The sequence below is a fragment of the Rhizobium viscosum genome (assembly GCF_014873945.1).
In the GTDB taxonomy this organism is placed as follows: Bacteria; Pseudomonadota; Alphaproteobacteria; order Rhizobiales; family Rhizobiaceae; genus Rhizobium; species Rhizobium viscosum.
In genome coordinates this window covers 4,039,185-4,237,330 of sequence record NZ_JADBEC010000001.1, presented here as the reverse complement: position 1 = coordinate 4,237,330, position 198,146 = coordinate 4,039,185, and the positions used below count along the sequence as shown (strand labels likewise).

194 protein-coding genes and 6 pseudogenes (1 of these 200 only partly in view) are annotated in these 198,146 nt (G+C 60.3%); 105 read left to right on the top strand and 95 right to left on the bottom strand.

What is annotated here, in order from left to right:
- The first annotated feature begins 171 nt into the window (after window positions 1-171).
- Window positions 172-930 (top strand): adenylate/guanylate cyclase domain-containing protein, encoded by a 759-nt coding sequence (locus tag H4W29_RS20980; RefSeq protein ID WP_192730640.1) that lies wholly within the window; start codon window positions 172-174, stop codon window positions 928-930.
- A 146-nt stretch (window positions 931-1,076) separates the two neighbouring features.
- On the opposite strand, the gene mctP is transcribed toward H4W29_RS20980, so the two are convergent.
- The 4 genes from mctP to mctS all read right to left on the bottom strand — a co-directional run bounded on the left by mctP (window position 1,077) and on the right by mctS (window position 5,010).
- Complete coding sequence (gene mctP / locus H4W29_RS20975; RefSeq protein WP_192730639.1) at window positions 1,077-2,555, bottom strand: monocarboxylate uptake permease MctP; 1,479 nt, start codon at window positions 2,553-2,555, stop codon at window positions 1,077-1,079.
- Window positions 2,545-2,745 (bottom strand): DUF3311 domain-containing protein, encoded by a 201-nt coding sequence (locus tag H4W29_RS20970; RefSeq protein ID WP_192730638.1) that lies wholly within the window; start codon window positions 2,743-2,745, stop codon window positions 2,545-2,547. The genes mctP and H4W29_RS20970 overlap by 11 nt, the downstream gene beginning before the upstream one ends.
- Before the next feature lie 205 nt (window positions 2,746-2,950).
- Window positions 2,951-3,598, bottom strand: a complete 648-nt coding sequence (gene mctR / locus H4W29_RS20965) for a two-component system response regulator MctR (protein ID WP_192730637.1) — start codon at window positions 3,596-3,598, stop codon at window positions 2,951-2,953.
- Window positions 3,599-3,639: 41 nt separating this feature from the next.
- On the bottom strand, window positions 3,640-5,010 hold the full coding sequence (mctS, locus tag H4W29_RS20960; protein ID WP_192730636.1) for a two-component system sensor histidine kinase MctS: 1,371 nt from the start codon (window positions 5,008-5,010) through the stop codon (window positions 3,640-3,642).
- Between the two features lie 132 nt (window positions 5,011-5,142).
- On the opposite strand from mctS, the pseudogene H4W29_RS20955 reads away from it, so the two are divergent.
- A pseudogene (locus H4W29_RS20955) lies at window positions 5,143-5,352 on the top strand (adenylate/guanylate cyclase domain-containing protein); the annotation flags it as partial.
- Window positions 5,353-5,438: 86 nt separating this feature from the next.
- On the opposite strand, the gene H4W29_RS20950 reads toward H4W29_RS20955, so the two are convergent.
- Complete coding sequence (locus tag H4W29_RS20950) at window positions 5,439-6,287, bottom strand: hypothetical protein (RefSeq protein WP_192730635.1); 849 nt, start codon at window positions 6,285-6,287, stop codon at window positions 5,439-5,441.
- 146 nt (window positions 6,288-6,433) lie between these two features.
- Here H4W29_RS20950 and H4W29_RS20945 point away from each other — a divergent pair, with 146 nt between their 5' ends.
- The 4 genes from H4W29_RS20945 (at window position 6,434) to H4W29_RS20930 (ending at window position 12,676) form a co-directional block, all read left to right on the top strand.
- Complete coding sequence (locus tag H4W29_RS20945; RefSeq protein ID WP_192730634.1) at window positions 6,434-7,003, top strand: TetR/AcrR family transcriptional regulator; 570 nt, start codon at window positions 6,434-6,436, stop codon at window positions 7,001-7,003.
- Between the two features lie 136 nt (window positions 7,004-7,139).
- Window positions 7,140-8,339, top strand: coding sequence for an efflux RND transporter periplasmic adaptor subunit (locus tag H4W29_RS20940; RefSeq protein WP_192730633.1), 1,200 nt, complete (start codon window positions 7,140-7,142; stop codon window positions 8,337-8,339).
- Window positions 8,340-8,345: 6 nt separating this feature from the next.
- Window positions 8,346-11,504 (top strand): multidrug efflux RND transporter permease subunit, encoded by a 3,159-nt coding sequence (locus H4W29_RS20935; protein ID WP_192730632.1) that lies wholly within the window; start codon window positions 8,346-8,348, stop codon window positions 11,502-11,504.
- A gap of 374 nt (window positions 11,505-11,878) precedes the next feature.
- Window positions 11,879-12,676: a class I SAM-dependent methyltransferase gene (locus H4W29_RS20930; protein WP_192730631.1), complete on the top strand. Its 798-nt coding sequence runs from the start codon at window positions 11,879-11,881 to the stop codon at window positions 12,674-12,676.
- A 27-nt stretch (window positions 12,677-12,703) separates the two neighbouring features.
- Here H4W29_RS20930 and H4W29_RS20925 read toward each other — a convergent pair whose 3' ends face one another.
- From H4W29_RS20925 to H4W29_RS20910, 4 genes are all read right to left on the bottom strand, one after another.
- Window positions 12,704-13,096, bottom strand: a complete 393-nt coding sequence (locus tag H4W29_RS20925; protein WP_192730630.1) for a hypothetical protein — start codon at window positions 13,094-13,096, stop codon at window positions 12,704-12,706.
- A 91-nt stretch (window positions 13,097-13,187) separates the two neighbouring features.
- Window positions 13,188-13,565: a cytochrome c-type biogenesis protein gene (locus tag H4W29_RS20920; RefSeq protein WP_192730629.1), complete on the bottom strand. Its 378-nt coding sequence runs from the start codon at window positions 13,563-13,565 to the stop codon at window positions 13,188-13,190.
- Window positions 13,566-13,716: 151 nt separating this feature from the next.
- Complete coding sequence (locus H4W29_RS20915) at window positions 13,717-14,463, bottom strand: SDR family oxidoreductase (protein ID WP_192730628.1); 747 nt, start codon at window positions 14,461-14,463, stop codon at window positions 13,717-13,719.
- Between the two features lie 181 nt (window positions 14,464-14,644).
- Window positions 14,645-15,544 carry a helix-turn-helix domain-containing protein gene (locus H4W29_RS20910; protein ID WP_192730627.1) on the bottom strand — a complete coding sequence of 300 codons (900 nt, stop codon included), beginning with the start codon at window positions 15,542-15,544 and terminating at the stop codon, window positions 14,645-14,647.
- A 159-nt stretch (window positions 15,545-15,703) separates the two neighbouring features.
- On the opposite strand from H4W29_RS20910, the gene H4W29_RS20905 reads away from it, so the two are divergent.
- Window positions 15,704-19,780 (top strand): AAA family ATPase, encoded by a 4,077-nt coding sequence (locus tag H4W29_RS20905; protein WP_192730626.1) that lies wholly within the window; start codon window positions 15,704-15,706, stop codon window positions 19,778-19,780.
- A 1-nt stretch (window position 19,781) separates the two neighbouring features.
- Here H4W29_RS20905 and H4W29_RS20900 read toward each other — a convergent pair whose 3' ends face one another.
- Entirely contained in the window at window positions 19,782-20,819 is a 1,038-nt protein-coding gene (locus H4W29_RS20900) for an MBL fold metallo-hydrolase (protein WP_192730625.1), read from the bottom strand.
- Window positions 20,820-21,606: 787 nt separating this feature from the next.
- Between H4W29_RS20900 and H4W29_RS20895 the strand changes: the two genes are divergently transcribed.
- The 8 genes and pseudogenes from H4W29_RS20895 (at window position 21,607) to H4W29_RS20855 (ending at window position 33,036) form a co-directional block, all read left to right on the top strand.
- The gene (locus H4W29_RS20895; protein ID WP_192730624.1) at window positions 21,607-21,807 is read left to right on the top strand and encodes a hypothetical protein; all 201 of its coding nucleotides are present in this window, start codon (window positions 21,607-21,609) and stop codon (window positions 21,805-21,807) included.
- 246 nt (window positions 21,808-22,053) lie between these two features.
- Entirely contained in the window at window positions 22,054-23,844 is a 1,791-nt protein-coding gene (locus tag H4W29_RS20890) for a glycoside hydrolase family 15 protein (RefSeq protein ID WP_192730811.1), read from the top strand.
- A gap of 340 nt (window positions 23,845-24,184) precedes the next feature.
- Window positions 24,185-27,127, top strand: coding sequence for an excinuclease ABC subunit UvrB (gene uvrB, locus H4W29_RS20885; protein WP_192730623.1), 2,943 nt, complete (start codon window positions 24,185-24,187; stop codon window positions 27,125-27,127).
- A gap of 656 nt (window positions 27,128-27,783) precedes the next feature.
- On the top strand, window positions 27,784-29,757 hold the full coding sequence (locus H4W29_RS20875) for a Shedu immune nuclease family protein (protein ID WP_192730622.1): 1,974 nt from the start codon (window positions 27,784-27,786) through the stop codon (window positions 29,755-29,757).
- Between the two features lie 488 nt (window positions 29,758-30,245).
- Window positions 30,246-31,205, top strand: coding sequence for a hypothetical protein (locus H4W29_RS20870; RefSeq protein ID WP_192730621.1), 960 nt, complete (start codon window positions 30,246-30,248; stop codon window positions 31,203-31,205).
- Window positions 31,206-31,216: 11 nt separating this feature from the next.
- Complete coding sequence (locus H4W29_RS20865; RefSeq protein ID WP_246517271.1) at window positions 31,217-32,209, top strand: DUF1444 domain-containing protein; 993 nt, start codon at window positions 31,217-31,219, stop codon at window positions 32,207-32,209.
- Between the two features lie 32 nt (window positions 32,210-32,241).
- A pseudogene (locus H4W29_RS20860) lies at window positions 32,242-32,579 on the top strand (MFS transporter); the annotation flags it as partial.
- Between the two features lie 64 nt (window positions 32,580-32,643).
- Window positions 32,644-33,036: a GNAT family N-acetyltransferase gene (locus H4W29_RS20855; protein WP_192730620.1), complete on the top strand. Its 393-nt coding sequence runs from the start codon at window positions 32,644-32,646 to the stop codon at window positions 33,034-33,036.
- A 2-nt stretch (window positions 33,037-33,038) separates the two neighbouring features.
- Here H4W29_RS20855 and H4W29_RS20850 read toward each other — a convergent pair whose 3' ends face one another.
- Together H4W29_RS20850 and H4W29_RS20845 are read right to left on the bottom strand one after the other, a co-directional pair.
- Window positions 33,039-33,647 (bottom strand): exonuclease domain-containing protein, encoded by a 609-nt coding sequence (locus H4W29_RS20850; protein ID WP_192730619.1) that lies wholly within the window; start codon window positions 33,645-33,647, stop codon window positions 33,039-33,041.
- Window positions 33,648-34,100: 453 nt separating this feature from the next.
- Window positions 34,101-34,427, bottom strand: a complete 327-nt coding sequence (locus H4W29_RS20845) for a hypothetical protein (protein WP_192730618.1) — start codon at window positions 34,425-34,427, stop codon at window positions 34,101-34,103.
- A gap of 431 nt (window positions 34,428-34,858) precedes the next feature.
- On the opposite strand from H4W29_RS20845, the gene H4W29_RS20840 reads away from it, so the two are divergent.
- Window positions 34,859-35,377 carry an arsenate reductase ArsC gene (locus tag H4W29_RS20840; RefSeq protein WP_192730617.1) on the top strand — a complete coding sequence of 173 codons (519 nt, stop codon included), beginning with the start codon at window positions 34,859-34,861 and terminating at the stop codon, window positions 35,375-35,377.
- A 96-nt stretch (window positions 35,378-35,473) separates the two neighbouring features.
- Here the strand turns inward: H4W29_RS20840 and H4W29_RS20835 are convergent, their stop codons facing one another.
- The 4 genes from H4W29_RS20835 to H4W29_RS20820 all read right to left on the bottom strand — a co-directional run bounded on the left by H4W29_RS20835 (window position 35,474) and on the right by H4W29_RS20820 (window position 38,267).
- Window positions 35,474-36,154: a uracil-DNA glycosylase gene (locus H4W29_RS20835; RefSeq protein WP_192730616.1), complete on the bottom strand. Its 681-nt coding sequence runs from the start codon at window positions 36,152-36,154 to the stop codon at window positions 35,474-35,476.
- Window positions 36,132-36,974: a dCTP deaminase gene (locus H4W29_RS20830; protein WP_192730615.1), complete on the bottom strand. Its 843-nt coding sequence runs from the start codon at window positions 36,972-36,974 to the stop codon at window positions 36,132-36,134. The genes H4W29_RS20835 and H4W29_RS20830 overlap by 23 nt, the downstream gene beginning before the upstream one ends.
- Window positions 36,974-37,468 (bottom strand): hypothetical protein, encoded by a 495-nt coding sequence (locus H4W29_RS20825; protein WP_192730614.1) that lies wholly within the window; start codon window positions 37,466-37,468, stop codon window positions 36,974-36,976. Before H4W29_RS20825 ends, H4W29_RS20830 begins: the two co-directional genes overlap by 1 nt.
- A gap of 193 nt (window positions 37,469-37,661) precedes the next feature.
- Window positions 37,662-38,267 carry a J domain-containing protein gene (locus H4W29_RS20820; protein ID WP_210332345.1) on the bottom strand — a complete coding sequence of 202 codons (606 nt, stop codon included), beginning with the start codon at window positions 38,265-38,267 and terminating at the stop codon, window positions 37,662-37,664.
- Window positions 38,268-39,022: 755 nt separating this feature from the next.
- Here H4W29_RS20820 and H4W29_RS20815 point away from each other — a divergent pair.
- Complete coding sequence (locus H4W29_RS20815) at window positions 39,023-39,235, top strand: cold-shock protein (RefSeq protein WP_007818490.1); 213 nt, start codon at window positions 39,023-39,025, stop codon at window positions 39,233-39,235.
- A 325-nt stretch (window positions 39,236-39,560) separates the two neighbouring features.
- On the opposite strand, the gene H4W29_RS20810 is transcribed toward H4W29_RS20815, so the two are convergent.
- Window positions 39,561-39,929 (bottom strand): winged helix-turn-helix transcriptional regulator, encoded by a 369-nt coding sequence (locus H4W29_RS20810; protein WP_192730613.1) that lies wholly within the window; start codon window positions 39,927-39,929, stop codon window positions 39,561-39,563.
- 48 nt (window positions 39,930-39,977) lie between these two features.
- Between H4W29_RS20810 and H4W29_RS20805 the strand changes: the two genes are divergently transcribed.
- On the top strand, window positions 39,978-40,787 hold the full coding sequence (locus tag H4W29_RS20805) for an SDR family NAD(P)-dependent oxidoreductase (protein ID WP_192730612.1): 810 nt from the start codon (window positions 39,978-39,980) through the stop codon (window positions 40,785-40,787).
- A gap of 102 nt (window positions 40,788-40,889) precedes the next feature.
- Window positions 40,890-41,780 (top strand): MBL fold metallo-hydrolase, encoded by an 891-nt coding sequence (locus H4W29_RS20800; RefSeq protein ID WP_192730808.1) that lies wholly within the window; start codon window positions 40,890-40,892, stop codon window positions 41,778-41,780.
- A 103-nt stretch (window positions 41,781-41,883) separates the two neighbouring features.
- Here H4W29_RS20800 and H4W29_RS20795 read toward each other — a convergent pair whose 3' ends face one another.
- From H4W29_RS20795 to H4W29_RS20765, 7 genes are all read right to left on the bottom strand, one after another.
- A complete protein-coding gene (locus H4W29_RS20795; protein WP_192730611.1) occupies window positions 41,884-42,171 on the bottom strand; it encodes a hypothetical protein in 288 nt (95 codons plus the stop codon).
- 190 nt (window positions 42,172-42,361) lie between these two features.
- Window positions 42,362-42,679 (bottom strand): hypothetical protein, encoded by a 318-nt coding sequence (locus tag H4W29_RS20790; RefSeq protein ID WP_192730610.1) that lies wholly within the window; start codon window positions 42,677-42,679, stop codon window positions 42,362-42,364.
- A complete protein-coding gene (locus tag H4W29_RS20785; protein WP_192730609.1) occupies window positions 42,676-42,873 on the bottom strand; it encodes a hypothetical protein in 198 nt (65 codons plus the stop codon). Before H4W29_RS20785 ends, H4W29_RS20790 begins: the two co-directional genes overlap by 4 nt.
- 84 nt (window positions 42,874-42,957) lie before the next feature.
- Window positions 42,958-43,512: an alpha/beta fold hydrolase gene (locus H4W29_RS20780; RefSeq protein WP_192730608.1), complete on the bottom strand. Its 555-nt coding sequence runs from the start codon at window positions 43,510-43,512 to the stop codon at window positions 42,958-42,960.
- Window positions 43,513-43,677: 165 nt separating this feature from the next.
- The gene (locus tag H4W29_RS20775) at window positions 43,678-43,998 is read right to left on the bottom strand and encodes a hypothetical protein (protein ID WP_192730607.1); all 321 of its coding nucleotides are present in this window, start codon (window positions 43,996-43,998) and stop codon (window positions 43,678-43,680) included.
- Between the two features lie 240 nt (window positions 43,999-44,238).
- Complete coding sequence (locus H4W29_RS20770; RefSeq protein ID WP_192730606.1) at window positions 44,239-45,426, bottom strand: arabinose transporter; 1,188 nt, start codon at window positions 45,424-45,426, stop codon at window positions 44,239-44,241.
- Window positions 45,427-45,888: 462 nt separating this feature from the next.
- Complete coding sequence (locus H4W29_RS20765) at window positions 45,889-46,680, bottom strand: glycosyltransferase family 25 protein (RefSeq protein ID WP_192730605.1); 792 nt, start codon at window positions 46,678-46,680, stop codon at window positions 45,889-45,891.
- A 232-nt stretch (window positions 46,681-46,912) separates the two neighbouring features.
- On the opposite strand from H4W29_RS20765, the gene H4W29_RS20760 reads away from it, so the two are divergent.
- The gene (locus H4W29_RS20760; protein WP_192730604.1) at window positions 46,913-48,841 is read left to right on the top strand and encodes an adenylate/guanylate cyclase domain-containing protein; all 1,929 of its coding nucleotides are present in this window, start codon (window positions 46,913-46,915) and stop codon (window positions 48,839-48,841) included.
- 44 nt (window positions 48,842-48,885) lie between these two features.
- Here the strand turns inward: H4W29_RS20760 and H4W29_RS20755 are convergent, their stop codons facing one another.
- Window positions 48,886-49,671 (bottom strand): YdcF family protein, encoded by a 786-nt coding sequence (locus H4W29_RS20755; RefSeq protein ID WP_192730603.1) that lies wholly within the window; start codon window positions 49,669-49,671, stop codon window positions 48,886-48,888.
- 538 nt (window positions 49,672-50,209) lie between these two features.
- Between H4W29_RS20755 and H4W29_RS20750 the strand changes: the two genes are divergently transcribed.
- From H4W29_RS20750 to H4W29_RS20735, 4 genes are all read left to right on the top strand, one after another.
- A complete protein-coding gene (locus H4W29_RS20750) occupies window positions 50,210-51,139 on the top strand; it encodes an ABC transporter substrate-binding protein (RefSeq protein WP_312872315.1) in 930 nt (309 codons plus the stop codon).
- The gene (locus H4W29_RS20745; protein ID WP_192730601.1) at window positions 51,136-51,795 is read left to right on the top strand and encodes a L,D-transpeptidase; all 660 of its coding nucleotides are present in this window, start codon (window positions 51,136-51,138) and stop codon (window positions 51,793-51,795) included. The genes H4W29_RS20750 and H4W29_RS20745 overlap by 4 nt, the downstream gene beginning before the upstream one ends.
- Before the next feature lie 15 nt (window positions 51,796-51,810).
- On the top strand, window positions 51,811-52,125 hold the full coding sequence (locus tag H4W29_RS20740) for a hypothetical protein (RefSeq protein ID WP_192730600.1): 315 nt from the start codon (window positions 51,811-51,813) through the stop codon (window positions 52,123-52,125).
- 414 nt (window positions 52,126-52,539) lie between these two features.
- The gene (locus tag H4W29_RS20735) at window positions 52,540-54,921 is read left to right on the top strand and encodes a calcium-binding protein (protein ID WP_192730599.1); all 2,382 of its coding nucleotides are present in this window, start codon (window positions 52,540-52,542) and stop codon (window positions 54,919-54,921) included.
- Window positions 54,922-55,254: 333 nt separating this feature from the next.
- Here the strand turns inward: H4W29_RS20735 and H4W29_RS20730 are convergent, their stop codons facing one another.
- The 3 genes from H4W29_RS20730 to H4W29_RS20720 form a co-directional block, all read right to left on the bottom strand.
- Window positions 55,255-56,418, bottom strand: coding sequence for a M20 aminoacylase family protein (locus tag H4W29_RS20730; RefSeq protein WP_192730598.1), 1,164 nt, complete (start codon window positions 56,416-56,418; stop codon window positions 55,255-55,257).
- 429 nt (window positions 56,419-56,847) lie between these two features.
- Entirely contained in the window at window positions 56,848-58,467 is a 1,620-nt protein-coding gene (locus H4W29_RS20725) for a calcium-binding protein (protein ID WP_192730597.1), read from the bottom strand.
- 269 nt (window positions 58,468-58,736) lie between these two features.
- Window positions 58,737-59,294 carry a DUF308 domain-containing protein gene (locus H4W29_RS20720; protein WP_192730596.1) on the bottom strand — a complete coding sequence of 186 codons (558 nt, stop codon included), beginning with the start codon at window positions 59,292-59,294 and terminating at the stop codon, window positions 58,737-58,739.
- Between the two features lie 154 nt (window positions 59,295-59,448).
- Between H4W29_RS20720 and H4W29_RS20715 the strand changes: the two genes are divergently transcribed.
- On the top strand, window positions 59,449-60,021 hold the full coding sequence (locus H4W29_RS20715; RefSeq protein WP_192730595.1) for a TetR/AcrR family transcriptional regulator: 573 nt from the start codon (window positions 59,449-59,451) through the stop codon (window positions 60,019-60,021).
- A gap of 34 nt (window positions 60,022-60,055) precedes the next feature.
- On the opposite strand, the gene H4W29_RS20710 is transcribed toward H4W29_RS20715, so the two are convergent.
- Window positions 60,056-62,440 (bottom strand): arylsulfatase, encoded by a 2,385-nt coding sequence (locus H4W29_RS20710; protein WP_192730594.1) that lies wholly within the window; start codon window positions 62,438-62,440, stop codon window positions 60,056-60,058.
- 419 nt (window positions 62,441-62,859) lie between these two features.
- Window positions 62,860-64,620: an adenylate/guanylate cyclase domain-containing protein gene (locus tag H4W29_RS20705; RefSeq protein ID WP_192730593.1), complete on the bottom strand. Its 1,761-nt coding sequence runs from the start codon at window positions 64,618-64,620 to the stop codon at window positions 62,860-62,862.
- A gap of 1,186 nt (window positions 64,621-65,806) precedes the next feature.
- On the opposite strand from H4W29_RS20705, the gene H4W29_RS20700 reads away from it, so the two are divergent.
- Window positions 65,807-67,678: a heavy metal translocating P-type ATPase gene (locus H4W29_RS20700; protein ID WP_192730592.1), complete on the top strand. Its 1,872-nt coding sequence runs from the start codon at window positions 65,807-65,809 to the stop codon at window positions 67,676-67,678.
- Between the two features lie 10 nt (window positions 67,679-67,688).
- Here the strand turns inward: H4W29_RS20700 and H4W29_RS20695 are convergent, their stop codons facing one another.
- Together H4W29_RS20695 and H4W29_RS20690 are read right to left on the bottom strand one after the other, a co-directional pair.
- Complete coding sequence (locus tag H4W29_RS20695) at window positions 67,689-68,162, bottom strand: nucleoside deaminase (RefSeq protein ID WP_192730591.1); 474 nt, start codon at window positions 68,160-68,162, stop codon at window positions 67,689-67,691.
- A 228-nt stretch (window positions 68,163-68,390) separates the two neighbouring features.
- Window positions 68,391-69,227 (bottom strand): universal stress protein, encoded by an 837-nt coding sequence (locus H4W29_RS20690; RefSeq protein WP_192730590.1) that lies wholly within the window; start codon window positions 69,225-69,227, stop codon window positions 68,391-68,393.
- A gap of 193 nt (window positions 69,228-69,420) precedes the next feature.
- Between H4W29_RS20690 and H4W29_RS20685 the strand changes: the two genes are divergently transcribed.
- Complete coding sequence (locus H4W29_RS20685) at window positions 69,421-70,305, top strand: AraC family transcriptional regulator (RefSeq protein ID WP_192730589.1); 885 nt, start codon at window positions 69,421-69,423, stop codon at window positions 70,303-70,305.
- A 176-nt stretch (window positions 70,306-70,481) separates the two neighbouring features.
- On the opposite strand, the gene H4W29_RS20680 is transcribed toward H4W29_RS20685, so the two are convergent.
- Together H4W29_RS20680 and H4W29_RS20675 are read right to left on the bottom strand one after the other, a co-directional pair.
- On the bottom strand, window positions 70,482-71,828 hold the full coding sequence (locus H4W29_RS20680; RefSeq protein ID WP_192730588.1) for a GAF domain-containing protein: 1,347 nt from the start codon (window positions 71,826-71,828) through the stop codon (window positions 70,482-70,484).
- Window positions 71,825-72,301, bottom strand: coding sequence for a hypothetical protein (locus H4W29_RS20675; RefSeq protein WP_192730587.1), 477 nt, complete (start codon window positions 72,299-72,301; stop codon window positions 71,825-71,827). Before H4W29_RS20675 ends, H4W29_RS20680 begins: the two co-directional genes overlap by 4 nt.
- A gap of 168 nt (window positions 72,302-72,469) precedes the next feature.
- Between H4W29_RS20675 and H4W29_RS20670 the strand changes: the two genes are divergently transcribed.
- The 3 genes and pseudogenes from H4W29_RS20670 to H4W29_RS20660 all read left to right on the top strand — a co-directional run.
- Window positions 72,470-73,177 carry a hemerythrin domain-containing protein gene (locus H4W29_RS20670; RefSeq protein WP_192730586.1) on the top strand — a complete coding sequence of 236 codons (708 nt, stop codon included), beginning with the start codon at window positions 72,470-72,472 and terminating at the stop codon, window positions 73,175-73,177.
- Between the two features lie 740 nt (window positions 73,178-73,917).
- Window positions 73,918-75,426 (top strand): arylsulfatase B, encoded by a 1,509-nt coding sequence (locus H4W29_RS20665; protein WP_192730585.1) that lies wholly within the window; start codon window positions 73,918-73,920, stop codon window positions 75,424-75,426.
- Window positions 75,427-75,521: 95 nt separating this feature from the next.
- Window positions 75,522-75,695 (top strand): annotated as a pseudogene (locus H4W29_RS20660) (GyrI-like domain-containing protein); the annotation flags it as partial.
- Window positions 75,696-75,773: 78 nt separating this feature from the next.
- Here the strand turns inward: H4W29_RS20660 and H4W29_RS20655 are convergent.
- The gene (locus tag H4W29_RS20655; protein ID WP_192730584.1) at window positions 75,774-76,211 is read right to left on the bottom strand and encodes a VOC family protein; all 438 of its coding nucleotides are present in this window, start codon (window positions 76,209-76,211) and stop codon (window positions 75,774-75,776) included.
- Between the two features lie 187 nt (window positions 76,212-76,398).
- On the bottom strand, window positions 76,399-76,761 hold the full coding sequence (locus H4W29_RS20650; protein ID WP_192730583.1) for a hypothetical protein: 363 nt from the start codon (window positions 76,759-76,761) through the stop codon (window positions 76,399-76,401).
- Between the two features lie 213 nt (window positions 76,762-76,974).
- On the opposite strand from H4W29_RS20650, the gene H4W29_RS34690 reads away from it, so the two are divergent.
- Window positions 76,975-77,109, top strand: coding sequence for a hypothetical protein (locus tag H4W29_RS34690; protein ID WP_281401381.1), 135 nt, complete (start codon window positions 76,975-76,977; stop codon window positions 77,107-77,109).
- Window positions 77,110-77,304: 195 nt separating this feature from the next.
- Here the strand turns inward: H4W29_RS34690 and H4W29_RS20645 are convergent, their stop codons facing one another.
- The gene (locus H4W29_RS20645) at window positions 77,305-78,183 is read right to left on the bottom strand and encodes an arginase family protein (protein ID WP_192730582.1); all 879 of its coding nucleotides are present in this window, start codon (window positions 78,181-78,183) and stop codon (window positions 77,305-77,307) included.
- Between the two features lie 181 nt (window positions 78,184-78,364).
- On the opposite strand from H4W29_RS20645, the gene H4W29_RS20640 reads away from it, so the two are divergent.
- Window positions 78,365-78,991, top strand: coding sequence for a cysteine hydrolase family protein (locus tag H4W29_RS20640; RefSeq protein WP_192730581.1), 627 nt, complete (start codon window positions 78,365-78,367; stop codon window positions 78,989-78,991).
- Window positions 78,992-79,018: 27 nt separating this feature from the next.
- Here H4W29_RS20640 and H4W29_RS20635 read toward each other — a convergent pair whose 3' ends face one another.
- Window positions 79,019-81,025, bottom strand: coding sequence for an ABC transporter ATP-binding protein/permease (locus tag H4W29_RS20635; protein ID WP_192730580.1), 2,007 nt, complete (start codon window positions 81,023-81,025; stop codon window positions 79,019-79,021).
- 278 nt (window positions 81,026-81,303) lie between these two features.
- On the opposite strand from H4W29_RS20635, the gene H4W29_RS20630 reads away from it, so the two are divergent.
- Window positions 81,304-82,635: an MFS transporter gene (locus tag H4W29_RS20630; protein WP_192730579.1), complete on the top strand. Its 1,332-nt coding sequence runs from the start codon at window positions 81,304-81,306 to the stop codon at window positions 82,633-82,635.
- A 21-nt stretch (window positions 82,636-82,656) separates the two neighbouring features.
- Here H4W29_RS20630 and H4W29_RS20625 read toward each other — a convergent pair whose 3' ends face one another.
- Complete coding sequence (locus tag H4W29_RS20625) at window positions 82,657-85,491, bottom strand: ATP-binding protein (protein WP_192730578.1); 2,835 nt, start codon at window positions 85,489-85,491, stop codon at window positions 82,657-82,659.
- A gap of 314 nt (window positions 85,492-85,805) precedes the next feature.
- Between H4W29_RS20625 and H4W29_RS20620 the strand changes: the two genes are divergently transcribed.
- From H4W29_RS20620 to H4W29_RS20600, 5 genes are read left to right on the top strand one after another with little or no spacing between them, the layout of a single operon-like run.
- On the top strand, window positions 85,806-86,237 hold the full coding sequence (locus H4W29_RS20620; protein ID WP_192730577.1) for a GlcG/HbpS family heme-binding protein: 432 nt from the start codon (window positions 85,806-85,808) through the stop codon (window positions 86,235-86,237).
- 12 nt (window positions 86,238-86,249) lie between these two features.
- Entirely contained in the window at window positions 86,250-87,305 is a 1,056-nt protein-coding gene (locus H4W29_RS20615; protein ID WP_192730576.1) for an NAD(P)-dependent alcohol dehydrogenase, read from the top strand.
- A gap of 49 nt (window positions 87,306-87,354) precedes the next feature.
- Window positions 87,355-88,038 carry a type 1 glutamine amidotransferase domain-containing protein gene (locus tag H4W29_RS20610; RefSeq protein WP_192730575.1) on the top strand — a complete coding sequence of 228 codons (684 nt, stop codon included), beginning with the start codon at window positions 87,355-87,357 and terminating at the stop codon, window positions 88,036-88,038.
- 28 nt (window positions 88,039-88,066) lie between these two features.
- On the top strand, window positions 88,067-88,369 hold the full coding sequence (locus H4W29_RS20605) for a putative quinol monooxygenase (protein ID WP_192730574.1): 303 nt from the start codon (window positions 88,067-88,069) through the stop codon (window positions 88,367-88,369).
- A gap of 18 nt (window positions 88,370-88,387) precedes the next feature.
- The gene (locus H4W29_RS20600) at window positions 88,388-89,764 is read left to right on the top strand and encodes an aldehyde dehydrogenase family protein (protein ID WP_192730573.1); all 1,377 of its coding nucleotides are present in this window, start codon (window positions 88,388-88,390) and stop codon (window positions 89,762-89,764) included.
- Between the two features lie 187 nt (window positions 89,765-89,951).
- On the opposite strand, the pseudogene H4W29_RS34740 reads toward H4W29_RS20600, so the two are convergent.
- Together H4W29_RS34740 and H4W29_RS20595 are read right to left on the bottom strand one after the other, a co-directional pair.
- Window positions 89,952-90,220 (bottom strand): annotated as a pseudogene (locus H4W29_RS34740) (RNA polymerase sigma factor); the annotation flags it as partial.
- 5 nt (window positions 90,221-90,225) lie between these two features.
- Window positions 90,226-91,167: a LysR family transcriptional regulator gene (locus tag H4W29_RS20595; RefSeq protein ID WP_192730572.1), complete on the bottom strand. Its 942-nt coding sequence runs from the start codon at window positions 91,165-91,167 to the stop codon at window positions 90,226-90,228.
- 128 nt (window positions 91,168-91,295) lie between these two features.
- Here H4W29_RS20595 and H4W29_RS20590 point away from each other — a divergent pair, with 128 nt between their 5' ends.
- From H4W29_RS20590 to H4W29_RS20570, 5 genes are all read left to right on the top strand, one after another.
- Complete coding sequence (locus H4W29_RS20590) at window positions 91,296-91,775, top strand: carboxymuconolactone decarboxylase family protein (protein ID WP_192730571.1); 480 nt, start codon at window positions 91,296-91,298, stop codon at window positions 91,773-91,775.
- Between the two features lie 84 nt (window positions 91,776-91,859).
- Window positions 91,860-92,777 carry an MBL fold metallo-hydrolase gene (locus tag H4W29_RS20585; protein ID WP_376776575.1) on the top strand — a complete coding sequence of 306 codons (918 nt, stop codon included), beginning with the start codon at window positions 91,860-91,862 and terminating at the stop codon, window positions 92,775-92,777.
- 160 nt (window positions 92,778-92,937) lie between these two features.
- Window positions 92,938-93,690, top strand: a complete 753-nt coding sequence (locus H4W29_RS20580; RefSeq protein ID WP_192730569.1) for an SDR family oxidoreductase — start codon at window positions 92,938-92,940, stop codon at window positions 93,688-93,690.
- A 62-nt stretch (window positions 93,691-93,752) separates the two neighbouring features.
- Window positions 93,753-94,169, top strand: a complete 417-nt coding sequence (locus tag H4W29_RS20575) for a cupin domain-containing protein (protein ID WP_192730568.1) — start codon at window positions 93,753-93,755, stop codon at window positions 94,167-94,169.
- A 73-nt stretch (window positions 94,170-94,242) separates the two neighbouring features.
- On the top strand, window positions 94,243-95,271 hold the full coding sequence (locus tag H4W29_RS20570) for a mechanosensitive ion channel family protein (protein ID WP_192730567.1): 1,029 nt from the start codon (window positions 94,243-94,245) through the stop codon (window positions 95,269-95,271).
- Here the strand turns inward: H4W29_RS20570 and H4W29_RS20565 are convergent.
- From H4W29_RS20565 to H4W29_RS20555, 3 genes are all read right to left on the bottom strand, one after another.
- Complete coding sequence (locus tag H4W29_RS20565; RefSeq protein ID WP_192730566.1) at window positions 95,254-95,742, bottom strand: RrF2 family transcriptional regulator; 489 nt, start codon at window positions 95,740-95,742, stop codon at window positions 95,254-95,256. The genes H4W29_RS20570 and H4W29_RS20565 overlap by 18 nt on opposite strands.
- A gap of 280 nt (window positions 95,743-96,022) precedes the next feature.
- A complete protein-coding gene (locus tag H4W29_RS20560) occupies window positions 96,023-96,928 on the bottom strand; it encodes an RNA polymerase sigma factor (protein ID WP_192730565.1) in 906 nt (301 codons plus the stop codon).
- The gene (locus tag H4W29_RS20555) at window positions 96,925-97,668 is read right to left on the bottom strand and encodes an SDR family NAD(P)-dependent oxidoreductase (RefSeq protein ID WP_192730564.1); all 744 of its coding nucleotides are present in this window, start codon (window positions 97,666-97,668) and stop codon (window positions 96,925-96,927) included. Before H4W29_RS20555 ends, H4W29_RS20560 begins: the two co-directional genes overlap by 4 nt.
- A 140-nt stretch (window positions 97,669-97,808) precedes the next feature.
- Here H4W29_RS20555 and H4W29_RS20550 point away from each other — a divergent pair, with 140 nt between their 5' ends.
- Together H4W29_RS20550 and H4W29_RS20545 are read left to right on the top strand one after the other, a co-directional pair.
- Complete coding sequence (locus H4W29_RS20550; RefSeq protein ID WP_192730563.1) at window positions 97,809-98,165, top strand: hypothetical protein; 357 nt, start codon at window positions 97,809-97,811, stop codon at window positions 98,163-98,165.
- Between the two features lie 39 nt (window positions 98,166-98,204).
- Window positions 98,205-99,170, top strand: coding sequence for an MBL fold metallo-hydrolase (locus tag H4W29_RS20545; RefSeq protein ID WP_246517268.1), 966 nt, complete (start codon window positions 98,205-98,207; stop codon window positions 99,168-99,170).
- Window positions 99,171-99,480: 310 nt separating this feature from the next.
- Here the strand turns inward: H4W29_RS20545 and H4W29_RS20540 are convergent, their stop codons facing one another.
- On the bottom strand, window positions 99,481-100,098 hold the full coding sequence (locus H4W29_RS20540) for a TetR/AcrR family transcriptional regulator (protein WP_192730562.1): 618 nt from the start codon (window positions 100,096-100,098) through the stop codon (window positions 99,481-99,483).
- Between the two features lie 105 nt (window positions 100,099-100,203).
- On the opposite strand from H4W29_RS20540, the gene H4W29_RS20535 reads away from it, so the two are divergent.
- Genes H4W29_RS20535 through H4W29_RS20515 form a run of 5 tightly spaced genes read left to right on the top strand, consistent with a single transcriptional unit; the run spans window position 100,204 to window position 107,348 of the window.
- Entirely contained in the window at window positions 100,204-101,280 is a 1,077-nt protein-coding gene (locus H4W29_RS20535) for an efflux RND transporter periplasmic adaptor subunit (RefSeq protein WP_192730561.1), read from the top strand.
- Window positions 101,277-102,347: an efflux RND transporter periplasmic adaptor subunit gene (locus H4W29_RS20530; RefSeq protein ID WP_192730560.1), complete on the top strand. Its 1,071-nt coding sequence runs from the start codon at window positions 101,277-101,279 to the stop codon at window positions 102,345-102,347. The genes H4W29_RS20535 and H4W29_RS20530 overlap by 4 nt, the downstream gene beginning before the upstream one ends.
- Before the next feature lie 12 nt (window positions 102,348-102,359).
- Complete coding sequence (locus H4W29_RS20525; RefSeq protein WP_192730559.1) at window positions 102,360-105,401, top strand: efflux RND transporter permease subunit; 3,042 nt, start codon at window positions 102,360-102,362, stop codon at window positions 105,399-105,401.
- 60 nt (window positions 105,402-105,461) lie between these two features.
- A complete protein-coding gene (locus tag H4W29_RS20520; RefSeq protein ID WP_246517267.1) occupies window positions 105,462-106,754 on the top strand; it encodes an alpha/beta hydrolase in 1,293 nt (430 codons plus the stop codon).
- 30 nt (window positions 106,755-106,784) lie between these two features.
- Entirely contained in the window at window positions 106,785-107,348 is a 564-nt protein-coding gene (locus tag H4W29_RS20515) for a cupredoxin domain-containing protein (protein ID WP_192730558.1), read from the top strand.
- Between the two features lie 25 nt (window positions 107,349-107,373).
- On the opposite strand, the gene H4W29_RS20510 is transcribed toward H4W29_RS20515, so the two are convergent.
- The 3 genes and pseudogenes from H4W29_RS20510 to H4W29_RS34425 form a co-directional block, all read right to left on the bottom strand.
- On the bottom strand, window positions 107,374-108,276 hold the full coding sequence (locus H4W29_RS20510) for a dihydrodipicolinate synthase family protein (RefSeq protein ID WP_192730557.1): 903 nt from the start codon (window positions 108,274-108,276) through the stop codon (window positions 107,374-107,376).
- Between the two features lie 12 nt (window positions 108,277-108,288).
- Window positions 108,289-108,921 carry a LysE family translocator gene (locus tag H4W29_RS20505; RefSeq protein WP_192730556.1) on the bottom strand — a complete coding sequence of 211 codons (633 nt, stop codon included), beginning with the start codon at window positions 108,919-108,921 and terminating at the stop codon, window positions 108,289-108,291.
- A gap of 49 nt (window positions 108,922-108,970) precedes the next feature.
- Window positions 108,971-109,093: pseudogene (locus H4W29_RS34425) on the bottom strand (amino acid transporter); the annotation flags it as partial.
- A gap of 350 nt (window positions 109,094-109,443) precedes the next feature.
- On the opposite strand from H4W29_RS34425, the gene H4W29_RS20500 reads away from it, so the two are divergent.
- Both H4W29_RS20500 and H4W29_RS20495 read left to right on the top strand, forming a co-directional pair.
- Window positions 109,444-112,725, top strand: a complete 3,282-nt coding sequence (locus H4W29_RS20500; protein ID WP_192730555.1) for an autotransporter domain-containing protein — start codon at window positions 109,444-109,446, stop codon at window positions 112,723-112,725.
- A gap of 124 nt (window positions 112,726-112,849) precedes the next feature.
- Window positions 112,850-113,689, top strand: a complete 840-nt coding sequence (locus tag H4W29_RS20495) for a DeoR/GlpR family DNA-binding transcription regulator (RefSeq protein WP_192730554.1) — start codon at window positions 112,850-112,852, stop codon at window positions 113,687-113,689.
- Window positions 113,690-113,798: 109 nt separating this feature from the next.
- Here the strand turns inward: H4W29_RS20495 and H4W29_RS20490 are convergent, their stop codons facing one another.
- The gene (locus tag H4W29_RS20490) at window positions 113,799-114,407 is read right to left on the bottom strand and encodes a LysE/ArgO family amino acid transporter (RefSeq protein WP_192730805.1); all 609 of its coding nucleotides are present in this window, start codon (window positions 114,405-114,407) and stop codon (window positions 113,799-113,801) included.
- Window positions 114,408-114,507: 100 nt separating this feature from the next.
- Here H4W29_RS20490 and H4W29_RS20485 point away from each other — a divergent pair, with 100 nt between their 5' ends.
- The 10 genes from H4W29_RS20485 to H4W29_RS20440 all read left to right on the top strand — a co-directional run bounded on the left by H4W29_RS20485 (window position 114,508) and on the right by H4W29_RS20440 (window position 123,276).
- Window positions 114,508-115,404 carry a LysR family transcriptional regulator ArgP gene (locus H4W29_RS20485; protein ID WP_192730553.1) on the top strand — a complete coding sequence of 299 codons (897 nt, stop codon included), beginning with the start codon at window positions 114,508-114,510 and terminating at the stop codon, window positions 115,402-115,404.
- Between the two features lie 342 nt (window positions 115,405-115,746).
- Complete coding sequence (locus H4W29_RS20480; protein WP_312872314.1) at window positions 115,747-115,971, top strand: DUF1127 domain-containing protein; 225 nt, start codon at window positions 115,747-115,749, stop codon at window positions 115,969-115,971.
- Window positions 115,972-116,120: 149 nt separating this feature from the next.
- On the top strand, window positions 116,121-116,468 hold the full coding sequence (locus H4W29_RS20475; RefSeq protein WP_192730552.1) for a YciI family protein: 348 nt from the start codon (window positions 116,121-116,123) through the stop codon (window positions 116,466-116,468).
- A gap of 560 nt (window positions 116,469-117,028) precedes the next feature.
- Window positions 117,029-117,904: a hypothetical protein gene (locus H4W29_RS20470; protein ID WP_192730551.1), complete on the top strand. Its 876-nt coding sequence runs from the start codon at window positions 117,029-117,031 to the stop codon at window positions 117,902-117,904.
- A 137-nt stretch (window positions 117,905-118,041) separates the two neighbouring features.
- A complete protein-coding gene (locus H4W29_RS20465) occupies window positions 118,042-119,013 on the top strand; it encodes a M48 family metalloprotease (RefSeq protein WP_192730550.1) in 972 nt (323 codons plus the stop codon).
- Window positions 119,014-119,065: 52 nt separating this feature from the next.
- Window positions 119,066-120,009 (top strand): IS630 family transposase gene (locus H4W29_RS20460; protein WP_246517367.1). Its coding sequence is split into 2 segments (ribosomal slippage): window positions 119,066-119,402 and window positions 119,402-120,009, totalling 945 coding nucleotides; the frame shifts between segments, so codons are not numbered across the junction.
- A 259-nt stretch (window positions 120,010-120,268) separates the two neighbouring features.
- Window positions 120,269-121,249 (top strand): phage exclusion protein Lit family protein, encoded by a 981-nt coding sequence (locus H4W29_RS20455; protein ID WP_192730549.1) that lies wholly within the window; start codon window positions 120,269-120,271, stop codon window positions 121,247-121,249.
- A gap of 268 nt (window positions 121,250-121,517) precedes the next feature.
- The gene (locus tag H4W29_RS34685; protein ID WP_281401379.1) at window positions 121,518-121,652 is read left to right on the top strand and encodes a hypothetical protein; all 135 of its coding nucleotides are present in this window, start codon (window positions 121,518-121,520) and stop codon (window positions 121,650-121,652) included.
- Between the two features lie 26 nt (window positions 121,653-121,678).
- Window positions 121,679-122,236, top strand: a complete 558-nt coding sequence (locus H4W29_RS20445; protein ID WP_192730548.1) for a DUF4145 domain-containing protein — start codon at window positions 121,679-121,681, stop codon at window positions 122,234-122,236.
- Window positions 122,237-122,700: 464 nt separating this feature from the next.
- Window positions 122,701-123,276, top strand: coding sequence for a hypothetical protein (locus H4W29_RS20440; RefSeq protein WP_192730547.1), 576 nt, complete (start codon window positions 122,701-122,703; stop codon window positions 123,274-123,276).
- 48 nt (window positions 123,277-123,324) lie between these two features.
- Here H4W29_RS20440 and H4W29_RS20435 read toward each other — a convergent pair whose 3' ends face one another.
- The gene (locus H4W29_RS20435) at window positions 123,325-123,861 is read right to left on the bottom strand and encodes a GFA family protein (RefSeq protein ID WP_192730546.1); all 537 of its coding nucleotides are present in this window, start codon (window positions 123,859-123,861) and stop codon (window positions 123,325-123,327) included.
- 955 nt (window positions 123,862-124,816) lie between these two features.
- Here H4W29_RS20435 and H4W29_RS20430 point away from each other — a divergent pair.
- Both H4W29_RS20430 and H4W29_RS20425 read left to right on the top strand, forming a co-directional pair.
- Window positions 124,817-125,137: a hypothetical protein gene (locus H4W29_RS20430; RefSeq protein ID WP_246517266.1), complete on the top strand. Its 321-nt coding sequence runs from the start codon at window positions 124,817-124,819 to the stop codon at window positions 125,135-125,137.
- A gap of 160 nt (window positions 125,138-125,297) precedes the next feature.
- The gene (locus tag H4W29_RS20425) at window positions 125,298-126,092 is read left to right on the top strand and encodes a metallophosphoesterase (protein ID WP_192730545.1); all 795 of its coding nucleotides are present in this window, start codon (window positions 125,298-125,300) and stop codon (window positions 126,090-126,092) included.
- Between the two features lie 32 nt (window positions 126,093-126,124).
- On the opposite strand, the gene H4W29_RS20420 is transcribed toward H4W29_RS20425, so the two are convergent.
- Together H4W29_RS20420 and H4W29_RS20415 are read right to left on the bottom strand one after the other, a co-directional pair.
- On the bottom strand, window positions 126,125-127,051 hold the full coding sequence (locus H4W29_RS20420) for an AraC family transcriptional regulator (protein WP_192730544.1): 927 nt from the start codon (window positions 127,049-127,051) through the stop codon (window positions 126,125-126,127).
- A 44-nt stretch (window positions 127,052-127,095) separates the two neighbouring features.
- Complete coding sequence (locus H4W29_RS20415; RefSeq protein ID WP_192730543.1) at window positions 127,096-127,491, bottom strand: hypothetical protein; 396 nt, start codon at window positions 127,489-127,491, stop codon at window positions 127,096-127,098.
- A 490-nt stretch (window positions 127,492-127,981) separates the two neighbouring features.
- On the opposite strand from H4W29_RS20415, the gene H4W29_RS20410 reads away from it, so the two are divergent.
- Window positions 127,982-129,643, top strand: coding sequence for a hypothetical protein (locus H4W29_RS20410; RefSeq protein ID WP_192730542.1), 1,662 nt, complete (start codon window positions 127,982-127,984; stop codon window positions 129,641-129,643).
- Window positions 129,644-129,844: 201 nt separating this feature from the next.
- Here H4W29_RS20410 and H4W29_RS20405 read toward each other — a convergent pair whose 3' ends face one another.
- On the bottom strand, window positions 129,845-130,741 hold the full coding sequence (locus tag H4W29_RS20405) for a LysR family transcriptional regulator (protein ID WP_192730541.1): 897 nt from the start codon (window positions 130,739-130,741) through the stop codon (window positions 129,845-129,847).
- 94 nt (window positions 130,742-130,835) lie between these two features.
- Between H4W29_RS20405 and H4W29_RS20400 the strand changes: the two genes are divergently transcribed.
- From H4W29_RS20400 to H4W29_RS20390, 3 genes are all read left to right on the top strand, one after another.
- Entirely contained in the window at window positions 130,836-132,017 is a 1,182-nt protein-coding gene (locus H4W29_RS20400) for an MFS transporter (RefSeq protein WP_192730540.1), read from the top strand.
- Window positions 132,018-132,044: 27 nt separating this feature from the next.
- Window positions 132,045-132,791, top strand: coding sequence for an SDR family oxidoreductase (locus tag H4W29_RS20395; protein ID WP_192730539.1), 747 nt, complete (start codon window positions 132,045-132,047; stop codon window positions 132,789-132,791).
- A 110-nt stretch (window positions 132,792-132,901) separates the two neighbouring features.
- Entirely contained in the window at window positions 132,902-133,339 is a 438-nt protein-coding gene (locus H4W29_RS20390) for a lipocalin-like domain-containing protein (protein ID WP_192730538.1), read from the top strand.
- 44 nt (window positions 133,340-133,383) lie between these two features.
- Here the strand turns inward: H4W29_RS20390 and H4W29_RS20385 are convergent, their stop codons facing one another.
- The 3 genes from H4W29_RS20385 to H4W29_RS20375 form a co-directional block, all read right to left on the bottom strand.
- Window positions 133,384-133,551, bottom strand: coding sequence for a hypothetical protein (locus tag H4W29_RS20385; RefSeq protein ID WP_192730537.1), 168 nt, complete (start codon window positions 133,549-133,551; stop codon window positions 133,384-133,386).
- Window positions 133,552-133,710: 159 nt separating this feature from the next.
- Complete coding sequence (locus H4W29_RS20380; protein ID WP_192730536.1) at window positions 133,711-134,949, bottom strand: alpha-D-ribose 1-methylphosphonate 5-triphosphate diphosphatase; 1,239 nt, start codon at window positions 134,947-134,949, stop codon at window positions 133,711-133,713.
- Window positions 134,950-134,989: 40 nt separating this feature from the next.
- A complete protein-coding gene (locus H4W29_RS20375; RefSeq protein WP_192730824.1) occupies window positions 134,990-135,184 on the bottom strand; it encodes a hypothetical protein in 195 nt (64 codons plus the stop codon).
- Here H4W29_RS20375 and H4W29_RS20370 point away from each other — a divergent pair.
- Both H4W29_RS20370 and H4W29_RS20365 read left to right on the top strand, forming a co-directional pair.
- On the top strand, window positions 135,150-136,316 hold the full coding sequence (locus tag H4W29_RS20370) for an MFS transporter (RefSeq protein WP_192730535.1): 1,167 nt from the start codon (window positions 135,150-135,152) through the stop codon (window positions 136,314-136,316). The two genes, H4W29_RS20375 and H4W29_RS20370, sit on opposite strands and share 35 nt — an antisense overlap.
- A 142-nt stretch (window positions 136,317-136,458) precedes the next feature.
- On the top strand, window positions 136,459-136,986 hold the full coding sequence (locus H4W29_RS20365; protein WP_246517264.1) for a P-loop NTPase family protein: 528 nt from the start codon (window positions 136,459-136,461) through the stop codon (window positions 136,984-136,986).
- A 22-nt stretch (window positions 136,987-137,008) separates the two neighbouring features.
- Here the strand turns inward: H4W29_RS20365 and H4W29_RS20360 are convergent, their stop codons facing one another.
- The gene (locus tag H4W29_RS20360; protein WP_192730534.1) at window positions 137,009-137,923 is read right to left on the bottom strand and encodes a LysR family transcriptional regulator; all 915 of its coding nucleotides are present in this window, start codon (window positions 137,921-137,923) and stop codon (window positions 137,009-137,011) included.
- 94 nt (window positions 137,924-138,017) lie between these two features.
- On the opposite strand from H4W29_RS20360, the gene H4W29_RS20355 reads away from it, so the two are divergent.
- Window positions 138,018-139,022: an alpha/beta hydrolase gene (locus H4W29_RS20355; RefSeq protein WP_192730533.1), complete on the top strand. Its 1,005-nt coding sequence runs from the start codon at window positions 138,018-138,020 to the stop codon at window positions 139,020-139,022.
- A 3-nt stretch (window positions 139,023-139,025) separates the two neighbouring features.
- Here the strand turns inward: H4W29_RS20355 and H4W29_RS20350 are convergent, their stop codons facing one another.
- Both H4W29_RS20350 and H4W29_RS20345 read right to left on the bottom strand, forming a co-directional pair.
- Window positions 139,026-139,268 (bottom strand): hypothetical protein, encoded by a 243-nt coding sequence (locus H4W29_RS20350; protein WP_192730532.1) that lies wholly within the window; start codon window positions 139,266-139,268, stop codon window positions 139,026-139,028.
- 134 nt (window positions 139,269-139,402) lie between these two features.
- A complete protein-coding gene (locus H4W29_RS20345) occupies window positions 139,403-139,810 on the bottom strand; it encodes a GFA family protein (protein WP_192730531.1) in 408 nt (135 codons plus the stop codon).
- A 287-nt stretch (window positions 139,811-140,097) separates the two neighbouring features.
- Between H4W29_RS20345 and H4W29_RS20340 the strand changes: the two genes are divergently transcribed.
- Window positions 140,098-140,724: a LysE family translocator gene (locus H4W29_RS20340; protein ID WP_192730530.1), complete on the top strand. Its 627-nt coding sequence runs from the start codon at window positions 140,098-140,100 to the stop codon at window positions 140,722-140,724.
- A 71-nt stretch (window positions 140,725-140,795) separates the two neighbouring features.
- On the opposite strand, the gene H4W29_RS20335 is transcribed toward H4W29_RS20340, so the two are convergent.
- From H4W29_RS20335 to H4W29_RS20320, 4 genes are all read right to left on the bottom strand, one after another.
- Complete coding sequence (locus H4W29_RS20335) at window positions 140,796-141,446, bottom strand: pyridoxamine 5'-phosphate oxidase family protein (protein WP_192730529.1); 651 nt, start codon at window positions 141,444-141,446, stop codon at window positions 140,796-140,798.
- A gap of 137 nt (window positions 141,447-141,583) precedes the next feature.
- Complete coding sequence (locus H4W29_RS20330) at window positions 141,584-141,988, bottom strand: type II toxin-antitoxin system VapC family toxin (RefSeq protein WP_192730528.1); 405 nt, start codon at window positions 141,986-141,988, stop codon at window positions 141,584-141,586.
- Window positions 141,985-142,218: an AbrB/MazE/SpoVT family DNA-binding domain-containing protein gene (locus H4W29_RS20325; protein ID WP_192730527.1), complete on the bottom strand. Its 234-nt coding sequence runs from the start codon at window positions 142,216-142,218 to the stop codon at window positions 141,985-141,987. Before H4W29_RS20325 ends, H4W29_RS20330 begins: the two co-directional genes overlap by 4 nt.
- A gap of 108 nt (window positions 142,219-142,326) precedes the next feature.
- Entirely contained in the window at window positions 142,327-142,740 is a 414-nt protein-coding gene (locus H4W29_RS20320; RefSeq protein WP_192730526.1) for a hypothetical protein, read from the bottom strand.
- Window positions 142,741-142,933: 193 nt separating this feature from the next.
- Between H4W29_RS20320 and H4W29_RS20315 the strand changes: the two genes are divergently transcribed.
- Entirely contained in the window at window positions 142,934-143,404 is a 471-nt protein-coding gene (locus H4W29_RS20315; protein WP_192730525.1) for a hypothetical protein, read from the top strand.
- 73 nt (window positions 143,405-143,477) lie between these two features.
- Here the strand turns inward: H4W29_RS20315 and H4W29_RS20310 are convergent, their stop codons facing one another.
- Window positions 143,478-144,365, bottom strand: coding sequence for a LysR family transcriptional regulator (locus H4W29_RS20310; RefSeq protein WP_192730524.1), 888 nt, complete (start codon window positions 144,363-144,365; stop codon window positions 143,478-143,480).
- A 115-nt stretch (window positions 144,366-144,480) separates the two neighbouring features.
- Between H4W29_RS20310 and H4W29_RS20305 the strand changes: the two genes are divergently transcribed.
- Window positions 144,481-144,837, top strand: coding sequence for an antibiotic biosynthesis monooxygenase (locus tag H4W29_RS20305; RefSeq protein WP_192730523.1), 357 nt, complete (start codon window positions 144,481-144,483; stop codon window positions 144,835-144,837).
- Window positions 144,838-145,124: 287 nt separating this feature from the next.
- Here the strand turns inward: H4W29_RS20305 and pdxR are convergent, their stop codons facing one another.
- The gene (pdxR, locus tag H4W29_RS20300) at window positions 145,125-146,630 is read right to left on the bottom strand and encodes a MocR-like pyridoxine biosynthesis transcription factor PdxR (protein ID WP_192730522.1); all 1,506 of its coding nucleotides are present in this window, start codon (window positions 146,628-146,630) and stop codon (window positions 145,125-145,127) included.
- Between the two features lie 126 nt (window positions 146,631-146,756).
- Here pdxR and H4W29_RS20295 point away from each other — a divergent pair, with 126 nt between their 5' ends.
- From H4W29_RS20295 to H4W29_RS20280, 4 genes are all read left to right on the top strand, one after another.
- A complete protein-coding gene (locus H4W29_RS20295; protein WP_192730521.1) occupies window positions 146,757-147,377 on the top strand; it encodes a cysteine peptidase family C39 domain-containing protein in 621 nt (206 codons plus the stop codon).
- A 16-nt stretch (window positions 147,378-147,393) separates the two neighbouring features.
- Window positions 147,394-148,461 carry a D-alanine--D-alanine ligase family protein gene (locus H4W29_RS20290; RefSeq protein ID WP_192730520.1) on the top strand — a complete coding sequence of 356 codons (1,068 nt, stop codon included), beginning with the start codon at window positions 147,394-147,396 and terminating at the stop codon, window positions 148,459-148,461.
- 532 nt (window positions 148,462-148,993) lie between these two features.
- Window positions 148,994-149,500, top strand: coding sequence for a hypothetical protein (locus H4W29_RS20285; RefSeq protein ID WP_192730519.1), 507 nt, complete (start codon window positions 148,994-148,996; stop codon window positions 149,498-149,500).
- Between the two features lie 32 nt (window positions 149,501-149,532).
- The gene (locus H4W29_RS20280; protein WP_192730518.1) at window positions 149,533-152,004 is read left to right on the top strand and encodes a caspase family protein; all 2,472 of its coding nucleotides are present in this window, start codon (window positions 149,533-149,535) and stop codon (window positions 152,002-152,004) included.
- Window positions 152,005-152,042: 38 nt separating this feature from the next.
- Here H4W29_RS20280 and H4W29_RS20275 read toward each other — a convergent pair whose 3' ends face one another.
- Window positions 152,043-152,972, bottom strand: a complete 930-nt coding sequence (locus H4W29_RS20275; RefSeq protein ID WP_192730517.1) for a helix-turn-helix transcriptional regulator — start codon at window positions 152,970-152,972, stop codon at window positions 152,043-152,045.
- A 356-nt stretch (window positions 152,973-153,328) separates the two neighbouring features.
- Window positions 153,329-153,538, bottom strand: coding sequence for a hypothetical protein (locus tag H4W29_RS20270; protein ID WP_192730516.1), 210 nt, complete (start codon window positions 153,536-153,538; stop codon window positions 153,329-153,331).
- Window positions 153,539-153,712: 174 nt separating this feature from the next.
- Here H4W29_RS20270 and H4W29_RS20265 point away from each other — a divergent pair, with 174 nt between their 5' ends.
- Window positions 153,713-154,096 (top strand): VOC family protein, encoded by a 384-nt coding sequence (locus tag H4W29_RS20265; protein ID WP_192730515.1) that lies wholly within the window; start codon window positions 153,713-153,715, stop codon window positions 154,094-154,096.
- Between the two features lie 151 nt (window positions 154,097-154,247).
- Here H4W29_RS20265 and H4W29_RS20260 read toward each other — a convergent pair whose 3' ends face one another.
- Complete coding sequence (locus tag H4W29_RS20260) at window positions 154,248-155,498, bottom strand: MFS transporter (protein ID WP_192730514.1); 1,251 nt, start codon at window positions 155,496-155,498, stop codon at window positions 154,248-154,250.
- Between the two features lie 3 nt (window positions 155,499-155,501).
- Window positions 155,502-156,242, bottom strand: a complete 741-nt coding sequence (locus H4W29_RS20255) for an MBL fold metallo-hydrolase (protein ID WP_192730513.1) — start codon at window positions 156,240-156,242, stop codon at window positions 155,502-155,504.
- A gap of 75 nt (window positions 156,243-156,317) precedes the next feature.
- Here H4W29_RS20255 and H4W29_RS20250 point away from each other — a divergent pair, with 75 nt between their 5' ends.
- The gene (locus tag H4W29_RS20250; RefSeq protein ID WP_192730512.1) at window positions 156,318-157,016 is read left to right on the top strand and encodes an ArsR/SmtB family transcription factor; all 699 of its coding nucleotides are present in this window, start codon (window positions 156,318-156,320) and stop codon (window positions 157,014-157,016) included.
- A gap of 185 nt (window positions 157,017-157,201) precedes the next feature.
- Window positions 157,202-157,822 carry a class I SAM-dependent methyltransferase gene (locus tag H4W29_RS20245; RefSeq protein ID WP_192730511.1) on the top strand — a complete coding sequence of 207 codons (621 nt, stop codon included), beginning with the start codon at window positions 157,202-157,204 and terminating at the stop codon, window positions 157,820-157,822.
- 56 nt (window positions 157,823-157,878) lie between these two features.
- Here H4W29_RS20245 and H4W29_RS20240 read toward each other — a convergent pair whose 3' ends face one another.
- Complete coding sequence (locus H4W29_RS20240) at window positions 157,879-158,607, bottom strand: SDR family NAD(P)-dependent oxidoreductase (RefSeq protein WP_192730510.1); 729 nt, start codon at window positions 158,605-158,607, stop codon at window positions 157,879-157,881.
- A 129-nt stretch (window positions 158,608-158,736) separates the two neighbouring features.
- On the opposite strand from H4W29_RS20240, the gene H4W29_RS20235 reads away from it, so the two are divergent.
- A complete protein-coding gene (locus H4W29_RS20235) occupies window positions 158,737-159,081 on the top strand; it encodes a winged helix-turn-helix transcriptional regulator (RefSeq protein WP_281401378.1) in 345 nt (114 codons plus the stop codon).
- A 121-nt stretch (window positions 159,082-159,202) separates the two neighbouring features.
- Here the strand turns inward: H4W29_RS20235 and H4W29_RS20230 are convergent, their stop codons facing one another.
- Both H4W29_RS20230 and H4W29_RS20225 read right to left on the bottom strand, forming a co-directional pair.
- A complete protein-coding gene (locus H4W29_RS20230; protein WP_192730508.1) occupies window positions 159,203-159,694 on the bottom strand; it encodes an SRPBCC family protein in 492 nt (163 codons plus the stop codon).
- Window positions 159,684-160,037, bottom strand: a complete 354-nt coding sequence (locus H4W29_RS20225) for an ArsR/SmtB family transcription factor (protein ID WP_192730507.1) — start codon at window positions 160,035-160,037, stop codon at window positions 159,684-159,686. The genes H4W29_RS20230 and H4W29_RS20225 overlap by 11 nt, the downstream gene beginning before the upstream one ends.
- 289 nt (window positions 160,038-160,326) lie before the next feature.
- On the opposite strand from H4W29_RS20225, the gene H4W29_RS20220 reads away from it, so the two are divergent.
- From H4W29_RS20220 to H4W29_RS20200, 5 genes are all read left to right on the top strand, one after another.
- Window positions 160,327-161,082 (top strand): SDR family oxidoreductase, encoded by a 756-nt coding sequence (locus H4W29_RS20220; RefSeq protein WP_192730506.1) that lies wholly within the window; start codon window positions 160,327-160,329, stop codon window positions 161,080-161,082.
- 57 nt (window positions 161,083-161,139) lie between these two features.
- Window positions 161,140-161,544, top strand: coding sequence for a cupin domain-containing protein (locus H4W29_RS20215; protein ID WP_192730505.1), 405 nt, complete (start codon window positions 161,140-161,142; stop codon window positions 161,542-161,544).
- Window positions 161,545-161,638: 94 nt separating this feature from the next.
- Window positions 161,639-162,391 carry an SDR family oxidoreductase gene (locus H4W29_RS20210; protein ID WP_192730504.1) on the top strand — a complete coding sequence of 251 codons (753 nt, stop codon included), beginning with the start codon at window positions 161,639-161,641 and terminating at the stop codon, window positions 162,389-162,391.
- Window positions 162,392-162,490: 99 nt separating this feature from the next.
- Window positions 162,491-163,174, top strand: a complete 684-nt coding sequence (locus H4W29_RS20205) for an HAD family hydrolase (RefSeq protein ID WP_192730503.1) — start codon at window positions 162,491-162,493, stop codon at window positions 163,172-163,174.
- 112 nt (window positions 163,175-163,286) lie between these two features.
- Entirely contained in the window at window positions 163,287-163,937 is a 651-nt protein-coding gene (locus H4W29_RS20200) for a LysE family translocator (protein ID WP_192730502.1), read from the top strand.
- A gap of 59 nt (window positions 163,938-163,996) precedes the next feature.
- On the opposite strand, the gene H4W29_RS20195 is transcribed toward H4W29_RS20200, so the two are convergent.
- Complete coding sequence (locus tag H4W29_RS20195; RefSeq protein ID WP_192730501.1) at window positions 163,997-164,341, bottom strand: ArsR/SmtB family transcription factor; 345 nt, start codon at window positions 164,339-164,341, stop codon at window positions 163,997-163,999.
- A 107-nt stretch (window positions 164,342-164,448) separates the two neighbouring features.
- Between H4W29_RS20195 and H4W29_RS20190 the strand changes: the two genes are divergently transcribed.
- Window positions 164,449-165,195 (top strand): glucose 1-dehydrogenase, encoded by a 747-nt coding sequence (locus H4W29_RS20190; RefSeq protein WP_192730500.1) that lies wholly within the window; start codon window positions 164,449-164,451, stop codon window positions 165,193-165,195.
- A gap of 82 nt (window positions 165,196-165,277) precedes the next feature.
- On the opposite strand, the gene H4W29_RS20185 is transcribed toward H4W29_RS20190, so the two are convergent.
- Window positions 165,278-165,778: a GNAT family N-acetyltransferase gene (locus tag H4W29_RS20185; RefSeq protein WP_192730499.1), complete on the bottom strand. Its 501-nt coding sequence runs from the start codon at window positions 165,776-165,778 to the stop codon at window positions 165,278-165,280.
- Window positions 165,779-165,928: 150 nt separating this feature from the next.
- On the opposite strand from H4W29_RS20185, the gene H4W29_RS20180 reads away from it, so the two are divergent.
- Window positions 165,929-166,348 carry a GNAT family N-acetyltransferase gene (locus H4W29_RS20180; protein WP_192730498.1) on the top strand — a complete coding sequence of 140 codons (420 nt, stop codon included), beginning with the start codon at window positions 165,929-165,931 and terminating at the stop codon, window positions 166,346-166,348.
- 183 nt (window positions 166,349-166,531) lie between these two features.
- Here the strand turns inward: H4W29_RS20180 and H4W29_RS20175 are convergent, their stop codons facing one another.
- The gene (locus H4W29_RS20175) at window positions 166,532-167,020 is read right to left on the bottom strand and encodes a GFA family protein (RefSeq protein ID WP_192730497.1); all 489 of its coding nucleotides are present in this window, start codon (window positions 167,018-167,020) and stop codon (window positions 166,532-166,534) included.
- 117 nt (window positions 167,021-167,137) lie between these two features.
- Here H4W29_RS20175 and H4W29_RS20170 point away from each other — a divergent pair, with 117 nt between their 5' ends.
- Complete coding sequence (locus tag H4W29_RS20170; RefSeq protein WP_246517263.1) at window positions 167,138-167,560, top strand: NUDIX domain-containing protein; 423 nt, start codon at window positions 167,138-167,140, stop codon at window positions 167,558-167,560.
- 128 nt (window positions 167,561-167,688) lie between these two features.
- Window positions 167,689-168,228, top strand: coding sequence for a GNAT family N-acetyltransferase (locus H4W29_RS34735; protein ID WP_192730495.1), 540 nt, complete (start codon window positions 167,689-167,691; stop codon window positions 168,226-168,228).
- A gap of 417 nt (window positions 168,229-168,645) precedes the next feature.
- Here the strand turns inward: H4W29_RS34735 and H4W29_RS20160 are convergent, their stop codons facing one another.
- A complete protein-coding gene (locus tag H4W29_RS20160; protein WP_192730494.1) occupies window positions 168,646-169,197 on the bottom strand; it encodes a hypothetical protein in 552 nt (183 codons plus the stop codon).
- Window positions 169,198-169,448: 251 nt separating this feature from the next.
- Window positions 169,449-170,006 (bottom strand): NUDIX hydrolase, encoded by a 558-nt coding sequence (locus H4W29_RS20155; RefSeq protein WP_192730493.1) that lies wholly within the window; start codon window positions 170,004-170,006, stop codon window positions 169,449-169,451.
- 565 nt (window positions 170,007-170,571) lie between these two features.
- On the opposite strand from H4W29_RS20155, the gene H4W29_RS20150 reads away from it, so the two are divergent.
- Window positions 170,572-171,336 (top strand): alpha/beta hydrolase family protein, encoded by a 765-nt coding sequence (locus tag H4W29_RS20150; protein ID WP_192730492.1) that lies wholly within the window; start codon window positions 170,572-170,574, stop codon window positions 171,334-171,336.
- 171 nt (window positions 171,337-171,507) lie between these two features.
- On the opposite strand, the gene H4W29_RS20145 is transcribed toward H4W29_RS20150, so the two are convergent.
- Together H4W29_RS20145 and H4W29_RS20140 are read right to left on the bottom strand one after the other, a co-directional pair.
- Entirely contained in the window at window positions 171,508-171,960 is a 453-nt protein-coding gene (locus H4W29_RS20145; RefSeq protein WP_192730491.1) for a DUF4168 domain-containing protein, read from the bottom strand.
- Window positions 171,961-172,159: 199 nt separating this feature from the next.
- On the bottom strand, window positions 172,160-173,308 hold the full coding sequence (locus tag H4W29_RS20140; RefSeq protein WP_192730490.1) for a helix-turn-helix domain-containing protein: 1,149 nt from the start codon (window positions 173,306-173,308) through the stop codon (window positions 172,160-172,162).
- Window positions 173,309-173,976: 668 nt separating this feature from the next.
- On the opposite strand from H4W29_RS20140, the gene H4W29_RS20135 reads away from it, so the two are divergent.
- The gene (locus tag H4W29_RS20135; protein ID WP_192730489.1) at window positions 173,977-174,177 is read left to right on the top strand and encodes a hypothetical protein; all 201 of its coding nucleotides are present in this window, start codon (window positions 173,977-173,979) and stop codon (window positions 174,175-174,177) included.
- Window positions 174,178-174,317: 140 nt separating this feature from the next.
- Here H4W29_RS20135 and H4W29_RS20130 read toward each other — a convergent pair whose 3' ends face one another.
- Window positions 174,318-174,794: an Lrp/AsnC family transcriptional regulator gene (locus tag H4W29_RS20130; protein WP_192730488.1), complete on the bottom strand. Its 477-nt coding sequence runs from the start codon at window positions 174,792-174,794 to the stop codon at window positions 174,318-174,320.
- 103 nt (window positions 174,795-174,897) lie between these two features.
- Here H4W29_RS20130 and H4W29_RS20125 point away from each other — a divergent pair, with 103 nt between their 5' ends.
- Window positions 174,898-175,431: an RBBP9/YdeN family alpha/beta hydrolase gene (locus H4W29_RS20125; protein ID WP_192730487.1), complete on the top strand. Its 534-nt coding sequence runs from the start codon at window positions 174,898-174,900 to the stop codon at window positions 175,429-175,431.
- Between the two features lie 189 nt (window positions 175,432-175,620).
- Here the strand turns inward: H4W29_RS20125 and H4W29_RS20120 are convergent, their stop codons facing one another.
- On the bottom strand, window positions 175,621-177,501 hold the full coding sequence (locus tag H4W29_RS20120; RefSeq protein WP_192730486.1) for a methyl-accepting chemotaxis protein: 1,881 nt from the start codon (window positions 177,499-177,501) through the stop codon (window positions 175,621-175,623).
- Window positions 177,502-178,195: 694 nt separating this feature from the next.
- Between H4W29_RS20120 and H4W29_RS20115 the strand changes: the two genes are divergently transcribed.
- Entirely contained in the window at window positions 178,196-178,633 is a 438-nt protein-coding gene (locus tag H4W29_RS20115) for a nuclear transport factor 2 family protein (RefSeq protein WP_192730485.1), read from the top strand.
- A gap of 87 nt (window positions 178,634-178,720) precedes the next feature.
- On the opposite strand, the gene H4W29_RS20110 is transcribed toward H4W29_RS20115, so the two are convergent.
- Both H4W29_RS20110 and H4W29_RS20105 read right to left on the bottom strand, forming a co-directional pair.
- On the bottom strand, window positions 178,721-179,218 hold the full coding sequence (locus tag H4W29_RS20110; RefSeq protein ID WP_192730484.1) for a DinB family protein: 498 nt from the start codon (window positions 179,216-179,218) through the stop codon (window positions 178,721-178,723).
- A gap of 361 nt (window positions 179,219-179,579) precedes the next feature.
- Complete coding sequence (locus H4W29_RS20105; RefSeq protein ID WP_192730483.1) at window positions 179,580-180,551, bottom strand: quinone oxidoreductase family protein; 972 nt, start codon at window positions 180,549-180,551, stop codon at window positions 179,580-179,582.
- A gap of 78 nt (window positions 180,552-180,629) precedes the next feature.
- On the opposite strand from H4W29_RS20105, the gene H4W29_RS20100 reads away from it, so the two are divergent.
- The gene (locus H4W29_RS20100; RefSeq protein ID WP_192730482.1) at window positions 180,630-181,490 is read left to right on the top strand and encodes a LysR family transcriptional regulator; all 861 of its coding nucleotides are present in this window, start codon (window positions 180,630-180,632) and stop codon (window positions 181,488-181,490) included.
- A gap of 34 nt (window positions 181,491-181,524) precedes the next feature.
- Here the strand turns inward: H4W29_RS20100 and H4W29_RS20095 are convergent, their stop codons facing one another.
- A complete protein-coding gene (locus H4W29_RS20095) occupies window positions 181,525-182,175 on the bottom strand; it encodes a TetR/AcrR family transcriptional regulator (RefSeq protein WP_192730481.1) in 651 nt (216 codons plus the stop codon).
- 108 nt (window positions 182,176-182,283) lie between these two features.
- Between H4W29_RS20095 and H4W29_RS20090 the strand changes: the two genes are divergently transcribed.
- The gene (locus tag H4W29_RS20090; RefSeq protein ID WP_192730480.1) at window positions 182,284-183,033 is read left to right on the top strand and encodes an SDR family oxidoreductase; all 750 of its coding nucleotides are present in this window, start codon (window positions 182,284-182,286) and stop codon (window positions 183,031-183,033) included.
- A 32-nt stretch (window positions 183,034-183,065) separates the two neighbouring features.
- Here the strand turns inward: H4W29_RS20090 and H4W29_RS20085 are convergent, their stop codons facing one another.
- Window positions 183,066-183,374, bottom strand: coding sequence for an MliC family protein (locus tag H4W29_RS20085; protein ID WP_192730479.1), 309 nt, complete (start codon window positions 183,372-183,374; stop codon window positions 183,066-183,068).
- Between the two features lie 391 nt (window positions 183,375-183,765).
- Here H4W29_RS20085 and H4W29_RS20080 point away from each other — a divergent pair, with 391 nt between their 5' ends.
- Complete coding sequence (locus H4W29_RS20080) at window positions 183,766-183,966, top strand: hypothetical protein (protein WP_192730478.1); 201 nt, start codon at window positions 183,766-183,768, stop codon at window positions 183,964-183,966.
- A 479-nt stretch (window positions 183,967-184,445) separates the two neighbouring features.
- Window positions 184,446-185,462 (top strand): tryptophan--tRNA ligase, encoded by a 1,017-nt coding sequence (gene trpS, locus H4W29_RS20075; RefSeq protein ID WP_192730477.1) that lies wholly within the window; start codon window positions 184,446-184,448, stop codon window positions 185,460-185,462.
- Between the two features lie 90 nt (window positions 185,463-185,552).
- On the opposite strand, the gene H4W29_RS20070 is transcribed toward trpS, so the two are convergent.
- The 8 genes from H4W29_RS20070 to napE all read right to left on the bottom strand — a co-directional run bounded on the left by H4W29_RS20070 (window position 185,553) and on the right by napE (window position 191,777).
- Complete coding sequence (locus H4W29_RS20070; protein ID WP_192730476.1) at window positions 185,553-186,479, bottom strand: alpha/beta fold hydrolase; 927 nt, start codon at window positions 186,477-186,479, stop codon at window positions 185,553-185,555.
- A 152-nt stretch (window positions 186,480-186,631) separates the two neighbouring features.
- Window positions 186,632-186,982 carry a DUF2200 domain-containing protein gene (locus tag H4W29_RS20065; protein WP_192730475.1) on the bottom strand — a complete coding sequence of 117 codons (351 nt, stop codon included), beginning with the start codon at window positions 186,980-186,982 and terminating at the stop codon, window positions 186,632-186,634.
- 105 nt (window positions 186,983-187,087) lie between these two features.
- Window positions 187,088-187,795 (bottom strand): NapC/NirT family cytochrome c, encoded by a 708-nt coding sequence (locus H4W29_RS20060; RefSeq protein ID WP_192730474.1) that lies wholly within the window; start codon window positions 187,793-187,795, stop codon window positions 187,088-187,090.
- On the bottom strand, window positions 187,792-188,214 hold the full coding sequence (locus H4W29_RS20055) for a nitrate reductase cytochrome c-type subunit (protein ID WP_192730473.1): 423 nt from the start codon (window positions 188,212-188,214) through the stop codon (window positions 187,792-187,794). The genes H4W29_RS20060 and H4W29_RS20055 overlap by 4 nt, the downstream gene beginning before the upstream one ends.
- A gap of 71 nt (window positions 188,215-188,285) precedes the next feature.
- The gene (gene napA, locus H4W29_RS20050; RefSeq protein ID WP_192730472.1) at window positions 188,286-190,790 is read right to left on the bottom strand and encodes a periplasmic nitrate reductase subunit alpha; all 2,505 of its coding nucleotides are present in this window, start codon (window positions 190,788-190,790) and stop codon (window positions 188,286-188,288) included.
- Window positions 190,765-191,046 carry a chaperone NapD gene (locus H4W29_RS20045; RefSeq protein WP_192730471.1) on the bottom strand — a complete coding sequence of 94 codons (282 nt, stop codon included), beginning with the start codon at window positions 191,044-191,046 and terminating at the stop codon, window positions 190,765-190,767. Before H4W29_RS20045 ends, napA begins: the two co-directional genes overlap by 26 nt.
- A complete protein-coding gene (locus H4W29_RS20040) occupies window positions 191,039-191,557 on the bottom strand; it encodes a ferredoxin-type protein NapF (RefSeq protein WP_192730470.1) in 519 nt (172 codons plus the stop codon). The genes H4W29_RS20045 and H4W29_RS20040 overlap by 8 nt, the downstream gene beginning before the upstream one ends.
- A gap of 10 nt (window positions 191,558-191,567) precedes the next feature.
- Complete coding sequence (napE, locus tag H4W29_RS20035) at window positions 191,568-191,777, bottom strand: periplasmic nitrate reductase, NapE protein (protein WP_192730469.1); 210 nt, start codon at window positions 191,775-191,777, stop codon at window positions 191,568-191,570.
- A gap of 416 nt (window positions 191,778-192,193) precedes the next feature.
- Between napE and H4W29_RS20030 the strand changes: the two genes are divergently transcribed.
- Window positions 192,194-192,847 (top strand): glutathione S-transferase family protein, encoded by a 654-nt coding sequence (locus H4W29_RS20030; protein WP_192730468.1) that lies wholly within the window; start codon window positions 192,194-192,196, stop codon window positions 192,845-192,847.
- 86 nt (window positions 192,848-192,933) lie between these two features.
- Here H4W29_RS20030 and H4W29_RS20025 read toward each other — a convergent pair whose 3' ends face one another.
- Window positions 192,934-194,532 (bottom strand): winged helix-turn-helix domain-containing protein, encoded by a 1,599-nt coding sequence (locus tag H4W29_RS20025; RefSeq protein WP_192730467.1) that lies wholly within the window; start codon window positions 194,530-194,532, stop codon window positions 192,934-192,936.
- 118 nt (window positions 194,533-194,650) lie between these two features.
- Here H4W29_RS20025 and H4W29_RS20020 point away from each other — a divergent pair, with 118 nt between their 5' ends.
- The 4 genes from H4W29_RS20020 (at window position 194,651) to H4W29_RS20005 (ending at window position 197,205) form a co-directional block, all read left to right on the top strand.
- Window positions 194,651-195,085 carry a cupin domain-containing protein gene (locus tag H4W29_RS20020; RefSeq protein WP_192730466.1) on the top strand — a complete coding sequence of 145 codons (435 nt, stop codon included), beginning with the start codon at window positions 194,651-194,653 and terminating at the stop codon, window positions 195,083-195,085.
- A gap of 19 nt (window positions 195,086-195,104) precedes the next feature.
- Window positions 195,105-195,632, top strand: a complete 528-nt coding sequence (locus H4W29_RS20015; protein ID WP_192730465.1) for a RidA family protein — start codon at window positions 195,105-195,107, stop codon at window positions 195,630-195,632.
- Window positions 195,633-195,791: 159 nt separating this feature from the next.
- Window positions 195,792-196,334, top strand: a complete 543-nt coding sequence (locus H4W29_RS20010) for a CbrC family protein (RefSeq protein ID WP_192730464.1) — start codon at window positions 195,792-195,794, stop codon at window positions 196,332-196,334.
- Between the two features lie 190 nt (window positions 196,335-196,524).
- Window positions 196,525-197,205 carry an LssY C-terminal domain-containing protein gene (locus H4W29_RS20005; RefSeq protein WP_376776574.1) on the top strand — a complete coding sequence of 227 codons (681 nt, stop codon included), beginning with the start codon at window positions 196,525-196,527 and terminating at the stop codon, window positions 197,203-197,205.
- 197 nt (window positions 197,206-197,402) lie between these two features.
- Here the strand turns inward: H4W29_RS20005 and H4W29_RS20000 are convergent, their stop codons facing one another.
- On the bottom strand, window positions 197,403-197,936 hold the full coding sequence (locus H4W29_RS20000; protein ID WP_192730462.1) for a hypothetical protein: 534 nt from the start codon (window positions 197,934-197,936) through the stop codon (window positions 197,403-197,405).
- A gap of 181 nt (window positions 197,937-198,117) precedes the next feature.
- On the opposite strand from H4W29_RS20000, the pseudogene H4W29_RS19995 reads away from it, so the two are divergent.
- Window positions 198,118-198,146: pseudogene (locus tag H4W29_RS19995) on the top strand (transposase); its annotated part runs 226 nt beyond the window's last position; the annotation flags it as partial.

The following is a 198,146-nucleotide window of genomic DNA, read 5'->3' as shown; positions in this document are numbered from 1 at the left end:
CAGCAAACACCTCTCGCCGCTAGTGCGCGCCTTCATCGAACTTGCGGAAAAGCGGCTGCATGCGGCGGATGCCCGAAATGTTCTGCCCGATATGGCATGACCGGCATCGCTCACTGTTGCCAAACGCGCCGGACTGGCGGAAGCTGACGTCACCAGGAGGTGATTGCGCCGATGGCAACGACGACAGCGACCAGGCATCCGGCAAGAGCCGGCAGCGCAGGCATCTGCCGCGGCTGCTGGGACCAGATGCATATGCCGATCCCGATCGGCGGCCCGCTCTCGCTGCCGCTGCGCGCCTTCGGCATCACCAGAAGCAAGATGAACCCCGATATCTGCACGATCTGCGAGCGCTCATTCCAGTATGTGAAGAAGCAGCGCCACATTACCTCGGGCGCTACCATCCTGTTTGCCGATATCAGGGGCTATACGGGCCTGTCGGAACGCATCGGCGCCGTCGAACTCAGCCAGATCGTCAGCCTGTTCCAGACGCGTGCGGCCGAGGCGATCTGGGCTAGCGACGGCATCGTCAACAAACAGATGGGCGATGGGCTGATGGCGATCTTCAACTTTCCCATCAAGCGCGAAGACCATGCCGCAGCCGCAATCCGGGCCGGCAGGGATATCCAGCGCTTCTGCAGCGAAGCGCTAGCCGGCATCGATGTCAGCGAGCCGCTCGGCATCGGCGTCGGCATCCATACGGGCGATGTCCAGATCGGCGAGTTCTCAAGCTTCCACAGCGATTTCACGGCGATCGGCGGCGTGGTCAACCAGGCAGCAAGACTGGAATCGCAGGCGCGGCCGGGCGAGATCGTGATCTCGGCCGATGCGGCCCGTCAGGCGACGGCGCTTACGGTCGGGAGCGAAGTGCGGATGTTATCGCTGAAGGGCTTCGAGCAGCCGGTGGAGGCGCGGGTTTTGCGGGCTGAGTGAGCGCGGTTGCCTCCTGGAATGCCCTGCCCGCCTCCCGCTGGGAACGCGGAACAATGCCGGCCCCCGCATCAGGACTGCCCGGCCGCACCCGCAAGCGGGGTGGCCGGGCGCCGACGGCGGATTTGGGTCGCCGCCGGCCCGGATTGTTACTGGATCTGCGGTCTTGCGGATTTCGCCAGCGCCGCGCTCAGAACCGCCGCGACGACGATGTTCGCCGCAAGGGCCAGAAGCCCGGTATAGACGGTGAAACTCGCACCGCCGATGGTCACCGCGTGCAGCGGCTTCCAGCCCGCGTCCCAGACGAGGTAGGTGCCGCCGAAGAAGCCGACGAACCAGCCGGCGAGCAGGCCCGGCGCGCGGAACCAGCCGGTATAGAGGCCGAAGACCAGGGCCGGCAGCGTCTGCAGGATCCAGATGCCGCCGAGCAATTGCAGGTCGAGGGCAAACTGCGTCGGCAGGAAGAGGATCACGAGCAGCGCACCGATCTTGACGATGAGCGACGTGATCTTTGCGACCTTCGCCTCGCCCGCCGGAGACACGGCGGGATCGACGTAAGCCTTCCAGAAATTGCGAGTGAAGAGATTGGCCGCACCGATGCTCATGACCGCAGCCGGCACCAATGCGCCGATGGCGATCGCCGCGAAGGAAAAGCCTGCAAACCAGCTGGAGAACAGGGTCTTGAACAGCGCGGGGACGACGTCGTTGGCGCTGTCCAGCTGCAGATGCGCGGCATGGCCCATGTAGCCGAGCAGCGCCAGCAGGCCGAGCAGCAGCGTATAGGCCGGCAGCAATACCGCATTCTTGCGGATCGTGTTGCCGCTGTTGGAGGCGAAGATGCCGGTCAGCGTATGCGGATACATGAAGGCGGCAAGCGCCGAGCCCAGCGCCAGCGTCGCATAGGCGACATACTGGTTGGAGGCTAGCAGCAGGCTTCCCGAGCCCTTGGCCTGGAAGGCGGCATCGGCGGCATTGAAGACATTGGCGTAGCCGCCGAGCTTCGAGGGGATCAGTGCCACGGCGGCAATCACCACGATATAGATCATGATGTCCTTGACGAAGGCGATCAGCGCCGGTGCGCGCAGGCCCGCGGAATAGGTGTAGAGCGCCAGCACGATGAAGGCGATGGCGAGCGGCAGTTCGCCATGCAGGCCGAGCGCCTTGAGCACTGCCGTCATGCCGACGAGCTGGAGGGCGATATAGGGCATGGTGGCGATGACGCCGGTGACGGCGACCGCCAATTCCAGCCCGCGTGAACCGTACTGGCCGTGCACGACGTCGGCAGCGGTGACATAGCCGAACTCCTTCGCCCGCTTCCACAGCACCGGCATGACCATGAAGACGAAGGGATAGACGATGATCGTATAGGGCAGCGCGAAGAAACCGTAGGCGCCGACCGTGTAGACGAGCGCCGGCACGGCGATGACCGTGTAGGCGGTGTAGAAATCGCCGCCGACGAGGAACCAGGTGATCCAGGTGCCGAACGAGCGGCCGCCGAGACCCCATTCGTCGATATGGGCAAGCGTTTCGGGCTTGCGCCAGCGGGCGGCGACGAAGCCCATGATCGTGACCAGGACGAAGAAGAAGATGAAGACGGAGAGCGCCGTTACGTTGATGTCACTCCCCATCGCGCATGCTCCTGTAGGCGACCCAGATCAGGGCTGCGGTGATCGGCACCCAGAGCAGCTGATACCAATAGAAGAAGGGAAAGCCGAAGAGTTCGGGCTCGCGGAAATTGTAGAACGGCACCCAAAGGAGGCCGATATAGGGAATGAGCAGCAGCCAGAGCGCCGCCTTCCCGGTGGATTTCTGATTCACGATGATATCCTCTCGTCCTGAGCGCCCGGGCGCCTGCCCGGCCAGACGGAGAAAGATCTTGGGCCGACCCGGCAGCAAAGCCGCGGCGGGTCGTATGGCTGGCGGATTTTTCTCCCTTGGGCACAGATCCTCCGCTGTGCGCAAGCCTTGCTAGAACAGGCAGCGCACGCGCCTCAAGACGCGCGGCGGGGATGTTGGCGCCGGACTACCCACTGGTGGGTAGCTCCGCCAGCGCATCGGGATGCTCCAGCACGAAGCGCACGAGATCAGCGGTCGTGGAGACGCCGAGCTTGCGCTTGAGATGCTTGCGGTGCGTCTCGACGGTCGCCTCGCTGATTCCGAGTTCGTCGCCGATCTCGCGATTGCTCTTGCCCGCAGCCACCAGCCGCGCCACCTCGTGTTCGCGCCGGGTCAGGCGTTCGCCCGTCGGCAGCGGACCAGTGTTGAGCAGCAGATCCCTCACGCCGCTGGAAAAATAGGTCTGCCCGCCCGCCACCGTCACGATCGCCTCCACGACCTCGGAGGTCGGTACCTCCTTGAGCACGTAGCCCGCAGCACCGCGCATGATCGAAGACGAAATATACTCGCGGCTGTCGTGCATCGACAGCATGACGATACGGCTTTCCGGGCTCTCGGCCTTGATCAGCGTTATGGCGTCGATGCCGCTGGTCTTCGGCATGTTGATATCGAGAAGCACGACGCGCGGGCGCAGCGCCCGCACGAGCGGCAGCGCCTCGGCCACGTCATTTGCGCCGCCAACGACGCTGACGCTGTCGTATGTGTCGAGAACCTTCCTCAGCCCGTCGACCACGACGGGATGGTTGTCGACCAGGAATACGGTGATCGGCGTCATCTTCGTCCGCCCCTTTCACACGGCCGCTTCAAGCGGCCATCTCAAGCTGCTTTTGTCGCAGCGTCCGCCAGCGCAGCCGATCGCGGCAGCATTACCTGCAGCCTCGTGCCTTTTTCCGTACCGCCGATAATCACGATCCCGCCGAAATGCGCAACACGCTCGCGGATGTTCTGCAGGCCAAGCCCTTCGTTTTGCCTGATGAAGCCGGACGGCAGCCCGAGGCCGTTATCGGCGATCTGCATCCTGGCGCGCCCGTTCTCGCTCCATAGCCTGATTTCCAGCGCCGTGGCCTTCGAATGCCGCTCTACATTGTTCAGCGCCTCCTGGGTGACGCGAAAAAGGGCCGTGCGCGCGTCGGGCGAAAGATCGTCCACGAAGGTCTCCATGTCCATCGTCAGCGCCAGCCCGGTGCGCAGCGAGAATTTCTCCGCCAGGTTCTTGATGGCGGCAGCCAGCCCCATATCGTCAAGGACACGCGGCCGCAGGTCATGCGAGATTTCGCGGATCTCGCGGATCGTGGCATTGAGCCCCTTGACGCTTTCGTCGATCGCCTCCTTCAGCTCCGTCGTTTCCGCATGTCGCCCCGCAAGCTCCATCGCGAAGCGCACGCCGAGCATGTCCTGCGAGATGCCGTCGTGCAGCTCCCGCGCCAGCCTGGTCCGCTCGGATTCCTGCGTGTCGATGACGCGCTGCGTCAGCTGCTTCAGCGCCCCGTCGGCCATCCGGCGCTCGTCGAGCGTGAGATAGAGACAAGTCGAAAAGACGATCACCACCGCCGGTACGGCAAACAGCGCGACGATGATGAAACTCTGCCGCGTGCGCTCGCGCAGCGCTGCGTTGGCCGCCGAGGTCTGGACCGCGACATCGTCCAGATAGGCGCCCGTGCCCAGCACCCAGCCCCATTTGGGAAGCGCCACCACATAGGAAATCTTGTCGGCGACGGCCTCAGTGGAGGGTTTCTGCCACTTGTAGCGGTGATAGCCGCCACCGCTTCTGGCGGCGGCGATAAGCTCGCGGATGACCCGGTCGCCGTCAGGGTCCACCAGCGTCATCCAATTCCTGCCGTTACGGAACGCCTGCCGGGGATGGACGACGTTGTTGCCGGCATAGTCGTAGACGAAGAAATATCCGTCCTTGCCGTAATCGAGCGAATTCAGGATCGCAGCGACGCGCTCCTTGGCGGCGGCGTCATCCACCCCCGCGCCCTCGTAGACAGATTGGATGGATGACATGGCCACACTGACGAGATTTGCGATCTCCCCTTCCTTCGAGCGCAGCATCGCTTCCTCGAACGCGGCCGAATTGCTGCGCGCAAGCTTGGCCGATTGCCAGGTGAGCAGCATGGTGACCGCCAGCGTGACCACGATCAGGGGACCGACAGCGAGGACCAGGATTTTCGATCTGAACGTCATTGACACCCTTCCCGTCATTCGACCGGCGGCGACTCCGGTCGCCGCACGCGGCATCCGCCGGCGGCCTAGTGGTCCCTGGTCGTTGTGACGGAGTTTTACCTCCGCCACAAGATCGCCGGCCAGCCGCTCGACATCGGCATCCATGCCGGCGATGTGCAGATCGGCGCATTTTCGAGCTTCCACAGCAATTTCACCGTGATCGGCGGCGTGGTCAATCAGGCTGTAAGGCTGGAATCGCAGGCGGCACCCGGCGAAATCCTCGTCTCGCGGGAAACGACGCTCCAGGCACCGGAACTGATGAGCGGCACACAAGTGCGGCCGCTATTGTTCAAGGGCCTCTAGCAGCCGGTGGGGGCGCGGGTTTTGCGGGTGGGGTGAGCGCGGATGCCTGCTGGCTTACCCCATCCATTCTTATCGCTTGCGAATGTCTACTCCGGATAGGCAGAAGCAGGCGAATTGGCTTTCCACTCTTCCAACGTCCTGAGAGCATTCCTGATCAACTGCGGCTCGGAGAGCTCCAATCCCTGTTCCCCGATCCAATCAAGTAAAGGCTTTGCACCACCAGCCTCGCCCCGCCCTGCTGCCTTGGCTGCATCAATCACGAAGTGCTTGACGGCGTCCAGGTCATACACAAAGCGATGCACCATTTCTTCAGGATAGATGGTGAAACCCAGTCCCGCCTGCGGGAATACGGCCTCATCTGTCATACTGTTGAAAGTCTGCTGCCACATTTCCAGAAATTCTTCACTATTGACGTAGTCGAGGTCCGTCCCGGCCCTGCGGATTGCGACAAGACCGAAGCAAAGTAGCCATGTCTTTTCCCTCAGTCTGCTGTATTCCAGCAGTTTTGGGCCATCGGTCGACGTTACGTAACCTTCCTCAGTATCGAACGGCTTGGGGATCTCATGGATCATGTTGCGAGCGCGCCACATGATTTCCATAGAGAGAACCTTGCCGTTCAGGGTGAGAAGCTTGCGTTCAATATCAAGGATCTCCGGGGAGCGGACATCCTGTGAGACGCTGGCATCAGGCGCGGATCTCCGGGACACCGACCCCTTGGATGCCCGGCTCTGCGACGGTGTGTTTTTGGCTGCTGAATTCTCGTCGGGCTTTGGTGGCGCACCCACCAGCCAGAACGCCAGGGCGACGACCAAGTACAATCCCCAATCGCTTGCATGAACGCCGTTCCGGGCAAATGACAGCAATTGAAAAAGGACGACAGCCGCCGCAATGGCCATGCAGACATAACGCGACGCCATGGCCGGATTGATTCGCATATGTTCCCCCTGCGTTCACGGCCGAGACCATAGTGCGCAGAAACGCGAAAAGCCACGCCCGGCAACGCAGGCGAGTAAAAAACAAAAGCGCTTGCATTTAAATCCGAACGTTCGTATTTTTATCCATGAAACCGGGAACCCTATCCGTGACGCGAACGCGCAAGATCACCACTGACGATATTCTCGACGCTGCCGAGCGCGTCGTCGTACGATCAGGTGCGGCCGGGCTTTCGATCGATGCGGTGGCGAAGGAAGCCGGCGTCAGCAAGTCGCGCGTGGTCTATGACCACAAGACCAAGAGCGCGCTTCTGGAAGCGCTGGTCGACCGCCGCGTCGGGGCCGATGTCGCCCATATGCAGGAATGCGTGAAGGCGGCTGCCGATACCCCTCACCCGGAGCTTTACGGCCGCATTGCTTCGGCCGACAAGACGCTCGACGATACCGACCGCGCCGTCGCGATGGCGATCAGCGCTTCGATGTCGAGCGAAGAAAATCTGCAGCAGATCATCCGCAGATGGGTGGTCGACGATCTGGCGGCCATGGCCGCCGGGCCGAAACCGCGGGCGGCGCTGATGGCCTATCTGACGCTGACCGGCTTCTACTGTACCGAACTCTTCGATTTCCACCGCTGGAGCGGCCCGGAACGGCAGGAACTGCTCGAGGATATCCGCAAGGTCTACACGACCTTCACCGAGCCTCCACAAACGAAGACTTGAAAAGCTCTAAACGACAATAACTTAAGCAGTTCCAGGAAAAGCGCAAAACGGTTTTCCGTCCGGAATTGCGTGAAGATGAAGAAACCAAAGCAATAACCTAGCAAGCCGCCGGGGCGGCCAAAAAGGGATAGGATCGATGTTGCGCAATACCAGACTGCCGCGCCTGAAGGCGATGATGGCAGCCACAACCCTTCTCGTACTCACCGCCGGGCAGACGCTCGCCCAAGAGGGCATGCAGATGCCGCCGGCAGCCGTCGGCGTGGTCGAGATGAAGGCCCATGCCGTGCCCGTGGTCAACGAACTGCCGGGCCGCATTGCCGCCACCCGCGTGTCGGAAGTGCGCGCCCGCGTTTCCGGCATCCTGCAAGAGCGCGTCTTCGAACAGGGCACACTCGTCAAGCAGGGCGACGTGCTCTACCGCATCGATCCGCGCCTCTTCCGCGTGCGCGTCGCCTCTGCCGAAGCCACGCTGCAGCGCGCCAAGGCCACGCAGCAGAATGCCCGCCTGCAGCTGGAGCGCCAGCAGAACCTGAAGGAACGCAACATCGCGACCGGCATCGATTACGATACCGCCTCCGTCAATCTCGCCCAGGCCGATGCGGATGTGGCAAGCGCCGAAGCCGGCCTCGACGAAGCCAAGATCAATCTCGACTATACCGAAGTCCGCGCGCCCATTACCGGCATCATCGGCGGAGCCCTCGTCACCGAAGGCGCGCTCGTCACTGCCGACGGCACCTCCAACCTGGCGCTGATCCAGCAGATCGACCCCGTCTATGCCGACTTCACCCAGTCCGCCCAGGATCTCCTGAACCTCAAGCGGGCGGTGGCCGAAGGCAAGCTGGAGAGTGCCGCCCCCGGCGAAGCCCGCGTCGAGCTCGTCTTCGACGATGGCAGCCTCTATGCCGAGCCCGGCCGGCTGCTCTTTGCCAGCGCCAATGTCGACCCCAATACCGGACAGGTGACGCTGCGCGCCGAATTCCCCAACAAGCATGGCGATCTCCTGCCCGGCATGTATGTGCGCGTGCGCATCGAACAGGCCGTGCGCCAGGATGCGCTGACCGTGCCGCAGCGGGCGGTGACGCGAAACGAGGCCGGCCAGGCGCAGGTCTATGTGCTCGCCGAAGGCAACAAGGCGGAGCTTCGCCCCGTCACCCTCGGCCAGGTTCTCGGCTCCGAATGGGTCGTGGAAACGGGTCTCAAGAGCGGTGAAACGGTCATTGCCGATGGCGTGCAGAAGGTACAGCCCGGCGCGACCGTGGCGCCCGAACCCTGGAAGCCGGATGCGACGGCGGATGCGGGGGCAAACGCCCCGGCCACCCCTGCGAAGGCGGAGTAAAGTCTCATGGCACAATTCTTCATTCGCAGGCCGATCCTGGCCTGGGTCTTCGCGCTGTTCATCTCGATTGCCGGTATCATCGCGATCCCCTTCCTGCCGGTCTCGCAATATCCGAAGGTCGCCCCGCCGCAGCTTTCGATCTCCACCTCCTATCCGGGCGCTTCCCCGCAGGAGATCTATCAGGGTGTCACTCGCCAGATCGAGGATGAGCTGAACGGCGTCGAAGGCCTGATGTATTTCGAATCGACCTCGGACAATTCAGGCTCGGTCAGCATCAACGCCACCTTCCGCGCCGGCACCGATATCGACCAGGCCTCCGTCGACGTGCAGAATGCCATCCGCCGCGTTGAAGCCCGCCTGCCCGCGACCGTGCGTTCGCAGGGCATCACCGTCGAGGAGGCGAGCTCCGGCTTCCTCATGTTCATCGCGCTGACCTCAACGGACGGCAACCGCGATGAAGTGGCGCTCGGCGATTACATCACCCGCAACATCATCGGCGAGCTGCGCCGCATCGATGGCGTCGGCCGCGCCCAGCTCTTTGCCGCCCAGCGCGCGCTACGCGTCTGGATCGACCCGGACAAGATGGTCGGCCTGAACCTGACGACCGATGACATCAACGCGGCCATCACCGCCCAGAACGCCCAGGTGGCCGCCGGCCAGATCGGCGCCGCGCCGAACCCGGTCACCCAGGACCTGACGGCGACCGTTCTCGTGCAGGGCCAGTTGCAGACGCCGGAGCAATTCGGCGAGATCATCCTGCGCGCCAATGCCGATGGCTCCACCGTGCGGCTGAAGGATGTCGCCCGCGTCGAGCAGGGTGCGGAATCCTATAATTTTACGAGCCGCCTGAACGGCCAGCCGAGTGCCGCGATCGCCATCCAGCTCTCGTCGACCGGTAACGCGGTGGCCGTCTCCAACGCCGTCAACGCGAAGATGAAGGAGCTTTCCCGCTTCTTCCCGTCGGGCATCGAATATTCCGTTCCCTACGATACCAGCCCCTTCGTCTCGGCCTCGATCGAGAAGGTCATCCACACGCTGGTCGAGGCCGTCGCCCTCGTCTTCGTGGTCATGTTCATCTTCCTGCAGAATTTCCGCTACACGGTGATCCCGACGCTCGTGGTACCCGTGGCGTTGCTCGGCACCTGCGCGGTCATGTATGCGACCGGATTTTCCATCAACGTTTTGACCATGTTCGCCATGGTGCTGGCGATCGGCATCCTCGTCGATGACGCGATCGTCGTCGTCGAAAATGTCGAGCGCATCATGGCCGAGGAAGGGCTCTCGCCCAAAAAGGCGGCACAGAAGGCGATGAGCCAGATCACCGGCGCCATCATGGGCATCACGCTGGTTCTCTCCTGCGTCTTCATTCCCATGGCCTTCTTCCCCGGCTCGACCGGCATCATCTACCGCCAGTTCTCGCTGACCATGGTCGTCTCGATCCTGTTCTCGGCCTTCCTGGCGCTGTCGCTGACGCCGGCCCTTTGCGCCACCTTCCTGAAGCCGATCAAGCAGGGCCATCACCACAAGCGCGGCATCGGCGGCTGGTTCAACCGCAATTTCGAGCGCATCACCGCGGGCTATTCGACGACCGTCACCGGCATGGCGCGGCGCGCCGGCCGCATGATGATCGTCTATCTCGCCCTCGTCGTCGGCCTCGGCTATCTCTTCATCAACCTGCCGACGGCCTTCGTGCCTGACGAAGACCAGGGCTACATGATCGTTGATATCCAGGGCCCGCCGGAGGCGAGCGCCAACCGCACGATCGAATCCATCAAGCAGGTGGAAAAGATCTTCCGCTCCGAATCCGCCGTCGAGAATATCGTCGCGATCCAGGGCTTCTCCTTCTCGGGCAACGGCGCCAATGCCGCCCTCGCCTTCGTGACGCTGAAGGACTGGGCAGACCGCGGCCCCGGCAACACCGTGCAGGAAATCGCCAACCGTGTGAACGGCCAGCTCTTCGCCCTGAAGGACGCCACCACCTTCGCGCTCTCGCCGCCGCCGATCGAAGGCTTCGGCGCCACCGGCGGCTTCTCCTTCCGCCTGCAGGACCGCGGCGGCAAGGGCCAGACGGCGCTTGTCGAGGCCGCCGGCCAGCTGATGCAGATGGCGGGCAAGAGCCCGGTTCTGACGGGAATGCGCGTCGAAGGCATGCCTGACGCAGCCCAGGTGCTGATGGTGATCGACCGCGAAAAGGCCAACACCTTCGGCATCTCCTTTGCCGATATCAACAACGCCATCACCGCCAATCTCGGCTCGTCCTATATCAACGACTACCCGAATACCGGCCGCATGCAGCGCGTCATCGTCCAGGCGGATGACCGCGCCCGCCTGCAGATCGACGATGTGATGAAGATCAACGTGCGCAATGCGAGCGGCGGCATGGTGCCCCTCTCCTCCTTCGCCATTGCCCAATGGCAGAAGGGCGCGCCGCAGATCGTCGGCTACAACGGCTATCCGACCGTGCGCATCTCCGGTGCGCCGGCACCCGGCCAGTCCTCGGGCGCGGCGATCGCCGAAATGGAGCGTCTGGCCTCGCAATTGCCGGAAGGTTTCGGCTTCGAATGGTCCGGCCAGTCGGCGGAAGAAATCACCTCCGGCAGCCAGGCGCCCTTCCTCTTCGGCCTGTCGATCCTCTTCGTCTTCCTGCTCCTGGCAGGTCTCTACGAAAGCTGGTCGATCCCGCTCTCGGTCATGCTCGTGGTGCCCTTGGGCGTCATTGGCTCGGTGGCGGCGGTGATGCTGCGCGATATGCCCAACGACATCTATTTCAAGGTGGGTCTCATCGCGATCATCGGCCTGTCCGCCAAGAACGCCATCCTGATCGTGGAATTCGCCAAGGATTATTATGCCGAAGGCAAATCCCTGCTGGATTCGGCAATAGAAGCCGCCCGCGTCCGCTTCCGCCCGATCATCATGACGTCCCTCGCCTTCACCCTCGGCGTCGTGCCGCTGGCGATCGCGACCGGCCCGAGTGCCGCCAGCCAGAACGCCATCGGCACCGGCGTCCTCGGCGGCATGATCTCCGCGACGGTGCTGGCCATCTTCTTCGTCCCGGCGTTCTTCGTCTTCGTGCTGAAGCTGATGAGGACGAGGCGGCCGGTCGCCGAGGAGGAAACGACGCCTGCCACAGAAGCCCCGCCAACCGCACCGGCCATCCACTCCTGACCTACCGGCCGATGCGTCATGCCTCCCGGGCTTCGAAAGGAGCCCGGGAGTTTTTGTTTTTTTGAGCCTAGGTGAAATGAATTGCAGGCTGTGTTTGGGGCACCCCCCTCTGCCCTGCCGGGCATCTCCCCCACAGGTGGGGAGATCGACAAGTGGCACGACCTTCGCACATCGCGGACGTTATGCAGTTTGCAACGTTTATTGTTTGGGGAAACCGGCGCCCCCAGCCAATCTCCCCACCTGTGGGGGAGATGTCCGGCAGGACAGAGGGGGGTGCCACGCGCGAAAACGCCGAACGAACCGGCCTCACAATAGACGCCCCATCCACTCGCCCTATATCCGCCCACCAAACGCACAACCGCCGGGGAAGCCCAATGCCATCCACCTTCATCGCCAAGGGCGCCGACGCCTATGAAGCCAGCATGGGCCGCTGGAGCCGCAAGCTCGCAGCCCCCTTCCTCGCCTTCGCCGGCGTACCCTCGCACGGCCGCGTCCTTGATGCCGGCTGCGGCACCGGCAGCCTGACGCTGGCGCTCGCCGCCCACCCCGAACTCACCGCCATCGAAGCCCTCGACTTCGAGGAAAATTTCGTCGCTGCCCTGCGCGCCCGCACCAACGACCCGAGGGTAAGCGCCCGCAAAGGCGACGTCTGCGCCCTGCCCCATGAAGACAAAAGCTTCGACGCCGCCTATTCCCTGCTCGTCCTCCACTTCGTCTCGAATGCCGAAGAGGCAATCTCCGAAATGCGCCGCGTCCTCAAACCGGGCGCCACCGCTGCCGCCGCCGTCTGGTCCCATGACGGCATGCCGAGCTGGCGCCTCTTCTGGAACACGATCCGCGCCATCGAACCCGAAGCCGAAGGCAACGGCATTCCATCAGGCCCGCGGCCGATGACGGCCGAGGGTGAGTTGCGGGCGCTGTTTGAAAGCGCGGGCTTCGCCGATGTCGCCGAGGCGAGGCTGACGATGATGATGGACTACGCCAATTTCGAAGACTTCTACCTGCCGAAGGTATACGGCCAGGGACGGTTTTCTGCGTTTTTCGAGGCGCTGCCGGAGGCAAGACGAGAGCGGCTACGGGAAGCGCTGAGGGCGGCCTATCTGGATGGCAGGTCGGAGGATGGGCCGCGCGCGTTTGAGAGCGTGGCCTGGGCGGTGCGAGGTGTGGGTTGAAGGCTGAGTTGGCTCTGAGCTCATCCGTCAGGCGATCTGACGAAAACGTCGCCTGATCATGAAGGCGAAACACAGGCACGATGTCGCTAGAGATGGAACGAGAAGAGCCAAGGACGCGGCGATCAGAAACGCCCTGAATTCACCTTCGTTCCGGAACCAGGCCAGAGACAGAACCACTGATAGAAACAGCACGACAAGAAACAGAACAATGGACCAGAAAACCGGGCGTCTGTGTATGCGAGCGGCGTTCGTCACATAGATCACGAAGACAAAGAGACACACCGGAACTGAGAGAACGACTTTCAGGGCCATCAGGAGCAGCGCGGAACCGTCGGCAAGAAATGGAATATGCCCGACGAGCATTCCCACCGCGTAGGCCAGCAGGAAAATATCGACTTGCGGCAGATTGATGTCCTTCATGCGTCCCCCAACAGGCCACCAGAGCCGCAACGAATGCCATCGGAGGATGATCTGCCGACTGGCGAGGCGGCCGGATTCCGTACCTCCCCCGTCAGTACTTCATGTTCCGCAGCTCAGGAAAATCGTAATAGCGCAACCGCTTGTCGTGGCAGCGATAGTCGTTTTTCGTGACGTCGATGATCATGTCGTTTTTCAGGGCGATCCCGAGATACGACCAGTCCGGGTTGGAGCGCTCCGTGGTCCGCGTGCAATAGGCATAGATCTTCTCTTCCGGTCTGAGCAGAACCACGCTAGAAATCTCGGCCTTTAAGAAATCCCCCGCCTTGATACGTCCACGCAGAATATCAATATTCTTGTGTCTCAATTCGCTGGACGGAGGACGCTGCGAATCCGCAACGGATTGCGGGGCCGGAGTCTGGCAGCCGGCCAGCGCCATCGCGGCGGCACAGAGAAGTACAGTCGTCCTCATTCAGTTCAATCTCCAAAAGGCAAAGCACAAGGTGCACAATAATTCCTACAAATATTACGAGAATAATATCCGCAATACACTGTAATCCACAGCCGATGCCGCGAACCCCGCGACATCGGCTTTGTGCAAAGGCGCGGGATACGCCCAAACCTCACCAGGCCTGCTGCGTCGGCATCACAAACACCTCGGCAATATCCACATGCCTGGGCGACTGCACCGCAAACAGCACCGTCTCGGCGATATCCTCCGCCTTGAGAAATTCCATCTGCGTCTTCAGGTCTTCCATCTGCTGGCGCGCCGCCGGATCGGAGATCTGGTCGTAAAGCTCGGTCTCGACCGCACCCGGCTGCACGCAGGTCACGCGGATATTGTGCTTCTTGCCAAGCTCCATACGCATGCCATCCGAGAGCGCGGTGATCGCATGCTTTGTCGCGCAATAGACCGTCAGGCCAGCAAAGACCTTGCGGCCGGCAATCGACGAGGTGTTGACGATATGGCCGGATTTCTGGCCGATCATAGGCGGCAGCACGGCGGCGGTCGTGTTCAGCACGCCCTTGATATTGACGTCCACCATCCGGTGCCATTCCTCCGTCTTCAGCGCCTCGATATCCGAGAGCGGCATCAGGCCGGCATTGTTGAAGAGGATATCGATGCTGCCGAACGCTTGCGCGAGCTTCGCCACACCCGCCTCGACGGAAGCGGCATCGACGACATCCATCTCCAGCGCGATCGCCTGCCCGCCCGCCTGGGCGATCTGCGAGACGAGCTCTTCCAGCCGCTCGGTGCGGCGCGCCGCAAGCCCAACCTTGGCGCCATTGGCTGCAAGCTTGAGCGCCGTGGCAGCGCCGATACCGCTCGACGCGCCGGTAATGAGAGCAGTTTTTCCTTGGATTGACATGTTCATTCCCTTTCGTTGCCGCCCTTGAGACGGCTGGTTTCGACGGGAACAGGTTAGAAAAATCAGGCCGGCCCTTCGCTCGGCCGCTTGCTGAGACTGTCGCGGATTTGCTGCGAACAGGAGCAATCTCTGCAAAACTGCGCAGCGACCTTGCGCCCGGACATGCGCAAGGCAAAAGGCGCTACCCGCGATAATCGCGCGGGCTGACACCGACCTGACGCCGGAACACCTGCGCGAAATGGCTGGGGCTGGAATAGCCGAGATCGAGCGCGATCGAGACGATGCTCTGATCCGTCTCCCTCAGCAGCCGGCGCGCCTCGGCCATCTTCAGCTGGATGAAATAATCCGATGGCGAAGAACCGGTCGATTGCTTGAAAACGCGGGAAAAATGAAAGGCGCTAAGCTCGGCCTCGGCCGCCAGGCTTTCCAGATTGAAGGCCCGATCAAGCCCCGCCTCCATCATCCGCACCACCTTCTGCAGCTTGAAAGCCGGCAGCGCCCCGCGCCGGGCGGGCACCGCGCCATCTTGGCTGCCATAGTGCCGTACGAGATGGACGGCGAGCGCCTGCGCGATGCCCTGCACAGCCATTTCGCTGGGCACGGCAGCACCCGTCAACTCTTTCAGGATCATCCCCATCAACCCCGAAATCGCCTCGTCCCGCGCCCCGGAAATATCCGCCAGCCGAAACCGATCCGCGCCGTCAGCACCCAAAACCTCCGCTATCGCCCGCTGGTAGATCGGCAGCCCGAGATAGAGATGCATGACGCAAAGCGGCTCCCCCGCACTCGTCTCCCACCTGAGCTCGTAGGGCGTCTCGCTCTGCGTCAGATAGAAATCGCCGGCAGAGACCTCCGCCGACATCCATTCCCCACCAATGTCCCGCTCCTCGATGCGCGCCAAGCCAGAGACGATCCAGACCACGAGCGGCTCGGCGACGGCGGGCACGAGGAGGTTGGTTTCGAGTGGCTGGTGGGAGAGCAGGTGGACGGAAATGGTGCTCCACGCCGGGCCACGGCTCCGGGCGAGAAGGCGGGCGTGGATGCGCTGGCTCAGGGTTTCGGGGGTGGATTTATCGGACAAGGAGGTTTCGGTTTTGGTCAGGGACTGACGGCGATTTCGAGTAGCTTTTTGATGAATTTGGTTGCATCCCGCTCCTCTTTCTACCTAAAGCGAATCTCACTACTATAAGAAAGTTGCCTTTAAGTAATGTCAAAGAACGTGCGAAGAGATTTTTGAAGCATGAACGACCAATCTGAACCCGTACGTTTGGAAGACTACAATCTGGATGAAATTATCCAATTACTTTCCGATGGCATCCCGATCCATCGCACGAAGGAACCTGCCTTCCGCCTAGATACAGAAGATCGACGTAAAGCCTTTGCCTTTTATGGCAGAAACCGCGATCTGTGGCCCCGCAACAAAACGGTGCAAGCGAAAGAGATTGAAAGTCTTATTAAAGCGCTTGAAGGACCGCCCCCGAACTCAGCATCCCCAAAAATTGCGGTGAAGGGCAGCGACAAGCCAATTTGGCACCTGAAGCAAGTCGAGGCTCATCGTTTCGGCGGCTTACATAAGCACTTGGGGCCGCTAGGAGAAGATCCGGAAGCGTTCATCTTAGATCTAGGTAAAGAAATCACGCTCGTTAGCGGCTTCAACGGCGCAGGCAAGACGGCGCTGTTGAGCGCAATTATGTGGTGCCTTACGGGGAAAGCATTGCGTTCTCAGCACGTGCCGCATGAAGTACACGAGCCTATGACCGTCGAGTGGCTGATTGAAGAAGATCAGGAGCAAGAATCGGACGGTCGCCCTGATATTGAAATACCGCCCATTGTGCCAATTCCATCATCTGAAAATCTTGCGCAACTCGGAGACTCTCCGAAACTGGACACTCGTGTAAGTCTTCTGTTTGAGCGTGCTGAGACAGGTGAAGTCTGCCGCATTACCCGAAGCCTTTCGATAACCGGAAAGAAACTGGTAGCTCCCGTGGTGGGTTTGGAGAGCCTTGGCCTCTCCGCATTGGCCCTCGAGGCCGGAACACTGATGCCGGGCGTGGCGGCCCACATGCGTTTCGATGAAAAATCAGATTTCACTCAAGCGGTATCGCAGCTAACTGGTTTAAGGCCTCTGGAGGAACTTGGATATCGAACCGACAGACTTGTAAATCGTCTACGCACAACTGAAAAGCGCACGACTGAAGAGGCGCAAAGTACGAAAAAAGAAGCCTTCAAACAGACGCTGAAGATGTTCCAGGATCGATGGGAAGAGCAACGCGATCTCGGAGAATTACCGAAAATATTGCTGCCAGGGCAAAACGAAACGATAGTGTCTCAAGAAGCCGAGGAAGACGAAAAAGTAGAACAGAACGATCCCGTCACTCAAAACATCGATTGCCAATCCTCAATAGCTGCTGCGCAAACGAAATTGCGTGAGCTACGGTCCGATTTGTCAGCATCAATGGAAACGATCCTGGAGCAGCGGATCGAACTCGCGACGAAGCAGGACGTAGATACTTTTAACCGCGCCCTTGACGATGCAGCCGATCAACTTCAGGGCAGTTCTCTAAGAGAATTACCATCCGTAGTGTTCCTTACAGGTCTCAGTAAGATAACTGACGAAGAAGCAACTTCTGCGTTGTCAGCAATCCAAGATATCATCAAACGAGGAGAAGCGCTCTCTCAAAGACTAGAAGATGAGCGTCAGGCAATCAGATGGCGACTATACGCAAGGGTAGCAGCTTGGCATAAAGATCATCATCCGGACAAAGACCTGGTGAACTGTCCAGTTTGCGGGACTAACCTAGACGAAGTTCCTCTAGATGCCCTACTCGATCGCTCAGTAAAGTCTGCGCTAGATCAATGTCGCGAGGCCGATAATGACATTGGCAAGACGGCAGCGCAATGGGAGAGTGATGAGGCATCTGCATTTCTGAATGTGCTGCCGGACACCTTACGCGCCTTTGCCGACAAGGCTCCGCAGGACGGGTTACTTGATATTTATCGCAAAGCCTATGTGGATGAATTGTTAGCCAGCAGAGCTTTTTCCGGAAAATTGCAACCATTGCGCAAGAATGGGCAGATTGTCTGGGACATCGCTTGCCGAGAAAATCCTCTGCCCGACGCGCCGGAGCCTGCTGACAGCACCCTTCCCAATTTGCTTTCCACCGGCAAGTTACAAAAACGGCTAAAGGCCGTCGCCCGCACCCTACAGCTTCGTGGGCATCGAACCCAGGCGAAGACTGCATTGCCGGCACTCGTAGATAGATTCATCGGGAAGATAAAATCTGCTGATGATGCAACAGAAATCGGTGGACACGGGACAGAAACAATTTCCGGTAGTTTTGTAAACGCGCCGGAAACAATGCCGCTTAGGGAGCAAATAGCGGCGATACGACGTGCGGTGCAAAACGCAATTCCCATCGTGTCCTTGATCCGCCATCTCGATGATATGGAGTTAATACGCCTACAATGGGAGGCGGACAAAAATCGTCTGAGCTTACTGGCTCGCGCCGCTGATGCCGTTGAACCCTTTCTCGAATATCCAGCCGTTGTCCATGAACGAGTTTCTGGACTGATAGAAACGCTGAATACGAACACCGCAGAATGGCTGGATAGGATTTACCGTTCGCACTATCGCGGAGGCCCCTCCTATGGAGGACTCAAATCAGGAGAAGAAGGCGGTTTCGGTCTTAGGGCAGAGTTTGGTCAGATGCATGTTCCTGCTCATCAAGTGATGAATGCATCGCTGCTGCGCGCTTGCGTCTGGGCGTTCCTATTTGCTTTTTGGGAACACGTCAGCAAACAGCTCGGCGGATTAAGTTGCATGTTGCTGGACGATCCTCAGACACATTTCGATCCAATTAATGGTGAGAATCTCGCAGCCGCGATACCCCTGATGCCTAAGCACGGCATGCGTCCTTTGATAACTTCCAATGACATCAGATTTGTTGCCGCCATTCAGGACAAGTTACCCAGTCGTGCGGCGGGTAGCCCATCTTGGACGACACTTCGGCTCAATCCCGTTTCATCTTCAAAGCTTACGGCCTCTTTAAGTTCTTCACTCGAAGAGATCAGAGAGAAACGTGATCGCTGGTACGAAGACGAAAACGACGTGCCAAAGGCGCAAGATTTCGTGAAATGCGTGCGGGTCGATATCGAGAATCGATTGTGGAACCTTCTGGCGACCGACCCACTCGTGATGCACGATCCAACTCTCGCCGATCTACTAGGGCAGTTGAGGCACGCCCGAAACGGCGGGGAAAAGCCGTTTGAAGAACCTCCCTTCGAAAGACTTATTGCTCACGAAGCGCTGCGTAACGCCGCGCTTTTCTATAAAGTGATCAACAAAGCGCATCATCGGCCATTTGAAATCACCCCCCAAGACGCGCATGACGTAAACAGCGCCTACGAAAACGTTCATAGCGTTCTAAGAAGCTGCACAGCATCTTATGCTCGCTTTATGGGCCGGCTGACTAACGATGAACGCGACCTACTTCTCGTAGACGCGCCGGTAACTCCAGACTCCATATCGATGCCGACCGAAAAGATCCCTGTCATCGGTAAATTGGCCGCTCGGAGTAGTTCTGATATCGTTGCTGTCGAAGAGGATCGTGAATTCATTTCACTGGATACGCTCGGTGCAATCGCGCTGTATGGAGTACGTGGTCCGACGCTCGGCTCTATAGCGCTTGCTGGCCAAGTGGTTATGGTTTCTTTGGATAGAGAACCGATTGAAGGCGAACCCGTTATCGCTTTGTACAAGAACAGAATTTTTGCTCGACGTTTTCACCGCGACAAGAAAGACCCTTCGAAAACTGTTCTTGCTGCTGACCGTTCTGGTACCGACCGAGTGCCGCCAGTCGAGATCGTTTCAACGGCAGTGACGCGAGTGATGCCCATCGTCGGCGTGCTTTTCGAAGCGCTGAGGTTCGCAGGCCAAGAAGAAGCCCTCCCGGTTAATTCGAGCGACATACTGTCCCGAAGATTGATGTTGGCTCGTATTGTGGAAGATAGTGCTTATCCCATCGTCCGTGACGGCGACATGGTGATTATCGAATCGGTGGGTGATACATCGCCTGCTGCCATGGGCAAACTAGAAGGAAGAATTGTCGCCGTAACGGCGCGTAGCGGAAGCGAAAGCTTTGGATATTTGAAGCGAGTAGGCAGCGAAATCTACGATGGCGCGCGAATATATGAAAACATCGGTCTAAATGGCCAAGCAGTATGTATAACAGCCGGCTCCACAGCCTCAAGGGGGCTGATCCTAGAGCGTCTCTGGCGAGTGCACGGCGTTCTCCGCTTGCCACCAGCTAAACGTTAACTCACTCCCCCACCACCCCACCAGCCTTCTTCCAAGCATCAATCCCACCCTCAATATGACACGCACTCCCCACCCCGGCATCCTGCGCCGCCTGCACGGCCATCGCCGACCTCTCCCCGAACGCACAGTAAAACACCACCCGTTTCCCGGTCGCCACCGCCAGCTCATGCAGCATCCCGCCCGCTGACAGGTTCTCCTGCAGATCCGCATAGGGCGCATGCAGCGCGCCCGGGATCACGCCATGCCGCTCCCGCTCGCTTCTCTCGCGCAGGTCCACGATCACCACATCCGCCCGCCCGCGCATATCAAGCGCATCCTTCGCGCTCACCGCCCAGCCCTTGCGGGCGATCTCGTCCTGGTGGAGGCCGATGTGGATGTTGGCGGGCACGGCGACGTCCATCATTTTCGGGTTGGGCAGGTGCAGGTTGTTCATCAGGTCGACATATTCGTCGATCGATTTGACCTGCAGGCGCGGGTTGAAGCGTTTTTCCTCGCCGATGGTGGAGACCGTGTCGCCCTTGTAGTCATGGGCGGGGAAGAGCAGCGTTTCCTCCGGCAGGCGGAGCAGCTTGTTGAAGATGGAGTCATATTGGGCGCGCGGGTCGCCGTTCTGGAAGTCGGTGCGGCCGGTGCCGCGGATGAGCAGTGTGTCGCCGGTGAAGATGCGGTCGCCCATCAGGTAGGAATAGGAATCGTCCGTATGGCCCGGCGTATAGAGCACGTCGAGGCTGAGGCCCTCGATCGTCACGCGGTCGCCTTCGGCAACGCGCATGGCCACGACATCGGCCTTGGTCTGCTCGCCCATCACAGTGATGCAATGGGTCTGGTCGCGCAGCGCGCCGAGGCCGGTAATGTGGTCGGCGTGCAGGTGGGTATCCACCGCCTTGACCAGCTTCAGGTCCAGCTCGCGCACGAGCTGCATGTAGCGGTCCACCTTTTCGAGCACGGGATCGATGATCAGCGCCTCGCCGCCGCGCCTGGAGGCGATGAGATAGGTGTAGGTGCCGGAGACACTGTCGAAAAGCTGTCGGAAAATCATCTGTCCACTCCGTTGCTGGCCTGGTCGTTCCGGACCTCGGCTGCGAACTGCATCGGATTCATCAGCAGATCATAATATTGCGCCGGAAAAAGCGGAAGGAGCGACAGGGACAGACCGCCCTCGCCCAATGTTACTAGCTGCCGTAAGGCGATGGTGCCTTTCCCTTACGTAATCCCCGCCTTCCAGGTCGGGCCCCTGTCTTTCAGGTCAGGTCCCTGCCTTCTAAGCCAAGCCTTGCCCAACAGGAGATCGGCTGCGGCACGATGCGGATATAGGTTTCGGCCCCTTCCGGCCCTGGAACTGCTTTGCCCCATCGCCGGAAACGGAACCGCCGATACGCGCCTCGGTGTCCAAGCGAGATAAACGAATCGCGCGGGCGCTGCGGTTTGAGCAGTTAAAAAGTCACACAAATCGCCGTTTTTACTGTGCAAAGATTACGCAAATGCCCGGCGGAAAGTACCGCCGGGCATTTATTAAGCAATAGCTGAAATAATTTCGCCGAGATTTAAAAAGTGAAATTGCGGTTCCATTATTCCAGCCTACAATGCTCCACGCTGGATGCTGCAAACCCAGTGGAGAAGGGTCGCCCACAGGTCTAAATCGGACGTCCCTTCTCCTTCCATACCGCAAGCGCCGATATGTTGCTATTACGTGCGTAACATCGTGAACAGGCATTGAAGAAATCCCCAGGGCGGACCGGGGGCTGCACGATGACGTGATCTCCTTTTGATTGAAGAACACAATCTGCGCCCTAGAACGTTCCGGGGGGACGTTTGAGGGAATGTCGATGATCAGAGAGAAAATGTCGGCGAGTCAGACGCCGATGCAGGAAGAGGACATCGCGCTCTGCCAGAGCGTCTACGACCATATCTGCGTGGCAAGGCATATTTCCACCGATGGTGAACGCGAGGAACTGGCGATCCAGATCCTGCATTTCTATCAGCATGGGGTGAAGGACCAGGGCAGTCTGGAACGACTGTTGCTGTAGGTGGGGCGGGCTCTCTTGGTATAGTAGCCGAAGGCGTAAGGATGGTCGGCATATTGCTCCGCTAACGCTGATTGGCTTTGGGCAGCGTGGCTGCCTCCTCACCCCTCATTCCCTCCTCGTGCCGGCACGAGGAGGGAATGAGGGAGATTGGGTGGCCGCGCCGCCCGCCACACCTTACCACTTCTGCAGTTGACCTGCGCATACGAGCCCTACCTAAAGCCCGGCAGATATGCGGAGGAGGCTATGGTGACGGCACTCATCGAGGATTACGCCCTTATCGGAGATTGCGAAACCGCCGCACTCGTGTCCAGAAATGGCTCGATCGACTGGCTGTGTTTTCCGCGCTTCGACTCTCCCGCCTGCTTCGCCGCCCTGCTCGGCGCTGAGGAGAACGGTTTCTGGTCGCTCTCGCCTTCGGGCGGCAAATACAGCGTCACGCGCCGCTACCGCGACGACACGCTCATCCTCGAAACCGAATTCCAGACCGAGACCGGCACCGCCCTTCTCACCGATTTCATGCCGCTGCGCGATGGCGCGAGCGACCTTATGCGCATCGTCGAGGGCAAGAGCGGCACTGTCGCCTTCGATATGGAGCTCAACCTGCGCTTCGATTACGGCCGTACCGTTCCCTGGGTCACGCATGGCGAAGACGGCGGCATCATCGCCATTGCCGGCCCTGATAGACTGACGCTGAACTGCGCCGTTCCGCTCGAAGGCCGCGGGCTGAGCACGGTGGGCGCCTTCCAGGTCGCGGCGGGCGAGCAGCAGATCTTCACGCTGACCTGGTCGCCCTCGCATCTGCCGCAGCCGGCGCCGCGGCAGGTGGAATATGCGCTGCCGGATACGGAGGAATTCTGGTTATCCTTCGCCGCGAAATGCCCCAAGGTGGGCAAGTGGACGGATCAGGTGAAGCGCTCCCTCATCACCCTGAAGGCGCTCACCTACATGCCGACGGGCGGCATCGTCGCGGCCGCCACGACTTCCCTGCCGGAAAAGATCGGCGGCCCGCGCAACTGGGACTACCGCTATTGCTGGCTGCGCGATGCGACACTGACCCTGCTCGCCCTGATGAAGCTCGGCTATTACGAAGAGGCCCAAGCCTGGCGCAGATGGCTGCTGCGCGCGGTCGCCGGCGCACCGGCACAGATGCAGATCATGTATGGCGTTGCCGGCGAGCGCAACCTGCTGGAATGGCAGGTGCCCTGGCTCAAGGGCTATGAAGGCTCCGCACCGGTGCGCATCGGCAATGCCGCCGCCGAACAGGTGCAGCTCGATGTCTATGGCGAGGTGGCGGATGCCATGCTGCAGGCCCGCAAGGGCGGCCTGCCATCGCATCCGCGCGAGCGCGAGCTGGCGAGGGCCATTCTGCCCTTTCTCGAAAAGGTCTGGGTCGAGCCCGACGAGGGCATATGGGAGGTGCGCGGCCAGCGCCAGCATTTCACCTATTCGAAGGTCATGGCCTGGGTGGCCTTCGACCGCGCCGTCAAGATCGCCGAGGAAGACGGCGAGCCCAGAGCCGCCGCCCGCTGGCGCATGCTCGCCGATCGCATCCATGCCGAGGTCTGCGAAAAGGCTTTCAATGCCGAGCTCGGCTGCTTCACCCAGGCCTACGGCTCGAGCGCGATGGATGCCAGCCTACTGCATCTCGGCATGGTCGGCTTCATTGCCCCCGACGATCCGCGCTATGTCGCGACCGTCGAGACGGTGGAGCGCAAGCTGCTGCGCGATGGCCTGCTCCTGCGCTACGAAACGCAGGAAGTGGATGACGGCCTGCCGCCGGGCGAAGGCGCCTTCCTCGCCTGCAGCTTCTGGCTGGTTGATGCTCTCAACATGATCGGCCGTCGGGAGGATGCATTGAAGCTGTTCGAGCGGCTGCTGGATATCTGCAACGATGTCGGCTTGCTGGCGGAGGAATACGACCCCGCCGCCAAGCGGATGCTCGGCAACTTTCCGCAGGCGTTCAGTCATATCGGGTTGATCAACAGCGCGCTGAACCTAGCGCGGGCTGAGGGGCCGGCGGATCAGCGTTCGGCGTGATGGAAGCAGATGGGGTATTCGCGTGTGGCACCCCCCTCTGGCCTGCCGGCCATCTCCCCCACAAGGGTGGAGATCGACAAGCGGCCTGACTTTCGCACCTCTTGAACGTTGCGCCATCTGCGACGTTGATTGTTTAGGGAAGCCGGTGCGCCCAGCCAATCTCCCTCCTTGTGGGGGAGATGTCCGGCAGGACAGAGGGGGGTGTCCCGCGGCACGCCCTCACCGACTTCACCAACCACCCCGCCACCCCCACTATTCCAAAATCCCGAACGATTCATTCGTTTCCCTTTTGTACTCTCAACCCCTTCCATTTCGTCCTGACTCTCGCCATATTCCGCGCATGGCAAAATCTCCGAAGAAATCCCCCGCCTCGACCGGTTTCGAGGAAGCTCCCCAATCGTCCTTCGAAGGCGCCCCGCTCAGCGGCAGTGTCGCCGATTGGGTGAAGCAGCTCGAGGCAGATGCGGAGTCCGCTGGCATCGAAAGCCAGCGCGAAATCGCCTCCAAGGCGGGCAAGCACCGCAAGAAGGTGGAGAACGAGGCGCGCAAGCACACCGAGGCCGTCAGCATCAACAAGAAGGCGACGGTGAGCAAGACGGCGCGCGGCGTTTCCATCGGCGGTTCCACCGACCCGAAGACGCGTGCAGCCGCCGGCCTCAACCCCGTCGCGGGTCTCGATATCTCGCTCGAGGATGCCGACAAGATCTCGCCCGGCGGCGTCACCGCCACGGTGGAGGCTCTCTCCAAGCTGATCGAGAGCGGCAACCCGCTGCACAAGAACGGCAAGATCTGGACGCCGCACCGCCCTGCCCGGCCGGATAAATCCGAAGGCGGCATCTCCATCCGCATGGCCTCGGAATACAGCCCTGCCGGCGACCAGCCGACGGCGATCCGCGATCTCGTGGGCGGGCTGGAGACCGGCGAGCGCAGCCAGGTGCTGCTCGGCGTCACCGGCTCGGGCAAGACCTTCACCATGGCCAAGGTGATCGAGGAAACGCAGCGCCCGGCGCTGATCCTGGCGCCGAACAAGACGCTGGCCGCCCAGCTCTATTCCGAATTCAAGAATTTCTTCCCCGACAATGCGGTGGAATATTTCGTTTCCTACTACGATTATTACCAGCCGGAAGCCTATGTGCCGCGCTCCGACACCTACATCGAGAAGGAAAGCTCCATCAACGAGCAGATCGACCGTATGCGCCACTCGGCGACGCGCTCCCTGCTCGAACGCGACGATTGCATCATCGTCGCCTCCGTCTCCTGCATCTACGGTATCGGCTCGGTCGAAACCTATACGGCCATGACCTTCCAGATGAATGTCGGCGATAGGCTGGACCAGCGCCAGCTGCTGGCCGATCTCGTGGCCCAGCAATACAAGCGCCGCGACATGGATTTCCAGCGCGGCTCCTTCCGCGTACGCGGCGACACGATCGAAATCTTCCCGGCCCACCTTGAGGATGCCGCTTGGCGCATCTCCATGTTCGGCGACGAGATCGACGCCATCACCGAATTCGACCCGCTGACCGGCCAGAAGACCGGCGACCTGAAATCGGTAAAAATCTACGCCAACTCGCACTATGTGACGCCGCGCCCGACGCTGAACGCCGCCGTCAAATCCATCAAGGAAGAGCTGAAGGGCCGCCTGGTGGAGCTGGAAAAGGCCGGCCGCCTGCTGGAGGCGCAGCGCCTGGAGCAGCGCACCCGCTACGATATCGAGATGCTGGAAGCGACCGGCTCCTGCCAGGGCATCGAAAACTATTCGCGCTATCTCACCGGCCGCGACCCCGGCGACCCGCCGCCGACGCTGTTCGAATATGTGCCTGATAATGCCATCGTCTTCATCGACGAAAGCCATGTCACCATTCCGCAGATCGGCGGCATGTACCGGGGCGACTTCCGGCGCAAGGCGACGCTGGCCGAATACGGCTTCCGCCTGCCCTCCTGCATGGACAACCGCCCGCTGCGCTTCGAGGAATGGGATGCCATGCGCCCGGATACGATCGCCGTGTCGGCGACCCCCGGCGGCTGGGAGATGGAACAGGCCGGCGGCGTCTTCGCCGAACAGGTCATCCGCCCGACCGGCCTCATCGATCCGCCCGTCGAGGTGCGCTCCGCCCGCAGCCAGGTGGACGACGTGCTCGGCGAAATCCGCGAGACGGCCGCCAAGGGCTATCGCACCCTCTGCACCGTGCTGACCAAGCGCATGGCCGAGGATCTGACCGAATATCTGCATGAACAGGGCGTGCGCGTGCGCTACATGCACTCTGACATCGACACGCTGGAGCGCATCGAGATCATCCGCGACCTGCGCCTCGGTGCCTTCGACGTGCTCGTCGGCATCAACCTCCTGCGTGAGGGCCTGGATATTCCCGAATGCGGCTTCGTCGCCATTCTCGATGCCGACAAGGAAGGCTTCCTGCGCTCCGAAACCTCGCTGATCCAGACGATCGGCCGCGCCGCGCGAAACGTCGACGGCAAGGTCATCCTCTACGCGGACAACATCACCGGCTCCATGCAGCGCGCCATGGACGAGACGGCCCGCCGCCGCGAAAAGCAGGTGGCCTATAACGAAGAGAACGGCATCACGCCCGAAAGCGTCAAGGCCAAGATCTCCGACATCCTCGACTCGGTCTACGAGCGCGACCACGTGCGCGCCGATATTTCCGGCGCCTCCGGCAAGGGTTTTGCGGATGGCGGCAACCTCGTGGGCAACAACCTGCAGGCCCATCTCAACGCGCTGGAAAAGTCCATGCGCGACGCCGCCGCCGACCTCGACTTCGAAAAGGCCGCCCGCCTGCGCGACGAAATCAAACGCCTCAAGGCCGTCGAACTCGCCGCCATGGACGACCCGCTGGCGCGCGAGGAGGCCAAGTCGATGGAAGGCAAGAGCCGTAGCGGCTCCTCCTCCGCACCGTCATCCTCGGGCTCGTCCCGAGGATCTGCCAAGGCCGAAGAGACGCAGGCCGGCTACTTCTCAAGACCCAGTCTCGACGAAATGGGCCGCCACGTCGCCACCCCGGCGGATGGCGAGAGCCTCTTCCGCCGCAACACGCTGGACGAGATGACGGTGGGCCGGACGGAAAAGCCGGTGACGGGGCATGTGCCGGAGAAGCCGGAAGCGGCCAAGGGCACGAAGCGGTTTTCGCCGTTGCTGGAGGGCCAGCCGGAGCGTGACGATGTGCGGCCGCTGGTGCGCGGCAAGACGGGTGTCGGGAGCTATGAGGACCCGGGCGAGCAGCGGCGCAAGGGCCGGACGAAGGGCAAGACCGGGCGGCCGGGGCGGTAATGAAGACGTTTCCTTGCCGCCCATAAACGCCTGACATTATCAGGCGTATTGCGCCCCGAAGGAAGCCGCGGTGTCCGATACTGTCCTCCGCTACGTCCCCGCCGCCCCCTATTGGCAACCAACCCCGAAAGCCGCCGCCAGCGCGGTCTCCCTGCTGGAAACACTCGGCCCGGAGCTGACGAAGTGAAAGCACGCTTCGAGGACGCGTACGCTTCTTAGATCCCAGCGAGAACTAGTCCAACGAAGAATACAGCGCCTGCGGCGCGGACGCCGGGGATTGGTGGGGTCGTGCAATGGATGCGGCTTATGCCCGCGGGTTCAAGAATCTCAATACCGAGGCCTTGCTGCGACAAGTCGGTGTCATTGAACCATCTGCGATATGTCTGGCCGGCTGGGTTCGGGCGGTTCGCGCTGGAGGTGCGGAATCCGGAGACGGCGGATACGACCGAGGAACAGGATCGGGCGGTGGCGGCGTGTGTGGGGATGCCGGTGCGGAAGGTTTGGGCGCATTATTAGGGGTGTTAGCGACGACGTGCGGACGATAGCTGACTGGTACAACTCCCCACTCAATTGGTATTTTCGCAGTTTTGTCCTTGACTTAGCAATACAACCATATGATGCAATTATGCCTATGTTAGTTGCCGGACAAAAATTCCATGACATTATCGAATCTTGCGCTCAATCCCGCCGATATGATTGCCGTAGTAGCTAGGACAAATTTGCGCCCAAACGCCGACAATTTCTTGCTGCCAATGTTCGAAAGCATATCTAATTCCTATCATTCTTTTTCCGATAGATTTGGCGCAGATCACGTTGATCGCGGTCGGATCCACATCGAGGTAAACAAAGACCCTGCGAGTATTGTTGTAAAAGATAACGGGTCAGGATTAAATGATTCTAGTATGGAATCATTTAGGACGCCATTCACCGGTCAAAAACTAAAGAAGGGCGGAAAAGGATTTGGTAGATTTATATCGTTCAAAGTTTTTGATGATGTATTGTATCAATCAAGGCACGTTGGAAAATCTCAAGACGAAGCTTTTGCTTTTAGATTTGATATAAATTCAAAGAACAAAGAGATATCGTTTATAGAATTATTTACGACACCTCTTGAGGATTATGGTTGCTGCATAAATCTGTCTGCAGCAAAGGAGACTTTCCAAGCTGTCGCATCCACGCTAAGCGACGAACAAATAATTGATCGTATTATAAGATATTTCCTGCCATATTTTATTTCAGGTCGAATGCCTAAATTAGAGATATTCATTGACGGCATCGGACATGACCCCGATGAGAGATTTCGAAAGCTATTTACTTCTCAAGAAACAGTAATTGAACAAATCGAGATTGATGGGCAGCTGCACGAATTTGAAATTGGAATTTCGCTTTCAGAGAAAGGGACATTGTTCCCCCGCCACGCGATGCTTTTATTCGCAGACGATCGAATTATCGGAAGTGGTCGTAGTATCGAGGGCAAAATTGGAACGTCTCACTTCGTTGGTGAAGATGGTAGGAGCCGTGTTGTCGTCGCCAGCGTAAGCGGCGAATTTCTCAATGTCCGCGCCAACACTGCGCGAACTGATATTGAAGCGAGCGAAGACGAAATAGACGAGATTGCGAACCACGTCAGTCAACTAGTTCTCGATAAACAGGGTGCGTATCGCGAACAACGCAGAGGTGATCAAGCTAAGAGCCTCTCAACTGTCTTCATGCGAAATCCGCTACTTCGAACGGCGTTGACCCAAAACGTCGCAGAGTATGTGCGATCTAAACCGATGAATTGGGGGCCAGAGCAGTTTGTTTCGGATCTGGCGCTTAAACGCTTCCGTGATCAAGGTAGATGGGAAAGAGAACTCAAAGAAAAGACCAAAGATTACGAGTCATTAAAAAGCGCTAGAGAGGAAATTCTTGCTCATATAGAGCAGGAAAACAAAGAAGCATTGGCTTCGTACGTTGTACATCGTCGTACAGTAATTGACCTAGCGGAGAAAATTATTGGGGTCCAAGACCCCGAGGGAACAACAAGCTTAGAGGACGTCATTCACGACATTGTGTATCCGCGTCACAGCGACAGCGAAAATACCAAGTTTTATCAACATAATCTCTGGATGCTGGATGAGCGTCTGGCATTTGTATCTTACATTTCCAGTGACAGAACTATCCATGGTGGACGTCGACAAGCAGGCGACAAAGTTGCGGACCTAATTATGTTTGACGAATGCGCTGTTCTCAATGACAGCGATCTAAACTCGCTTGTTCTTGTTGAATTTAAGAGGCCGGGCAGGAACGACTATAAATTTGGGGATGTAAAACGTGATCCCATTCAGCAGGTCTTTGAGACAATCGGTAAGATAAGACAAGAAAGAAGCCTTATCACATCGAGTGGTACTCGTTTGAATGTCCCGACTGGCACTAGGATATACTCCTATATAGTTGCCGATGTTGAGCCAACACTGCTCGACGTTATCGAAGATCACGATTTTGATGCAACTTGGGATCAACAAGGCTACTACAGATATCATGATAAGCGGGACGCTTTTGTGGAGATATTTGGTTACAGTAAGCTCGTCGCAGATGCGAAGAAGCGAAACAGCGCTTTCTTCGACGTACTTATTGGCGATCTGATTTAGAAGATCGCAACTATGGAATTTCAACGCCTTGCCGTGAGATACGGTGGAGACGACGATCACCGCCCTCTCCACCCTCATTCCTGTGTATGTCACAGGAATCCAGCCGACGCGCGTCCGCGCGGCGAATGATTCATTGACCTACGACAAGTCTCCCCCTGCCCAAGGACTTGGACAGGCTGGATCTCTGTGACAAGCACAGAGATGAGGGGGGTGGGTTTGCCCTCGCGTTCCGTTGTCGGCATCCGTAACTGGCCAGATCCGCCTCGTCGCCCGTCGCATCTCCGGCGTCGCCACCATTAGCATCAAAGGCGTCACCACCGGCCCCGTCAGCGAACGCTCGCGCCATCCGCATGGGGGCCGCAGCAAGATCCCTCACCCACAACCACCCCAAGTAAAGCCACCCAGCTTACATTGCCTCCCACCATCCCCGCCCTAACTCCACCCTGCCCCACCTTCGCGGGCACACCACCACACCCTGGAGCGACACCGTGGCGGCCTATACGACCGATGATGCGATGCGCGAGCTGTCTCAGCTTCTCGCCAAACCGCCGGCGGGCGCGGTGCGTGGGGAATGGGAGGCGACCACGATGCAGGCGGGGCATTCCTCCCGCACGGGCGGCTATCGCAATGCTGACGGCGGGCATGTGGAGGAAGGCAGGCCGGATAGCCTGAGCATGATCGGCGAGATCGTCGAGAAGCTCGAAGCCGGCGCTGCCGAAGGTGGCGATGGCCCCGGTTTCAACAAGGTGGTGATCCGCTGGAAGAAGCCGAAAATTCCCTTCATGCGCGGTCAGGTGACGCTCGAGACCAGTTTTGACCGGTCGATCGTGCCACGCGGGGTCGATGATCCCGTCTATGAGGCGGCGGCCGCCGCACGGCGCGCCTTCTGGCAGGAGCGCGGCGCGGTCGATGCCGGTTTTGCCGCCGAGCGCGGCGCGCCCAACAGCTACAACCAGACGAAATGGTTCGGCCCGCACCGGCGCGTGCTGTCGATCCGTGGCCGTGGCGCGGATGGCGGCGCGGTGCTGCTGCTGGCCACCGACGGGCTTTCCACCCCCTGGGCCGGCATTGCCGATCCCGAGAACGGCGTGGAATGCGAGCTCTTCATGGAATTTGCCGATAACGCGCTGGATGCCGAGGGCGTCGCTGCCTGGGGCAACCTGCTGATCAGCCTCGGCGATCTCGTGGCCGATGGCCATCGCGTCGCGCGCGATGTGGAGAAGCACGGCGCCATTCTCTTCTGCCGGCTGACGGAGGATTACCGGCCGATGACCCGCGTCATGCTGAGCCGCGATCCGGGCCGCATCGAGGGCCTGCCCTTCGGCGCGGTGCCGCTGATCCGCGCCACGCCTGTCGCCGATGCCGAACTCCAGGGACAGGATCTCGACGAGGAATGGGGCGTGACGGCGGCCAAAAGCGTGCTCGCCAGCCGCGGCCTCGCCTTGTGAGGATCGGCGCCATGGCGAAGCTCGAACGCATAGCGCAGCTCTCGCACCGTCCCGGAGGGATCAATACTGCGCTGCGCATCGCGGGTCTTTCGGCCTGCCTTGCGCTGGCGCCGGCAGGTTTTACCGACACCAGAGATCAGGGACACCAGACCATGTTCAAGAGCCTTCTTTCGAAGATCGGGTTTCCGGGCGGGGCTGCGGCCGCGCAGGAGCAACCGCCGGAAACGATCGGCCAGCTGCGCGATGCCGTCGTCGAGCGCCTGCGACGCGAGCCCGAGGTGCAGGAGATCACAGCCGATGCCGCCGACCCGGCGGTGCTGCGCGTGAAGCTTGTCGATGCCGGCGGCGGGACGGTGGATGGAACGGCCAATGTCACCAATGTCTATGGCCGGCTCTACACGCTGAAGAACGATCTCGACAGGGCGGCGGCGATAGAAAACATAGTGCAGACCATTCTGGTGGCGGTGCGCCGGCCGGAGATCGACATGGCCAGGGTCTTCGCCAATATCCGCTTCCGCACGCCTGAAGGCAGCGACGCGCCGGACTGGGCCACGCTGTCGGAACCACTGGCGGGCGATATACGCATCGTCTACCAGCTCGATACGCCCGAGAGCCTGATGGGCCTGTCGCAGGCCGATCTCGGCGCGCACTCGATGGAGGATCTGCGGGCGGCGGCGCGGCAGAATATAACAAGAGAAATGGCCAGCCTGCAGGAAGAGCGGGTGAACGGCGGCATCATCGCCTACCGCCTGCCCGACAACCCGCCGCTGACGCCGGCGATCGTACTATCGGAGGAATTCTGGGCGCGGGTGGAGAAGACATTTCCCGACGGCGCCCTGCTGATGCTGCGCCAGCGCGACGAGGTGGCGGTGATTGACAGGAAGGCGCCGGGTGCCATGGGAACGGCGCAGCGGCTGATCGGCATGGCGCGCGAGCGCGGGACGGATTTCCTCTCGGATCTCGTGTTCGAGCGCCGGGATGGGAAGCTTGAGGTAGCGGAGTGAGGACTCTGCCTGACGCCCCGATTTCATCGCAGCCACGACCGCTGCATCTCTTCGCAGCCGCCTTCGCGATCGCGGCCATCGGCCTCGCATGGTCGCGACCGCCATGCACCCCGTCATCGCGCTCAACGGCTTCGGCCTGACAGGCGTCGGCGGCTCCGCGGCCTATCCGCTGGCGATCTCGGCGGCGGCCCGGCGCACGGACCGGGCAGCCCCGGTCAATGTCGCGGCACTCGCGCAGAAGACGTTCATCGTCCTTTTCGCCATCCGCTTTTCCAATCGGGCGGTCGTGCCCGCCGCAATTCTGCTCAGCAAGGCGCTTGCGCCACCAGCGGCTTCGATTGCCGCGGAGCCGGTGCAGACGCATGGCTAGGCAGCGGCATTTTCTATAGCCTGCGTCGCCAGAACCGCCATCGATCAGCCCCGGAGACCACTTCATGTCAGAACTCCGCATCGACCCCTTCCCCTCGAATGAGGAACTCGCCGTGCTCTGGGCCAGCAGCTGGGGTGGAGTGCAGCCGCCGGATTTCGCCCGCATCCTGCCGCGCAGCCTTGCCCATATCGGCGCCTATCACGAGAACAGGCTGATGGGCTTCGTCAATGTCGCCTGGGATGGCGGCGGGCATGCCTTCATTCTCGACACCTGCGTGCATCACCACATGCGCCGGCAGGGCATCGGCATGGCGTTGGTGCAGGAGGCGGCCCGGGTGGCGCGCGAGCGCGGTGCGCAATGGCTGCATGTCGATTTCGAGCCGCATCTGGCGGGCTTTTACCGCGCCTGCGGCTTCAGGCCGACGCAGGCCGGGCTGATCCGGCTCGTCGAGGCGTGAATTCAGGAAAGAAGCGGCCGGTAGCCGCCGCCGGCTTCGCGCCGGGTCAGGAAGAAATGCAACAGGTTGGCATAGCCGCGCGCATCGTCGATGGCGCGGTGCGTGTGCGGCACGTTGCCCAGCCATTCGCGCGGATAGTGGGCGATATCGCATTCCCACGGCTTGCGCCCCGTCGCCCCCGCCACCAGCGACAGGATGCAGAGCGGCGGATGACGAAACAGGCGATCGGCAATCCACGGCCCCTGATACAGCGGCCGGCCGGTGAAGCGCTTCAGGTAATGATCGAGCCACGGGCCATCGAGCGCCACGGGATGGGCGGCAAAGATCGGCTCGGCCTTGAAGGCCTTCACCCAGGTGACGAAGCGGGCCATGACTTCGGCGGCAGGCTCGGGGTTTTCAGTCGCGGCCGCAAAGGCTTGCGGATGCGCCTGCCAGAAGGCCGTGGTGACCGGGTCGCGCGCGGCGCCCTCGAGCGGCTCCAGCACGGCCTCGAACTCGCCAAGGATCTGGCCGCTTTCGGAAACGGCGACGGAGGCGAAGGACAGCATCGAATGGGTGCCCGGTATCGGGCCGTCGAATTCGCAATCGGTGACGATGTAGATATGCGGCACGCGCGGTTTCTCCCAGGGTCTGCTTCGGCGTTGCGGGCAGCATAGCGGGATATTCTCGGGTTGCCACTGTCACGGATTGTTGTGGCGAGGTTGGCCGCGTGCTTTTGCACGGTCGATTCGATTGAGCCGGAAACGAAGTGCCGTGGGGCACCCCCTCTGCCCTGCCGAGCATCTCCCCCACAGGTGGGGAGATTGGCTGGGGGCGCTGGTTTCCCCAAACAATTGACGTCACAAGCTGCACGACGTCAATGATGTGCGAAGGTCAAGCCTCTGGCCGATCTCCACCCTTGTGGGGGAGATGTCCGGCAGGACAGAGGGGGGTATCCCGCGGCACAGCCTCGCCTTTGGCCTCCCCATAGCCGAGAGAGCGAACGGCAAACCACCCCACAAAAAAACGCCCGGCCATATCATGACCGAGCGTCCTCGACCGGCGCCGTATCAGGCTCCGTGGGATCAATTATTATGCGCCGCGCAGGCTTCGTCCATCGGGGTAGCATTGCTGGTGCCGCCCTGGGTCTGCAGCTTGCCGGGGCCGGTGCCGCTGCTGCTGGCGTGGTCGGGGCAGCGGACCTTGTTCGACTTCATGCTGCCCATTTTCGTGCTGCCGGTGGTGGTCTTGTCCGTAACGACCGGCTTCTTAGCAGTCGTGCCCGCGCCGCCGCCGGAATCGGTGGTGCTCTTGTCCATCGTGTGGGGTGTCGGGGCCGGGTTGGACTGGGCGAAGGCCGATGTGGCCATGCCGAGGGCGAGCAGCGACGCTGCGACAATTTTCATGCGCATTGGTCTTCTCCTGAGAGTCTTCAATTGCTGATCTCTAGCAAACCGTGCGTAAGCGAGATTGTTCCCGGCAATTTTAACCTGCTGCGCTCCCATTCCCCTTTTCAATCTTCGAGCGAGCACCATGTTACGCCTCAATCGGTTCGGCCGGTGGCCGCTTCATTCGAAACGGCCAGAGGGGCAAAGGCCGAATAAAGAGGCGCAGCGGAAACGAGCCGCCGCGCCCGCGTTCGACCTCAAGCCCGGAAAACCCCGCCGGGCTTTTTTCCTGCGCCCCTGTCCCGCATTCCCTCAGCGCCGGCAACTGCCCGGCCTCGACTTCTGTGATATGCTGGGCCTGCTGAGAAGCCGGTCGTGACGGGCGATGGCAGAGGAAATCTGTGCGCCAGCCAAAACGTCCGCCGCCTGCAGTGCACCCGGGGGGAGGAAGTGCAATGACTGCTGACCGTGTTTATAACGTGCTGTTTTTATGCACGCGCAATGCCCCCCGTTCGATCCTGGCGGAATCCATCCTCAATACGGAAGGCAAAGGCCGCTTCAGAGCCTTCTCGGCCGGTAGCCAGCCGACGGGCGCCGTCAATCCGATGGCGCTGAAGGAACTCGCCGCACTCGGCTATCCGACGGAGGGCTTCCGCTCGAAAAGCTGGGACGAATTTGCCGAGCCGGGCGCACCGGAAATGGATTTCATCTTCACGGTCTGCGATACCGCCGCCGGCGAAGCCTGCCCCGTCGGGATCGGCCATCCGGTCAGCGCCCGTTGGGGCATTGAGGATCCGATGACAATCCAGGGCGACGAAACCGACAAGGCCCGCGCCTTCGTGCAAGCCGCCCGCTTCCTCAAGAACCGCATCATGGCCTTCATCAGCCTGCCGCTCGCCTCGATCGACAAGCTGGCGCTGCAAACGCATCTGCATGAGATCGGCGCGATGGAGGGCACGACGATGGCGAGTTGAAGGGTGGTTATAGCACTGTCGAAGACGGATCGCCGGTGAGATACCGACAGCGGCTTGTCCCTTCCTACCGAGCGAAGAACGAACTATTCCCGAAAACTAGAATAGATCAAACTGGAGGTTATTTTTGCCGATCAAGGGAAAATCATATAATTGGGCAATAGCGTTGGCAAAATCAGTCTGACCACCGTAGCTCGGATGGCGCACCGAAACGCAATCAAAGCCGAGAGAACTGACTGCTGCTTGAGCGTCTCGTCCAATGGAAATTATTCTGTTCGGCTTTAAGATATCAAGAATATATCTGAGAAAGCCTATCCCGAGGGAACGCTCGAGAGCAGTATGGCTTCGATTTTCCATCTGCGACTCTCGACCATGCGGATGATACGGGAAGACGTTCCAGAGAAAAATTGGTCGATCGATTTTAGCTAACAAATCCCACACGGCATTAGCTGTTCGCTCTGGCAAAATCGCACCTTTTGTTGCCTGCTGAAATCCGCCTTCATTCATCAAAGCGGAAAGTCTTCCTAGATTGCCCTCATCGGTCAAAGGCAATCCCGTTCTGCGTCCACCGCGATAACCCAAATCGCGACCAACCCAAACCGTTTCAGCTTTTGCGCTTTTCGCAGCCTCGAAGAATAATTTAATATTCCTACGGCGGCACTCTGGCGAACTCAAACTGTCGTATACGCTACATACGTGTTTGTATGGGTTAAATACCCTATCTAGTTCCAACTCAAATAAACTGTTAAAGAATTGATCATCGTCCCGGAATTCGATCATTTCTTCTCTTCTCCGGGAAATACTTTATAACGACACGCGAATCCCTGCGTTTAGTATACATTTTATAGAAAACGTAACAAAGAAATAAAATTGGAAAAATTGCTGCAATATAAATTAGAAACGAATTTACATTCTTGTCAACAAAAGGCTCACCTTTCTCGACCCACTTCCCCAGTACAACTTGCAAAACAGCAACAAGAAGGGCAACAAAAAAAGGAATTCCGACACCTAAAACAATTGCAAAAACCAATTCAACACGACTGCGCAGTTCTTTCAATTCATCAGAAATTGTGTGAATGGAAGTATTGATGGAAGGAATTGATTGAACAAGTTTTGGAGTTATGTGCATATACCCCAATTCATAGCCTTTTGAATATTTTATATCCACCTCCCCATCCAAGGTAGCCAACCAGATGAGAAAACAAGGCTCCCCTTCACTAAGAACAACTGGCTTAGGCCCTGCGTTAAATACCGAAATCACCAATTTGCCCCGGTATCCAGGATCCACATGAAAGCCGCTTACATTTACTAAGCCGGATAATTTAATACCGCTCTTGACGTTTATGAGCGCCATTGCGTCGTGAGGTATTGTGAGAACTTCTTGCGTCAGCAAAAAACAAAACTGTCCGGGAGGTATGACGAAATGTTCGCCCTCGGTCAATTTTCTCGCGACGTTTTCGTCACGCGGCTTCCCATCGATACTTACATAAACCTCATCGCCGACATGCAAGGTATAAGCATTGCAATCAATATTTCTCTGATGATGCGGGTCGAAGATTCGGTTGATTTCTTGAGAGAGCTTTTTTCCGGACCAAAACATCAAATTTTCTCAGGGTGATACGCTTGACGATGTGCAAGAATATCGCGCCGCTCTTTTAGCCCAGCCATAAGATCGATCTCATTTACTTCTGCGCATCTAACGACCCACTCCAAGATGTCTGAATTCGCCGCAAGAGCTATTTCTCTGAAACTCTCCAAATGATCAATCTTTTCACAAGCATCTGCGAACCGTCCCACGGCATCTGCAAATGTCAAAATATCGGCGCCAACTGGTGAATCTAAATTGCTATCTAAGTTCAAACGCTGATTTAGCGCGTTAGCCGCGCTTAAAGTAATGAGCAACGTATCAACAAGCGTCGCCTTCAGAGTTTTTTGCTCCTTAACTCCACGAGCTAAACGTCCTACATATTTCGCGTAATGCAAACCGTAGTGCTTCATGCGTTCCATCTTATGGAGAGAGAGAATCTCAAGATGGTTATGCATGTCATGGTACTGCTGAGCTACTTGGAGGTCTTTAAAATTAAGCTCTCGCATTCTCGCCTCCCAATTCGACTCGTTTAGGCCATCATAGGGTAGCTAAGAAGCTTGCCCGTAGATTGACAGGCAAAAACTCCATAATCCACAATTTAGCACTTTTACTCGCCATCGGTTGGGAGAAAAATTTCCCCATGGCCCGCAATCGACAGGCAACAAGGCAGGCAGGCCCGTTCTTCAACAACCTAATACCCTACTCCGCAGCTTCCCCCCGCTGCGGCTCCGCGACATCCATCTCCACCTCTTCCAGCGGGGCCAGAACCTCCACCTCATACGAGTAGCCCTCGAGCATCGTATAGGTATGCTCGATCGTCTCGATCTGCTTTTCTGTCTTGCGGATGGCGTCGGCGATGGCTTCGCTGCGGGCGCGCAGCATGGAGCCGAGCACGTCGGTTTCCGGGCGGCGGCCGAGGCGGTCTATATGTTTGCGCACGCGGGCGCGATGGCGTTCGAGCTCCAGGATGTGGAAGCGGCTCTTGACGATGTCGTCGGACAGTTTGCGGCGCATGGCGGCGACGGGGTCGAAGCTGCCGGGTTCACGCTCGTCGAGGATCACCTCGTTGACGAGCGATTCCAGCATCAGCACGCCTTCGAGATCCTTGGGGTCTGCCAGCTGCGGATCATAACCGGTATCGTCGTAGACGCGCCGGCGCACGGGATCCTGCAGGAGTTCGTAGGCGATCTGCAGCCGGTTGAAATGATCGGTGTCGCCGCCGGCATCCGGATGCGCCCCCTTGGCGGCCTTGCGCCAGGCAAGCCTGATCGCCTCGCCACTGGCGTCGCGCTCCAGTCCAAGCATGGCATAGGGATCGATCACGCCGGCACTTCCTTCATTCACTGCTTCGTCCCTCCGAGACGTAACCGCAGGCGGACGCCGCATCAAGCCCCGAAACACCCTGCCATAATTGCGGCCGCTCGGGACGAAATTGTGGAACGGGGCAGATTTTCCCACAGGTGAAGGGTTAACGGCATACGTTTTCTCTTCGTGTGGTTGGTGGAAGACCGGTCTATACCGTCTATACCCTTCGCCGTCACGCGTCCGGTGCCATCGCAAACTATACCACAGAGTGCGCTGCGGTCTCGGTGACCGAGCCCCAGCATTGCTCGGCCTGAAGTAGTCAGACGTAGTCCAGAGGTAGTATTGCACTGCGTCAAAGTTGCAAATCTGACCTGTGTCCCGCAATGACACAGGTTCGTCAGCCGATACTAACACTCTGCCAACCATTTGAATCGTCATCCATTCTCGCAACCGCGAAAGACATGCCACAATATTGCCGCTTGCTTTTTGCCCGAAATGCTGGCACCAACTGCAACACTCGGGCATTTCGCATGCCGGTGACTGGACTGAAGTGGTAATGCCCTTTCGGAGCGCCAATTCCGGTAGGGCGGTATGGGTGACACCCATGCGCGTAGATGTTCTTTCCCCGTACGTGACGTCTCGACTGACCCTTCGCGCCGGGCTCCAGGGCCGAAACGCGAAAGCTAAAGCCGTCCGCCTCCCCACCGCCGGGGGTGCGGATAAACTAACTACCAATGGGAAAAGGACTATCCCCCATGGCCACCAAGGGCACCGTAAAATTCTTCAACCAGGACAAGGGTTTTGGTTTCATCACGCCGGAAGGCGGCGCGAAGGACGTTTTCGTCCACATCTCCGCTCTCCAGGCTTCTGGCATCCAGTCGCTCCGCGAAGGCCAGCAGGTTTCTTTCGACACCGAGCCGGATCGCATGGGCAAGGGCCCGAAGGCCGTCAACATCCAGGCCTTCTGATCTGACTTCAGGTCTTTCTGCTTCGGCAGGCGACGGCGCTCCGCAAGGGGCGCCGTTTTTGTTTTTGTGGGGTTCGAGGGGCTTATCATATTTGTCTCCCCCCGGAGCCCCCTCACCCTAGCCCTCTCCCCGCTGGGTAGAGGGGACGTGGCCTGCGACGCCTTTGAGAGTGCGGAAACGGTGCGGCAAAACCCCTTCTACCCAGCGGGGGTCCGAAGGACGGGTCGAGACCCGTGGCTCGACCCCGGTCAGGTGGCCCGAAGGGTCGGATGAGGGGCCGCCTATTCGACGTGTACGGCTCGAACGCGGATAAGCTAGCCGCCGGTCAGTTACCCCGCGAAAATTCCCGCGCCGCCATCAGCACCGGCATCAGCGCCCTGCCCGCCCCCGTCAGCCGATATTCCACGCGCGGCGGCTGCTCGCCGAAATCCCGCCGCTCGATAAGCCCGTCCTGCTCCAGCTCCCGCAAATGCTGGGTCAGCATCTTCTGCGAAATGCCCGGCATATCCCGCTTCAGCTGCAGCGTGCGCATGAAGGGCTCGGCAGAGAGCCGGAACAGGATCGGCAGCTTCCATCGCCCGCTGATCATCCGCATGACCCGCGCCACATGCGCGACGGAACCGTCAGGCCCGAGGCAGACGGAGCGGTCTTTCTGTTCTACAGGCACTTTTAAGTGCGTAATTGTGTCGAGCATCGTCCTGTTCTTCTGTGTTTTCCTCCACTCCGAGATAGGAAGACCGCAATGGATTTGAAACTCGACGGCAAAACGGCGCTCGTCACCGGCAGCAGCAAGGGCATAGGCGAAGCGATCGCCAGAGGGCTTGCCAGCGAGAAGGCCATCGTCATCGTCCACGGCCGCAACAGGGCTGAAACGGAGCACGTGGCCGGCGAGATCACTGCCGAAGGCGGCCGCGCCCATGCGGTAACAGGCGACCTCACCGTCGATAACGAGGTGGAGCGCCTGATCGACGAGGTACAGGCGCTTGCCGGCCGGATCGACATCCTCGTCAACAATGCCGGCGGCTCGGGCGAGCCGGAGGACTGGGCGAACAGCCGTCCTGCCACCTGGGCCGCAGCCTACGACCGCAACGTTCTGGCTGCCGTCAGGGTAACCACAAGGCTGTTGCCTGACATGCGCAAGGCAGGCTTCGGCCGCATCATCAATATTTCCAGCCTCGCCGGCCTGATGCCGCCTGCCGGCAGGCCTGATTATTCCGCCTGCAAGGCCGCGATGAACGCCATGACCTCTTCCATGGCCAAGGCGGTGGCAGCCGAGGGCGTGACCGTCAACACGATTTCGCCAGGCACGATCCGCAGCGCCCGCCTGGACGCCCGTTTCCGTGAGGTGGCTGCTGAGCGCGGCGTGGCTGCTGATGCCGGATGGGAGACGATCGAGCAGGCGGTGCTGCCGCTTTTCGCCGAGGTGCCGCTTGGCCGGGTGGGGACGCTGGAAGAGATCGCCGACGCCGTCTCCTTCCTCGTCAGCCCGCGGGCCGGCTATATCACCGGCGTCAATCTCAGGGTCGATGGCGGCATGCTGCCGGCGATCTGACGCTGGAGGGCCGGATATCGGTTTGCGTCAATTGCGGTCATTGATACTATCGGCGGGGCCGTGAGACGCTTCTCCCGAGTTGGTAAGTTCAAGGGCATTATGATGGCTATCGATGTCGAACTGAGCTCCTATCCTGGCCTCGATGAGCGGATCGTCGTGGTCCGGGCGGGTGATGAGGTCGACTGCGTCTTCGTACGCACCGAGCGGTTCAACGTCCTCGTGGACACGCTGGCCACGCCGAGCCTTTGTGCGCGTGCGATGGAACTGCTTGCCGACCGAATTCACGATCGTCCCCTTGTCGTGATCAATTCCCACATGGACTGGGACCATTTCTGGGGCAACCTGGCAATCGACATTCATGTGCCGATCATTGCTCACGACAAGGCGATCGAGAGACTGCGCGATCCATCCGCCCAGCAAACACTTGCCGAAAAGAGATCACAGGAATCACGCTTCCGCGACGTTGAAATCGTAATGCCGACGGCCAGCTTCTCAGGCGAAAGCATGACGCTGCACGGAGGGGATCTGACGCTGGAACTGCTGCATACGCCCGGACACACGCCCGACCATGTTGCGGTCTGGATACCGGAGCTTCAGGTCTGCCTGGCCGTCGATGCAGTCGAACACCCTATCCCGGAAGTCTGGAGCCGATCGCCTGATGATCTTCGCAACCTTTGCCTGTCGCTCAGGAAAATCCGCGACCTGCTGCCGCGTTACGTCATTCTCGCACATGGCCAAACCGCCGACCCTTCGATAGTCGAGCGCAACATCGCATATTTTGAAAATCTGAGGGACGCGGTCGCGCGATTGCCGGAGAGCCTTTTGGCCCAGGATGCCCTGAACGAGCAGCCTGGCTGCAGGATTGAGGACTTCGTCACTTTTCCTGTTGGCATGCCCGAGGAGACGCGGGCCTTCTACCGGAACTGCCATAAATCGAATCTGGACGCGGCTGTCGCTGCCCGGCTGGCAGGAATGGACTTCATTGAGCCGTGAGCTCTCAATTCGGGCATAGGCGGCACGAAACGGAGCAGTCCGCAAAGGCCCGAAAGCTCTCATTGGCAGAATCTGCCTGATAATAGCGGAGCGCCCTCCCCTGTTAACGCCCACCGCGATAGGCACCGATATACTCCCCCCGCTTCCAGAGCCCGGCACGCAGCCGCGCCTCGACGCCTTCGGATGTCACCGCCCGCAGACGCAGCATCCGGTCGGCGATCGCCTCTCCGGGCTGCAGAATCTCCTCGATGGCGGCCGCCTCCTGCGCCGTATCGGCATAATCGGGCATCGCATCCAGGCGCCGTTCCGCAAGTCTTGCCGCTTCGTGCAACTCGCCGCAGAGCAGGACGAGCTCCGTATCATCGCTCCCTGGGAGCGGGCAGGCCTGCATGCAAAAATCTCCCTGTCTGGACCTCGCTGTCATCATAAAGTTGTACCCGCCATCATCGTCAACAATCAAGGAAATTATTCCTATCTTCGATCACGATCCATATCGGACGACACTTTTCAACGATCCGGAAAGCGCCAAAGCGGACCAAGGCAAGGCCGGTTCTCCACATCGGTGCGCGAGAATACGGCGCTCAGGCCGCCTCGCCGTGATGCTCCACCAGCTCGGCCCATTCCATTGCCGCGTGGCGGCCGAGAACCGTCTTATCATTCTCGATAACGGCGGCGATACGCCGGAAGAGTTCGTCGGCAAAGGGTGCTGGCCTGCCGGATTCGGCATTGCCGGCCGGGCGCAGTACCGTGCCCTCGGCAAGATGGATGGCCTCGACGCTGAACCCCTCATGATCGCCCACAAGTTCGGCGAAGCCGTACAGCAGCAGGCCGTTATCGTTCCGGCCGAGGATAGAGATCACGAGCTCGTCGAAATCGAACCGCAGACTGAAGGCGTTCATCGGCCGATCGCCTCCTGATGGATCCTCTCGGCGCGGATCAGCTGACCCTCATGGCGGCCGGCGAGCGAGATCACGAAGCCAGCGGCAAGCAGGAGGCCGCCAAGCGGCTGGAGCATGCCGCTGGCAACGAGACGGCGAGCCGCCTGCCCCGCCACCGGTGCTTCGTCCCTCGTTCCGGAATAGTCAGACATCATGCGGCAACTCCTGCATCGGCTTAGATTTCAGCGATGCAGGAGGATGCGATGCCAATGGTTGAGTGATGGAATGGGCCGGAGGGACTATACGGCCAGCGAGCGTATATCCTTGGCCACGTCGGCGAGATCATTGTCGAGCTGGTGATCGCGCCCCGGCAGCGAGCAGAGGACGGCATCCGGGATTGCCCTGGCGTAAGCCTCGATATGGGCAAAGGGCACGGTGTCATCCTCGCTGCCGTGATAGATGAGCACGGGCAACCCCTCCGGCAGGCTTTCGGAAAAGTCGTCGCGCCTGGCGATCTCATCGCTCTCCCATCCGCCGGCACCCATGAAAGGCGGCGCGATGAGGATGACGGCGCCGGGCTCGAATGCCGGCCATTCTTCTGCAAGCGCGTGGAGAAGCACCGTGCCGCCGAAGGAATGGCCGATCAGGATGGCCCCGTCTTCGAGCGTCTGGAACTCGGTACCAATAGCGGCTTTCCAGGCCTGATAATGCGGGTCCGCTTCATCGGGCATGCGGGGATAGCGGATAGAATAGGCCTCGCCGAGTTCGCGGGCGAGGCTGTCGACGAGCTTGTTGTCCCACTCATCGTGGGTGGTTTCGCCGGCGCCCTGGATGAAGAGGATCTGTGTTGGCATGGATGATGTTCCCGGTTGTGACCGTCAGGGAGATGGGTCGTTGCCGGAACAGGGCAAGGGTCTCGGCCCGTCCTTCGCCCTCAAGGAGGGAGATCGACGAGTGCGGAATTCGCCGGCAGAGGCCACCAACCCTGGCGGCGGCGTTCAGGGCACATCTTCCCTGCACTACCACCTTCTACTGATGCGGCGCATATCCACAACGCGGCCATCGCGCTGCCGTATGGAGATCTCGAACCGGCTGTTGCCTCTCCGGGCATGATAGACGAAGAAGCGACCACGGCAGTCGATCCGCCTGACGTCCCTGAACCCGCGGTTACGGAGCAGCCTCTCGCCCTGACTGCAGGTAATCCCTCTGCCGCTGTTGAGATTGGTGCCGACGCTGATGGAGATCTGGGCCTGCGCGCTTGCTTCCGTCGGCACGGAAATTGTTGGGATCGACAGGCCGACAGCCAGCGCGAGCGACAGAAACAACGATGATCTGGACAAGGCATCCTCCCCTTGGGTAACGACTTTGAATACACGATACTCGTTTGCTGGCGGAATTATACAACCATGGAGATAGGAGCGATAGAGGGGCGCATCGGTACGAGCCGTCTCCACTGCCCGTTGGCTTAACCGGGGGATATCGAGGACCGGCCAGGACGGGTCGAGACCCATGGCTCGACCCGGCAGAACGGAGGGGCGCCTACGGCACTCCCACTTATCTATGCACCCCAATCCGGCGCATCACCCCGCAGCAACCACCTTCCCTCGCCTCAACGCGACAGCGATCACAAACCCGCAAACCGCCGTCGCCCCGCCGACGAGAAACACGCTGCCATAGCCTGCCCGATCTGCCAGCACGCCAGCCAGCGGCCCGGTCAGCCCGTAAGCCAGATCCTGAAAAGCCGAGAAGCCGCCAAGCGCCGTGCCGCGCAGATGCGGTGCCACGAGATGCACGACTTCACGCCCCATGGCGGGAAAGATCATCGAGCAGCCGAGGCCAGTCATGAAGGCACCGATCAGGGCGACGGTCGGATCGCCGGCACTCCAGATCAGCAACTGGCCGATGGCTTCGACCGCCAGCGACACGACGGCGACCGAAAGCCCGCCATAGCGATCCGGCAGATGGCCGAAGACGAGGCGCACGAGCACGAAGCCGCAGCCGAAGGCGGTGAGCCCCAGGCCGGCATGATCCCAGCCAAGATCCCGGAAATAGAGCGTGAAGAAGGACCCGATTGCCGCAAAGCCCATGCCCTGCAGGCAGACGATCAACCCATGCACCCAGATGCGGCCAATGACGGCGGCAAGCGGCGGGCGCTCCCTGCCCGGATGGGCGGCAACGGCGGGCACGCTGCGGATCGCGGCAAGCCCCAGCAAGGGCAGTACGGCGCTGACGGCCATCGTGCCGGCAAAGCCGAGATGATCGAGCAGCAGCAGTCCAACAGGCCCGCCAAGCCCAAGAGCGCCGTAGATCGCCGCGCCGATGAGCGCCAGCACCCGGCCGGAACGCTGCGGCCCGACGAGCCCGATGCCCCAGGCAATGACGCCGACGGCAACAAGGCCTTCGCCGAGCCCGATCGAAAGCCGCCCGGCTACGAGAATGGCGAAGGCCGCAGCCGGAGCCTGCAGCGCAAGCCCGGCTGCGGGCGAAATCAGCGCGCCCGCCACATAGAAGATGAGGCCACGCTGCACGGCAAGCTCGGCGCCCCTGCCATCGGCAAGCCCGCCGGCATAGCCGCGGGTAAGGATGGTGGCGAGAAAGGCAATGCCGACGCCGAGGCCCGCCCAGCCATTGCCGAGACCAAGCGCGCCTGTCACGAAGACCGGCACGACCGGAAGCGCGATTGCAACGCAGAGATAGGAGATGAAGAGGATCGCGGTGAGCAGGTAAAGCCTTGCCTGCTCGCGATCACCGGTAAGACGGAAAGCCATGAAAACCTCCTGGCTGTTCCCTCGTCGACGGGCACAAAAAAACGCACTCCGACCGGCGAGGATCGATAAGTGCGTTGCTTGACGTCAAACGCTTACGGCCAGCGGACTGGCGTAAGACGGGAGATACGGGATGGGTGGGCGTGTGTCAACGGTGGATCAGAAGGGTGTTGGCGCTCGCTCCTCGCGGGATATCTGAGAGAAGGCGATGGTAAAGATTGGAGACGGCATGCCGTGGGACACCCCCCTCTGCCCTGCCGGGCATCTCCCCCACAGGTGGGGAGATTGGCTGGGCGCGCTGGCTTCCCCAAACAATTAGCGTTGCAAACGGCGCAACGTTAGAAATGCGCGGAGGTAGCGCCACGAATCGATCTCCCCACCTGTGGGGGAGATGTCCGGCAGGACAGAGGGGGGTACCCCTCCGCACCACGCCAAATATCCGCACCCTCACCCAACCACCTAAACCTATTTCACCGCACCCGCATTGAACCTGGAGCGATCGACGAGAACATCCCGCTTCCGCCCCACGAACAGGCCGACGATGAGGTTTCTCGCCTTGATGCTCTCTAGCTCCAGCCGGCGCAACTGCTTGCGCACCTTGCTGAGCGGCAGGAAGACCAGGTCCTTTTCCGGGCGCACGAAATCGGCGCTCTCGGCCTCATCCTCCAGAAACCGCTGCTGGATGACGGGTGCCGGCTCGATCTGGTAGGCGGCGAGCCAGGAGCGGTGCCAGAAATGCGCATCGATCAGCGAATAGGTGGTGGTTTCGGCTAGCATGCGTTTTGCCGCCTCGGGGCCGATGACATAGCCTGCCAGCCCCACGCGGTTCTGATAGACACGGGTCGCGCCAAAACGGCCGGCCTCATCCTGCCATGCGCGCTTGCGGTTGAGGATATGGCGCCGCGGGGCGAATTCGAGGTCGTAGACGCTGTTCCAGGCATCCTCGCGGGCTTCGATATTGGCGAGGACGGCGGCAATATCGTCCGACAGCACCGCATCGTCTTCGAGGATGAGCATCTTCGCGCCATGCTCTACAACCGTCTCCCAGGCCTTGCGGTGGGACAGGAAGCAGCCGATGTCCTGCCGGCGCGTCGGGCTCGGCCAGTTGCTGGCAGCCGTCTGGCATTCCTCGGCGGTGAGATCGGCAGCTTCGAATGCGTCGAGAAACTCGAAGGACAGGCCGAGCGCGGCCATCTGCCGGATCTGGAAGCTCCGCCGAACCTCCTCCGCCTTGCGGCTGATGATCAATATTCTCAAGTGAACTCCCTGGCGCCCTATGCCTGCCCAGATGCCTGCCATGTCAGCGCAAGCATATAGCTATGTTCCGAAGCGAGCAAAAGCGCGGAATTCGCCAGCAGATCCACTGGCCGAAGCGAGTTCGCGGCTGCTTGGCGACAAGCAGACTTACCATTTTGGTGGTGTGCTGGTTGCGGTGCTTCGCTGGGTGTAGACTGCCAGCACTGTTGCATGTTCATGCAAGGCAACGACGATGAGTACCCCCGCACTCGACCGGAAGCTGCTCGCGATCCTGGCGGCGGATATGGTAGGCTACTCGAAGGCGATGGAGGCCGATGAGGCCGGCACCATCAGGCGACTGAAGGCCATCCGCGCCGACCTGATCAATCCCGCCATATCTGAGCGCCATGGCACCGTTATCAAGCTGATGGGCGACGGCGCGCTCGTCGCCTTCGATAGCGTGGTCGATGCGGTTGCCTGCGCCGCAGAGTTTCAGAATGCCGTAGCGGCGCGCAACGCCGACCTGCCGGAGCCTGAGCGCATCATATTCCGCGTCGGGATCAATCTGGGCGACGTAGCCTTGGTGGATGGCGATCTCTATGGGGATGGGGTGAATGTCGCCGCGCGGCTGGAACAATTGGCGGAGCCTGGCGGCGTGATGGTGTCGGGGACGGCATACGATCACCTCCAGGGCAAACTAGACTGGCCGCTCGATTTCGCCGGCGAGCAGCAGGTCAAGAACATCAGCCGTCCGGTGCGGATGTATCGGCTGAGGCTCCACGGCAAACGGGCGCGTCGCCCGCTACTCGGAATGATACCGCATTGGGCCGGGACGGCTGCGGCGGCGATCGTGGCACTTGCACTGGCGGGCGGCGGGGTCTGGTGGTTCTTGCAGCCCGAACCTTTGAGCGGCAAGCCGTCGGTGGCGGTCCTGCCCTTCGACAATTTTGGCGGCGACGAGGCCAGCGGGCGTCTGGCCGATGGCCTGACGGAGGATATCATCACCGACCTCGCGCGCTTTCCCGAATTCGAGGTGGTGGCGCGCAATTCGACGGAAGTTTACAAAGGCAAGCCGGTGGATGCCCGACAGGTCGCAACTGCGCTCCATGTCGGCTTTGTGCTGGAAGGCTCGATCCAACGGCAGAGCGGCCGGGTACGGATAACAGCACAGTTGATCGATGCAAAAACCGGCCATCATCTCTGGTCTGAGAACTGGGACCGGCCCGCCGAGGACGTGTTTGCCGTTCAGACCGAAATCGCCGAGCAGGTCGCCAACCGCCTCGGCGGCGGAGTGGGACTGATTCAGGCGGCCGGGCGGGCTGCGGCCAAGCGCAAACGGCCTGAAAACCTGAATGCCTATGATTATTATCTGCTCGGGTCCGAGAAGATTGAAAAGCTCACCAAAGCCGATGAGGAGGACGCCATTACCTTTCTCAACCGTGCCATCGAGCTGGACCCGGGGCTGGCACGGGCCTGGGTAGAACTTTACCATGCTCATGAAATATTGAGTTTGTTTGGTGTCGATCCCGAGAGCAACCGCAAGGCGGCTGACGATGTGGCCGAACGCGCTGTACAGCTTGATCCGAGCGACGCTGAAGCACATGCGGTGTTTGGAATGAGCCTTGCCAACAAGGGCGACATGGGCCGCGCCAAATCCGAGCTGGACACGGCCCTTCGCCTGGCTCCGGGTTCGTCCGAAATCCTGACTTTCTATACCGGCTATGCAGCACGCTTCGGCGAACCCGAACGCGGCGCTCAAATGGTCGACCAAGTCATGCGGCTCGACCCGAACTATCCGATGTGGACGTCCAACTTCTTCTCGCCTGCCTATTTCATGGCGGGCCGGTATGAGGACGCGGTGAAGATGCTGGAGCGCATGACGCCTGACAGCTACCAGAAGTGGACCTGGGTGGTGCGCAGCAGTTCCCTCGCGGCATTGGGTCGAACCGATGAGGCCAATGCCTCGGCTCAAGAAGCTCTCAAGCAACACCCGGACCTGACTGTAGAGGGCATGATCAATGAACCCGGCCTAAGCGTCATAGAGCGCAGTCGATTCATAGAGACGATGCCGTTAGCCGGCTTCCCTGTTTGCGCCAAGCCCGAAGCGCTGGCGAAACTCGCCAAACCTGTGCGACTGCCGGAATGCGAGGCGGAGAAGGCGAACTCTCCCGGACAGCCATAGAACAGCCCTTTGCAACGCACTTACGAGGCGCAAGCCGCCTGCCCTCACTGCGGATAAAGGGTCGAGACGCGGCCAGCGAAATAATAGGCGACGATGCCGATCCATTCCCGCAGGCCCGTGGTCAAAAGGTCGGCATTGTCAATCGGATGGCCGACCGAGAGCGTGAGGCCCTGTTCTCCGGTCGTACGGTAATCGGCGACCCAGGGCGTCACGTTCATGCCGAGATTGCGGAAGATTGCCACCGCCCGCGGCATGTGGAAACCCGATGTCACGAGCAGGCAGTGGTCGAGGTTCAGCCGCTGCAAGATCACCCTTGTATTGATGGCGTTCTCATAAGTATCGCGCGACTCCCCGTCATATTCGACACGGGCCGGGTCGATATGGAAATCGTCGAACATCCTGCGGATGACATCCGCTTCCTTGACGCGACCGCCGCCGAGACTGCCATCGCCGCCGGACATGACGATCATGGCATTGGGATAGACGCCAGCCAGCCGCACCGTTTCGATATAGCGATCAGCCGCGTCATCCAGGTTGTAGCCACCGCGCACGCCATCGACTTTTGTCGCGATCCCGCCGCCGAGCAGGACAATGCAGGCGACATCGGCAGGTGCGGCCGGCCGTGGAAAGCGATCCTCCAGTTCCTGCACGATCAGCGCACCTGATGTGGTGTAAAAGCTTACAAAGATGAGCACCAGCGACAGGAGCCCGGCCGCGATGGCGAGCCGCCGGAAGGAAAAGAACATGAGAAGCACGCTGAGCGCCATCAGGAGGAAGAAGATCGTCACCGGCTGGGAAACGATCCAGAAAATCTTGGCGAAGACAAACATGGGCGAGCTGGGGTCCTGCTGAAACGCGGCCACGAAACCTTATTCGCGGATTCGGGGCAAGCTGGAACTTGAGGCAAGACAGCCGTGACGAGAGAAAGTATGTGCCATGCGGCACCTCCTCTGCCCTGCCGGGCATCTCCCCCACAGGTGGGGAGATCGGTTAGACGCGATGGTTTCCCCAAACAATCAGCGTTGGAGTTCGGCAAAACGTTGGGGTGGCTTGCGGAGCACGCCGCGTGCCAATCTCCACCCTGCGGGGTCCGAAGGACGGGGCGAGACCCGCGGCTCGACCCCGGCAGTCCGGCGGGACAGAGCGGGTGCCGCAGAGCGCACCGACAGCCTGCATCCCCTCATTCCACGTCACCTTCGCCGCATGAATTTACGGCGGCGTTTACGGTAACGTACTTCCCCGGCATGCGCGTAATGTGTTTAGGACTTCAACCGGCTGGGGAGCGGAACCGGAGGGGTCTCTGTGAGACATCGTCAGGAAGAGAATCCACAACGGCATGGCTTTCATGCGAGAGCCATGCTTGCTGCGATGGCATCCATATTCATAGCGTCGGGCGCCACTCACAACGTCCATGCCGCCGATCTCGTCATCGCCGTGCCGAACTGGCCGTCGGGACAGGCAACCGCCAATATCCTGAAGGTCGCGATCAGCAAGAACTTCGGCCTTGCGGCCGAACTGCGCGAAATGGGCGAGCTCAACGCCTTTGCCGGGCTTGAGAGCGGCGAGCTCGATATCCACCCCGAGGTCTGGCGGCCGAACCTCGATGCGGCAATCGAAAAATATGTCGATGAGAAGAAGGCGGTAACTCTGGCAAAACGCGCGGTTGCCGCCTGGCAGGGCCTCTGCGCCACCGAGGATGCCGAAAAGGCCGGCATCAAAAGTGTCAAGGACCTCTCAGACCCTGAAAAAGGCGCCCTGCTGGACACCGATGGCGATGGCCGCGGCGAGCTCTGGATCGGTGCCGCGACCTGGACATCGGCGAGCATCGAGCGGGTGCGTGCCTTGAGCTACGGTTACGCCAGGAACCTGACGCTGGTGGAGGCGGAAGAGGATGTCGGCATGGCAGCCGTCGATGCCGCCGTCGCGACCGGCCGGCCGATGGTCTTTGCCTGCTACGCGCCGCACAATGTCTTCGAACTGCACAAGGTGACGCGGCTGGAAGAGCCGGCTTACGACCCCGCACGATGGAAGATCGCACCCGGCAGCGATCCGCTCTGGATCGAACATTCGAAGGCCGATGTCGCCTGGCCGCCATCGGAATTCCACATCGCCTGGTCGACGTCCTTCGGCGCCAAACATGCCGATGTCGCCGCCTTTCTGGAGAAGGTCGATCTGACGCCTGAGGAAGTGACTGCCATGACCTATGCGCTGCAGGTGGAGCGCCAGCCGCCTGCCGACTATGCGGAAAAATGGGTGGCTAAGAATGCCGCCCGCATTGAGGGATGGGCAAAGCCATGAGCCGGACATTGCAGAAAGCCGCCCTCGCCGCACTCGCGCTTGGTTTCGCCGCCTATGTCGCTCATGCGGCCGGCACGCAGATCTACGATTCCAAGACGCGGAAATGGGTCGACTACGACAAGAACACGGCGCGCAAATATTTCGCCCGCAACAAGCAGGTTCCGGATGCCTTCCGCCGGCAGGTCGTGACCTTCCGCACGGCGGAGGAGCCGGGCACCATCATCATCGACGGCAACCAGCATTTTCTCTATCTCGTGCAGCCCGGAGGCCAGGCGATCCGCTACGGCATCGGGGTCGGTCGCGAAGGCTTCGGCTGGGCCGGCATCGTGCGTGTGGGCCGTACCGCCGAATGGCCGACCTGGACCCCGCCCGCCGAAATGGTGGCCCGCGACCCGAATGCCGCCAAATGGGCGGCCGGCCAGCCCGGCGGCCCGGACAATCCGCTCGGCGCCCGCGCCCTCTATCTCTATGCGGGCGATGCCGACACGATCTATCGCATCCATGGCACGCCTGAATCCTGGTCGATCGGCCTCGACGTATCCTCGGGCTGCATTCGCATGAACAATGACGACATCATCGATCTGCACTCGCGGATAAAGGTCGGCGCCAAGGTTATCGTCCTGATGCAGGGCGCGGCCCTCTACAAGGGCGTCTGAAACGGGGGAATTAGAATGCGCATGTTCTTGAAGAGCCAGCCGCTCCCGGCCCTGCTTCTTTGCTCGCTATCGGCACTTGCCGCCTGCCAGTCGTCCCCGCCGCCCGACCAGATGTCGCGCACGGCGGTGGAGACCGCGCCCGCCGACCTGCAACTGCTCTGCGCCGATGCTGTCGCCAAACAGGCCGGTCTCGACAGGGCAAAAATCCTGCCGACGAGTTCGCGCCCTGTCGAAGCCGGCGGCTTCAGCGTCGATCTCGACGCCTCCGGCCGCAAGTTCGCCTGCGTCATCGACCGCACGGGCGTGGTGAGAAGCGTTCAGGCAGTGTGAGTGTGAGGACAACCGGGCTGCTCGTCCGTGGGGCACCCCCCTCTGTCCTGCCGGACATCTCCCCCACAAGGGTGGAGATCGACAAGTGGCATGACCTTCGCCCATCGCTGACGTCGTGTAGTTTGCAACGGCACTTGTTTGGGGAAACCGGCGCTCCCAGCCGATCTCCCCACCTGTGGGGGAGATGTCCGGCAGGACAGAGGGGGGTGGCTCTGCCGCTATTCAAGAAACCTAACCAACTGGCCGGCGCCGCTATTCGACCTCGCCGAAGTCATGATTTCACCGCCTGACTGTAGCCACCACTCGGGACTGTCGGCCAATGTTCAAAAAGGAACGGTATAGTAGAAATCCGCATCAGATCTGCAGCAACGCGTTTTATGTTTCCAGTTACTATCTATCTGAGGAGGAAGGTAAATGCCGTTTTTGGAATCTCAGGTCAACACGTTCACGGTCAATTTTCAGTACAGTGCTGCGACCACCCAGCTGCCAGGCGGCGGATGGGTGATCACATGGGCCTCGATGCTGCAGGACGGCAGCGGTTCCGGAATCTACCAGCAGGTCTACGACGCGACGGGCGCCCTCGTCGGCCCCGAAACCCGCGTCAACACCACGGTCGAGGGCAATCAGGACATGCCGGCCGTGACGGTCCTTGCCGACGGCGGCTGGGTGGTGACCTGGGGAGACCAGGGGGTCTCCACGCCCGGGGTCTACCAACAGGCATTCAACGCGGACGGCACGCCGCGCGGCGGCGAGACCCAGGTCAACACCTATGAGGGCGCGGGACAGGGCTTGCGATCGGTCATGGGGCTTTCCGACGGAGGCTGGGTCGTCAGCTGGTTGTCGGTAGGCCAGGACGGTTCCGGATACGGGATCTACCAGCAGGCCTTCGCTGCCGACGGCTCCAAGATCGCCGGAGAGACCCAGGTCAACACCTACACCGATGGAAACCAGTGGCCCGGTTCGATGGCGCCGCTCGATGGCGGCGGCTGGGTCGTCACCTGGTCGTCAGCAGGGCTGGACGGTTCCGAGACCGGCATATTGCAGCAGGTCTACAATGCCGACGGAACGCCGCGCGGCGGGGAGACCCTCGTCAATACCTACACCAATTCCTATCAGGGCGGCCCAACCGTGGTGGCACGCGACGGCGGCTGGGTCGTCATCTGGGGATCGAATGGCCAGGATGGCTCGAGCGGCGGGATCTATCAGCAGGCCTACAATGCCGACGGAACGCGGCTCGGCACGGAGACACGGGTCAACACCACGACCGACGGCAACCAGGGCTACCCTACCTCCGCCGCATTGGACGGCGGCGGCTGGGTGGTGATCTGGCTCTCGGGCGATGCCCATATGATGCAGCAGGCCTACAACGCGAACGGGACACCAAAAGGCGGCGAGACGCAGGTCGATACCGAGGGGACATATGCGTCGAACCAGAAGGTGACGGCGCTGGCCGACGGCGGCTGGGTGGTGACCTGGACGGTGATGGGATTCACCGACACCTACTACCATGTCTATCAGCAGGCGTTTAATGCCGACGGGACGAAAAACGGCGATGAAACGCTCCTCAACACGCTGACCCACACCTACCATGATATACCCCAGGTGGCGGCACTCGATGACGGCGGCTGGATCGTCACCTGGGCATCCGACAGCGACTACAACGGTCCCTACTCCTATGACTCCGGCATCTATCAGGTTCGCTACGATGCCGACGCCCATGCGGTGGAGCTTCCGAGCCACAGCATCTACGGTACCTATCCTGGCATGAGCCTCTTCGGCACGGCCGGCGACGATGCCATCTATGCAAGCGCCGGCGACGATACGCTCTACGGCTATGCAGGCAATGACCATCTTTCCGGAAGCTCTGGCGACGACAGGATGATCGGCGGCCTCGGCAACGATACCTATAGCGTCGACACCACGGCCGACCGGGTCGTGGAACTGGCCGGAGAAGGTACCGACACCGTCCTGACCGAAGTGAGCTATACGCTTTCGGCCAATGTCGAGAACCTCGCGATGGTCGCCGAGGGCAATCTCTATGCGACCGGCAATGCGCTCGACAACGTCATGACCGGCAATAGCGGCAACAACACTCTCGCCGGCGCTGCAGGAAGCGATACGCTTCATGGTCTCGACGGCAACGATTATCTCGATGGCGGCGCAGACAATGATACGTTCTACGGCGGCTCCGGCGACGACATGCTCGCGGGCGGTACCGGCGACGACTTCATGGATGGCGGCGACGGAAACGACAAATACAAGGTCGACAGCGCCGGCGACGTCGTCCACGATACCGGCGACGGCGTCTGGGATCTGGTCGATACCATCTATTCCACGGCGGAGACCTATTCGCTCGCCGGTACCGGTGTTGAAACACTGATCCTTCAGGCAGGCGCCGTGACCGGGATCGGCGGCAGCGGCAACAACCAGATAGTAGGCAATGCGGCCGCCAACACGCTCGTCGGCGGCGGCGGTGCCGATGGCCTGAACGGCGGCGGCGGCGCCGATACGTTCGCCCTCGCCGCACCGAGCCCGTTCAACTTCGCTTCCATCAACGATTTCGGCGCGGACGACTTCCTGTTGTTCCAGTCCGCCGACTTCCAGGGCATGACCACGGCCACCCTGGATTTCCACGTCGGCAAAACCGCCATCGGCACAGATGCCCAGTTCTACTTCAACTCATCTGACCGCACGCTCTATTGGGACGAGGATGGCACCGGAGGAGATGGTGCCGTTGGAGTTGCCCTGCTCAACGGAGCCTATGTCCTGCAGTCCGGCGATTTCCTGTTTGCGTGAGGGGCGCTGACAACGGCAGGCAGGGCTTTGCGGGCCGCCGTTTATGCGGCCTTTTCCTTTGTGAAGGGATGAGCGTTTCGGCGCCGGCTCGCTCGGAACACCCCCTCTGCCCTGCCGGACATCTCCCCCACAAGGGGGAGATCGACAAGCGGCCCGACCTTCGTACATCATCGACGTTGCGCAGTTTGCAACGTTTGTTGTTTGGGGAAACCGGCGCTCCCAGCCAATCTCCCCACCTGTGGGGGAGATGTCCGGCAGGACAGAGGGGGGTGCCTCATGGCACACGCTGGCGGTGTAAGATGTAACGCTGCACACGCCTCGCCCGCAATCCTCCTACCGGGCCCCAAGCTCCTGCCCGACCAGAGACAGCCAGTACCGCACCCCATGCGCAATCGCCTTGTCGTTGAAATCATAGGCCGGATGGTGCAGACCCGCACTGTCCCCATTGCCGATCAGGATCATCGCGCCTGGCCGCTTCTCCAGCATATAGGAGAAATCCTCCGCCCCCATCGACGGCTCGTAAGCCGCATCCACCCGGCCCTCGCCCGCCACCTTTGCAGCCGCCGCAACGATCGCCGATGTCCTGCCGGCATCGTTGACCGTGACAGGATAGCCCGGCCGCCAGTCGATCTCGGCTTCGGTTTCAAACAGCTTCGCCGTACCATGCACGATCTCACGGAACCGCTGCTCGACGGCCTTCCGCGTTTCCGCCTGCATGGTGCGGATCGTACCGCCGAGGCGCACGGAGGCGGGAATGACGTTCAGCGCCTTGTCGTTGCCGGCCTCCGAAAAGGCGATGGAGACGACGACGGGATCGAAGGGATCGGTGAAGCGCGAAGCGATCGATTGCAGCGCGGTGACCATATGGGCGCTGACGAGAACCGGATCGCGCGTCATGTTCGGCGAGGCCGCATGCCCGCCCTTGCCGTTGATGGTGATGACGAAACGGTCGGCACCCGCCATGAAGGGACCGGCGCGCGTCGCAAAGGAACCGATCTCGAGGCCCGGCTCGTTATGCATGCCATAGACCTCGTCGATGCCGAAACGCTCTAGCAGCCCCTCCTCGATCATCACCCGCGCTCCGCCGCCGCCTTCCTCCGCCGGCTGGAAGATGAGCACGACCTTGCCGGAGAAATCCGGGTCTTCGACGAGGCACTTGGCGGTGGCAAGCAGCATGGCCGTGTGCCCGTCATGGCCGCAGGCATGCATGCGGTTGGCATTTTTTGAGGCATAGGGAAGATTGGTCTGCTCCGACATCGGCAGGGCATCCATGTCGCAACGAAGCGCAATCGTCTTGCCGGGGCCCTTGTTGCCCTCGATGACGGCGACGACGCCGGTTTTGGCGAGCCCGGTCGTCACATTCTCGCAGCCGAATTCCGCAAGCTTGCCCGCCACGAAGGCCGCCGTCTCCGGCAGGTCGAAGAGCAGCTCCGGATTCTGATGAATATGCCGTCGCCAGCCCTTGGCCTCTTCGGCGACGGCTTCGATAGTGCTCATGATGGTATCCTCGTGATGTGGCGGGCCGGACCGTGGGGAGCGGCGGCCGAAGGTGGGGTGGTGCGAGACTAGCCGCCGCGGGGGCGATTTGCCAGCGGGGGAATGGAATAGCGATGAGAGAACAGATCTATCCGCGATCGACACCCCTCGAATGCAGAGGTTGCTTTAGGCACCAACGCCCTCCTCCCCACTCCCTCATTCCTGTGCCCGTCACAGGAATCCAGCCTGCCCAAGTCTTTGGGCAGGAGAGACTTTTATCTTCTTCTGGTGAGTGAGTCATTCACCGCGCGGACGCGCGGTGGCTGGATCTCTGTGACAAGCACAGAGATGAGGGAGGTATGTGGACGCCTCAGCCCACAACATGCGACAGCACTGCTCCACCTCCCAAGCCTCCGAATATGGAAACTCGATCAACAGTTCTGCCCCTGATTACCCGAACATGCCGGGCGAATAGGTGCCGTCGCTTTCCATTTCCTGAGCGCGTTGCTGCAGCCAGAAGAGAAACTGGTGGATCGAATTGGTGGTCTGGTCGCCGTTTCCGGCGTGGAACGAATATTTGTCAGCCTCGCCGCTCTGAATGAGATGGCTGATATATTCGATCCGCGGCTTGATGGCGTCATCGGGCAATGTCGCGACATTGGTTTCATACATGTCATTGCTCTCGGTCTGCGGATTGTAGCGCTCCGGATGGGCGGCCGTCTCAGCATCACGCTCTGCCTGCAGCTGCCGCGCCAGCTCTTGGCTGGCAGCAAGCTGGGCCTTCACCTCGGCTGACATCGGCTGCGCCGAGCCGGGCGGCAATGTGTGCCATTCGAGATGGGAATAGTCATACCGCGGGATGCCATAGATCGCCGGCGCCAGCGAGCCGACGAGATATTCCCTCTGCGCCTGCGACATGTTCGGGTCGCGGATCATCGCTTCAAACGCTTCCTTCGACATCGCCGGCTCGCCAGGAGGCAAAAGGATCGGGACTTGAGAATTTGGCGGCAGATGCGGCGTGCCGCCTCCGCTTGCCGGCTGGGCGGTGACCTGCCGCGTGCTGCCATCCGCAAAGGCGATCGTCAGCGATGACGATGCTCCGGCGTAAAGCTCGACGGTGATAACATCGTCGGAATTGCCGTTGACGCTGATGGTCGCCGTGCGGCCATTGACGGTGACCTGCACCGCATCGGCGGAAATGCCCTCGCCAAGCTCCAGCGTGGCGGAGCCGGAGACCATGATCTGGTCGCGCCCGTCGCCCGCGGCATATTTGAGGATCGAGCCGCCGCCGGTCTGGATCCGGTCGGCGCCTTTGCCGCCGGTGATGACGGACCTTTCGTAGGTCTCGATGACATCGTTGCCGGCCCCGCCATTGACCGTGGAGTCGCGATAGACGGAGATGTAGTCATTGCCGTCTCCGCCGTCGACGGTCGAATAATCGTAGCCGCTCACCCAGTCGTTGCCCGCCCCGGCATTAACCTTCGAATGATCGTTGACGGACACGTGGTCATTGCCGGCTCCGCCTGTGATATCGGAGTCACCGTAACCGTTGATGATGTCGTCGCCGGCTCCGCCATCGACAGTGGAATGAGCGTAGGTCCAGATCTCGTCATTGCCGTCTCCGCCGTCGATGATGGAATAATCGTAGGTATCGATGACGTCGTCGCCCCGCCCGCCGCTGACGGTCGCATGATCATAGGTGCTGATGTAATCGCCGCCGTCGCCGCCATCGACCGTCGCGTCGGAATAGGCCGACACCTCGTCATTGCCGGCGTCGGCATCGACGAAACTGTTCGATCCGCCGTGCAGCCTGTCGTCCCCGCCCGTACCGACGAGAACCCTTAGCGACATTTCCATCGCTTGCTGGCGGACGTGCCGCACGATCGAGGTGGCGCTGGCACCGTCCTTTTCGCCGCTCTTGTCCGGAGCCGGGCTCGAAGGCGCAGCCTGACGGTCATCGCCGCCCTCCCCACCGGACTTTGCAGCCCGCCATTCCTCAATCGTCGTCTTTGAAAACCGGTATGTTGAGGACTGGTAGATCGATGACATAATCGAATTGGTAACGGTCATGCGTGCTCCCCTTGCCGGCGCAATGCAGATGTTGCGGGACGCGCCCCGCATCCCTCACCAAAGTTGAGCACTCATATGCAGGCTTAAACTTGCGCGGGCATTGCGTCGGGTCGCATCGGCAGAATTCCACAACCACCAGCTTTGGAATCCATGGGGGAAGAATGATGGGCAATTCTCCATTCTGTGAATCCCTTTGCAGAAGGGAGTCTCGCGCGAGACATTCGCGGGAAATATTTCACGTTCCAGTCTGAGGCTGGCGCCCTCACCCATCACACACTCGCCTTCCGATACGCCGAAACCGTCATCCAAACAGCCGACAGCAGGAAATAGAAGGCGCCGAAGCCCGCATAGGGCGCAATGTCGAGAATACCAGGCGCTGCGGTTCCATAGGCCCGGCTGATCATGAAACCGCCGGCGAGCGTCGATTGCGCGCCGCTGAGGATCATCACCCATTGCGCGCCGTAGATGCGCCAGCGCCGCACGGCCGCCGAGAGCTGCAGGAGACCGGAAAAGATGGCCCAGAAGCCGAAGACGGCGAGCACGGCATAGGTGCTGCTCATGACGGCGATGATGACGGCGAGCGTGGTGATGGTGCTGACGGCGACGTTGAAGGTCTGGGCCGGGTTAGCCTTCAGGCCGCCATTCGAGCGGGCGTCCACGAGGTTTGCCGCCGCATCCCAGGCCGGATAGATGACGAGCAGCACGGAGGCGAGCGCGGAATGCCCTCCTGAAAGAATGGCGGCGATGATCCAGCCGATCGAAAACAGCGCACGGACGAAATAATAGGATCGCAACCAGCTCGATTGCGGGGAAGATTGGTTCTGCATGACAGGCTCCTTGTTGTCTTCCTACTAGTAGGTAGCTAAACTTGGGGAGTCAATCGCCAAACGCCGATGCCCTCTGCCATCAGGAACACATGCTCGTGAGCAGGCCCGCAGAGCCAGCTTGACAGCCTTGCCTACCAGCAGATAGGCAAGCTGCATGGAACAGACGACTTCGGAAAAGATCCTCGATATAGCGCAGTCCCTCGTCGTGGCGGGAGGCTATAACGGCTTCAGCTATGCCGATATTTCCGATGCGGTCGGCATCCGCAAGGCGAGCATCCACCACCATTTCCCCACCAAGGCCGAGCTGGTGCGGGTCCTGGTCGACCGCTATACGCAGCGCGCCGAATCCGGCCTGAACTCGCTGCGCGAGCACGTTCCCGGCCCCATCGATCAGCTGCAGGCTTATCTGGACTACTGGCAGAAATGCATCCTCGACGCCTCGGAGCCCTTCTGCGTCTGCGCCATGCTCGCCGCCGAAATACAGATGCTGCCGGAGCCGGTCGCAGCCCACGTGCGCCGGCATTTCGAGAACCTGGCCGCCTGGCTGACGTCAGTGCTGAAGGCCGGCGTGGAGCAGAAGCTCTTCCGGCTCGCCAAATCGCCCGAAGAGGAAGCGCAGATCCTGATGGCCTCCGTCCATGGCGCCATGCTGTCGGCCCGCGCGCTTGGCGACCCCAGCCTGTTTGCCGCGATCGTCGGCCCGCAGATCGCGAGGCTCAAGGCATAGAAGCGCCCGGCTTCGCGCGCAGCTGGTGTCCGCATCAGTTCAATTGCACCGTCAGACGGTCGATCGCCCCGGTAAAGGCGAACGGCGCCTGATAGTCCTTGTCCTCCACCGGGGTGCGCGTATCGCTGCCCACGTCGAAGGTCTCATCCCACGGCAACAGGAAGGGAATGGTATGCTGCACCTGCTGTGTGGCGACCTTGCTCCCATCCACGGTCAGCACGCCGGTTCCGCCCTTGCCCATGCCGGGTCCGTCAGACTTGAAATCAAAGACGATCGTGTGCTTGCCGGGCTTGAGCGTATCGGTGCCCTCCCAGCGGAAATGTTCTAGTCCAAGCAGGTTGTAGACGAATACCGGCTTGTTCTTCAGCACGTACAGTCCGTACCCGCCGAACCGTCCCCCTTCGGTGACCAGCATCCCATCCGCGCCCGATTGCGGGATCTCGATATCGGCAGTGATCGTGTACGACTTGTTCACGATGCTTGGCGCATTGCCGGTCGGCAGGCCGGAGAGAGCGCCGGTATAGGTGAATGTCGTCCGGCCCGCGGTGGTGCTCGGCCGCGGCGTAACGGTACGCTCCAGCACGTCGTTGTCCAACGGGAAGACGTTGTATTTGGCCGCCTCCATAAGGAACATATCCTGCATTTCGCGCAGCTTGTCCGGGCTGGTCGCGGCCAGGTCGTTGGCCTGCGAGTAATCGTCGTTGAGATTGTACAGCTCCCATTTGTAGCCGTTCACCACATCCGGCATCTTGCCGAGCCCCATCAGCCACGGAGCGGCCGGCGGCGTCGTCGAGGCGATCCAGCCGTCATGGTAGATGGCGCGGTTGCCGAACATCTCGAAATACTGGGTATGGCGCGTCGAGGGAGCGTTGGCGTTCGCCTTGTCCCAGCTATAGGCCATGCTGACGCCTTCGATCGGCTTCTGCGCCACGCCATTGACCATCGCGGGTGCCGGGATCCGGGTCGCCTCGAGTATGGTCGGGACGATGTCGATCATGTGATGGAACTGGGTGCGGATGCCACCCGCATCCTTGATGCGGGCCGGCCATGCCATGGCCATGCCCTGGCGCGTGCCGCCGAAATGCGAGGCGACCTGCTTGGTCCATTTGAAGGGAGTATCGAACGCCCAGGACCAGGCAACGGACATGTGGGGATAGGTCCTGTCCGATCCCCATGCATCATAGAACTTGAGCTGGTCCGCGACCGGAACGTTGATGCCCTGGATGGATAGGAGCTCGCTGGGCGTGCCGAGAGTGGACCCCTCGGCACTCGTTCCGTTGTCGCCTTCGATATAGATGACGAGCGTGTTGTCGAGCTTGCCGAGGTCGTCGACCGCCTGAATGACACGGCCGATCTCATTGTCGGAATAGGCGACGTAAGCGGCGAAGACTTCGGCCTGGCGCGCAAACAGCTTCTTGCTGTCGGCATCCAGCGAATCCCATTTCGGCAGGTCGTCCGGCCATGGCGTGAGCTGCGCGTTCTGAGGGACGACGCCGAGCCGCTTCTGGTTGGCAAAGATCTGGTCGCGCATGGCGTTCCAGCCCATGTCGAACTTGCCCTTGAACTTGTCGATCCATTCCGGGGTCGGATGATGCGGCGCATGCGTTGCGCCCGGCGCGTAATAGACGAAGAACGGCTTGTCGGGCGCAGCCGCGTCGAGCTGCCGGATATGGTCGATCGCCTTGTCGGCCTCGTCGGTGATCAGATTGTATTTGGGGTTGCCGACCCAGGGAAAGACCTGGGTGTGATTCTCGAACAGATAGGGCTGCCACTGGTTGGTGTCGCCGCCCATGAAACCATAGAAATAATCGAAGCCCATGCCGGAGGGCCACTGATCGAACGGGCCGGCCGAGCTGTATTGGAAGGTCGGCGTATTGTGTTCCTTGCCGAACCAGGACGTGGCGTAGCCGTTCTGCTTCAGGATTTCGGCAACCGTGGCGTTGTCGATGCCGATGATGGAATCGTATCCCGGATAGCCGGTAGCCTGCTCGGAAACCACGCCGTAGCCGACCGAGTGATGATTGCGCCCGGTGATGAGAGCGGCACGCGTCGGCGAGCAAAGCGCAGTCGAGTGAAACTGCGTGTAGCGCAGCCCCGCCTGCGCGACACGGTCGAGCGCGGGCGTCGGTATGACGCCTCCAAACGTGCCCGCCACACCATAGCCCGCGTCATCGGTAATGATCAGCAGGATATTCGGTGCGCCCTTCGGGGGCACCACCTGCGGCGGCCAATACGGTTTGGAATCTCTTGCATCCAGCCCGATTTCGCCGCCAAACGGCGCCGGCGGATTGGGAAGGTATCGCCCGTCGAGGGTCGTCGTGGCATCCGGCGCACCCGGTGTGCCAGTGATCTGTTGTGCGTTCGCGTAGGAGACCGCAAGCGTCAGAAGGCTCGATGTAAGCGCAAACAATAGCTTCATTTTGGTTCCCCCTAGTTTTGGCCGCCCTGGTGGAATCGCAGACGATCGCGATGTCAGCTACGACGCCGAGACCGACCGAATGATGATTGCGTTCTATGATCAGGGCAGCCCGCATCGGCGAGCTGAGCAATGTCGACGGGAAACAGGAAATCATGCCGAGGAAGCTGCCTTCCGCGGGAGATCGGCCGAGCCAATGCCAGCGTTGAGCCGATAGCGACGAAACCCGTACATGCAGGCAGACTGCGAACGATCGTCATCTCGGCAGCTCCCCCTCACGCAACCGAATAGTCGTCGCATTAGACAATGCTAAATTACCACCGGAAGGAACGCCAGTCGAGCATTGAATGTTCGCGGCCAGTGCCTGCAACAAATCTCTTGAAGACGCCCCCGGCAGTCGAGCGGATGCCCTGGCCGGATCATCATCTCAGCGAGAGTGATTTCTTCCGGGCCACGAGCTTGCGCGGCGTCAATGGCAGCCCGGCATCGCAATTGCGCGCGACCAGGGTTTCGGTGACGGACTCGTCCGCATAGGTCTCCTGCATCCGGATATAGACCGCCGACAGGGTCGGATCGAGGGAGAGCGCCTGCCGAACCAGGAATTCGGCCCTTTCGGCATTGCCGCAGGCCATGCTCGCAGCAATCTGATAGAGCGACGTGCGCCTGGTCTGGAAGGGCAGCGTCAAGGCGACGCGCCTCATCTCTTCGAAACGGCCCAGCGCGTAAAGGGCTGCCACCCGCTCTTCGGTGATCCAGACCGGCAGGAAGGGATCGAGCGTCTCGGCACGATCGAGCATTTCGAGCGCGCGCTCAGGCTCCCCGTCATAGACATAGAAAGCCGCGCTGCGGCCGAGAATATAGGCGTCGTTCGGAGCGAGCTCATGGGCACGAATGTGATGGTAACGCGACGAAACGAAGTCGCCCGATTTCATCTTGATCGCGCCCATGATGCGATGGGCTTCCGGATCGGTCGGATCGAGGGCGAGTGCGTGCGCAACCTGCTGTTCGGCCTTGTCCATGTCGAAGCTCGGCAGATTGCTCCACGAGCAGACATGCATTGCGAAGGGACGGCCGAATCCGGGGTCGGCGGTCATTGCCCGCTCGAACCAGGCCATGGCTTCGTGTATGTGAATATCCGCAACGCCAACGAGGCGGTGGTGATCCAGACCACGCAGATAATACTCGTAGGCCGTCATGTTCTCCGGGCGCTTCAGCCGTGCTGCTGCAAGTTCCGACTGCTCGATCCGTCCGGATACGGTTGCCGCAACACGGGCGATGATCTCGTCCAGCACATCGAGCAATTCGCCAAACGGGCGCTTGATACGATCAGACCAGATGACGAGCCCTTCTCCGGTCTCGGTAAGCGCGATGTTGACCCTGAGGTCGTCGCCCACTTGTCGGATCGAACCGCTGATGACGTAGCCGACGCCGAGAAGGCGTCCGATCTCGACGGGATCTTTCGTCGTCAGGGCGGTTGCCGCCGAGCGGGAACTGACAAACAATCCCTTCAGGCGGCTGAGTTCGAGTGTCAGGTCGTCGGTAATGCCCTCCGCCAGGAAACATTGATCTGCAACAGCGCCGGGCGCCACATCGAATCGTGCCACTGCGATCGAATTGGTCCGGGGAGATTGGGCAGCATTGGGAGTGGATCGCGTCGGGGCGAACTGAAAGACGTGACGGTCCACCAGTTCGGTGACCCGGTAAATCCGGATCGGCTCGAGAATTCCCTTCAGCCGCCGTTCGCCGACGTCTTCAAATCTGCAAGGCGAGACCCGCCGGACCTGGTCGTGAAGCAGGCCTGAAACCTCGATTGCGCCAGGCGGCGCAGACGCCTCGATGCGCGCGGCGATGTTGACCCCGTCGCCGCGCAGGTCCGAACCGACGACGACGACATCAGCGAGATGGAGGCCGAACCGCATGTCGCCGCCGCTCGATCCGGGAAGGGCAGCGATCTCGGCGCGCGCCTCGATGGCGGACCTCAACGCATTGACGGGGCTGGCAAACTCGGCGAGCAGGCCATCACCAGCCGTGCCGAAGACACGGCCGTCGTGGCGCTGGACAATCATGCGAACAGTCTCGAGGACAGTGTCGATCCGCGTAATCGCCCCTTCCTCGTCCGTTTCCATCGCGGGGGTGGAGCCGACGAAATCCCCGACCATGATCGTAGCCAGCTTACGCTGCATTCTCGATCCCTCCCGCAACAGAAGAACGTGATGACGCAATGTAGCACATTCGCGGGCGTGGATGTTTTGCGATTGGCAATGCTATGGGCAAGCAAGTGGGTTCATTGGCCGCTTTCGGCCCCAAGCTGACATTGGCGTCAATCCTCCCGGCGCCTCGTCATGAAACCGACTTCGGTAAATGTAAAACGGACGTTGGCGCGATCAGGAGAGCCGCTTGTCGCAATGGCAATATGTCCCGTTCGTGAAGTCGACGGCATGAAAGTGTCGAATTCCACCCGTCCTGAATCATATGAGATATTCGAAATTGCGTATTGCTCACCATCGAGATAATCCTTCGCGCTCACCGATAGCTGGCCGTCTCGCATCTGTATCAGATATTCCGACCTCGCATCGTCTTCGTCGGAGCGCCAAACCCTGAGCAAGCCGGGCACATCTAAATGAACAATCTCAGCCGATGTAGGTGCTCCCGCCCAGAGTGGACGATAATGCATTGTAAGGTTTTGGTGGTGCTCTCGATAGTGCTAGCGTTATTCGCGACCCTCTGCCGGTGCCCCCCAGAGCGAGGGTCTTATTCTCCGAAGTAGCAAGAGTCGTTGATATGCTTGCGTTGTTCTTTATCCTTTTTGTTTTGCCGTACATCGTCGGTTTCGTCGCGCTCGCGTTCTGGCGACAGGGGTGGACGCTTATGGCGGCAACCGTCGCAATGATTGTTGTCTATTTATTCTCCATAGGATCAGGGGATGGCCCAGGCGCGTTCGCGGCGGATGCCTTTCCAGCTGTCCTCGCGGTTGGAATTGCAACCGGGTTAGTAACCAGCGTCATTGCCATGACGTCGAACTACCGACCTAGCTACATTGTAGCGGCAATGTTCCCTCTCGGATATATCGCTGGATATATGGCAATCCGATAGCTCTGAAGCCCTCTGGGCTATCGCTAGCGTCCGGAAGGGCTACGTGGGAGCGGAACGTCGGTTACATTGTAAGGGCAGTCCCACTAATCGCAATGTCTGCTTCCGGCGCATCGTCGCCATATCCATCGGGCAGGCGGACCTTGAGTAAGATCAAGGAAAAATCCTGTAATTGTGTCAAATTCTGCGCGCATAACGGGCGCTAGGCGACGAATTCAAAGCATCGATCCTGTGCACCCAAGAGGAAACGCCCGAAAGGAAAATGGGAGGCGTGCGGCCATGAGCGTTCTGGACGAGCCGAAGGCTCAGCCCCGAATTGGCAGTTTCGGGGAATTGCGAACATGGATGCCCGATATCGGCTTGCGGTCGACAATCATGGCGGCAGCAGCGATGTTGGGCCTGGCGGGCGCTTTCGTCCTTTTCCTGCTGGATTTCGGTTTGGCGAGCCGGCTTGCCCTCGCGGCAAGCACCTGTACTGCCCTTGCATTCCTGCTGAGCGACATCGTTGCCAAGCTCAGAAACGGTGATTTTGGCCTCGACCTGATCGCCGCCCTTGCCATGGGCTCCACCCTCTGGTTCGGCGAATATCTGGCCGGAGCGATCGTCGCGCTGATGTATGCCGGCGGCCAGTTTCTGGAAGCCTATGCGCACCGGCGCGCCGACGAGGGCATGACGGCCCTCCTGGCGCAGGTGCCGCGAACCGCACTGCGCCTGCTGAAAGACGGCCTGGAAGAAGTCCCCATTCCCGACATCGCGATCGGTGATGTCCTGATGATCCGCAGGGGCGACGTGATCCCGGCTGATGGCACGCTGCTGTCGGATAATGCATCGATCGATCAATCCGTCCTGACCGGCGAAGCCTTCCCGGTTCACCTCTTGAAGGGAGCACGGGTCGAGAGCGGTGCGACGAATGCGGGAGACGCGATCGAGATAAGGGTGGAAAGCCGCGCCGAAGACAGCACCTATTCCGGCATCGTCAAGCTGGTCGAGGCATCCCGGCGTTCCAAGGCGCGCATAGCGCGGCTGGCCGATCGCTATGCGATCGGCTTTCTCCTCCTGACGCTAGCAATCGCGGCCGGAGCCGCCATCCTGTCCGGGGACATGGCGCGCATCGTCGCGGTTCTCGTCGTGGCAACGCCCTGCCCGCTGATCCTCGCCGTTCCCGTCGCCCTTGCGGCCGGAACCTCGAAAGCTGCAAGGGCGGGCGTGCTGGTAAAGGGCGCAGGTCCGCTGGAGATCTTGGCAGACGCCTCCGTCGCGGTCTTCGACAAGACCGGCACGCTGACGGCGGGCGATCCCGAAGTCGTCTCGATCGACGGACCGGAAGGCCCGGACCGGATTTTGCGTCTTGCCGCCTCGCTGGATCAGGCGTCGTCGCATGTCGTCGGCCGCGCGATCGTCAGGGAGGCCCAGAGACGCCAGCTCACGCTGTCGCGCCCGACTGACGTATCGGAGCTTCCGGGCGCCGGCATCTCCGGGCTTGTCGACGGTATCAGGGTGAGCGTGGGCGGCGACAATTACTTCACGCCGGATGGCAAGCCCTCCCGCCCGCCTGAGAAAAAAGGCAGGATGCAGGCAAAGGTCTTCTTCGATGGCCAGCTTGCAGGCGAAATCGGCTTCGAGGATCGGTTGCGCGGCGATGCCGTCGCGCTCGTGACCAAGCTTCGCAAGCTGGGTTTCGGCCGGATCGTGCTTGCAAGCGGCGACGAGCGCAGCGTCGCCGCCGCCATTGCCGGCTCCCTGTCGCTGGATGCCGTCGAGGCGCGGCTCTCTCCCGTAGAGAAGGTCGATGTCATCACCAGGGAGCGCGCCACAGGAAGGGTCATGATGGTCGGCGACGGCGTCAATGACGCTCCGGCACTCGCAGCCGCCGATGTCGGCATCGCCGTCGGCGCCACCAATCTTGCGGCCGCCGCCGAAGCCGCCGACATCGTCCTCATCCGCAATGATCTGAACAGGATCGCCGCGGCCGTCGAAATAGCCAGACGCTCACGCACCATCGCCGTCCAGAGCATCCTCGCCGGCATCGGCCTCTCGCTCGTCGCCATGATCTTCGCCGGTGCCGGCTTCCTGCCGCCGGTGACAGGGGCGCTGCTGCAGGAAGTGATTGATGTGGCCGTGATCCTGAACGCGCTACGGGCGCTGCGCTAGATAACGAGCCCTAAGCTTTGCCCAGATGTTTCGGCCAGAATGCCTTATGGACTTCGGCGGCTTCCTCTTCGAGGTTCGTCGGTCCCTCAACGGTGACAATGCGCGCGCCGGTTTCCAGTACCGCCCGGCTCGGCACGTCCAGCCCGATCCCGGCGATCTCGCCAAGTCGCGCTTCGGAGCACGCAAACACCATACGCCCGATACCCGACCAGTAGATCGCCCCGGAGCACATCGCGCACGGCTCCGTGCTGGTGTAGAGCGTGCAGTCGGCAAGATATGCAGTGTCGTAGTGCTGTGCGGCCAGTTTGATCAGGTTCAGCTCGGCGTGGTTCGTCATGTCGCGGCCGGTGAAGACGCTGTTTTCGGCGCGCAGGATGACCGCACCGTCCTTCACCAACACAGAGCCAAACGGTTCGTCTCCGTGTTCCATCGCGGATTTCGAGAGCGCAATCGCCTCGCGTAAAAACGGCTCGTGGTTTTCCATCAGCGTCTCCCCTCTAAAGCTAGAGCGGAATGATCTTCTCTTGGATCCAAGAGATTTCCAAGGGCTGCAAATCGGAATCAGGTCGGCGATCCGTATCGCCGCAACCGTCTTTGTCCGGCTCGAGCCAATGAGTCCTGAGCCCGGGTTGCCGAGGAACAGGCGGAAACAGACGACGTCGCCATCAACCGGACCTCAGATGACGGCGACGAACTTTGTCGGTTCTTACATTCAATGGGCGAGGAACAGGGGCAGCTGGCACTCCTCGATCATCCTGCGGGTGACGCCGCCGAATAGGCTCTGTTGCCATCTCGGGTGGTTGTAGGCGCCCATGACGATGAGGTCCGCGCCCATATCGACGGCGTGCCTGACGATGATCTGATCGGGGCTCTTGCCTTCGCCCGAAAGCCGATCGACTTGGACCTTCACGCCGTGGCGGGCAAGGAAGGCGGCGATATCGGCGCCCGGCTCCTCGCCGTTTACGGCCACGCGCGCCTCCGGGTCGACCATGGTCACATGCACGATCTCGGCCTTCTGCAGAACATCGAGCGACTCGCGGGCAGCCCGCGCTGCTTCGTCACTGGAATCCCATGCCAGTATCACATTCTTCGGCAAGGTGACGCTTGCCTTTCGCCCGCGGTTGATCACGATCGGTGTCGGCGTCTGGAAAAGCGCGCCATCGAAAATGCGCTTCTTGAGGCCCGTGTCCTCGACCACGTCAGGCCCGAGCAGCACGACGTCGGCATAAAGCGCCCGCTCGGCAAAATCCTGGTCGGCCCACGCATATTCCGTGTAGAGATCCTGCACCTCGAACGAGAGGCCGCTCCCAGAAAGCGTCTCCTTGATTTTCGTGGCCGTGTCGGCGAGTTCCTCGATCTGCCGCTGCCGCTGATCGATCCAGACGGTCGAGAGGGCGGCGTCATATTCCCCCAGCATCGGCGGCAAGCCGATTGAAACGGCAAGTGCGGTCAGATGGGCTCCCTGAGCCGCGCACAAGTCCACCGCGCCTTTCAGATCCTGCTCGTATCTGTTGCTCTTGAGGATGCTCAGAACTGTCTTGATGGCCATGATGGCTGCCCTCCGTGATGGATATCACGACTATAGCAATCCGAACCGGTATAGTCTTTGACGTCGGTCAACAATGATCCGCCTCCCCTTTTCGCCATTGTCGACCGTCTGCGACCCGTGACAAAACCGCAAGATCGGTCGAGCGCGTCATGTCTGCCTGCGCTTAGTTGGCGCGGCCACGGAGGACGGAACCATGAAGGCGGCGCTTCGAAACTACCATGCCCGGATGCAGCGGGTGCTGGATCACATAGACCGGCATCTGGACGATGATCTGGATCTGGATGCGCTGAGCAGCATCGCAGCCTTCTCGAAGTTTCACTTTCACCGGCAGTTCTCGGCGACCTTCGGTCTGTCGGTGCATCGCTATGTCCAGCTCGCCCGTTTGAAGCGCGCTTCACACCGGCTGGCCGCAAAGGGCGACCAAAGCGTCACCGACATAGCAATGGATGCCGGTTACGGTGCACCGGATGCCTTCGCCCGCGCCTTTCGGCAACGGTTCGGGCAATCGCCTTCCTCGTTCCGGAAATCTCCCGACTGGGCTCCGTGGCTTGCCGCCTTCAGGCCTCTCGAAAACGCAAGGAGCAAGCTCATGCAAATAACCTATGAAGAAGACGATGTGACGATCCGCGATGTGCCGCTGACACCGGTGGCGATCCTGGAGCACCGGGGTGACCGGGCGACCCTCGGCGCCAGCATCGAGCGGTTCATCGCCTGGCGCAAAGCCGCCGGCCTGTCACCCGGGACGAGCCCTACCTTCAACATCTTCCGATCGCCGCGAACCCCCGCCAATCCCGCCGATTACAGCATGGACCTGTGTGTCGGGACCGACCGGCCGATCGATGCCGACGACGAGGTGATGAAATCAGGCGTGATTCCGGGCGGACGCTGCGCGGTTATCCGCGTCGTTCACGATACCCACAATCTGGAGCCTGCCGCACTCTACCTTTATCGTGACTGGCTTCCGGCAAGCGGCGAGGAGGCGCGCGACTTCCCGATCTATTGCCAGCGGCATTTTTCCTTCTTCCCGAACGTGCCGGTCCGTGAGGTCGTCGTGGAATTGTTTCTGCCGCTGAAATAGCGCGCTGCAACAGCGGCCTCGTATCAATCGACGAGGTGTCGCCTCGTCGAACATAGGACGCTCAAGGAGCCCCAACACCAACAGCCCTCCAGGCGAATTCGCTGCTCTCCACATCGGAAGCTTGAATCACGGATCGCCGCAAATCGCCACTGGAGCAATTCCGGAGTACCGCACCCTCACTCCTCCACCACCTCGATCTCCGGCCGCCCGGCGAGCGTCAGCCGCAGGCGGCCGCGGTCGGCACGCTCGAGCGTGATCGGACCGGCCTTTTCCTCCAGCCGCCGGCGCAAGAGGATCAGCCTTGTTTCCAGGTTGTCCTTGAAGTCAGGCAGCTGCAGGCGCCGGTCGCGGCGGATCTCGCGGTTCAGGAAGTCCCGCTTGCCGGTGCGCGCATAGTCTTCGAGGAAATGCAGGAGCAGCCGCCCCGGCACGCCACGGATGAGATAGTCGTCGTCGACGAACAGCGAGCCGTCGCGCGGATAGAAGCGCACGGCAATGCGCCGGCCGGCGGGCACGCTGCCGGCCGGGTCGGCCGGGGCGTCTGCCTTTTCGCGCCCGTTCGCCTCCCCCCGCTCGCGTTCCTCGGACAGGAAGGAGAGCGCGGTGCCCAGATGCGCTGCGATCACGATCAGCGCCTCCTCGTCGCGATGGCGGAAGGTAAACCGCTCGGTCGATTCCGAAAACAGCACGCCGACCAGCCTTCCCCGCGCGACGAGCGGCAGCGCGATCTGGCTGAGCGGTTTGTCGAGCGCCGGGAGCGGGATCGGCGTCGCATCCTCGACGCCCGCCATGGCCCGCACCGCCTCGATGTAGCGCCGGCCGCGGCTGAGGTCGGTGATCCGCACGTTGCGCCGCCGCTCGGCCGCAAGCCCGATAATGCCGCGCCCGGCCGGAACCTCGGCGCCGAATCCGAACTGGTCGTAGCCGCGGCTCGCAATCGTCGTCAGCCCGCCGCGTTCGCCGTCCGGCACCAGCACCATGGAATGGCGGTAGCCGAAGAGCTCGCCCAGACCCTCGAGCGTGGCGTCGAGCAGCGTTTCCGGATCGCCGCAATCCGACATCCGTGCCGTCAGCCGCGCCACCTTGCCCATCAAGTCGGGCAGAAAGAGCGGCTCCGGCGCAACCAGCGGATTGGCGGCCGGCACGGCCCGACAGTCCTCCACCCGGTAGATATCGACGGCGCGCAACTTCATGATCCCGCTCATCCGGCTTTCCAGGATCGCCAGATGGATCGCCATCCGCTCGAATGTCTCGCCCTCAGTCTCGGAGCGTTCGAACGCCAGGTCGAGCACGTGCTGCTGGCCGCTGTAGCCGTCGACCACCATCACGGTCGCGAGCCCGTTGCGTGCCACGTTGGTGGCGGTCTTGGAGAAGAACTGGTCGGAGAGCGCCACATGTGCCTCGTCGACGTAATGGACGTGCGAGAGGTAGGAAATATTGGGCATTCCGTCCGCATCGGTGGTGGCGATAATAGAGGGAATGACGCCCTCGAAACTGTCCCGCAGGCTTTCGAGCGGGATCATGCGGCGGCTTCCGGCGTCAATCTGCGCCCGGCGCCCGGCCCGGGCGTCTGCTCGAAGATCGCCTGCGGCTCGATCGTCAGGCAGACGAGTTCCTGGTCCGACAGCGTGCTGGAAAGCTGCATGCGGGTAACCCCGAGCGCGATCATCCGCGCCAGCTGTTCTGCGACATAGGCCTCGCCTCGTGCCCGGTGGGCCTCATCCGCCGCCCCTGCCGCCACGATCCGGCCCTTGATCTGGCAGGCCTTGTAGTCGGTGGCCCGCACATAGGTCGTGGCAATCGGCCGGCCGGGCAGAGCCTCGCTGACGGCGTCAGGCCATTGGCTGCGGGAGGCGAGAAAATGCAGATGCCCGCTCTGCCGGTCGACGCACACGCCGGAGCCGCGACCGATCATCGGTCGCCCGGCTTCGTCACGCGTCGCAAACAGTATCATGACGGGACTTTCTATGAAGTCCACGAGTTCCTGCCCCAGCAATGCTTCCCTCCCCGATATTCCCGCGATGATATTGAGTTAGGATATTCTTAGCAATCGTTCCAATTGCTTAGGATGGTTTTAGGAAGCGCCCCGCATGGGCCTCGGTTATCTCCCGGTCATCAGCCCGGCGCACGGAAAAAGGCGCCTGATAACGAGAGGAAAACCATCATGAGCCATGAATTCTCGCTTACCAGCATCCCCGATCTCAACGGCCGTTACGACATTTACGGCGCTGTTCATAAGGGCCTGCGCAAGGCCGGCTGCGACCTGCTCGGACGCCTCGGCACGGCCGATTTCCAGAATGTCGAGGAGACGGTCTTCCTGATCGGCGACCTGCGCCATTACCTGATGCTTGCCGCCTCCCACGTCACCCACGAAGACGACAACATCCACACGGCGCTTGCCGAGAAAGGCGTCTCGACCGTCACGCTGGACGAGCAGCACGACGACCACCGCACCGCCTTCCGCGAACTGGAGGAATTGATTGTCGCCTGGGAAAACGCCTGGCCGCTCCACAAGGCCGCCTGCGGCCGCAAGCTTTATCTCGCCTTTGCCGCCTACATCGCCGACGACTTCGCGCATATGCATGAGGAGGAGGCGGTGACCGGCCCCCTGCTGTGGCGCCATTTCAACGATCAGGAAATCTTCGGCATCGAGATGCGCATCATCGGCTCCCTGCCGCCGGAAAAGAGCATGGCCTTCATGCGCATCATGATCCCGGCGATCAATCCGGCAGAGCGCGCCGCCCTTCTCGGCGCCATGAAGAAGGATGCACCGCCGGAAATCTTCCAGGCCGTCATCGACTTCGCCGTCCGTCCGGGGCTTTCGGCCGGCGATTTCGCCAGGCTTGCCGACGCATTGAAGCTGGCCGCCTGAACGGCAGCCAGTGTGCGCCAGTGAAGATCGCTGCGGGCGGAGGATCGGGGCTCCGCCCGCAGCATCCCCTTTGAATCTCAGGAGAAGAACCATGTGCAAACCAGACGCCGGGGCCGGCATCCCGGCCGAGTGTCCGCGCCGCGGCGATTGCCGCGGCTGCTGCCATGTTGCCTTCCGCGATGGTGCGGCAGAGGATCGAAAACCATCCGCGTCTCCATCTCGCCCGTCATCGCTACGCTCTCGCGAGGGTGGGGTTGCCGCCCAGCTGCCCCCGGCGCCTGATCACCGCGCCTTGCTGGCGGGGTAGATACCGCCGCCAACCTCGCCTGGGGCACCGGCATCCCAGGAATTCCCCTCATTCCTGCACTTGTCCCAGGAATGAGAGAGACGGGCAAACACCCTGCTGCGCCGCCGGTTGAAAGTTGCGCGGCGACGGCTTTGCCGATCTATCGGAAAATCCGGAAACCTGAGAGCTCATGCACTCGCCTTTTTCGCAAATCGGTAGACAATACCAAGATGCCGAGACCATTTCGGCCAGCATGTAAGGCCAGCGAACGCTGATGCCCCCTGGCTCCGATGGGAGTCGATGTATGTGCCGGATAGCAAGGGGGATTTGATACGGAGAGAGGGCTCAAGGGCATTTTGGATGCTCGCCGCCCGGATGTTCTACTTGGGGTACAGCCGAACTGTTCTTGCGCGAAATGCCGGACAAAACCGCTGAGCAAGGGGGGACTGAACTGATGGACGAGAATGCTGATAACGAGGCCGGTAATATCGGCCCAAAAGGGTTTACGCGCCGCGCAATGCTCACGACTGGCGGCTCGCTGGCGGCGGCGCAAATCGCTGGCAGGATCGGTGTGCGTGGCTTGGCCGCCGCGCTTGCTTCCGGAACGGCCGCGTTCGCACAGTCGGCCAAGCCGAACATTGTTTTTATCCTGGCCGACGATCTGGGCTGGAAGGATGTCGGATTTCACGGCTCTGACATAAAGACGCCAAACATCGACGAGCTGGCGGAAAAAGGCGCCCGGCTCGAGCAATATTACGCGCAGCCCATGTGCACGCCCACCCGGGCGGCGTTTATGACGGGCCGCTACCCGTTCCGTTACGGCATGCAGACCGCCGTCATTCCCCAGGGCGGTACCTACGGCCTGGCGCTCGATGACTATCTCTTGCCGGAACTGCTGAAGGAGGCGGGCTATGCCACCGCCGCGAGCGGCAAATGGCACCTCGGTCATGCCAAGACGGCATTCTGGCCGCGCCAGCGCGGATTCGATTCATTCTATGGCGCTCTGCTTGGTGAGATCGATCACTTCACGCACAAGTCGGCAAACGGCAATGCGGATTGGTACCGGAACAACGACGCCATCGAGGAGGACGGATTCGACAACGTCCTCTTCGCTGACGAAGCCGTGCGAGTGATCAACGAGCACGATCAGGCGAAGCCTCTGTTCCTGTATCTGGCCTTCACGTCGCCGCATACGCCCTTCCAGGCGCCGAAGGAATTTATTGAACGCAACAGCCATATCGCCGACGAGAGCCGGCGAAACTATGCAGCGATGATTTCGGTGATGGACGATGGCATCGGCAGAGTCGTCGATGCTCTCGAAACGCGCGGGATGCGCGAGAATACGCTCATCGTCTTTCACAGCGACAACGGCGGCGTCGTGAATGCCTTCTTTGCGGGGGAAAGCGATGTCAAGGGCAAGCTTCCGGCCGACAACGGTCCTTACCGGGAGGGCAAGGGGACGACCTATGAAGGCGGCACGCGCGTCGTTGGCCTGGTCAACTGGCCGGGAAAGATCAAGCCTGGCACTGCCGACGGAATGATGCATGTCGTCGACATGTACCCGACCTTGGCAGCTCTGGCCGGCGCTGAGTTCGGCAAGAACAAGCCGCTGGACGGAATGGACATGTGGCCGATGCTTGGCGAAGGAAAACCATCGCCGCGCACCGAGATCGTCTACAACGTCGAACCAATGACGGCCGCCGTGCGCCAGGGCGATTGGAAGCTTGTGTGGAAGACGACGTTGCCGCCGAAAGTCGAACTCTTCGATCTCCAGAAGGACATGTCCGAGACCACAAACCTTGCCGATCAGAACCCGGAAATGGTCCAGAAACTGCAGGCACGGGTCATCGAGCTCGCCTCCCAGATGTCTCCTCCTCTCATCCTGCAGGACGGCGTGCGATTGCTCTTGCACTCGGACACCGTGCTGCCCGACCCGGCCGAAATGTTCAATGTCGGAGATTGAGTGATCTGGCGGTTCATTCTGGGGACGATCCGCCCCCTTTTCGCCGTTGTCGACGGCCTGCGACCCGTGACAAAACCGCAAGATCGGTCGAGCGCGCCATGCTGCGCGTCGTCGGCAATACCGACAATCTGGAGCCCGCCGCGCTCTACCTCTCCCGCGACTGGCTTCCGGCCAGCGGCGAGGAAACACGCGACTTCCCGATCTATTGCCAGCGCCTGAGCTTCCCGGAGCATGAGGCGGTCGCGGACCTGTTTCTGCCACTGAAATAGCGAGCTGCAACAGCGGCCTGTCCCTACCGATCGAGAGAAACGGACAGGCCGCGATCCAGTCAGCCGTGGAGAATGCGCTCAGCCGAGTTCCTGGGCTAATCCGATGAGAATCCCTTCAGGCCCGCGGATGTAGCAGAGCCGATACGCGTCTCTATATTGGACGACTTCGCCGACGAGCTCAGCGCCGCGCGCACGCAGCCTTTCAAGCGTCTCGTCGATATCGTCAACGGCGAACATGACGCGCAGGTAGCCGAGCGCGTTGACCGGGGCGTTCCGATGATCCGCGACGACATCAGGGGCGAGGAAGCGGGAGAGCTCGAGCCGGCTGTGGCCATCAGGTGTGCGCATCATGGCGATCTCGACATGCTGATCGCCGAGCCCGGTGATACGTCCGGCCCATTCTCCTTCAACCATGGCCCGCCCTTCGAGCTCGAGGCCAAGTTCGCGAAAGAAATCGATCGCCTCTCCAAGGTCCTCGACGACGATTCCGACGTTGTCCATCCGCTTCAGCGCCATATTTCCAATCTCCAAACTGTCGTTTCGATCGACGAGATGTCACCTCGTCGAACAAAAGACGTTTGAGGAGGCCCGACACCGACACGCAATTCCGGACGCAAAACCGTTTCACACTTTTGCTGGAATTGCTCTCTTGTCTCACGCAATTCCGGACGCAAAACCGTTTCACACTTTTGCTGGAATTGCTCTAGCAGTCCGGGCGCACCTGTGCGGACGTGTCGGATCCCGGAAGCCCGGCCGAGGAGCCGGTGCCTGTCATGCCGTTGCAATCGGGCGTTCCCCTGCCCATGCCATTGCCGGTGCCGGACGTGCCGCGCACTCCCGGATTCGTCGTATCGGGATTGGGCACGATGCTATTCGTGGTGCTGTTTGTGTCCGGCGATATCGTAGTGCCGGTGCCGACGCCACCGGATGCGCCGGAGCCGATAGTGCCGCCGCCGGTGCCGCTTCCCGCACCGCCTGCGCCACCGCCAACGCCCGATGACTGCGCCATTGCAGACGTGGCAAGGCCGACGGAAAGGATGGATGCTGTGATGAGCTTCAGAAGCATGAAAAACCTCCATTGCGCTTCATGGGTCATCAGGCACAACTTGGGGGCTGGCCCCAGGTTCCGCTCATCACGAATAAGTTTTGTCGTCAGTCAATGCGCATCGGCGTCCGGCAGCTGGCTGCGAACGGGATCAATACCCGCCCCGGCAAGGGGCGCGGCGAAAGCCCGGCAGGCAATCGATGCCGGACAGGACAGTGCTCAATGAGATAGCGCGTGCATGCGCACACGCCCTTCCAGAGTCTGGGCGCGAAAATGTTCGACCGAGAGAATATCGATCAGGTCGGCGAGTTTGAAATGGTGCTCGACACCGCCGACATCGATATGAAGCTCGCCGCCGCTGATATGTAAAGCGACGGCAACGAAGTTTCTTTCTTCACCCTCATCTCGTACAGATACTATAAACAGAGGCCCCTCCCTCTCTCGTGTATCCCTTTTTTATAGAGTAAATCGGTGAATGCTTTATTATTATCAGTTAATAATAATTTATATTCAATATATTGCTATAACTCAATATGCGAAGGGACAAACTCGCGTTAAAAGTGTTTATCCACCGATCAAAGGAAGGCGCGCCAAAAGCGCTCGCGTCTGAATGGCATCCCACGAGATGAATTCGGTGATGGCGAGGCCGACAATATCAGTCTTAGCCGCAACCTCGCCAAGCAGACGAAGAACATCGTCGGGCTGAAGGCGACCACGCGGCACGCCCTCCAGAAATCCGGGTTCTGCCGCCGGCTTGTTGAACAGAATCGGCTGGAAACGCTCCGGGATGATCACATCGACATCGAGGTGCACGGCCAGATGCTCTATCCGGTTTTCCTCGATCCAGCGCAGGATTTCAGAGCTGCCTCTCGAAAGAGCGCTCGATCCTGTCACGCGCAAAGACAAGCCACTGAGAACCTCGTCTTCTGCAGGCGACCATTCATCCAGGCCGGCATACATCACGAGATTGGGATCGACGGGAAGATCGACCTCGGCGACGAAGGAGGGATCGCCGCGCCCGAGCAGCATTCCGAGAACCTGCGCATTGCCCTGGTCGGTCTGCTTGGCAGTCTGAACGTCCGGATGGGCATCGATCCACAAGACACCCAGCCGGCCACCGTAGCGCTTGTTGAGATAGGCGATCGGGGCGAGATCGACGAGGCAGTCGCCGCCGATCGTCAGGATGCGATCCGGCCGATGCCGTTCGATCGCAAGCCTTGCATCCCTCGCCTGCTGGAGAAGAACGGCCTTGCCGGCCATGCCGTCCTGCATTGCCTGCGGAAAGGCCGATCTTGTCGGCTCGGCAACCGGAACGATTTCCTCCGGTCCCTCGCCTGCCGGAAGAAGCCAGGAAAGCAGGCGTGAACCCAGATGATATTCGCCGAGATTGCCGCCCTGCCATTGCGGCATGTGCAGGCGAAGCGTCTTACCGTTTCTGCTCATCGCAAGATCCTCCCGCGTCGATATTGAACTCTATAGATGGCTGAAATCCTGACGAAATCAGGATAGTCAGGGCATTTCTTTTCGCCGATTGCAGCAATTGCACTGCGCGAGCGCCGCATCCTGTTCGAATGCGCATCCACGCCCTAACTAAGGCCGGTCACCATTGTCAGGGAATGCGCAGATGACGATACCCACGACACTTGCAGACTGGCTTTCCCCCGATCGAACCGCATTGCTGGTCTACGACATGCAGATCGGCATTGCCCGGCAGGTTCCCGGCGCAGACGAAACGGGCCGGCGCATCGCCGAGATCATCGCCGCCGCCAGACGCGCCGGAATGAGAATCGCCTTCTGCCGTCATCTTTCCCTTCCCAAACCCTGGATGGGCCTGTTTGCCACGCGCATGGCAATGGCATGGCAACGCACCGACGATCCCGAGGCTGTCAAACCGTGGTTTCTGAGGGACAGCGAAGCGGTCGCGATCATTCCGGAACTCGCGCCGCAGGAGCAGGATTTCGTCTTCGACAAGCTCGGCATGTCGGCTTTCGAGGGAACGCCGCTCGCGCTTGCCATGCGCGATGCCGGCCTTTCAGCATTGGCAATCTGCGGCATTGCGATGGAGATCGGCATAGAGCCGACCTGCCGCCACGCCGCCGACCTCGGCATCGTCCCGATCGTCATCGAAGACGCCTGCGGATATGGAGACGCGGAAGCCGCCAGACGCTCCGTCGACTCCCTCCGCTTCATGGGCGATACCATTCTCTCGAATACGCAGGAATTCCTGTCAGCCGTCGCTCGTCCGCACTAGCGCCGGCCCGGACACTCAAGGCGCACGTCACTTTTTCTTGCCGGACAGTTCCGCCTTGCCCGAACCCGTGCTGCCTTTCGCCAGCGAGCGCGGATTATCCAGAAAGCGCGAAAGCACGCTCCGCCTTCTCTTGCGCGGGATGAGATCGATGTCGCTCACGAGCTTTGCGCCGCCCTCGCGCCGCTCCAGGGTGATCTTGCGGCTATGGAAGACCTCGAGTTCGGCGCGGTGCGCCACGCTGACGATGGTGACCTTGGGCAACTCCTCGATCACCATCTCCATCATCCTGTCCTGGCTCTTCTCGTCGAGCGCCGAGGTCGCCTCGTCGAGCACGATGATGTCAGGGTTGTGCAGCAGCAGGCGCGCGAAGGCGAGCCGCTGCTTTTCACCGCCCGACAGGATCTGGTCCCAAGGCGCCTCTTCCTCGAGCTTCTCGTTCAGATATTCGAGCCCGACCTTCTGAAGGGCCGCCTTGATCTCATCCAGCGGCCAGCCGTCAGCGGCATTGGGATAGGCGACGGCGCGGCGCAGCGTGCCCGAGGGGATATAGGGCCGCTGCGGCAGCATGAACAGGCGCCTGTCGGGGTGGAAATCGACGCTGCCGTGCCCCCACGGCCAGAGGCCTGAAATCGCCCGCACCAGCGTGCTCTTGCCCGAACCGGATTCTCCCGCAACCAGCACCCGCTCGCCGGCCTCGATCTCGACCTGGGTTTCCTTGACCACGGCCGTACCATCATCCAGCGACACGGCGAGATCGTTGAGGCTCAGCATCGCCTCGCTCTCCGTTTTACCATGCTGGATGCGCCCGAGCGCGTCGCTCTGTTCGGCCCGCTCCAGCCCGTCGAGCGACATCATCAGCGAGGCGACGCGCCGCGCGCAGGCGTTCCAGTCGGCAAGCCGCGGGTAATTGTCGACCAGCCATCCGAAGGCGGTCTGCACGATGGCGAAGGCCGAAGCAGCCTGCATCACCTCACCCAGCGTCATGCTGCCTTCCAGAAATTTCGGCGCGCAGAGCAGCACCGGTACGACAGGCGCAATCAGCATCGACCCATGCGACACGAAGGTCGTGCGCATATACTGGTGGGACAACTTCGCCCATTGGCGGAGCACATTGGTAAACGTCTTGTCGAGGTCGTTGCGCTCCTCCTCCTCGCCGCCGAGAAGCGCGATGCTTTCGCCGTTCTCGCGCACATGCGTCAGCGTATAGCGAAATTCGGCTTCCACCTGGTTCTTCACCTCGGAAACCCGAACGAAATGCCGGCCGATCACCGCGATCGTCGTGGAGGTAATCGCAGCGTAGAGCACTGCCGTGACGACGAGAAAGCCGGGAATGGTAATCGACATCCCGCCGATCGGGAGTGTCAGGGCACCACCGATCGTCCAGAGAACCACGATGAAGGTAGAGGCCGAGAGAAAGGCAGAGATGACACCGGCGATAAAATCGACGGGCGATTCCGTCGCGATCCGCAGATCCTCGGAAATACGGGCCTCCGGGTTCTTGTGATCGCCGCCGATGAGATTCAGCTGATAGTAACGGCCGTTGGCAAGCCAGCGCGCGATCAGTGCGGTCGCCAGCCAGCGGCGCCAGTGGCGCTGGATCATCATGCGGACATAGACCTGCGACGTCACGAGAACGACACTGCCGGCCACGAGCGGCAGGAAGACGGCGCTCAGATAGTAGACGGTGCCGGCATCATGCCGCTCGATGGCGTCGAATATGCCGCGGTTCCACCTGTTGATCCCATACTGGAAGCCGACATTCATACAGATCATGACCAGCAGCCCGATGGAGCACGGCCAGGCGAAGCCGTCGCCGCTGCGGCCCCAATAGCCGCGCGCACTGATCCAGAAACGCTTCAGCAGATATTTCCTGCGCGCCTGCTCGGCCTCCTCCGGTGTCAAGTCCGGATCGGGTTCGATAACATCTGGCGGCGGCGCGACTTCGACAGTCGATGCCTTGCCCTGGCGCGTCTCCTCGGCACCATCAGGCTTGGCGCCGTCGACCGATGTCGGCTTCAGTTTTGCGTCGGTCATGCCAGCGAAAACGGATTACCAATCGAAAGGTTTCACGAGCGGGGCCAAGCTTGGTGCTTGCCGGAAACCGGAGGGTGGATCGACGGCTTCGACCGGACCGATACATGCCGAAGTGCGCGGCGACCCCGGCTGCGCTCATAGGATGTCGGAGTTTGTCAGGTCAGTCCGACTTCGGATCATAATCATACTGCCAAAACTCGTTGGTATTTTATCCGTGGCCGCAGTTTTGGTAAGTTGATTATGCGGCAACCATTGTTGGAACGAGGGCGGATGAGGTGATGGGGGAAGGGCTGAACGATCTCGACCGATCGGTACCAAACCGAGAAGAATCCCATCCTTCGCGCGGAAGTTACACGGTCGCCGTTTTATGCCTGACCCTGATACTATCGTTCATTGATCGCTTCGTGATCAACCTGGTCGTAGACCCCATACGCGCCGAGCTGGGGCTTAGCGACCTGGAAATCAGTTTGCTTCAGGGCGCTGGTTTTGCGCTTATATTCGCGCTGGCGGCACTCCCGGCCGGCAGGCTGGCGGACAGGGTGAACCGACCGAGGTTGATCGCCGCGGGCGTGGTTGTCTGGTCCCTCGCCACGATAGCATGCGGACTTGCGACCGGTTTCTGGAGCTTTTTCGCCGCACGGGTCGTCCTGGGATTTGGGGAAGCAGCTCTCATACCAGCAGCGTCCTCGCTACTCATCGACAGCTTTTCGGCAGCGCGCCGCGGCACCGCTCTCGGAATATTCTCGCTCGGCTCGACAAGCGGGAGCGGCATCGCATTGATCATCGGTGGTGCGGTGCTCAGTTATCTTGGGACGGACACCTCGGCCGGCTTGCCGATCATCGCTTCGCTGGCACCCTGGCGACAGCTGATGATCGTTATGGGTATCCCCGGCTTCTTCTTTGTCGCGTTGCTGTTGTTCATTCCAGAACCGGCCCACGGCAACAGGCTTCCCCCGCCTCCTCTGCAACTTTTGTTGCGCAATCTGTCGGCAGAGCGCGGCCTGGTACTGCGGCTCTGCTTTGCGAAGGGGGTGATGAGCTTGGCTGACTTCGGTATGGCGGCATGGCTCCCCACCCTCCTCATGCGGCATTACGCTGCGACGCCTATCGCGGCCGGCGCCACTGTTGGGATTGCTACCGCGCTGGCTGGCATTATTGGTTCGATCGGCGGCGGGATGCTGTCCGATTGGAGCGCTCCGCGCTGCAGTATCTCGACACGTGCAAAGCTTATCGCGGGAAGTTATCTGGTTGCTCTTTATGGCGCCATCTCGATTGGCTTCTGTTCTTCAAGTCTTCAAATAGGCATCGCATTTTCCTTTTGGGTTGCGGGGTCGGTGAGCGGTTCTGTTGTTGGCCGCATAACCATGCAGGAGCGGGTCCCTAGCAATATGCGGGCAACCACGGTCGCGCTTTCGATCACGATTTCGGCGATCATCGGAATAGCGGCGGGGCCAACTCTCGTGCCGGTCATCGCCGGACGAATGCAGGGAGCGGACAGCGCACTCCAATTCGCAATCGTCGTCGTCGGCGTTATTTCAGTGGTGCCGGCTCTGGTCTTGATCGTCCGGTCGGCATCGACGGTACCGGCGGCGTCCGCGGCAGAAGGTTGAAGATTCCGGTGGTTGGATTGTTCATGCCGTTCGAGCATGAGCTCGCGTCAGCGCAACGTGCGCGGCGGCAATATCCGTGCTGCCGCTGCTGTCGCAGCGATCGCTGATGTCCTTGAGCTGTGCCAAGGGCTGCGCAGGGTCGCCGATCTCCGTCGCAAGCTGGACACGGCTCGTTGCTGCGCGCAGTGCAAAACCGAGAGCGCCACTCTTACGACCCAAGTCTATCGCATCCTGAAGGCGCCGCATCGCGGAAACGGTATCTCCGTCCCGCCAGCACACCAAGCCTCGAAGATGCAGAAATTCGGCGTCGCACCATCGGTCTCCGCGCTCTCGACAATAGTTCACGCCCTCATCGATGCTCTGACGAGCAAGCTCGACCTGATCGTGCGAAAGTGCCGCATGAGCGAGCATCACATACCGCAGGGGTAAATGCACAAGGAAATTGCACTCACGAATGACGCCGACTGCGTTCCTCAAACGCTCGACCGCCTCCCGCTCTCCACGTGCGGCATCGATCGCTGCCTGATGAAAGCGGGCAAACGGCGGCCAAGTATCGATCTGGCGGCTCTTCAGGCGCTCGATCAGCATCGTCGCTCGCTCCTGCGCCAAATCGACCCGTCCGCATAACAGGGCTATGGGCGTGGCAGCGAGTGCGAGCGAATGCGCGCAAGACAGGTCGTGGTCCAGGGTCAGCGCGGCATTCAGTGCTTCCTCGGCAACCTCGAGCGCACGCCGATGCTGGCCCACCACCCAAGTGGACAACGAAAGATGATTTCGGAAATTGACGAACCTGTCGATCTGGAACCTCGAGGTCTGACCACGATTGCCGAAAGTCGCGTGCTCGCGCGCCAGACGCTCAAGTCCCGCGTGCCCTGATTTGATGTTCCCAAGATAGAATTCGCACGTAAACAACTGCCGATCGGCGTTGGGAGCCGCGGAATAATCATCTACGGACGCCATGAAGCGGCGAAGGTCGCCGATCGTCTCGAGCGCTCTTTGATGAAAGCCCATAGCGGACTGCACATTTGCCAGGCCGATCTTGGTGCGAAGACAATGTTCCACGCTTCCGGCTTTTAAAGCGAGTTCGAACCCCCTCATCCAGGTTGCTTCGAGTTCGTCGCCGAAAGGATAGCGATAACAAAGATTCCAGCCATGTGCGGCGACCAGCTTCATACGGAGCAGGAGGTGATCACCGGACAGGTCGTCCAGCGCCGACAGGGCCTTTTCGACGCGTGACCCGCTTTCCGCCATCGTCGAGAATTCTACCCAGAACGGCAAGGCAGCAACGGTCAGCCGCACCGCAAGTTCGGCCTGTCCTTCCACGCGATAGGCCCAATCGATCATGCGGCGGAGGTCCGCGCTCCAGCCGCCATAGAGCGCCATCCAGTCTTCGCGCGGTCGCCACGTCCATTCCTCCTCTGCTCTTTCGAATAACGCGAGAATGAAGCGGCCATACGCGATCATCGCGGCCTGTTGCTCGCCCTGCGCAACCAGCCGTTCGTTGGCGAAAGCTCGTGTACTGTCGAGCAACCGGTATCGGCGACGCCTCCCCGTGTAGTTGACCGACACCATGGATTTGGCCGCGAGGGCTTCCAGCCATGCGGTGACATCCTGCTCATCCGCCAGATATCCGAAGGCGTCGATGGCATCATCGAGCGCAAAGGTGCCGCCGAAAACGGAAAAATGACGGAGCAGCCGCGCCTCGCTCTCCGAAAGCAGCCGGTAACTCCATCTGAGCGTCGCCGTCAGCGTCTTGTGTCGGGACATGCCATCTCCGCGTGATGCCAGCGCTTCGAAGTCACGTTCAAGCATTTGCAGCAGCCCCGCGGGACCGGATTCCTTGAGTTGCGGAGCCGCCAGTTCGATCGCCAGCGCAATACCGTCGAGACGCCGGCCCAAACTCGCGAGCGCCGGGACATCCGCATCCTCCAATCGATAGCCATGCGCCTCCGCGCGCCGAACCAGCAACTCGATCGCCGAAAAGGCCATTGCCGACCCGGCATCGAGAATCGCATCTGCGGGCGGACACTGAAGCGGCGGAAGCCGATGGACAGTTTCGAACCTGCATCTTAACGGCTCGCGGCTTGTCGCGATGATATTCAATCCGTGCAACGCATGGTTCAGTTGATCTGCTATGCCGGCGACGGCCGCCAGGACATGCTCGCAATTGTCAAGAACGAGAAGCTGGTTCCGGCCGCGCAGCGCGTCAACGAGACCTTCCACGTCATCGATCGGGTTGCCTACGATGCCGAGCGCACGACTGACGGCCAGGGCGACGAACTGCCCTTTCTCGATCGCGGCCAGGTCAACGAAGCACACGGCTTGGTCCTCTCCGTTGGCGATCGCTCTTGCGGCTGCGATAGCGATGCTTGTCTTGCCGACGCCGGCAGGTCCGACCACCGTGAGCAATCGGGTCTGCTGCAACGCCTCGACAATCGCCGCCAACGCATCAGCGCGCCCGACGAGCGGCTTTGACGGCGGCAGCGCCCCGTCAATCTCCTTGATCGACGCGGGAAGCGTTGCCTCCCGTGGACCCAGCACCGTCAGCGGTGCAACGAAGCGATACCCCCGGCCCGGGACGGTGGCTATGCAGGGAACGTCGACGCCGCTTGTCTGCAGCGCACGGCGCAGAGCGGCGATGTTGACCTTGAGATTGCTTTCGTCGACGAACAGATTGGGCCACGCCGCTTCAAAAAGTTCGCTTTTTTTGACGACCTGCCCAGGCTGGCGTACGAGCGCATGAAGCAGATCCATTGCGCGCGATCCAAGACGTATCGGGATATCGCCGCAGAGCAGCGACTGGCGAGCTGGCGTGAAACGGCAGTTGCCGAAGCAATATGTCGTGGCATCGATCATATCTGCCTCTTCCATTTCCCCCTTTCGCGGCTGCACTTTGAGAGCGCGGTGCCTCGCAGATGCGCGGCTGGACGACGGCGGCCATCGAACGGATTTCAGGGTTGGTCCTGTCCCGATAGCCTTATACCAGCAGATTCACATCTTTTAACCAGCCATGCCGGTGCCGCAGTGATATCAAGGTAGCGGGCTGACCGGATGATCGAGATCCCAAGCGCTCGCACAGGTTTGCCTTATTCAGCAGGTTCGAGCTTCGGGTGGTCGTTGTTGGCCATGGCTGCTCGCGCCCTGGACCCGGAGTGATCGAGGAGCCCGCCATGCCCCGCGCACTAAGCACACTGACATTGTCGGACGCCAAGCGGATGCTTGACGCGGCAGAAGCAAAGGCGGCCAGTCTCGGCATTCCCTACAACATCGCTGTGGTCGACGTCGGCGGCGCGCTGATCGCGTTCGCGCGTCAGGATGGCGCTCTCGAAGGAAGCATCGATCTCGCCATCGGCAAGGCGAAGACCGCGCGGATGTTCAACAAGACGACCGAATATCTCGCTGAACTGGCACAGCCTGGAGCGCCGCTGTTCGGGATTGAGCAGAGCAATGCCGGCCACGTCGTGATCTTTGGCGGAGGTCTGCCCGTTATCATCGACGACCAGATCGTCGGTGCCGTCGGCACCAGCGCCGGTTCGGTCGAACAGGACATTGCGGTCGCCGAGGCGGCGGCCGCCGTGATGGCAACAAATCCAAAAGCCTGAAGGAGGCCAGTGATGAGAGCTGCGCGCATTCTTGAATACAAGAAGCCCCTCGTCCTCGAAGACATCAAGGTTCCGGACATTCAGCCCGACGAGGTTCTCGTGAAAGTCGCCGCCTGCGGCATGTGCCGCTCGGACGTGCTGCTGATCGATGGCTTCTTCCAGGGCTATGGCGATATCCCGCCGCCCGTCATTCCTGGTCACGAGATAACGGGCACGGTCGAGAAGGTCGGCGGCGTCGTGGCAAAGGCCGCGGGCCTAGAGGAAGGTGACCATGTTGTGGTGTCACCCGGCTGGGGTGATGGCGTTTGCAAGCATTGCCAGGTCGGCAACACGCATATCTGCCCCAATGTCCGCTGGCCAGGCTTTGGCACCTATGGTGGCTTTGCCGAATATATTCCGGTGCCGGCCCGCTATGCGATCAAGGTCGCCAAACATCTCAAATTCGAGCAGCTTGCACCACTCACCGACGCCGGTCTGACCCCTTATCGCGGGCTCAAGAAGATCCGCGATGCCGGCGGGCTCGGCCCGGACCGGGTGATCGGTGTCTTCGGCATCGGCGGCCTTGGCGCCTACGCCGTCCAATATGCCAAGCTGCTGGGCGCAGGCGGTCCCGTCGTCGCCGTCGCCAGAAACGAGGAGAAACTCCAGGTCGCGAAGAAATATGGTGCCGACCACATCATCGCGATCGAAGGCAAGTCCTCCGAGGAGGTCGGAAAGGAGCTTAAAAAGGCGACCGGCCAGGACAAGTTCGACGCGATCATCGACTGCGCCGGTGCGACCGAGATGATGCAGCTCGCCTTCTCACGCCTAGCGATCAGCGGGCATTACGCCGATGTCGGCTTCATTGGCGACCGGATCAACGTTCCTCTGTTCCCACGCGTCCACGGCGAGCAGACGTTTCACGGCTCGTTCTGGGGAAACAACGCCGATCTCATTGAGGTCATGGCACTCGCTGCAGAAGGCAAGATCCAGCACACGATCAAGACGATCTCGTTCAACGATATCAATGAATATATCGACCTCTTGCGGGATAATAAAATCATCGGGCGTGCGGTCGTCACCTTCTGACGGCATTGGACGCGAGAATAGTGTCTAACTCGATATCTAGGAGACAACCATGACGCAGCATGTCCTGTTTATCGTCACGAACGCCGCCGTGATTGGTCCGAAAAGCCGAAAGACCGGCTTCTTCTTCGCGGAGATCGCGCATCCGTTCGAGGTGCTTGACGCCGCCGGCATCGCGGTGGAGTTCGCTTCACCCGCCGGCGGATGGACACCTTACGACGCCTATGATGACAACGACCCTGCCCAGAAGGCGTTCTTCGAAAGCAAGGCTTTTCGCCGGCTCAATCGCAGCCGCAAACTCTGCGAGGTTGACGCCGCTGACTACGATGCCATTCTCGTGCCCGGCGGCCTCGGACCTATGGTCGACATACAGCGCAACGCGGAGGTCCAGCGGGCAATCGTGCGCGCCTGGACAAGCGGTAAGCTCGTAACCGCCGTCTGCCACGGGCCATGCGCACTGCTTGGCGTCGACATCGGGGATGGCACGCCATTCGTACACGGCAAAAAGCTCACATCCTTCTCGAAGAAGGAAGAATATGACTATGCGCGCGAGGACGTGCCCTACGAACTTGAGGATGCGCTGAGAGCCGAGGGCGCGGAATACTCGTCGGTTGCCAACTGGCAGCCGCATGTCGTTGCCGACGGGCGCCTGATCACCGGCCAGAATCCCGCCTCGGCAGCTGAACTTGGGAAGAAACTGCTCGCGGCCCTGCGGGACGTTGCCGCTCCAGCCTGAAGCGGCAACGTTAAACGGGAGAACCGCCATGTCACAGTCATTGGTGAAAATCACGGCCAGCCTGACCGCCCATCCCGGCAAAGCCGAAGAACTGCGCGGGTTGCTGCTCGATATGGCGCCGCATTGTCGGGCTGAACCGGGCAATCTGCGCTGGGATGTCTGGCGAGATACCGAAATGCCTGAGTGCTACGTGCTCGACGAGCTTTATCGTGACGCCGAGGCGACCGAAGCGCACCGCCGAACGCCGCACTACCAGGCCTATCTCGCCAGAGTTCCCGCGTTGGCGGATCGCTCTGCGCGCATTCTCGAACCTGTCGCGCTTGAAGAGTAACCGGGTCTGGAGGGTCCCATGCTTGAGGTCGTGCAAGCCTATGATCGCGAACATATCGCCGATTTGCCGACGGATGATGCTGCAGCGCTCGAACGCAAGCTGACCGTCGCTCGCGAGCGCTTTGAAGATCGGAGCGGCTGGCTGAAGCCGCACCAGCGTATGGCTGTGCTGCATCGGCTTGCGGATCTGGTCGTGCAGCAGCGCGAGGCTTTCGCGATGCGCATCGCACGCGAAGGCGGCAAGCCCTACACCGATGCGCTCGTTGAAACCGACCGCGCCATCGACGGGATACGCAACGCCGCCGAACTGCTTCGCACCCGCGGCGGCGCCGAGATACCGATGGGGCTGACTCCAGCCAGCGAGGGGCGGCGCGCCTGGACGATCCTGGAGCCCATCGGCGTAGTTGCCGCAATCTCGGCGTTCAACCACCCCCTGAACCTCATCGTGCATCAGGTTGCGCCGGCGATCGCCACAGGCTGCCCGGTGATCGTCAAGCCCGCGGCGGCGACACCGCTTTCCTGTCTGGAACTTATAAAGCTCGTCCATGAAGCCGGCATGCCGGAAGGCTGGGTTCAGAGCCTGCTCCCCGAGAGCCGCGATCTGTCGGGCGCCTTCGCGAGCGATCCGAGAGTGGCCTTCCTGAGCTTCATCGGCTCAGCCGCGGTCGGCTGGCATCTGCGCGCAAATTTGGCGCCTGGAACTCGCTGCGCTCTCGAGCACGGCGGCGTAGCGCCAGTAATCATCGACCGCAGCGCCGATATCGACACGGTCATCGAACCTCTCGCGAAGGGCGGCTACTATCATGCGGGTCAAGTTTGTGTCTCAGTCCAGCGGATCTACGTCCATGAAGCACTCAAGGACACATTCGTCGAACGGTTCGCCGAGCGCGTCGGACGACTGCGTACCGGTGACCCCCGGCTTGCCGAAACCGAAGTCGGGCCCCTAATCGCACCAGCCGAGGCCGAGCGGGTCGCCAGCTGGGTCGCGGAAGCTGCGGCGGGGGGCGCTCGCCTGATCGGAGGTGGACGCCTCAGCGACACCACGCTGGCGCCGGCAATTCTCGTCGATCCGCCAAGAAATTCGAAGGTGTCGCGCGAGGAAGTGTTCGGCCCGGTCACCTGCATATTCGCCTTTGCCGATCTCGGTGAGGCTATACACGAGGCAAATTCACTGCCTGTCGCATTTCAAAGCAGTATCTTCACGCGCGATCTCGCCGTCGCGCTCGACGCAGCCGAGCGTCTCGACGCTTCGGCGGTCATGGTCAATGATCACAGCGCCTTCCGCACCGATTGGATGCCGTTCGCCGGAAGGAGGGCATCCGGCTATGGGGTCGGTGGCATTCCCTATACCGCCCGTGAGATGACGGCGGAGAAAATGATCGTCTTTAAGCAGTGATTGGGACGTTTTGCCGCTGACTGTTCGCGGGCCGTCGTGGAATGGCAGCAAAGTACCCAGCGCAGACCTCCGATTACTGCATATTCCGACTGATGAATAAACGACGGGAGATCAGCGTCGAACCTGCGGAGCGACCGCAATGGGGCACATAGCGGACCTCGAGCAAGCGCGTATTGACCAATGTCGGTCACCGCGATACGGCCGGCATGACATCAGCACCTTCAATGACATAGGTCGCATAACGATGGTCGCGGATCAGGCTTATCTTCTGCCCCCGCCATTCGAGCAGCATGAATAGGAAGGACCGTCAGACGGTTCGGCTGATACCAGCAATATTTCCCGGCCTTCCAGCCAAGCCGGTTCGATCCTGACCGGCGGATATTCGGCATAATAGGTGAAAAATCGACCGACGTCGGCGGCGCCGGAGATTTCCGGCCGTCGCGCCTGACGAAGGCGGCGTCTTATGCTTTCCCCGCAAGGCAGCGTTCGTTTGGCCCCGAAGCGGATGACGAAGCCATGAACGGATCTTCCCGCATCGCCGCAACGAGATATTCGATGACGGTTCTCACGCGAAGCGGCATGTTGCGCCTAGAGGAATGGACCAGATTGATCGGCAGGCGGGCCGGCGGGAAGTCGGGCACCAGATTGATCAATCGCCCGGCGCAAATGTCCGGTGCGGCCAGGATATGGGAGAGGATAGCGATGCCGGCGCCAGCAAGCGCGGCGCGGTGCACGGCAACGGCATTGTTGACGACGAAACGCGGCGCGACCCGCACCGCGACTTGATCGGACCCATTGGAAAAGAGCCATGAACGGCCATCGCCGCCCCGTCTGTAGCAGATGCAGTCATGGTGACTCAGATCCTCGATCGTCTGGGGAGGACCTCTTTTTTCCAGATAGGCCGATGACGCGACGAGAAAGGCCGTCGTCCAGCCGATCCTGCGGCATATCAAGCTGGAGTCGGAGACGGGGCCAAGGCGCACTTCGAGGTCGATGCCTTCTCCAATCAGATCGGATGGCTCTTCGCGAAATAACAGTTCAACGGAAAGTTCCGGGTGGCGGTCGAGAAGGGCTGCGAGTCGATCGCTCATATAGAGCCCCAACGGTGTAGGCAGGGAGAGGCGTACCTTGCCAGATGCGGTTCCGACCGGACCAGCAGAGTCGCCGAGCGCTTCCACAGCTTCGATAACCCTGAGAGCCATCGGGATCATCCGTTCGCCTTCGGCCGTGAGCGCCAATGCGGTGGTTGAACGGTGCAGAAGACGTGTGTCGAGTTGGGCCTCCAGTGCCGAAACCTGTCGGGAAACCGCAGGCTGCGTAAGCTTGAGATCGATTGCGGCAGCAGAAAACGAGCCTGTCTCTGCAACCCGCAGGAATGTCCGCAAGGCGCAAACGATGTCCATTACCGTCTCCTTCGTTCTCGACATAAGCCTTATGTCCACCACTTGGGTCGGAAGGTCTTTACGCCCGATGAATTACAGATATTATCCATCCTCAAGGATGTCAAATATCCTTAATTCGGAGAGGAACCATGACCCAGCGCCTAAACTACGCCCAGAAATCGCCGGAGCTCCTGAAGAAGCTTTCGGAGCTCAGTATCGCCCTGAAGGACAGCGCCATCGAACAAAAGATCAACGATCTCGTGCAAATCCGCGCGTCGCAGATCAACGGCTGCGCCTTCTGTCTCGACATGCATGTCAAGGAAGCCAAAATCCACGGAGAGAGCGAACTCAGGCTCTATCATGTCGCCATCTGGCGGGAATCGAACCTTTTCATTCCCCGTGAGCGCGCGGCCCTCGCTTGGACCGAAGCGGTGACGAAACTGCCGGAAGGCGGCATTCCGGATGAACTCTATGAGCGCGTGCGTGGCCAGCTTTCCGAGAAGGAAATCTCCGACCTGACCTTCGCGATCATGGTCATCAACGCCTGGAACCGCGCCAGCGTCGCCTTCAAGTCAGTCCCCGGTTCGGCGGACAAGCTCTATGGCCTCGACAGGGCCGGCCTCAACTAAACCCTTCCCGCTGACGCCCCATCGAACGACGCGCGCCGCAAAGGCGGACGCGAATGAATGCATCTTTTGACACAGGAGATAAATATGACCCTGCGGAACACTTCTCATCCCGCTAAATCTGGCCCCGAAGAGTTGGTCCCGTCGCGCTACGCGGTGAAGATCGGCGAGATCGACGTGCTTGTCGTGAGCGACGGCGTACTGCCGTTGCCAACCAAGATGCTGGGTTACAATGCCGACCCGACCGAGCACGCGGCCTGGCTGAACGACATGTTCCTGCCACCGGACGCCTTTGACTGGGCGCTGAACGTGGTCGTTGTCCGTAGCGGCGAACAGACCATACTTATCGACGCTGGGCTGGGATTGGACCCGGCGTTGAACTTGCCGCGGGCCGGGCAGCTGATCAAGCGACTGGAGGCTGCCGGCATCGATCTTGGATCCGTGACCGATGTGGTGCTGACCCATATGCACATGGACCACGTTGGCGGGCTGATCGTCGACGGAGTGAAGGAGCGACTGCGTCCAGACCTGCGAATCCATGTGGCGGCTGCCGAGGTCAAGTTCTGGGAGTCCCCCGATTTCACGCACGTAAACATGCCTCCCGGCTTCCCGGATGCGCTTCGGGCAGCCGCCAAGCGGTTCGCGGAAGATTACCGTAGCAATCTGCGGACGTTCGATGATGAGCACGAGGTAGCTCCCGGCGTAGTCGTTTCTCGAACCGGTGGCCACACACCCGGCCATAGCGTGGTTCGCGTGGCGTCCGGCAAGGACCGGCTGATGTTCGCCGGTGATGCCGTCTTCGCCGTCGGGTTCGAGCACCCTGAATGGTACAACGGCTTCGAACATGACCCGGAAGAAGCGGCTCGCGTTCGTGTTCGTCTTTTGCGGGAGTTAGCGGAGACCGGCGAACTTCTGGTGGCCACCCACATGCCGTTCCCATCCGTCGGCCATGTGGCGGTCGATGGCAACCATTTTCGTTGGGTGCCGGTCTTCTGGGACTACTGAGAGCATAGCGGCTGAGGACAGAGCCGGGCGCGCAGCCTTGGGTCGCCCCCCGATTCGGTCAATTAGACCCACGGCTTCTACAGGGCCAGCCTCATCGGCAACAAACCACTGAGAATGAATGAACAATGCGGCGCACTGAGCGCCGCGAATGGAGAAGCTCATGAAAATCGTCATCATCGGCGGAACCGGCCTCATCGGCTCGAAGACAGCAGAACGCCTTCGCAAGCAGGGCCACGAGGTCATTGCCGCCGCTCCGAACACCGGCGTCAATACGATCACGGGCGAAGGTCTCGCTGACGCGCTCTCTGGCGCCTCCGTCGTCATCGACCTCGCAAACTCGCCGTCCTTCGAGGACAAAGCCGTGCTCGAATTCTTCGAGACGTCGGGCCGCAATCTGATAGCGGCCGAAAAGGCCGCCGGCGTGAAACACCACATCGCCCTTTCCATCATCGGCGTCGATCGCCTACCCGAGAGCGGCTACATGCGCGCCAAGGTCGCCCAGGAAAAGATCATCAGGGAATCCGGCATTCCCTACACGATCGTCCACTCGACGCAGTTCATGGAATTCCTGGCGGGCATTGCCCAATCCGGCACAGTCGGGAACACAGTGCACCTCTCGCCGGCCTATGTGCAGCCAATAGCCTCCGACGATGTCGCCGATAATATGACCGCCGTTGCGAATGACGCGCCGATCGATGGCGTTGTCGAGATATCCGGTCCGGAGCGCGTCCGGCTGAACGAGCTTGTTGCCCGCTACCTGAAGGCGATGGGGGATACGCGCAAGGTCGAGGCAGATGCGGAAGCCCGCTATTTCGGCGCCAGGCTGGAAGACGCCTCGCTCGTTTCCGACAACAATCCGCGCCTCGGCCACATCACTTTCGAGCAGTGGTTCGCAACCTCTGCTCGGAAATGAATGGATAATGGTGTGACGCTCCGTGCGACGCACCGCCCAAATCTCAAGAAAGGAATTTCGAGATGATCAAGCCAATACTCGCCCTTGCCATGACCGCCCTCTTGTCCACCACGGCCGCCGCCAGTGATGTGGGCGAGAAGAACGCCAAGGTCACGCTTGTCTATGAGCACGAATTGCCGAACGTTCCCGGCAAAAGCATGAAAGGCGTTCTGGTCGAATACGGTCCGGGCGGCTTCTCAGACGGTCACACACATCCGCAATCCGCCTTCATCTACGCGACCGTCCTCGAAGGCGCGATCCGCAGCCAGGTCAATGACGGCCCCGTCACGGTCTACAAGGCCGGCGAGAGTTTTTCTGAGCTACCGGGCGATCGTCACGGCGTCAGCGAAAATGCGAGCAAGACGGAACCGGCAAAGCTGCTCGCGGTCTTCGTGGTCGACACGGCCCAGCAGGAATTGACGTTTCCGATCAAGAAATAAGTGAACAGGCCGCGCACCCGATCCGGTGCACGGCCATTCTTCGACGCGATCAACCCTATCGGTGAACCCTGCAATGTTTAGCGATGACCACTTCTTGCCGCTGCTTCTGATCAACATCCTGGGGATTGCGGGTATCATCGTATGGCACGTTCAGGGCAGAAGCCGTCAGACAGGCCGCCTGATCGTCCAGATTCTGTTCTTCACCGGCATGAGTCTCGTGCTCTACATGGGGGGCATCGCTCCGCATAAGCCCGATGACGTCTACACGGAAGGTTTTGCCGCGCTGCTTTCCAAATCGGCCAGAATGCTCTGGTGGACCCATCTCGCGTGGACGATCGTAGGCTTCATCCACATCTACGTCAGGCTCAATCACAAGCCGCGGGAAGCCCACCTCATCATGGACATAGCTGTAGCCATCATCTATCTCGGCGTGGCGCTGTCGGTCATGGGCTTCGTCTTCGGCATGCCAATCGCCACACTGGTGACGACTTCCGGCGTCGTCGCCGTTATCCTGGGCCTGGCGCTCCAGAATACGCTCGGCGACGTGTTTTCCGGCATCGCTCTGACGCTCGGCAAGGCCTATGCCATCGGTGACTGGGTTGAGCTAAGCAATGGCACCGCAGGTCGTGTCACCGAGACCAACTGGCGCTCCACCAACCTGCTGACCGGCGCGAATAATATCGCAGTACTGCCGAACAGCATGCTAGCGCGGCAAGGCTTGACCAGTCTCAGCCGCCCTGACGAGACGCATCAGATCACGTTGTCTGTGCGCTTTGTCGCCAGGCAACGGCCGCGCTTCGTCGAAGACGTCATGCGGTCCGTGCTGCAAGCCAGCACCCTGATCGTCAAGGATCCGCCGCCAGCCGTTGCCCTGAAGACAATCGACGCGATAGCAATCGAGGTGGAACTGCAGTTCCGTGTCGCCACTCTCGCCATGGGAATCTCCGCCAGGAACGAGCTCATTGAGCTCATCCATGACCAATGCGGGGCAAACCGTCTTTCGCTGGCCATGCCCGCCGAAAGCCTCGTGTATGTGGCGACCGCAACCAGTGGTGAGTCTTCCACTCCGAGTGCTGAATCGCGCTCATCCCGCGCGCTTTAGAACCCACTCGAAAGTATCCTTCCAGATGGCCGGAGGCGTTTCCCGCGACAGTATCTCTCCAAGATCCGCTAGCGTGACGCTGCGCAGTTTCTGGCGCCAGGCTTCGTCGGCCTCCCACATGATGCGGGCCACGGCGCAAGGGCTGCTGTCGCAATAGCCTTCAGGACGGCAAGGGTTGTTGGCGCGGATGTTGTCGCAGACAAAGGTCCGCGATTTGCCTTCCACGGCCTCCACTATCTCGAGAAAATTCAATTCCGACGACGGTCTTGCCAGGCGATAGCCGCCGGACGGGCCGAGGGTAGAATGAACGAGCCCGGCCTGAGACAGGCTCTGCAGTGCCTTGGATAGGTATTCCTTCGGAAGCCCGTGCAGCTCCGCCAGCGCCTTTGTCGACAGATAGCGCCCATCGGGCAGGCCAGCGAGAATAGCGCAGCAGTGCAGCGCCCATTCAACTTGGCTCTTTAAAATCATTGATCCGTTCCGAGATGGAGAAAATCAGCACATATTATGGACATTAAATATCCCTATATCTATCCTATGTAAACATAGAGGGTGGAGCCCTCCAAGTCAGGACATCTCATCGACCAAGGCCCCTATTGGATCCGCAAACCACCGATCGTTGCGGTGTTGCGTAATTCACTGCCGCTTGCGCAAGGAGTTCGGCAGTCCGAAAATGCGGCAAAGCTAATCTCTATGACCGACATGAGCGCGCATAGCAGACCTCGAGCAAGCGCGTCTGGATCAATGTCCGTCACCGCGATGCTGCCATCATGACATCAGCACCTTCAATGACATAGGTCGCATAGCGATGGTCGCGGATCAGGCTTATCTTTTGATCCCGCCATTCGAGCAGCATGAAATAGGATGGACCATCAGACGGTTCGGTCGATACCAGCAGTATTTCCCGGCCTTCCAGCCAGGCCGGTTCGATCCTGACCGGTGGATATTCGGCATAATAGGTGAAAAATCGACCGACATCGGCGCCGGAGATTTCCGGCCGTCGCGCCTGACGAAGCCGGACATCGTCGGCGAGCAGGCGGCGCAAAGCGTCCCAGTCCCGGGCATTGAAAAGCGCTGCGAAGTTCAGGGCCTCGGGAGTGGGCGGTGGGGCAACCTCGGACCGCGTGTCGGAGATGGCGCGCAATCTCGCCCGGCCGCGCGCCAGACGCGCCTTGACGGCATCGACGCTCAATTCGAGCAGCGCTGCGATATCCGCAAGCGACTCTCCCAACACATCCTTGAGGATGACAGCGCTGCGTTGCGGCACCGGCAATTCTGCAAAATGGCTGAGCGCGACCCGCACCGTGTCCTGGCGGATCAGCGCGTCCTCCGGGCCGACGGCGCTGATATCGGCGAGATCAAAGGCCGTCTCGAGGGGCTCCGCCCGGCGCGTGCTGCGCTGGCGCAGGGCATCGATGGCTCTGTTGTGGACGATGCGAAAGAGCCAGGGGCGCAGCGGCGTGTCCGGCGGGATCGAGCCAGCCGTCGCAAATACCCTGGCAAACGCGTCCTGGATCACATCCTCGCCGTCGATGACAGAACCCACCAGACGCGCGGCATAGCGGTGCAACTCGGGGCGAAGCGCGTCCGCTTCGCTGGCCAGCGCTGCGAGCCGCGTTTTCTTCTCTTCGTCTTCGAGAGCAGTGTCTTCCGTCATTCGATGACCGTCACTCCCGTATCCCCACGCACCGCGTAGACCATGGCCTCGGCGAGATCAGTCCTGCCGATCAGGTCGGCGACCATATCGCCAAAAGCCCGCGGCGTCATGTCCGGCCAGGTGGCGGCCTGTTCGGCAAATGTCCGACCCGCCGCCGCGGCGTATGCCCCGATGCCGGTATCGCCCACGCCGGTTCCGGCAAACATCTGCCGGGGAACGATGACCCGGAAGCGCAGACCCAGGCCGAGTTGCGCCGACAGGCCCTCGGCATATTTCGCAATGAACCACTGCGCGCGCTTGGCTCCCGCATAACCGCCCGATAGCGGCGACCCCTGCACGGCGGCTCCGCTGGAGACCAGGACGACAAGCCCGCCCGGCGTCATCGGAAAGGTCAGGGCCGCCTGTACCCAGTGCAGCGCGGCCTTGACGTCCACATTCCAGTTGGTGGTGAATGCCTCCCAGCCAATCCGGTCGATCCGCTCCATGGGTGGTTCCGCACCGGCATTCATGATGACGAGATCGGGCCGCGTCTGTTCCATGATCCGCCATGCCGCATCGGCATCGGTTGCATCAGCCGATATGGCGGTGACGGCCGGCCGCTCGCCTGCCCCCTGCGCGGCATCAGCATTTCGCGCGACCACGGTGACGTCGGCTGCGCGCGCCACGAATGCCTCGGCAAGCCCCCTCCCCAAGCCACGGCTCCCGCCGACGACCACAATTCGCTTTCCTTCCAGATCCATCTCTCAGTCCTCATTCGGGTCGGGTCCGACCGCTCGACAACGGTCGCAACAACGACGTTCCAACGAGGCGAAAAGAGTCATCTCCAACCGCGATTTGTGGCGGCCGGCGTCTAAAAGTCTGCCTCGACCGAAATTCGACGGTGATCGATATCGGCCTGGAACGAAAGCGGCCATGGATTTCGCTCTCCCGAAACAACGGCATCCGTGAAGGCGCGGATGATTGCGCACAATTTTCTGATATTGTACATTCGCGCAACTGCATTGAGAGCTTCCGTCCGGGGTTTATCATGCGAGGGGAACAACGATCCGATGGGGCATCTGCGGCCCCCAGGCGCGACGATGACGACCAGATCGTTCCCATCGCCGGCTCCGCTTTCTCGTCTATCAAGCTGATCAAGAAAAACAGCACGCTCAAACCGTGCAATCGCCTGCTCTACGGCATGTGCTCCACGCATCCCGAAATCATCACCCCAGGCGGGGAAGCGTCTTCATCCTGACCCCTGCAGCCCCGCCGCCATTCGGAAAGGACCTGCCAAATGACCCAGGATTTCAGACTTTCCCGTCGCGGGTTTTGTCTCTGCTGCATGGCCGCCTCGACATTCGCCGTATCGGGAGGCTGGCTCACCCCGAAACAGGTATTCGCGAAGGCTCAGGGCATCGTCGACCTGATCCGCGACGCTGCCGCCAAGGACCCGATCAAGGTCCATAAGGCAAGGGCCGGCATATCGGTCCTCGAAGGATCGGGCGGAAACATCGCCGTCCTGACGGGGGCGGACGGAAAGCTTCTCATCGATGGCGGCATCACCGCGTCCCGGCCGCGGTTACTCGAGGCCCTGGCCCGACTTGGCAAACAGCCGATCAGTCATCTCATCAACACGCACTGGCATTTCGATCATACGGATGGAAACGCATGGCTGAACGCCGAGGGCGCGGCCATTCTGGCGCATGAAAACACCTGCAAACACCTGATGTCGATCGTGAGGGTCGAAGACTGGGATTACGAATTCCCGCGACCGCCGCTCGCCGCCGTGCCATCGGAAACCGTCGGCGACGAGATGTCCCTCAAGCTCGACAAATCCACCCTGATGCTGAAGCATCATCCGAATGCTCACACCGATGGCGACATCTCCGTGACCTTCGGCGAAGCAAACATCGTCCATGCCGGAGACCTCTACTGGTACGGCATCTATCCCTTCATCGACTATTCGACCGGTGGCGGTATCGACGGAATGATCAAGGCGGTCGAGGACATCCTCGCCAATGTCGCCAATGACACGATCATCATCCCCGGTCACGGCCATCCCGTCAGCAACAAATCGGAATTCTCCGAGTACAGGACGATGCTGGTCGATATCCGCGAGAATGTCGCCAAACTGAAAGCAGCCGGAAAGCCGATCGACGAGGTCATTGCCGCAAAGCCGACAGCCGAATTCGATGCGAAATGGGGGCAGTTCCTCGTCACCCCTGAATTGTTCACGCGCCTCGTCTATCAGGGCGTCTGAGAAGATCGCGCAACGGGAAAGCTGGCCGCACGGTCGCGAGATGCGCAAGGTCAGGAGGAGGCATGACGAAGCGGCGGCCCGGCCCGCGGCTTCAGTCGACCACTCCGCATCTCAGAAGGATAACGGCGGGCTTTCAGTCTTCATTCTGGCCGGATTCGACCGTTCGACGACGGTCGCAACAACGACGTTCCAACGAGATTAAAAGAGTCATCGCCATCTGCGATTTATGGCGGGCCAGCGTCTAAAAGTGTGACTCGACCGAAATTCGACGGTGATCGACTTCGAATGGATTTCGCGCCGGCCTTGCCGATCAGGCCAACAGCCCGTGCAGGACGAGATCGATGTGGGCTTTCAGGTAAGTGTCCTTGTCCAGGGGGCGCCGCTCGTCGAAAAGGAGCTTGAAGAACAGGAAGGTAATGGCAGGCGCCACGATGGCATCGCCGAAGGCGGCCGGCGCCGACCGGAATTCGCCGAGCCTAACGCCGTCGTCGATGACGGATTGCATTTGCCAGTCGAGAGGATCGATGAATGTCTCATGGTGCCTGTCGACGATCTGGGGGAAGCGTGAACCTTCGGCGATGATGAACCGCATCAGCTCACGCAATCTGCGATCCCTGATTATGAGATCGTAGATCAGCTCGATCATCTTCTGTAGCCGTTCACTGGCACTCCCCTTCAGGTCGTTACCGCTGAGCAGAAGGCCTTCCAGCGGCACCGAAATATGCCTGATCATCGCCTCGAAAAGCTGCTCCTTGGTCTCGAAGTAGACATAGACCGTTCCCTTCGTGACCCCGACCCTGCTGGCTATGTCCTCGACACGCGTCGCCACATAGCCGCTCTCGACGAACTCTTCAAAGGCCGCATCCAGGATTTCTGCGGGCCGGCGCGCCTTCTGCTCGGCACGGGTCAGTTTCTTCGTATCAGGCATTGATCACCTTGAGCGGTTTTCATGGTCGAGCGTCAAGATAAATTCTATTGACTAACGAGTCAGTCAATATTATCCGTCTGCCGAACCGATGCAAGAGGTCAAATCATGAAAACTGTCCTTGTTGCCGCCTGGCTGGGCGTCAGCGCAGTCGCGCTTGCCTCGTGCGAAGAGAAAAGCGCGAGCGAGGCAAAGCCAAAGAACGTGGAAGCCGTCGTGGCCAGGGTCACGCCGGTCACAGAAAACAACGCCATCACCGGCGAAGTCAGCGCCCGCGTCGAAAGCGACCTCTCCTTCCGAGTCAGCGGGCGCATCGTCGAGCGCTTCGTCGATGTCGGCTCGTCGGTGAAGGCGGGACAGGTGCTGGCGCGCATGGACGCCGAAGAGCAGAAGGCCGATCTCGGCGTCGCCACGGCTAACCTGCAGTCGGCCATTGCCCAGCAGACGCAGGCCCAGCTCGCCTTCGACCGGCAGCAGAACCTCTTCAAGACGCAGGTTGCGACCCGCGCGGCACTCGATCAGGCCCAGGAAGCGCTGCTGACGGCTGAGGGCGGCGTCAAGCTGGCGCAGGCGCAATTCGATACGGCACAGGACGCCCTCTCCTATACGGAACTGCGCGCCGATGCTGATGGCGTCATCACCGCCAGGAACGCCGAAGTCGGCCAGGTCGCGCAGGCGGCGCAGCTCATATTCACGCTTGCCCATGACGGACCGCGCGACGCCGTCTTTAATGTCTTCGAGTCCCTCTATCTCGGCCGCAACCTCGAAAACAGCGTCGCCGTCAGCCCCCTTTCGGCGCCGTCCCGCAAGATAGAAGCTTCGGTGCGCGAGATCTCGCCGACGATTGACCCGTCGACCGGAACGATCAGGGTCAAGGTGGATCTTGAAGAAACGCCGGACATGCAGCTCGGCGCTCCTGTCGTCGGCTCCTTCCGCTCCGCAGCGCAGGACGCAATCGAATTGCCATGGTCGGCCATGGCCTCCAAGGGCGGCCAGCCGGCCGTCTGGATCGTCGACCCCGCCTCGTCGAGCGTGTCCCTCCACCCGGTCGATGTCGCCGACTATGAGACCGGCCGCTTTGCTGTGCGCGCCGGTGTGTCGCCGGGCGACATCGTCGTCGTCGACGGCACCAAGTTCCTGCGACCGGGCGAGGTCGTGACCTATGACAAGGAAGCCGCCGAATGAATATCCGCATCACAGCCGGCCTTGCGGTCCTCGCATCGTTGACCCTCACCTCCTGCCAGAAGCAGGAGGAAGCCCATGAACAACCGCCGCGTCCCGTCCTTTCTGTCATTGCCAAGTCGACCGCGGCCTCCGCACTGACCCTGCCCGGCACTGTCGAGGCGAAGATCGAAACGCAGCTGGCGTTTCGCGTCCTCGGGCGCGTCATCGCCCGCAAGGTCAGCGTTGGCGACATCGTGAAAAAGGGCGATATCGTTGCTGCCATCGATCCGCTGGCGCTGGAGCTTGCGGTCAAGAGTTCGCAGTCCGAGCTTTCCAATGCTCAGGCGCAGCTGGCCAATGCAGCCTCCACCGAGGAACGCCAGCGTTCCCTGCTCGAAAGCCGGTCGGGAAGCGAAGCGGCCTATGAAGAGGCCGAGCTCGGGCGCAAGAGCGCCAGTGCCGCGGTTGCCAAGGCGCAGGCCAATCTGGACAAGGCCGAAGAGCAGCTCGGATACGCACAGCTGAGGGCGGAATTCGACGGCGTCGTGACGGCGACATCGGCCGAAGTGGGCCAGGTCGTGGCCGCCGGCCAGAGCATCGCCACCATCGCCCGCCCCGAACAGAGCGATGCGGTGATCGACATACCGGTCGCAAGCTTCGACGGCCTGAAGGTCGGCTCACCCTTCGAGGTCGCCCTCCAGCTGGACCCGACCATCCGCACGAGCGGCACGGTCAGGGAAATCGCGCCGGAAGCCGAGGCGACGACGCGCACGCGACGCACCAAGATAACGCTCATCGATCCCCCGCCAGTCTTTCGCCTGGGCTCCGTCGTGACGGCAACCGCAACCGTTAACGCTCAGCCGACGATCCTGCTCCCCTCCTCCTCCGTGCTGACGAAGGATGGACAGCCCAACGTCTGGGTGGTCGACACCGCCGCCGCCAAGGTTTCCATCCGTCCGGTCAGGATCGATGGAGACATTGTCGAGGGAGGCTCCGTTCGCATTGCCGAGGGCGTCAGCCCGGGCGAACGCATCGTCATTGCCGGCGTTCACAAGCTCGTCGATGGCCAGGCCGTCAGAATAGACTGAGGAAAATTCCCCGTGAAAAAATTCAACCTGTCCGACTGGGCGCTCGAACACCGTTCGCTCGTCTGGTACTTCATGATCGTCTTCATTCTGGCCGGCGCCTTTTCCTATATCAGCCTCGGCCGCGAGGAAGATCCCAATTTCACCATCAAGACCATGATCATCCAGGTGCAATGGCCTGGTGCGTCCGCCGAGGAAGTGACCAAGCAGGTCACCGACCGCGTCGAAAAGAAGCTCGAGGAACTGGAATCGCTCGATTTCACCCGCAGCGAAACGGTTGCCGGGCAGACGACGATCTTCGTGGAACTGCTGCCGACGACCAAGGCGAAGGATGTGAATGCCATCTGGATGCGCGTGCGCAACATGATCGGCGACATCAAGGGTGATTTCCCGAGCGGCGTCATCGGGCCGTTCTTCAACGATCGCTTCGGCGATGTCTTCGGCAATATCTACGCCTTTACCAGCGACGGGCTGACACAGCGCCAGCTTCGCGATCTCGTCGAGGACGCGCGCGCAAAAGTGCTGACCGTGCCCAATGTCGGCAAGGTGGACATTATCGGCGCGCAGGACGAGGCCATCTATCTCGAATTCTCGACGCGAAAGATTGCCGCTCTCGGGCTCAACCAGCAATCGGTGATCGAAACGCTGCAGGCGCAGAATGCCGTGACGCAATCGGGCTTCGTCGATGCCGGTCCCGAGCGCATCGCCTTGCGCGTCAGCGGCCAGTTCACGTCCGAGGAAAGCCTCAAGGCGATCAACCTCCGCGTCAACGACCGCTTCTTTCCGCTGACGGATGTGGCGACGATCAAGCGCGGTTATGTCGATCCGCCCTCCGCGCTGTTCCGCTATAACGGCCAGCCGGCCATCGGTCTTGCCATCGGCATGAAGACCGGCTCCAATCTGCTTGAATTCGGCGAAGCGCTCGACAAGGAGATCGAGCAGGTCACCGCCGATCTCCCCATTGGCGTGGACGTCGAGCGTGTCTCCGATCAGCCCGCCGTCGTCGACGAAGCCGTGTCGGGTTTCACGCGTGCGCTCTTCGAGGCGATCGTCATCGTGCTTGCGATCAGCTTCATCAGCCTCGGCGTTCGCGCCGGCCTCGTGGTCGCCATCTCCATTCCGCTCGTGCTGGCGATCACCTTCCTCGTCATGGCCTATACCGGCATTTCGATGCAGCGTATTTCGCTCGGCGCGTTGATCATCGCCCTTGGCCTTCTGGTCGACGACGCGATGATTGCCGTGGAAATGATGGTGGCCCGCCTGGAGGTGGGTGACGATCTCAGAAAGGCTGCAACATACGTCTACACCTCCACCGCCTTTCCGATGCTCACAGGCACGCTGGTAACGGTCGCGGGCTTCATTCCCGTCGGGCTGAACTCCAGTGCGGCCGGCGAATTCACCTTCACCCTTTTCGTGGTGATCGCCGTCTCTCTGCTGGTGTCATGGGTGGTGGCGGTCCTGTTCACGCCGCTGCTTGGCGTGACCATCCTTCCGAAGACCATGAAATCGCATCATGAGCAGAAAGGCCGTTTTGGGCGGATCTTCTCATGGCTGCTCGGTGCGGCTCTGCGCTGGCGTTGGGTAACCATCGGCGCGACGCTGGCGGTGTTCGCCCTCTCCATCGGCGGCATGAGCCTCGTGCAGCAGCAGTTCTTTCCCTCTTCCGACCGGCCCGAACTGATCGTCGACTGGAACCTGCCGCAGAACAGCTCGATTTCGGAGACGAACAAGCAGATGGCGAAGTTCGAAAGCGAGGTGCTGGCGGGTAACAAGGATGTCGACCACTGGACGACCTATGTCGGCCAGGGCGCTCCCCGCTTCATCCTGTCCTTCGACGTGCAGACGCCCGATGTTTCCTTCGGCCAGACCGTGATCGTCACCAAGGGGCTCGACGTGCGCGACAAGGTCAAGGAGGAGCTGCAGGCCTATCTGACGAAGACCTTCCCCGGCACCGACGCCTTCGTAAAGCTTCTCGACATCGGCCCGCCGGTCGGCAAGCCCGTGCAGTATCGCATCAGCGGCCCTGACATCCAGAAGGTCCGTGACATCTCCCACCAGCTTGCCGCCATCGTCGGGCAGAATCCGCTGCTCTCCAACATGACCTACGACTGGAACGAGCCGTCCCGCGTGGTCAAGGTCGATGTCCTCCAGGACAAGGCGCGCCAGCTCGGCGTCTCCTCGCAGGATATCGCGACGGCGCTCAACAGCATCGTCGAGGGATCGGCGGCCACGCAGATCCGCGACGACATCTATCTCGTCGATGTGATCGGCCGGGCCCAGACCTCGGAGCGAGGCTCGATCGAGACGCTGCAGAACCTTCTGCTTGCCGGCTCCAACGGCAATTCCGTGCCTCTGTCTGCAGTTGCGAATTTCCATTACGAACTGGAGCAGCCGACGATCTGGCGGCGCACGCGCACGCCGACCATCACCATCAAGGCCGCAGTCGTTGGACCGACGCAGCCGGCGACGATCGTCACCGAACTGGCACCGAAAGTCGACGAGTTCCGCAAGAGTCTTCCGACCGGCTACCGCATTGTCGACGGCGGCTCGGTCGAGGAAAGCGCGAAAGCGCAGGGGCCGATCGTGGCAGTGGCGCCGCTGATGCTGTTCATCATGGCGACGATCCTGATGATCCAGCTGCAGAGTTTCAGCAGGCTGTTCCTGGTCTTCGCCGTTGCCCCCACCGCGCTGATCGGCGTTGTTGCAGCGCTGCTCTTCAGTAATTCGCCCATGGGCTTCGTCGCAATCCTCGGCGTCCTCGCGCTGATCGGCATTCTGATCCGCAACTCCGTCATCCTTGTCGTCCAGATCGAGCATCTTCGAAGCGAGGGCGTACCGCCCTGGCAAGCCGTCATCGAAGCGACGGAGCATAGAATGCGCCCGATCATGCTGACGGCGGCCGCGGCCACCCTCGCGCTGATCCCGATCTCCAGGGAGATCTTCTGGGGGCCGATGGCCTATGCGATGATGGGCGGCATTGTCGTCGGCACGGTCCTGACGCTGCTCTTCCTGCCCGCTCTGTATGTTGCCTGGTTTCGAATACCCCGCGAGGCCTGACAGCATCAGGCCCGCCCGGATCATTCCGGGCGGGCCATGTCCCACTGACGAGATGAACGGATGCCACAGGTTGGACGAACAGCCTTTGCCGACAGTAGCTGCCTGATTGCCAGCTTGCCGCGCGAATCGACCTCATTCGCTGTCAAGCGATCGTGCCTTTCAGTCCTGATGGCTCTCTCGGTCCTGGGAGGATGTGCGGGACGGCTGGAGAATGTTCTCCAGCCGCTCGCAACCGCGGGACCAGGCACGAGCACGGTGGACATGCTGGTGGCAACGACGCGCCAGCCGGCCGACAAGCCCGGCGAACTTTACTCCGGCGAGCGGGGAACGGCGATTTCTCTCAACGACATCGTCGTTTCCATTCCCCCGGACCGAAACCGCAAAATCGGTGAGGTACAATGGCCCTCGCATGTGCCGGCCGATCCCGAAAAGGAATTCGCCGTCCTGAAGGTCGGAGAGGTTGCATCGGAACGCAGCATTTTTAAATGGTTCAACAAGAACCGCAATGCGAAGCGGCAGGTCGTCATTTTCGTGCACGGCTTCAACAACACCTACGCCGATGCCGTCTTTCGCTTCGCGCAGATCACCCATGATTCCGGAACGGATGCTTCGCCGATCCTCTTCACCTGGCCCTCGCGCGCCAATGTCTTCGACTATCTCTACGACAAGGAGAGTACCAATTTCTCACGGCGGGCGCTGGAGGATCTGATCCTGCAAGCCGCCAAAAGCCCCGACGTCGGCGAGGTGACGATCCTCGCCCATTCCATGGGATCCTGGCTGACTGCGGAGGCGTTGCGCGGGGTTGCCATGCGCAACAAGACGATCCCGCCCAAGGTCAGGAACGTTATCCTCGCCTCGCCCGACATCGATATCGACGTCTTTCGCCGGCAGATGATCGAGATGGGGCCGCAACGCCCGCATTTCACGATCTTCTCATCGACAAGGGATAAGGCGCTGCAGGTTTCGCAATGGCTCTCCGGCGGCGTCACGCGTGTCGGCGGCTTCGATTCGACCCCCTATGCCGCGGATCTGTATAAGCTCGGCGTGACGGTCATCGATACGAGCGCCGTCAAAGCGGACGACGCGTTGGGTCACAATACGTTTGCCGATAACAGGGACATGGTCCAGCTGCTCGGGCGACGGCTGGCAGGACAATCCCTAGACACCGGAAAGGCCTCGCTCGCGGATCAGGTGGGCATGGCAGCCGTTCGAACCGCCGACCTGGCGGGATCAGCAGCAAAGATCGCCGTTATCGCTCCGATGTCGATCATCAGCAATGATGCGAAACAGGTGTTGAAACAGCAATTTTCCTCGGGGCCGCAGCCGATTGTCGACGGGAAAATTTCGTACTAGGCCGCAGGCTCGTAAAGGAGGCCACGAAGAATGACCTACGCATCGAAGCTTGTTTTCTTGCTTGGCCTCGCCACGACCGCCGTGTCGCCAAATCCGGCTTCTGCGGAAGGGCCGATAACGCAGCGAGTACCTTGTGCCGAAGCGCCTGATACCGCTCGAACGGACTGCACCGAAACCGGCGAACCTCCGGCTGCCCTGTTGGAAACCTCGCCAGGCCATGGTGATCTGACTGTCCTGATGAGGGCCGAACAAGGCGCGCTCACGCTCGAATACCGCAAGCCGAGTGAGCGTCCTGGAGAGGAGCCTTCAGTGCAATGCGCCGCTGGCGATAAAATTACCCTGCCCGCGGGCAAGTCCGTGCAGCTCCAATTTATCTCGGCAGATGTCCCTTACAGCTTTGAGATCGCAGGTTATGTCGAGAAGGTGGATATTGTGCCTGGCCTCGTCAGCTATGGCCGGATCGATACGCCCGCAGGAACCGGACAGGCCGACGGCGTACTTCGTACGGACGCAGATGGTTCGAAGAAGGTCGTGACGGTGCGCTTCCATTCAGGTCGGAGCGCCTTCGACAGCCAGATGTTCTGCGCTCCCTAGCGCCATTGCCGCGGGTCTCGCCGCTCTAGCGGCCGACTGCAGCACCGAGGCTTTCCAGCGCCTCGCGCACCCGCCCACGCGCCTGCTCCGGAAGGCCGAGCACCGGGCGCGGCGGCGCAAACCGGCCGAGGCCGAGGAGATCGGCAATCGTGTACATCACGCGGAAACTGCCGAACTCCTTGAACAGTGCCCAGAGCGGCGCGAAGGCATCGTTGATGCGTGCCGCCTCTTGCGCATCACCCGCCTGCGCGGCTCTCGTGAGCTTCAACGCTTCGGCGGGCAGCAATCCGCCGGCAACGCTGTACCAGCCGTCGGCGCCCGAAAGCAGCGCGTCCGCAGCACCCCAGTCGCCGCTGTAGCCGACCACGAAATCATCGGGCGTCACCGAGCGGAGACTTGCGATCTCGGCTGCAAAGTCGCCATTGGCTGGCAGCGGCATCTTCACCGCCTTGACGGTACCGAGCCCGGAAAGCCGGGCGATCAGCTCGACGCTGAAAGTGAATTTCGTCGTGCCCGGATTGTTGTAGATGCAGAGCGGCAGCTGCCCGGCATCGGCCACTTCAGCGAAATGCTCGTACACCTCGTCATCGGTGAGCGGCGTATAGGAAACCGGCGCGAGCAAAAGACCATCCGCCCCGAGCTCCCGCGCATCCCTTGCGAGCGCCTGCGCCTCGTCCGTCCTGAGCGCCCCGACGCCGACGATAACAGGGATCTTGCCGCCGACCGTGGACATGGCCGTTTCGACCGCACGGCGTCGCTGGTCGCGCGACAGGAAAGCGTAACCGCCGGTGCTGCCGAGAAGGCCGATGGAATCGGCGCCCGCAGCCTGGATGCGGGTAAGCAGTGTGGCGAGCGCGCCAGTATCAACGATGCCCGAGGCATCTGACGGCGTGATCGGAAAGGCGGAAAGGCCATGGAAAAGCGGCATCGGGAATTTCCTTTATGCGCGTGACAGCAGGAGCTTCATGCCGGCCGCACCGAAGACGAACGCCAGCGTGCCCTCGATCCAGCGGCGCGCATGTCGATACATGCGAACCATCGGCGCCGTGGAGAAGACCAACGCATAACCGCAGAAGATCGTGACGCTGAGAATGGCGCAGCCCGCAAGGATGACGGCGACCGTCGCCGGAGTGGCGCCCGGGCCGAGGCCGAGCGTCATGGTCGCGATCCAGCCGAGCAGCGCCTTCGGGTTCGTCAAATGCATCAGCAGCCCGCGGCGATAGAGGCTGAAGCCGGAGGCCTTGACGGCATCGAGCGACCTGCCCTGCTTCTCATCTGATGTCATGGCGGATTTGCCGGCCTTGAAGGCGAGGAAGAGCAGGTAGAGGCCGCCGAAGATCTTCAGGATGATCAGCGCCTGGGCATATTGCGCCAGAATGGCGGAGACGCCGGTCGCCGCCATCGAGCCCCAGAAGAGCGAGCCGCTGACCACACCGGCGGCAATCATCAGCGCCGACTGGCGCCCCTGATGCATGGCGACGCCCATGATGCGCATGTTGCTGGGACCGGGACTGGCTGCTGCGATGATATAGGCGGTGAAGACGAGGGCGAGATGATGCGGATCGAATGACATTCTGATTTCCCAAGGTCGAATGGGCTTGAGGCGCGTGCAGCCGTCGCCTGCCGTTCAGGAGCTTGAACGCAATCAGCCACATCATGCAAGCGATGACGGTTTCGAGAATGCGCCGGGAAACCGGCCATGAAAAGATGGGGCGAAGCCAGGTCGCACCGTATCCCAACGAAAACTTGTCTCCGTGACATTATCCGGCATCGACAGGCGCGATCAGCGCCGGCCCGAAATCGGAATTGGTTTTCGGAAAGATTGATGAGTAGATTCAAATAATTATGTCACACTTTATGCGTCCGGATGGAGGCGCAAATGGTGCTCCAGGCTCCCACAGTGGAATGGCGCCTTCCGCCGACCAACTCCAATTTTTGCAACAGAGCCACTAGCCCTCAAAGTGATCGGCCAGCCGAAAATGTAAAAAAACTGACATTGAAGTATGAAAAGTGACGTTCCGTTAATCACCGCGCGGTGTTGGGGAGTTTTCGGCCTCTCGCACTCGTGTGGAATTTCATTTCAACGGAGTGTGACGTGTTTATCCAAAATTCAATTTCCAAGACCGATACCAAGAGGCGCAGCCTGACAGCGCGGCTGCTATCGGGTGCGGCCCTGTCCATATTGATCGCCGGTTCGGCTCATGCCGACGATGGCACCCTTCGGCTGCTGTCGCTGAATATCTGGAACAAGTTCAAGCAGACGCCTGCACTGACCAAGGATTTCATGGTCGCTGGCAACTGGGACGTGCTGATGTTTCAGGAGGCCAATGGCAGCAAATACGTCTCCGACATCCCCGGCATGCTGCAGGCCGCCGGCCTTGGAACCTACAGTGGCCAATTGATCGCTGACGTCGGCCTGATCTCGCGACTTCCCGGCACCTATGGCAGCTATGTCGCTCCCGGTCTCACGACCCAAGGCCGCTATATGAACTATCAGATTCTCGACGGTGAGGCCGGACGGCCGGTGACAACAGTCGGAACGGTTCACCTCGACTACAGCGACAAGGCGGACCAGCGCATCAAGGAAGTCAAGGCCTTGAACGCCTGGGCGAAGTCTTCCGCCAATCCGCTGATACTGAGTGGCGATTTCAATGCAGGCGACGTATCGGAGCGCGGCCTGCATTCGAAGAGCCAGCAGGAATTGCTGCTCCGCATCTATACGAAGAACAGCAACTCCTTCTATTACAGCCTGCTCCAGCAATATGCCAAGGACAAGGCGGCGCTGGACAAATTCATCGCCGACTGGAGCCCGAAGAGCGACGCGGCGATCGATGCGGCTACCATTCCCTCCGGCCTGTTCGAGGACGAGACCTATCCCGTCGCCGGCAACACGCCGCAGACGATGAATATCCTCAAGAAGCAGTTCATGCTTCTCCAGACCGACAGGGACCGGGAGCAGTTCAAGCCCCATGAACTCAATGACGGCAGCGGAACCTGGCCGTCCGCGGGCGAAGACCCTACCAACACCTGGGGCAGCTGGCACCGGGTGAAGATCGATCACTTCCTGGCCTCACGGCCGTTCGGCAAATGGTACACGATCGCAGATGACCCCAACGATCCCTATCTGGGTGTGATCCGCGACATCTATGTGACCAAGCCTGATGGCACCAAGACGCCCTTGTCCGACCACGAACCGGTCGCCCATGAATTCAAATGGATCGGACCGAGCCTGCAGACCTATCAGCAGACGATCAACGGTGCGCAGGTCGACAAGACACGTCTCGTATGGGGCAAGGACGCCACGACCTTTGCCGGCAACGGCAAGGAATTCTATCTGTCGCGCAACAATATGCGCCGCGACGTCTATCTCGGCCAGGTTTCGGATGCGGACGGCAAGCCGATCCTGACCGGCCTCACCGAGGCCGAAAAGAAGACGTTGCTCGACTGCAAGAGCAAGGATCCGCGCTTTGCCCAGGCGATCATCGACTACTGCATCGACGATCACAGTTTCATCGGCGAGACATTGGTCACCGATGGCGGCACCGTTATCGTCGACGAGGATCTGGCTCTCGGCGGCACCGATGCGAACCTGCGTCTCGATAACGGCGCGCTGCGCATTGCCGGCACGGGAATGAAGAAACTCGACAGGTCCGTGGTCCTGGAATCCGGCGGCGGCACGCTCGATATCGCCGATACGGTCAATGCCGTTCTCGTGGACCGGGCGATCTCGGGCGCCGGCAGCCTGACCAAGACGGGTAAGGGCACGCTCAATCTGACCGCGACCAACACTTATACCGGCGACACCAGCGTCAAGGGTGGACGCCTTGCGGTCAACGGCTCCATCGCAACCTCGGGCATGACCACCGTCTATGACGGCGGCGTAATCGGCGGCAACGGCACTGTCGGCAACCTCGCCGTCGCGAATGGCGGCAGGATTGCGCCTGGCAATTCGGTCGGCACGCTGCACATCGCCGGCAATCTCAACCTTGCGACGGGCTCCGTCTACGACGTCGAAATTGACGAAACCGGCAGGACGGATCAGATCATCGTCACCGGCCAGACCGTGATTGCCCCGGGTGCGGTCGTGAATATCGCGGCGGGCGCCGCCTACAAGCCACTCACCAACTATTCCATCCTCACGTCGAATGCCGGCATCACCGGCTCCTTTGATGCGGTCACCTCGAACTTCGCCTTCCTGGACCCCGGTCTGACCTATGGAAGCAACAGCCTGACGATGCGGCTGGAACGCAACGATATCGCCTTCGCCGACGTCGCGACGACGTCAAACCAGCGCGGCGCCGCCTACGGTGTCGACAGCCTCGGCTTCGGCTCCACCGTCTACGATGCGATCATATCGCTCGATGCGGAAAGTGCCCGCGCGTCCTTCGCCCAGCTCGGCGGGGAAATCCATGCATCGACCTACAGTGCGCTGCTCGACAACAGCGACATCGTCCGCGATAGCGCATTCGATCGCCTGCGGTCGAGAATGGGCGCCACCGATCGGGCCGTGACCGAAGCCGAAATCGGCGCGGATACCCCTGCCGGCCATGAGCAGGCGCTCGGCATCTGGAACAAGAGCTACGGAGCCTGGACGAAAAAGGACAGTGACGGCAATGCCTATGGCGTGGACCATTCCGCTGGCGGAATCATCGTCGGCGCGGACGGAACGCTCGGCAACGATTGGCGGGTCGGCGTGTTCGGCGGATATGGCCGCACGGCCGTTTCCATCGATGCGCTGGCGTCGAAAAGCGACACCGATCAGATCGATCTCGGCGTCTATGCCGGCACCAATCTCGGTCCGGTCGGCATTCGGTTCGGTGCCGCCCATACCTGGAACAGTATCGATAGCGCCCGTTCGGTCTTCCTCCCGACCTTCAGCGAGCGGCTGACCGCCGGCTACAGCGCCTCGACATCGCAGGTCTTCGGCGAGATCAGCTACCAGCAGTCGATCGGGACCGTCATGCTGGAGCCCTTCGCCAATCTCGCCTACGTGAACTTCCGCAACGACGCTTTCTCCGAACATGGAGGTGCAACGGCGCTTTCCGTCGAAGGCACGACCCAGCAGGCGATCTTCACGGAAATCGGCCTGCGGGCAGCAACGGAGTTCACCCTGCAGGAAACGGTTGGAACGCTGCAGGGCTCGGTCAGCCTGCGTCATGCCAATGGCGATACCAAGCCTGAGACGAAGATGGCCTTCTCGGGCGGCAGTTCGTTTGACGTGCGCGGTGCGCCGCTCGCGGAAAATGTTGCCGTTGTCAACGCCGGCGTGAACTTCGATCTAAGCTCGAACGCCGCTCTGGCTGTGTCCTACACCGGCCAGTTTGGTTCCGGCGCCAGCCAGAACGGCATCAATGGCTATCTCGGCGTCAGGTTCTGACACCCTGCAGCCTCCTCCTTCACGAAATTAGTTTTCATGAAATGAGTTTTCACCCCGCACGCCGCTTGATAAGCGTTGTGCGGGGTTTGATGTAGTGAACACCTCTGAAAGGCCGGCAACCACTATGCATTTTGCAGACAATCACGACGATGGAGGCAAGAAGGAGCGCCGGCAGGATTTTCTCATCCGCTATCTCGAGCAATATCAGTATATCTCGCTCGATGACATCGTCTCGCTCTGCTCCGTGACGGCGCAGACCGCGCGTCGCGATATCATGGCGCTGGAACGGCAGGGCAAGCTGCGCCGGACGCATGGCGGGGCCGTCATTTCGCTTCCCATCGAAACCGGCATCTATCATCAGCGTCGCGTCAACAACGCCGAGGCCAAGCGCCTGATTGCCAACAAGATAGCTGAGCTTCTCCCGGACAACTGCTCGGTTTTCATCGATACTGGAACGACTTGCGAGGCTGTTGCCCGCGCACTCACGGTACGCCGGAACCTTCGGGTCGTGACCTATAGCCTCAGAGTGGCGACGACCCTCAGCGAAAACACCGATTTCACGATAGCCGTTCCCGGCGGCTTCATCCGCAACGTCGATGCGGCGGTTTTCAGCGAGAATGCTCAGAATTTCATTCGGGCATTCAAGTTCGACTACGTCATCATCTCCGTCAGCGGCGTCGATAACGACGGCGACATAGGCGATGACGACTACGCCGAAGTGTCAGCTGTTCGCGCCGCCATGGGTCAGGCCGCCCGCGTCATCCTGGCGGTAGACAGCACCAAGTTCGAACGCCGCGCACTCGTTCGTCTCGGGTCGATCTCCGAGATGGACATCGTTGTCTCCGAAGCGAAGCCGTCGGAAAAGTTGCTGTCGCTGCTGAACGGCAGCAAGACCGTCTATCAAGTGGCGACTACGGATAACGGTTCGTCAGGCTCCATTGCCAAAATCGGCGTCACATCCTGACGACGGCTCCGTTGCAAAGATTCCATTTGGTCGCAAGAGGACCAGCCTTCTCCCTCTTCCGACCAATTTGACCAATCCCGATTTTTGCAACGGAGAGCAGCTGCAGCCGTCACATGCCGTTCAAAAGCTTGAACGCGATCAGCCACATCACGCAGGCGATGATGGTTTCGAGAATGCGCCAGGAAACCGGCCGTGAAAAGATGGGACGAAGCCAGGCGGCACCATATCCCAGCGAAAAAAAGAACAGGAAGGAGCCGGTCGCAGCACCCGCAGCAAAGGCTGCCTGTTGGCCGGCAAAGCGTGTCGAAATCGTGCCGAGCAGGATGACCGTATCGAGATAGACATGCGGATTGAGCCAGGTGAGCGCCAGGCACATCGCCATGGTCTTGCCGAAGCTTGCCCCCGCCCCGTTTGAAACCTGCAGCGCCCCTGATGTCCACACTGCCGAATAAAGGCTTTTCGCCCCATACCAGACAAGGAAGGCCGCCCCGCCATAGCGCATCACCGGATCGAGAAAGGGCATGACGCTCACCACCTGCGCCAGGCTGGTGACGCCGACGATGATCAGCACCGCATCCGAGAGCGCGCAGGCCAGACAGACGGCAAACACATATTCGTTGCGCAGCCCCTGCCGCAGGATGAAAGCGTTCTGCGCACCGATCGCCACGATCAGGCTGAGACCGGCGGCCATGCCGGTGAAATAGGTCGAGATGTCCATGAGATCAGTGGGTTCCGTCGCGTTGTTGAGACGTTCCATAGACGGATCGACGCCATTAGGCTAATTAATCATCCTTACGTTAATTAAGCGCAACTTACCCATGATCGACTATCCCGCCCTTCGCGTTCTGCTTGCCGTGGTCCAGACCGGCAGTTTCGAAAAGGCCGCCGGCATCCTGAACGTCACGCCCTCGGCCGTCTCGCAGCGCATCAAGCAGCTGGAAGAGCGCCTGGGTGCCGCCCTCGTCGTGCGCGGGACACCGTGCACGGCGACGGAAAAGGGCGACTGGCTCTGCCGTCACATGGAAAATGTCGGCATGCTGGAAAGCGAATTGCTGGAACACCTGCCGGCTCTCACCGACCGCGACAGTCCCGAACAGCGTGTCACGCTGCAGATCGCCACCAGCGCCGACAGCCTCGGCGCCTGGTTTCTGGAGGCTATGGCGGATTTCTCGAAGAGCTCGAACTACCTCCTGAACATCTCCATCGAGGATCAGGACCACACCGCCGAGTGGCTGGAGCGCGGCCGCGTCGTCGCCGCCGTCACCAGCATGGAAAAGCCGGTCGCCGGCTGCCGCCGCCACTTGCTCGGCGCGCTGCGCTACCATGCGGCCGCAAGCCCCGAATTCATCCGCCGCTATTTCCCTGACGGCGTCACCCCGGAAGCACTTGCCCGCGCCCCCTCCTTCACCTTCAACCAGAAGGACCGCCTGCAGGCGCAATGGATCCGCCGCACGCTGGCGACCGACATCAACGTGCCGACGCACTGGCTGCCGGCCACACAGGGCTTTCTCGATGCCGCCCTGCTCGGCATGGGCTGGGGCATGAACCCGATCCAGCTGACCGAGGACCACATCAAGGCCGGCCGCCTCGTCGAACTCATCCCCGGCACGCCGCTCGATGTCGTGCTCTACTGGCAGATCAGCCGGCTTGCCGCAGACCGGCTTGCGGGTCTGACGCAGAAGGTGATCGAGGTGGCGAGGCGCTCGCTGGTCTGAGGGCGACGCGCGGGTACAAACAGCCGCTGCTTTGCGCCATTTCCAGACCTTACCGTAGCGCCCTCGATGGCCGGGCTTGCCGGAACATCGTTTGATGTAAAGTTTCGATAAAACCCACCGTGGGTGAGCCCCGCTGCCTTCATGATGGAGAGCCCCTTCATAAGGTCCTGCAGGTCAGCGGGCTCTATTCCTCAAGATCGTGTCACTCATCAAACGATGTTCATGGTCCGCGCACCGTCTTGCCGCCCGCTCGGATCAAGCTCCTGAAACCAGCGTGTCGATTTCGGCCGATCCTGTTCGATTAAGACGGAGCGCCGTGAGCCAGTCTAAGGAGAGACAAGTATGGTTGCCGCTAAGCATTCCGAACAAGTCGAACTGCAGTCGCCGCACTTCAGTGTCATGCGCGCCTTGCAAGCCGTTTGGATACTGCTGAAGCAGCAGCGAAGGTACCGCCGAAGCTTGAACGAGCTTTCGCGGTTTGACTCTCGCCAGCTCCGTGACATCGGCTTGGAGCCCCCGGAGATCTCCACTGGAAAGATCGGAGAATGGCTTCCTCCTATCCGCTAGCTCCGGGCCAAGAGACGCTATGAGGCACTGGTCACGCAAAGCAGCAGGCAGCTCTCACCGGATAAGCAGAACTGGCAGTATTTTTTTGCTCTTTGTCGAATCGCGGTGTCCAACTGCGACTAATATCGACAGCACCATGGAGGAACCGGATGCGCTACCTTTGTCTCTTCTACATCGATCAAACACTTGCCGATGCCGCCAGCAAGGAGGAATGGGCCGAGATCGACCGGGAGTCCTTAGCTTCCAATGAAGAACTCCAACGATCAGGCCACTATCTCGCCTCCAACGCTCTTGCCGACCCAAAGACCGCAAAGACATTGCGCGTTCGCGCCGGCAAGGCGAGTTGGACCGACGGCCCCTTCGCAGAGACCAAGGAGCATCTGGGTGGCTTCCTGCTCATCGAAGCGAAGAACCTTGCCGAGGCGATGGAGATCGCGGAGCGGGACTCGCTGGCTCGGATGGGGGCGATCGAGCTGCGCGAGACCGCCGGCTTTTAGATTCGAAATGCCCCGGCTACTTCCGCAGGCCATGCCGCTCGACCTCCGCACCGGCAACCGCCGGAATAGGAGTGTCGTTTGACACCATTAACCGGAAAATGTGGGAATGTGCGGGATTAGGTGGGAACTCGCGCAAATAGCCTGCAAATGAGGACTTTTTTTGCGGCCGCGGGGTCGCATTTTCGCGGCGTATCGACGACAACACGATTGGTCAAAAAAGACTATTTCCCCATCTAACAGCGATCAGCGGCGTGATCTTCGAAAGGCCTTCGAAAACACCCTGTGTGGCTTCAAGCCGTCTTCAAAACAGCAGAAAATAAGGCTTATGCCTTTTTGACCTGCTTGGACCCTAGAGACCTTTTCGCGTACTCAACGGGTTTCAAACTAAAAGAGATTTCCACATAAGAGTGGAATTCTTCAAACTCCCTAAACTCTAAATAAAAACAACGCCCAGTGCTTGTCGGCCCGTGCCCGAGATTTCCACTTGGATATCCCCCCAATGGCCCGTCTTGCCGACTCATTCGGCTTTCGTCTTTATAACCTCTAGTTGAGATGGGAGGGTGGACCTGAGCGGGGCCGAGATTGGAAGCAAGGCGAACCGGCGTCCGAGACCGGATGGCGATCTTAAGAAGCAGCTGGAGCGTATCCTCAAGTTTATGCGTCGATCCTGCGATTTGTATGATGCAGGCGATGAGGACGAGGCCATTCCCTTGGCTCTTGAAATGCGGAAGCTGCTGTACGATCGAGGTTCATCGAAATCGCTTCTGGGCCAGTTGGGCTTTAAAGAGAAGATGATGTTTGTGGACTCGGCGCTCTATCCTGACCGCTGGCGAGCAGTGGTCGAAAAAATGGCTGAAGAAAAGGGGATGGTCGCTACGAGGTCGATTGTCCTTAGTCTTTCTGACGTGAGGCCCAATAGCGATGGGATTGCCGAATTCAGGGCGCCGCTCTCAGAGCCTCATTTCTATCTAGGTGATCCACTTAGCGCGGCTTGTCCTGTGGTGCAGGCGTTCGAAGGTTGGTGGACGACGCCAGTTGTTGAGGCGTCAAGCGGCAGATGTTTCAGCAGGGCAAACTTAATCATGATAATCGCGGATCAGGAAAATGGCGCGCATGTCGATCCTGAGCTGGATGGCGACTTTCAAGATCTTTGCATCGATACTTTGGGTATCGCGGCCCGCTGGACAAAGCACGGGCCAAGACATGAGGACACATTTGACGTTCCCGATGTCACGAAGAGCCTTCCGTATTCTGCTGTGCGACAAGTGGCTTGGGAGGTTTTGACTTCGATCGAGCGATGGCAGACGACACCTGCACCCGGCCAATTCCTGCTTTCTAGTCCTTTCCAAAGGAAGCTTGAAGTGAGGTGGATGCAGCGACAACCGATGTTGTTTGGTTCTCCTGTTGAACCCGAAGAAGGCACCAGCGATCATTGAAGCGGATAGGCGATTGTTGCGATCATGCTCTCTGAAGCCGCGCTGGCTAACGCGCCCGCGCCGCCGCAGGCGGATTGTAACATTGAAGAGCGATATCAAATGCAGACGGCTGGTGGGCGCTACGAATGGGAGCGGAGATGAATTCTGAGCAATTAAAAAAGCTCCATATGTGGCCTCCGATCTCTCCTTCTTATTCGACATGGGCGAAAGCGACTTCGAATAGATTAGGAGGGCTATATTATGCTGACGAAGAGGATCCGTTTTTCAGCTATATGACCTGGGCGGCGCGAAGCATTGGAGACATTTTCGGGTCAGGCTTGAAAGATTCACTGCCTCGGGTCGAAGTCCACATACTGGACCCCCGCGCTTTGAACGCGGTCGTCGCCAAGCACGGTGATGGGTACAATATTGGCATCTTCCAAGGGCTTGTGATCAACGCTGTCACTGCAGCGATGAAATTAAACTCTGACCTTCCAAAACCCGTCGAAGACCTGGATTTGCTGAAATACGCAGGTTTGATCCTTCACTTCGTCTGCTTCCATGAGGTTACGCACGTGCTCAATGGGCATGTGGATTTCAAGCGAGAGAGAATGCTTGGCGAATTGATGGCTGAAGCTATTGAGCCTGTCGATCCTGAGTGGTCTCTCATCTCGCAAACGTTGGAATTCGACGCGGATGCCGGCGGATTTCAAGCTGCGACAACGTCTTTACTTGGTCTCCGTCAAAGGCGCACACCATCTGGGCTAAGGTTCGATAGAAATTTGCCAGTCGATGAAATGGTTGGTCTCTCACAGATCCTAGGACGTGCGATCGCCAGCTATTTTTTTATGACAGAAGGGCAAAAAGCGATAGCTGCTGATGCTTGGATGAGATCGCATCCGCCAGCAGTTGTACGATTCAAGTCTGTTTCGGCTCTTTTTGCTAGGCTTCTCTCGATGACCGAGTCTTTGACCGAGCACGAGGCGGACAAGTGCATTGACGCCTTTATCATTGGCGCCACTGAAGCAGAGATTGTCATGGGTGAGGGATTAAACCGAACTCGGGAGCCGACCAGTTACAGAGAATTCTCGGGTCTAGAGCAAGTCCTGCGATCGATGAATCGATTGTGAGGTGACGGTGCGCGTCGAAGCTGATTCAACATCCACAGTGAAGAGGTGGATGATGGGACAAGCACTGAGCGATGATCTTCGAATACGAGTTTTGAAAGCGTCTGCGGCGGGCATGTCAGCTCGGCAGGCTGCGGCCCGGTTCGGCGTTGGGATTTCAACAGCGATCCGCTGGATTGCGAGAGCCAAAGAGGGTGAGTTGACTTCTCGGCCGCAAGGCTGGAGGCGACCATCGGCAGTGGATGCACACGAAGAATTCGTTGTCGCATTGATCGAAGAGCGCAAGGACGTGACGCTCGATGAAATGGTCGAACGCTTGTCCGTCGAGCGGCAGGTGAAGATCAGCCGCAGCGCACTTGGCGCCTGGCTTCGAGGCCACGGATGGACCTTTAAAAAAAGACCGCACACGCACTGGAGCAAGATCGGCCGGATGTCCTGAAGCGCCGGCGTGTCTGGTTCGATGGTCAACTGGACCTCGATCCGGAGAAGCTGATCTTCATCGACGAAACCGGCCTTTCGACGAAGATGGCACGGCTACGCGGGCGTGCACTTCGAGGTGAGCGTTGCCGAGCTGGCGTGCCCCACGGCCATTGGAAGACAACGACTTTCACCGGCGCGTTGCGCCTCAGCGGAATGACCGCACCGTTTGTCTACGATGGCGCGATGAACGGTAATGTCTTCCTTGCTTATGTCGAACAGGTGCTGGTGCCGACCCTGGAGATCGAAGACGTGGTCATCATGGATAACCTCCCGGCACACAAGACAGCCGGTGTACGCGATGCCATCGAACGTGCAGGCGCCAAGCTTATGTTCCTTCCGCCCTACAGCCCGGACTTCAATCCCATAGAGAACGCATTCTCGAAGCTGAAAGCCATGCTGCGAGGCCGCGCGGAGCGAAAGATCGATGCCCTGTGGGATGCAGTCGGCGCCTTGATACCCCGCTTCACTCCCGCAGAATGCGCCAACTACTTCAAGGCCGCAGGATATGACCCGGATTGAACAGGATTTGCTCTAGGCGTCGCTGAACCTCCGTACCTCCAGCCGAAACTTGATCTGCATCGCATCATGATGGAGCCAGAAGCTGAGCAGCATCTAGAAAAATTGATGGCTTGTTGGCCGACAATCCTTCCATTGTTAAACCGATTGAAGATCGGCGACCACAATCTGGCGCCTTGATTATGCTCTCGTGGATGTGGAGCTATCGTGCCGCGAGCTATTGGGTCTTCTTAAGTATGCCTCTTAAAGATTGGGGATCAAATTGTATCTGAGTGATTTCGCGCCACGCGACATTGTCCACGAGGCCTTTGATGGAATCAAAGAACGCACGATGACGCAGCTGTCCGCTAACGTCGATTTCAGCCTCACCTTCATCAACGAGAACACGCTACGAATATTTGTACGGAGTGCTCCAGCAGATGAGGGGCAGTGGCGCTATGAAGTTGTGATCACTAACCGGCTGTATGATTTGATCACTGGATGTTTCTTTATCCTCGCTAGCTGCATCCCGAGCGTCAATGGCTGCGACATCCCAAGCGCGACGGATTTCACTGATTTACCTCCATTTAATCCGTCCACTCAGAACATCGAACAACGAATTTCGGAAGTATCGAATGAGATCGAGATCGATGATCAGCGTATCGACCTTTTTTTCGATTTTATCCGCGAAGCTTGGGTGCTGCTTATATTTCATGAGTTGGCGCATATCACCGCAGGTCATCTTCGCTTTATGGAAAGCGATCGCGCGCGCTGGGAAGCAAATTCCGCTTATTCACGAGCATGCGAATATGAAGCGGACGATCTGGCAGCCAAATGGATCATGAAACGTGCGGTACTCAATGCCCCTGTTTGGCGGAGAGGTGCTGAGATTCGTGAGAACCTTACGAGTCCGTCGCCGCAATTCAGTTGTCTTGTCGTCTCGGTGCTCTTTCTTGCCGTCCGTGTTCGGACTGACGTCGAAAACGATGACTACCTGCCCTCCGAAGTTCGACATCTGATGATGATAATGGCAATTGGGAACGCCGTGAATTGGCCGTCACAAGAGGCGCGGATCGAAGAGACATTCCACTACATGACCGAGGCGACGCGGCTATTGGACATGGTGGTCGGGATGCCCCCATCTGACAAGCCGATCATCGTTACGGATTTCGACCCTGATTATCAGGAAAAAATAGTTGAACAGGTTCACCAGGAGTATCTCGCCCTTAGCCATGAATGGCAGGGCTTTGCCTTTCGAAAATAGAGATTGCCCAAAGTTACCGCCCTGCCATCGTTGAATTGCGCGGGCGACGGAGCATTACTGCTACAGACACCCGCGAGCTGTAGTTAAGCCGCGATATCAGCAATCTCGCCGTATTGGCACAGCACACGCGGGCTGCTCATATCGCCGCTTTCCATACCTCGATCCACCTTATTTCGGTAGTGAGGGCGACTACGGGAAAAGCCTATTCGGCCGAGAGCAATTTGAAATCATGGCAGAGCGTTTAGCGCGCCTTGAAGGGGGCTTTATCATGTCGATCAACGACCGGCCGGAGATCCGGGAAACCTTTGCTGCCTTCCGGCATGACGAGGCCGAGTTGACATACTCGGTGGCCGGCGGTGAAGGTGTGCCGGCACGCGAGCTGATTATCACCGGCGGACGTTGATTCTCGTATTGGGAACGAAACACAGCATGAACTATCTCGACTTCTTTGCATCCGTGCTCTCCTCCCTGTCTTGGCCAGCGGCGATTGTTGCGGTTGCTTTGATCTTCCGGAAAGAAATCCGCTCACTTTTGCCGAGGGTGCGCTTTAGGCACAAAGACACCGAAATCGACTTCCGACTTGAGGAAGCGGAGAAGGCGGCCGAGAGCCTGCCTCCTCCCGCCCACGAGTTGCCTCCGCCCACCCCAGAGGAGGAGGATAGGTTTGAAAGACTTGCGAGGATTTCGCCCACTTCAGCGATATTGGAGCTACGCCGATCAGCGGAAGAAGCGATTAAGATTTTTGCTCGAAGTGTGCCGCGACAGCATATCGGCGGCGCTCGACAAATACTGAGAGGTTTACGGTCGGCGAATGAGATCGATCCCGCTGCCGCCAATCTTCTCGACGAAATCCTGACGATTGGAAACATTGCAGCTCATGAGAGCGGGGCTAGCTTTACCTACGACGACGCTATCCGGTATCGAGCGCTTGCCCAGCGGGCGATTGAAATGATCGCAACGGCGGTCGAGCGCGACGCTAATGCGTAGCGTCATCCGGGAGGATGGTAATGCCGGCATTCCGAGCGGCCGCCACGAAAGCCCTGCGAGCTTTTTCGCCGTCGCTACTGATACTTCTTCTGCCCAGGGGGTTGCCGTTGTGCTGGAAAAGGGAATTCAAGACTGGCGCTGATCGCCTCCCGATACTGCGATATCAGATAGTAGCATGCACATCCGCAACCTCCACATGCAGGCAAACCATGAACGGAAGCAAGCAATATCGACATAACCGCGAATGTCAGTTTTGCACAAATCGCGCAAACAGCAATGAACACTTCTACCCCCGTTGGGCGGCGCAGAAGCTACCTTTTCTTTATCCCTATCGGTCGTACGCTGTTGGCGAATTCGAATTGGATAGCGAAGGGGTGGTCAGAACTGAGAGGCGAAGGACGTTTAGCGGAGATATACGATCTAAACCGCTCCGCGTCGTTTGCTCAAATTGTAACGAGACGTGGATGTCACAACTGCAGCAGAAGAACATGGAATTGATAACTGCAGTAGGGCGAGGCGATGTCCGCTCTCTCGACGAAGCGGAACAGATGCGTTTGTCCCAATGGGCCGTTATGACGGCTATTGTCGCTGATTATTTCCACGACAAGAGCCAGATATTTTGGACAAGAGAGGAACGCCACGCTTTTGGTGCAACGCGCGTCATATCGGATCAATTCATCGTATGGATCGGCAGATATAACGGCTCGAAATGGGAGGGGTATAACCATTTTGGTCGCGGCATTCAGGCCGTTCGCGGCGGCCAACTGCACGTGACAGACATCGGGATCCAATCATCGGCGTGGCACGTTCTCGGCGCTCTGTTCATTGTTGGCTTCAAGTCGGCTCGGTCGACAGAACCAAAATTCCAAACATACCTGTCTCTAAATCGAAACATGCCGACGCCGGAGATCTTCCCAACAAGCAAGTCCATTACGATCCCTCCTGCATTCAACGATGAACAAACTGACGAACTGACCCGAATCCCACTCAAGGTTAGTAGAGACGAAAGTCGCCGAATGTGGGACGCGGCCCCAGAGTAAAAGAATGTTCGCTCCTCGCTGGGAAATTCAGAATTCCGAATCCTCGTGTCAAAATTCCGGAAATTCGCGTCCGGCTACAAGGAGCCAGCCGTCACGCCCCCTCACCGCCCATGAGGTAGTATCGTGATCGGGGTGCTGGTTGCTGCTCTCCTTGATAGCCGCAGCCCAGTCGGCGCCGTTGTTTTCGGTCGCACCGGTATTTTCCATGCCCGTGATCGCATCGAACCACGCCACCATGTTCTCGGTGCAGGTATTGGCATGCGGCGCGAAGGCGTGGGGATCGTCAAGCGAACCGATCATCAGGTTGGTGCGACCGTTTTCGAGGTGATGGAAAAACAATGGCGTGCCGCAATTGGCGCAGAAGCCGCGCTCGACAAGCTCCGAGCTTTTCCAGACATCAGGCTTGCCGCGTGTCCAGGTGAGTGCATCATCGGGCGCGGCGACAAGCGCGGCAAAGATGTTGCCCGAAGCTTTCTGGCACATGCGGCAATGGCAGAGATGCGAATTGTCGTGCATAGCGGTTGCATGGTAGCGCACGGCACCGCACTGGCAACCGCCGCTCACCTCCATCTCGATGCGTTTCATTTTTTCTCCTTCAAGAGGTGGACTGGGCCCAATCTCTTCTAGGTTTTCGTCTTTTGATCGTCCAGCAGAAGAATGGACCCGATCACGCCGCTCGATATTGTGCTCTAGGGGCAGATCAGCCGGTTTGCCGCAGACCGGCTTACGGGTTTGATGCGTGAGGCCTTGAGAAGCTCAAACCTGCTTCCGGCATGATAGCCAAAGTATTGAATCTACCTCAAACCCAACCCGTCGATGAGGTCGGCTCTGCCAATACGAACGAGAGCCGAGACCACCTCGTTCTTTTCGTCTGGCGGACTTTGCTGAAGCTCTGCCGCGACAGCTTCCAAAACCTGGATGTCATCATCCTCCGTGGATGTGGCGGAACGTCGATCTAAATAGGAAATGACGATTGCCAAGGCGACGGCCAAATTAGACATGTACCCTCTTCGATAAAGCCCGCATGTAGATCAACAGCGGCACTAAGCCGTAGCCGCTAATACCATAGGCGACCTAAAAACGTTCTGGATGATTCCGTAGGCTCGGCGCACGGCAGTCTCGTTGACGTGGTAGGCCGCAGTGATCTGCGGGGCGGATTTAGCCTGCCGTTTTTTAGATGCGGCAGCCTAAGCGATGGTCAGACCAGCCTCCAGGTTGGGTCTTCGCCATTCTCGATTTTGTGGATCACAAAGCCGAGGGAGCTTTTTGCTCCTTCAATGGTCCCGGCTGAGCCCGCGAACCGACCTGCCGACGTGCGTAACCACCAATACCAGCCGTCGCGAGCTTCAGGAACCACACCCCCTTCATACCCAGTCCTTATGAGCCTGAGTTCGCGGCCGATCTTGGTGAAGCGAATAGGGGCGATATTCATCGGATCACCATATCGCGCAACTCTTTCAGATCAAGTTTGAGTTCCTTTGGGCAGCGACGTCAACGTGGGAGCGGAACACCGGTTACGCCAAAGTCGATATCATCACACATGAATCAGCTTGGCGAGTTGAAACAAACCTACAACGGAAGCCACTCAATGAAACGTGTCTCGTCAAAAATTGCCCCCTTGATCCTGCTCATAGCCACCTATGCATCGCCCGTCTTCGCGGACGACCCAGCCAAACCAAAAGAAGGGGCGCAGGAACAGACCGAAAGCATGAGAGATTTCATAAAAGCCAATCCAGACTGCCGGGAAATGAATGATCAATGTTCGTTCTGCTCGATCGTCGATGGAGAGGCCGAATGCTCCACGCCTCAAATCGCATGCGTAAAGCAGAAATATCAATGCACCATGCGATCAAGCCGCTGAGTAACGGCATACGTGGCGAGGCTTAATCTAGCGGTTACAACGGAACCGGGGTTTGGGGCGGGGTCTTTTTTCCGCGCCCGGTATCATCCGTCTTCGTCCGGTCTCCCGCTTGGCGAAGCGCATAAACAGTGCCATACCGAGTGCGACAACGGAGCCATCGATGACCGGAAACGCTTCTCTGCACACATTCGCCATCGGCGATGTCCACGGGCGTGCCGACCTGCTGGAGGAGATGCTGTCAGGCATTGCCGGCAAGGCACGCAACGAGGCTATCGACTACCGGATCGTCTTCCTCGGCGACATCATGGACCGGGGGCCGGAGAGTCGCAAAGCGATGGATCTCGTCATCCGGACGCTGCGCGACAGACCGGGCTCGAAGCTCATACGCGGCAACCACGACGCCCTGCCCCTTCGTATCCTCGGCGAGGCGGACCCGGCCGTCCAGGCAGATCTTGTGAACCACTGGCGGGACCTCGGAGGCAGCGAGACGATGCTGTCCTACGGCCTGCCGCTTGACGCAGCCATCACATCAGAGGAGATCCGACACAGGTTTGGAGACGAGCGCCTGCAATGCCTGCGCGCTGCGGTGCGCTATGTCGAACTCGACCACCACATCCTCGTCCATGCCGGCCTGAAACCCGGCATCCCCCTGGCCGAGCAGGATGCGCATACGCTGATGTGGATCCGCGACGAGTTCCTGAATGCCAGCACTTCATTCGGCAAGATCGTCGTCCATGGGCATACGATCACTTCAAGCGCACGCGTCGAGATCTTCCCGAACCGCATTGCCATCGATACCGGCGCCTTCGCGACGAATATCCTGTCTGCGCTTAAGATCAGCCCATCCGGCGATGTCGCGGTGCTGCAGACAACGGAGGTCCGCCCGGGTTCGTGCCGTTTCCATGAAGGCAGGCCCCTCAAGCGGTCCCATGACGATGCGGATATGCCCTTCTAGGATCAGGCGGAGCGACAAGGACGGGAAAAGGATCAGTTCGGCTCTCGCCTGAAGGGCACCAGATTGGACGCAGAGCCCTTCGCAAGATCCCGACCCTTCCCGCGATCCGGACCACTATGCTCGCCCGGTTCCGCGCGCCAATCCGCCGTGATTTCCAGCCTGTGCGGGCTTGCCTGCATCTGGTCGCTGAAATAGCGCGTCGGCGTCGTTCCGAGCATGCGGCGGAACATGGCGATGAAGGCGCTGACGCTTTCATAGCCGAGATCGCCGGCAATGACGGTCACAGGCTGTCCCGCCGCCAGGCGCTGAAGGGCGACGCCGATATGCAGCTGCTGGCGCCAGCGCACGAAGGTCATGCCTGTCTCCCGCTGGAACAGGCGGCTGAGCGTGCGGTTGCTGGCGCCGACCCGCGCACCCCATTCGTCTATGGTGAACCGCAGGCCGGGCTCGGCGACCATCGCCTCCGTAAGCCGCTGCAGCCTGCGGTCGGCGGGCATCGGCAGATGGATCGGCTCGAGCGGTGCTGCGCGCAGTTCATCGAGGAGAACGCCGACCAGACGGTGCAGCCGTTCGGGCTCCATCTCCGGACTTTCTGGCCGCGGCTCCAGCCGAAATATCAGCTCGCGCAGGAAAGGCTGGACGAAGAGAATGCCGCATTCGTCCTTCAGGCCACCGGTCAGTTTCGCGTCGATATAGAGATTGCCGATCCTGACATGGCCGCAGACACGGCCGCTATGGGAAATGCCGCCCGGAATCCACAGCGCGCAGTTGGGCGGCACCGTCCAGACACCGCCGGCCGCCCTCATCGTCAGCACGCCGCCGATCACGTAAAGCAGTTGCGCCTTGTCGTGGCGATGCGGTTCGGACTCCCCGACGAAACTCGTCTCGGTGATGAAACTGAAGGCCGGGCGCGACACCTCATCGATCACGGAGGGGTCAAATCTATCCTGAATGTTCATTGCCGATCCTCACGGGCAAGCTCAACCGACGGCGCATTGCTCTATCACAGAAGCCACGCATCGTCCCTGCTGCCGATGAGGCTCCGCCCCTTGCGCTCCGCCTCTTCTTCATCTGCCGCAAAGACGATCGCAAAACCGAAGGCCTTTCCGGCCGTGGCGGCCGCGATCTTGATCGCGGGCGATGTCGGCCTGCCGCCATCGATGACGATCATGCCGCGGCAATAGACGCGCATCCGGTCCTTGATCTTCTTGAAAAACAGCGCTCGCTCCTTGCGCTCCTCCTGCGTCTCGTCCTCATGATCGTCAGGCGCGTGATCCGTGACCAGCACGAAGGGCCGCCGCTCTTCGAGAAGCGCCTCGATCTGGTCATTGATGGAAGTCTCAGCATCGGCATCGGTGCGAATGAAGACGACAGGCAGGCGGGAACGATCCAGAAGCACGGGCAGCGGCCTTTCGATATGGAAGCAAGTGAGGCGAGACTAGCACTGCGGCCGGGAGCCGGATTTCGCGAAGCTGCCAACAAATGCCGGGGATCGGCCAAGTTTTTGCGCGGGGACCCTCTCGCCAAGGCGGAAAACAAGCAAAGTTGAGCCCGTGCCCCCTCATCCGCCCTTCGGGCACCTGACCGGGGTCGAGCCGCTGGTCTCGACCCGTCCTTCGGACCCCCGCTGGGGCGAAGGGGGGCCCGCCGCACCGCCGCGACAGAATGAGACGGAAGCGGGACGTTGCAGCGCCCCGCGCTCTTGCAATGCTCGGCTCGACATTCGACATGGCAAGCAACTCGAGAGTGACGACGTTCCCAGAACAAAGATAAAAGGCAAATGAACCTAGGCTCGAGAAGAATCACACTTCTTTCTTGCGTGTATCTTTAATTTATGCATCCTCAAGAAGTGTAGATAATCGACTTCTTTTACTTGAGGGAAAATCATTATGGCGCGCCGTGATGCAGGTTTCGCGACGTTCTTCATCCTTGGAATAAGCCTGTTTCCTGTTTCCACGTTCGCTGCCGGCGAATGTCCTTCCGGTTTCTTGCCGCCTGCGGACGCCGCCCGTTCGGGCGTCGCAGCCGTTCTTGGCACCATTCCTCCAGATGCCACGTGGAGCAGCCTTCCGGATCAGGTGAAATCGAAACTGCAGGTGCTGGCGGACAAGCGGCTTGCAGCATTTCGCGCCTCGTGGGATGGCAAGGCGCTTGCGGCCAAGGAGAACATTCTTCTCAACTGCCCCACGCCTCAGATGTCTGCGGCCATGGACGATTATTTCAAGCGATCCTACAGCAAAGTCGTCAGCTCGACATTCAGCCTGGCTGATCTCGACCCCGCATTAAGGAAGCCGCTTGTACGCACTTATCTGAGTGCGATGGCATCCTACAGGGCCACGAACCACTACAACGACGGTCTTCCCGACCGTGACTGGGACGGTATTTCGAAGTTCGATTCCATTCGCTTGCCGGATGCCCAAAGCTACCGGGATATGATGGCCTATGCCCAATCTGTCGTGCTCGAATTCCGTGCGCTTGATAAGACAAAAATCTCGGATCCGGAACGACGGCTCATCCAGGAAGTGCTGTTCAAATTGCGTTCACGCGCCAAGGGTTCGGTCGGAGACAGTTTTGGCGGTTTCGACATGGAACGCGTCTATCAGAGGATCTGGGAGGATTACGATCTCCTGGAAGGATATGCCGACCACAAACGCCCTGATCTCTTTCACGATGACGACGAAGTCCTCACCGAGGCCAATGCTTACTATCTGAGCAACATTCCGATGCGGGGGCTGGATCGCGGTACGTTACGCGGCGCAGTCGAATACAAGTTCTACACAAACCCGGATGAAATCGCGGATAAGATAGGAGATCCCAATTCAAGCTTCGCGTCTCAGCGCATGATCCAGATGAAGGGCTGGTGGCTGGAGCGCACGCGGGCCGATCCCGGCGCAAGCGGAAAGTGCACGATATACCCGGCCCAGGAGCGCGCCGACATCTGGGAGGCGTTTACGGCTGATCAGCGCCTCAATAATGACGCCAGCTCGTCGATGGACGATCTCAAGTCCAGACTTGAAGACTACCGGATCAATATGATCAACCGATATCGTCTGCTCGCACGAGAGGCTGTGAATAAGGTTTTCCCCGACAACACAGTCGTGACACCTGAGCAGAGGCAGCAGATCGTCGCCTGGATCGATCAGCAGAGCCAGTTCGGTATTTTTCGCCAGACGATTGCGCGGGAACTCGACAGGATTCAAGGCACCGCAAATGGCCCGGCCGCGAACAAGTGGTCGCAGATCTTCAATGAAAAAGTGAAATATCTGGGCGGCTATAAGCCCAGCGATCCAATCAGTCCCGCCGATCAGGCAATTGCGCAATCGCTCTTCGACAACGTGAAGGACTGGGTCGGAAAAGAATATATCGGCTATCCGATCGACATTCAAAAACTGGCGGGCAGCCTTACTGAATTCGAAGCAACGACAGCAAGCAATTCATTCACCAATACCCAGACTGCCCGTGTCCTATTCGGCATTGGAACGCCACGAAGCTACTATGAGCATTACAGCACGCTCCTGCACGAAGTGCGACACGCCCTGCGTGTGGTTTGAATCTTCCTCGACGAGACCCGGATTATGTAAAGGAACTGAGCGTCTGCCTGAAACTGTCCTCGCCTTGAAGGACCACCGCAAGATATCGGAACCGCCGCGCCCTTCAGGAGACGATCGAAACGCTGCTTCACAGGGCGATCGATGCCGTTACCGACCACTGATCGCAAGAATGCGCCAATAGGAGACATTTCGGCCGCAAGACTATTGTCCCTTATACCGGAATGCGTCGACGAATGCCGAGAACGCCAGCGAGGAGTTTCGGCGGCTGGGATAATACAGATGATATCCCTGAAACAACGGGCACCAGTCGAGAAGCAGGCGTTTGAGCCTACCGACCTCGACAAGTGGTTGGACAATGTCCGTCGGGACGTAGGCCAGTCCAATCCCGTCTAGTGCCGCGTCGATTGCAGGCCCGATATTACTCACAACAAGCTGGCCCTCAACTCGCACGCTGAACTCTCGGTCGTCACGCTCGAACTCCCACGCATAAAGGCTTCCGGATGTCGGAAGCCGAAGATTGATGCAGTTATGGTTCGTCAGGTCCTGTGGGATCAGTGGCGGCGCGTTCCGCTCTAGGTATACGGGCGACGCCACGACGGAATAGGACACATCGGGCCCAACGCGCACCGCGACCATGTCGCGGGCGACGGCCTCGCCAAGCCGCACCCCGGCATCGAACTGCTTATCGACGATATTGGTGAATCCATTGTCGACTATAATCTCCACCCCGATTTCTGGGAACTTTCGGAGAAATTCCGGAAGTCTTCGGCGGAACACCAGATCAACAGCGTCATCCGGACAAACCACCCGGACCTGACCAGAGGGTTTGTCTCGCAAGGCGTTAATGGCATCGACTCCAGCCACAATGCCATCGAAATGCGGCTGGATGCTTTGCATGAGGCGTTCTCCCGCTACTGTCGGGGCGACATCTCGGGTCGTGCGAGAAAGGAGACGTATGCCGAGCCGCGTCTCAAGCGCGCTGACCGTGTGGCTCAGCGCCGATCGAGTGACGCCGAGCTTTCCTGCGGCTTTGGTGAAGCTGCGTTCGCGAGCGACTTCCAGAAACGCCCTCATTTCGGTGAACTCGTCGCGTTTCATTGTTGAATCTCCTTCACATCGACATGCGGATTGTAGCTCCTAGTCCTTCGAAACCAAAGGACCTATTTGGTGGTCACGAGACAGGAGAAACGAAATGACGGTCGATGCCTTGAGTGATGTTCCCGTTGACAATACGACAACGCCGTGGCCGCAGGTGCTCTGCCTCTCCCTGCTCACGTTCCTGCTCGTCGGACTGGAGTTCCTTCCCGTCAGTCTCTTGACGCCAATCGCCCAAGACCTTGGCATCACGGAAGGCCAGGCTGGATTGGCGATCACGGTTTCGGGCTTCTTCGCGGTTGTGACCAGCCTTTTCGGCAACGGTTTGCTGGCAAGGAGCGACCGCAAGTTGGTGGTGCTGATCTATACTGCTGTACTGACCGCCTCCAGCTTGATCGTGGCGTTCGCGCCGAACCTTGTGATTTTCCTGATCGGTCGTGCGCTGGTCGGTGTCGCGATCGGGGGCTTCTGGTCACTGTCAACCGCAATCCTGGCGCGCTTGGCTTCCCCCTCCGAATTGCCCAAGGCAATCGCCCTCCTTCAAGGAGGCACGGCTTTCGCAATCGTGATCGCACCTCCCATTGGAAGCTTCCTGGGCGGTATGATCGGATGGCGTGGCGCATTTCTCGTCACGGTTCCCGTCGGCCTTGCGGCGCTTGTTTGGCAGACGGTCGTCCTCCCAGGGCTGCCCGCCGCCGAAACGGTGTCGGCTCGTAAGATGTTCGGACTGCTCCGAAATCGGACTTTCCTCGTCGGAATGGCCGCGACCTGCCTCGTTTTCATGGGAATGAACGCGCTCTCCATCTATCTGCGTCCGTTTCTCGAAGTCGTGACCGGAGTCGGCTTGAACTCGCTGTCTCTGATGCTCCTCGGTGTTGGCTTGGGCGGCCTTGCCGGAACGTCTTTAATTGGCTTCGTGCTGCGGCGGCACCTCGCCGCAGCGCTCATCGGGATGCCTGCGGTGGTCGCGCTGATCGCCCTGCTTCTCGTAGTCCTTGGAGCGTCTCCCTGGGCTACCGCTCTCCTGCTCGTGCTGTGGGGCTTCTTCTCGACGCCGGTTCCCGTCGCATGGAATACCTGGATGGCGAAGCTGGTGCCGCACGAACTCGAAGCGGCGGGTGGCCTCCAGGTGGCACTCATCCAGCTCAGCATCGCGGGCGGCGCTTTCGCGGGGGGCATTCTATTCGACGCCGCGGGATGGTGGAGCGCGTTTCTTCTGGCCGCCATCCTTCTCTCTTGCTCCGCCGCGCTTGGCGCGGTCGCCAGCCGCCGAACCTGACAATCCACTCAAACCAAGGAGAATATCATGTCTCAAGGCATCGAAAACAAAGTTGTCGTTATCACGGGCGCAAGCAGCGGCCTTGGGGAAGCAGCGGCGCGACATCTCGCCGAGAGAGGTGCCATAGTCGTGCTTGGTGCCAGGCGGCGCGAGCGCATTGACGCCCTGGCCACGGAATTAACATCGAAAGGTTGCAGGGCAGTCGCTGTCGAGACGGACGTGACCGACAAGACGCAGGTCCAGAACCTAGTTGACACTGCCGTCAGAGAATTCGGCCGCTTGGATGTGATTCTGAACAATGCCGGCTTGATGCCGCTCGCACCCTTGGAACGCCTCAAGGTCGACGAGTGGGATCGGATGATCGATGTAAACTTCAAAGGCGTGCTCTATGGTATCGCCGCAGCGCTGCCGCACATGAAGGAGCGGAAGTCAGGCCAAATCATTAACGTCTCATCCGTCTACGGTCATGTCGTCGATCCAGGCGCGACGGTCTACTGCGCCACGAAGTTCGCGGTCCGGGCGCTGTCCGAGGGGCTGCGAAAGGAAGTCAAGCCCTACAACATTCGCACCACCGTTATCTCGCCGGGAGCCGTCGCGACGGAATTGCTAGAGCACATCAGCGAGAAGGATGTCCAAGACGACACAAAAGACTTCGTCGCTAAGATTGCGGTCGAAGCGAATACGTTCGCGCGCATGGTTGCCTTCGCGATGAGCCAGCCGGAAGACGTGGACGTGAACGAGATACTTTTCCGGCCCACGGCGCAGCCCGTTTGATTCGGACGCGCTGTCTTTCCAATCCCCTTAAAACCGCCGTTTTCACCCTCGCCCTGCCGACGACCGAGCATCGTTGGGAGAGCGGGTTGTCACCAAAGAAGGAACGATAGATGAAGAGCCTAATCAAATTAGTTATGCTGGCACTGGCGATGGCATTCGCTGCTCCGGCATTTGCAGACGAAGCCTCGATCGTTGGCTCCTGGCGCATGACCTCGCTCCAGTTCACGGACGCTAACGGCAAGGTGGCCGAAGTACCATATTCGGGCCAGGTCATTTTCTCGGAAGGCGGAACGCTTTCCGTCCAGGCGATGGATGCGAACGTCAACGCCGCGCCGACGACCTATACCGTGAACGGTTACGAGGCCTACTACGGTCCGGTGGAAGTCGACGACGCGCAAAAGACATTCGCGATCACCGTAGAATCATCTCTCGCCCGCGATCTCATCGGCAAGCGTTTGGTTCGGAAGTTCGAAGTGAGTTCCAATCAACTCGTGATCTTGCCGGCCGACCCGGCCGAAGGATGGCGCGTCACTTACGAGCGCCGCTGATCTCACCCAACGACCCTGTCTCTGGCGCATCGCCTCCTGCGGCCTCATTCCTTCTGCGCATCCTTGCCGTCATCAGACGTTTTCGCCTTGCCGGGAGAGCGCAGATTGCCGAAGCCCATATAGTGGTCGGCGTCGGACGTGTTCCATTTGCCGGCCAGATAGATGATGGCAACAGCCGCGGCAATGATGAGCAGTGCATAAAGCGTTTCCATATCTGCGATCTAGAGCATTTCCGCTTTTCTTCGAATCACGAAAATGCTCGATCTCTTTCTTTTCACGCAATCCGGACGCAAAACCGCTGCACAGTTTTGCTGGAATTGCTCTAGCGCGCAGGAATGGATTGCAAAGCTTTCAGCGAGGTGTCGCTGCTATCAGGCCATTACCAGCTCGCCGGCGGGCGCTGCGCGATAGGCTTCCCGGCCGCCGACCCAGGTGCGGCGAACGGCGGGTGTTCCACCTTCAGGCCAGTCGACCAGCACGAGATCCGCCCGCTTGCCGATTTCGATGATGCCGCGATCGGCAAGGCCGGAAGCTTGCGCCGGATTGCCTGACACGAGCGGCCAGAGCGCATGCAGCGGCGCCACGCCATCGGCCTTGAGCCTTGCAAGGCCGAGCAGCATCGCCGGATAGTAATAGTCCGAAGCGAGAATGTCGCAGAGCCCCTCGCGGATCATGTCTGCCGCGCCGATCGAGGCCAGATGGCTGCCGCCGCGCGTCGCATTCGGTGCGCCGAAGACGATGAAGTCGCCGGCATCGCGGGCCGCCCGCGCCACCCGCCGGTTCATCGGGAATTCGCAGATCCTGGCTCCGCGCTGGCGGAAGAAATCGCGCGTTTCGATCTGGCTGTCGTCATGCGACAGCATCGGTGCACCGGCTGCCTTTCCGAGGGCTGCCACTTCCTCGATCGCATCGGGCACCTGCGGACGGCGTTCCCACATGCTGCGCACGAGCGCCACCATGTCGGCGACAGGAATCTTTGCCCGCTTGGCGCGTTCGGCCATCTTCTCGGTGAAGCTGGGCGTTTCGGGATCCACGATCGGGAAAGCCGGATCGAGGTCGAACGGCCGTTCCTGCAGCGGGATCGACGGATGCAGCATCACCATCGACGTATGGTCGTTGAAGGCGATCGACGGCAGGCGCGGACCGGCAAGCGCCTCGCGGATGAGGTCAACAGCCTCGAAGCAGAAGGTCTCCCAGCGCAGTTGCACGCGATTGTCCACCGTCAGCCGCGGCGTGAGCGTGTCGAGCGCACGCACGATGGCATAACCGGTTTCGACCGAGCGCAGCCCGGGCTCCCAGCTGAGCGTCAGCGCATGATAGGCGGTCGCGATGCCGTTGGCGGCAAGCTGGCGGTCGGTTTCGAGCAGCGCGGCCGCGACGGGCAGCATGGTGCCCGGCCGCGGCATGACCTGCCGCTCGAAGGCATCGCCGTGAATGTCCACGAAAGCCGGTCCGAGCAGATGGCCGCGTCCATTGACAACGTCGGCTCCGTCTCGCGCGCCGTCGATACCGGTGATCCGGCCGTCTTCGATACGCACGGAGGCCCGCTCCAGACGGTCGCCGAATACAACGGTTGTGCCCTCGATGATCACTGCCGGATTGTTCTGCATGGGTCTCGTTCCAGGAAAAAGAAGAGGCGCGGCAGTCGAGTCACCCGACAAGGTGCGCGCCATCAGCAGCTTCTAGCCAGCGTATATGACAGATTTGCCAACGTCGCTGATAAAACACCTCAAAAAGATCAAACATTTGAATATCAGAAATCAACAGGACACGATTGGTCGCAAGATCCGGCTCTGCTACCAAGGAGCCGATGACGACACGCCGGAAAACCTCAGCCTTGTTCATCCTGATCGCCAGCGGAACCGTTCTGGGCATTGCCGGGACCGATCTGGTGCTTCCGGCCGTCCCGAGCCTGCCGGGGCAGCTTGGAGGCAGCATCGAGGTCGCCCAGCTCGTACTGGCGGCTTACGCGTTCGGCACGCTGGTCGGGCTTTTGACGTTCGGCGAACTCGGCGCGCGGTTCGATCCGCGCAAGCTGCTGATCTGGTCGCTTGCCCTGTTCGGGCTTGCGTCGCTTGCATCAGCGGAAGCTCCTTCGATCGAATGGCTGATTGCCTTGCGCTTTGCTCAGGGCGCCTTCGGCTCGGGCCCTGCCGTCTTCGCGCCCGGCTTCATCCACGGCCTCTATCCGCATGACAAGGCGGCCGCCGCCATGGGGCGGCTCGGCTCCGTCGAGTCCCTGGCGCCGGCGCTCGCCCCGATTGCGGGAGCCTGGCTGCTGGAATTTGGAGGCTGGGAGATTTCCTTCGTGCTGCTGGCAGCGTCGGCGGCGCTGATAGCAGCGGCCGTCTCCTGGCAGCGTGCCGCTTTCCCGCGGCCCCAGCAGATGGAAGATCATCACAGCTATCTCTTCATTCTGAAGAATTTCGAATTCCTCTTCTACGCGCTGAGCCAGGCCCTGTCGCTCGGCGCACTCCTCGTCTTCGTCTTCGGCCTGCCGGCCGTGCTCACCGGCCCGCTCGACAGAGGGATCGAGGATTTCGTCATCCTGCAGGTCTGCGGCATCGCCATGTTCATCCTGGCCGCGAATTCTTCCGCGTGGCTAGCCGCGAAATTCGGCACGCTCAAGATAATCCGCACAGGCACGGCGATCATGCCCTGCGCCTTTCTGGCGATCTTCGCCTATGCGCTCACGGGCTCGGGCAGCCTTTACGTCCTCGTCCCGCTATGGGCGGTTTTGAACCTCGGCTTCGGCATCCGCGCGCCGATCGGCTTCCATCGGGCAATATCGGCTGCCCGCGGCGATCATTCGCGCGCAGCCGCGATCGTCATCGCCGCTATCCTCGGCATAGCGGCACTGGGAACGACCGCCGTCGCCCCATACATCTCCGTCGGCCTCTGGCCGCTTGCGTTCACCGGCGCCGTGATCTCGGCTCTCGCACTGCTGTCGCTGGTTCCGCTGCGGGACGTCGATTGAAGTCGCCACCGGCTAATCTGTTCGTGTTGATGCAATCGACGACGCTGGTACGTGACTCGCCGGCACGGTATGCGTGAATGCTGTTCCCGCAGGATCGCGGCCGCGGTTTGGCTGATCATGACACCCAGCAAAGGAAAAGACATTGCGCCCTACGCAACCCGAACACCTTCAGCGGATACTGATCTTCGGAAATGGCGGGACAGGCAAGACCCGGCTTGCACGTGAGATAGGGGCGATCATCGGGCGCTCTGTCATTCATCTCGATGATCTGCGCTGGCTTCCCGGCCACTACGGCATCGCGAGAGACAATAAGCTTGTATTCGACGAAGTTGTCGAAGCCGGAAGAGCCGAGACCTGGTTGATGGAAGGGGTGTATGGCTGGCTGGCGAGCGCGGTCCTGGGTCGGGTGACGGCCCTGATCTGGATCGATCTTCCGGAGGAAGAGTGCATTGCCAATGTGAGGGCCAGGGGCATTCAAGGCGGTGGCAGTGAGGCAGGTCTTCTGGAGCTGATCGAATGGGTGAGAGATTATCGCCGGCGGGAGAACTCTTCGACCTGTTACGCCGGACATGCGAAGCTGTTTGAAGCCTATGCCGGTTCGAAAGCGATCCTCAGGAACCGGGCCGAGATCAGTGAATATGCGCAGAGTATACGGGCGATGACAGCATAGGGCTACGGCCGACGCGCTCTGGCTAAGCCAAGCTTTTCCATCTGGCGCAGAAATCCAGGAATGCTCTAAGCTTCGGTAGCGTTCGCGCCTGACTAGGGAAGTAGATGAAGAAACCCGGCATCATCGGCATGAAGTCTCCCAAGCAGTGCTCCAGCAATCCCTGCTTTACAAGCGGCTCGACATTATCGACTGTGTTATAGGCCAGACCGACACCTGAAACGGCGGCAGACAGGCTTGGTCCTGACCCGTTGACGATCAACGGCCCCTTTACGGCGATCTCGAACTCCCGCACGTTGCCGGCAGCGCCGAGCTGTTCCTCAAATGCCCATCGGTAAATCCCGCCGCTGGCCAGCCGGAAATTTATGCAAGCGTGCTCCGCCAGTTGCTCGGGGCGTTGGGGCTTCCCGCGCTTTGTAAAGTAGGCGGGTGAGCCGACCACGGTCATCGCCGAGGGCCGGGTCAGGCGTACGGCTACCATGTCCTGCGCTATGGTCTCACCTATGCGGATGCCCGCATCATAACCTTCAGCCACGATGTCGACGAAGCGGTCATCTATGGTCAGCTCCAGTTCAATATCCGGATAGGCGGCGGCGAAGCCGGGTAATACCGGTTCCAGAACCGGTTGGGCCACCGTCGGGAGATTCAGGCGCAGCAGCCCTGCGGGTCGAGTACCCAGAGCTTGCGCTGCGTCGCAACCAGCAGCGATCTCAGCGACACCTGCTTGAGCATGTTTCAAGAGCAGCGCCCCTGCCTCAGTCAGGCCTACCGAACGTGTGGTACGGGTCAGAAGGGGTGCGCCGACACGCCCCTCCAGCTGCTTTATGGTCCAGCTGATAGCCGCCGGCGTGACGCCCAGTTCCAGCGCCGCCGCCGTGAAGCTCCGCTTCTCCGCGACTCTCGTGAACGCCAAGATGCCCTCAAGCAAGTCTGCACGCATTATCAAATCTGCCTTATAAGATACTCAAGAAATCGGCATATTATCAAACAAGACATTGGAGCGCATCTTTCCTCATCATTAATAGGAGACATGGATGGCCGCTTCATCTATCACCCGCCGCGCATTCGGCCTGTCGGTTGGAGCGGCGACCCTGTTCTCCCGTACTGGAGTTGGCATGTCTCAGACCCTGAGTGCGCGTCGCGCAAAAATTACACCATTGACCGTCAGCTTTCCCAGCGGCGACAGCTATGTGGTGGCCCATCTCTACCTGCCTGAAGGCCACGATCCTGCCAAACGGTATCCGGCTGTGGCCGTGGGTGGTTCATTTACCTCCGTCAAAGAGCAGATGGGCGGTATCTACGCGGGTGAGTTGGCGCGTCGTGGTGTGATGGCAATGGCCGTCGACTATCGGAACTACGGACAGAGCGGCGGCGCCAGGCGGCAATACGAGGACCCCGCCTCCAAGGCCGAAGACTTGTCAGCGGCGCTGCGTTTTCTGGCAGGCCGCTCGGATGTGTCCGGAACAGGGCTCCTTGGGATTTGCACCTCTGCTGGGACCGTCCTCTACACGGCAGCCGAGGACGCCAACGTCGGTGCTGTAGCGACTGTGGCGGGCTTCTTCTCCGAGCCAGACCTGGTAACGGTAATCAAGAAGGGACCGGAGGTCGTCGAACGCCTGAGGGCCGACGGCCGTCTCGCACGACAGATTTACGACGAGACCGGTGAGATCAAGACTATCCTGGCCTACCACAATACCGATCAGACGGCGGCGAGCGTCAGCCCGAGCCAATATTACCTGGATCAGACGCGTGGTGGCGGCGTTCCATCCTGGCGTAACGAGTTCGCTGTCATGGCTTGGGAACCATGGATCGATTTCGATCCTGTATCTCGGGCTCAGCAGGTCACCGCGCCGACGCTCCTGATCCACTCCGATGGTTCGGCTTTCCCGGACCAGGCCCGTAAGGTGTACGGGCTGCTGGCTGGACCCAAGGAGCTGCAGTGGGCCGAAGGTGCTCACTTCGACTTCTATGATCAGGACGACGCGGTACGCGACGCCGCCGACCGCGTTGCTGTGCATTTCCGTGTGAAGCTTGGTTAAGCTTCATTCCGGCTTTCGCGCCTCCGCAGGATTACGGGCTAGCTGTCGTTCGGCCGAAACATGCCGCCCCATCGGCTTGTCGAAATATCTCGAGGGATCATTGCGAAGGTCCTTAAGTTCGGCTTCGATGAAGCCGGTATCTCCGATGCGCCGCGGGTCGGGCGACCAGCCCTTCGCCAGCGCCGCTTCATATCCCGAGAGCTTCTCAAGGTCAGGTGCGACCAGGATCGCGCGTCCGTCCAACATTCAAATTCCAACAAACTTGGCCAGGTCTCAGCCGCGGTTCAGCCGATACTACCCGTGCAGCCTCTTGCCGCTTGTATCTGACGCCGAAACTCGGAGCGCCACCAAGATCGCGACGTGGACGATACCAGGGGAGCTCATTTTCCGACATGACGCTCGATCGGTTCGGCCAGGTCGATCCAATGCGGGCGATTATCCCACCAATGAACATGATCCGGCGCAGGAAAGGACGGATCGGCGAATGTGCCACCCGCAATGACGACAGTGCCGGGAAAATATGTTCCGGATTTCGAAAATCCGCCCCCACCACAGATCGAGCAAAAAGCCTTCATCACCTCAGGTCTGGTTTCGCCTTGCGGAAACCAGACCGAGTATTCTCCGGAGATGATCCGGACATTTTCCTCTGGGAACCACACATTATGCGCAAGTGCGCTGCCGGATGCACGCTGACAGCGCGTGCAGGTGCATACGTGGTTGTGCACAGGATCGCCATCGACCTCCAGGGAAAGAGCGCCGCAGGTGCATTTCGCATGATAGATGGGCATAGGGGCCTATTCCGTGTTTACCAGCGTCTGTCGATCCTACGACGCCGGAATCGACGAGGTCTATCATAAATTTGCCGGGGCCTAGGGCTTGGCCGTCAATAGAGCGACTTCCTGTAGTCGTGTCCGGGCCGTCTGAGCCGTTTCGCCGGAACGACAGGCCCTGTCGAGGCCAGCCGGATAGCCGTCACCGGCACGGACCTGTTTCAGGTAACACTGTGTCCACAGCGCTGCGATGGCTTCGCCAGGTCCCGCGTGCTATTGGGCATCAGCCGAAGGAGTTCCCGACATTGCTTTCGCTTGAGACCGTCATCACGTTTGCCGCCGCAGCAACTATTCTGTGCTGGGTACCGGGTCCCGATAATCTGTTCGTGCTGATGCAATCGGCAATCTACGGCCGGGGCGTCGGGCTGTCGGTGACGGCGGGCCTGTGCGTCGGCCTCATCTTTCATACGGTCGCCGTGTCGCTCGGTGTCGCGGCAATTTTCCAGACCTCGCAATTTGCCTTCGACGCTTTGAAGTTCATCGGTGCCGGCTATCTGGTCTACCTCGCCTACAAGGCCTTCCGGGCAGTGCCGGACGAACTTGAGGCCGGAACCGCGAAAGTGAAGCCGATGTGGCAAATGATGGCGCGCGGCGTCGTCATGAATGTCACGAACCCGAAAGTCGCGATTTTCTTCCTTGCATTCCTGCCCCAGTTTACCTCCACCGCCAACGGCAGCATCGTTTTCCAGATGCTCCAGCTTGGCGGCATCTTCATCCTCTGCGCCTTCACCTCTTTCGCCGTCATCTCCCTGCTCGCAGGGTCGATCAGCGCCTGGCTGAAGCGCTCCGACAGAAGCCAGGTCATCCTCAATCGCGTTGCCGGCCTCGTCTTCGTCGGGCTGGCCGCGAAGCTCGCAACAGCTCATCGCTGACGCAGCCGTGCCTGGCAGATGAGGAGATCAGGAATTCGCTTTAGGCGCGCTCCAACGGAAGGCCCTGTCGTTCAATAGAGCGACTTCCTGTAATCGTCCTCGAGCGCGTCATCGATCTTGCGCATTTCGCCGTCATCGGCGGGAGCGCCGGTCGTCTGATCCAGGATGATCTTTGAAAGCGAGGGCATCTCGCTGCGATCCTGAAAGTGCTCCGGGTCCCACAGATGCGAGCGCCTGAACGCCTTGGCGCAATGCAGGAAGACTTCGCCCACCTTGACCAGTATCGCAAGCTTCGGCACACGTTCGCCGACCCCCATGTCGTTGAGGATCTCAGGATCGGTTACGAGCCTGGCCTCGCCGTTCACGCGAAGCGTGTCGTCAAATCCCAGAATGATGAAGAGCAGCCCAACGCTCGGATTGCTGAGAATATTGGCCAGCGTATCCAGCCGATTGTTGCCCGGGCGGTCCGGGATCGCCAGCGTCTGCGGATCGAGGATTTTCACGAAGCCGACTGGGTCGCCGCGAGGGCTGACATCGGCTTTGCCATCCTGGTTCTGGGTGCCGATACACAGGAACGGCGATCGCCTGATGAATTCCTGAGCGTGCCTGTCGAGTGCGCCCATGCATTTCTGGGCTGCCAGGGTATGCGTTGGCTGAAACAGCGCTCGAAGAGCCTGTTCATCCCTCACGATAAATTTTGGATCGACACCGAACTCCGTCATTCCATTTTCCTCCCGCAGCCCCTTCGGCCGGTCACGCCCTCTGTGATGTACGTACCTCAAATCCAGGGCGTTCGTCAAGGCGCGGTATCATGGATCTGACCTGCCCTAAGGTCCCGCCTCCCGGTCCCGTCCTCCAGTCATCCCGCCGGTGATATCAACTCGATGGTCGGGAAATAGAAGCGATACCGGCCAACATCGCGCGTCAGCACCGGCAGCTTCTGAACCGCAGCGTGCGCACCGATGAGAAAATCCGGCAGGACACCGGTGCGGGACCCGCCGGCGCGGCGATACTGTGTGAATGCTTTCCCTGCCAGAAACAGCGCAGCGCTAGGGAAAGGAGCCAGGATCAGCTGCGCTTCATCGATAAACGCATCAAGATCCTCGATGCGTTCGTAGCGGACGGCAAGTTCGGCATAGATGATATCATTGATGAACAATGGACCTGCGAGACTGGCTGCTTCGAGCTGCTCTATCGACCAGTCGGCCCAGACCGGGTCGTTCGTTACGAGGTCGAGCAGGACATTGGTATCGACAAGCGTCACGTCTCACCGCGGGTGAGCGCCATGATCGCATCCGTGTCTAGGCCCGTTCCGGCATGTCCGCGAAGCTGCTCGAAGCGGCTGGCCGGCTTTTTCCTGTCAGCGCGCGTCAGCACCACGCTGCCATCTGCAGCCCGATGAAAGTCGACCTTGCTTCCAGGCGTGATCCCCAGCAACTCGCGAACCGCTTTCGGGATCGTCACCTGCCCTTTTGCCGTCACCGTCGTGGCCATGATCGCAATCCTGTAATACCGCTCCACAATCAGGTATTACTTTTTGCATTCGGTTTCAAGTTCGGCTCGTCAGGCGGCTACCTTCAGTCGCTATTCAGCACCTGCCGACTACGACTTGCTTTGCAGCGCTTCCCCGCCCCGAACGATGAGGTCGTAAGCATCATCAGGCGTGAACCGGCTCTCGTTCTTCAGCCACCAGGAGGCATCGGTCAGGGCGACAAGAGCATCTGCCAGACGATCCGCCATTTTTGCCATTTCGGCGTTCAAGGCGTCGAGCTCTTCCTGCGTTGCGGCGTCGCCTGTTATGCGGTTCTCCGCAAACCTCTGAAACGTCGTGCCTGCAGTGCTGGCGGCAACCGTCATGATTTCTCCCGCATCGTGACATTGTTCGGTGTGCCCTACCAGCGCGGGCAGATCGAAGACCTCGTAACGAAAGGAATGGAGTTCCAGCTTGCCGTCCGCTCCCGGCTTGCCGGGTACGGCATATTGCTCGGCCTCTATGCTCGGCCTGCCTCGGGTCATTGTGGGCTCCTTCGTCTGCCCGAGGGAAAGTAAATGCGCTCTTCCTGCACGGCAAGCAAAAGCCGTCTTCTGCGGCAGTCGAGTGACGGAAGCGTCATTGCGGTCACCGCCAAGTTCCCTATTCTGCGAAATTGCAGAGTCAGGAAAACAGGTCCCGTTTCAGCCAGGAATTTACGACAAAAGGAATGAAAGAATGCCGATCATTTTTGTTCGCGTTTTCTGGAGCATCTTCTGGCGCTCTATCGTTGTCTTAGCGCTGAATGCCGTCATCACCTACGGAATATACGCATCGGCTTATTCCCTGTTTGTACAGACTGAGTTTTCCGTCAAGTTTCGGCTGTCGCTATCGCTCCTGCCGGCTGCCATCATATTTGCAGCCTTGGCTGCGCAATACAGTCTCGTTCGAAACCCCTTATTCGAGCGCCGATCATTGCTGTCATCATCGCAATGGCGACAGACCTACCTCGGATTATCCCTGTGCGCATTCATCAGCGTGATAATCATCGGCGCGAGCGCATCGCTCCTGGACACGGAGGCCTGGTTGTCTCTTCGGTCATTGCTGCCATTGGCATTGTTCTCGATCTTTTGGGTTGGAGCGGCCATCTGGCATACGCAATCCATATATAGCCGTCGCGCGTCACAGAGCATGGGCAGACAGTCCTGAGGTTCGGCGGCACCTGCTCCTTGCAAGAGCTGCATAGCAGCCTTCGGAACAAATCAACGCGCCCATGAACACCTCATGCACGGAACAGATTGGCGGCCATATAGTCGACGAAGGCCCGCACCTTGGGTGACAGATAGCGACTGGTCGGCCAGAGGACTCTGAAGGTCCCCGTATCGTCAAGATGATTGTCCAGCAGCCGGACGAGCCTGCCTTCGGCTATCTCCGACGCCACGGCGAAGGGCGGCAGGCATGTGATGCCGAATGAGCGTTCGGCAAGGTAGATCAGCGGCTCCAGCGTGCTCGCCACCGTGGTCACCGGCAGATCGAGCTTGAGTGCAACGCCGTCACGCGTGAGCGGCCAGGGCTCCAGCCTGCCGGAATTGGCGAAGCGGTGGTGTAGGCACCGGTGCTCGAGGAGGTCTTCGGGCACATCAGGATGGCCTGATGTCGCGAGGTATTCGGGCGAGGCCACGATCACGTGCCGGAATGTGCCGAGCTTCCGGCTCATCAGCCGCGTATCCCTGACCTCTCCCGTGCGGATGACCGCATCGAACCCCTCCTCGATGACATCGACGAGACGGTCGGTGAAATCGAGATCGAGATTGATCTCCGGATAGGCGGCCATGAAGGACGAGATGGTCGGCATGAGAAGCATGCCGGCGAGCGGCAGGCTGACGCGCAACTGGCCCCGCGGCACGGCCTGCGATCTCGAAAGTCTCGCCCGTGCCTCCTCATATTCGGTCTGAATGCGCCTGCATGTTTCGAGGAAGAAGCTGCCCTCCTCCGTCAGCGCCATGCTGCGGGTCGAGCGGTTGAACAGGCGCACGCCGAGCTCTTCCTCCAGCCGCGCGATCGCCTTGCCGACCGCCGAGCCGGAGATTCCAAGCCGATGCCCGGCAGCCACGAAACTGCCGGCCTCCGCGACCTGAACGAAAATGCCTGAAGTCCCCAGCCTATCCATTGCGGAAAAAATGTCCGATCTGTTGAGAATAGCGGCCCATTTCTCCGATATTTCCCGTCCGATATCCAGACCTTGCCGCGGCCATTTCGTCCGTGCGCCTCAAATGGAGATCTTCATGACCACCAAAGCGATCGCCGCCTTTGCGGATGTCCCCGCCCCCACCACCTTCATCGTCAACGTCATCCATGCCCATCCCGGAAAGCAGGAGGAAGCCTTCGAGATCATCCAGGACGTGGTGCATTACGTCGCCGAGCGGAAGGAAGGTTTTCTCTGGAGCAGCCTGGCGAAGAGCACCGACGGCCTGACGGTCGTCAACATCGAGGCGATCCAGGAGGCCGGCAATGTCGGCGAGTTCTTCTCCGATCCGGTTTTCGCCGAAAAATTCAAGCGGCTGAACACGGTCTCCAGCAGCGAATTCCACACCTATACGGTCGCAGACCTCGTGCTCCCGAAGCGCGAAACGGCTGGGTGAGCCATAATGAGCGGGTTCATTTCCGAACGGAATGTGCCCGGCCGACAGAAATCCGGCGGAGGGAACTTCCCTTTGCCGGTGCTGACTACGCTCACGCACTCCAAAGACTTCGGCGACAATTACGCCTCAGCGGCACCGCCGGCTTGCGCGTGAAGTGATAAACCTGCTCGCATCATGGTGGTGATAGCGCAAACGACCGGGGACCGGCAATTTCTGAACCGCGACATGCGCGCCAATGAGAAAATCCCTCGCGGTGGACTTCGCGATCAAGCGATTCACAGGAGCAGCTAGCGGTCTCGGCAAAACGTACTCCCACCCTCAAAAACCTCCGCAAGCACCCGCGTTCCCATATCCGCCTCCGCCTCCGAAAGCCCGGAAAATCCGAGCAGCAGGCGCGAGCGATCCGTCGAAACCACATTCATCCGCGACAGCGGCATCACCACGACACCCTTTCTCAACGCCGCAGCGGAGACGGCGGTATCGTCGTCCCAACTGCCTGTGCTTCGAACCGTCAGATTGATCCCCTGATCCGGCAACAGCACCGCCACATGCTCCGCCAACCGCTCGCCCAGAAACCCAGCCAGCATATCACGCGAGGCCCTCAGCCGTTCCCTCAGTCGCCGCAAATGTGCCGGAAAATAGCCCTCCTCCAGAAAATCGGCGATCACCCGTTGCTGGAAGCTCGGCGGGCAGCGGTCGACGGCGGGGCGTACGGCGCGGAAGACGGGCACGAGATCGGCGGGGACCACGAGATAGCCGATGCGCAGGCTCGGCAGCAGCGCCTTGCTGAAGGTGCCGGTGTAGAGGACACGATTGGCCTTATCGAGGCCGTGCAGCGAGGCGATCGGGTGACCCTGGTAGCGGAATTCGCTGTCGTAATCGTCCTCGATGATCCAGCAGTCGTTCTCTTCGGCGTAAGACAGAAGCTCGAGACGGCGCGAGAGCGAGAGGACGGAGCCGACCGGATATTGGTTAGAGGGCGTAACGTAGAAGGCGGCGGGCGGCGGCAGCGTGCCGTCCAGCAACCTGTTGATGTCGATGCCATCGGCGTCGACCGGCAGGCCGACGACATCGATGCCGTTCAGGACAAGGCATTGCCGCGCCGGCGGATAGCACGGGTCTTCGACGACGGCCGTATCACCCGGCGTCATCAGCACGCGGAAGGCAAGGTCGAGCGCCTGCTGCGTGCCTGCCGTAATGAAGATTTGCTCCGGGCTGCAGCGCACCCCGCGCGAGACGGCGAGATGCGCGCTGATCGCCGCTCTCAGCGCGTATTCGCCCTGGATATCGCCATAACCTTCGAAGGCGTAGTTCATATGCCTTGTGGCAATGCGATTCAAAAGCCGCGCCGTGCGTTCGTCATGGGCGATGCGGCCGGTGACGAATGGCAGGGTCTTCTGCGGCTCGAGGCTCGGTCCGCGCGTGAGGATCGCGGTTGCGGCGGCCGATACGCTACGGCGGGTCGGCTGCATGCTGGCACCATCAGAGGGATCGATGCGGGCAGCCCCCTCGGGAATGGATGAGGCGATATAGGTGCCGGAGCCATGGCGCGCCACGGCAAAGCCTTCGGCAATCAGGATTTCATAGGCCTCCGCAATGACGCCGCGCGAGATCGCCCATTCCGCCGCCGCAAGCCGCGTCGAGGGCAGCCGCTGCCCGCCCGTCAGTCGCCCCTCGGCGACGGCGTTGCGCAGCGAAAGATAAAGCTGGCGCGGCAAAGGCGCGACGGAGGCAGGATCGATCGACGGCCGGAAAGCCGCAGACGGTCCCTCGCGTCGTCTTCTCGGCGTCATGAAACCTCCCCAATAGCCGACTCAAGTGGCCCATCTACGGCGGACAAAGTGGCTCTTCATGTGAGCATAAAACTGCATTTATATTGAGCCACTTTCAAGCAGAATCGCATGTCTGATGGAGACGACATGAACCCAGTAAAGCTCGACGTGCCCTATTTCAGCCAGTGGGAAACGCCCGAGATGACCCTGCCTGTGCTGGCCGAAGGTGCCGCCGCTCTGCACCGCGATGTCAGGTGGCAGAATTCCGGTGCCGAGACGATTGAGGAATATGCGCGCTGGGCGGTGAATGTCTGCGGCATGGCCTGCCTGAAGATGATCCTGGCCGCCCGCGGCGAGGCGCATCCGATCCTCTCGCTCGCAAGGGCCTGCACCACCTATGGCGGCTATATCGTCAATGAGGCCGACGCCTCGATCAAGGGGCTGATCTATGCGCCCTTCGTCACCTTCGTGCGCGAGCGCTTCGGGCTTTCGGCGGATGTGCGCACGCAGGTGCCGTCGGAAGGCATTGCCGAAATCCTCTCCTCCCATCGCTTCTTCATCGCCTCGGTCAGCAGCTCGATCCGCTGGCCGGAGCGCGAGCCGCCAGGTAAAGGCGGCCATCTTGTGCTGGTGACGGCGGCCGATGAAGGCAGCGTGCGCTTCCACAACCCTTCCGGCCATGAGCGCGCCACCCAGGCCGATGTCACCCTGCCGCTTGCCACTTTCGACCGCTTCTTCGCTAACCGAGGCATTGCGGTCAGCTTCTGAAATTAGGAGAATTCCAATGAGCCCTTCCCAGACCAGGCTGCGCATCGCCGTGCTCTTCGGCGGCCGTTCCAGCGAGCACGATGTTTCCATCATGTCGGCCACCAATGTGATGCGCGCGCTCGATCCGGAACGATATGACGCCCTGCCCGTCTTCGTGAGCAAGGACGGCCGCTGGCTGCAGAGCCGCTTTACCGATGGCGAACTCGACAAGCCGGAAACGGGCACTGAGCTCTGCCTCGTGCCCGGCGGCCATGGCCGAATGCTGGCGATCGCACCGGATGGTAAGGCCACTGAAGCCGGCAGGGTCGATATCGTCTTCCCGGTGCTGCATGGCCTGCATGGAGAGGATGGCGCCGTTCAGGGCCTCTGCCAGGTGGCGCGCGTGCCGCTCGCCGGCTGCGGCATCCTCGGCTCGGCAACGGCGCTCGACAAGGATATCGCCAAGCAGCTCCTGAAAGCGGCCGGCCTGCCGGTGGCCCGATCGCTGACGCTGGATCAGGAAAGCCCGCCTGCGCTGGAAACGCTGGAAGGCGCGCTCGGCCTGCCGCTCTTCATCAAGCCGGCCCGCCAGGGCTCCTCCGTCGGCGTGCGCAAAGTCTCGGGCAGCCAGGAATTCGCCCCCGCCCTATCGGAAGCCTTCAGCCATGACCGCAAGCTCATCGCCGAGGAATTCATCGCCGGGCGCGAGATCGAATGCAGCGTGCTCGAAGACACGAAGGGCGGCCTGTTCGTCTCCCGCCCCGGCGAGATCGCGCCCGCCGAAAGCCACGGCTTCTACAGCTACACCGCCAAATATCTCGACGAGAATGGCGCAGCCCTGAAAGTGCCCGCCGAGCTTCCCGCCGACGTGGAGGAAAAGATCCGCGACATGGCCGCCCGCGCCTTCCGCGCACTCGGCTGCGACGGCATGGCCCGCGTCGATTTCTTCCTGATGGAAGACATGCGCTTCGTCGTCAACGAGGTGAACACCATTCCGGGCTTCACCGATATCAGCATGTATTCCAAGGCCATGGCCGCGAGTGGCGTGGCCTATGCCGAGGTCATCGACCGGCTGGTGGAGCATGGACTGGCCAGAGGGGGTTAAGAGAACGCCCTGAGGGAACACCCGCCCCAAGAGTTGAGGCGGGGTCTTCGATCGCTACCGACCGGGTTGATCCCTGACTGAATGGATCGGGACAATGGCCAACAGATTACCGCCAGATCGCCGATAGGCGTAAAAATGCATCCTCCATTTGAGGGATGCGCAAAGACTTCCAAGTTTGCAGTCTGAATAAAATGATCCTGCCTGCTTGGAGGCAAGTATGAACGACTTAAGGAAGCTGCGAACTACTCTTGCAGCTGCGACGAATATTTTTTCCGCGCCGGATCTTCGGCAGCGTGGGGCAAAAGTGCAAAAGATAGCTCGGCGATTGGGTGCAACTCCAGCGGGGTTTCTACTCCACGGAATTGTGGTTCTAACCACTTGCTTTTTTAGCGTGACACCTGGCTCCGCGCAGCAAAGGCCTGGCGAAAGTTACGATGAATATATTGCCAGGCACGAGCGATGCGTCGCTGAAAACATGATGCCCGATGGGTGGCTGAACTCCACAGGTGTCGACAAATGTGAGCGGGGAGACGTGGAACCCCCGAGAGCCCCTCGCGAGACGCGGAAGGCGCCGAACACCCTTCCGAAGAGGAGCCAGGACACCGGCAACCTCGCCGATACGGCGAAGGTCGATCCTGCCTGGGCCGGCGACACCCGCAAGCGCATTTCCGGCAAGAAGGACGATACCGTCGAAGTCGCGGAAATGGTGAACAACGCGCCCTATGGCGACGGCAATTGCCAGCTGTTCAGGCCTCAGGCCAACCGCGGCAAGATCGATTGGGACTGGGTCACGGTCACAAATCGCTGCTCCTATCCGGTCGGAATTTTGGCCTGCTTCTACAATCCCGGGCAAGAACGCGACTGCCTTCCAGGCGGCAAGGGTTCCTGGAGCCTCATCAATCTCGGCCCTCGTCAGAGCGGAACGACTGTTGCGACTGTGCCGCGGATGCCTTGGCTCGTGAAAGGCTGGGTCTGCAACATGACACCGATCAAGCACAACCGGATGCTCTGTGTTCTGCCGAAAAGCTATAACAGATGACCCTTCTCCCCCTGCTCCCGGCGAATTCCAGAATGAAGCTCCTCTCCTATGTGACGGCAATTGCCGCAATTCTCCATGCCTCCGCCGCCATGGCGGCCGAGCGCGTGGCGCTCGTCATCGGCGAAGCCTCCTATCAATCCGGCTCAACCGTGCCGAAGGCGCTTGCCGATAGCGACGCGATCGCGGCCACGCTCGAACAACTGGATTTCGAGACGACGATGATATCGGATGCCACGCGCGCAAATTTCGTCGATGAACTGGCGAAGTTTTCCGAGCGTGCCGCCGGCGCGGAAATTGCACTCCTCTACTATTCCGGCCACGGACTTTCGGTCGGACAGGACAACTACCTGCTGCCGGCCGATATCAAGCTGTCGAGCGACATTCGCATTCGTTTCGAGGCGATCGCCCTGGAAGATGCGATCGCCGCTCTGAACGGTGCCAAAGCCCGGCTGGCGCTCATCAATATGCCAGACAGCAATCCCTATCTGGCCGGCATGAAGCTCAGCCTGAACAATATCCAGGTCAGCGACAATTTTGCTCCCGTCGATATGTCGGGCGCGGCTCTTTACCTGTCTCAGGCAAAGACGCTGACGGCCGGAGACGATGGGCTGAGCCCCTATGCGACGGCCGTCATCGAGGCCCTGGCCGAGCCCGGCGCCGATCTCGGCCAGTCCCTTGGCAAGGCAAGCGAACGCCTCGCGTCGATGAATCTGCCCAAGCCCCTTGAGTATGACGCCTTACCGGCCGGCATCGTTCTCTTGAAGCCTGACAACGGGCCGAACGGTCGGAATGACGAGACTGCGGACACCGGAATCTCCGCTACCGCCGAAGACGAATGCGATCGGCTGGCGGGCGACCCGAACGATCCGATGAAGTCGCCACACCATGCCGGAATCGAGTCTGATGAGTACATTTCCGAGGCGGCACTCACGGCATGCCAGGCGGCCGTTCAACTGCATCCGGAAGATGCTCGTCTACAGTACCAGACGGGCCGGGCATTGAAAGGCCTGGGGCGGTACGATGAGGGGCGACCATACCTTGAAAAAGCCCAGCGGTTGGGAAGCCTTCAGGCGCGGGTCATGCTGTCCCGATATCTCTATGGCGACACAGGTAGCACTGCTGCCGACAAGGAGAAGGCGCGGCGCGAACTTCAGGATGAAGCGGCGGAAGGCGCCACCGACGCACTCCTGGTTCTCGGTGTCATAAACGCCGGTGAAAAGAACCATCAGGAAGCAATCCGGCTGTATCGGGAGGCCTATGAAAAAGGCAATGCGACAGCGGCGTTATTTATCGGATTTTACTATCACGCCGGCACTGCGGTTCCCAAAGGCACCGAGGAAGCCGTCAACTGGTTCAAGCGAGCAGCGGAGAAAGATACCGGAGCGGGTCTTGAGGCTTTGGGTGACGCCTTCAGATATGACGAGGAACTCAACAACCCCGCCATGGCCTTGAAGATGTATCTCAAAGCGGCGTCATACGGATCGAGGAGCAGGTTCATCACGATCGGCGATTTCTACGCCGAAGGGTCCGGCACCGCGCGGGACTTTGCCGAGGCGAAGAAATGGTATCTCAAGGCAGGCGCCGAGGGTGAATACCGGATTGGCGAACTATACTATTACGGGCGAGGAACGGTGGTTGATTATGGCGAGGCTCTGAGCTGGTACCGGAAAGCCGCCGACCACGGCTATGCGCAGGCCATGCGCGATATTGCCATCATGCACGAGAACGGTGACGGCGTGGAGGCAGACCCTGCAGCAAGCATCGACTGGAACATGAAAGCGGCCGAGAAGGGAAATATATCCGCCATGAAGGCTCTTGGCGACATCTACCTTAACGGGACGAATGTGCCCAAGGACCTCGCCCAGGCCGAAAAATGGTATTCATTGGCTGCCGAAGAAGGTGAAGACTCCTATGCGATGAACCAGGTGGGCTGGGTGCGGCAGAACAGGGATCCGCCGGACTACAAGGGAGCCATGGAGTGGTACAGGAAGGCCGGCAACGAGGGCAATACGACATCGATCAGAAATATCGGTTGGCTGTATCAGAATGGAAAGGGCGTAAAGAAGAGCGACAAGGAAGCCCTCAAGTGGTACCGGAAGGCGGCGGACGCAGGGGATGGCGTCGGCATGAACTATGTCGGTGTCGCCTACGCGAACGGCGCCGGGGTAACCCGCGACGATCGCGAGGCCGGACGCTGGTACGAGAAAGCCGCAACGGCCGGCAACGACTACGCAAACCTCAATCTTGCTATTTTGTTTTCACGCGGACTGGGCTGCAGACAGGATCCCGAACTGGCAGCGCAGCTCGCAGAGATCGCCATTCGCGGCGACAGCGCGGCACGCGACTACTTCAAGAGCGACTGGTCGAACTGGCATCCTGCTTTCCTCGTGGCATTTCAAAAGCGGCTGAACAAACTCGGGCTCTACGACGGGGCCGCCGACGGTAACTACGGCAAAGGAACGCTTGCTGCCATAGATGCGCTGAACGAGCGGGGAAAAGAATAAGCCTCGCGAATAGACCGCTTCCGGGAAGCTGGCTCTGGCTAGAAGCGCATTCTGGTCAGCAGGGCCGTCAGTTCCGATTGCCTGTTCGTGTCCGTCTTCTGAAAAATCGTCCTGATATGCGTCCGCACCGTCAGGTAGGAAATCGACCGCTCCTCGCCAATTTCGCGCGGGCTCGCACCTTCGGCGAGGCGCAGGGCGATTTCCGCCTCGACGGCCGTCAGGCCGAACATGTCGCGCACGACCTTCAACGGCGGCCTATAGGGCCGATGGGGATCGTCGATCAGCGCCACGACGCTTGCCGAGGAAAAGACGTCGAGCATATGCCCGGACAAGCGCTGCAAGCGAACGATCAGGGGGCATTTGTCCGCACGCGACAGAAAGACGGTCCCGGTATCGTTCAACGGCTCCTGCGGGCCGGACAGCATACGGTTCATTTCCGTGCGAAAACGCAAGGCGTCGCCGGGAAAGCAGGGCCGAAGCTGGCCGTTCGAAATCTGCAGGTCATTTCCGAGATAGGTCTGCGCCTTGGCATTGAGAGATGTCACCCGCCCGGACCGATCGAAAAAGATGCATCCGACATTCGCCATCTCGAAGGCGGCCGACATGCCGGCAACCTTCTGCGCTGCCAGCCCCTGCATGATCATCGTCGCGCTGATAAGTTTCCGCCGTACGTCCTGCAGCAGCACGCGCTCCTCCTCATCGAAGGGGCCGACGTCGAGATGGCGCTGCAGGACGAGGAAGATCGGACTGTTCCCGGCAGGGAAAGTGACGATGGCCGAATGACCCATGTTGAACTGCCGGAGGAACTTATAATAGTCCAAAGTCTTGAACTGTTCCTCGGTCGCATAGTCCCGGTCCATGATGACGCCGGTCCTGCCCAATGTCGGGATGAACCGCATGCGGAATTCGCGGGAATGCCACTCCTCTCTCAGATAGGCTTCCATGCTGTTTGCCAAGCTGTCGGTCATGAGAAGGCGCCTGACGGATTCGGTGCCGCTTGGCTCCATCATATTTGCGCCGAATGCGGCGCTCGCTTCGCAAACATTCTGCAAAACAAACGGCCATCGCGACGGCTCCAATGCCGCGTCGAGTATTTCCTGAGAAGCTCTGGCTAAAGAAGCAGCATTGAGGAGCATTGAAAAGAACGAACATTAACCCGATAATTCAGGAGAATAGATGAATTTCCTGTCATAAATCAACTTCTGTTCAAGTTTTGCCGGATGCAATGTTGGGCTGATCTTTCTGGTTTCAAAGCAACGGCGACCGCGGCATTGGATGCAGCAGATCCATGATGCGCGCTCAAGCACTCACCTGCTAGTCTACCCTATTTCCAGGCGGGTTCGTTTTTCTTCTCGTAATCGCCAAACGCCTTCTTCAGCCCGCCCAGCACTTCGGCTGCGGTCTCGAACATGGCCTTCAGCTGCGGCTCGTCCACCTTCACGATGTCTTCCCGCAAATGGTCCATCATCTCCTGAAGGCGCGCCTGCATTTTCTGCGTATGGTGGCGCGGATCACGATCGGCTTTGCTGACCATCGGTAATCTCCTGTGGTTCGGGTTTCGATGAACCGCCATCCGTTTGGCGATTGCAGGCCAAACTTTCGACCACAGGTCCCGGTTCCCATATCGCTCACGACGGCTACAAGGTTTCGGCCGGGACGCTATATCCGATGCTGCCACCGCCCCACCTTGTCTGAAGGAGGAATTGATATGGCTACCGTCAGTGTTCGTTACATCGTCGACGACGTCGATGCAGCGATTGCATTCTATACGCAGTCGCTCGGCTTCGCGCTCACCATGCATCCGGCTCCGAGCTTTGCCATGCTGACCAGAGGCGATCTTCGCCTGCTGCTGAACGCAACGACGGGGCCAGGCGGCGCATCCCAGCCCATGCCGGATGGACGCCGGCCCGAGCCCGGCGGATGGAACCGCATCCAGCTGGAGGTCGAGAACATCGAAGCCGAGGTCGAACGCCTGCGGAAATCAGGTGCAAGATTTCGCAACGACGTGGTGGACGGGATCGGCGGCAAGCAGGTCCTCGTGGAAGACCCCGCCGGCAATGCCATCGAACTGTTCGAGCCGCCCAGGAAATAGCTGAGCGGCCGCGTCTCGCTCCCCACGAATGGGTGTCGGCTACGCCTCCGGCGCCAATATCTCCCGAGGTCGCTCGCTGACCGACCGGGATGTCAGGTCCGCAATGCGCGGCGGCATGCGCCTCCGGAAGAGCCGGCGGATCTCGGCCGTATCACGGCCTGTTTTTGGTTTCACGGGCCAGCACAAGATAGAGTGTTCCCGAAAGGAAGGTCAGTGCGCCAATGGCGATGATCGCCGCGGGGAAACCAGAGAGATCGGCGATCAGTCCGGCCGAGAGCGCTCCCACCGCGTAACCCAGATCGCGCCAGAACCGGTAGACGCTGAGCGATCGGGCGCGCCACGCGGGGTGCGATACGTCCGACACGGCGGCGATCAGGCTTGGATAGACCATGGCGGTGCCCGCACCGAGAAGAACGCTGCCCGCCAGCCACCATCCGAAGTGGCCGCCCAAAGCCGTGATGAAAAGCCCGGCGGCTTGGACCCACATGCCGCCGACGATCAGTCCCTTGCGGCCCCAGCGGTCGCTGAGCGGCCCGGTGACGACCTGTCCGACGCCCCAGACCATGGGATAGACCGCCTTGAGGACGCCGATCCGCTCGATCCCAAGTCCGAGTGTCGTGAAGAAGAGCGGGAAGATGCCCCAGCTCATGCCGTCATTCAGGTTGTTGACCAGACCTGCCTGCGATGCAGCCATAAGGTTGCGGTCCTTGAAGGACGTGAGAACGAATATCTCGCGGAACGAAAGCGGCGATGGAGGCTTCGGCGCTCGGCTCGCCTCGAGCTGGACATGCTGGCGTGTGTCACGGACCACGAGAACCGACAGGATCGTGCCCGCGACCGCGTATATGACGCCGACATAGATCGGCACCGGCCGGAGTCCGTATCGGCTTGCCAGATAGCCCGTCAGGAACGCGGTGAGGCCTACTGCGAAATAGCCCGCGAACTCGTTCAGGCCGACAGCGAAGCCGCGCCCCTTCGGCCCCACGAGATCCACCTTCATGACCACGGTCATGGACCAGGCGAAGCCCTGGCTGAGGCCCAATAGCACGTTGGCGGCGATCACCCATCCCCAGCTGGGAGCGAAGATGATGATGAACGGCACCGGAAGGCCGATCAGCCATCCCGCGACCAGGACCCGCTTTCGGCCCCAGGTGTCAGCCAATTGGCCTGAAACGAGATTTGCGAGCGCCTTCACCACACCGAAGCTGACGATGAAGGAGGTGATGAGCACGGTCGAGTCCACGTGGAACTCGTTCGCGCCGATCAACGGCACGACTGTGCGCTCGATGCCGACCATGCCGCCGACGAAGGCGTTGATGAGAAGCAGCAGAGAGAACTGATGCCAGTTCTCCTTCAGGCCGAGACGGACCGGGGACTGTTCCGGGATCGCTGTGATCGTCATCGGTCACAGCGCCGCAGCGGAGATGCCGGAGTTGAGCGCCCGCAATTCGGCCGCCTGTGGTGGAGCAGGCGGAATGTCCTTGGTCATGAACGCCACGAAATCGCTCTCGGTCTCGATCCTGAAGGCTTTGTTGAATTGCTTTTCGAAGCCGATCGTCGAAGACGGATTGCCGCTCAGGCTCCGCCCGCATACCGACCCCGCATAGGCACCGGGCATGATCGCCAGATAGTCCGGGAGTGCTTTCAGCTTTTCGATGCTTCGGAAGAGATCCTTCGCACCGTCCTCGGCGCTGACCGCCAGTTCGGTGCGGCCGAGATCGCCCACCATGAGCGTATGGCCCGTGACGACGAACCATGGCTCCTGCGCCCGGGTGCGGTCGGTGACCAGAAGGCAGATATGCTCGGGCGTATGGCCCGGCGTGTGCAGCACCTTGAGGACAACATTGCCGAGTTCCAGCTCGTGGCCATCGCCCACCGCCGTGAAGGGCACGCTGACATTGGCCTCCTCCGACAGCACGTATTGCGCCCCGGAGGCTTCGGCGAGCGCGCGCCCGGCCGAGACGTGGTCCGCATGGACGTGGGTGTCGATGACATAGAGAATGCGCAGACCCGCCTGCTCCGCCGCCCGGATATACGGCTCGACGTCGCCGACGGGATCGATGACCGCACCGGAGGCACGTCCGCCGCAGCCGAGAAGATACGAAATTCCGACCGGGTCGGTGTGGAGAAATTGCCTGACGATCATGATCTTGCGAGGCTCCCTTTGTCGTGTTAATTCTCATTCAATGAATTTCGCGAATGATTGAACCGGAGTCGAAACTTGTCAAGTGCCAAGAGGGCGGTATTCGCCCGCCTCGCCGAGATCGCCCAGGGCCTCGCCCATCCTCACCGCATCGAACTGCTGGAGCATCTCGCCCAGGGAACCCGAACCGTCGAGGAGTTGGCCGCTCTGACCGAGCTGACCTTCGCCAACACCTCGCGGCACTTGAAAGTTCTTCGGCAGGCCCGCCTGGTCATCGCCCAGCGGCGCGAAAGGAACGTCTTCTACAATCTCTCGGGCGAAGCCGAGGTGGTCGGACTGCTTGGCGCGATAGCCATCGTCGGTGAGCGGAACGACGCCGAAATTCGGCACATCGTCTCCGACTACTTCCACTCGCCCGACACGCTGGACGCCGTGACACGGGAAGAGCTCCTTTCCAAGCTCAAGGACGGCACCGTGATCGTGCTCGACGTGCGGCCGGAAGACGAGTTCTTGCTCGGCCACGTTCCCGGCGCGCGCAACATGCCGATCGGGCAGCTTTCGGAGCGGCTGGCAGAATTGCCGAAGGACCGGGAGATCGTCGCCTACTGCCGGGGTCCATACTGTGTGTTCTCCTTCGAGGCCGAGGCGATGCTGCGGCGCGAAGGCTTCAGCGTTCATCGGCTGGAGGACGGCTTTCCGCAATGGAAGGCGGCCGGCTTGCCAATCGAATCCAACCGAGCTGACGAGTCCAACCGAGCCGGAACGAGGACAGCATGACGATCTCCTGTTTCCCCGGCATCATCTGCCGGAAATCGACAGACGCTCAGGACGTGTTTTGAACGGGCCTTGCAAGGCATCGCAGACGCGAGGGCGTACCTGACGATAGCCGATGCGGCGGCCGTTCTGCGCTCCCGCAGTCTGTGATAGGCTGAGCTGAAGGGAGAGAATGCAGGGGGACGAGCATGAGAAGGCCTCGCTTCATCGCCGAACAGGCCCGGAACGCGACCGGGCCTCTTGGCAGGCTCATCGCTTTCATCATGTCCCACGAGACAAAGGGCGACAATCGGCGGGCAATCGATGCGCTCGCGCTGGAACCCGGCGACCATGTGCTCGACGTCGGCTGCGGACATGGGCGAAGCCTGACCGAACTCGCGGCGCTGGCGCCGAAGGGCACGGTGGTCGGGGCCGATCCGTCCGATGTCATGACCGAAATGGCGGCACGCCACGCCGCAGCGCTCATCGCGTCGGGCAGGGTCAAGGTGGTCACGGCCTCAGCCGATGACCTGCCATTTCCCGACGCTTCTTTCGACAAGGTGCTGTGCGTCCATGTCCTCTATTTCTGGCCTGCCCTCCTGCGCCCGCTTTCCGAGATTGGCCGCGTCCTCAAGCCGGAAGGCCGGCTGGCCCTGTTGTTTCGAACAAAAGCCAGCCAGTCGGTCGGCGCCTTTCCAGCGGAGGTTTACCGCTTCCCGGCGCTGGACGAGATCAGGACCGCGTTTGACGATGCGGGGTTCCGGGTCGAGATGATCGACGCGGCGGCCGAACGGACCTCTCCCGTCCTGGTCACCGCCACGAAGACTTGAAGCCGGTCCGAACACTGTGCAGCAGTTTTGCGCCCGGCTCAGGCGGCGCGGCTTGCTCAATGCGGGTGATGCCTGGCAGGCAGGATCTCTTCCGCACGGGACCGCTCGGTTGCAAGCGACCAGATTTCCTCGGCAAGGACGTCAGGATCGATCGTTGCAAAACGCGGATTGTTGATGGGCAGACCGTTGGCAGCTGCCACGCGAAGGCCCGTGGAGTTGTCGATCATCGCCCCGATGTGGAGCATTCCGGCGAATACGCCGCGATCCCTGATCTCTTCGTGAAGACCCAGAATATAGTTGCGCGTGGCGGCAAAGGCAGGACCAGGGCCGCTCAATCCCGCTATCGGCGTTACCGCCGAAAGACCGTCCGCGATGATGATCGCTCCGTCGCCGCGGGCAAGCATAGCCGGCAACACGGCCCGAACGACCTCAACCGGAGCAAGCGTCAGGATGTTGACGAGTTCTTTGAGTAAAGCGGCTGTCAGATCGACCGCTGGCAACATGCGGAAGTTGCCGACCGGCGCAAAAATTGCGGTATGAATGGAACCCGACTTCTCTTCGATCTCGCGGACCAGAGCCGGGATTGCGTCGATCTCGCTAAGGTCGGCGGGAAAGGCTGTCGCATCCACACCCTGCGCCGATAGCTCGGCGACCCTCTCATCGAGGGACTGAGTATTGCGGGCAACGAGAGCGATCCGGAACCCGGCCTTGCCGTAAAGCCTTGCGACGGACGCGCCAAGCCCGGACCCGGCGCCAAAAATTGCGATTGTTTTCTGGTCAGTCATAACATCTCCTATGGCAGTATGTTTTCGTGACTAGATATGCGTGTTAGACTGGCCACTGCACAAGAACGCATAATTTTAGGGCCTGGTCACATGGATTTACCCACCCCGCCGCAACAACCCGGAACAAGCATGGATTGCCGCCCCATCAGCCAGATGCTCGGCCGCATCGGGGACAAGTGGACGATCATGACGATTACGATGCTGCTCGACGGCCCGAAGCGGTTCAACGAGCTGCGCAGGATCATCGGGGGGATCAGCCAGCAGATGCTGACGCGGACGCTACGCGCCCTGGAGAATGACGGCCTCGTTTCCAGGAAGGTCTACCCAACGATTCCTCCGCAGGTGGAATATAGCCTGACCACCCTTGGCAGGTCCCTCGCCGAACCTCTCACACAGCTGACCGTGTGGGTTTTGGAGAATATCGCCGAGGTCGAGCGCAACCGTTCGAAGGCGTCCAACAGATCGGTGGACTAGCGCCGAGCGCGGATATGAACAGCGCCTCGATGCCGACGAGGAGGGCCTGCCCGATCGGGCAGGCTCGTCCACCCTCCTGGCGCTTCGTATTGCCGGGCGCTTCGGACAATAGCGGGCGACGTCAACCCGCACCCATCTCGACGAGAAGCTCGTCCAGTTGCTCGAACTGCTCGGGCAGCCCGCCCTCCGCCCCGGAATTGGCGTCGAACGCTTCCTTCGAGGGATAGAGTTCGTGCAGCACCAGCAGCGTCTTGCCGTTTTTCTCCTCGAAGGTCACCGTGGTGATGGCAGCGTCAGCACTTTCCTCATTCGTCCAGACCAGGCGCGAGTTCGGTATCACTTCGAGATATTTGCCGAAGAATTCCATGGCGCTCGAGGCATCGTGGCCAAACGCAACACGGTAGCCACCTCCGACGCGAACATCCATGTCGCAGGAAAGCAGGGGCACGCCGATCGACTTCGGCGCCCACCACCGCATGAACAGCTCGGGCTTGGTCCACGCCGCAAACACGATATGTGCCGGGCCGTTGAAAGTTCTGACAACGACGAGCTCACGCTCGGACGTCCGTTCCACCGTCGTGGGGTTCTTCATGGGGGTAGGCTTACTCTCCATCGTCCTTCTCCTTCCGTTTCAGTTCCTCGACAAGCTTGTCCAATTCGTCGAAGCGTGCGTCCCAAAGCTGGCGATAGCTCTCGATCCATGCCGCCTCGTCCTCCAGCCGGCGCAAGCCGAGCTTGCAGGTGCGCACGCGCCCGACCTTCTCCGTGGTAACGAGCCCCGCCTGTTCCAGGACGCCGACGTGCTTCTTCATGCCCGTCAACGTCATGTGGAACTTCTCGGCAAGGTCCGTGATCGAAGCATCCGCACGTCCGAGCTGCTCCAGAACACCGCGTCGCGTGGCGTCCGAGAGCGCGGCAAACGAGGCATCGAGGCGGGCTTTCAAATACTGAACCATATGGTTCAGTATATAGCGCAGGGATGAGCGACAAGCAAGGGGACCGAGCGCTGCAGCGATCTTGCTCGATCGAACGCCTCTGCACCTGGCCAATTATGGTTGCCCCCGATCTCATATGGGAACAATATACCCCCGCGATGCGAGACCGCCCCTCGGCCGAAGCCGACCGTGGCGACGACAGTCGATGTGTTTCACTTAATCCAAGCATGGAATTTCTCGCGGCTGTGTCGGTTTTCGCGATCGTAACCTGGAACTCCGGCCCAAGAGGGCCGCGGGAGGAGAATCCATTATGAAAATCGTCCTTATCGGAGGCACCGGCCTCATCGGATCGAAGACCGCAGCGCGTCTGCGCGACAAGGGCCACGAGGTGCTGGCCGCATCCCCGAAAACCGGCGTCAACACCATCACCGGGGAAGGACTGGCGAGCGCGCTGGCCGGGGCCGACGTGGTCGTCGATCTCTCAAACTCGCCGTCCTGGGAAGACCAGGCGGTGCTGGACTTCTTCGAAACGTCCGGTCGCAACCTGCTCGCCGCAGAACGCGACGCCGGCGTAAAGCACCACATCGCCCTCTCCATCGTCGGATCGGAACGGCTGCCGCAGAATGGTTATTTCCGGGCGAAGCTCGCCCAGGAGAGGCTCATCAAGGGATCGTCCATCCCGTACACGATCATTCATTCGACCCAGTTCATGGAGTTCCTGAAGGGCATCGCCGATGAAGCGACCGTCGGCGCTGTCGCGCGGCTCTCTCCTGCCGCCTTCCAGCCGATAGCGTCCGACGACGTCGCCGACATCGTGGCGGACGTTGCCCTCGCAAAGCCGGTCAACGGGATGATCGAAATTGCAGGTCCGGAGCGCTTCCCCATGAACGAGATCATCGGCCGTTACCTGAAGGCGATCCATGATCCGCGCACGGTCGAGGCGGATGTCCACGCGCGCTATTTCGGGTCGGAGCTCGACGACCGCTCGCTCGTGCCCGACGCGGGCGCGAGGCTCGGCAGGATCGGCTTTGCAGACTGGTTTCGCCGGTCCGGGCAGCCCGGCTAGCCCAAGGCTCCCAGCCCCCCAACGCATTTTCACACGGCAACGAAGAGGGTTACGACAATGAATTCTGCCCTATCCACATTGCTGGTGTCAGCCGGGATCTGTCTCTTTGGCACCCTGGCTGCCGCCGCCGACGACACCGCAAAAGTAACATCGCTCATGAGCAAGGACCTTCCGGACTATCCGGGCAAGGAGGGGCTCATGATTTCGGTCGATTACGGGCCGGGAGGCTCCTCGCCCATTCACAAGCACGAGGCGGACGCGTTCGTCTACGTACTGGAGGGCTCGATCGTGATGCAGGTCAAAGGGGAAAAGGAAGTGACCCTCCATCCAGGGTATACGTTCTACGAGAGCCCTTCCGACATTCACCTGATCAGCCGCAACGCGAGCAAGACGAAACCGGCGAAGTTCATCGTCGTGCTGGTCAAGAAAAAGGGCGCTCCGGTGGTGATGCCGGTAAAATGACATCAGCTTGCGATGCCGGCCGAACCAGTGCCGGCATCGTCGCAGCTTTTGATCGTAGCGATTGAGGCTGGGGGCGAAAACATGGAGCGGATCGATGAAAGTAACGGTCATGGGAGCGAGCGGGCGCATCGGAACGCGCCTCGTTGAAAGCCTCAGGCAGGCAGGCGCCGAAGTCGTCCTGGCCTCCCCCACTTTCGGGGTGAACAGCGTGACGAGGGAAGGCCTGAGAACCTCGCTCACGGGAGCGGACGCCGTCATCGACGTCACAAACGCGGCCTCCTTCGGAGACGACTCCGCATTGGAGTTCTTCAGGACATCCACCCGAAATCTGCTGGCCGCCTCTGCGGATGCGGGGGTCGGCCACTATCTCGCCCTGTCTGTCGTCGGGACCCCTCGCCTTGTCGAGAGCGACTATTTCCGCGCCAAGATGGTGCAGGAGAACCTGATCAGGGCGGCGCGTCGGCCCTATACGATCGTCCACTCGACGCAATTCTTCGAGTTCATCAGCGGCGTGATCGACATGGCGGCTGATGGCAACGATATCCGCCTTCCTTCCGCCTCCATGCGGCCCATCGCTGCCGACGACGTCGCTGATGTGCTCACCCTTCTGGCTCTGGCCGCCCCGGTGAACGACACGGTGGAAATAGCCGGGCCAGAGCAGTTCGCCCTCGATGAAATCGCCCGCATGCTTGTCGCAGTCAACGAAGACACGCGCGAGGTGATCACCGACGAGACCGCGCGCTACTACGGCGTCGAGCTCAACGACGACACATTGCTGCCGCGTCACCCCGCCCATGTTGGTCCTGTCAGGTTCGCCGACTGGCTGAACCGGTCCATGGCCGATTAGGGTCAACCCTCGCCCGAAGCTGACATCGCTTTGTGTTTTCACGGCCGTCGTGCCAATACGGATGCGGCCAAGGAAACCTCGCTCTTGTCAGGTCGATAGATGAAGCGCCTGCCCCGTATCCCCCAAGCCGTCCTGTTCGACATGGACGGGGTGATTTTCGACACCGAAACTCTGTATCGCGATGCGACGATAGCGGCTGCGCGGCACGCCGGGTTTCAATTGCCTCAATCCGTCTATCTTGAAACAATTGGTTTACCGGCTCCCGCCGTTCGCGAACTTCTGTTGGCACAGTTCGGAAAGGACGCTCCTCTGGAGGATTTTTGGAGGCATGCTTCGGAGCTGTTTGAACAGATGGCTCAAACGGATTTGCGAACGAAACCAGGCTTGCCGGAAATTCTCTCTCTCCTCGAAACAGAACAGATACGTTCGGCCATCGTCACCTCTTCAGATCGGGCTCTGGTAGAGGCACACCTCTCCGTAGCCGGCCTGCAAGGTCGTTTTGAAACCATCATTGCGTATGGCGATTATATCGCAGGAAAACCGCATCCCGCCCCATATCTGCTGGCCGCCGAGCGATTAGGCTTGCCCATTGGTGATTGCGTTGCACTTGAAGACTCCCGCAATGGGGTTCTCTCTGCGTCAAGTGCGAGGGCTATGACCATCATGGTACCGGACCTCGTTCAGCCCGGTCGAGATATTTCCGGCCTGTGCGAATGCATAGCGACCGACCTTCACGCTGTACGGGAATTGATCTCGAACAGTTTGGCTGACCTCGTCGGCTAGAGCCTTTCCTGGTCGTAGGCTCACAAGCGCGGAGCCAAGACCGCAGCTTTATCTCGCCTTGGATGCAGTCCGATGTTATCGCTACCGTAATAGCAAACGGAGCAAGACAATCATGGATTTGGCAATTCCCAGTGCAGCCAATCTCGGCCTGTTCGTCAGCGCCACGCTCGTGCTGCTTCTCGTACCGGGACCCGCAGTCCTTTACATCTTCGCGCGCTCGGTCGAGCAGGGCCGTTCCGCCGGCCTCGTTTCCATCCTTGGCATCCACACGGCCACGCTTGTTCATGTCGTCGCCGCCGCTGTGGGACTGTCGGCGCTCCTGGCATCGTCTGCGCTCGCCTTCAGCGTCGTGAAATATGCCGGCGCGGCCTACCTGATCTGGCTTGGCCTCAAGAAGCTCCTAGGCCCGTCTGGCATTCCCGACGTCGAGGGCGGTTTGCCGACGCGCAGCCCTATGCGCATCTTTCGTGAGGGCTTCATAGTCAACCTCCTCAATCCGAAGACGGCGCTGTTCTTTCTGGCTTTCCTGCCGCAGTTCGTTGAGCTCGACCGTGGCCATGTGGCGATGCAGGTCGCTTTTCTCGGGATTCTCTACACGGCGATCGGCGTTCTGACGGATGGCTCCTATGCCCTTGCTGCCGGCACGGCCGGCAACTGGCTAAAGCGCAGTCCCGTCTATCTCAAGGCTGAACGCTGGGTTAGCGGTTTCGTCTACATCGGCCTTGGCTTGACGGCCGCTTTTGCCGGCAATCAGAAAAAATAGACCGTCTGGCTTGCCTCAAAAGTCGCTTGCGACGGCCTGACAGCGATGTCATCGGGTGATCAGCCTGCGTTCGTTGCTGCCGGTGGCCGTCCGTAGGCGCTCAGGATGGCCGCAATGAGACCGGGGAAGCGGCTGTCCACTTCCTGGCAGCGCGAATGGTTGCGCATCTCCACGCCCTGACGTTCGCCACGGATAAGCCCGGCCTCGCGCAGCACCTTCATATGCTGCGACAGCGACGATTTGGGGATGACGCGCCCGCCGAGATTGGAAAGCGCGGCGCAAGTGCCGCTGGAGCCGAGGCCCGCGATCTGCGCGAAGATCGCCACACGCTCGGGATCGGAGAGCGCATAAAGGATCGCCTCCGGCTTCAAATCCTCGATGGCTGGGTGAAAGAGCGGTCTCATGAATTTTTATATAGGGCCACTTGATATCTCGATCAACAGTTCCGAATTTCTGAACTACGGAACGAAGCCGCCACTCCCGACGGCACTCCGGGTCGAAAGGAAAGAACATGTCTAAGCTTGCTGGAAAAGTCGCCCTCGTGACGGGAGCCTCCAAGGGCATCGGCGCCGCTATTGCCAAGGCACTCGCCGCAGAAGGTGCAAAGGTGGTGGTCAACTACGCCTCGAGCAAGGCCGGAGCAGATGCCGTCGTCGAGAAGATCACGGCCGCCGGCGGCAAGGCCATCGCGGTACAGGGTGATGTTTCGAAGGCGGAACAGGTCAAGGGATTGGTCGACGCCACGATCAAGGAATTCGGCCGCCTCGACGTGCTGGTCAACAATTCCGGCGTCTACGAGTTCGGTGCGATCGAAGAGATCACCGAGGAACACTATCACCGCCAGTTCAACGTGAACGTTCTCGGCCTTCTGCTGACCACCCAGGCAGCCGTAAAGCACATTGGCGAGGGCGGCAGCATCATCAACATTTCGTCCGTAGTGACCACCTTCGCCCCGCCCGCCTCCGCCGTCTATACCGGCACCAAGGGAGCGGTGGACGCCATCAACAGCGTGCTTGCCAAGGAACTCGGTCCGCGCAAGATCCGCGTCAACGCCATCCTCCCCGGCATCGTCGAGACCGAAGGCACGCATACAGCAGGCGTCATGGGCTCCGATTTCGAGAGCAACGCAGTGGCCCAGACCCCGCTTGGCCGCATTGGCCAGCCCGACGACATCGCCAGCATCGCGGTCTTCCTCGCTTCCGACGATGCCGGCTGGCTCACCGGCGAGCGCCTGACTGCCGCCGGCGGTTTTCACTGATCGTCGATTGATCCTGTGCGTGCCCTTCAAGGGCACGCACCCTGCCCCGTTGCCGCTGCCTGCGATGGCATCAGGCACGAGATCAGTCCGGAAACTGTTCCCAGACTTCGGCATAGGCCTTGAAACCGATGCGCTCATAGGTGGCTTTGGCTTTCGGGTGATCCCAGGTGTCCGTGTGGAGCCACACGCGCTCCGGCCGATGGCTCCATATCGCCCGCAGCGACCAATCCAACAGATAGGGTCCGAGACGACGGCCCTGGGCATCGGGGACCAGGCCGAAGTGCTTCAGCTCCACCTCTCTTTCGCCGACGCCCACAAATTCGCACAGCCCGACCGATCGTCCGCCGTGCCGCAAAATGTAGAGCGCTGTGGAACTGCTGGCCAGAAACGCCAGAAGCTCTTCCCTTGTCATCCGCAGACGCTCGTCCCATTGCAGGGGCATGCCTACCGATCGATAGAGGCTGAGATAATCGTCCGCATCGGGACGCTCTTCCGCGATGCCCGCACCCGCAAGCGGAGACGACAACGCGGCGCCATCCGGCGGCGCGAGCTGTTCCATATAGGTGACGAGAAGACGAACCATGGATGTGGGGGACTCAACAATTGCCGATCGATAGCTGCCGCCGAGACTCGACCGCAGCTATCGAGCCATTAGCGGTCTTTCGAGATGGCGACAAAATCACGTATCTGTTACATCGGCAACATAGGTGGAAGGGCTGAACGGAGAGACGAAATGCCTGTTTTAGAAGTGAAACTCGACCCTACCGAGGATGACCGCAAGGCAATCGCAGATCCCCTGCTCGCCTTTAATGAATCGAAGACGGGACCGGATGGTTACAAGCCGCTTGCAATTTTGCTGCGGGATGACGAGGGCCGAGTTCAAGGTGGTCTATGGGCGAAGTACTACTATGGCTGGGTCTTCGTCGAGCTGCTTTTTGTGCCTGAAGTTATGCGGGGGCAGCAACTGGGGGCGAAGCTTCTGGCTCAGGCAGAGCAATGGGCTAGAGAACAAGGCTGCGTCGGGATTTGGCTTGACACATTCAGCTTTCAGGCGCCGGGCTTCTATAAAAAGCAAGGATACTCCGTGTTCGGCACGTTGGAACGATATCCCCCCGATACACATCAGAGAACCTTTCTGCGAAAACTGCTTTAGCCTCCAAAGTCCGCTGCGGGCCTGGATACGGCATGCATTGATGATGGCAATCAATGGCTGCGGCAACTTTGCCCGGAGCACTTGACGCCTTGTAGAAAAGCATTGAAGCCGACATCAGGTCCAAGGCGAAAACCCGGCGATCGCCGATGCCGTCCGGCGCAGGGTTCGGCACCTGGCGGCCGTCTACCCTTCAACCGGCGGCCAGCTTTCGGTGTCGTGATCTGGATGCTGGTGGTTCGTGCTGCTGATCCGCAATCGCATCTCCGGATTTCCAGCATAGGTGGGATGATCACCGGGAACGTCTTTCAGACCGGCGTACCACGAAACGCGGCTCTCGTTGCCGTATTGGTTTTCGGGGGGAGCCTGGTTCGGATCATCTAAAGTCCCCGCGAGAATGCCGATGTCATCGGCATCCGGATAATCGAAGATCAGCGGCGTACCACATGCAGAACAGAACCCGCGTCGGCCAACGTCGGAACTCCTGAAATAGCTGATCTCGCCGCGAGTGACATGAAATGCTGGCTTCAAAACCGGGCAAATGATCGCAAATGGTCCGCCCACCGCCTTCTGGCACATCCGACAATGGCAAACGTGGACGTTCTGCGGCCTTTGGCCAAGTGTGTACCGTATTGCACCGCACTGACATCCGCCGGTAAGTTCAACATCGTCCATGGTCCCACCTCGGCGATCTGAAGATTTGCACATAGATAGCCACGCACATCGACTCTTGTCACATATTTTCACCGGACCGCCGAATGAACGGAGAGCATCTTAATGCCATCATATGTGATGGAGCTTCGCGCCCTGATCGGCAAGCGCTTGCTCCTGGTGCCTTCTGTTGCCGCCGTCATCCATGATCACGCTGGTAATCTGCTTTTGCAGGAAAAGGCTTCAGGGGAAGGATGGAGTTTGCCTGCAGGCGCAATCGAGCCGGGCGAGACGCCGCAGGAGGCAATCATCCGAGAGGTGATGGAGGAGACTGGCCTTGCCGTCACCCCAACGGACATCCTTGGCGTCTTCGGAGGGAAAGATTTTCGGTACACCTATCCCAACGGTGATCCGGTCGAGTGTGTCGTCACCTTGTTCAAATGCCGGGTCCTTGAAGATCGAGGCGCGTGGACAGATACAGAGACAAGGTCGCTCGGATATTTTTCACGAGACGCCATGCCCCCGCTCGCCTTGCCCTACCCTGTTTCGGCGCTGTTTTCGTAGCGGACAAGCAGTGTGGTCCGTAGGCGCTGCGTCTTGATCGGCTTTGGAACCCTTGGTGTCGATCCGGTTGTCGGGGCGGCGATTGGATATAATCCGGTCCTGTTTTGCCTTCCTCGCGTTCCCAATGGGTGGCCACCTACGACCAGAAGCCGTCGTTAACATCCGTCAGTTACAGCAAGGTAGAGATTGAAAAGCAGTGGGCGCACATGCAGATTCAGATTACTTTAGCTGAGCATAATGACATCGCCCCCTGGATGCTGCTGGCTGAGCAGGTGATTCCGCTATTCGGTCCGATGCCCGACTTCGAAGCAATTCTCGGACGCAAGATTGCGCAGAAACAGGCATATTGCGCCCGGATGAGCGCACACAAAACGACCTTGGCAGGCGGTGTCTTGATCGGTGGCACAGGTCGAGAGCACTGGATACGATGGCTGGCAGTCTCGTCCGAGCATAGAAGGCTTGGTGTTGGCAGGATGCTGGTGCAGACGGCTATTTCCTTCATCCCTGCCAATTCCTCCATCTATGTGGACACCTTCGTGGAGGGAAGCGTCGGAGCGGATGCAGCCAATCGCCTCTACGAGAGCTGCGGCTTCGCACCGATGGAAGTCTGGCAAGTGGATGATTTAGTTCGCCAGCGATATGTACGGCCACCTTCCGTCAGTGTGTGAGAGGAGCACCGCTTACCGAGAGAAGCCTTTAGGTACCTATCACTCCGAGGGATAATGCCACGGCAGGAGACCCTCAATCTGGCTCTGCGGCGAAGGGACCGGAGCCTGAGCAACATCAGCCAAGTGGGTCGTTGTAAGCGGTGTTATGGCCCCACCTTCCGGATCAGCGTGTGATTGTTGATGTTGTTGCCGAACGGGTCTTCGACATATGACGATTACATGATTTACACATAGCACCAGTTCAGACGTGCCGGCGCAGCGGTTTAAGGTTTTCACGGAAACTGGACGTCGGCGCGATTGGAGCGCTGTTTCAGTGTCCTGTGGAACTGATATGCGCATGTAATTCCGCTTCAGGATTTCGACAAAAGCATCGGACATACCGTTCGAATGGAAGCGCAAGTCTGTTGCGGCTGCGGATCAAAGCGGAGGGGGCAATGCCTCATCATCGAACTTCCGGATTTCAATTAATCCTAGTCCGGACTTAAGCTTGACTCCCCACGGCCCAATTCGCATTTTTACAATTCGTGCATCGTTACGCGTAATCCAAAAATCCACTTTAGAGACCTGCGGCAGCTCATGACGGATAGCTGAATAGTGCTTTGCTGCGAGACCCAGGTGACTTTCATCACCCTTAAATACACAGTCAGTTATTTTTGGACCAAATCGGTCCGCTGGAACCCACTTTGTCTGCGGGTAACGGATCCATTGCTTTCGCGTTAAATCTTTCAGATAATTAGTACCTGATTGGGTTCGCAAATCGGCAATAAACACCAAAGATCCATCGTCCTGCTCGGCATAAGTCGTGACGCTCGACCGGGCAGCGTTCATGGTTGCCGCGTATGCAACGTTGACGATTTCACAAGATTGGTCTTGGCCATTGTCACTGTTAGCTTCCGCCTGTTGAACTGCGCTAGTGACGACCAATGTCGCTCCCGCCAATCCCATCAAAAGTTCAGAGATGCACTTCATGAATCGCCCCTATCTTGACGGCCTCATCATGTACTCAGATGACTCTGATGCAAAGCTAGAATGAAGTGCAACGAAGCGGTGTGCCACTCGCACGTTGTCGGGTAGACTTTCGATTTGATGGCAGGCAACTCTGCGCCAGAAGCCGTCGTTAGATTTCAGCCAAGCGGTTTGGGATGAGTTCCGCCTTCATCCAATGGGTCTCTGTCTGGACATGTCTCCGGCCTTGCCATGTCGCGCCAGCGCCTCGGCTGTTACCCCAGCCGTCCGGCAACCCGCAGCGCCAGCAGGATCGACGAGACATGAAGGGCCTGCCCGATCAGGCCGGCCTGCAATCCGTCCAGCACGTCAGGTATCGGAAGGGCATGAACGGTCAGGCCCTCCTCGCCGGCATCGAGCCGTTGCTGATATCTGGGCTCGGCGCCGGTTGCGAGAAAGGTGTGAAGACGGTTCGTGTGAGAGGCCGGGTTCGGGTAAAGCGTGCTTATCAGTTGCCAGTTCTGGGCAATGTAGCCGGTTTCCTCCTCCAGTTCGCGGCGGGCTGCCTTTTCACTGTCGATATCCTGCTCGTCAAGGCCGCCTCCCGGTATTTCAAGGAAGAACCTGCCCGCTGCGTGCCGATACTGGCGAACGAGCAGGAGGCGATCGTCGGTGGTGATCGCAACGATATTGATCCAGTCGGGATAGGACAGCACGTAATAGGGAGAAATCCTCACGCCGCCTGACGTCAGGCAGTCGTCGGCCCGCAAATTCAGCCACCGATCCTGCAGGATCGCCGTGGATTTGATCACCGTCCAGCCGTCGTCTTCCATTCGAAAATTCTCCCGTTTCGAACTCGCCGATCCCAAAGATTAGGCCGTGAACTCGTAAATTCGAATTGACCGGTGTGGGGTGTCAGAGCGGTCTATTTCGATTGCCATCGCATTCGCTGCGCGTCCACACAATCGGCTCCCATGTGCTCGACGAAGGCGTCCCTCAGGCGGGAAAGCCATCTTTCTCTGTAGGTCAGGGGAGCGTCGGCCACGCCTTCAGCGATGAGCACCCATTCAGCGAACTCGGTTGCGGTCACTGTGCCCGAGTCCGGCATGAAGTCAGTCACGTGCACATATTTGCCTGCCTGCACGCTCCCGCAGTGACCCCATCCGACACAGACCTGATGCATGAGTGCATCGAAACCAACTTTTGCTGTCATGAAACTGCGCGGTGATTGAGGCGGGATGCCTGCGAGCGCGTCATCAGATTACAGCGCCGGGCGTAAGCCCGCAATAGGATTGGCTATCGAATGGCCGCTTTCATGTCGCGGCCTTGCGAAATTCATTTGCAGTTTTCGGGTGGCTTGTGGGAGTTTGTGTCAACGAAATTCGGGCGCGAATCCAGATGGCGGCAGGTCTCATCAGGCTTGAGAAATATTTCATCCCCTCCGGCGAGCCGGATGCCCGACTTGAAATTGTTGCGGCAAGGCCCCGGCACGAAGGACCATATCCAACCATCGTCTTCAACCATGGTTCCACCGGGCGCGGTCACAACAAGTCCTTCTATACGAGAACCGCGAGCCCCGCTGTCGTGGCAAGCCATTTCGCCGAACGGGGCTGGATGATCCTCTTTCCGCAACGCCGGGGGAGAGGCAAATCGGGCGGAGACTATGGCGAGGGACTTGCTCCTGACGGCTCCGGCTATTCCTGCAATGTCGAAATCGCGATTGCGGGCTTCGAGCGCGCCGTTGAGGACATGGATGCTGTCGTGCGCCATCTGCGCGAGCGGCCCGATGTGGATCAGAGCCGGCTTGTCATCGCCGGCGTCTCGCGCGGCGGCATCCTGTCGATCGCCTATGCGGGCATGCGCCCGGCGATCTTCCGGGGTGCCGTCAATTTCAACGGCGGCTGGCTCGGCCGAGGTTGCGCCAATCATGAAATCGTCAACCCGCGCCTCTTCGAACGCGGAGGGTCATCCGGGATTTCGACGCTCTGGCTGCACGGCACGCATGACCAGTACTATCGGATAGAGCACTGCCGGGGAAATTTCGAGAGGTTCCGCTCGGCGGGCGGACAGGGGAAATTCGTTGCCGCGGCCGCCGGCCATGCCCTGATGTTCAAGCCGGCATTGTGGTCGAACCATCTCGATCAGTACATGGATAGTCTGTAACCGCTGTTCTCAGGCCGCCAAGCGTATCGTGATGACCAAAGGCGCAAAGCGCGATATTCAAGCGGCGTTCGGGGGAGCCAGGCCAGCACGGCGCTGACCTTGCCCCAGTGATCGATTGCACTCCTCGGCGTAATCCTCTGCGATTTAAGGATTATGCAGAAGCGCGCAGCCCTATTGCTGCTGCTGCGCCGGCGGCGGGGTGCCGATCTTTTCCAGAACCTTCTTGGCGAGAGCCGGGTCGCTCTGTGCGGCCGTCAGGATCGACGAGTATTCCTCGACGGAGATGTTGTTGGAGGCTTCGACGGTGTCGACCATCTGCTTCTTGGCTTCTTCCTGCAGCTTTTGCTTCGCAGCCTCGTCCTTCGTCGCGCCGATCTTGGCCGAATATTCCTTTCTGACCTTGTCGACCTGCAGATAGGCAACGGCAAAGGCCTCGATTTTCTGGTCGCTGACAGGGGCGGCTGCACCATTGTCGCCGCTCTGCCCCTGCATCGGCGCCTGGCCCTGCGTCGCCGGCGGCTGCTGTTGCGCCTGGGCCATGTCCTCGGCGGAGGCCGGGCTGAGAGCAAGCAGGCTGAAGACCGCAGCGGTCATCATTGCGACGGGTGTGTAACGAGTGATCATGGTCATTCCTTTTCACGTGCATGATTTGATCGGCAGCAGGACCGCCTCGGTCGATCGCTCAGCCGCTGGAGGCTGGCGAGGTCGCAACGATGGACCGTTAAGAGGGCACGATGCGGCGATGGCGGGGCAATTTGCTGACGATTGAGCGGCAGCTTTGTGTCAGACATGGCTGAGGCAAGGCCCCCACCATGACATCGGATCAGCTTGCAAGCGTCAGCCAATCGCCGATCGTTGTCCCAGGATGCCGCGTGGAACGCGCAGGCGGAACAGCCGGGCGCTCGCTTGCCACGGTTCTTCGGACTTCACGCGGGCTCAGTCCGAATTCGTGGCTGAAGGCGCGTGTGAAATTGGCAGCGACGGCAAAACCGGCCGCCTCCGCAATCTCGGAGATCGGCCTGTTGTCGGCCGGGTTGCTGAGATCCGCATAGGCCTGCAGCAGCCGCCGCTTGCGGATATAATTCAGCACGCCCCCGCTCGCTTCGAACAGCTGGTAGAGCCGCGTGCGCGAGATGCCCAGGGCGCGGCAGATAGCGTCGGGCGTCAGATTGTCTGACTGCAGGTTGAGGTGAATGTAGCGATGCGCCCGCTCCATCATTCCCACGCCGGTCTGGCTTTGACCCGTGTCCGGTTTTATGGATGAGGCAGCACATGCAACGACCATATCGGCGATCGTTTGTATGATCCGCGGCACCTCCCCGGCCGTCAGGCTGCTCAGCTTCGTTTCCAAACCGGCAATATAGCTGACGAGCAATTCAGCCAGGCTGCCGGACAGAAGCGTGTTGTTGGCACCCTGGAGGATGCTTGCATCCACGGCCAGCAATTCATAGGGCAGGAAGACAAGCACAGCGACGCAATCGGTCATCCGCCCGCGATAGGGATAACCGAGAGACCTGAAAAATACCTCGCCGGCACCCGTTTCCGTAACGTGACGACTGACCTCGGTCCAGATCCGGCCGCTGCGAAGCAGGCCGACATTCCAATGGTCGATCGGGCTCGAACGGAGCATGGATTGATCGCGGATATAGCTATGCGCCTCAGTGTGCTGCTGGACGATGAGCATGCTGCCGAGATGCCAGCCGATCTGCTCAGCCAGAAACCCGTCTTCGGGTGATTTTCCATCCGGCAGATGGACATCCACGAGCGGCGCCATATGCGCACGCCAGGCCTGGAACTGGTCTTTCGCCGGCAAATCCCCAGTCGAGAAACGCAGGGGCACCAGCGCAGGCGCAACCTCCTGGCGTCGCTCCTTCTCCATGGCCGGCTCGCGCGGCCAGCGCCGCCGCTCCAGATGGGCCGGCCACGCCTGCCCCGCAGCGGGGTCATCTCCAGATCCAGAACCCGTAGCCATCCAATCCCTCCAGCGTGCCAACCGATCCGACCGGGCCGTTAAAACTGAGAGTGAACAATCGCTTTTGCGGCAAAATCGCCGCCGGAAACCGCCCTAGCCGGGAATCGGCGAGCAGACACCTCCATAAGTTGTTTATCATAATCCCTTTGGATCAGAAATGTACGCAGCGATAATTTTCAGGACGCGCGGATAACGACAATTGCGTCCCATGGCTGTATTTAAATAAGCACGGTCAATTCCCTGATAAGGACGGAACAGACCAGACTATTTCACCTGCCAACGCCCCGCAGGGACGGAGCAATTCCAGGTGAAACGGCAAGAACTCAAGAAAAAACATGAGAATACGAGAAGACAGTTGTGAACTGTCCGGGAAATATTCGTGCGCACTCTGCATCGGCTTCGGCCTGTTGCAGAGACTCTTCGTCACACAACCGCAGCCGCCAAAAAGAATAGTTATAACCGGCTGTGGAGGCTTCCTTGATCACTCAACTGGGGGAGGATTGAGGCGATTGTTGGCAAAGCCAGGGTGGGGCGAAGTGAGGGGTTGCGCGCAAGCTCAGGCGCTTGAGTCTATGCGTAGGAGCCTGATGCTGACGCGCAACCCCCATTCTATCGAACCTGGAGAATTTTGATGCGAGCGGCCCTCTGATGGGCAAATGGAGGCTAAGATGATCACGACGGAAGACCAGAACCACATCGAATTGAAACAGACGTCGAACTGCAGACAGGACGTCGAAATCGCAATGATGGGAATGCTCACCAATCTGCAGAAACATGGATGGACACCAGCGGAATTGGCACTGGCGCTTGCCGATGCCTCGGAAGAGCTCGTGATGCTGATCGCGAGCAAGACGGTGAAATCGAATTAAAGCATGCCGCGCATCATGCTTGCGAGCTTGATGAGACCCACGAAGCTAACGGCGAGTTTGTCGTATCGCGTTGCGATACGACGCCGCTGTTTGAGCCTGGCAACGAAGCCCATGGCACCTCTATCGCGATTGCCGCGAAATCAGCCCTTCATCATGAGCTCGCGCCCGATCCGTTTGGCGGGCTCGCTGCGTAACACGATCGCAGTGTTGACCGAGCCGTAACGGGCAATGGCATCGACGATGCTTTCAAGCTCCGCCGGCGAGGGCACGATGACTTTCAGGTGGAAGCAGTCTTCTCCCGTCAACCTGAGAACCTCAATGACTTCAGGCATTTCCGAGAACTGCCTCAAGCAGGTCTTGATATATTCGTGAGTGGTGCGCAGGCGGATGATTGCCATCATTCCAAGCCCGACCGAGGCAGGGTCGATGACAGCCTTATAGCCGCTGATGATGCCGCGTTCTTCAAGCCGCTTCAGGCGTTCCGATGCTGCCGGCTGCGAGAGGCCGACCCTTCTTCCAAGTTCGGAAACACTGATGCGCCCGTCGCCCTGCAAGATCTCGATCATGGCAATGTCGGTTGGATCGAGCTCGGCACGACTATCGAAATGTCTCACCATTGACTTTGAATCCATCGGTTTGCGGTGAACTTCTCCGATGAATGCCAATTTATCCTCTCGGAGTAAACGGTCATGTTGGTGCAATAACCACGAGAGGCCACGCATGACTGAAATCATCCATCTGCCGGGTATCGGCAATTCCGGCGAATCCCATTGGCAAAGCCGTTGGGAGAGCGCCGATCCCGCCATCCGCCGTTTCGACCCTGCGAGCTGGGACGAGCCTGTTATTTCCGACTGGATTGCGGCGCTGGAGCAAGCCGTGCGCGCCGCGCGAACGCCACCCGTTCTGGTGGCTCATAGCCTCGCCTGCCTGCTCGTCGCGCATTGGCATCAGGTTTCAGACCTGCCGATCAAGGGGGCAATGCTGGTAGCCGTACCGGATCCGGCGTCTCCGGCTTTTCCCTCACAGGCGGCAGGCTTCGCAGAGGTACCCCGGAAGCGCTTTCGATTTCCCTCTCTCATCGTGGCAAGTACGGATGATCCCTATGGTTCGCTGCCCTATGTCGAGACACGGGCAGAGCAATGGGGAAGCGAGTTGAAGGTGATCGGCGCGGCTGGCCACATCAACGGCCAAAGCGAACTCGGCGATTGGCCGGAAGGTCTGGCGCTCCTGAGAAACTTCGCAAGCCGCCTGTAGCCCGCGTTGCCTGCGAAAAGACCCCTCCCCACAGGTGTGACGGGTTGGGAAGGGGTTTCCATCGGCTCAAAGTAACGGCAATCGGCTGTGACAGCGTCTTGTTTACCCCCTGCCCCCTCACGGCGGCAGCAGGATACTCCCCGCCGCCCTGCCCGACTCCATCTCCTCATGCGCTTTCGCTCGCGGGTTTCATCGCTGCGTGATGCGGCGTGCAGCCACCAGATCGACCACACCGCCGGTTCCGGCCGATCGAGAGTTACGGCCGTGACCGTCCGCTCCGCTCGAACTGCCCACCAGCTGAAACTGGTTGACGAGGTCGCGCAGGCGGCCAGCTTCCGAAGACAGCGACGCGACGGCTGCAGTCGATTGTTCGACCATCGCCGCATTCTGCTGTGTCGACTGATCCATCTGGTTGACGGCGGTGTTGATTTCGGCGAGCCCGGTCGACTGTTCACGTGCCGCGGTCGCGATGGCGTCCATGACCTGATTGATCTGCGCGACATAGTCGCCGATCGATTTGAGTGACGTTCCGGTCTGGAGAACGAGTTTCACGCCATTCTCCACTTCAGCCGATGACTGCTGGATGAGCACCTTGATCTCCTTCGCCGCTTGCGCGGCACGCTGCGCAAGCTCCCGCACCTCCTGCGCCACGACGGCGAAACCCTTGCCTGCCTCGCCTGCGCGGGCCGCCTCCACGCCTGCGTTCAATGCGAGAAGGTTCGTCTGGAAGGCGATTTCATCGATCACGCCGATGATATTCGAAATCTGCTGCGAACTGCCTTCGATGCGGCGCATCGCCTGCTCGGCTTCCGACACGACGGTCGCCGAATGCTGCGCGCTGGCATTGGCTTCCCTTGCCACGTGACGTGCTTCATCGGTTCGTTTGGTCGCGGTCGAGACGGTCGAGGTAATCTCGTCCAGCGCCGCCGCCGTCTCTTCGAGAGAGGCTGCCTGCTGCTCGGTCCGCTTCGACAGGTCCTGAGCACCCGATGCAATCTCGCTGGTGCCGTTGTCTATGCTGTGCACCGTCTGAAGCACGGCGCCGATCGTTGTTCCCAGCTGGTGCAGCGACGCATTGAAGTCCTCGCGCAGCGCTTCATATTCCGCCGCAAATTGCTCGGAAAGCTGAAAGGATATGTCGCCGGCCGCCAGGCGCCGCAGTCCTTCACCCAGCGTCGTCGTCGCGAAGCGCAACTGCTCTGCCTCGCGCTCGGCCCGCTGCTGGGCCGCCGCGCGCGCCGCTTCGGCTTCGCTCCGCGTTGCCGCAGCTTCCCTTTCGAGCCTGACGACATTGAGCGCATTCTGCCGGAAGACCTCGACGGCACCTGCCATGTCCCCGACTTCGTCGGCACGACCGGCATAGGGGATATCGCTGTCGAGATCTCCGGCGGACAAACGTCCCATTGCGGATGCGATCCTGCGGATCGGATTGGCAATGCCCGAGATTGCGAACACGATTCCCGCCGCAGCAATCGCAACCGCAAGCGCCGCGATACCCGCCGTCAGCGTGAAGGCCGAATTCGCCGAGGCGCCGCTCGCATCCACGAAGCCTTCCGCCTGCTTGAGGATGAACGCAACGAGATCGCCAACGCGAGCATTCACGACGTCGGACTGCGGCTCCATCGTCTCCTTGAAGAGGCGCGCGGCGTCGGACGGCTTGCCACTGGTCTGCAAGGTGACCATCTGCTCTGCCATGTCGCGGAATTTGGAAAGTTCCGGCTTGATTTGATTGATCAGTTCACGCCCTCGCTCGGTGCGGACGCCCTTTTCATATTCGAGAACGAACTTGTCGAGGGAGGTGGCTGCCGTGGCGATCTTTTGCTTGCCGGCGTCCTGATCTTCGGCCGCGGCATCCTGCAGGAAGCCGGAATAGGCCAATTCCAGTTCGAGGAAACTGCCCTTGATCTCGCGCGCCGTCACGAGCCGCTGCATCCAGAAATGCCCGACCTGCTCTGCATTCGAGCTGATCGTGGAGATCGTGCTCAGCGAAACATAGGACAGACCGATGATGAAAATGCTGATGACCGACAGCTTCAGAACCAGGGCCTGCTTGATGCTTGGGCGTTTCATGCGAGTCTCCTCCCGAAGTGACCTGAAATGACCAGCTTGCCGGCCGATATAAAATCTCACATCGCATCGATAATTTAGTATTAACTAAACGTCAGATCCTGCTCCATTTTCGGATAACGTAAGACTGGTCAAAACTTCTGCGATCATTCGATCGCGCTGCAATTTGTGGCTATACAAACAGCGGCATCAACGGCCCTGCAGGATGCAGCGACCGGTAGAAAACCGGCGACGCGCGAATCTCCGCATGTCTCAGCCACGCAAATCATCGCCGGTCCATGCGATCAGCTTTATCTCGCTTTGTGACGAGCGCACCCAGCGCCGATGTGCCTTCCCGCGCCAAGATCCGCTGCGATGCCTCGGGGCTGGCCGGCGGACGATTCAGAAAATCAAAAGAGCGGATGAAGCAGCGCGGTGCCGCAGAAAGAACTTGCGAACTTTTCGGCGCCGCAAGCGTTCGGGTATAGTTCGGTCCGTGCCGCATTCCGCCAGGGAATAAGGTGGAACTGAATGGTCTCGGCAGAGATTCGAGATAATCCGATGCAAATCCCGGCCTGGTCGCCCGGATCCGGAGCCACCTTGGGTTCCAAACGTAAAGCTGGATTGAACAATCTCGAGAAGCGATTTCCCCTGCATCGAATTCATCACTAGCAGGAGCTTCTGTGCAGTCGCCTGGCTTCAACAAAGGAGAAACATAATGGCTTCAGCACAACAGGACGTTGGCGCACTCTTGGACGATCGAACCGAGGCATGTCGGGCAAAGGACATTGATCGGCTCATGTCGCTCTTTTCACCCGATATCGTCTACTTCGATGTCGTACCCCCTCTCCGCTTCATCGGGACCGATGCGGTCCGGGGCAATTTCGTGCGGTGGTTCAAGGAATATGAAGGGCCGATCGGCCTGGAAACCCGCGAGTTGAATATTGCAGTGAACGGGGATGTCGCGTTCGCGCATATGCTTCACCTGGACAAAGGAAACACCAACTTACCCGAGGAGCAGCGCGAGCGCGGATTCTGGCTGCGTTCGACCGTCTGCTGCCAACGGTCCAACGACAGATGGCTGATTACACACGAACATATCTCCCTGCCGATCGATTTCAGGAGCGGGAGTGTACTGATGGGCCTTGCCCCCTGACACTCTCGGTCGAGCTCCCGATACGGCAGGTCGGTATCGCGCTCTTCGGGTCGCTGGCTGCGCGATCCGCCCTCGTCGCCGGGCAAGCTATGTCAGCATCTGAACGTCCGTTGGCTCTGGTTCTGCGCCGGCTGCCGTGAGCATCGCGTGGATCTGTCCCCGGTGGTGAGTCTGATGATTGAAGAGTTGAATCGCACAGAGGGCTTTTGGCTTCTCGATCCGAATGAAACCATCTCCCGGATACCAGACAAGCATTCCCTCCAGGTCGGCATCCCCCAAACTCTCAGACCACTCTTCGACCTCCTCGTTCCTTCGAAAACGGAGCGCCTTGAAATCAACCCAATCCGACGGGCTCGTGAGGGAGTGCTTGACGGTTTCCTCTGGGCGCTCGTTCCCCTTTAATCGCTCCAGTATCAGGGCGTCTGCCCAATAAAGATGGTTGAATGTAGCTGCGATCGATTGGAAGAAAGCACCTCTATCCTTCCACCGATCCTCGTTGGTGAGGCCATCGGCGGCAGTTACCAGCGAGGTGTTCTGCCAGGTATTATAACGGGACATAAGTCGGCAGTATCCGGCTGAGATCATTTCTCATCCTCCAAAATTTATCGATGTTTGGCTGGGAATAGGTGCCGGACGGATTAATCTTGCACCGGCAATCCGCGTCAAATTGATGAGCGTGAGGCTGGTCGCCTCAGTGACGGAATTTGCTGCACCTGAATAAAAGATATAGGCTTTTTGCTATTCTCTGACAACCAAGCTTACCGGAAAAGTGAAGTTCCATGCCAAACCGAGGACACGCTTTCCGTAGTCCCTGAGTTCGCTCTTCGGCCCAACCTAGCGATAGAGGGTGACGCGTTCGATCCCAGTCGTCGGACTTGAACCTTGTTCGCTCTGCCTCGATCCAGGGACGACCTGGCCGCGTCCGCAACCCGACCTCCGCCACCGATCACGGCACCAGCAATATGCTCCCAGCCGACCGCCCCGTTTCCATCTCCTCATGCGCTTTCGCAACATCCGCCAAGCCATATTCGGCAGCGATCTCGCAGACGATGCCCCTTTCCATCGCGGCGATCGCAGCCTCTGCAGCCTCGCGGTATCGGCCGATATCGGCGCACCAGGCCATGATGCTCGGATGGGAGAGCGACTTGCCGGGCCGTAGTTCTTCCACGGCAACGGGCGGGATGGGACCGGCGGCCTGGCCGATGGTGATCGCCGTGCCGAAGGGACGGACGGCACGGATGCTCTTCAAGAGCATATCACCGCCGATCCCGTCATAGGCGACATCGACGCCGTTTCCACCGGTCAGCCGCTTCACTTCGGCGACGATATCGGCCCCTCGCCCGATGATCAGATGATCGGCGCCATAGGAGGTGGCGAGCGCCGCCTTTTCGGGTGAGCTGACGGTGCCGATGACGGTGGCGCCAAGCGATTTCGCCCACCGCACCAGGATGCTGCCGAGCCCGCCGGCGGCGGCATGGATCAGCACCGTGCTGCCCTGCCCGACATTGCTGACCTTTTTCAGGAGCATATAGGCCGTCATGCCCTTGAGCAGCGAGCTCGCGGCCACCTTCGCGGAGACAGCATCGGGAAGCGCAATCACCCGCTCGGCCGCGATGATGCGGGTCGAGGCATAGGCACCGGCGGGCGGCCCGCCATAGGCGACGCGGTCTCCCGGTTTGAAGCCGGAGACGTCGGCGCCGATCGCTTCGACCACGCCTGCGGCCTCCACGCCGATGACGGCGGGATAGGCGGGCAGCGCGTAGAGGCCCTTGCGGTGATAGATATCGAGAAAATTGGTGCCGACGGCCTGATGGCGGATCTTGACCTCGCCGGGACCGGGAGAAACTGAAGGCTGCTCCTGCAGCCGGAACTGGCTGACGTCGCCGGGGGCGTCAAGCAGGACGATCTGGTCGGGCATCTGTCGTTTCCTTCATGTGGCTGGATGGGCGGACACTAACCGGTAGTCTCATGTGTGAAAATTCCCTATTGTCGCACAATGATTGGGAAAGAATTCACACAAATAGACTGGGACGACCTCAGGCACTTCCTGGCGCTGGCGCAGGCGGGCACCTTTCTTGGCGCCGCACGGCAGATTGGCGTCGAGCACGCGACGATCAGCCGGCGCATCAGCGCCCTCGAGAAAGGCCTCGGCCGCAAGCTCGTCGACCGCCGCGGGCGGCGCATCGTCCTGACCGCGGATGGCGAACAGATTGCCGGCCACGCCGCCCTCGCCGCACAGCAGATGGCTGTCATCGAGCAGCTCGGCCGCGCAAGCGCCACGGAGACGCGCGGCCATGTGCGCATCAGCGCCCCGCCGGCGCTCTCGAGCGTGCTTCTCGCACAACCCATCGCCGCCCTCAGGCGGGCGCATCCGGGCGTCGAGATCACGCTTGTGGGCGAAAAGCGCCTCGCCTCGCTGAACCGCCGGGAGGCGGATATCGCCGTGCGCATGTCACGGCCCGAAGATGGCGATTACGCAATCACCAAAGTCGGGGAAATGGCCTTCCACCTCTACGCATCGAAGGCCTATCTCGAAACCGTGCCGGAGGCACAATGGACCTTCATCGGCTATGACGAGGGCATGAACGCCTCGCCGCAGCAACTGCGCCTTACCGAACTCGCCGCCGGCCGGCCGATCGCGATCCGCTCATCGGTGCTGGAGTTTCAGGCCGCCGCCGCAAGGCTCGGCGGCGGTGTCGTGCTGCTGCCGGATTTCGCGGTGGCGGGCGCGGATGACCTGCAGCAGATCGAGGATGAGAACCCTCTGAAGCGGGAGGTGTGGCTGGTGGTCCACGCCGAGATCAGGGATGTGCCTGCTGTCAGGGTGGTGATGGAGGCGCTGAAAAGCGCCTTTTGAGATATTGCGATGCCGACGGCCGAAAGCGCTGCCTCTATCCAGCGTCTATTCCGGCCTGCCGCTCCGCTGCGAGGAGATAGGAGCGAAACATGACGGTGAGCTGCCTTTCAGCTTCGCTGCCGTCGGCCGGGCTCAACACTTTGTGGCAGAAGGCCGGCACCGTTCCGTAAAGCGCAGCGGTCAGTGTGTGGGCGACGAGGCCCGGATCGGCGAGACGGCCGTCGCCTGCAGCGGAAAGTGCCGCCGCGATCGCCTCTGCATTTCGCCTGACCGCAGCCTCGATCAGCGCACGAGCATCGAGTTCCATGGAGATGCGGTAAAGAGAGGGAGAGATTTCGGCTTGCGCCATCTTCGCATGAAGATAGGCCTTCACCACCGCCTCGGCTACCGTCTCCAGCGTGGCGCCCCGGACCTCGTCGCACGCTTCCTCGATGACATCGGCGAGGATTGCGAGATGCTGCTCCATCACGGCAAAGAGCAAAGCCTGCTTGTTCGGGAAATACTGGTAGAGCGTCCCGACCGAAACGCCTGCCCGGCGCGCTACCCGCGTGGTCGTCAGGCGCATCAGCCCGTCGCTCGACAAAACCTGAACAGTTGCCTCGAAAATCGCGTCCACGGTGGCGACGGATCGGCCCTGACGCGGTGATCTCCGGGGCTTTAGCGTTGTCAGAGAGCCGTTTCCCATAAGCGAATCCAAGATCTGAATGATGCTTCATATATAATTTCCGGCTCCGCAACTCCAGCAATCATGCATGTCAAGCCGGGGCCGTTCAGAGACGAATTGGAGACGGATGTGGGTAAATTGGACGGAAAGATCGCAGTCATCACGGGCGGCAACTCCGGAATGGGGCTGGCGACAGCCAGGCTCTTCGCACGCGAAGGCGCAAGGGTCGTCATTACCGGCCGCGATCAGGCGACGCTCGAAGCTGCGGTGCAAAGCATCGGAAACGGCATCGATGCCATCCGCAGCGATATTTCCAGCATGGCGGACATCGAAGCGCTTCGCGACCATGTCGGAAGAAAGCATGGCCGCGTCGATATCGTCTTTGCGAATGCCGGCGGCGCGCGCCCCGGCATGTTCGAACATATGTCGGAAGAAGAATTCGATTTCACGGTCGCCAACACCTTCAAGGGAACCTACTTCACGGTACAGAAACTCCTGCCGCTCATGCGTTCCGGCGGCTCGATAATCCTGAATACCTCGACCCTGACGACACAGGGCCGTCCCTATGTCAGCGTCTATTCGGCGGGCAAAGCGGCCATTCGCTCGCTGGCGCGCTCGCTCACCGCGGAACTGACCGAGAGGGGGATTCGCGTGAATGCCATGGCTCCCGGCTACATCGATACCGATCAGGCACGCAAATCGGGCGTGAGCGAGGAGATGATCGAGCAGACGAAGGCACAGGTGCACGCACAGATTCCGATGCACCGCAGCGGCACGGTCGAGGAGATCGCAAAAGCCGTCCTGTTTCTCGCTTCCGATGACTCCAGTTACATCACCGGCAGCGAATTGTGCGTCGATGGTGGCTGGGCCCAAATCTGACCATGCGTGCCGGCGCTCCTTGCGAGCGCCGGTTACTGCACGTGGCAGCTTGTCGACCGGCCCGGCACTTCCAGTTGCGCATCGTTGCCTTTGATCCAGAACAGCACCGTCCCGTCGGTATAACGCGCGCCCGAACCGGACAGGCCCTGCGGCAGGCGGAAGCTCTGTCCGTCCGTGGTGATCAGCGCCTCATTGGTTGCGGTCAGGAAGCTCGCGGTGACACCCTTGCCGTCGTCGCAGCGATAGATCACGCCCGTCTTGTCCTCGGCAAATGCCGGAGTGAGGCTCATCAGGAACACCGCACATGCAAATGCAAACGCACCGCTCTTCATCCTGCTCATGCGTGCCTCCCTCGGTTGATCCGTCTCCCTCGCTTCAGATGATTGCCGCGGCTTTCCGACGGAACGCCCCCTGGGAGGGATTCCGGAAGACCCGGTTCTATACCGCCACAGGCTCGCCACCGTCAAAGCTCCCATGTGCCCAGCGCCATCGCACTGCGCCCGGCCCAGAGGCAGGGATCGACGGTCATTCTGCATGAGCGATGGCGAAAAATCACAGCCGGTGTCGAATTCCCGCCCGCCCGCGCGTCATCAAGGCAGAGAGGCCAAGGAGAACAGCCATGACGATAACCGCCTTCGGATGCTTTCGACCCTTATCTTGTTTTTGCCACCACCTTGACATGTGTTCTTTACAATTAACGCCTACCATAGGTTCGGATATGGAGGACAGGCGATGAATGAGATGACCACATCGGATATGCTGAGGGATCCGCTGATCCGCCAGATGCTGCGCGCCGACAGGATCAGCCTTGCCTCTTTCGCCACCCTGCTCGATACCGCCAGCCGGCGGCAGGCCCGCCGCGCCGCCGAAAGTATTCTTCCCCAGCCTGCGGCTCCGGAGGCATGGCGCGGCGAGGCTCTTTCCTCCCCTTGACGTCCTCATGCCCCGATCAGGGCAGGCCCTTTTGGCTCGCCTTCAGGCGGGCCTTTTTTGCGCTGCCCATCGAGCCAGGCCACCGCAATTGTCGGCTGGCTGGCCTCACTGGTTTCGACCAGCGTCGTCAACACCAGATCGGGCGCAAATGGACCTTCTCACGCCCCAACCCTTCCCCACAAGGGGGCGGGACTATAGGCCGTGAACCCATAAACGCGAACGGCGTAGATGGGGTGTTTTCGGTCTGTCCGCTTCTGGATAGCACAGCAAGATAGCGGACGACCGATTTGCATTTTCGATCAAGTTTGCTACAGCTCGGGTATGACGAACCGACCCATGATCTTTGCTCGACGCTGGTGGCGCGCTCTCTGAGCGGCGCCCGTCATGTCCCCTTGACCTGTGCCGCTGCTTCTGGCAGCACGGTCACAATACCGATCTTCCGATCAGAAGCAGTGGCTCCTCCTTCCTTGGAGCTCCAAATGTCTTCGGCAACCAGTTCACCGCCCATCATTCTTACTGGAGATCGGACTACCGGTCCCCTCCATCTCGGCCATTACGTCGGTTCGCTTCGCAACCGCGTCGCGTTGCAAGCGACACACGAGCAGTACGTCTTGCTGGCAGACGCGCAGGCTCTGACCGACAACGCTGACGATCCCGGCAAAGTCCGCCGCAATGTCCTGGAGGTCGCACTCGACTACCTTGCGGTCGGGATTGATCCGAATGCCACGGCGATCTGCGTGCAGTCGGCACTTCCGACGCTCGCCGAACTCACGCTCCTCTACCTGAACTTCGTGTCCGTCGCCCGCCTGGAGCGCAACCCTACCATCAAGGACGAGATCCAGATGCGGGGCTTCGGGCGGGACATTCCGGCAGGCTTCCTTTGCTATCCGGCGGCGCAGGCGGCGGACATTACAGCATTCCGGGCAACGCTCGTTCCCGTCGGTGAGGATCAGGTGCCGATCATCGAGCAGACGAATGAACTGGTGCGCAGGCTGAACCGGCAGGCCGGGTGCGAACTTCTGCCAGAGGCGAAAGCGCTCGTATCCAAGACGGGACGCCTTCCCGGCGTCGACGGCAAGGGCAAGATGAGTAAGTCGCAGGGCAACGCCATTCTGCTCTCGACCAGCAATCCGCAGATCGAGGCGGCGGTGCAACGCATGTACACAGACCCAAACCATCTGCGAGCGTCCGATCCCGGTCAAGTCGAAGGGAACGTTGTCTTTACCTATCTCGACGCGTTCGATCCAGATGCGGACGCAGTTGCCGAGCTAAAAGCGCACTATCGCCGGGGTGGGCTCGGCGACATGGTGTTGAAGCGACGGTTGACCGCTATTCTCCAGGAGACGGTTGCCCCGATCCGAGAGCGGCGTGCTGAACTTTCCCGTGACCCGGACTTCGTCATGGACGTGCTACGTTCAGGAACAGCGAAGGCGTCGGAAACCACCAAGCGAACTAAGGAAGCCGTGATAGAGGGATTGGGGCTGTTCAGGCTCTGATGGCCATGAAAATACAGAGAATGACGGCTTTCGCGGTCGCTGGTTCCGTGCCAGAACGTCCTTGAAGAGGTCTTTACCGACTGGCTGCTTTCACATCGCGCCGGATACGGTCGCCATCGATGCATCAGGCGTGCCGCCTGCCAGATCGTCCAACCTCTTGCCTGCAAGATCCCCCAGCATCTCCACCGCCAGATCCGGCGCGACATGGTGCGGCATGTGGCCGACACCATCGAGCAGTTCGACGGCGAGCGCCGGATGCCTCTCGTGGAGCCAGTCGAGATGCCAGCCGGGCTCGATGATCCGGTCTTCGCGCCCGAAGAGAACGGAGACCGGCAGACCGGCCGGCAGGCTTGCGAGCGGCTGCATGTCGCCGTTGAAGGCCCAGAGCTCCTCGGCCATGGTGGCGATCGAGGCGGCGTTGACCATATGCATGGCCGGCAGGGTCAAAAGCTCCGATATCACCGGGTTGGGACAGGACGACGCGCGCAGGCCGCGCTCGAAGAAATAGGACGACCAGCGGGCGATCACATGCTGGCGGATGACGGGACCCACGAAGGGCGCCACGGCGCTGCGCAGCACGATGAACGGCTTGAAGGGAACGGGCCGGCAGCAGGGCGAGATGAGAAACAGGCCTTTCACGAGATCCGGCCGGCGGGCGGCAAGATGCAGCGCTGGCGCGCAGCCGATCGAATGGCCTGATAGCACGACCTCGTCAAGCTCCAGCGCCTCCAGGAAGCGCTCCAGCCAGAAGGACTGGCCACGCGGGCCGCGCTCGCCGGCAGGCAGTGCTGCGCTGAAACCGTAACCCGGCCTGTCGGGCGCGATGATGTGCATCCCGCTGGCCGCAAACGGCATCATCACTTCCTCGGCGATACTGCCGCAGCCATGCAGCAGCACGACGGGATTTCCATCTGCGTTTCCACTTTCGAGCATATGGATCTGCTCGCGACCGGTTTTGATGATTTTGCCAATCCGTGGGGAGACGGCCGGCGGAGGGAGAGGCTGCACGTACATCATGACGGCCCAAACGTAGACGCTAGGAAAATGTTCCCCCTGGCGCCGAAAATCATGCCGCTTTCAGACGGTTAGCGCGTCCGGGCAAATGCGATATTAGGCCGTTCATATTGAAAAAGCATCCCCCGCTTTCGGTGGCCGTGCCGGGCGACGGCCTATTTCCGCAGGATCTTCTCCATCGCCTTTCCCCGCGCAAGCTCGTCGACGAGCTTGTCCAGATAGCGGATTTCCCGCATCGTCGGCTCTTCGATATCTTCCACGCGCACCCCGCAGATGACGCCCGTGATCAGCGCGCGGGATGGATTCATCTTCGGCGCCCGCGCGAAGAAATCCTCGAAGCTGGTCTTTTGCGCCAGCTCTTCGTCAAGGCTTTCCGTGCTGTGCCCCGTCAGCCAGCAGATGATCTGGTCGACCTCCGCCTTGCTGCGCCCCTTCTTTTCGGCCTTGGCGAGATAATGGGGATAAACGCTGGCGACGCTGATGGAATAGATGCGATGCTTCGTCATGGACCCTCCTAGAGCACCGGCCCGAAAATCGGTGCGCCTTCAGATGGTTAGGGCAGCGGACCGCGCCTGCCCTGCCCTCAAGAATTCCGGCGAATGCGCCAGCCGTCAGTCCTGGACGGCCGACGCACCAGTTGTGCCGAGATAGGCCGCGAGCATGGCCCGGTCGTGCCATCCAAGATCGGCCGTCTTGCCCATCAGCTCCGCCGGCACCTTCCAGCCCGGATCGACGCCCTCCATGTTCGGAAGCTCATGCGCGATGCCCTTGTGGCAATCGATGCAGGTCGCCTTGCCCGGCAATAGGTACCGCGTGTGGATCTCGGCGGCGCGCACGGTCTGTTTCGTCAGGTCCATGGCGCCCATCGAGTGGCAGTTGCGGCATTCCAGGCTGTCATTGGCCTTCAGCCGCGCCCATTCGTGCTGGGCAAGTTCCAGCCGCTTGTCGAGGAATTTTTCGCGTGTGTTGATCGTCCCGAATATCTTGCCCCAGACTTCCTTCGACGCCTGCATCTTGCGGGCGATCTTGTCGGTCCACTGGTGCGGCACATGGCAATCAGGGCACGTGGCGCGAACGCCCGAACGGTTGGAGAAGTGAACCGTGCGGCTCAGCTCCTCGTAGACGTTCGTTTTCATTTCATGGCAGCCGGTGCAGAAGGCCTCGGTGTTGGTCACTTCGAGCGCGGTGTTGAACGCGCCCCAGAACATGACGCCGCCGACGAAGCCGCCAAGCGTCAGGAAACCCAGGCTGAGTGTCGCGGCCGGCGTGCTCAGCAAGCGCCAGCACCACAGGAATATCGCCTTTATCCAGCCGATCATTGCTCGCTTCCCGCAGGCTTGAAGCCCAGCTCGCTCATGTCCTTGAAGGTGTTCGGCACCAGCGGCTTCGCATCCGCCTGCGGCACGTGGCAGGCGGTGCAGAAATATCGCCGCGGCGAGACATCGGCCAGCATCTGCCCCTCGCGGGTCATATAGTGGGTGACGCTGATCATCGGCGCGCCGGAGCCTTCCGTCAGCTCGCGCCTATGGCAGGAAAGGCAGCGATTGGTATTCACCGTCAGCTGGTAGCCCTCGATCGAATGCGGGATGATCGGAGGCTGGTCGGGATAATTCCGCATCTTCCTGATGTCATCGATGACCCATTTGGGAACCGGCTTCGCCTCCTTGCTCTCCATCGGGTTCTCGTTGCCCGACAGCGAGGGCACCATCTGCGCGAGCGTGACGGTGCCCGTGAGCATGAGGAGGGCGACGGCCGCGATCGCCCAAACACGCCTCCTAATCAGGCGCCCCGTGATCAAGCGACGACTGATCAGGCGACGGGAAGAAGCTTGACTGCGCATTTTTTGTAATCCGTCTGCTTGGAGATGGGGTCGGTGGCGTCGAGCGTGACCTTGTTGATCAACTGGCTGGCGTCGAACCACGGGACGAAAATCACGCCATGCGGCATGCGGTTGCGCCCGCGAATTTCCACGCGGCTGATGATCTCGCCGCGTCGTGACTGGATGCGCACCTCCGCGCCCTGGTTGAGGCCCATCTTCCTGGCGTCGTCGCCGTTCATGAAACAGCGCGCGCCGGGAAACGCCCGGTAGAGTTCGGGAACGCGCATCGTCATCGAGCCGGAATGCCAATGTTCGAGGACGCGGCCCGTCACGAGCCAGAAATTGAACTCGTCATCGGGCGACTCTGCGGGCGGCTCGTAAGGCACCGCCAGGATGACCGCGCGGCCGTCCTTCTGCCCGTAGAATTTCAGCCCCTCGCCCGGTTTGACGTAGGGGTCGTAGCCTTCGCGGTATCGCCACCGCGTCTCCTTGCCGTCAACGACGGGCCAGCGCATGCCGCGCACCTGATGGTACATGTCGTAGGGCGCTAGATCGTGTCCATGCCCGCGGCCGAAATGAGCATATTCCTCGAACAGCCCCTTCTGGATATAGAAACCGAAGGCCTTGGCCTCCCGGTTCTCGTATTCGGGCGAGACGTCCGACAGCGGGAATTCGTCCACGTTGCCGTTCTGGTAGAGCACCTGGTAGAGCGTCTTTCCCTTGTAATCCGGGTTCTTGTCGAGGATATCGGCGGGCCAGACCTCGTCGGTGGTGAAGCGCTTGGAGAATTCCACCAGCTGCCAGAGGTCCGAGCGGGCCTCGCCCGGAGCATTGACGAGCTGATGCCAGACATGCGTGCGCCGTTCGGCATTGCCGTAGGCGCCCTCCTTCTCCACCCACATGGCGGCCGGCAATATCAGATCGGCGCTCATGGCGGTGACTGTCGGATAGGCGTCCGAGACGACGATGAAATTGTCCGGATTGCGGTATCCCTTGTAGGTCTCGTTGCTGGTGTTGGGGGCGGCCTGGACGTTGTTGTTGACCTGCACCCAGTAGAAATTCAGCTTCCCGTCATGCAGCATGCGGTCCTGCTCGACGGCGTGATAACCGGGCTTTTCCGGCAGCAGCCCGTCCGGCAGCTTCCATATTTCCTCGGCATGCTTGCGATGCTCCGGATTGGTGACGACCATGTCGGCCGGCAGACGGTGGGCGAAGGTGCCGACCTCGCGGGCCGTGCCGCAGGCAGACGGCTGTCCGGTCAGCGAGAACGGGCTGTTGCCCGGTTCGGAAATCTTGCCGGTGAGCAGATGCAGGTTATAGACCATCTGATTGGCCCAGACGCCGCGCACATGCTGGTTGAAGCCCATGGTCCAGAGCGACATGACCTTGGTCTTGGGATCGGCGTAGAGTTCCGCAAGCTGTTCCAGGAAGGCGCTGTCGACGCCCGAAAGCTCGACCGCCTTTTCGAGCGTATATTCGGATACCATCGCCTTGAAGGCCTCGAAATCGATCGGCTCCATCTTGGCGGCGTCGGCGACACCCTTGGCCTTCATTTCGAGCGGATTGTCGGGACGCAGGCCGTAGCCGATATCGGTCGTCCCCTTCATGAACTTCGTATGCTTGTCGACGAAATCCTTGTTAACGCGGCCGGTCTGGATGATGTGGTTGGCGATGTAGTTCAGGATCGCGAGGTCCGAACCCGGCTTGAAGATCAGGGGTATGTCGGCAAGGTCCATGCTGCGATGGGTGAAGGTGGAGAGCACCGCGACCTTCACATGCTCGTGCCCGAGCCGCCTGTCGGCCACCCGCGTCCAGAGGATCGGATGCATCTCCGCCATGTTCGAACCCCAGAGCACGAAGGCATCGGCGTTTTCGAAATCGTCATAGCATCCCATCGGCTCGTCCATGCCGAAGGTGCGCATGAAGGCCACTGCAGCAGAGGCCATGCAGTGGCGTGCATTGGGATCGAGATTGTTGGAGCGGAAGCCCGCCCGCATCAGCTTTGTGGCGGCGTATCCTTCGAAGATGGTCCACTGGCCGGAGCCGAACATGCCGAGCGCCGTCGGCCCCTTTTCCTTCAGCACGCGCTTGGCCTGTGCCGCCATCACGTCGAAGGCCTCTTCCCAGGTGACGGGCTCGAATTCGCCGTCCTTGGCATAGACGCCGTCCCGCTTGCGCAGCAGCGGGCTCGTCAGCCTGTCCTTACCGTACATGATCTTGGAGAGGAAATAGCCTTTGACGCAGTTGAGGCCGCGATTGACCTCGGCTTCCATGTCGCCATGGGTCGCGACAACCTGGTTTTCCTTCACGCCCACCATGACGCCGCAGCCGGTGCCGCAGAAGCGGCATGGCGCCTTCGACCATTTGATCTCAAGGGCAGCCACCCCGCCGGGCACGGACTGCGCCGAAGCGGGCGCAGCAATGCCGGCGGTCGCAGCCGCGATCGCCGCCGCCTGCGCCTTCAGGAGATCACGCCGCGTGAGTTCGGTCGTCATCCTTTGTCTCCTTCATTTCCAATGCCTGTTCGAAAACCATGTGAGCGGCGAGCACGCCGTCCATCCCCGAAATGCCGATGAGCGTTTCCCCGAGCACGCCGGAATGCGGCCCCTCGATCACGACGACGATCTTGCCCGCGCCCGTTCCGTGAACTTCGACCCCTTCGATTTCTGCCAGACGCGCCGCCACATCTTCGGTCAGTTCCGGGCGGGTGATGACGACGGCGCTGGAGACGTGATGGCGGCTGTCAGCCATGGGCTGCCTCCCGATGGCGGGGTTTCATCACAATTGCATCGGCTGGACAGACCGAAATGCAGGCGCCGCATCCCGTACAGGCATGCGCATCGAGCTCGGGAACGAACGGCCCGCCGAGCCGCGGCCAAAACCGGATGGCGCCTTCAGGACAGCTGTCGCGGCAGGCCTGACAGTCGACGTAATTATTGGCGAGGCACCCGTCATCGATAAGAGCATGATGGGCAAAGCCAGCTGCGGGACCAGCCGGAAAGACAGTCTCGGGACATCGCTCCGCGCACTGGCCGCAAAAGGTGCATTCGCCCTGGCTGAAGTCCACGACCGGAACGCCCGCACGGATCGAGATGATCTTCGTCGGACAGGCATCGACGCAGGCGCCGCAGCCCGAACAGCTTCGAACGGATGTTTCAGTCGCGCCGGGAGGAAAGATCCCCCCGGGAGGAAAGATCCTACCCGGATCTTCCGGGGACCTGCCGGTCAGGAAATCGCGTCGGGTGCGTGTCGAGAGAACCATGAACCGATCCTCACTCTACCGAGGCTGAAGGCGCGGGCTTCACGTCATGAGGCCCCGGCGGCCCGTAAACGATCTGGTACATCCAGACCGCGAAGCCATAACCGCCGACGACCCCGACAGCGACCACGGGCCAGATCCCGAAGGCGAGCACGGCGAAGGTCAACAGTTCCCGCCTGCGCTTCTTCCTGAACTCTCCAACAGAATCCGTGATTTGAGCCACATCGTCCTCCCAGAGTTGCTAATCAAGCTGTCACAACCCCTCAAGCATGTCCAGCCAATCTCCATCCGCCATCGCGACTTCCGCAAGCGATTCGCGATCAGGAGACCGGGTATGGGAGGACAGATATCGCACCCTCGCCCGGCAGTCCTTGACAGAGATCAAGTAGGCAGCCGCGAGATTGAATGCGCAAGGCACCAGACCCGGGACGTGCCGGCCCAAACTTGCCGGATCGGCGCACCTGCCAACCTTCATTCCCGTGACAGCCGGCCGCGCCTCTTTCCGGCATCAGATCCTCATGGACGTGACGGGGCGCGCAAGGCCGGTTCCGGTTGCCGCGCGCGGATTATTCGGCATCATCTGTCGGCTTCCCGCCCGCCGGTCCGTCTTGAGAGGCAGACAGAGCAAGGAGAACGATCATGACCATTACCATTACCGCCTTCGAACGATCGCCTGATCGCGGCCGGGGTCTGGCGCGTGACATGCGCGTTCGCTGGGCGCTCGAGGAAGCGGCCCAGCCCTATGACGTCCGCCTTCTCTCGTTCAAGGCGATGAAAGAGCCAGCCCATCTCGCGCTTCAGCCCTTCGGGCAGATTCCGACCTATGAGGAAGGCGATCTCGCCCTCTTCGAATCCGGCGCCATCATCCTGCATATTGCCGAGCACCATCCAGGCCTGCTGCCGGATGACAAGAATGCCCGCGCCCGCGCCATCGCCTGGATCTTCGCCGCCGTCTCCACGATGGAACCCGTCATCGTCGACCGCGAGACCGCGAGATTCGAAGAGGGCAAGGAGAGCTGGTACGAGGAACACCTGGCCCATGTCGAAAGACGCATCCGCAAGCGCCTCGGCGAACTCTCCGCCCGCCTCGGCGATGCCGAATGGCTGGACGGCAATTTCAGCGCCGGCGACCTGCAGATGATCTCGGTGCTCCTGAGATTGAAGGGCTCGGAAATCCTCCGGGATTATCCGAACCTCTCAGCCTATGTGGAGCGCGGCGAAGCCCGCACCGCCTATCGGCGCGCCTTCGCGGCACAGAAGGCGGTGTTCCTGGCGGTATCGGCTGGCGGGTGAACGTCTGATCAAGGCCGATAGGCGGCGAAAGCCTTAGCCGCCTTGCGCCAATAGGAGACCTACACTTCGTGTGGAACGATAACGGATCAGGGTGGAAAGCGGTCATTTGCCTGGGCTTCGGGAAAGATTGCGTTACGGCCGGAATCGGTCGTTTGATCTTCTGCCTCTCGCAGCAGGCCCTCGAGGCGGGTCGCCCATTCCCTGTTGCCATCTCTGAACGGACCAAGCGCATCGCCGGCAGGCTCCGGGAGATCGCCTGCAGCGGCGCGGAAACGGCGAGCCTCCTGGCTATGTCCCAGGGCCGCATGGCAGCACGCCTGGATGCGGAGCAGCGCCGGCCAGTCAGGCCGCGCTTTTAGCGCCACACGCCCCGTGTCAAGCGCGCCCTCGACGTCGCCCGAGAAGAACAGCGCAAGCATCAGAAGACTGAACCAGACCGCATTCTGCGGATCATGGGGGTTGAGTTCGAGGCCCCGAGCCAGCGGCTTTTGCGCGCCGGCCGCATCGCCCACGAAAAGGCGGGCCATGCCGAGGACGAGATACCCCAGGGCGAAACTCGGACCGAGTTCGATGGACCGCTCGGCCGCGAGGATCGCCTGGTCGGCCCTGCCTGTGTAGGCCGACACAATCGCCAGCGCATAGTGCGCATACGGATTCCGGGCGTCGAGATATATCGCCCGCAAGGCCGCATCGAGGCCTTCCTTCCCGTCCGCAGCGGGATTCTCTGTCCAGCCGTAGGCGATAAGGCCTGCGTTGACCCGTGCCCGCCAGATCTGCGCCTCCGGAAGCATGGGATCGAGCTCCGCGGCCTCTCGAAAGAACCGCCTTGCGAGAAGATGGGTTGGCTGCGTGACCTTGTGAAATTTGAATGTACCTTGCCGTACAAGGTCCCATGCGGTCACGTTGCCGGTGTGCGGAGCAACCGGAAGTCCATGCCGCAACAAGAGCTCGGGCTCGACCGCCGCTGCGATCCGCTCGGCAATGGCGTCCTGCACCGCAAATACCTCGGCCACCTGAAGATCGTAATGTTCGGACCAGACGGTGGCGCCCTTCATTGCGTCGGCGAGGTGAACCGATATCCGCATCCGATCGCCGGTATGCCGGATGGCTCCATCCACCAGAAAATCAACGCCCAGTTCGTGCGCGATAGACTTCGGATCCCTCGGGCCATTCCTCCTTGCGAAACTCGCCCCGCGCGACGCGACACGAAACCATCGGAACCGGGCGAGCGCCATGATCAGGTCGTCGGCGATACCGTCGGCCAGATATTGTCTCTCGGCATCCCCGCCAAGATCCTCGAAAGGCAGGACTGCGATCGCGGGGCTGGATCTCGCCTCCGCATGCCCTTCGCTGCCGGAGCCTTCGGGCCGGCTCTCCACCGGACCGGAAAATCTGTATCCGACCCGCGGGACCGTGATGATCCAGTCGCCGCCGTCCGATGCCGGGCCGAGCAGCTTGCGAAGGGCAGCAATCTGAACGGAAAGATTACTCTCCTCGACGGCGAGGCCCGGCCAAGCGGCATCCATCAGCGCCGACTTGGCGACGATACGCCCATCTGCCGCGAGCAGCACGGCAAGCAGCGAAGCGCCGCGGGCGCCGATGGCGACAGGCCTGTTGTCACGGAGAAGGCATCCGTTCTCGGTAATGAACTCGAAGGGGCCGAATATAAGGTGCTGGGTGTCCATGATTTGGGAATGATACGCCCGATTTCGCAGTTTTCGGAATTTTTCGGCCTTGTTTCAGGACTTGCCCTGGCTCCGCGCGCAGATTCAGCTCCATGCAGCAGTTGCGATGGAGGGAACGATGAAGAACGAAGCAATGCAGCCGAAAAATGCTCACGCATTGACCGCGAAAATCGTACGCGGCGGTCAGAGCTATGTCGCCGAGCAGGGATCTGTCTATCGCTCCGGCGTCTCGGCGGAGAGCGCCGGATCCAGCATGCTGTGGCTCGGGATGATCACGCTACCCGCAGGAAGACGAACCAGCGCCCATCGCCATCAGGGACACGAGACGGCCCTGCTTATGACCGCGGGCAAAGAGATCGAGATTTGGTCGGGGGCCGAGCTCGAACGGTGCGAAAAGCTCCTCCCCGGCGACTACCTGTTCATTCCGGCCGGCGTTCCGCACGTGGCTGTCAATCGCAGCACGGAAAACGCCGAGTTCCTCGGTGCCCGCAACGACCCCGCAGCGAACGAGAGCGTCGTGCTGATGCCGGAACTCGACGGCATCGTACCCTGATCAGGCTAGGAGATGCGTTATGGCGATCATCGAACAACGTCTGGCCGCTATGGGCCTGGAACTGCCCGAGCCTCTGAAAGTTCGCGAGGGGCTGCGTTTGCCTTTCGCCTGGGTCCGGGTGCGCGGCACCCGTGCCTACATTTCGGGTCACGTCGCGTGCAACCGGGATGGGACATTGGCAAAACCCCTCGGCAAGGTCGGGACCGAGGTTTCGCCTGAAGAGGGTTACGCATCAGCGCGGCTCGTTGCCCTGGCTCATCTCGCAAGCCTCAAGCGGGCTGTCGGAGATCTCGATCGGGTTACGGCCTGGCTGCGCGTCTTCGCCATGGTGAATGTTGCTCCGGGATTCAATGAGACCCCGCTGGTCACAAACGGTTATTCCGATTTGATACTGGAACTGTACGGCCCTGACGCCGGCGCCCACGCCCGCTCGTCCATCGGCATGGCCATCCCGTTGAATGCGCCTGTAAACTGCGAAGCGGAAGTGGAAATTGACGGGGACCGCTTAGAGGCGGTTTACGACATTTACGGGGTGCGGCGCGAATGACCGGTCACGGCGTTATGAGCAGTCATTGCAGGGGCGATCGGCAGAAGCCGAAGCGCCCTGGCAAAAATGTGGATTTCCGCCGGGCTGCGCTATGCTTAGATGTGACAGCGATGGCGCGCTCGATCCGTCTTCCCTGCAACGTTGACAACGGAGTCACTGATGACGGTACCCGGAGAAGATCTTCCCGACTTCGAGTATTTTCCCGATCCAATCGCGAACGGCTGCGTCGTGGCCATGCGTGCGACATGCCCATGCTGCGGAAAAGACCGGGAATTCATGTACCGCGGCCCGATATACTGCAAGGAGAACATTCCGCACGTATGCCCATGGTGTATCCACAGCGGCGAAGCCGAACGGAAGTGGGATGCCTCTTTTAACGACGCCTATTCGATACCGAAAAACGTCCCGAAACAAACGATCGACACGGTGTGTAATAGGACGCCGGGATTTGAAAGCTGGCAGACCAGTCAATGGCTTTTTTCCGAGACGGACGCCATGGTGTTCGTTGGCGAGATCGATGGGGCCGCTTTGTTGGCCGAGGCGGACGATCTAAAAATGGCGGCCTGCCGGAAGGCGCTGGACGAGTGGCACTTTCCTGAAGACTTCGACTTCGCGGAAATCACCCGAGGGGGCCAGCCGGCCGTTTATCTTTTCAGAGACAGGCAATCCGGTGAGTACAGCGCATATGCTGACATGACCTGAGGCATGCGGAAAACGCCGTCGTTGTGGGCGGTACATGTCAGGCAGTCGCTCTGCGCCACGCCACAAGTGGTCAGTGGCAGTTGCTGCCGAAGCCAACTGCAAATTATGAATGTCGCCGCCGCGTGTTCGGCGTATGATCCTCCCTGGCAATCTGGGGGGATTTCCAATGCGTCATCGCACGAAAATCCGCATGGCGACGAGATCAGTGGCTGCCCTGCTGTTCACATATTTGCTGCTTGCCTATTTCGTCATTCCCGAAATCTGGATTTTTCACGATGCCGACCGCGTTGCCAAAGTTGGCAACATGGTCACGACCACCGAGCAGGGTATTCCCGGCGACCCCATCAATGTCGGTCTCGTTGGTTCGAAGGAAGAGGTCATCCGGGCCTTCGCGGCTGCCGGATGGGATCCTGCCGATAAGATTACCTTGCGCACATCGATCGATATCGGATTGAGCGTGGTGCTTGATCGGCCTGATCTCGATGCGCCGGTCAGCCCACTGCTTTTCGAGGGCAGAAAACAGGATCTGGCTTTCGAAAAGCCCGTGGGCAAAAGCGCCGACGAACGCAACCATGTTCGTTTTTGGCTGACCGAACAAACCGGCCCAAATGGCCGCCCGCACTGGCTGGGCTCGGCAAGTTTTGATCGGGGCGTCGGCTTCAGCCACGATACCGGTCAAATCACGCATCATATCGGCCCTGATATCGACGCAGAGCGAGACCTTGTCATCAGCGATCTTCTCAAGGCCGGGCAACTTTTGTCGAGCTATGAGATCAATGGCATCGGAGCGACCAAAGACGGCCGCAACGGCGGCGGCGACCCCTATTTCACCGACGGAAAGGCTCTCGTCGGCGTGCTTCGAAACCAGTAGCAGGCCGGATATTCAATGTCCTCGGCAGCCGGAAGAGCTCTCGCGTTGAGGGCCGCTCGCCGGGCTCGTTCAACCGTGAGGCGGGCGGTTACGGATTTGGGAGAATCGGGAACTCGGTAGCAATGCAGCAATTCGCAAGGGCCGCTTTGCGCCGATAGTGTTGAAAAACTCGCGCCACTGGCTGCAGTGTCAGATCGCTATTCGTCGATTCGTACGCGGCCGCCTTCGATCACGATATGACGACCCTGTAACTCGACAAAACGCCAATCCTCTTCAAGCGAGCCGTCTGGGAAAATCTGGAGGCGGTAATCGCCGGATAGCAGCAAGTCAGCCCCGCCAACGTTGTCCGCATATGCCGCGATGACGATGAGTTGCTCTGCGGTGTTCACGAAGGACTTGGTTTTTTCGTCATAGCCTTTCAGAAGTGATGCAATTCTGATGAGTTGCAGGTTTCCCGATCTGGGGTCGTCATCATCGACCTCTGTTCCTTCAGCAGGACCGACAAAGCGATCCGATGTTCCCGTAAATACTGTATCCTTTGCAACCAGACGCCACGGGCATTGAACATGTAGTGCGTAAGGACCGACAGTTCCTCGATCTGAAGGATGCTGTTGAATCTCCCCAAAATGGAAAATCTTCATGTCCGCAGCGTTGCGGGCAATACTCAATGGCAACCCCACCAGTACCTGGAGGCAACTTTCTAAGCGGATTTGACTATGGTTATCGGGCATCAAAATGAACTCGGCTAAATGAGAATTTGGTAGGACTTGGGCAGACCATTACACAGGATAAAGTTGAAATCCATCGACCTCACAATGCGGGTCTGCGTTCGGTCACGGGTTGGAAGATCGGCATTGCTGGACCACCGATGTCGTGATTCAATCGTCGCATTGATTTGCGGAGGATTGAGCGATGATGGGATACCAGACAGCTCCGGCGCA

Coding starts and splice junctions, on each gene's coding strand:
- H4W29_RS20110 (WP_192730484.1), bottom strand. CDS start 179,218: ATGATCTCAGCCGGATACTGCCGACTTATGTCCCGTTATAATACCTGG.
- H4W29_RS20905 (WP_192730626.1), top strand. CDS start 15,704: ATGAACGACCAATCTGAACCCGTACGTTTGGAAGACTACAATCTGGAT.
- H4W29_RS20755 (WP_192730603.1), bottom strand. CDS start 49,671: ATGTTTGTCTTCGCCAAGATTTTCTGGATCGTTTCCCAGCCGGTGACG.
- H4W29_RS20635 (WP_192730580.1), bottom strand. CDS start 81,025: ATGACCGACGCAAAACTGAAGCCGACATCGGTCGACGGCGCCAAGCCT.
- H4W29_RS20740 (WP_192730600.1), top strand. CDS start 51,811: ATGCGCATGTTCTTGAAGAGCCAGCCGCTCCCGGCCCTGCTTCTTTGC.
- H4W29_RS20950 (WP_192730635.1), bottom strand. CDS start 6,287: ATGCGAATCAATCCGGCCATGGCGTCGCGTTATGTCTGCATGGCCATT.
- H4W29_RS20205 (WP_192730503.1), top strand. CDS start 162,491: ATGAAGCGCCTGCCCCGTATCCCCCAAGCCGTCCTGTTCGACATGGAC.
- H4W29_RS20420 (WP_192730544.1), bottom strand. CDS start 127,051: ATGAACATTCAGGATAGATTTGACCCCTCCGTGATCGATGAGGTGTCG.
- H4W29_RS20335 (WP_192730529.1), bottom strand. CDS start 141,446: ATGACGGAGTTCGGTGTCGATCCAAAATTTATCGTGAGGGATGAACAG.
- H4W29_RS20655 (WP_192730584.1), bottom strand. CDS start 76,211: ATGGCGCTGAAGCGGATGGACAACGTCGGAATCGTCGTCGAGGACCTT.
- H4W29_RS20265 (WP_192730515.1), top strand. CDS start 153,713: ATGGCTACCGTCAGTGTTCGTTACATCGTCGACGACGTCGATGCAGCG.
- H4W29_RS20865 (WP_246517271.1), top strand. CDS start 31,217: ATGGCGAAGCTCGAACGCATAGCGCAGCTCTCGCACCGTCCCGGAGGG.
- H4W29_RS20465 (WP_192730550.1), top strand. CDS start 118,042: ATGAATTCTGAGCAATTAAAAAAGCTCCATATGTGGCCTCCGATCTCT.
- H4W29_RS20600 (WP_192730573.1), top strand. CDS start 88,388: ATGCTTGAGGTCGTGCAAGCCTATGATCGCGAACATATCGCCGATTTG.
- H4W29_RS20125 (WP_192730487.1), top strand. CDS start 174,898: ATGACTGAAATCATCCATCTGCCGGGTATCGGCAATTCCGGCGAATCC.
- H4W29_RS20145 (WP_192730491.1), bottom strand. CDS start 171,960: ATGATCACTCGTTACACACCCGTCGCAATGATGACCGCTGCGGTCTTC.
- H4W29_RS20670 (WP_192730586.1), top strand. CDS start 72,470: ATGAGCCATGAATTCTCGCTTACCAGCATCCCCGATCTCAACGGCCGT.
- H4W29_RS20665 (WP_192730585.1), top strand. CDS start 73,918: ATGGACGAGAATGCTGATAACGAGGCCGGTAATATCGGCCCAAAAGGG.
- H4W29_RS20170 (WP_246517263.1), top strand. CDS start 167,138: ATGGAGCTTCGCGCCCTGATCGGCAAGCGCTTGCTCCTGGTGCCTTCT.
- H4W29_RS20575 (WP_192730568.1), top strand. CDS start 93,753: ATGATCAAGCCAATACTCGCCCTTGCCATGACCGCCCTCTTGTCCACC.
- H4W29_RS20780 (WP_192730608.1), bottom strand. CDS start 43,512: ATGCCAACACAGATCCTCTTCATCCAGGGCGCCGGCGAAACCACCCAC.
- H4W29_RS20770 (WP_192730606.1), bottom strand. CDS start 45,426: ATGGCTTTCCGTCTTACCGGTGATCGCGAGCAGGCAAGGCTTTACCTG.
- H4W29_RS20820 (WP_210332345.1), bottom strand. CDS start 38,267: ATGCTTGGACTGGAGCGCGACGCCAGTGGCGAGGCGATCAGGCTTGCC.
- H4W29_RS20510 (WP_192730557.1), bottom strand. CDS start 108,276: ATGCCGCTTTTCCATGGCCTTTCCGCCTTTCCGATCACGCCGTCAGAT.
- H4W29_RS20900 (WP_192730625.1), bottom strand. CDS start 20,819: ATGATTTTCCGACAGCTTTTCGACAGTGTCTCCGGCACCTACACCTAT.
- H4W29_RS20445 (WP_192730548.1), top strand. CDS start 121,679: ATGAACTATCTCGACTTCTTTGCATCCGTGCTCTCCTCCCTGTCTTGG.
- H4W29_RS20200 (WP_192730502.1), top strand. CDS start 163,287: ATGGATTTGGCAATTCCCAGTGCAGCCAATCTCGGCCTGTTCGTCAGC.
- H4W29_RS20405 (WP_192730541.1), bottom strand. CDS start 130,741: ATGAAACGCGACGAGTTCACCGAAATGAGGGCGTTTCTGGAAGTCGCT.
- H4W29_RS20615 (WP_192730576.1), top strand. CDS start 86,250: ATGAGAGCTGCGCGCATTCTTGAATACAAGAAGCCCCTCGTCCTCGAA.
- H4W29_RS20175 (WP_192730497.1), bottom strand. CDS start 167,020: ATGGACGATGTTGAACTTACCGGCGGATGTCAGTGCGGTGCAATACGG.
- H4W29_RS20215 (WP_192730505.1), top strand. CDS start 161,140: ATGAATTCTGCCCTATCCACATTGCTGGTGTCAGCCGGGATCTGTCTC.
- H4W29_RS20245 (WP_192730511.1), top strand. CDS start 157,202: ATGAGAAGGCCTCGCTTCATCGCCGAACAGGCCCGGAACGCGACCGGG.
- H4W29_RS20690 (WP_192730590.1), bottom strand. CDS start 69,227: ATGGCCATCAAGACAGTTCTGAGCATCCTCAAGAGCAACAGATACGAG.
- H4W29_RS20270 (WP_192730516.1), bottom strand. CDS start 153,538: ATGGTCAGCAAAGCCGATCGTGATCCGCGCCACCATACGCAGAAAATG.
- H4W29_RS20925 (WP_192730630.1), bottom strand. CDS start 13,096: ATGAAGGACATCAATCTGCCGCAAGTCGATATTTTCCTGCTGGCCTAC.
- H4W29_RS20195 (WP_192730501.1), bottom strand. CDS start 164,341: ATGAGACCGCTCTTTCACCCAGCCATCGAGGATTTGAAGCCGGAGGCG.
- H4W29_RS20490 (WP_192730805.1), bottom strand. CDS start 114,407: ATGGACATCTCGACCTATTTCACCGGCATGGCCGCCGGTCTCAGCCTG.
- H4W29_RS20100 (WP_192730482.1), top strand. CDS start 180,630: ATGATTGGGAAAGAATTCACACAAATAGACTGGGACGACCTCAGGCAC.
- H4W29_RS20540 (WP_192730562.1), bottom strand. CDS start 100,098: ATGCCTGATACGAAGAAACTGACCCGTGCCGAGCAGAAGGCGCGCCGG.
- H4W29_RS20895 (WP_192730624.1), top strand. CDS start 21,607: ATGATCAGAGAGAAAATGTCGGCGAGTCAGACGCCGATGCAGGAAGAG.
- H4W29_RS20295 (WP_192730521.1), top strand. CDS start 146,757: ATGAACCCAGTAAAGCTCGACGTGCCCTATTTCAGCCAGTGGGAAACG.
- H4W29_RS20160 (WP_192730494.1), bottom strand. CDS start 169,197: ATGAAGTGCATCTCTGAACTTTTGATGGGATTGGCGGGAGCGACATTG.
- H4W29_RS20810 (WP_192730613.1), bottom strand. CDS start 39,929: ATGCTCGACACAATTACGCACTTAAAAGTGCCTGTAGAACAGAAAGAC.
- H4W29_RS20685 (WP_192730589.1), top strand. CDS start 69,421: ATGAAGGCGGCGCTTCGAAACTACCATGCCCGGATGCAGCGGGTGCTG.
- H4W29_RS20385 (WP_192730537.1), bottom strand. CDS start 133,551: ATGGAAACGCTTTATGCACTGCTCATCATTGCCGCGGCTGTTGCCATC.
- H4W29_RS20015 (WP_192730465.1), top strand. CDS start 195,105: ATGGCGATCATCGAACAACGTCTGGCCGCTATGGGCCTGGAACTGCCC.
- H4W29_RS20315 (WP_192730525.1), top strand. CDS start 142,934: ATGCCGATCATTTTTGTTCGCGTTTTCTGGAGCATCTTCTGGCGCTCT.
- H4W29_RS20795 (WP_192730611.1), bottom strand. CDS start 42,171: ATGCAGGCCTGCCCGCTCCCAGGGAGCGATGATACGGAGCTCGTCCTG.
- H4W29_RS20840 (WP_192730617.1), top strand. CDS start 34,859: ATGACTGCTGACCGTGTTTATAACGTGCTGTTTTTATGCACGCGCAAT.
- H4W29_RS20560 (WP_192730565.1), bottom strand. CDS start 96,928: ATGACGGAAGACACTGCTCTCGAAGACGAAGAGAAGAAAACGCGGCTC.
- H4W29_RS20940 (WP_192730633.1), top strand. CDS start 7,140: ATGTTGCGCAATACCAGACTGCCGCGCCTGAAGGCGATGATGGCAGCC.
- H4W29_RS20410 (WP_192730542.1), top strand. CDS start 127,982: ATGGCGCGCCGTGATGCAGGTTTCGCGACGTTCTTCATCCTTGGAATA.
- H4W29_RS20085 (WP_192730479.1), bottom strand. CDS start 183,374: ATGAGCAGGATGAAGAGCGGTGCGTTTGCATTTGCATGTGCGGTGTTC.
- H4W29_RS34685 (WP_281401379.1), top strand. CDS start 121,518: ATGTCGATCAACGACCGGCCGGAGATCCGGGAAACCTTTGCTGCCTTC.
- H4W29_RS20080 (WP_192730478.1), top strand. CDS start 183,766: ATGAATGAGATGACCACATCGGATATGCTGAGGGATCCGCTGATCCGC.
- H4W29_RS20805 (WP_192730612.1), top strand. CDS start 39,978: ATGGATTTGAAACTCGACGGCAAAACGGCGCTCGTCACCGGCAGCAGC.
- H4W29_RS20320 (WP_192730526.1), bottom strand. CDS start 142,740: ATGACCCGAGGCAGGCCGAGCATAGAGGCCGAGCAATATGCCGTACCC.
- H4W29_RS20010 (WP_192730464.1), top strand. CDS start 195,792: ATGACGGTACCCGGAGAAGATCTTCCCGACTTCGAGTATTTTCCCGAT.
- H4W29_RS20475 (WP_192730552.1), top strand. CDS start 116,121: ATGCGCTACCTTTGTCTCTTCTACATCGATCAAACACTTGCCGATGCC.
- H4W29_RS20530 (WP_192730560.1), top strand. CDS start 101,277: ATGAATATCCGCATCACAGCCGGCCTTGCGGTCCTCGCATCGTTGACC.
- mctP (WP_192730639.1), bottom strand. CDS start 2,555: ATGGGGAGTGACATCAACGTAACGGCGCTCTCCGTCTTCATCTTCTTC.
- H4W29_RS20400 (WP_192730540.1), top strand. CDS start 130,836: ATGACGGTCGATGCCTTGAGTGATGTTCCCGTTGACAATACGACAACG.
- H4W29_RS20845 (WP_192730618.1), bottom strand. CDS start 34,427: ATGCGCATGAAAATTGTCGCAGCGTCGCTGCTCGCCCTCGGCATGGCC.
- H4W29_RS20830 (WP_192730615.1), bottom strand. CDS start 36,974: ATGTTTTGGTCCGGAAAAAAGCTCTCTCAAGAAATCAACCGAATCTTC.
- H4W29_RS20495 (WP_192730554.1), top strand. CDS start 112,850: ATGCATTTTGCAGACAATCACGACGATGGAGGCAAGAAGGAGCGCCGG.
- H4W29_RS20000 (WP_192730462.1), bottom strand. CDS start 197,936: ATGCCCGATAACCATAGTCAAATCCGCTTAGAAAGTTGCCTCCAGGTA.
- H4W29_RS20745 (WP_192730601.1), top strand. CDS start 51,136: ATGAGCCGGACATTGCAGAAAGCCGCCCTCGCCGCACTCGCGCTTGGT.
- trpS (WP_192730477.1), top strand. CDS start 184,446: ATGTCTTCGGCAACCAGTTCACCGCCCATCATTCTTACTGGAGATCGG.
- H4W29_RS20705 (WP_192730593.1), bottom strand. CDS start 64,620: ATGCAGCGTAAGCTGGCTACGATCATGGTCGGGGATTTCGTCGGCTCC.
- H4W29_RS20180 (WP_192730498.1), top strand. CDS start 165,929: ATGCCTGTTTTAGAAGTGAAACTCGACCCTACCGAGGATGACCGCAAG.
- H4W29_RS20650 (WP_192730583.1), bottom strand. CDS start 76,761: ATGCTTCTGAAGCTCATCACAGCATCCATCCTTTCCGTCGGCCTTGCC.
- H4W29_RS20065 (WP_192730475.1), bottom strand. CDS start 186,982: ATGACGAAGCATCGCATCTATTCCATCAGCGTCGCCAGCGTTTATCCC.
- H4W29_RS20360 (WP_192730534.1), bottom strand. CDS start 137,923: ATGCGTGCAGACTTGCTTGAGGGCATCTTGGCGTTCACGAGAGTCGCG.
- pdxR (WP_192730522.1), bottom strand. CDS start 146,630: ATGACGCCGAGAAGACGACGCGAGGGACCGTCTGCGGCTTTCCGGCCG.
- H4W29_RS20370 (WP_192730535.1), top strand. CDS start 135,150: ATGACGACACGCCGGAAAACCTCAGCCTTGTTCATCCTGATCGCCAGC.
- H4W29_RS20060 (WP_192730474.1), bottom strand. CDS start 187,795: ATGATCGGCTGGATAAAGGCGATATTCCTGTGGTGCTGGCGCTTGCTG.
- H4W29_RS20825 (WP_192730614.1), bottom strand. CDS start 37,468: ATGCGAGAGCTTAATTTTAAAGACCTCCAAGTAGCTCAGCAGTACCAT.
- H4W29_RS20695 (WP_192730591.1), bottom strand. CDS start 68,162: ATGGAAAACCACGAGCCGTTTTTACGCGAGGCGATTGCGCTCTCGAAA.
- H4W29_RS20030 (WP_192730468.1), top strand. CDS start 192,194: ATGACCATTACCATTACCGCCTTCGAACGATCGCCTGATCGCGGCCGG.
- H4W29_RS20610 (WP_192730575.1), top strand. CDS start 87,355: ATGACGCAGCATGTCCTGTTTATCGTCACGAACGCCGCCGTGATTGGT.
- H4W29_RS20935 (WP_192730632.1), top strand. CDS start 8,346: ATGGCACAATTCTTCATTCGCAGGCCGATCCTGGCCTGGGTCTTCGCG.
- H4W29_RS20435 (WP_192730546.1), bottom strand. CDS start 123,861: ATGAAACGCATCGAGATGGAGGTGAGCGGCGGTTGCCAGTGCGGTGCC.
- H4W29_RS20875 (WP_192730622.1), top strand. CDS start 27,784: ATGACATTATCGAATCTTGCGCTCAATCCCGCCGATATGATTGCCGTA.
- H4W29_RS20710 (WP_192730594.1), bottom strand. CDS start 62,440: ATGAAGCTATTGTTTGCGCTTACATCGAGCCTTCTGACGCTTGCGGTC.
- H4W29_RS20045 (WP_192730471.1), bottom strand. CDS start 191,046: ATGGCTGACAGCCGCCATCACGTCTCCAGCGCCGTCGTCATCACCCGC.
- H4W29_RS20325 (WP_192730527.1), bottom strand. CDS start 142,218: ATGGCCACGACGGTGACGGCAAAAGGGCAGGTGACGATCCCGAAAGCG.
- H4W29_RS20565 (WP_192730566.1), bottom strand. CDS start 95,742: ATGATTTTAAAGAGCCAAGTTGAATGGGCGCTGCACTGCTGCGCTATT.
- H4W29_RS20380 (WP_192730536.1), bottom strand. CDS start 134,949: ATGCAGAACAATCCGGCAGTGATCATCGAGGGCACAACCGTTGTATTC.
- H4W29_RS20025 (WP_192730467.1), bottom strand. CDS start 194,532: ATGGACACCCAGCACCTTATATTCGGCCCCTTCGAGTTCATTACCGAG.
- H4W29_RS20260 (WP_192730514.1), bottom strand. CDS start 155,498: ATGACGATCACAGCGATCCCGGAACAGTCCCCGGTCCGTCTCGGCCTG.
- H4W29_RS20210 (WP_192730504.1), top strand. CDS start 161,639: ATGAAAGTAACGGTCATGGGAGCGAGCGGGCGCATCGGAACGCGCCTC.
- H4W29_RS20570 (WP_192730567.1), top strand. CDS start 94,243: ATGTTTAGCGATGACCACTTCTTGCCGCTGCTTCTGATCAACATCCTG.
- H4W29_RS20815 (WP_007818490.1), top strand. CDS start 39,023: ATGGCCACCAAGGGCACCGTAAAATTCTTCAACCAGGACAAGGGTTTT.
- H4W29_RS20020 (WP_192730466.1), top strand. CDS start 194,651: ATGAAGAACGAAGCAATGCAGCCGAAAAATGCTCACGCATTGACCGCG.
- H4W29_RS20585 (WP_376776575.1), top strand. CDS start 91,860: ATGACCCTGCGGAACACTTCTCATCCCGCTAAATCTGGCCCCGAAGAG.
- H4W29_RS20115 (WP_192730485.1), top strand. CDS start 178,196: ATGGCTTCAGCACAACAGGACGTTGGCGCACTCTTGGACGATCGAACC.
- H4W29_RS20150 (WP_192730492.1), top strand. CDS start 170,572: ATGGCGGCAGGTCTCATCAGGCTTGAGAAATATTTCATCCCCTCCGGC.
- H4W29_RS20375 (WP_192730824.1), bottom strand. CDS start 135,184: ATGAACAAGGCTGAGGTTTTCCGGCGTGTCGTCATCGGCTCCTTGGTA.
- H4W29_RS20520 (WP_246517267.1), top strand. CDS start 105,462: ATGCCACAGGTTGGACGAACAGCCTTTGCCGACAGTAGCTGCCTGATT.
- H4W29_RS20280 (WP_192730518.1), top strand. CDS start 149,533: ATGAAGCTCCTCTCCTATGTGACGGCAATTGCCGCAATTCTCCATGCC.
- H4W29_RS20930 (WP_192730631.1), top strand. CDS start 11,879: ATGCCATCCACCTTCATCGCCAAGGGCGCCGACGCCTATGAAGCCAGC.
- H4W29_RS20735 (WP_192730599.1), top strand. CDS start 52,540: ATGCCGTTTTTGGAATCTCAGGTCAACACGTTCACGGTCAATTTTCAG.
- H4W29_RS20055 (WP_192730473.1), bottom strand. CDS start 188,214: ATGCTCACGGGCACCGTCACGCTCGCGCAGATGGTGCCCTCGCTGTCG.
- H4W29_RS20290 (WP_192730520.1), top strand. CDS start 147,394: ATGAGCCCTTCCCAGACCAGGCTGCGCATCGCCGTGCTCTTCGGCGGC.
- H4W29_RS20630 (WP_192730579.1), top strand. CDS start 81,304: ATGGGGGAAGGGCTGAACGATCTCGACCGATCGGTACCAAACCGAGAA.
- H4W29_RS20595 (WP_192730572.1), bottom strand. CDS start 91,167: ATGGACATCGTTTGCGCCTTGCGGACATTCCTGCGGGTTGCAGAGACA.
- H4W29_RS20230 (WP_192730508.1), bottom strand. CDS start 159,694: ATGGAGAGTAAGCCTACCCCCATGAAGAACCCCACGACGGTGGAACGG.
- H4W29_RS20505 (WP_192730556.1), bottom strand. CDS start 108,921: ATGTCATTCGATCCGCATCATCTCGCCCTCGTCTTCACCGCCTATATC.
- H4W29_RS20140 (WP_192730490.1), bottom strand. CDS start 173,308: ATGGCTACGGGTTCTGGATCTGGAGATGACCCCGCTGCGGGGCAGGCG.
- H4W29_RS20350 (WP_192730532.1), bottom strand. CDS start 139,268: ATGTTGGACGGACGCGCGATCCTGGTCGCACCTGACCTTGAGAAGCTC.
- H4W29_RS20605 (WP_192730574.1), top strand. CDS start 88,067: ATGTCACAGTCATTGGTGAAAATCACGGCCAGCCTGACCGCCCATCCC.
- H4W29_RS20555 (WP_192730564.1), bottom strand. CDS start 97,668: ATGGATCTGGAAGGAAAGCGAATTGTGGTCGTCGGCGGGAGCCGTGGC.
- H4W29_RS20920 (WP_192730629.1), bottom strand. CDS start 13,565: ATGAGGACGACTGTACTTCTCTGTGCCGCCGCGATGGCGCTGGCCGGC.
- H4W29_RS20835 (WP_192730616.1), bottom strand. CDS start 36,154: ATGATCGAATTCCGGGACGATGATCAATTCTTTAACAGTTTATTTGAG.
- H4W29_RS20700 (WP_192730592.1), top strand. CDS start 65,807: ATGAGCGTTCTGGACGAGCCGAAGGCTCAGCCCCGAATTGGCAGTTTC.
- H4W29_RS20725 (WP_192730597.1), bottom strand. CDS start 58,467: ATGACCGTTACCAATTCGATTATGTCATCGATCTACCAGTCCTCAACA.
- H4W29_RS20800 (WP_192730808.1), top strand. CDS start 40,890: ATGGCTATCGATGTCGAACTGAGCTCCTATCCTGGCCTCGATGAGCGG.
- H4W29_RS20355 (WP_192730533.1), top strand. CDS start 138,018: ATGGCCGCTTCATCTATCACCCGCCGCGCATTCGGCCTGTCGGTTGGA.
- H4W29_RS20750 (WP_312872315.1), top strand. CDS start 50,210: ATGGCATCCATATTCATAGCGTCGGGCGCCACTCACAACGTCCATGCC.
- H4W29_RS20640 (WP_192730581.1), top strand. CDS start 78,365: ATGACGATACCCACGACACTTGCAGACTGGCTTTCCCCCGATCGAACC.
- H4W29_RS20440 (WP_192730547.1), top strand. CDS start 122,701: ATGTCACAACTGCAGCAGAAGAACATGGAATTGATAACTGCAGTAGGG.
- H4W29_RS20980 (WP_192730640.1), top strand. CDS start 172: ATGGCAACGACGACAGCGACCAGGCATCCGGCAAGAGCCGGCAGCGCA.
- H4W29_RS20305 (WP_192730523.1), top strand. CDS start 144,481: ATGACCACCAAAGCGATCGCCGCCTTTGCGGATGTCCCCGCCCCCACC.
- H4W29_RS20645 (WP_192730582.1), bottom strand. CDS start 78,183: ATGAGCAGAAACGGTAAGACGCTTCGCCTGCACATGCCGCAATGGCAG.
- mctR (WP_192730637.1), bottom strand. CDS start 3,598: ATGACGCCGATCACCGTATTCCTGGTCGACAACCATCCCGTCGTGGTC.
- H4W29_RS20235 (WP_281401378.1), top strand. CDS start 158,737: ATGGATTGCCGCCCCATCAGCCAGATGCTCGGCCGCATCGGGGACAAG.
- H4W29_RS20395 (WP_192730539.1), top strand. CDS start 132,045: ATGTCTCAAGGCATCGAAAACAAAGTTGTCGTTATCACGGGCGCAAGC.
- H4W29_RS20105 (WP_192730483.1), bottom strand. CDS start 180,551: ATGCCCGACCAGATCGTCCTGCTTGACGCCCCCGGCGACGTCAGCCAG.
- H4W29_RS20120 (WP_192730486.1), bottom strand. CDS start 177,501: ATGAAACGCCCAAGCATCAAGCAGGCCCTGGTTCTGAAGCTGTCGGTC.
- H4W29_RS20190 (WP_192730500.1), top strand. CDS start 164,449: ATGTCTAAGCTTGCTGGAAAAGTCGCCCTCGTGACGGGAGCCTCCAAG.
- H4W29_RS20625 (WP_192730578.1), bottom strand. CDS start 85,491: ATGATCGATGCCACGACATATTGCTTCGGCAACTGCCGTTTCACGCCA.
- H4W29_RS20480 (WP_312872314.1), top strand. CDS start 115,747: ATGGTTGCCGCTAAGCATTCCGAACAAGTCGAACTGCAGTCGCCGCAC.
- H4W29_RS20580 (WP_192730569.1), top strand. CDS start 92,938: ATGAAAATCGTCATCATCGGCGGAACCGGCCTCATCGGCTCGAAGACA.
- H4W29_RS20040 (WP_192730470.1), bottom strand. CDS start 191,557: ATGGTTCTCTCGACACGCACCCGACGCGATTTCCTGACCGGCAGGTCC.
- H4W29_RS20185 (WP_192730499.1), bottom strand. CDS start 165,778: ATGGTTCGTCTTCTCGTCACCTATATGGAACAGCTCGCGCCGCCGGAT.
- H4W29_RS20425 (WP_192730545.1), top strand. CDS start 125,298: ATGACCGGAAACGCTTCTCTGCACACATTCGCCATCGGCGATGTCCAC.
- H4W29_RS20535 (WP_192730561.1), top strand. CDS start 100,204: ATGAAAACTGTCCTTGTTGCCGCCTGGCTGGGCGTCAGCGCAGTCGCG.
- H4W29_RS20730 (WP_192730598.1), bottom strand. CDS start 56,418: ATGAGCACTATCGAAGCCGTCGCCGAAGAGGCCAAGGGCTGGCGACGG.
- H4W29_RS20915 (WP_192730628.1), bottom strand. CDS start 14,463: ATGTCAATCCAAGGAAAAACTGCTCTCATTACCGGCGCGTCGAGCGGT.
- H4W29_RS20855 (WP_192730620.1), top strand. CDS start 32,644: ATGTCAGAACTCCGCATCGACCCCTTCCCCTCGAATGAGGAACTCGCC.
- H4W29_RS20485 (WP_192730553.1), top strand. CDS start 114,508: ATGATCGACTATCCCGCCCTTCGCGTTCTGCTTGCCGTGGTCCAGACC.
- H4W29_RS20135 (WP_192730489.1), top strand. CDS start 173,977: ATGATCACGACGGAAGACCAGAACCACATCGAATTGAAACAGACGTCG.
- uvrB (WP_192730623.1), top strand. CDS start 24,185: ATGGCAAAATCTCCGAAGAAATCCCCCGCCTCGACCGGTTTCGAGGAA.
- H4W29_RS20785 (WP_192730609.1), bottom strand. CDS start 42,873: ATGATGTCTGACTATTCCGGAACGAGGGACGAAGCACCGGTGGCGGGG.
- H4W29_RS20005 (WP_376776574.1), top strand. CDS start 196,525: ATGGCGACGAGATCAGTGGCTGCCCTGCTGTTCACATATTTGCTGCTT.
- H4W29_RS20130 (WP_192730488.1), bottom strand. CDS start 174,794: ATGGTGAGACATTTCGATAGTCGTGCCGAGCTCGATCCAACCGACATT.
- H4W29_RS20760 (WP_192730604.1), top strand. CDS start 46,913: ATGAGTACCCCCGCACTCGACCGGAAGCTGCTCGCGATCCTGGCGGCG.
- H4W29_RS20310 (WP_192730524.1), bottom strand. CDS start 144,365: ATGGATAGGCTGGGGACTTCAGGCATTTTCGTTCAGGTCGCGGAGGCC.
- H4W29_RS20240 (WP_192730510.1), bottom strand. CDS start 158,607: ATGACTGACCAGAAAACAATCGCAATTTTTGGCGCCGGGTCCGGGCTT.
- H4W29_RS20390 (WP_192730538.1), top strand. CDS start 132,902: ATGAAGAGCCTAATCAAATTAGTTATGCTGGCACTGGCGATGGCATTC.
- napA (WP_192730472.1), bottom strand. CDS start 190,790: ATGACGACCGAACTCACGCGGCGTGATCTCCTGAAGGCGCAGGCGGCG.
- H4W29_RS20720 (WP_192730596.1), bottom strand. CDS start 59,294: ATGCAGAACCAATCTTCCCCGCAATCGAGCTGGTTGCGATCCTATTAT.
- H4W29_RS20620 (WP_192730577.1), top strand. CDS start 85,806: ATGCCCCGCGCACTAAGCACACTGACATTGTCGGACGCCAAGCGGATG.
- H4W29_RS20275 (WP_192730517.1), bottom strand. CDS start 152,972: ATGACCGACAGCTTGGCAAACAGCATGGAAGCCTATCTGAGAGAGGAG.
- H4W29_RS20790 (WP_192730610.1), bottom strand. CDS start 42,679: ATGAACGCCTTCAGTCTGCGGTTCGATTTCGACGAGCTCGTGATCTCT.
- H4W29_RS20515 (WP_192730558.1), top strand. CDS start 106,785: ATGACCTACGCATCGAAGCTTGTTTTCTTGCTTGGCCTCGCCACGACC.
- H4W29_RS20220 (WP_192730506.1), top strand. CDS start 160,327: ATGAAAATCGTCCTTATCGGAGGCACCGGCCTCATCGGATCGAAGACC.
- H4W29_RS20680 (WP_192730588.1), bottom strand. CDS start 71,828: ATGATCCCGCTCGAAAGCCTGCGGGACAGTTTCGAGGGCGTCATTCCC.
- H4W29_RS20345 (WP_192730531.1), bottom strand. CDS start 139,810: ATGCCCATCTATCATGCGAAATGCACCTGCGGCGCTCTTTCCCTGGAG.
- H4W29_RS20715 (WP_192730595.1), top strand. CDS start 59,449: ATGGAACAGACGACTTCGGAAAAGATCCTCGATATAGCGCAGTCCCTC.
- mctS (WP_192730636.1), bottom strand. CDS start 5,010: ATGACGTTCAGATCGAAAATCCTGGTCCTCGCTGTCGGTCCCCTGATC.
- H4W29_RS20095 (WP_192730481.1), bottom strand. CDS start 182,175: ATGGGAAACGGCTCTCTGACAACGCTAAAGCCCCGGAGATCACCGCGT.
- H4W29_RS20070 (WP_192730476.1), bottom strand. CDS start 186,479: ATGATGTACGTGCAGCCTCTCCCTCCGCCGGCCGTCTCCCCACGGATT.
- H4W29_RS20225 (WP_192730507.1), bottom strand. CDS start 160,037: ATGGTTCAGTATTTGAAAGCCCGCCTCGATGCCTCGTTTGCCGCGCTC.
- H4W29_RS20430 (WP_246517266.1), top strand. CDS start 124,817: ATGAATCAGCTTGGCGAGTTGAAACAAACCTACAACGGAAGCCACTCA.
- H4W29_RS20590 (WP_192730571.1), top strand. CDS start 91,296: ATGACCCAGCGCCTAAACTACGCCCAGAAATCGCCGGAGCTCCTGAAG.
- H4W29_RS20545 (WP_246517268.1), top strand. CDS start 98,205: ATGACCCAGGATTTCAGACTTTCCCGTCGCGGGTTTTGTCTCTGCTGC.
- H4W29_RS20155 (WP_192730493.1), bottom strand. CDS start 170,006: ATGGAAGACGACGGCTGGACGGTGATCAAATCCACGGCGATCCTGCAG.
- H4W29_RS20255 (WP_192730513.1), bottom strand. CDS start 156,242: ATGATCGTCAGGCAATTTCTCCACACCGACCCGGTCGGAATTTCGTAT.